178 protein-coding genes and 2 pseudogenes are annotated in these 192,871 nt (G+C 67.8%); 93 read left to right on the top strand and 87 right to left on the bottom strand.

The window, feature by feature from the left end; translation table 11 throughout:
- Positions 1-367: 367 nt before the first annotated feature.
- The gene (locus D6T64_RS19260; RefSeq protein ID WP_119976280.1) at positions 368-1,195 is read left to right on the top strand and encodes a hypothetical protein; all 828 of its coding nucleotides are present in this window, start codon (positions 368-370) and stop codon (positions 1,193-1,195) included.
- 2 nt (positions 1,196-1,197) lie between these two features.
- On the opposite strand, the gene D6T64_RS19255 is transcribed toward D6T64_RS19260, so the two are convergent.
- Positions 1,198-2,022, bottom strand: a complete 825-nt coding sequence (locus D6T64_RS19255) for an IclR family transcriptional regulator (RefSeq protein WP_119976279.1) — start codon at positions 2,020-2,022, stop codon at positions 1,198-1,200.
- Positions 2,023-2,100: 78 nt separating this feature from the next.
- On the opposite strand from D6T64_RS19255, the gene hutH reads away from it, so the two are divergent.
- From hutH to D6T64_RS19220, 7 genes are all read left to right on the top strand, one after another.
- Entirely contained in the window at positions 2,101-3,681 is a 1,581-nt protein-coding gene (gene hutH / locus D6T64_RS19250) for a histidine ammonia-lyase (protein ID WP_119976278.1), read from the top strand.
- An 87-nt stretch (positions 3,682-3,768) separates the two neighbouring features.
- The gene (hutU, locus tag D6T64_RS19245) at positions 3,769-5,451 is read left to right on the top strand and encodes a urocanate hydratase (protein WP_377011750.1); all 1,683 of its coding nucleotides are present in this window, start codon (positions 3,769-3,771) and stop codon (positions 5,449-5,451) included.
- Positions 5,448-6,863 (top strand): formimidoylglutamate deiminase, encoded by a 1,416-nt coding sequence (locus D6T64_RS19240; protein ID WP_119976277.1) that lies wholly within the window; start codon positions 5,448-5,450, stop codon positions 6,861-6,863. Before hutU ends, D6T64_RS19240 begins: the two co-directional genes overlap by 4 nt.
- Positions 6,860-8,044 (top strand): imidazolonepropionase, encoded by a 1,185-nt coding sequence (hutI, locus tag D6T64_RS19235; RefSeq protein WP_119976276.1) that lies wholly within the window; start codon positions 6,860-6,862, stop codon positions 8,042-8,044. The genes D6T64_RS19240 and hutI overlap by 4 nt, the downstream gene beginning before the upstream one ends.
- A gap of 50 nt (positions 8,045-8,094) precedes the next feature.
- The gene (locus D6T64_RS19230) at positions 8,095-8,433 is read left to right on the top strand and encodes a hypothetical protein (protein WP_119976275.1); all 339 of its coding nucleotides are present in this window, start codon (positions 8,095-8,097) and stop codon (positions 8,431-8,433) included.
- A gap of 72 nt (positions 8,434-8,505) precedes the next feature.
- The gene (locus D6T64_RS19225; RefSeq protein WP_119976274.1) at positions 8,506-9,942 is read left to right on the top strand and encodes a glycosyltransferase family 2 protein; all 1,437 of its coding nucleotides are present in this window, start codon (positions 8,506-8,508) and stop codon (positions 9,940-9,942) included.
- Complete coding sequence (locus tag D6T64_RS19220) at positions 9,939-10,220, top strand: hypothetical protein (RefSeq protein WP_233551420.1); 282 nt, start codon at positions 9,939-9,941, stop codon at positions 10,218-10,220. The genes D6T64_RS19225 and D6T64_RS19220 overlap by 4 nt, the downstream gene beginning before the upstream one ends.
- Before the next feature lie 32 nt (positions 10,221-10,252).
- On the opposite strand, the gene D6T64_RS19215 is transcribed toward D6T64_RS19220, so the two are convergent.
- Together D6T64_RS19215 and D6T64_RS19210 are read right to left on the bottom strand one after the other, a co-directional pair.
- Positions 10,253-11,545: a Y-family DNA polymerase gene (locus D6T64_RS19215; protein WP_233551418.1), complete on the bottom strand. Its 1,293-nt coding sequence runs from the start codon at positions 11,543-11,545 to the stop codon at positions 10,253-10,255.
- A complete protein-coding gene (locus tag D6T64_RS19210) occupies positions 11,538-11,948 on the bottom strand; it encodes a LexA family protein (RefSeq protein ID WP_119976307.1) in 411 nt (136 codons plus the stop codon). The genes D6T64_RS19215 and D6T64_RS19210 overlap by 8 nt, the downstream gene beginning before the upstream one ends.
- Before the next feature lie 253 nt (positions 11,949-12,201).
- Here D6T64_RS19210 and D6T64_RS19205 point away from each other — a divergent pair, with 253 nt between their 5' ends.
- Genes D6T64_RS19205 through D6T64_RS19195 form a run of 3 tightly spaced genes read left to right on the top strand, consistent with a single transcriptional unit; the run spans position 12,202 to position 15,673 of the window.
- A complete protein-coding gene (locus D6T64_RS19205; RefSeq protein WP_119976273.1) occupies positions 12,202-12,942 on the top strand; it encodes a succinate dehydrogenase cytochrome b subunit in 741 nt (246 codons plus the stop codon).
- The gene (locus D6T64_RS19200; protein ID WP_119976272.1) at positions 12,939-14,927 is read left to right on the top strand and encodes a fumarate reductase/succinate dehydrogenase flavoprotein subunit; all 1,989 of its coding nucleotides are present in this window, start codon (positions 12,939-12,941) and stop codon (positions 14,925-14,927) included. The genes D6T64_RS19205 and D6T64_RS19200 overlap by 4 nt, the downstream gene beginning before the upstream one ends.
- A complete protein-coding gene (locus D6T64_RS19195) occupies positions 14,924-15,673 on the top strand; it encodes a succinate dehydrogenase/fumarate reductase iron-sulfur subunit (protein ID WP_119976271.1) in 750 nt (249 codons plus the stop codon). Before D6T64_RS19200 ends, D6T64_RS19195 begins: the two co-directional genes overlap by 4 nt.
- Positions 15,674-16,027: 354 nt before the next feature.
- On the opposite strand, the gene D6T64_RS19190 is transcribed toward D6T64_RS19195, so the two are convergent.
- Positions 16,028-17,557 (bottom strand): anion permease, encoded by a 1,530-nt coding sequence (locus D6T64_RS19190; RefSeq protein ID WP_119976270.1) that lies wholly within the window; start codon positions 17,555-17,557, stop codon positions 16,028-16,030.
- A 175-nt stretch (positions 17,558-17,732) separates the two neighbouring features.
- Between D6T64_RS19190 and D6T64_RS19185 the strand changes: the two genes are divergently transcribed.
- The 3 genes from D6T64_RS19185 to D6T64_RS19175 all read left to right on the top strand — a co-directional run bounded on the left by D6T64_RS19185 (position 17,733) and on the right by D6T64_RS19175 (position 20,759).
- Entirely contained in the window at positions 17,733-18,605 is an 873-nt protein-coding gene (locus D6T64_RS19185) for a helix-turn-helix transcriptional regulator (RefSeq protein WP_119976269.1), read from the top strand.
- Positions 18,606-18,711: 106 nt separating this feature from the next.
- Positions 18,712-20,094 (top strand): MFS transporter, encoded by a 1,383-nt coding sequence (locus D6T64_RS19180; protein WP_119976268.1) that lies wholly within the window; start codon positions 18,712-18,714, stop codon positions 20,092-20,094.
- A 104-nt stretch (positions 20,095-20,198) separates the two neighbouring features.
- A complete protein-coding gene (locus tag D6T64_RS19175; protein WP_119976267.1) occupies positions 20,199-20,759 on the top strand; it encodes a GNAT family N-acetyltransferase in 561 nt (186 codons plus the stop codon).
- Positions 20,760-20,871: 112 nt separating this feature from the next.
- Here D6T64_RS19175 and D6T64_RS19170 read toward each other — a convergent pair whose 3' ends face one another.
- Positions 20,872-21,717: an aldo/keto reductase gene (locus tag D6T64_RS19170; RefSeq protein WP_119976266.1), complete on the bottom strand. Its 846-nt coding sequence runs from the start codon at positions 21,715-21,717 to the stop codon at positions 20,872-20,874.
- A gap of 38 nt (positions 21,718-21,755) precedes the next feature.
- Positions 21,756-22,697 carry an NADP-dependent oxidoreductase gene (locus D6T64_RS19165; RefSeq protein WP_119976265.1) on the bottom strand — a complete coding sequence of 314 codons (942 nt, stop codon included), beginning with the start codon at positions 22,695-22,697 and terminating at the stop codon, positions 21,756-21,758.
- Positions 22,698-22,865: 168 nt separating this feature from the next.
- Between D6T64_RS19165 and D6T64_RS19160 the strand changes: the two genes are divergently transcribed.
- The 5 genes from D6T64_RS19160 (at position 22,866) to D6T64_RS19140 (ending at position 27,736) form a co-directional block, all read left to right on the top strand.
- Positions 22,866-23,537: a TetR/AcrR family transcriptional regulator gene (locus D6T64_RS19160; protein WP_119976264.1), complete on the top strand. Its 672-nt coding sequence runs from the start codon at positions 22,866-22,868 to the stop codon at positions 23,535-23,537.
- Positions 23,538-23,547: 10 nt separating this feature from the next.
- Positions 23,548-24,408 (top strand): 3-hydroxyacyl-CoA dehydrogenase, encoded by an 861-nt coding sequence (locus D6T64_RS19155; RefSeq protein ID WP_119976263.1) that lies wholly within the window; start codon positions 23,548-23,550, stop codon positions 24,406-24,408.
- Between the two features lie 182 nt (positions 24,409-24,590).
- Positions 24,591-24,959: a DUF6457 domain-containing protein gene (locus tag D6T64_RS19150; RefSeq protein ID WP_199719229.1), complete on the top strand. Its 369-nt coding sequence runs from the start codon at positions 24,591-24,593 to the stop codon at positions 24,957-24,959.
- Between the two features lie 201 nt (positions 24,960-25,160).
- The gene (locus tag D6T64_RS19145) at positions 25,161-26,336 is read left to right on the top strand and encodes a M20 family metallopeptidase (protein ID WP_119976306.1); all 1,176 of its coding nucleotides are present in this window, start codon (positions 25,161-25,163) and stop codon (positions 26,334-26,336) included.
- 68 nt (positions 26,337-26,404) lie between these two features.
- Positions 26,405-27,736, top strand: coding sequence for a DUF3100 domain-containing protein (locus tag D6T64_RS19140; protein WP_119976305.1), 1,332 nt, complete (start codon positions 26,405-26,407; stop codon positions 27,734-27,736).
- A 57-nt stretch (positions 27,737-27,793) separates the two neighbouring features.
- On the opposite strand, the gene D6T64_RS19135 is transcribed toward D6T64_RS19140, so the two are convergent.
- The 11 genes from D6T64_RS19135 to D6T64_RS19085 all read right to left on the bottom strand — a co-directional run bounded on the left by D6T64_RS19135 (position 27,794) and on the right by D6T64_RS19085 (position 42,185).
- Positions 27,794-30,157, bottom strand: a complete 2,364-nt coding sequence (locus D6T64_RS19135; RefSeq protein WP_119976304.1) for an FdhF/YdeP family oxidoreductase — start codon at positions 30,155-30,157, stop codon at positions 27,794-27,796.
- Positions 30,158-30,204: 47 nt separating this feature from the next.
- Positions 30,205-31,254, bottom strand: a complete 1,050-nt coding sequence (locus tag D6T64_RS19130; protein ID WP_147364620.1) for a DMT family transporter — start codon at positions 31,252-31,254, stop codon at positions 30,205-30,207.
- 185 nt (positions 31,255-31,439) lie between these two features.
- Positions 31,440-33,656, bottom strand: coding sequence for a HelD family protein (locus D6T64_RS19125; protein WP_119976261.1), 2,217 nt, complete (start codon positions 33,654-33,656; stop codon positions 31,440-31,442).
- A 150-nt stretch (positions 33,657-33,806) separates the two neighbouring features.
- Entirely contained in the window at positions 33,807-34,595 is a 789-nt protein-coding gene (locus D6T64_RS19120) for an SDR family NAD(P)-dependent oxidoreductase (RefSeq protein WP_119976260.1), read from the bottom strand.
- 92 nt (positions 34,596-34,687) lie between these two features.
- Positions 34,688-36,085: a GntP family permease gene (locus D6T64_RS19115; protein WP_119976259.1), complete on the bottom strand. Its 1,398-nt coding sequence runs from the start codon at positions 36,083-36,085 to the stop codon at positions 34,688-34,690.
- A gap of 114 nt (positions 36,086-36,199) precedes the next feature.
- Positions 36,200-36,988, bottom strand: a complete 789-nt coding sequence (locus D6T64_RS19110) for a triose-phosphate isomerase (protein WP_267900499.1) — start codon at positions 36,986-36,988, stop codon at positions 36,200-36,202.
- Between the two features lie 25 nt (positions 36,989-37,013).
- On the bottom strand, positions 37,014-37,964 hold the full coding sequence (locus D6T64_RS19105) for a 3-hydroxyacyl-CoA dehydrogenase family protein (RefSeq protein ID WP_119976258.1): 951 nt from the start codon (positions 37,962-37,964) through the stop codon (positions 37,014-37,016).
- A 4-nt stretch (positions 37,965-37,968) separates the two neighbouring features.
- Positions 37,969-38,436 carry a ribose-5-phosphate isomerase gene (locus D6T64_RS19100; RefSeq protein ID WP_119976257.1) on the bottom strand — a complete coding sequence of 156 codons (468 nt, stop codon included), beginning with the start codon at positions 38,434-38,436 and terminating at the stop codon, positions 37,969-37,971.
- Positions 38,433-40,223: a dihydroxyacetone kinase family protein gene (locus D6T64_RS19095; RefSeq protein WP_119976256.1), complete on the bottom strand. Its 1,791-nt coding sequence runs from the start codon at positions 40,221-40,223 to the stop codon at positions 38,433-38,435. The genes D6T64_RS19100 and D6T64_RS19095 overlap by 4 nt, the downstream gene beginning before the upstream one ends.
- Positions 40,224-40,367: 144 nt before the next feature.
- Positions 40,368-41,363, bottom strand: a complete 996-nt coding sequence (locus D6T64_RS19090; protein ID WP_119976255.1) for a sugar phosphate isomerase/epimerase family protein — start codon at positions 41,361-41,363, stop codon at positions 40,368-40,370.
- Between the two features lie 129 nt (positions 41,364-41,492).
- Positions 41,493-42,185, bottom strand: a complete 693-nt coding sequence (locus D6T64_RS19085) for a GntR family transcriptional regulator (RefSeq protein ID WP_119976254.1) — start codon at positions 42,183-42,185, stop codon at positions 41,493-41,495.
- A gap of 142 nt (positions 42,186-42,327) precedes the next feature.
- Here D6T64_RS19085 and D6T64_RS19080 point away from each other — a divergent pair, with 142 nt between their 5' ends.
- Entirely contained in the window at positions 42,328-43,347 is a 1,020-nt protein-coding gene (locus tag D6T64_RS19080) for an NAD(P)-dependent alcohol dehydrogenase (RefSeq protein WP_119976253.1), read from the top strand.
- Here D6T64_RS19080 and D6T64_RS19075 read toward each other — a convergent pair.
- From D6T64_RS19075 to D6T64_RS19065, 3 genes are read right to left on the bottom strand one after another with little or no spacing between them, the layout of a single operon-like run.
- Positions 43,344-46,742 (bottom strand): ATP-binding protein, encoded by a 3,399-nt coding sequence (locus D6T64_RS19075; RefSeq protein WP_119976252.1) that lies wholly within the window; start codon positions 46,740-46,742, stop codon positions 43,344-43,346. The two genes, D6T64_RS19080 and D6T64_RS19075, sit on opposite strands and share 4 nt — an antisense overlap.
- Complete coding sequence (locus D6T64_RS19070; RefSeq protein WP_158594926.1) at positions 46,735-47,472, bottom strand: DUF4194 domain-containing protein; 738 nt, start codon at positions 47,470-47,472, stop codon at positions 46,735-46,737. Before D6T64_RS19070 ends, D6T64_RS19075 begins: the two co-directional genes overlap by 8 nt.
- Positions 47,473-47,476: 4 nt before the next feature.
- Positions 47,477-49,039 carry a DUF3375 domain-containing protein gene (locus D6T64_RS19065; RefSeq protein ID WP_119976250.1) on the bottom strand — a complete coding sequence of 521 codons (1,563 nt, stop codon included), beginning with the start codon at positions 49,037-49,039 and terminating at the stop codon, positions 47,477-47,479.
- A gap of 155 nt (positions 49,040-49,194) precedes the next feature.
- On the opposite strand from D6T64_RS19065, the gene D6T64_RS19060 reads away from it, so the two are divergent.
- The gene (locus D6T64_RS19060; protein ID WP_119976249.1) at positions 49,195-49,500 is read left to right on the top strand and encodes a hypothetical protein; all 306 of its coding nucleotides are present in this window, start codon (positions 49,195-49,197) and stop codon (positions 49,498-49,500) included.
- Between the two features lie 50 nt (positions 49,501-49,550).
- The gene (locus tag D6T64_RS19055; protein ID WP_119976248.1) at positions 49,551-53,606 is read left to right on the top strand and encodes an SCO7613 C-terminal domain-containing membrane protein; all 4,056 of its coding nucleotides are present in this window, start codon (positions 49,551-49,553) and stop codon (positions 53,604-53,606) included.
- 142 nt (positions 53,607-53,748) lie between these two features.
- Here D6T64_RS19055 and gabT read toward each other — a convergent pair whose 3' ends face one another.
- The gene (gene gabT, locus D6T64_RS19050; RefSeq protein ID WP_119976247.1) at positions 53,749-55,128 is read right to left on the bottom strand and encodes a 4-aminobutyrate--2-oxoglutarate transaminase; all 1,380 of its coding nucleotides are present in this window, start codon (positions 55,126-55,128) and stop codon (positions 53,749-53,751) included.
- 169 nt (positions 55,129-55,297) lie between these two features.
- On the opposite strand from gabT, the gene D6T64_RS19045 reads away from it, so the two are divergent.
- From D6T64_RS19045 to D6T64_RS19030, 4 genes are read left to right on the top strand one after another with little or no spacing between them, the layout of a single operon-like run.
- A complete protein-coding gene (locus D6T64_RS19045; RefSeq protein ID WP_233551416.1) occupies positions 55,298-56,950 on the top strand; it encodes a PucR family transcriptional regulator in 1,653 nt (550 codons plus the stop codon).
- The gene (locus D6T64_RS19040; RefSeq protein ID WP_119976246.1) at positions 56,934-57,755 is read left to right on the top strand and encodes a thymidylate synthase; all 822 of its coding nucleotides are present in this window, start codon (positions 56,934-56,936) and stop codon (positions 57,753-57,755) included. The genes D6T64_RS19045 and D6T64_RS19040 overlap by 17 nt, the downstream gene beginning before the upstream one ends.
- Positions 57,745-58,260 carry a dihydrofolate reductase gene (locus tag D6T64_RS19035; RefSeq protein ID WP_325049812.1) on the top strand — a complete coding sequence of 172 codons (516 nt, stop codon included), beginning with the start codon at positions 57,745-57,747 and terminating at the stop codon, positions 58,258-58,260. Before D6T64_RS19040 ends, D6T64_RS19035 begins: the two co-directional genes overlap by 11 nt.
- A gap of 39 nt (positions 58,261-58,299) precedes the next feature.
- Positions 58,300-60,027: an alkaline phosphatase D family protein gene (locus tag D6T64_RS19030; RefSeq protein ID WP_119976245.1), complete on the top strand. Its 1,728-nt coding sequence runs from the start codon at positions 58,300-58,302 to the stop codon at positions 60,025-60,027.
- Here D6T64_RS19030 and D6T64_RS19025 read toward each other — a convergent pair.
- Entirely contained in the window at positions 60,024-60,905 is an 882-nt protein-coding gene (locus D6T64_RS19025; RefSeq protein ID WP_119976244.1) for an EamA family transporter, read from the bottom strand. The genes D6T64_RS19030 and D6T64_RS19025 overlap by 4 nt on opposite strands.
- Positions 60,906-60,929: 24 nt before the next feature.
- Positions 60,930-61,829 (bottom strand): LysR family transcriptional regulator ArgP, encoded by a 900-nt coding sequence (locus D6T64_RS19020; RefSeq protein ID WP_233551414.1) that lies wholly within the window; start codon positions 61,827-61,829, stop codon positions 60,930-60,932.
- A 104-nt stretch (positions 61,830-61,933) separates the two neighbouring features.
- On the opposite strand from D6T64_RS19020, the gene D6T64_RS19015 reads away from it, so the two are divergent.
- Both D6T64_RS19015 and D6T64_RS19010 read left to right on the top strand, forming a co-directional pair.
- Positions 61,934-62,560 (top strand): LysE/ArgO family amino acid transporter, encoded by a 627-nt coding sequence (locus D6T64_RS19015; protein ID WP_119976242.1) that lies wholly within the window; start codon positions 61,934-61,936, stop codon positions 62,558-62,560.
- A 180-nt stretch (positions 62,561-62,740) separates the two neighbouring features.
- Positions 62,741-63,598: an SDR family oxidoreductase gene (locus tag D6T64_RS19010; RefSeq protein WP_119976241.1), complete on the top strand. Its 858-nt coding sequence runs from the start codon at positions 62,741-62,743 to the stop codon at positions 63,596-63,598.
- A 103-nt stretch (positions 63,599-63,701) separates the two neighbouring features.
- Here D6T64_RS19010 and panD read toward each other — a convergent pair whose 3' ends face one another.
- Complete coding sequence (panD, locus tag D6T64_RS19005; RefSeq protein ID WP_199719228.1) at positions 63,702-64,115, bottom strand: aspartate 1-decarboxylase; 414 nt, start codon at positions 64,113-64,115, stop codon at positions 63,702-63,704.
- A 131-nt stretch (positions 64,116-64,246) separates the two neighbouring features.
- Here panD and D6T64_RS19000 point away from each other — a divergent pair, with 131 nt between their 5' ends.
- From D6T64_RS19000 to D6T64_RS18960, 9 genes are all read left to right on the top strand, one after another.
- A complete protein-coding gene (locus tag D6T64_RS19000) occupies positions 64,247-64,927 on the top strand; it encodes a histidine phosphatase family protein (RefSeq protein WP_119976240.1) in 681 nt (226 codons plus the stop codon).
- A 6-nt stretch (positions 64,928-64,933) separates the two neighbouring features.
- Complete coding sequence (gene glsA, locus D6T64_RS18995; RefSeq protein WP_119976239.1) at positions 64,934-66,748, top strand: glutaminase A; 1,815 nt, start codon at positions 64,934-64,936, stop codon at positions 66,746-66,748.
- Positions 66,749-66,821: 73 nt separating this feature from the next.
- The gene (locus D6T64_RS18990) at positions 66,822-67,361 is read left to right on the top strand and encodes a hypothetical protein (RefSeq protein ID WP_119976238.1); all 540 of its coding nucleotides are present in this window, start codon (positions 66,822-66,824) and stop codon (positions 67,359-67,361) included.
- Entirely contained in the window at positions 67,361-69,379 is a 2,019-nt protein-coding gene (locus D6T64_RS18985) for an ATP-binding cassette domain-containing protein (protein WP_119976237.1), read from the top strand. Before D6T64_RS18990 ends, D6T64_RS18985 begins: the two co-directional genes overlap by 1 nt.
- The gene (locus D6T64_RS18980) at positions 69,376-70,179 is read left to right on the top strand and encodes an ECF transporter S component (RefSeq protein ID WP_119976236.1); all 804 of its coding nucleotides are present in this window, start codon (positions 69,376-69,378) and stop codon (positions 70,177-70,179) included. The genes D6T64_RS18985 and D6T64_RS18980 overlap by 4 nt, the downstream gene beginning before the upstream one ends.
- Positions 70,180-70,276: 97 nt before the next feature.
- Positions 70,277-71,272, top strand: a complete 996-nt coding sequence (locus D6T64_RS18975) for an NAD-dependent epimerase/dehydratase family protein (RefSeq protein WP_119976235.1) — start codon at positions 70,277-70,279, stop codon at positions 71,270-71,272.
- 73 nt (positions 71,273-71,345) lie between these two features.
- On the top strand, positions 71,346-71,717 hold the full coding sequence (locus tag D6T64_RS18970) for a YciI family protein (protein ID WP_119976234.1): 372 nt from the start codon (positions 71,346-71,348) through the stop codon (positions 71,715-71,717).
- Positions 71,718-71,937: 220 nt separating this feature from the next.
- Complete coding sequence (locus D6T64_RS18965; RefSeq protein WP_119976233.1) at positions 71,938-72,135, top strand: helix-turn-helix transcriptional regulator; 198 nt, start codon at positions 71,938-71,940, stop codon at positions 72,133-72,135.
- Positions 72,122-72,523, top strand: coding sequence for a hypothetical protein (locus tag D6T64_RS18960; protein ID WP_119976232.1), 402 nt, complete (start codon positions 72,122-72,124; stop codon positions 72,521-72,523). The genes D6T64_RS18965 and D6T64_RS18960 overlap by 14 nt, the downstream gene beginning before the upstream one ends.
- A 36-nt stretch (positions 72,524-72,559) precedes the next feature.
- On the opposite strand, the gene D6T64_RS18955 is transcribed toward D6T64_RS18960, so the two are convergent.
- Entirely contained in the window at positions 72,560-73,690 is a 1,131-nt protein-coding gene (locus D6T64_RS18955) for an HNH endonuclease signature motif containing protein (protein WP_119976231.1), read from the bottom strand.
- Positions 73,691-74,024: 334 nt separating this feature from the next.
- On the opposite strand from D6T64_RS18955, the gene D6T64_RS18950 reads away from it, so the two are divergent.
- A complete protein-coding gene (locus D6T64_RS18950; protein ID WP_119976230.1) occupies positions 74,025-74,414 on the top strand; it encodes a VOC family protein in 390 nt (129 codons plus the stop codon).
- A gap of 112 nt (positions 74,415-74,526) precedes the next feature.
- Here D6T64_RS18950 and metH read toward each other — a convergent pair whose 3' ends face one another.
- The 3 genes from metH to D6T64_RS18935 form a co-directional block, all read right to left on the bottom strand.
- Complete coding sequence (gene metH, locus D6T64_RS18945; protein ID WP_119976229.1) at positions 74,527-78,189, bottom strand: methionine synthase; 3,663 nt, start codon at positions 78,187-78,189, stop codon at positions 74,527-74,529.
- Between the two features lie 134 nt (positions 78,190-78,323).
- Entirely contained in the window at positions 78,324-78,902 is a 579-nt protein-coding gene (locus D6T64_RS18940; RefSeq protein ID WP_119976228.1) for a hypothetical protein, read from the bottom strand.
- A gap of 57 nt (positions 78,903-78,959) precedes the next feature.
- Positions 78,960-79,652 carry a hypothetical protein gene (locus tag D6T64_RS18935; RefSeq protein ID WP_147364619.1) on the bottom strand — a complete coding sequence of 231 codons (693 nt, stop codon included), beginning with the start codon at positions 79,650-79,652 and terminating at the stop codon, positions 78,960-78,962.
- A 138-nt stretch (positions 79,653-79,790) separates the two neighbouring features.
- Here D6T64_RS18935 and D6T64_RS18930 point away from each other — a divergent pair, with 138 nt between their 5' ends.
- Genes D6T64_RS18930 through D6T64_RS18920 form a run of 3 tightly spaced genes read left to right on the top strand, consistent with a single transcriptional unit; the run spans position 79,791 to position 81,793 of the window.
- Positions 79,791-80,285: an ImmA/IrrE family metallo-endopeptidase gene (locus tag D6T64_RS18930; protein WP_147364618.1), complete on the top strand. Its 495-nt coding sequence runs from the start codon at positions 79,791-79,793 to the stop codon at positions 80,283-80,285.
- A complete protein-coding gene (locus D6T64_RS18925) occupies positions 80,286-81,299 on the top strand; it encodes an MAB_1171c family putative transporter (RefSeq protein ID WP_119976225.1) in 1,014 nt (337 codons plus the stop codon).
- On the top strand, positions 81,296-81,793 hold the full coding sequence (locus D6T64_RS18920) for a hypothetical protein (protein ID WP_199719227.1): 498 nt from the start codon (positions 81,296-81,298) through the stop codon (positions 81,791-81,793). The genes D6T64_RS18925 and D6T64_RS18920 overlap by 4 nt, the downstream gene beginning before the upstream one ends.
- Before the next feature lie 39 nt (positions 81,794-81,832).
- Here D6T64_RS18920 and D6T64_RS18915 read toward each other — a convergent pair whose 3' ends face one another.
- The 4 genes from D6T64_RS18915 to D6T64_RS18900 form a co-directional block, all read right to left on the bottom strand.
- Positions 81,833-82,924 (bottom strand): ABC transporter substrate-binding protein, encoded by a 1,092-nt coding sequence (locus D6T64_RS18915; protein WP_158594925.1) that lies wholly within the window; start codon positions 82,922-82,924, stop codon positions 81,833-81,835.
- 68 nt (positions 82,925-82,992) lie between these two features.
- On the bottom strand, positions 82,993-84,756 hold the full coding sequence (locus tag D6T64_RS18910) for an ABC transporter permease (RefSeq protein WP_119976223.1): 1,764 nt from the start codon (positions 84,754-84,756) through the stop codon (positions 82,993-82,995).
- Positions 84,753-85,868 carry an ABC transporter ATP-binding protein gene (locus D6T64_RS18905; RefSeq protein WP_119976222.1) on the bottom strand — a complete coding sequence of 372 codons (1,116 nt, stop codon included), beginning with the start codon at positions 85,866-85,868 and terminating at the stop codon, positions 84,753-84,755. The genes D6T64_RS18910 and D6T64_RS18905 overlap by 4 nt, the downstream gene beginning before the upstream one ends.
- A 142-nt stretch (positions 85,869-86,010) precedes the next feature.
- Positions 86,011-87,147 carry a PrpF domain-containing protein gene (locus D6T64_RS18900; RefSeq protein WP_119976221.1) on the bottom strand — a complete coding sequence of 379 codons (1,137 nt, stop codon included), beginning with the start codon at positions 87,145-87,147 and terminating at the stop codon, positions 86,011-86,013.
- A gap of 262 nt (positions 87,148-87,409) precedes the next feature.
- On the opposite strand from D6T64_RS18900, the gene D6T64_RS18895 reads away from it, so the two are divergent.
- From D6T64_RS18895 to D6T64_RS18875, 5 genes are all read left to right on the top strand, one after another.
- The gene (locus D6T64_RS18895; protein WP_119976220.1) at positions 87,410-88,324 is read left to right on the top strand and encodes a LysR family transcriptional regulator; all 915 of its coding nucleotides are present in this window, start codon (positions 87,410-87,412) and stop codon (positions 88,322-88,324) included.
- Between the two features lie 147 nt (positions 88,325-88,471).
- The gene (locus tag D6T64_RS18890) at positions 88,472-89,116 is read left to right on the top strand and encodes an ABC transporter permease (protein ID WP_119976219.1); all 645 of its coding nucleotides are present in this window, start codon (positions 88,472-88,474) and stop codon (positions 89,114-89,116) included.
- A complete protein-coding gene (locus D6T64_RS18885; RefSeq protein WP_119976218.1) occupies positions 89,113-90,414 on the top strand; it encodes a betaine/proline/choline family ABC transporter ATP-binding protein in 1,302 nt (433 codons plus the stop codon). Before D6T64_RS18890 ends, D6T64_RS18885 begins: the two co-directional genes overlap by 4 nt.
- Positions 90,411-91,199 carry an ABC transporter permease gene (locus tag D6T64_RS18880; protein WP_233551412.1) on the top strand — a complete coding sequence of 263 codons (789 nt, stop codon included), beginning with the start codon at positions 90,411-90,413 and terminating at the stop codon, positions 91,197-91,199. The genes D6T64_RS18885 and D6T64_RS18880 overlap by 4 nt, the downstream gene beginning before the upstream one ends.
- Before the next feature lie 40 nt (positions 91,200-91,239).
- Entirely contained in the window at positions 91,240-92,166 is a 927-nt protein-coding gene (locus tag D6T64_RS18875) for a glycine betaine ABC transporter substrate-binding protein (RefSeq protein ID WP_119976217.1), read from the top strand.
- A gap of 112 nt (positions 92,167-92,278) precedes the next feature.
- Here the strand turns inward: D6T64_RS18875 and D6T64_RS18870 are convergent, their stop codons facing one another.
- Entirely contained in the window at positions 92,279-93,133 is an 855-nt protein-coding gene (locus tag D6T64_RS18870) for a DeoR/GlpR family DNA-binding transcription regulator (RefSeq protein ID WP_158594924.1), read from the bottom strand.
- A 172-nt stretch (positions 93,134-93,305) separates the two neighbouring features.
- Between D6T64_RS18870 and D6T64_RS18865 the strand changes: the two genes are divergently transcribed.
- A complete protein-coding gene (locus D6T64_RS18865; RefSeq protein ID WP_119976215.1) occupies positions 93,306-94,703 on the top strand; it encodes an MFS transporter in 1,398 nt (465 codons plus the stop codon).
- A gap of 42 nt (positions 94,704-94,745) precedes the next feature.
- The gene (locus D6T64_RS18860) at positions 94,746-96,257 is read left to right on the top strand and encodes a mannitol dehydrogenase family protein (protein ID WP_119976214.1); all 1,512 of its coding nucleotides are present in this window, start codon (positions 94,746-94,748) and stop codon (positions 96,255-96,257) included.
- Between the two features lie 76 nt (positions 96,258-96,333).
- On the opposite strand, the gene D6T64_RS18855 is transcribed toward D6T64_RS18860, so the two are convergent.
- The 3 genes from D6T64_RS18855 to D6T64_RS18845 all read right to left on the bottom strand — a co-directional run bounded on the left by D6T64_RS18855 (position 96,334) and on the right by D6T64_RS18845 (position 99,114).
- Positions 96,334-97,074, bottom strand: a complete 741-nt coding sequence (locus D6T64_RS18855) for a hypothetical protein (protein WP_119976213.1) — start codon at positions 97,072-97,074, stop codon at positions 96,334-96,336.
- Between the two features lie 641 nt (positions 97,075-97,715).
- Entirely contained in the window at positions 97,716-98,069 is a 354-nt protein-coding gene (locus tag D6T64_RS18850; protein WP_119976212.1) for an MmcQ/YjbR family DNA-binding protein, read from the bottom strand.
- A 10-nt stretch (positions 98,070-98,079) separates the two neighbouring features.
- Positions 98,080-99,114 carry an LLM class flavin-dependent oxidoreductase gene (locus tag D6T64_RS18845; RefSeq protein WP_119976211.1) on the bottom strand — a complete coding sequence of 345 codons (1,035 nt, stop codon included), beginning with the start codon at positions 99,112-99,114 and terminating at the stop codon, positions 98,080-98,082.
- Positions 99,115-99,304: 190 nt separating this feature from the next.
- On the opposite strand from D6T64_RS18845, the gene D6T64_RS18840 reads away from it, so the two are divergent.
- Both D6T64_RS18840 and D6T64_RS18835 read left to right on the top strand, forming a co-directional pair.
- A complete protein-coding gene (locus tag D6T64_RS18840) occupies positions 99,305-99,910 on the top strand; it encodes a YitT family protein (protein ID WP_233551424.1) in 606 nt (201 codons plus the stop codon).
- A gap of 143 nt (positions 99,911-100,053) precedes the next feature.
- On the top strand, positions 100,054-100,236 hold the full coding sequence (locus D6T64_RS18835) for a hypothetical protein (RefSeq protein WP_119976209.1): 183 nt from the start codon (positions 100,054-100,056) through the stop codon (positions 100,234-100,236).
- A 44-nt stretch (positions 100,237-100,280) separates the two neighbouring features.
- Here the strand turns inward: D6T64_RS18835 and D6T64_RS18830 are convergent, their stop codons facing one another.
- Entirely contained in the window at positions 100,281-100,748 is a 468-nt protein-coding gene (locus D6T64_RS18830; protein WP_119976208.1) for a methyltransferase family protein, read from the bottom strand.
- Between the two features lie 111 nt (positions 100,749-100,859).
- On the opposite strand from D6T64_RS18830, the gene D6T64_RS18825 reads away from it, so the two are divergent.
- Both D6T64_RS18825 and D6T64_RS18820 read left to right on the top strand, forming a co-directional pair.
- On the top strand, positions 100,860-101,549 hold the full coding sequence (locus D6T64_RS18825; protein WP_119976207.1) for a TetR/AcrR family transcriptional regulator: 690 nt from the start codon (positions 100,860-100,862) through the stop codon (positions 101,547-101,549).
- A 103-nt stretch (positions 101,550-101,652) separates the two neighbouring features.
- Entirely contained in the window at positions 101,653-102,177 is a 525-nt protein-coding gene (locus tag D6T64_RS18820) for a CarD family transcriptional regulator (RefSeq protein ID WP_119976206.1), read from the top strand.
- A gap of 83 nt (positions 102,178-102,260) precedes the next feature.
- Here the strand turns inward: D6T64_RS18820 and D6T64_RS18815 are convergent, their stop codons facing one another.
- On the bottom strand, positions 102,261-102,689 hold the full coding sequence (locus D6T64_RS18815) for an ankyrin repeat domain-containing protein (RefSeq protein ID WP_199719226.1): 429 nt from the start codon (positions 102,687-102,689) through the stop codon (positions 102,261-102,263).
- 97 nt (positions 102,690-102,786) lie between these two features.
- Positions 102,787-104,478, bottom strand: coding sequence for a long-chain-fatty-acid--CoA ligase (locus tag D6T64_RS18810; protein ID WP_119976205.1), 1,692 nt, complete (start codon positions 104,476-104,478; stop codon positions 102,787-102,789).
- An 81-nt stretch (positions 104,479-104,559) separates the two neighbouring features.
- On the opposite strand from D6T64_RS18810, the gene D6T64_RS18805 reads away from it, so the two are divergent.
- Complete coding sequence (locus tag D6T64_RS18805; protein ID WP_119976204.1) at positions 104,560-105,354, top strand: alpha/beta fold hydrolase; 795 nt, start codon at positions 104,560-104,562, stop codon at positions 105,352-105,354.
- Positions 105,355-105,428: 74 nt separating this feature from the next.
- Here the strand turns inward: D6T64_RS18805 and D6T64_RS18800 are convergent, their stop codons facing one another.
- The 6 genes from D6T64_RS18800 to D6T64_RS18775 all read right to left on the bottom strand — a co-directional run bounded on the left by D6T64_RS18800 (position 105,429) and on the right by D6T64_RS18775 (position 114,397).
- Entirely contained in the window at positions 105,429-106,781 is a 1,353-nt protein-coding gene (locus D6T64_RS18800) for a glycosyltransferase (protein WP_119976203.1), read from the bottom strand.
- 127 nt (positions 106,782-106,908) lie between these two features.
- Positions 106,909-109,152: a glycoside hydrolase domain-containing protein gene (locus tag D6T64_RS18795; protein WP_119976202.1), complete on the bottom strand. Its 2,244-nt coding sequence runs from the start codon at positions 109,150-109,152 to the stop codon at positions 106,909-106,911.
- Between the two features lie 95 nt (positions 109,153-109,247).
- Entirely contained in the window at positions 109,248-110,843 is a 1,596-nt protein-coding gene (locus D6T64_RS18790; RefSeq protein WP_119976201.1) for a dipeptide ABC transporter ATP-binding protein, read from the bottom strand.
- The gene (locus D6T64_RS18785) at positions 110,840-111,730 is read right to left on the bottom strand and encodes an ABC transporter permease (protein ID WP_233551410.1); all 891 of its coding nucleotides are present in this window, start codon (positions 111,728-111,730) and stop codon (positions 110,840-110,842) included. Before D6T64_RS18785 ends, D6T64_RS18790 begins: the two co-directional genes overlap by 4 nt.
- 10 nt (positions 111,731-111,740) lie before the next feature.
- On the bottom strand, positions 111,741-112,712 hold the full coding sequence (locus D6T64_RS18780) for an ABC transporter permease (protein WP_233551408.1): 972 nt from the start codon (positions 112,710-112,712) through the stop codon (positions 111,741-111,743).
- Positions 112,713-112,723: 11 nt separating this feature from the next.
- Entirely contained in the window at positions 112,724-114,397 is a 1,674-nt protein-coding gene (locus D6T64_RS18775) for an ABC transporter substrate-binding protein (RefSeq protein ID WP_119976200.1), read from the bottom strand.
- Positions 114,398-114,587: 190 nt separating this feature from the next.
- On the opposite strand from D6T64_RS18775, the gene D6T64_RS18770 reads away from it, so the two are divergent.
- Positions 114,588-116,402 (top strand): DEAD/DEAH box helicase, encoded by a 1,815-nt coding sequence (locus tag D6T64_RS18770; RefSeq protein ID WP_119976199.1) that lies wholly within the window; start codon positions 114,588-114,590, stop codon positions 116,400-116,402.
- A gap of 274 nt (positions 116,403-116,676) precedes the next feature.
- Here D6T64_RS18770 and D6T64_RS18765 read toward each other — a convergent pair whose 3' ends face one another.
- The 3 genes from D6T64_RS18765 to malQ all read right to left on the bottom strand — a co-directional run bounded on the left by D6T64_RS18765 (position 116,677) and on the right by malQ (position 120,347).
- Complete coding sequence (locus tag D6T64_RS18765; RefSeq protein ID WP_119976198.1) at positions 116,677-117,297, bottom strand: DnaJ family domain-containing protein; 621 nt, start codon at positions 117,295-117,297, stop codon at positions 116,677-116,679.
- Between the two features lie 10 nt (positions 117,298-117,307).
- Complete coding sequence (locus tag D6T64_RS18760; RefSeq protein WP_119976197.1) at positions 117,308-117,814, bottom strand: GNAT family N-acetyltransferase; 507 nt, start codon at positions 117,812-117,814, stop codon at positions 117,308-117,310.
- 229 nt (positions 117,815-118,043) lie between these two features.
- Positions 118,044-120,347 carry a 4-alpha-glucanotransferase gene (malQ, locus tag D6T64_RS18755; protein WP_119976196.1) on the bottom strand — a complete coding sequence of 768 codons (2,304 nt, stop codon included), beginning with the start codon at positions 120,345-120,347 and terminating at the stop codon, positions 118,044-118,046.
- Positions 120,348-120,631: 284 nt separating this feature from the next.
- Here malQ and D6T64_RS18750 point away from each other — a divergent pair, with 284 nt between their 5' ends.
- On the top strand, positions 120,632-121,594 hold the full coding sequence (locus tag D6T64_RS18750) for an FAD-dependent oxidoreductase (protein WP_119976195.1): 963 nt from the start codon (positions 120,632-120,634) through the stop codon (positions 121,592-121,594).
- 47 nt (positions 121,595-121,641) lie between these two features.
- Here D6T64_RS18750 and D6T64_RS22725 read toward each other — a convergent pair whose 3' ends face one another.
- A complete protein-coding gene (locus D6T64_RS22725; RefSeq protein WP_158594923.1) occupies positions 121,642-122,349 on the bottom strand; it encodes an HNH endonuclease signature motif containing protein in 708 nt (235 codons plus the stop codon).
- A 166-nt stretch (positions 122,350-122,515) separates the two neighbouring features.
- On the opposite strand from D6T64_RS22725, the gene D6T64_RS23465 reads away from it, so the two are divergent.
- From D6T64_RS23465 to D6T64_RS18715, 7 genes are all read left to right on the top strand, one after another.
- Complete coding sequence (locus tag D6T64_RS23465) at positions 122,516-122,647, top strand: hypothetical protein (RefSeq protein ID WP_267900498.1); 132 nt, start codon at positions 122,516-122,518, stop codon at positions 122,645-122,647.
- 71 nt (positions 122,648-122,718) lie between these two features.
- The gene (locus D6T64_RS18740) at positions 122,719-123,309 is read left to right on the top strand and encodes a TetR/AcrR family transcriptional regulator (protein ID WP_119976194.1); all 591 of its coding nucleotides are present in this window, start codon (positions 122,719-122,721) and stop codon (positions 123,307-123,309) included.
- Positions 123,310-123,414: 105 nt separating this feature from the next.
- Positions 123,415-124,461: an alpha/beta fold hydrolase gene (locus tag D6T64_RS18735; protein WP_119976193.1), complete on the top strand. Its 1,047-nt coding sequence runs from the start codon at positions 123,415-123,417 to the stop codon at positions 124,459-124,461.
- Positions 124,462-124,498: 37 nt separating this feature from the next.
- Complete coding sequence (locus tag D6T64_RS18730) at positions 124,499-125,056, top strand: DUF7010 family protein (RefSeq protein ID WP_119976192.1); 558 nt, start codon at positions 124,499-124,501, stop codon at positions 125,054-125,056.
- Entirely contained in the window at positions 125,053-125,694 is a 642-nt protein-coding gene (locus D6T64_RS18725; RefSeq protein ID WP_119976191.1) for an ABC transporter ATP-binding protein, read from the top strand. Before D6T64_RS18730 ends, D6T64_RS18725 begins: the two co-directional genes overlap by 4 nt.
- Positions 125,691-127,214, top strand: a complete 1,524-nt coding sequence (locus D6T64_RS18720; protein ID WP_147364617.1) for a hypothetical protein — start codon at positions 125,691-125,693, stop codon at positions 127,212-127,214. Before D6T64_RS18725 ends, D6T64_RS18720 begins: the two co-directional genes overlap by 4 nt.
- 140 nt (positions 127,215-127,354) lie before the next feature.
- A complete protein-coding gene (locus D6T64_RS18715) occupies positions 127,355-128,320 on the top strand; it encodes a manganese catalase family protein (RefSeq protein WP_119976189.1) in 966 nt (321 codons plus the stop codon).
- Positions 128,321-128,427: 107 nt separating this feature from the next.
- Here the strand turns inward: D6T64_RS18715 and D6T64_RS18710 are convergent, their stop codons facing one another.
- From D6T64_RS18710 to D6T64_RS18695, 4 genes are read right to left on the bottom strand one after another with little or no spacing between them, the layout of a single operon-like run.
- A complete protein-coding gene (locus D6T64_RS18710; protein ID WP_119976188.1) occupies positions 128,428-128,994 on the bottom strand; it encodes a P-loop NTPase family protein in 567 nt (188 codons plus the stop codon).
- Between the two features lie 9 nt (positions 128,995-129,003).
- The gene (locus D6T64_RS18705) at positions 129,004-129,564 is read right to left on the bottom strand and encodes a hypothetical protein (protein ID WP_119976295.1); all 561 of its coding nucleotides are present in this window, start codon (positions 129,562-129,564) and stop codon (positions 129,004-129,006) included.
- 30 nt (positions 129,565-129,594) lie between these two features.
- A complete protein-coding gene (locus D6T64_RS18700) occupies positions 129,595-130,380 on the bottom strand; it encodes an ABC transporter permease (protein ID WP_119976187.1) in 786 nt (261 codons plus the stop codon).
- Entirely contained in the window at positions 130,377-131,099 is a 723-nt protein-coding gene (locus tag D6T64_RS18695) for an ABC transporter ATP-binding protein (protein WP_119976294.1), read from the bottom strand. Before D6T64_RS18695 ends, D6T64_RS18700 begins: the two co-directional genes overlap by 4 nt.
- 174 nt (positions 131,100-131,273) lie before the next feature.
- Between D6T64_RS18695 and D6T64_RS18690 the strand changes: the two genes are divergently transcribed.
- The 3 genes from D6T64_RS18690 (at position 131,274) to D6T64_RS18680 (ending at position 133,977) form a co-directional block, all read left to right on the top strand.
- On the top strand, positions 131,274-132,518 hold the full coding sequence (locus D6T64_RS18690) for a sensor histidine kinase (protein ID WP_158594922.1): 1,245 nt from the start codon (positions 131,274-131,276) through the stop codon (positions 132,516-132,518).
- Positions 132,500-133,165 carry a response regulator gene (locus tag D6T64_RS18685; protein WP_233551406.1) on the top strand — a complete coding sequence of 222 codons (666 nt, stop codon included), beginning with the start codon at positions 132,500-132,502 and terminating at the stop codon, positions 133,163-133,165. Before D6T64_RS18690 ends, D6T64_RS18685 begins: the two co-directional genes overlap by 19 nt.
- Positions 133,166-133,338: 173 nt before the next feature.
- The gene (locus D6T64_RS18680; RefSeq protein ID WP_119976185.1) at positions 133,339-133,977 is read left to right on the top strand and encodes a hypothetical protein; all 639 of its coding nucleotides are present in this window, start codon (positions 133,339-133,341) and stop codon (positions 133,975-133,977) included.
- Positions 133,978-133,982: 5 nt separating this feature from the next.
- Here D6T64_RS18680 and D6T64_RS18675 read toward each other — a convergent pair whose 3' ends face one another.
- Complete coding sequence (locus D6T64_RS18675) at positions 133,983-134,999, bottom strand: EamA family transporter (RefSeq protein WP_233551404.1); 1,017 nt, start codon at positions 134,997-134,999, stop codon at positions 133,983-133,985.
- A 54-nt stretch (positions 135,000-135,053) separates the two neighbouring features.
- Here D6T64_RS18675 and D6T64_RS18670 point away from each other — a divergent pair, with 54 nt between their 5' ends.
- The gene (locus D6T64_RS18670; protein ID WP_199719225.1) at positions 135,054-135,614 is read left to right on the top strand and encodes a CGNR zinc finger domain-containing protein; all 561 of its coding nucleotides are present in this window, start codon (positions 135,054-135,056) and stop codon (positions 135,612-135,614) included.
- Here D6T64_RS18670 and D6T64_RS18665 read toward each other — a convergent pair.
- Genes D6T64_RS18665 through D6T64_RS18655 form a run of 3 tightly spaced genes read right to left on the bottom strand, consistent with a single transcriptional unit; the run spans position 135,611 to position 138,346 of the window.
- Positions 135,611-136,264 carry an IMPACT family protein gene (locus tag D6T64_RS18665; RefSeq protein WP_119976183.1) on the bottom strand — a complete coding sequence of 218 codons (654 nt, stop codon included), beginning with the start codon at positions 136,262-136,264 and terminating at the stop codon, positions 135,611-135,613. The two genes, D6T64_RS18670 and D6T64_RS18665, sit on opposite strands and share 4 nt — an antisense overlap.
- A gap of 25 nt (positions 136,265-136,289) precedes the next feature.
- Complete coding sequence (locus D6T64_RS18660; RefSeq protein ID WP_119976182.1) at positions 136,290-137,660, bottom strand: sensor histidine kinase; 1,371 nt, start codon at positions 137,658-137,660, stop codon at positions 136,290-136,292.
- Positions 137,657-138,346 (bottom strand): response regulator transcription factor, encoded by a 690-nt coding sequence (locus D6T64_RS18655; RefSeq protein ID WP_119976181.1) that lies wholly within the window; start codon positions 138,344-138,346, stop codon positions 137,657-137,659. Before D6T64_RS18655 ends, D6T64_RS18660 begins: the two co-directional genes overlap by 4 nt.
- A 159-nt stretch (positions 138,347-138,505) precedes the next feature.
- Between D6T64_RS18655 and D6T64_RS18650 the strand changes: the two genes are divergently transcribed.
- Positions 138,506-139,171: a ferritin-like domain-containing protein gene (locus D6T64_RS18650; RefSeq protein ID WP_119976180.1), complete on the top strand. Its 666-nt coding sequence runs from the start codon at positions 138,506-138,508 to the stop codon at positions 139,169-139,171.
- Positions 139,172-139,202: 31 nt separating this feature from the next.
- Here the strand turns inward: D6T64_RS18650 and D6T64_RS18645 are convergent, their stop codons facing one another.
- The 4 genes from D6T64_RS18645 to D6T64_RS18630 are packed head-to-tail and all read right to left on the bottom strand — an operon-like array spanning position 139,203 to position 142,516.
- Complete coding sequence (locus D6T64_RS18645) at positions 139,203-140,750, bottom strand: 2Fe-2S iron-sulfur cluster-binding protein (RefSeq protein WP_199719224.1); 1,548 nt, start codon at positions 140,748-140,750, stop codon at positions 139,203-139,205.
- A 26-nt stretch (positions 140,751-140,776) separates the two neighbouring features.
- Positions 140,777-141,760 carry an FAD:protein FMN transferase gene (locus D6T64_RS18640; RefSeq protein ID WP_199719223.1) on the bottom strand — a complete coding sequence of 328 codons (984 nt, stop codon included), beginning with the start codon at positions 141,758-141,760 and terminating at the stop codon, positions 140,777-140,779.
- Between the two features lie 5 nt (positions 141,761-141,765).
- Positions 141,766-142,137 carry a hypothetical protein gene (locus D6T64_RS22720; protein WP_158594921.1) on the bottom strand — a complete coding sequence of 124 codons (372 nt, stop codon included), beginning with the start codon at positions 142,135-142,137 and terminating at the stop codon, positions 141,766-141,768.
- Positions 142,130-142,516: a hypothetical protein gene (locus D6T64_RS18630; RefSeq protein ID WP_119976179.1), complete on the bottom strand. Its 387-nt coding sequence runs from the start codon at positions 142,514-142,516 to the stop codon at positions 142,130-142,132. Before D6T64_RS18630 ends, D6T64_RS22720 begins: the two co-directional genes overlap by 8 nt.
- Before the next feature lie 53 nt (positions 142,517-142,569).
- Between D6T64_RS18630 and D6T64_RS18625 the strand changes: the two genes are divergently transcribed.
- From D6T64_RS18625 to D6T64_RS18600, 7 genes are all read left to right on the top strand, one after another.
- Complete coding sequence (locus tag D6T64_RS18625) at positions 142,570-143,334, top strand: response regulator transcription factor (protein ID WP_233551402.1); 765 nt, start codon at positions 142,570-142,572, stop codon at positions 143,332-143,334.
- Positions 143,331-144,734, top strand: a complete 1,404-nt coding sequence (locus D6T64_RS18620; RefSeq protein WP_119976178.1) for a sensor histidine kinase — start codon at positions 143,331-143,333, stop codon at positions 144,732-144,734. The genes D6T64_RS18625 and D6T64_RS18620 overlap by 4 nt, the downstream gene beginning before the upstream one ends.
- 201 nt (positions 144,735-144,935) lie before the next feature.
- The gene (putP, locus tag D6T64_RS18615) at positions 144,936-146,441 is read left to right on the top strand and encodes a sodium/proline symporter PutP (RefSeq protein ID WP_119976177.1); all 1,506 of its coding nucleotides are present in this window, start codon (positions 144,936-144,938) and stop codon (positions 146,439-146,441) included.
- Positions 146,442-146,686: 245 nt separating this feature from the next.
- On the top strand, positions 146,687-147,118 hold the full coding sequence (locus D6T64_RS23295; RefSeq protein WP_233551400.1) for a type 2 periplasmic-binding domain-containing protein: 432 nt from the start codon (positions 146,687-146,689) through the stop codon (positions 147,116-147,118).
- A 12-nt stretch (positions 147,119-147,130) separates the two neighbouring features.
- A complete protein-coding gene (locus D6T64_RS23290; protein WP_267900500.1) occupies positions 147,131-147,754 on the top strand; it encodes an extracellular solute-binding protein in 624 nt (207 codons plus the stop codon).
- Positions 147,755-147,833: 79 nt separating this feature from the next.
- Positions 147,834-148,844, top strand: a complete 1,011-nt coding sequence (locus D6T64_RS18605; protein WP_119976176.1) for an ABC transporter ATP-binding protein — start codon at positions 147,834-147,836, stop codon at positions 148,842-148,844.
- Position 148,845: 1 nt separating this feature from the next.
- On the top strand, positions 148,846-150,582 hold the full coding sequence (locus D6T64_RS18600) for an ABC transporter permease (RefSeq protein WP_119976175.1): 1,737 nt from the start codon (positions 148,846-148,848) through the stop codon (positions 150,580-150,582).
- On the opposite strand, the gene D6T64_RS18595 is transcribed toward D6T64_RS18600, so the two are convergent.
- Together D6T64_RS18595 and D6T64_RS18590 are read right to left on the bottom strand one after the other, a co-directional pair.
- Complete coding sequence (locus tag D6T64_RS18595) at positions 150,541-151,584, bottom strand: squalene cyclase (protein WP_119976288.1); 1,044 nt, start codon at positions 151,582-151,584, stop codon at positions 150,541-150,543. The genes D6T64_RS18600 and D6T64_RS18595 overlap by 42 nt on opposite strands.
- Before the next feature lie 202 nt (positions 151,585-151,786).
- A complete protein-coding gene (locus tag D6T64_RS18590) occupies positions 151,787-153,061 on the bottom strand; it encodes an MFS transporter (protein WP_119976174.1) in 1,275 nt (424 codons plus the stop codon).
- 226 nt (positions 153,062-153,287) lie between these two features.
- Here D6T64_RS18590 and D6T64_RS18585 point away from each other — a divergent pair, with 226 nt between their 5' ends.
- Positions 153,288-154,055 (top strand): DUF222 domain-containing protein, encoded by a 768-nt coding sequence (locus tag D6T64_RS18585; protein WP_119976173.1) that lies wholly within the window; start codon positions 153,288-153,290, stop codon positions 154,053-154,055.
- A 16-nt stretch (positions 154,056-154,071) separates the two neighbouring features.
- Positions 154,072-154,800: an HNH endonuclease signature motif containing protein gene (locus tag D6T64_RS18580; RefSeq protein WP_158594920.1), complete on the top strand. Its 729-nt coding sequence runs from the start codon at positions 154,072-154,074 to the stop codon at positions 154,798-154,800.
- Positions 154,801-154,828: 28 nt separating this feature from the next.
- Here D6T64_RS18580 and D6T64_RS23550 read toward each other — a convergent pair whose 3' ends face one another.
- Entirely contained in the window at positions 154,829-155,659 is an 831-nt protein-coding gene (locus D6T64_RS23550; protein ID WP_119976171.1) for a winged helix-turn-helix transcriptional regulator, read from the bottom strand.
- A gap of 6 nt (positions 155,660-155,665) precedes the next feature.
- Entirely contained in the window at positions 155,666-156,109 is a 444-nt protein-coding gene (locus tag D6T64_RS18570) for a VOC family protein (RefSeq protein ID WP_119976170.1), read from the bottom strand.
- 119 nt (positions 156,110-156,228) lie between these two features.
- On the opposite strand from D6T64_RS18570, the gene D6T64_RS23280 reads away from it, so the two are divergent.
- Positions 156,229-156,912, top strand: coding sequence for an NAD-dependent epimerase/dehydratase family protein (locus D6T64_RS23280; RefSeq protein WP_233551398.1), 684 nt, complete (start codon positions 156,229-156,231; stop codon positions 156,910-156,912).
- On the top strand, positions 156,891-157,283 hold the full coding sequence (locus tag D6T64_RS23275; protein ID WP_233551396.1) for a hypothetical protein: 393 nt from the start codon (positions 156,891-156,893) through the stop codon (positions 157,281-157,283). The genes D6T64_RS23280 and D6T64_RS23275 overlap by 22 nt, the downstream gene beginning before the upstream one ends.
- On the opposite strand, the gene arfB is transcribed toward D6T64_RS23275, so the two are convergent.
- Entirely contained in the window at positions 157,280-157,702 is a 423-nt protein-coding gene (arfB, locus tag D6T64_RS18560; protein WP_119976169.1) for an alternative ribosome rescue aminoacyl-tRNA hydrolase ArfB, read from the bottom strand. The two genes, D6T64_RS23275 and arfB, sit on opposite strands and share 4 nt — an antisense overlap.
- Positions 157,703-157,780: 78 nt before the next feature.
- Here arfB and D6T64_RS18555 point away from each other — a divergent pair, with 78 nt between their 5' ends.
- Both D6T64_RS18555 and D6T64_RS18550 read left to right on the top strand, forming a co-directional pair.
- The gene (locus tag D6T64_RS18555) at positions 157,781-158,428 is read left to right on the top strand and encodes a hypothetical protein (protein ID WP_119976168.1); all 648 of its coding nucleotides are present in this window, start codon (positions 157,781-157,783) and stop codon (positions 158,426-158,428) included.
- The gene (locus D6T64_RS18550) at positions 158,425-159,198 is read left to right on the top strand and encodes a PspA/IM30 family protein (protein WP_119976167.1); all 774 of its coding nucleotides are present in this window, start codon (positions 158,425-158,427) and stop codon (positions 159,196-159,198) included. Before D6T64_RS18555 ends, D6T64_RS18550 begins: the two co-directional genes overlap by 4 nt.
- Before the next feature lie 54 nt (positions 159,199-159,252).
- On the opposite strand, the gene D6T64_RS18545 is transcribed toward D6T64_RS18550, so the two are convergent.
- The 10 genes from D6T64_RS18545 to D6T64_RS18500 form a co-directional block, all read right to left on the bottom strand.
- Positions 159,253-159,636 carry a DUF1801 domain-containing protein gene (locus tag D6T64_RS18545; protein ID WP_119976166.1) on the bottom strand — a complete coding sequence of 128 codons (384 nt, stop codon included), beginning with the start codon at positions 159,634-159,636 and terminating at the stop codon, positions 159,253-159,255.
- 4 nt (positions 159,637-159,640) lie between these two features.
- A complete protein-coding gene (locus D6T64_RS18540; RefSeq protein ID WP_119976165.1) occupies positions 159,641-159,874 on the bottom strand; it encodes a helix-turn-helix domain-containing protein in 234 nt (77 codons plus the stop codon).
- An 81-nt stretch (positions 159,875-159,955) separates the two neighbouring features.
- Positions 159,956-161,062, bottom strand: coding sequence for a DNA alkylation repair protein (locus D6T64_RS18535; protein ID WP_119976164.1), 1,107 nt, complete (start codon positions 161,060-161,062; stop codon positions 159,956-159,958).
- A gap of 42 nt (positions 161,063-161,104) precedes the next feature.
- The gene (locus D6T64_RS18530) at positions 161,105-161,863 is read right to left on the bottom strand and encodes an MOSC domain-containing protein (RefSeq protein ID WP_119976163.1); all 759 of its coding nucleotides are present in this window, start codon (positions 161,861-161,863) and stop codon (positions 161,105-161,107) included.
- A 12-nt stretch (positions 161,864-161,875) separates the two neighbouring features.
- Positions 161,876-162,646, bottom strand: coding sequence for an SCO1664 family protein (locus D6T64_RS18525; protein ID WP_119976287.1), 771 nt, complete (start codon positions 162,644-162,646; stop codon positions 161,876-161,878).
- Between the two features lie 28 nt (positions 162,647-162,674).
- Positions 162,675-163,214 carry a DUF3090 domain-containing protein gene (locus tag D6T64_RS18520; RefSeq protein WP_119976162.1) on the bottom strand — a complete coding sequence of 180 codons (540 nt, stop codon included), beginning with the start codon at positions 163,212-163,214 and terminating at the stop codon, positions 162,675-162,677.
- A gap of 50 nt (positions 163,215-163,264) precedes the next feature.
- The gene (locus D6T64_RS18515) at positions 163,265-163,972 is read right to left on the bottom strand and encodes a histidine phosphatase family protein (protein WP_119976161.1); all 708 of its coding nucleotides are present in this window, start codon (positions 163,970-163,972) and stop codon (positions 163,265-163,267) included.
- Between the two features lie 271 nt (positions 163,973-164,243).
- A complete protein-coding gene (locus D6T64_RS18510) occupies positions 164,244-165,284 on the bottom strand; it encodes a pirin family protein (protein WP_119976286.1) in 1,041 nt (346 codons plus the stop codon).
- A 41-nt stretch (positions 165,285-165,325) separates the two neighbouring features.
- Entirely contained in the window at positions 165,326-165,817 is a 492-nt protein-coding gene (locus D6T64_RS18505) for an FBP domain-containing protein (RefSeq protein ID WP_119976160.1), read from the bottom strand.
- A 165-nt stretch (positions 165,818-165,982) separates the two neighbouring features.
- A complete protein-coding gene (locus D6T64_RS18500) occupies positions 165,983-166,903 on the bottom strand; it encodes a pseudouridine synthase (protein WP_119976159.1) in 921 nt (306 codons plus the stop codon).
- Positions 166,904-167,068: 165 nt separating this feature from the next.
- On the opposite strand from D6T64_RS18500, the gene D6T64_RS18495 reads away from it, so the two are divergent.
- The 3 genes from D6T64_RS18495 (at position 167,069) to D6T64_RS18485 (ending at position 170,903) form a co-directional block, all read left to right on the top strand.
- Positions 167,069-169,795: a LuxR C-terminal-related transcriptional regulator gene (locus D6T64_RS18495; RefSeq protein ID WP_119976285.1), complete on the top strand. Its 2,727-nt coding sequence runs from the start codon at positions 167,069-167,071 to the stop codon at positions 169,793-169,795.
- 125 nt (positions 169,796-169,920) lie between these two features.
- The gene (locus D6T64_RS18490) at positions 169,921-170,139 is read left to right on the top strand and encodes a hypothetical protein (protein ID WP_119976158.1); all 219 of its coding nucleotides are present in this window, start codon (positions 169,921-169,923) and stop codon (positions 170,137-170,139) included.
- A 35-nt stretch (positions 170,140-170,174) separates the two neighbouring features.
- Complete coding sequence (locus D6T64_RS18485; protein WP_199719221.1) at positions 170,175-170,903, top strand: DUF4386 domain-containing protein; 729 nt, start codon at positions 170,175-170,177, stop codon at positions 170,901-170,903.
- Positions 170,904-171,113: 210 nt separating this feature from the next.
- On the opposite strand, the gene D6T64_RS18480 is transcribed toward D6T64_RS18485, so the two are convergent.
- Positions 171,114-172,949 (bottom strand): thiamine pyrophosphate-requiring protein, encoded by a 1,836-nt coding sequence (locus D6T64_RS18480; RefSeq protein ID WP_119976157.1) that lies wholly within the window; start codon positions 172,947-172,949, stop codon positions 171,114-171,116.
- 149 nt (positions 172,950-173,098) lie between these two features.
- Here D6T64_RS18480 and D6T64_RS18475 point away from each other — a divergent pair, with 149 nt between their 5' ends.
- A complete protein-coding gene (locus D6T64_RS18475; RefSeq protein ID WP_325049813.1) occupies positions 173,099-174,166 on the top strand; it encodes an NYN domain-containing protein in 1,068 nt (355 codons plus the stop codon).
- 129 nt (positions 174,167-174,295) lie between these two features.
- On the opposite strand, the gene D6T64_RS18470 is transcribed toward D6T64_RS18475, so the two are convergent.
- Together D6T64_RS18470 and D6T64_RS18465 are read right to left on the bottom strand one after the other, a co-directional pair.
- A complete protein-coding gene (locus tag D6T64_RS18470) occupies positions 174,296-175,015 on the bottom strand; it encodes a class F sortase (protein ID WP_119976155.1) in 720 nt (239 codons plus the stop codon).
- Positions 175,012-175,758 (bottom strand): CHRD domain-containing protein, encoded by a 747-nt coding sequence (locus D6T64_RS18465; RefSeq protein WP_119976283.1) that lies wholly within the window; start codon positions 175,756-175,758, stop codon positions 175,012-175,014. The genes D6T64_RS18470 and D6T64_RS18465 overlap by 4 nt, the downstream gene beginning before the upstream one ends.
- A 311-nt stretch (positions 175,759-176,069) precedes the next feature.
- On the opposite strand from D6T64_RS18465, the gene D6T64_RS18460 reads away from it, so the two are divergent.
- Positions 176,070-176,651 (top strand): sigma-70 family RNA polymerase sigma factor, encoded by a 582-nt coding sequence (locus D6T64_RS18460; RefSeq protein WP_233551394.1) that lies wholly within the window; start codon positions 176,070-176,072, stop codon positions 176,649-176,651.
- Positions 176,644-177,366 carry a hypothetical protein gene (locus D6T64_RS18455; protein ID WP_119976154.1) on the top strand — a complete coding sequence of 241 codons (723 nt, stop codon included), beginning with the start codon at positions 176,644-176,646 and terminating at the stop codon, positions 177,364-177,366. The genes D6T64_RS18460 and D6T64_RS18455 overlap by 8 nt, the downstream gene beginning before the upstream one ends.
- Before the next feature lie 29 nt (positions 177,367-177,395).
- Here the strand turns inward: D6T64_RS18455 and D6T64_RS18450 are convergent, their stop codons facing one another.
- From D6T64_RS18450 to D6T64_RS18435, 4 genes are all read right to left on the bottom strand, one after another.
- On the bottom strand, positions 177,396-177,905 hold the full coding sequence (locus tag D6T64_RS18450; RefSeq protein ID WP_119976153.1) for an RNA polymerase sigma factor: 510 nt from the start codon (positions 177,903-177,905) through the stop codon (positions 177,396-177,398).
- Positions 177,905-178,651 (bottom strand): hypothetical protein, encoded by a 747-nt coding sequence (locus D6T64_RS18445; RefSeq protein WP_147364614.1) that lies wholly within the window; start codon positions 178,649-178,651, stop codon positions 177,905-177,907. Before D6T64_RS18445 ends, D6T64_RS18450 begins: the two co-directional genes overlap by 1 nt.
- Positions 178,652-178,713: 62 nt before the next feature.
- Positions 178,714-179,154, bottom strand: coding sequence for a hypothetical protein (locus D6T64_RS18440; RefSeq protein ID WP_119976151.1), 441 nt, complete (start codon positions 179,152-179,154; stop codon positions 178,714-178,716).
- A gap of 6 nt (positions 179,155-179,160) precedes the next feature.
- On the bottom strand, positions 179,161-179,451 hold the full coding sequence (locus D6T64_RS18435; RefSeq protein WP_158594919.1) for a hypothetical protein: 291 nt from the start codon (positions 179,449-179,451) through the stop codon (positions 179,161-179,163).
- Between the two features lie 334 nt (positions 179,452-179,785).
- Between D6T64_RS18435 and D6T64_RS18430 the strand changes: the two genes are divergently transcribed.
- A complete protein-coding gene (locus D6T64_RS18430; RefSeq protein ID WP_119976149.1) occupies positions 179,786-181,204 on the top strand; it encodes an MFS transporter in 1,419 nt (472 codons plus the stop codon).
- A gap of 320 nt (positions 181,205-181,524) precedes the next feature.
- On the opposite strand, the gene D6T64_RS18425 is transcribed toward D6T64_RS18430, so the two are convergent.
- Positions 181,525-181,905, bottom strand: coding sequence for a GNAT family N-acetyltransferase (locus D6T64_RS18425; RefSeq protein WP_158594918.1), 381 nt, complete (start codon positions 181,903-181,905; stop codon positions 181,525-181,527).
- Between the two features lie 326 nt (positions 181,906-182,231).
- Entirely contained in the window at positions 182,232-184,211 is a 1,980-nt protein-coding gene (locus D6T64_RS18420; RefSeq protein WP_199719220.1) for a GmrSD restriction endonuclease domain-containing protein, read from the bottom strand.
- Between the two features lie 171 nt (positions 184,212-184,382).
- Between D6T64_RS18420 and D6T64_RS18415 the strand changes: the two genes are divergently transcribed.
- The 4 genes from D6T64_RS18415 (at position 184,383) to D6T64_RS18400 (ending at position 188,483) form a co-directional block, all read left to right on the top strand.
- Positions 184,383-185,447, top strand: a complete 1,065-nt coding sequence (locus D6T64_RS18415) for an NAD(P)-dependent alcohol dehydrogenase (RefSeq protein WP_119976281.1) — start codon at positions 184,383-184,385, stop codon at positions 185,445-185,447.
- Between the two features lie 99 nt (positions 185,448-185,546).
- The gene (locus D6T64_RS18410; protein WP_119976146.1) at positions 185,547-186,170 is read left to right on the top strand and encodes a LysE family transporter; all 624 of its coding nucleotides are present in this window, start codon (positions 185,547-185,549) and stop codon (positions 186,168-186,170) included.
- A gap of 119 nt (positions 186,171-186,289) precedes the next feature.
- Positions 186,290-187,180, top strand: a complete 891-nt coding sequence (locus D6T64_RS18405) for a DUF808 domain-containing protein (protein WP_119976145.1) — start codon at positions 186,290-186,292, stop codon at positions 187,178-187,180.
- Between the two features lie 106 nt (positions 187,181-187,286).
- Positions 187,287-188,483, top strand: a complete 1,197-nt coding sequence (locus D6T64_RS18400; RefSeq protein WP_119976144.1) for a TerC family protein — start codon at positions 187,287-187,289, stop codon at positions 188,481-188,483.
- Positions 188,484-188,735: 252 nt separating this feature from the next.
- On the opposite strand, the pseudogene D6T64_RS18395 reads toward D6T64_RS18400, so the two are convergent.
- Positions 188,736-189,316 (bottom strand): annotated as a pseudogene (locus D6T64_RS18395) (dihydrofolate reductase family protein).
- 164 nt (positions 189,317-189,480) lie between these two features.
- Here D6T64_RS18395 and D6T64_RS18390 point away from each other — a divergent pair.
- Positions 189,481-190,308 (top strand): aldo/keto reductase, encoded by an 828-nt coding sequence (locus D6T64_RS18390; RefSeq protein WP_119976143.1) that lies wholly within the window; start codon positions 189,481-189,483, stop codon positions 190,306-190,308.
- Between the two features lie 788 nt (positions 190,309-191,096).
- Here the strand turns inward: D6T64_RS18390 and D6T64_RS18385 are convergent.
- Complete coding sequence (locus tag D6T64_RS18385) at positions 191,097-192,398, bottom strand: hypothetical protein (RefSeq protein ID WP_147364613.1); 1,302 nt, start codon at positions 192,396-192,398, stop codon at positions 191,097-191,099.
- Positions 192,399-192,538: 140 nt separating this feature from the next.
- Here D6T64_RS18385 and D6T64_RS18380 point away from each other — a divergent pair.
- Positions 192,539-192,871: pseudogene (locus D6T64_RS18380) on the top strand (IS21 family transposase); the annotation flags it as partial.

Raw genomic sequence — 192,871 nt, 5'->3', positions numbered from 1 at the left:
TGCTCGCGTGGACCGCCCCGACCGGACACGTGTATTACACCGACCCCGCCACCCCGATCCAGGTACCAGTCATCGACCGGGACGCACCACCACCGTTCTAGATCCCACCGCTTATCCGCCGCTTGAATCCAGCGGGGTCATCGTGTCTATTCATTTGTGTAGACAAGTCCGTGTCGACTAGTTCGTGTCAACTAGTTCGTGTCAACTAGTTCGTGTCAGCACTGGGCCGCGTCGTCCTGGTCGACGGAACGGTCCCGCCGGATGAGGTCCCGCCGGATGAGGTCCCGCCGGATGAGGTCCCGCCGGACACAAGATCGGCATGACGAACGGGCCGTCACACGGTGCGAGACGCTCCTAGACTGAGGCCGTGGACACCACGGGGAACACGGGAACATCCGCTACATCACGCAACGGGGCTACATCACGCAACGGGGCCGGATCAGGCAATGGGCTCGGCGTAGAGGGAATCCCCGCGGGAACTGCGGGCGGGTACCTGAACCTGGCGCTCTACTCCTTCGCGATCGTCGGGTGGGAACTCGTGTTGCTGCTCGTCGAGCCGGTCTTCGTGGGGTTCGTTCCCGGCGGGGTCCTCGGAGTCGCCCTCGTGCATTGGGGACTGACCGGTGCCGGCTGGCTGATGGGCGCAGTGCTACTGCTGCGCTGGGCGAGGCTGCATTACAACTTCAGGACCCGCGGGTCGGGGCTGCGCGGAACGGGGCTGCGGCATCCGCTGCCCCGCTGGATCGCCATCGGCGCCCTCGCTGCCGCCTGCGTGCTGGTGCGTTTCGTGGGCAGCGGCGGCCAGCTGCTGCCGGTCGCCGACTATGCGCGATTCGCGAGCGATTTCGGGTCGAATGCCGTCGTCGCCCTCGTCGTGCAGAACCTCTACTACCTGGCCGAGGTCGCCGTGATGCTTCTGATCGTGGCTTTCGGCCAGCGCGCCGGCGAGTTGCGCTTCGTTCGAACCTTCCGCACCACCCCACCAGCACCAGCACCGGAACCGGCACCGGCGTCGGTGCCGTGGGGCGGCCTGCTACTCGCCGCAACTTGGGGGCTTGTGCACATTCTGCTGCAGGGGCACAGCGCCGGCCTGTACGGCGTCGGCGTCGGCGTCGCCTTTGGTGCCATCTATCTACTGACCGGCAGGAGCCTGCGTTTGAGCTATGCGGTCGTGGCGGTCACCTTCCTGCTGTGAGCTCAGGAATCGCGGCCACGGATGCGGCGGGACAGTTCTGCGGCGGAGTGCGCAATCTCCGCGGCGAGCGCGGGCCACCGTTCGGGCGGCACGTTCTGCCGGGGAAAGGTGACGGCGATGCCCGCGGCGGGCCAGCCGGTGTGGTCCCGCACGGCGACGGCGACGGATGCGAACCCTTCCGTCACCTCACCGTCCTCCCCCGCATACCCCCGCTCGCGCACACCGTCGAGCAGACGGGCCAGTTGCCCGTAGCGTGACACCTCGTCACCGCGCTGCGCCGGGGCGGGAAGGGTGGAATCCGCCGGATTACCGACGAACGCCCGGGTGGCAAAGGCCTCCGGGGTCGGAAAAAGCGCCCGGAGTTGGGCCTTGGGCAGTGTGGCGAGCAGTGCGCGCCCACTGGCGGTGAGGTGACTGGGCAGGCGCACGCCGACATCCGTCACGAGGGCCGGACGCCGCGGCGCGCGTTCCTCCGCGAGGTAGATCACGTCCCGTCCGTGCAGCACCGCCAGGTGCGCGCTCTCGCCGAGGTGGTCGACGAGCGCCGCGAGGATCGGACGACCGAGCCGGGACAGGGGTTCCTGGCGGGAGAAGCCCGAGCTCATCTCGAACGCGGCGATGCCGATGCCATAGCGCTGCACCTCGGGAAAGTGCAGCACGAAACCGTGCTCCTCGAGCACGCCGAGCAGCCGGTACACCGTGGAGCGGGGCAGCTCCAGCGCCGTCGCGATCGCGGAGGCGGCGACCGGACCGCGCTGGTGGGCCAGAAACTGCAAAATCGTCAGGGTCTGGCGTGCGGCGGGGGCGGTCGAACGGGGTCGGGTCATGCCCCACTATCTCACCGGTGAGACAGTGGGGCCGCTGTGTCTCTCGTGTCGGCGCCTGCCGTGCGATCAGATAGTCCTATGACAGCCAGCCCCAGCACGACCACGGACCCCGCAACGAGCACCGCAACGATCATCGTCGGCATCGGTCCGGTGTCGATCGCGGACGTCGTTGCTGTCGCGCGGGAGGGGGCATCCGTCGTCATCGCCGAGGACTCCCGCTCCGCGATCACCGCGAGCCGCGCCATCGTGGAAGCCCTCGCGAACGACACCGCCCCGCACTACGGCATCTCAACGGGGTTCGGTGCCCTCGCCACGACGTTCATCGCCGCCGACCGCCGCACCCAGCTGCAGCAGAGCCTCGTGCGCTCGCACGCCGCCGGGTCCGGCCGCGAGGTGAACCGCGAGACCGTGCGCGGCCTGATGTTTCTGCGCCTCTCGACCCTGCTGACCGGCCGCACCGGCGTGCGCCTGTCGACCGTGGAGGCCTACGCCGGTGTGCTCAACGCCGGCATCACCCCGATCGTGCGCGAATACGGGTCGCTCGGCTGCTCGGGCGACCTCGCGCCGCTCGCGCACTGCGCGCTCGCCGTGATGGGCGAGGGCACCGTGCGCGACGCCGCTGGAATAGAACGACCCGCCGCCGAGGCCCTCGCCGAGTGTGGGCTCACCCCGGTCGTGCTCGCCGAGAAGGAAGGCCTGGCCCTCATCAACGGCACCGACGGCATGCTCGCGATGTTGGCGCTCGCCATCCACGACCTCGGCGCCCTGCTGACGACAGCGGATGTCGCCGCCGCGATGAGCGTGGAGGCCCTGCTCGGAACGGATGCCGTCTACGCGGCCGACCTGTCCGCGCTGCGCCCGCAGGCGGGCCAGCAGGTCTCCGCCACGAACCTGCGCGCACTGCTGGCCGGATCGCCGATCGTGGCGAGCCACCAGGGCCCGGAGTGCACCCGGGTGCAGGACGCCTACTCCCTGCGCTGCGCCCCCCAGGTGCACGGCGCCGCCCGCGACACCGTCGACCACGCCGCCCTGGTGGCCGACCGCGAGCTCGCCTCCGCCGTCGACAACCCCGTCATCACCCTCGACGGCCGCGTCGAATCGAACGGCAACTTCCACGGCGCCCCGGTCGGTTACGTGCTCGACTTTCTCGCGATCGTCGTCGCCGACGTGGCGAGCATGTCCGAGCGACGCACCGACCGCATGCTCGACCCCGCCCGCAACCAGGGACTTCCGGCGTTTCTCGCGCACGATGCCGGCGTCGATTCCGGCCTGATGATCGCCCAGTACACCGCCGCCGGCATCGTGTCGGAGCTGAAAAGGCTGGCGGCGCCAGCGTCGGTCGATTCGATTCCGTCGTCGGCGATGCAGGAGGACCACGTCTCGATGGGCTGGGCCGCCGCCCGCAAACTGCAGACCGCGATCGACGGCCTCGGCCGGGTGCTCGCGATCGAGGTGATGGCCGCGGCCCGCGCCCTCGACCTGCGCGCTCCCCTCGTGCCCGGGGCCGCGACCGGAGCCGTGCGCGACCGCCTGCGCGAGACCGTCGAAGGTCCCGGCAGCGACCGGTTCCTCTCCCCCGAAATCGAACGCGCCGTGTTCGCCGTGCAGTCCGGAGACATTCTCGCCGCGGCCCGCCGCGTTGTGCCCACCCTAGCCTGACTCACCATCACAGAAACGGATGCCGCTGTGCTCGAACAAGACGTGCCTGAACTCGCTGTGACCGAACAGATCCTGCCCGAACAGATCCTGCCCGAACACGGGCCCCGCCCGGTGCGCGCCGCCCGCGGCACCGCGCTGACCGCGAAGGGCTGGGCCACCGAGGCGCCGCTGCGGATGTTGATGAACAACCTCGACCCGGAGGTCGCCGAACGCCCCGACGACCTGATCGTCTACGGCGGCACCGGCAAGGCCGCCCGCAACTGGGAGGCCTACGACGCGATCGTGCGCACCCTCGAAACTCTCGAGCTCGATGAGACCCTGCTGGTGCAGTCCGGCAAACCGGTCGGGGTGTTCCGCACCCACGAGTGGGCTCCCCGGGTGCTGATCGCCAACTCCAACCTCGTCGGCGACTGGGCGACGTGGCCCGAGTTTCGCCGACTGGAACACCTCGGCCTGACCATGTACGGCCAGATGACCGCCGGGTCGTGGATCTACATCGGCACCCAGGGCATTCTGCAGGGCACCTTCGAGTGCTTCGCGGCCGTCGCCGACAAGAAGTTCGGCGCAGCTAATGGGAGCGGCGGGTCCCTCGCCGGCACCCTCACCCTCACCGGCGGCGCCGGCGGCATGGGCGGCGCGCAACCGCTCGCCGTCACGATGAACGGCGGGGTCGTGCTGATCGTCGACGTCGACCCGGACCGGCTGCGGCGGCGTGTCGACCACGGCTACCTCGACGAGATGACCGATGACCTTGACGACGCCGTCGCCCGGGTGCTCGCGGCGAAAGCGGAGAAGCGTGCCCTCTCTGTCGGACTCGTTGGTAACGCCGCGACGGTGTTCCCCGAGTTGCTGAGGCTCGGCGTGCCGATCGATATCGTCACCGACCAGACAAGCGCCCACGATCCGCTCAGCTACCTGCCCGAAAGCATCTCCCTGGCGGATTGGCACGCCGAGGCGGCCCGGGACCCGGAGGGCTTCACCCTCGCCGCCCGAGCCTCGATGGCCCGGCAGGTGCAGGCGATGGTTGACTTTCAGGATGCCGGCGCCGAGGTCTTCGACTACGGCAACTCGATCCGGGCCGAAGCGCTACTCGGCGGGTGTGCGCGAGCGTTCGACTTTCCCGGGTTCGTGCCCGCCTACATCCGCCCGCTGTTCGAAGAGGGCAAGGGGCCCTTTCGTTGGGTGGCGCTCTCGGGCGATCCGGGCGATATTGCCGCGACCGACCGGGCGATTCTCGAGCTGTTCCCGAACGATGCCAAGCTCGCCCGCTGGATCGCCGGCGCGCAGGAGAAGGTGCACTTCGAGGGGTTACCGGCGCGCATCTGCTGGCTCGGCTACCAGGAACGCAACCTCGCCGGCCTGAAGTTCAATGAGATGGTGGCCAGCGGCGAGCTCAGCGCTCCGATCGTGATCGGCCGCGACCACCTCGACTCCGGCTCGGTCGCCTCCCCGTACCGGGAGACCGAAGGAATGAAGGACGGCTCCGACGCGATCGCCGATTGGCCGTTGTTGAACGCCCTGCTCAACACCGCGTCGGGCGCGACCTGGGTGTCGATCCACCACGGCGGTGGGGTCGGCATCGGTCGGTCCATTCACGCCGGACAGGTCGTGGTCGCCGACGGCACCGCTTTGGCCGCTCAGAAGATCGAACGGGTGCTCGTGAACGACCCCGGCACCGGCGTCATGCGGCACGTCGACGCGGGCTACGAACACGCCGCTGATGTCGCCCGCGAGCGCGGCCTGCGGGTGCCGATGTGGGAGGGCCGGTGAGCGTTTTCTGGTGCCACACGGCACTGATCGACGGCGACCCCGTCGAGGGGGTGCGGGTGTCTGCGGATGCGGACGGGCGCATCCGTCGGCTGCAGACCGAGGTCGCGGCGAGCGCCGGGGATGTGCCTCTGGGCCTGGTGCTGCCCGGTTTCGGCAATGCCCACTCGCACGCCTTTCACCGGGCCCTGCGGGGGCGCACCCACGATGCGGGCGGGGACTTCTGGCAGTGGCGACAGCGCATGTATGCCGCCGCGACCGCCCTGGATCCCGAGCTGTATGAGCAATTGGCGCACGCGGTCTTCGCCGAGATGCTCACGAGCGGTTACACGGCCGTGGGCGAATTCCATTACCTGCATCATCGGCCCGGCGGCGCGCCGTGGTGCGATCAGTACGCGCCACACGCGATGGAGCATGCCCTGGCCCGGGCCGCACGGGCGTGCGGAATCCGCCTGACCCTGCTGGATACCTGCTATCTCGCCGGCGGAATCGGCCAACCGCTCGCCCCCGAGCAAGCCGGTTTCAGCGACGAGACGGCCGAACGCTATCTGGAGCGCTGGTATGCCCTGCGCGACAGCCTGACCGGCTACGGCGATTCGGTGCGCCTCGGCGCTGCCCTGCACTCGGTGCGCGGTGTGCCCCGCGCGGCGATCACCACCCTGCTCGCCGGGCTGCCCTCCGACGTTCCCCTGCACATGCACCTGTCTGAGCAGCCGCAGGAGAACGCGGACTGCGTGCGCGAGTACGGCCTCACCCCGACCGGGCTGCTGGCCGAACTCGGCGCCCTCTCCCCGCGCCTGAGCGTGGTTCATGCCACCCACCTCACCGAAACCGACCTGGCCCTGCTCGGAGCGGCCGGCGTCACCGCGGTATTCTGCCCCACGACCGAGGCAGACCTCGGCGACGGCATCGGCCCGGCACGCCGCCTGGTCGACGCCGGGGCCCGGCTGGCACTCGGCTCCGACCAGAATGCGGTCGTCGATCCGCTGCTCGAAATCCGCGGCCTCGAATACGGCGAGCGCCTCGCCTCGGGGCGGCGTGGCCGCTTCTCCCCGGCCGAGCTGGCGCGCATCGCCACCGACCACGGATACCGCGCGCTGGGCCTGTCTGCCGGCCCGGAGGAGACGGCGGGCGGGCTGCGGGTCGGCGCGTGGTGCGACCTCGTCGAACTCGATGCGGCCTCGGTGCGCACGGCGGGCGCCGACCCGGGCCAGATTGTGCTCGCCGGCACCGCCGCGGACGTGCGCTCGGTCATCGTCGGCGGCCGGGTGGTGGCGCAACACGGGCTGCTGGTCACCCCGACCGGGGTGACCCCGAGTACCGCAGCCGACCCCGCCGTGCTGCTCGAGCGGGCTCTCGCGCGACTCGACACGTCGACGACCGTGCCGCGGCCGGCGAGCGAGGTCTCCCGATGACGAACGAGACGACCCAGCTGATCACCGACATCGGCGAACTCACCACCCAGGCCGATGGCGAGCCGCGCCGGGCCGACCGGGCGATGCTGGTGCAGGGCGGCCGCATCCGCTGGATCGGGGATGCCACGCACGCCCCCGCCGCCGACACCCGGGTGTCGGTCGGCGGCCGGGCCGTGTTGCCGGGGTGGGTCGACTCGCATACCCACCTGCTTTTCGCCGGCGACCGTTCCGCCGAATTCGAAGCGCGCATGGCGGGACAGCCCTACGCGGCGGGCGGCATCCGTGACACGGTGACGGCGACGCGGGCGGCCACGGATGCCGAACTCGAGTCGACCGTGCAGCGCCTGGCCGCCGAGGCCCTCGCCCAGGGCACGACCTTTCTCGAAACGAAGACCGGCTACGGGCTCGACGTCGACTCCGAGCGGCGGGCGGCGCAGATCGGTGCGCGCCACGCCGACGTCGTCAGCTTTCTCGGCGCCCACGTCGTACCCGACGAGATCGACACTCGCGACTACCTCGACCTGGTGACCGGGCCGATGCTCGCCGCCGTTCTGCCCTGGGTATCGTTCATCGATGTCTTCTGCGAGCGCGGCGCCTTCGACGTGGAGCAGAGCCACGAGGTGCTGCTCGCCGGGCGGGCAGCGGGCCTGGGCCTGCGGGTGCACGGCAACCAGCTCGGACCGGGCGGGGGCATCGCGCTCGCCGTCGAGCTCGGCGCGGCGAGCGTCGACCACTGCAATGCTGTCTCGCCCGCCGATCTCGACGCGCTCGCCGGCGCTACGACGGTGGCCACGGTGCTGCCGGCCTGCGACCTGTCGACGCGCCAACCGCTCGCCCCCGCCCGGCGGCTGCTCGACGCCGGGGTCACCGTCGCCCTCGCCACCAACTGCAACCCCGGCACCTCGTATACGACCTCGATGCAGTTCGCTGTGGCGACGGCGGTGCTGCAGATGGGCCTCACCATCGAGGAGGCCGTGTGGGCGGCGACCCGCGGCGGTGCCCGGGCCCTGCAGCGCGACACGGGCGCAGACGCCGTCGGGTCGCTGGTCGCGGGCGGGCGGGCCGACTTTCAGGTGCTGGATGCGCCATCCGTCGCCCATCTGGCCTACCGACCCGGCGTGCCGCTCACGATCGCGGTCTGGCAGCGCGGGCAGCGGATGCCTCGCCCGCCGGCGCTGTAGGACAGCCGACCCCGCTAAGGTCGTCACACACCCACCAGCAGGGAGCCCGCATGGCTACGACCCCACCCGACACCGCGACGAACACGACGACAACCAACAACACCGCAACGATCATCGTCGACGCAGCCATCACCAAACTCGACGCGCTCGACGCGATTGCGGCGGCGCTGGACTCCCCCGTGCATGGAGCGGGCACCCGCAATCCCTTCGTGGCACTGCCCCACGGCGGCCGGGTCGTCGTCGACATTCCGAAATTCGGCGAAGCCCCGCCGCTCGCGATCGATGTCTCCGACCCGCGTGGCTCGGCCGAAGCTCGGCGCGCGGCCCAGGCGCTGCTCGACACCCTCGTGACGACCACCGGCTGGCCCATTCACCATCTGCACGGCTAGGCCGCCAGCACCCGATCATTATGCTGAGATTTGCACAGGATAACGACATAACCGCCATTTAGACTCCCCCATATGGGGGCCACACTATTCGGACGCACGGTGGGCCTTGTCGTGGGCGCGGCCGTCATCGTCGCCGCCACAATTCTCTGGATCGCCGTCGCCGCCGACACCCCCGCCGCGGGTGAGGCACCCAGCGAGGGGTTGATCTTCGGCATCTGGACGTACCTCTACGCCCTCGAAGCGCCGCCGCCGCGGGTCTTGTGGGCGGCCGTCGCGCTTGCCGTGCTGTTCGCCGCCGGTGTCGCCCTTCTCGAGCGGAAGGTGACCAACACCTCGAGACGGTCGACCAATCCGCGTACTGCGCCGCTCGCCCCGAAAATCGTGATGGCCGCCACCCGGGGGGTCTACGCCGGTCCCGTGCGCCTCACCGTCTTGATCCCCGCCTACAACGAGGAGGCGTCGCTGTCGGCGACCCTGAGCTCACTGTTGTCCCAGTCGCATCCTCCGGACCGGGTGATCGTGGTCGCGGACAACTGCACCGACAACACCGCCGGCATCGCCCGCCGCCACGGCGTCGAGGTTCACACAACCGTCGACAACCGGGAGAAGAAGGCCGGCGCCCTCAACCAGGTGCTGGAACAGATCCTGCCCCTCCAGGGCGACAACGACATCATCATGGTGCTCGACGCGGACACGACCCTGGATGCCGGTTTTCTGTCCGCCGGCGTCGCGCGCTTCACGAGCGACCGGGCCCTCATGGCCATCGGCGGACTGTTCTACGGAGAACCCGGTGCCGGGCTCCTCGGGCAGATGCAGCGCAACGAATACGTGCGCTACTCGGCTCAGATCCACCGCCGCCGGGGCAAGGTCTTCGTGCTCACCGGCACCGCGTCGATGTTCCGCTCCCGCGCCCTGCGGGAAGTCGCCCGCAATCGCGGGGTCACGATCCCCGGCACCCCGGGCCACGTCTATGACACCCTGGCCCTGACCGAAGACAACGAGCTGACGATCGCGCTGAAGTCCCTCGGCGCGCTCATCATCTCGCCCTCGGAGTGCACCGTGGTCACCGAAGTCATGCCCAGCCTCGGCAGCCTCTGGACGCAGCGGCTGCGCTGGCAGCGCGGTGCGCTCGAAAACCTCGGGGCCTACGGCATCACCCCGCCCACCTTCCGGTACTGGGCGCAACAACTCGGCATCGGGTACAGCGTGATCGCCCTCAGCGGCTTCATGTTCCTGATCGTGCTGACGCTCGTGTCGATCAGCGCGTGGGTCTGGTTTCCGTTCTGGCTCGGCCTCGGCATCGTCTTCACGGCCGAGCGCGTGGTCTCGGTCTGGAAGGGCGGCTGGCCGGCCCGACTGCTCGCCGTCACCGTGGTGCCGGAGTTGCTCTTCGATATGTTCCTCAACGTGATTTATGTGAAGGGCATCGTGGACATCACCCGCGGACGGCAGGGCACCTGGGGACACGTCGCACATACGGCCCAGCCCCGGGAAGATGCGACCCGATGATCACCGTGCTCGGCAATCCCCTGACTTTGACGGGGATCCTGATTCCGACGGGGATCCTGCTGCCGGAGTCCACGCTGCACTCCGAGTTCTTCGCCATCCTCGCCGCCTTCGTGGCGATCAACACGGTGATGTTCGCGGCGCTCGCCATCGCGAAGATCGTGCCGATGGTGCATCTGGGCGATCTGATTCCCGGGCGGCGTCGGCGGTCCGAAACCCGCAGCATCCACCCGGAAACGACGCCGGACCTTCCGGTCGTCCCCATCCCTCCGGCAATATAACGGCGCAGCGGTGCAGGCCCAGCGGCCTGCGGTCAGCGGGCGTGCACGGTGGCCAGCTCAGACCAATGGGTGGTCGCCCGCGGGGAGACCATGTCGCGGCGCATGGTCCAGGCACGATTCGTGCGCAGCCCGCCGAGCCCCAGGCCGAGAGTGTCGGCACCGTACTTCGCCGTGATGGCGTCGAGCACGGCACCAGCTTTGAACGCAGCGGGATCGGTGTCGAAGATGTCGAGGGCCGCATGGGAGTCACTCGGCGAGAAGTCATGCAAGCTCACCCCGACCCGAACATACTTCCGATGAGACTGCAGCTGCGGCCCGAGCGCGGCGATCGCGGCCCGGTACATTTCGACGGGATCGTCGGTCGGATTGGGGAAGGCGAGTGAGACCGCGTGCGTGACATGGTCTTCCTTGAAGGGCGACGTGGACGCGTAGCAGCGCATGAGGCGGGCCAGGGATCCCTGTTCCCGCAGCCGGGCCGCGGCCCGCTGCGTGTAGACCGACAGCACTTCTCTCAGCTCATGCACGGTGCTGATCGGGATCGAGAACGACCGCGAGAACTGGATCTGTTCCTTGTCGGCGCGCAGCTCCTCCAGGGGCAGGCAGTCCAGGCCACGCAGTTCCTGCAGCACCCGCTCCTGCACGACGCCGAACCGGCTGCGTACCCGAACGGCATCCGCATCGCGCAGGTCGGCCGCGCTGTAGATGCCCATGCCGATCAGCTTCTGCGCGGTACGGGCTCCGATGCCCCACACCTGGCCGACCTCGATCGAGGTCAAAATCGTGGTCAGCTGCTCGGGCGAGTAGGCGGCCAGGTTGCAGACCCCGGCCAGCGCCGGAGCGGTTTTCGAGCCGCGATTGGCAAGTTTCGCGAGGGTCTTGCTGGTCGCGATGCCGACGCTGACCGGCAGGCCGATCAGCTTTTTCACGGCCGTGCGGATCTCCCGGGCGGTCGCCGTCACCTCGCCCGGGGTGCCGGTGAGGCGGATGAAGCTCTCGTCGATCGAATACACCTCCTGCGATGAGGTGTAGCGGCCGAGCAGTTCCACGGTGCGGGCGGACAGGTCACCGTAGAGCTCATAGTTGCTCGAGCGGGCGATGACGCCGTGCGCGGTCGCTTCGGCGGATATGCTGTGCCACGGCGCGGCCATGTCGATCTTCAGCGCCTTGGCCTCCTGTGAACGGGCAATGACGCATCCGTCGTTGTTGGACAGCACGACGACCGGCTTGCCCTCCAGCTTCGGGTTGAAGATGCGCTCGCAGGAGACGTAGAAGTTGTTGGCGTCGACGATCGCGATCGACGGTGCGGGAGCCTTCGTCTCAGACACGGTGCAGGCACCGGGTGACCACTCCCCAAACGGTCAGCTCGCTCATTTCTTCGAGCACGATATCGGGGTACGCCGGATTTTCGGGCACCAGACGGATGCCGCCCGGCCGGGTGCCGCCCTCGTCGATCCGCAGCCGCTTGATCGTCAGCTCGCTGTCGACGACGGCGATGATGACGCTGCCATCCCGGGCCTCGAGGGAGCGGTCGACGATGATCTCGTCGCCGTCGAAGATGCCGGCCCCGGTCATGCTGTCGCCGCTGACGCGCACGATGAAGGTCGCCGTCGGGTCTTGGATCAGGTGCCGGTTCAGGTCGACCGGACCGGTGTAGTAGCCCCCGGCCGGGGAGGGGAATCCGGCATGCACGGATTCGGGGGCCGCCTGCGCGTAGCCGCGTGCCGGCATGGCGACGGCCTCGGCGATCGGGCTGACCGTGGTCACCAGTGCGGGTCGATCCAGCTCGGGTCGATCCAGCTCGGGTCGATCGGGAACATACATTCGATAATTCTAGCTTTCTTCGCTGAGTAGGAGCAGGGTAGTCCCCGGGCAGAGAAGTACTGCCAGACTGGTGTCGCAGCACCGATACTGGGGGGCCGGTTTCCAACGGTTCAACGCACGAACGAGGATGCGCGCTGTCACCGGCGCGCAGGGGGTACGAATGAGTACGAAAACGACCGAGATCAGACCGGGCGGGCGCAGCACGTCGGCGCGGCGGCATCCGCTGCTGTCGACGTTCTGGTGCAAGATCGTGATGGCCGTCACCGGCCTGATCTTCTCGGCCTTCGTGCTCGTGCACATGTTCGGCAACCTCAAGGTCTACCAGGGCGCCGAGCACTTCAACGCCTACGCCGCGTGGCTGCGCGCCGCCTTCGAGCCCGTGCTCCCCCACGAAGGACTGCTTTGGGTGCTGCGTCTTGTGCTGCTCGCGAGCCTCACCGGCCACGTCGTGTGCGCCGCGATCCTCTGGCGTCGCGCTCGGCTCGCCCGCGGCCCGTTTCGCCGCCGCCACCTGCCGCTGCGCTCGTTCACCGCACGCACCATGCCGGTCACCGGCCTCGTGCTGCTGTTCTTCGTGGTCTTTCACGTGCTCGACCTGACCACCGGAACGAGCCCCGCAGCGAGCGATTCGTTTGCGGCCGCGACCACGGACAGCAGCCACGCCTACGAGAACCTGATCGCGAGCTTTCAGCGCCCCGAGGTGGGCGTGTTCTACGCCCTCGCGATGATCGTGCTGGCCCTGCACGTGGCCCACGGTATCTGGACCGCCGCCCACGACCTGGGGGCGACCGGCCGCCGGCTGCGCGCGACCCTGGTGGCGGCATCCGGTGTCATCGCCCTGGTGATTCTGATCGGCAATATCTCGATTCCAATTCTGGTGCTGCTGGGGGTACTGCAATGACGATTTCCTCGACTGCAACGACGACAGATGCCCCGCTCACCCTCGATGACCTGCGCACGCTGGGCGAGCCCATCGCCGGCGGGCAGCCCACCGGCGACCCCGCCGAGGCCTGGGCCGACCGCAAGCTGCACTACAAGCTCGTCTCGCCGCTGAACCGCCGCAAATTCACCGTGATCGTCGTGGGCACCGGGCTGGCCGGCGCCGCCTGCGCGGCCGCCCTCGGCGAGCAGGGCTACAACGTGCACAGCTTCACCTTTCACGACTCCCCCCGCCGCGCGCACAGCGTGGCCGCGCAGGGCGGCATCAACGCCGCCCGCGCCCGTCAGGTCGACAACGACAGCCTCGCCCGATTCGTGAAAGACACCGTCAAGGGCGGCGACTTTCGCGCCCGCGAAGCCGACTGCTGGCGCCTCGCCGAAGAGAGCGTGCGGGTGATCGACCATCTCGACGCGATCGGAGCGCCGTTCGCCCGGGAGTACGGCGGCCAGCTCGCGACCCGGTCGTTCGGCGGTGTGCAGGTCTCCCGCACCTACTACACGCGCGGCCAGACCGGTCAGCAGCTGCAGACCGCGGCCTCGCAGGCGCTGCTGCGGCAGGTCGCCGCCGGCACCGTCACCCTGCACACCCGCAGCGAGATGCTCGACCTGATCGTGAAAGACGGCGTCGCGAGCGGCATCGTCGTGCGCGACCTGATCAGTGGCGAGATCTGGTCGCAGACCGGCCACGCCGTGGTGCTCGCCACCGGCGGCTACGGCAACGCGTTCTTCAAATCGACGCTCGCCAAGAACTCCAACGTCTCGGCGGCGTTTCGCGCGCATCGCCGCGGTGCCCTGTTCGCCTCGCCGTCCTTCCTGCAGTTCCACCCGACGGCACTGCCGCTCGGATCGGACTGGCAGTCCAAGACCATCCTGATGAGCGAGTCGCTGCGCAACGACGGCCGGATCTGGGTTCCGGTGGCGCCCGGTGACCCGCGCGCGGCCAACGACATTCCCGAAGCCGAACGCGACTACTACCTCGAGCGGCGCTATCCGGCGTTCGGCAACCTCGCCCCGCGCGATGTCGCCAGCCGGGCCGCGCGCGACGAGATCGAGGCCGGCCGCGGGGTAGGGCCGCTGCAGAACAGCGTCTACCTCGACTTTCGCGACCCGCTCGCCCGCATCGGCCGCACGGTCATCGAGGAGCGCTACGGCAACCTGTTCGAGATGTACGCGGATGCGACGGGCGAGAGCCCCTTCGAGGTGCCGATGCGCATCGCTCCTGGCGCGCACTTCGCCATGGGCGGGCTGTGGAGCGATTACGACCTGATGACCTCGATTCCCGGCCTGTTCGTGGGCGGCGAGGCCGGCTGGGCCTACCACGGCGCCAACCGGCTCGGCGCGAACTCGCTGCTCTCGGCGAACGTCGACGGCTGGTTCACCCTGCCGGCGTCGATTCCGAACTACCTCGCGCCGCTGCTCGGCACACCGGCCCTGCCGGCCGACGACATGGCCGTGATCCGCACCGTGGCGGAGACCGAGGGCGCCGTGCAGGCCCTCGCGGCGTCGCCGGGAACCCAGGGACCGGACCGGTTCCACCGGAGGCTGGGTGAGATTTTGTACGCACGCTGCGGGGTCAGCCGGTCGGCGGCGGGGCTGAGCGAGGGCATCCGCCTGATTCGTGAACTGCGCGCCGACTTTCAGCGTGACCTGCGTGTCGCCGGCACGGCAGCAGGGTTCAACCAGGAGCTCGAACGCGCCGGCCGGGTGGCGGATTTCATCGACCTCGGCGAGTTGATGTGCCTCGACGCGCTCGACCGCGACGAGTCGTGCGGCGCGCACTTTCGTGTGGAACACCAGCTGGCCGACGGCGAAGCCGCCCGCGACGACGATAACTGGGCGTTCGTCTCCGCGTGGGAACGCCGTCCGGATGGCCGTTATCGGCGCCACGCCGAACCCCTCACCTTCGAATCGGTACGACCGCAGACAAGGAACTACAAGACCTCATGAAGCTCACGTTCAAGATTTGGCGCCAGGAATCCACCGCGGTCCACGGCCGCTTCGAGAGCTACGACCTCGAGGGCGCCGGCGCGGAATTCACGCTGCTCGAAGCCCTCGACAAGCTCAATGACCAGCTCGTCAGCACCGGCAAGGAACCCGTCGCGTTCGACTCCGACTGCCGTGAGGGCATCTGCGGGTCCTGCGGGGTGACCGTCGACGGCCAGCCGCACGGCCCGGTCGCCAACACGCCCTCGTGCCGGCAGCACCTGCGCAGTTTTCCCGACGGCAGCACCGTCGTGCTCGAGCCGTTCCGCTCGGGCGCGTTCCCGGTCGTGAAAGATCTCGCCGTCGACCGCTCCGGTCTTGACCGCATCATCGAGGGCGGCGGCTACGTCTCCCTCGCGGCCGGCACGGCAGCGGATGCCGACGCCCACCCGGTCAGCCACGACACCGCGGAGGCCGCCCTCGACTTCGCGGCGTGCATCGGCTGCGGCGCGTGCGTGGCGGCCTGCCCGAACGGGTCGGCGAACCTGTTCACCGGAGCCAAGCTCATGCACCTGTCGCTGCTGCCGACCACGGCCGTGGAGCGCGGCTCACGCGCCGACGGCATGGTGGAGGCAATGGACGAGGAGTTCGGTCCCTGCTCGGTCTTCGGCGAGTGCGTGCAGGTGTGCCCGGCGGGCATTCCGCTGACCGCGATCGCCGGCCTCAACAAGGAGAAGCTGCGCGCGGTGCTGCGCGGCCGCGGCAAATAACCCCGCGGATCGCCCCCGCTGCCTGAGGTCACGCTCACGCGCCCCAAAGCTACTCGTGCGACGCAACCCGGCACGTCGCTGTGCGCCCCAAAACTGCACCTGCGCCCGAAATTTTCAGTCCGACGCGGTCATGCGCCGGAAAACTGCTCGGGCGCGTGGCAGGCCAGGCGCACGAGCAGCTTTCCGGCGCACCAACGTCGGCGAGCCGAGCGTGCGCGGCAGGCGGGCCGCCTGTGGCGACGGATGCCGCTGCATCCGTCGCCACGTTGCAGCCGATGATAAGACCCGTGCGCAACGACCGTTCGCCCCGATAACCTCGTGCACGAGATCGGCGTCCATCAGGTCACGCGGTGGTCACCACATGCCGAGGAGCTTCATCCAGGCACCGCCGGCGACGACCCAGATCGCGATCAGCACGACGCTCATGATGAAGCCGATACGGAACCACTCGCTCGTCTTCACGTAGCCCGAGCCGTAGGTGACCCCGGCCGGCCCCGAGGCGTAGTGCGTGATGGCGCCGAACAGGTTGCCGATGAAGCCGAGCACGAGCGCGGCGAACAGCGGCGGCGCTCCCGCGGCCATCGCAGCGCCGAGGAAGATGGCGTACATCGCAACGATCTGGGCCGTGTTCGACGCGAAAAAATAGTGCGCGTAGAAGTAGACGAGGGTGAGGATCGCGAAGGCGAGCATCCACGGCAGACCGCCCACCGCGACGGCGACGCCGTCGCCGATCCAGGCGATCACGCCGAGCGCATTGAGCTGGTCGGCCATGCCGACGAGCACCGAGAAGAAGATCAGCGTGCTCCACGCCGAGCCGTTCTGCGCCATGTCTTTCCAGGTGAGCACCCCGGTCAGCAGCAGGATCGACACGCCCACAAACGCGGCCGTCGTCGCGGTGATACCGAGTATGCCGCCGAAGATCCAGAGCACGAGCAGCAGCACGAAGGTCAGCGCCATGATGATCTGGCCGCGGCTGAGGCGACCCATCTTGGCCAGTTCGGCCTTCGCGAATGCGGGCGCCTCAGGGGTCTTGGTGATGGTCGGGGCGTAGATCTTCGACATCACCCACGGCACGGCCAGAAGGCTCAGCACCCCGGGAACGAGAGCGGCGAGCGCCCAGTTGCCCCAGGTCACGTCGATGCCGGCGTCGACCGCGGCCTGCTGGGCGATCGGGTTGCCGGCCATCGCGGTGATGAACATCGCGGAGGTGACCGCGTTGACCTGCAGCGACGTGAACGAGAGGTAGGCGCCGAGCTTGCGGCGGGACTGGTCCGTGTCGGGGGTAGACCCCTGCTCACGGCTGAGCGACGCGATGATCGGGTAGAGCACGCCGCCGTTCCGGGCGGTGTTCGAGGGGGTGGCCGGCGCGAGCACCAGGTCGGTCAGGGCCATGCCGTAGCTGAGGCCGAGGCTTGATCCGCCGAGTTTGGAGATGAACCACAGGGCGATGCGGCGCCCGAGGCCGGTGATGAGAAACCCCTCGGCGATGAAGAATGCGGCGACGATCAGCCAGATCGTCGGGTTGGCGAACCCTTCGAGGGCCTCGGTGCCGGGGTTCATCGTGCCGGTGATCATCGCGAGCGACAGCCCGATCAGGGCGACGGATGGCGTGGGCAGCGGCTGCAGGATCAGCCCGAGAATCGTCCCCACGAAAATGCCGAGCATGTGCATGCCACGCCCGTCGACGCCGTCGGGTGCCGGGACGAGGAAGATTCCGACCGTCACCAGCACAATCACGAGCACCTTGATGATGAGAGACCGGCGGCCCGGGTGTTTCGGGGTCGCCTTGCCGGGCGGGGTCGCCTTGCCGGGCGGGGTCGCCTTGCCGGGCGGGGTCGGATCCGGTGTGCCGGGCTTATGGGTGCGACTACTGGCGTTGCTCATGGTTCTCCACGGTTCCTCGACGATCCCTCTCGCCCAGGCCACGCTGCGGGAACGGAGTCCGTTCCTCCAGCCTAGCTTCGCAGCCAGCCACGCTTCGCGCAGAAGCTGCTAACCTCCGGCTAGCACCTCGGACTGACGCCCCGAGACTGACACCCCGAGATTCGGGAGAGGCAGCATGAGCGCACCCAACGATGATGTCTACCGGCCGAGCGACCGGGAGTTGCTGAAGGGCGCCATCCGTCAGCTGGCCGCCCAGACCGGCCTCGGCGTCATCTTCGCCGGCCTCGTCAACCACAGCGAACTCGTCATCACAGAATTCGTCGGCACCACCACCCAGGGGCTGAAAAACCTCAACGTGCAGCCCGGTGAGGGCGTCGGCGGCCGTGCATTGCGCAACGCCCGACCGGTCGGCGTCTCGGACTACTTCGACAGCGACCGCATCACCCACCACCACGACCAGGCCGTGCGCATCGAGGGGTTGCGGTCGATGGTCGCGCTGCCCGTGCTGGTCGACGGTCGGGGCCGCAGCATCCTCTACGCCGCCACCCGCGACCGCTCCCCGATCGGCGAACGCCTCGTCACCGAACTGAATGCCGGGGCCGTGCAGATCTCCCGCGAGCTGCAGATACGCGACGAGGTCGACCACCGGGTCGCGATTTTGCGGGTCGTCGGCAGCCTCGCCGCCGAACCGATCGACCGCGACCTGATCGAGGTGGTGCGCCTCGCCCACGCCGAGTTGCTCTCCGTCGCCCGCATCACGGCCGATCCCGAACTGGCCGAGCGCATCCTGGCGGTGACCGCCCGGCTGGTGGGCACGGCATCCGTCACCGGCGCGGCCTCGCGAGCGGATGCCCCGCGCCTCACCCCCCGTGAAACCGATGTGCTCGCCCAGGTCGCCCTGGGCTGTTCGTATGCGGAGGTCGGCAAGCGGCTCGCCCTGCAGAGCGTCACGGTGAAAAGCTACATGCAGGCGATCATGGCCAAGCTCGACGCCCACAGCCGCATCGAAGCCGTGATCGTAGCCCGCCGCTTTCATCTTTTGCCCTGAACCGAATCACCTCCCTCGGGAGGTAGTGGCACCGCGAATCGCCTGCCACGCTGGCATCTCGCCGGGACAGCTTGGTCCCGACTTACGATGTCAAGGGAGATATCGCATGCTCGAAAGCACCGCACAGCGACGCGCGCAGCCCGCTCCGCGCCGCACCTCGATGGCCCGGGTGGCCGTCGCCAGCTCCATGGGCAGCATCATCGAGTTTTACGACTTTCTCATCTACGGCACCGCGGCGGCACTCGTCTTTCCGCAGGTGTTCTTTCCCGCCCTCGGCTCGGCCGCCGGCACCATCGCCAGCTTCGGAACCTTCGCCGTCGCGTTCGTCTCCCGCCCGCTCGGCGCCATTCTCTTCGGCCACTTCGGTGACCGGCTCGGGCGCAAGAAGACCCTGGTCAGCACCCTGCTGATCATGGGCATCGCGACCGTCACGATCGGGCTGCTTCCCGACGCGAGCGTCATCGGCATCGCAGCCCCGATCATCCTCGTGCTGCTGCGCTTCCTGCAAGGCTTCGCCGTCGGTGGCGAATGGGCCGGTGCCGCCCTGATGGCCGCCGAATACGCTCCCCCGCGCCGCCGCGGCCTCTACGCTGCGTTCCCCCAGCTCGGACCGTCGATCGGTTTCGCCCTGGCCAGCGGCACGTTCCTCATCATCAACCTGACGCTCGGCGACAAGTCCGAGGCGTTCCTCAGCTACGGCTGGCGCATTCCGTTCATCCTCAGCGCCGTACTCGTGATGATCGGCCTCTACATCCGTCTCAAGATCGAAGAGACCCCCGTTTTCAAGGCCGTGACGGATGCCCAGGCCGCCAAGCCGGTCGCCCGCAAGCTCCCGGTCTGGGAGGTCGTGCGTCACCAGCCCCGCCAGATCCTGCTCGGCGGTGCCTCCACCATGATGTTGTTCGCCTTCTTCTACACCGGCACCGCCCTGCTCTCGGCCTACGGCACCAACCCCGAGGGGCTCGCCCACACCCGCCCGACCATCCTCACGCTCGGCATCGTCGGCGCCCTCGTCTTCGCGGTGGGCACCATCGCCAGCGCGATCCTCAGCGACCGGGTCGGGCGCCGGGCCGTCATCGTGGCCTCCTGCATCATCGCAGTGCCGTGGTCGCTCGCACTGTTCCCGATCCTCGACATCGGCACGACCTGGTCGTTCGGCCTCGGCCTCTCGGGCACGCTGCTCATCGTCGCCGGCATCTACGGGCCCGTCGGTGCGTTCCTGCCGGAGCTGTTCGCCACCCGCTACCGCTACACCGGCGCCGGAATGGCCTACAACCTGGGCGCGCTCGTCGGCGGCGGCATCACCCCGCTGGTGGCGGCATCCATCATCGCCAGCTCCGGAAGCGCGTCGATCGGGTTCCTGCTCGCCGGAGTCAGCGTGGTCAGCCTGATCGCGACCTTCGGCCTGCCGGAGACCCGCGGCATCGACCTTGGCACCGCGGATGTCGCGGCCGGCAAGACGCCGGAACGGGACGACGCACTGGTGTAACCGGTCCCTTCGCACGACTCTGCCCTTGACTCCGAGGGTGTCGGCAGCCACGGCTGCTGACACCCTCGGAGTCTCGGCGTTCACAGGCAGCTAGGGTAACCAGAATGGACTCCCTCAGTTTTCGCCCCGCCGATCTCGACGACGCCCCGACCGTGATCGAGCTCGTCACCAGCGCTTACCGGGGTGAGGCCAGCAAGCAGGGCTGGACCAGCGAGGCCGACCTGATCGATGGGCAGCGGATCAACCTCGAGGTGCTGAGCGCCGACATCCGTCGCCCGAACAGCGTGGTGCTTCTCGCCGAACGTGGGGGCGGTCTTGTGGGTTGCGCCCACGTCGCCCGCACCGACACGACACACGCCTATTTTGGAATGTTCGCGGTTCACCCGCTCGGCCAGGCCCAGGGCGATGGTAAACGGATTCTCGCCGAGGCCGAGCGATTCGTCGCCGCCGAATGGATGAGCTCGGTGATGACGATGACGGTGCTGGATGCCCGCTCCGAGCTGCTGGCGTTCTACGAGCGCCGCGGCTACCGCCGCACCGCAACCTACACGCCCTTTCCGTACGGTGACGAGCGGTTTGGGCTCCCCCGGCGCGACGATCTGCGCCTCGAGGTGCTGGAGAAGGTGCTCGACCCGGTGCACGGCCCGGCGCGCACCAGACGCTAGCCCTGCTCGGTAGCGACCCGAGTCGTCGATGGTTGATGGCCGACACGAACCTGGTGCGCTCACACAAACGCCGCCCCTTTCGGGGCGGCGTTTGTGCTGAGACGGGTTCGAGTTAGGGGATGTAGTTGAACTCGTCGGGGTTGGGGCCGGTGCGCTCATCGCGGTTGAGGGTGCCGATGGCGGCCAGATCGGCATCCGTCAGTTCGAAGTCGAAGAGGGCGAAGTTCTCTTCGACGCGACTCTGGGTCACGGACTTCGGGAAGATCACGTCGCCGCGCTGCAGGTGCCAGCGCAGAGTGACTTGCGCGGTCGTGCGACCCACGCGCTCGGCGATCGCGGCGATCACCGGGTCGGCCAGCACGCCGCCCTGGGCGAGCGGCGACCAGGCTTCGGTGACGATGCCGTGGGCGGTGTTGAAGGCACGCAGCGGCTCCTGCGTGAGGTACGGGTGCACCTCGATCTGATTGACGGCCGGAACGGTGTCGGTCTCGTCGAACAGGCGCTGCAGGTGCTCCTGCTGAAAGTTGCTGACGCCGATGGTCTTGACTCGGCCGGAGGCCTGCATCTCCTCCATCGCCTTCCAGGTCTCGACGTAGTCACCGACGGCCGGGAGCGGCCAGTGGATCAGGAACAGGTCGAGGTAGTCGAAGCCGAGCGCCTCGAGGGTGCGGTCGAAGGCGGCGAGGGCGTCGGCGCGGTCATGGAAGCCGTTGTTGAGCTTGCTCGTGACGTAGATGTCGGCGCGGTCGAGGCCGGACTCGGCGATAGCCTGGCCGACCTCTTTCTCGTTGCCGTACATTTCGGCGGTGTCGATGTGGCGGTAGCCGGCTGCGAGGGCGGCGAGGGTGGCCGCCTTCGTCGTCTCGGGGGTGACCTGGTAGGTTCCGAAGCCGAGCTGCGGGATGGTGGTGGCGTTGTTCAAAGTGATCGTGGGCACGGTGGTCGTGGTGTTAGTCATGGAATTAGCTCCTCGTTCGGGTTCGAGATCGGGTGAGGTTAGGGGGTGACGACGATTTTGCCGCGGGTATGGCCGAGCATGCTCAGCCGGTAGGCATCCGCTGCCTGAGCGAGCGGAAAGCTGCGCGCGACCTCGATCTGCAGGCCCTTCGCATCGACGAGGTCGGCGAGGGCCTGGAGACCGGTTTGCGGCGCGGCCTGCGGGGCGGTTGCGGTCGGGTCGACCCACATCCAGGTGCCGCCGTGCTGTTCGACGTCGCCGTCGGCAACGGATGCGTGCCGCCCGCCCTCGGCGAGCACCTCGAGCGTCGTGTCGAGCACTCCGCCGACAAAGTCTGCGACGACGGTGACGCCGTCGGGGGCGAGTGCCCGCACGCGCTCGGCGAGTCCGCTGCCGTAGGTGACCGGCTCGGCACCGAGGGTGCGCAGGTAGTCGTGGTTGACGGCGGACGCGGTCGCGATGACGCGGGCGCCCTCGGCGACGGCAATCTGGATTGCGATCGAGCCGACTCCGCCGGCACCGCCATGGATCAGCACGGTGTCGTTCGCCGCGACGCCGAGCCGGTTCAGAACTTGGAAGGCGGTCATGCCGGTGAGCGGCAATCCGGCGGCTTCGGGCCAGGTCAGCGACGCGGGCTTGCGCGCGACGAGGCGTTCGGGCAGCGCGATGAATTCGGCGAAACTGCCGCCGTGCACCCAGTCTTTGCGGCCATTGGCGATGACCTCGTCGCCGACCTGAAAGCGCGGTGCGTCGACGCCGACGGACTCGACGACGCCGGCGACGTCCCAGCCGGGGGTCGCCGGAAAGACGACGTCCATCATGGTGTCGAGGTAGCCGCCCATGACTTTCCAGTCGACGGGGTTGACCGCGGCGGCCTTCACGCGAATCAGCACCGAACCCGGGCCGACCTTGGGCATGGGCTGCTCGGTGAGTTCGAGCACATCGGGGGTTCCGTAGTGGGAGTAGGTGATTGCGTTCATGGTTGTTTGTGACATCACTGGCGAAACCTCCCCCCGATCGGGGATATTCCGCGCGCACCCCGATCATCGGGCGACTTTCAGACTACGATCAGAAATGAGCACACTCAGTTTTGAATCGTGTTGTGAATCGTGTAGTGAATCGTGTTGTGAATCGTTGAGAAGGGTCCCATGGTCGCGAGCGAAATCACCCAAACTGCGGCGGGTCGCCGCGAACGCAACAAGCGGGACAAACAGCAGCGGATCTTCGCGGCTGCCTCCGAACTCTTCGCCGCCCACGGCTACGCCGCCGTCACTACCCAGCAGATCGCCGAGCGGGCCGATGTGGCCGGCGGCACCCTTTTTCGTTATGCAGCCACCAAGGCCGAGCTTCTGCTCATGGTCTGCAACGAGGATTTTCGCGTGGGACTCGCCGCCGGGCGCACAGCGTTGCCCGCAGCAGGCACTCCCGGTGAGCGGATGCTGGCCCTCGTCACTCCCCTGATCGGCGCCGGGCGACAAAACGATGAGAACACCACCGCGTACCAGCGGGAAGTGCTCTTCGGCGAACCGCACGAACGGTACCGGGCCGAGGCCCTCGAGCTGGCCCGCGAGCTGCAGTCGCTGTTCGCGGCGGTGCTGGCGGATGCGTGGGACGCGGCGGGGGCATCCGCTTCACGGCCGCGACCGGACCCGACCCTCGCCGCGCGCACCGCCTCGGATGTGCTGCACCTCGAACTCGCCCGTGCCGGGTTGTTCGGCACGCCCACCCCGCGGCTGCAAGGCGAACTGCGCGCGCAGTTCACGCTCATCGCGCACGGTTTTCTGCACTCACCACACGACGACTCCCCACAACCAGACTAAGGACATTCTCATGGCCAGACTCACCCACATCACCGTGCTGGGAACCGGCGTTCTCGGCTCCCAGATCGCGTTCCAGGCCGCCTTCCACGGCTTCGACGTGGTCGCTTACGACATCAGCGACGCGATTCTGAACACCGCGAAGACGCGCATGCAGACCCTCGCCGACACCTACGCCCTCGAAATGGCCGCCGGCGACACCGACCGCACCGACGCCGTGCTGCGTTCGATCACGTTCAGCGCCGACCTCGACGCGGCAGTCGCGCAGGCCGACCTCGTGATCGAGGCGATTCCCGAGAACCTCACGATCAAGCGCGAGACCTACGAGAAGCTGAACCTCGCGGCGCCCGCCGCGACCATCTTCGCGACGAACTCGTCGACGCTGCTGCCGAGTGACCTGATGGGCTTCACCGGGCGGCCCGAGCGTTTTCTCGCCCTGCACTTCGCCAACCACGTTTGGGTGCACAACACCGCAGAGGTCATGGGCACCGACGAGACCGATCCCGAGGTCTACCGCACGGTGGTCGAATTCGCCAGCGATATCGGCATGGTGCCGATCGAGTTGAAGAAGGAAAAGGCAGGATATCTGCTCAATTCGCTGCTGATCCCGCTGCTGGATGCTGCGGGAGACCTGCTCGTGGAGGGGATCGCCGAGCCGGACATGATCGACAAGACCTGGCGCATCGGCACAGGAGCGCCGGCCGGCCCGTTCCAGATCTTCGACATCGTCGGGCTGACCACGGCGTACAACATCTCCTCGCACGGCGGGCCGAAGCAGCAGAAGTTCGCCGAATATCTCAAGTCGAACTACATCGACAAGGGCAAGCTCGGCCTGAGCACCGGCGAGGGCTTCTACACCTACCCCGCCCGCTAGATCCCCGCCCGCTAGATCCCCGCCCGCTAGATCCCCGCCCGCTAGATCGAGGTCAACAACTCGCGAGTGAGCAGTTTCTGCACTTCCCACGTTCGGGAAGTGCAGAAACTGCTCACTCGCGGAAGGTGGCGCGGCAATCCGGCTAGGGTGCTGGCACGACGACCCGACCTGGAGGCACTCTGATGACTGACCCGAGCCCGATACGTTCTACCCCGTCCGAGTCGGACCTGGCCCACTGGACCCGGCAGCTCACCCAGGCCCTGCAAATTCTCGACCTCGACGTGGATCGGTCGCTGGTCGCGGACCTCGCAGCGCGGTCCACGGCGTCGGGCGGCCCCGCATCCGCTCCCCTGACCACCTTCGTCGTCGGCTATGCCGCCGGTCTCGCTGCGGCGACCGGCTCGGGGCCTCCCCATCAGGCTGTGTCCCGGGCAGCGGATGTCGCCCTGCAGGTGTGTGCGCAGGCCGACGCGAACACCCCCCGCCCGGCGACCGCGCCCGATGCGCCCGATGCGCCCGATGCCGAAGGCTGGCTCAGCACCGCCCAGTAGCCGTCATTCGCGGCACCGATCGTCACGGTCTCGAGCGCGAGAGTCTCTTCGCAGATGCCCTGAGTCACTAGATTGAATGCAACAGCAATTGTGTGTTGCTTCATTGCGACCGCACCTGCAGAAACCTGACGAACGGAACCCGTGGACTTTTCCCGTGCCTTGGCCGCGACAGCGAACCTGCACTCATCGATAGCAGCGCACATGAACGATGCGGCCCCGGCGATCGAATCGCTGAGCCGCGACCTGCATGCCCATCCCGAGACGTCCTTTCGGGAATTCACCTCGGCGGCAAAGATTTCCGCCTTCCTTGCAGCCGCCGGCTTCACGCTCGCGGAGCCGCTGACCGGCAGCCCGACGGCCTTCGTGGCCGTCGCCGGGAGCGGACCGCTCGTCGTGGGGATCTGCGTGGAATACGACGCCCTACCGGAGATCGGGCACGCCTGCGGTCACAACCTCATCACCGGTGCGAGCCTGGCCGCGGCCACCAGCCTGGTGCCCTTCGTCGACGAATTGGGCATCACGCTCAAGGTGATCGGCACCCCCGCCGAGGAACACGGTGGCGGCAAGGTGTACCTGCTGGAGCAGGGAATCTTCGACGATGTCGCGCTGGCCATGATGGTGCATCCGGTTTCGGAGGGACTCTCTGTGAACCCGGCGGGCACGTCCAGCCAGGTCGTCGGCCGCTACCGGGTCACGTTTCACGGCAAGGCCTCCCACGCGGCTGCGGCACCCCACCTCGGCATCAACGCAGCGGATGCGGCCGTCGTCTCCCAGGTCGCAATCGGACTGCTGCGCCAGCAACTGCCGAGTGACCACCGAGTCGCCCTCTTCGTCGCGGAGGCAGGCGTGGTCACGAACATCATCCCGGACACGGCCGTCGTCAACTATGAGTGCCGAGCCTTCACCCGCGAGCAATTCGATTCCCTGCAGGCTCGCGTGCGCCGCTGCTTCGATGCGGGCGCCCTCGCCACCGGCGCAACCGTCGACTACGTCGATGTCGGCCCGGTCTACGAGGCGCTCGTTCAGGACGATGTCCTGAGCTCCCACTGGTGCTCGGCGATGGAGTTCCTGGGGCGGGACGTGTCACGATCCCCCGGTCTCAGCGGCGGGTCCACCGACATGGGCAACGTGTCCCAGCTCGTGCCGAGCATCCACCCCTGGGTGGGCATCCCCGGGGCCACCAGCCCCATCCACTCGGCCGGATTCGCCGACACCGCCAACACGGCCGGCGCCTACACGACGATGTTCGAGTCGGCACTGGGCATGGCGTGGACCATTGCCGACGTCGCGCAGGATCCCTCCGATCGGCAGGAATTCCTGACGCGTGCGCACGATCGGTGCCCGGCTCCCCTGGTCGCCGCCCAGAAAGGCCTCTGACCATGACCGAACTGCCCAAAACCGGACTGCCCAGGACCGAAATCCGCGAGAAAATCGTTCCCGTGAGGATGACGCTGCCGCAGATCTGGCCCGCATCCGTCGCCGCGTTCATCATCGCGCTGATCGCCCAGGTCATCGGCATGCACACCTTCGACCTCGGGCCCGCCGCGATTGTCTTCTTCCCGATGGTGTGGGGCCTTCTGATGGGTGCCGCGATCTCATTCCAGAAGTTCAGGCCCGTCGGGCTCGATTTTCAGCGGGTCGCCAACGCCTTCGTCGGCGTTGCGGTGCTGTTCCTGATCGCCCGGCTCGCTTTCAACATCGGACCGAACCTTCCCCTTCTCCTGGATGCCGGACCGGCCCTGTTGCTGCAGGAAGTCGGTCATCTGCTCGGCACAATCGCGCTCGCCCTGCCCCTGGCCGTTCTTCTGCGCATGGGCAAAGCCACCGTCGGAGCGACATTCTCGCTGGACCGGGAGCCCGCTTTTGCGATGGTGAGCGAGAAATACGGCCCGGACTCCGACCAGTACCGGGGCGTGCTCGCCATGTACGTCTTCGGCACCCTCTTCGGAGCCATCTACGTGTCGCTTCTGACGTCCGTCATCTCCTCGCTCAACTTCTTCGACCCGCTCGCCATGGCGATGGGCGCCGGAGTCGGCTCCGGATCGATGATGGCCGCTTCCGTGGGCAGCATCATCGCAGCGCACCCCGATCAGGAATCCGCCATTCTCAGCATTGCGGCGGTGTCCAACCTGATCACCACGGTGCTCGGGGTCTACGTCGGGATCTACATCGCACTGCCCCTCGCTGACCGCTTCTATCGGGTGCTGACGCGCCGTCAGTCCCGTCGCGATGAGGCAGCCGCGACGGCGACGGCCGCGAGTACGGTGCATTCGGCAGCAGACACCGCGGGAGTCGAGACCAACCGGGCCTTTCGTGCGCAGGTTCTCGCCTCGTCGGCGCCGATCTCCATCCGGCCCTGGACGTCGATTCCGATCCTTGCCGTCGTGGGTGTCACGACGGCATCGGTATTCGCGGGCGGTCTGAGCCTGCAGATTCTCGGTGGCTATGCCGTGCTGATCGCGCTGCTCCTGCTCGGAATGTTGCTGGCCAAGGTCTCCCGCAAGGTGTCCTCCATCGTCTGGGTGACCACGCTCGGCGCCGTCATCTCCAGCCCCTGGTCGCCCATCGGCACCCAGCTGGTCGCACTCGTGGCTTCGGTCGATTTTCTCTCCATCGCCTGTGTGACACTCACGTTCGCGGGCCTCAGCCTCGGCAAGGACTTGCCGCTCCTTAAAACGGTGGGCTGGAAAATCATCCCGGTGGGACTGGTGGCGATCACCGCATCGTTCCTTCTCTCGACGCTGATCGCCGAATTCGCCCTGGGCTTCTGGGGCTGACCCTGGGCTTCTGGGGCTGACCCCGGGGCTTCTGGGGCTGGGAGGGGCTACCCGGCGTCAAGCGGCACGCTCGAGGCGGATGATGACCGCCTTCGAGACCGGGGTGTTGCTGCCCTCGGCGACGCTGTCCAGGGGCACGAGCACGTTGGCCTCGGGAAAATAGGCGGCGGCGCATCCGCGGGGGGTGGGATACTCGACGAGCCGGTAGCCCCGCAGCACCCGGTCGACCTGGTCGCTGAACTCGCTGTGCACGTCGACGTGGTCGCCGTCGGCGAATCCGAGCGTGACCAGGTCATGCTTGTTGATGAAGACCACGTGCCGGCCCTTCTTGATACCGCGGTAGCGGTCGTCGTTGCCGTAGATCGTGGTGTTGAACTGGTCGTGGGAGCGCAGCGTCTGGAGCAGCAGCCGCCCGGCGGGAAGCTCGATGTGCTCGAGCTGATTCACCGTGAGATGGGCCTTTCCGGTCGGGGTGGTGAACGTTCGGGAATCCCGCGGCCCGTTCGCGAGCACAAACCCGCCGTCGTGACGGATGCGTTCGTTATAGTTCTCGCATCCGCTCACCACGCGGGAGATGTGCCCTCGAATGAGGTCGTAGTCGGCCTCGAACCCCGCCCAGTCGATACCGCCCCCGGCGGCCGGGTCCCGGCCGGCGAGAACCGTGCGGGCCAGGCGGGAAATGATGGCGACTTCGGAGAGGAGGTTCGACGATACCGGTTCGACCGTGCCCCGCGAGGCGTGCACGGCGCAGACCGAGTCCTCGACCGACACGAACTGTTCACCGCTGATCTGGCGGTCGACCTCGGTGCGGCCCAGCGTCGGCAAGATCAGCGCGGCCTCACCCGTGACGACGTGCGATCGGTTGAGCTTGGTGGAAATCTGCACCGACAGCGCGGTGCGGCGCACAGAGGCCTCGACGACGGCGGTGTCGGACACGGCGGCGACGAAATTACCGCCGAGGCCCAGCCAGACCCTGATCTTTCCGTCGCGCATGGCCCGTACGCTGTCGACCGCGTCGAGCCCGTGCTCGCGGGGTGGGTCGAAGTGGAACTCGGCCGCGAGGGCGTCGAGGAACCGGGGCGGCATCTGCTCCCAGATTCCCATGGTGCGGTCGCCCTGAACGTTGCTGTGCCCGCGAATGGGCGAGGCGCCGGCACCGGGCTTGCCGATGTTTCCCCGCAGCAGCAGCAGGTTGACGATCTCCTTGATCGTCGCGACGCCCTTCTTCTGCTGCGTGAGCCCCATAGCCCAGGTGATGATGACCTTTTCGGCCTTGAGATAGCGGGCGGCGAGCTCGTCGATGACCTGCACCCGCAGCCCGGTTGCGGCGAGCACAGCCTCTTCGTCGAGTTCGGCGAGGTGCTCACGCAGTTCCTCGAGTCCGAGGCAGTGCTCGTCGAGAAAAGCGTGGTCGAGCACGGTGCCCGGGTTGGCCGCTTCGGCGTCGAGCACCCGTTTGCAGACCGCCTGCAGCAGGGCCATGTCGCCGCCGATGCGAACTTGCACGAACTGGTCGGCGATGTCGGTGCCGTGGCCCAGCACTCCGCGCACCGTCTGCGGGTTCTTGTATCGGCGCAGGCCAGCCTCGGGCAGCGGGTTCACCGCCACGATCTCGGCCCCGTTGGCCTTGGCCTCTTCGAGGGCGGTCAGCATGCGCGGATGGTTGGTGCCGGGGTTCTGGCCCATGATGATGATCAGGTCGGCCAGGGCGAAGTCGTCGTAACTGATAGTGCTCTTGCCGATGCCGAGGGTCTGGCCCATCGCCCAACCGGTGGATTCGTGACACATATTGGAGCAGTCCGGCAGGTTGTTGGTGCCGAACGCCCGCACGAACAGCTGGTAGGCGAACGCGGCCTCGTTCGATGCCCGCCCGCTCGTGTAGAAGCAGGCCTCGTTCGGGCTGTCGAGCTGACCGAGCGCCGTGGCGATGACGTCGAACGCCTCGCTCCACTCGATCGGCCGGTAATGGTCTTCGCCGGCGGGCTTGTACACCGGTTCCACGAGCCGACCCTGCATGCCCAGCCAGTACTCCGACTTGTCCGCGAGCTCACTGAGCGGATGCTGCGCCCAGAAGCTCCGAGGCACGGTCACCGGCGTCGCCTCCCAGGTCACCGCCTTCGCTCCGTTTTCACAGAACTCGAAGGCCTTGCGGTGGGCCGGATCTGGCCACGCGCAGCTCATGCAGTCGAAACCGTCTTTCTGGTTCAACGCCAGTAAGGTCTTGAAGCTGCGCCCCGGCCCCATCTGCGCCAGTGCCGGCTTCATGGAGTGCACGACACCGGGAACCCCGGCCGCCCAGGACTTGGGGTGGGTGACCTCGATGTTCGCGTCGGTCAGGTCGGGCAGGTCGGGCAGGTCGGGCAGGTCAGTGGGCAGGTCAGTGGGCAGGTCGACGGTCGGGTTGGTCGGTTCTTCAGACATGGGCAGCCTCATCTCGACCGTGCGTCGGGGCACAGCTGACCCGATTCTCACCCGATACGGTCGCCTCTGCTAGCCCCGGCGGCCACCTCGGTCTTCTGCGGCGCAGGCGGCACGGGCGGCACGGGCGGCGAGATGATCGTGATCGACCCGGTCAGCGCATTCACCAAGGGCAACGCCGCGATGATCGGTATCGCCCCGGTGAGCAGCCCGGGACCGGCCTGCTCTCGGGCGTGTGTCGCCGTGGACAGCATCGTCACGCCCATGAGTGCGGCGGCACCGCCGAGAACAGCGGCCATGCTCGGCACCTCCCCCAGCAAAGCCCAGCCGAGCAGCACCGAGAAGATCGGTATCACCAGCAGCAGGGACCCACCCTCGGCCACGCTGGTGCGAGCGAGCGTGACGTTCCAGAGCGCGTACGCCACGGCCGTGCCCAGCACGATCAGCACTGTCAGGGCGAGCCACACGGATGCCGGCACCTGCGCCGGCAGCGGATCGAACCGGGCCGTCGGCAGGGTCGCGATCCCGCCGACCAGGCAACCCCAGAAGACCACCTCGACCGGCGGCATCCGTGCAAGGAGCGGCTGCTGCACGATCAGAAAGATCGAGAGCAGCAGCGCCGCGGCCACGATCAGCAGGGTGTTGCCCTGAAAACCCGTCGCAGTGCTGTCACCGAGGGTGATCACAACGACACCGAGCACGGCGACGCCCATGCCGAGGTACCCGCGCAGGGTGGTGCGCTCCACGAGGATGAAGTAGCCCAGCACGAAGGCGAAGACCGGGGAGATATTCAGCAGCAGGCTCGTGGTGCCGGCCGGCACGGTGGCCTGGCCGAAGTTGAGCAGCAGGCCGTAGCCGCCGTACCCGCAGAGGGCGACCGCGAGCATCCGCGGCATGTCGCGGCGGGTGAGGCGCACCCGCTGCCGCCGCACGAACATGTACAGGCCGAGCAGGGCTGCGGACGCCAGGTAGCGCAGCGGCGTCAGATCTTGCGGCGAGAACACGCTGAGCGCCTCACGCGTGGCCACATAGGCCGGTGCACTCGCGAGCACCATGAGCACGTCCGCTCGCATCAACACGTGCACGCCACGTTTCCGCACGCCGCGACCTTTCCCGAAGGGCCGACCGCTACCGGTGAAGCCCGCTGTCGCTGCGCCGGATGCGCACGATTCTTCGAGAATGTTACGGCATGAATGGGGCGACTTATGACCCGCAGAAGGGGTGATCACGTAGCCTTTCGGCGTGTCGTGTCACCCCCTTTCAGGGGTCGTGCTCCGCTCCGTGGTCAGTCCGCGGTTTCGGCCAGGTACAGGCGCTGGGTCGAACGGGTCATGGCCACATAGAGCGCCCCGGCGCCGCGCTCCGACGCGGCAAGGATGGCCGCCGGGTTGACGACGATCACGGCGTCGAACTCGAGGCCTTTCGAGTCGAATGGCGTCAGCAGCGCGACCGGACGATTCAGCCCCAGCGCCCCGCGACCGATCATGTTGCCGAACTGCGCGCGCAGGGACGCATGGAGCGTTTCAAGGCCAGCGTCGACCACGATGACGGCGAGGGTGCCGGCGTCCGGGAGCGCGCGGTCCTTCGCGATGGCGGCCGCGACATCCGTCACCGTTTCGACCGGCCACTCGCTCGCCCGCACCGACCGTGCGGGGGTGATCGGCAGGCCGTGCGCGATCGCGGTGGTCTCGGCGGCGGCGGCGATCTGGCTGGGCGTGCGGTAATTGACGGTGAGTTCTTCGAGGCGCCAGCGGTCGACCTCGAAGGAGCCGGCGAGGATCGGCTTCAACGCGTCCTTCCAGCTGCGGGCCGCCGCGGCCGAAGCGGCCTGGGCGATGTCGCCGACAATCGTGAACGAGCGGCGGGGCCCGCGGCGCAGCAGCAGCCGCCACTGCATCGGCGAGAGTTCCTGGGCCTCGTCGACGACGACGTGGCCGTACGTCCAGGTGCGGTCGTGGGCGGCGCGCTCGGCGGTCGTGCCCCGGTCGGTGAACTCCGTGAAGCCGTCGGCGAGGTGTTCGGCACTGACCAGGCCCTTCACCTTCATATTCTCGATCGCGGCTTCGGCGTTCTCCAGGTCGAGCTGGCGCTGCTGGTCGGCGGCACGCTTCTTCGCCTGGTCGACGGCGCTGTACTCGCCGAGGTGCTCGGCGGCCTCGTCGAGCAGCGGCACGTCGGCGATCGTGAGCTGTGCGTCGCGGGGGCGCAGCAGCAGGGCCCGTCGCTCGGGCGTCCACGCCGGGGTCAGCTCGGCGAGCCACTGCGGCCGTGCGTAGAGGTCTTTGAGCAGCTTCTCGGGGGTCAACGGCAGCCACGCCGTGTTCAGGGCGATGCGCACGTCGTTCGAGCCGCGCAGGTCTTCACGCAGCAGCGGGATATCGTCGTCGTCGAGCGAGCGGCTGCGCACCTGCAGCTGGCCGAGCCAGGCTTTAGCGAGGGCGTTGAGCGCGTGGTTGACGAACGCGACCCGGGCCTCGTTGTGCGGCTTGCCGCTCGCCCGGGCGTGCTCGATCGCGTTGCGGATCAGCTGCGGGCTGAGCCGCAGCGGGTCACCGTTGACCTGCAGCTCCTGCGTCTCGGCCGGCACCCGCTGGCGACTCCTCACCGCGCGTGCGATCAGGTCGGCCATGAACGTCTGCCCTTTGAGCGCGGCGACGGCCGGCGGGTCCTCATGGGTGGCCTCGATGCCGGGGTAGAGCTGGCCGACCGAGGCCAGCACAACCCCGGTCTCACCGAGCGAGGGCAGCACGGCCTCGATGTACTGCAGAAACGAACGGGACGGCCCGACGATGAGCACGCCGGAGTTCTGCAGCCGGTCGCGATGCGTGTAGAGCAGATACGCGGCGCGGTGCAACGCCACGGCGGTCTTGCCGGTGCCGGGCCCGCCCTGCACCACGAGCACGCCGTTCAGCCCCGAGCGGATGATGCGATCCTGCTCGGCCTGGATCGTCGAGACGATGTCACTCATCTGCCCGGTGCGCTGCTGGGTGAGCGCGTTCAGCAGCGCGCCCTCGCCCTGATGCAGGCTCGCGGCGCCCTCTTCGGTGAGCAGGGTCGCGTCGAGCACCTCATCGTCGATGCGGGTGACGCGGCGGCCCTCGGAGGACAGGTGGCGCCGGGCCCGGGCACCGAGCGGCGTCGCGGCGGTCGCCTGGTAGAAGGCGCTCGCGAGCGGCACCCGCCAGTCGAGCAGCATCGGGTGCAGGGCTTCGTCCCGCAGGCCCACCCGTCCGATATACCGGTAGACGGATGCCCCGCCCGGCGTCTCCGGGGCCGTCTCCAGCCGCCCGAACGCGAGCCGATCGTCGACGTCGCGCAGCTGAACGATGCGCTCCTGGTAGAGCCGGGCGAAGGAGTCCCGCTCAGTGCGGGCCTGGTGGTTACCGCCAACGTTGAGTGCCTTCACGGCGCTGAGCTGCTGCTCGGCTTCGCTCAGCAGGGCGTCGAGCCGCGAGTACAGCGTGGTGACATAGTCCTGCTCGCGCTGAAGTTCCTGATCCACGTGTGTGCCCCTCAAGTGCCAACCCCTCAAATCCAAACACCTAGTTTAGATCTCTTCGCGGGGGCGGGGCGCGCATCTTCGGCGCCCGAGACGTCGCCGACCCTGGGGATCGGCGACGCTTCGGCGCCCTGCAGCCGGTGCGGGAACCGGTCAGGAGATCTGCAGGCCTCCATTGATGTCGTACGTCGCGGCGGTGATGTAGCCGGCATCCTCTCCGACCAGAAAGGCAATCAGGGCGGCGATGTCGGTTACGGTGCCGACTCGACCCATGAGGGTGTCGGCGGACAGGTCGTTCTTGCGCTCATCGGTCAGAGTGCCGCCCATGATGTCGGTGTCCACCGGGCCGGGCGACACGCAGTTCACCGTGATGCCGTGCTGGCCCATTTCCCGAGCCAGCCCGCGCGTGAAACCGATGATTCCGGCCTTCGACGCGCTGTAGGCGACCTTGGAGAAGGTGCCGCCGCCACGCTGGGCGGAGATCGACGACGCGCTGACGATGCGGCCGAGGCGGCGTTGAATCATGCCGCGCAGTACCCGCTGCGTAACAATGAACGTTCCCGTCATATTCACCGAGAAGATCCTCTCCCAGCCGGCGACCGTTTCATCCATGAACTCGGTCGGTGAGCTGATGCCCGCGAGGTTCACGAGCGCAACGATGGGGGCCAGCGACGTCTCAATTTGCGCGACTGCGGCGTCAACGGATGCCTCACTCGCGATGTCTGCGCCCACCCCGATGGCCGGGACGCTGTGGCGCAGGGCGATGTCGGCCGCTGCCGCCCGCGCCGCCTCGGCGTTGATGTCGACGATGGCGACGGACCAGCCCAGGCCAGCCAGCCTGTCGGCCGTGGCCCGGCCGATGCCGCGGACCGAGGCCGCCCCCGTAACGACGACGGTGCGTTCGGTCGGAAAGGGCGTGGGGAGTGTTTCGGTGGTGGTCATAGAGTTTCCCTGGTTCGTGTTGGTGGTGGCTGTGAGGACTGCGACGACGCTCAGATGACGCCGCTCAGATGACGACGCTCAGACGAAGACACCTAGACGAAGCTGTAGAGAATCCACACCAGGCCGAAGGCCATGAAACCGATCGCCGTCGCGATGACACTCCAGGTCTTCAACGCGAGCGACGTGCTGAGACCGAGGAATCGGCTGACCAGCCAGAAGCCGGAGTCATTGACGTGCGAGAACGTGATGGCGCCCGCAACGATCGCGACGGTGATGCAGGCGAGTCCGATCGGGCTGGTTTCGCCCGACGCCAGGATCGCGGGGGCCATCAGGCCGGCTGCCGTGGTTCCGGCCACCGTCGCCGAGCCCTGGGCGACACGCATGATGACGGCCACGAGGAATCCCGCGAGGATGAGCGGGAGCCCGATCGCGTCGAGGCTCTCGGCCATCGCCCCGCCGATTCCGGTTGCCGTCAACACGCCGCCGAACATTCCGCCGGCACCGGTGATGAGGATGATCGAGCAGACCGGAGCGAGGGCATCGTCGACGAGGTCTTCCAGGGCGCCGCCGATGGAACTGCGGGTGCGGCGAATCACGAGGAGGTACATGGCGAGCAGAGTCGACAGCAGCAGCGCGATCGGGGTGTTGCCGATGAAGATGAGAACCTGCGCCCAGAGCTGGTCCTCCCCCACGGTGCCGGTGGCGATCAGGGTGGAGAGGCCGGTGTTCATGAAGATGAGTACCAAGGGCAGCAGGAGGACGAGCAGGACGATACCGAATTTCGGCGGGTTCACGACGTTCTTGGGAGGAAGCCCCAGCAACTCGGGAACGACGATGCCGGGGTGCCGCTTGGCGAGCACGAGCGCAAGCCGGTAGCCGGCGACGTACCAGGTTGGGAGTCCGACGAGCAGCGCGACCATCAGGACGAGACCGACATCGGCACCGATGATCCCTGCCGCAGCGACCGGACCCGGATGAGGCGGGACGATGGCGTGCATCATCAGGAAGGCGCCAGCGGCCGGAAGGGCGTAGAGCAGCAGTCCACCGCCGAGGCGGCGGGCCACGGTGTAGATGATCGGCAGCATGACCAGGAACCCGGCGTCGAGGAAGATCGGGAAGCCGAACAGCAGGGAGGCGACAGACAGTGCGAGCGGCGCTCGCTTCTCGCCGAATTTGCGCAGCAGGCTGTCGGCGAGAACCTGGGCGCCGCCAGAGGTCTCGACGATGCGGCCCAGAACGGCACCGAACCCGACCAGCAATGCGACATTTCCCAGGGTCCGTCCGAACGGCCCGACGAGGGTGTCGATGAGCTCGTCGGCGCTCACTCCGGCCACGACGGCCGTCACGATGCTGACGATGATGAGCGCGAAGAAGGCGTGCATGCGCACCTTGATGATCAAGACCAAGAGCACGACCACCGCGCCAATGGCGATGCTGAGCAACGCGGGAATGGGGAGGGCGAGCTCAGCCGCCGTCGACAGATGGAGCATGGATTTTATCCTTACGAAACGTCATTGATTCATGGGAAACAGCGGCAGCGAGCTGGCGCCGGTCATTCGAGGGAGCGAGACAGATCGGTGGGCAGATCGGTGGGCAGATGCAGGTCAGGGCTGCAGGCTGGCGCGGAGTATGGCCTCGTCGAGCACCCGGCCGAATCCGGCCGGGTCGTGGGCGAATCGGCCGAGAAACAGGCCATCCACGCTCTCGAGCCGCGGAAGCAGGCCCGGCCCCGCGCTGCCGCCGTAGATGATGCGGGCGCGGCCCGCCCGCTCGGGCTGGTCCAGCAGCTCGCGCAGGCGGGCGACGACATCGTTCACATAGTCGGGGTCTGCCGGAATGGCGGCGCCGATGGCCCAGACCGGTTCATAGGCCACGACAACGCGCTCGGGCGGCACGCTCGCGCCGAGTGCGGCGGTGACCTGCTCCCAGCAGAAACGGGCAGCAGCGGCGGGGCTGCCACGCACCGTCTCGCCCACGCACAGTAGCGGGGTCAGTCCGGCCAGGGCGGCGGCCGCCGTCTTCTCGGCCACCACCGCATCCGTTTCGCCGAACAGTCGGCGGCGCTCGGCATGGCCGATTTCGACCAGCTCCACTCCCATTTCCGCCAAGAGGGCCGGGCTTACCTCTCCGGTGAGTGCCCCACCCGCCGTGCCGCAGTCTTGCGCGCCCAGAACTACCCCGCTGCCGGCCAGAATTCGGCGCGCGCTTTCCAAAATGGGGAACGACGGTGCGACGAAAACGGTGAGGCCGCGGGGCAACGGAGACCGAGCCGCCACAATGCCGTGCACGGCCGTGAGCCAGTCCAGACTCGCCTGGTAGCCCAGGTACATCTTGGTGCTGACTCCGACGTAGCAGAGCGGATGCGCGGTCTCGGCGGCGCGGGATGCTGGCACGGTCTGGGCTCCTGACGGTGGTGAGCTAGTGCAGCGGCGCCGGGCCGAGGTCGTCGATGAGCTTCTGCATCGCCACGTAGGCCTTGTTGCGGTAGGCGATCAGGTCGGCCGTGCGCTCCGCGGGCACATCGAGGAATCCCGCGCCGGACTTGGTGCCGAGCTTGCCGGCGTCGACGAGGTCGGAAAGAATCTTCGGCGTTGCGAAACGTTCCGGGAAACCGGTCTGCAGCGACTTGTAGCAGAAGTTGTACACGTCGAGGCCGGCCATATCGGCGATCGCGAACGGTCCGAAGATCGGCAGACGAAAACCGAAGGTCGTGCGCACCAGGGTGTCGATGTCGTCGGGAGTCGCGACGCCCTCTTCGACCAACTGGGTGGCCTCGTGGAAGAGGGCGTACTGCAGGCGGTTCAGCACGAACCCGGTGACGTCCTTCACCACGGCGGTCTGCTTGCCGGTGGAGTGCACGATTGCGCGGGCGCGGTCGACGACGTCGGCGGCGGTGCCGGCGTGCGGGATAACCTCGACGCCCGGGATGAAGGGTGACGGGTTGGAGAAGTGCACGCCGAGGAAGCGTTCGGGATTGGTGACGGCGGTGGCCATGTCCCCGATCGAGATGGTCGAGGTGTTGGAGCCGATGATGGCGTCGGCACGGGCCGCGCCGCTGATTCGGGCGAGGATGTCGTGCTTGATCGCGAGCACCTCGGGCACCGCTTCTTCGATGAAGTCGGCATTGGCGACGGCCTCCTCGACGGTGGCGGCGACGTGCAGGTTGGTCTTGAGAATCTCCGTGGAGCCTTCTGGGAACAGTCCGGCGGCAACGAAGTCCTTCGACTCGTCGATGAGGCGCTGGTAGTTCTTCTCGGTCACGTCGAGCGAGACGTCGGACAGATAGACGTGGTTGCCGGCAAGGGCGAGCACCTGGGCGATGCCGCCGCCCATGTAGCCGGATCCGACGATTGCGATGGTGTGCGTCATGGTGTTAGTTCTCTTTCACTTCGTAGGATGCGATCGCCGCGACCTTGTCGGCCGAGGCGGAACTGTCGTCGAACCGGTAGCCGAGCCACTCCGTGACCAGCTTCTTGGCCAGTTCGAGGCCAATCACACGCTGGCCGAGGGTGAGGACCTGGGCGTTGTTGCTGAGCACGGAACGCTCGATGGAATAGCTGTCGTGTGCGGTGACGGCACGAATGCCGGGCACCTTGTTGGCCGAGATGGCTACTCCCATTCCGGTGCCGCAGATCAACAGGGCGCGGTCGAACTCCCCCGCAGCAACCTTGCGGGCCGCGGTGACGGCAATGTGCGGGTATGCCGTGGTGTCCTTCTCGCCGACCCCGACGTCGGTGACGGACTCGACGCGGTCATCCGCTTCCAATAGTTGTTTCAGCGCGGTCTTGAATTCAACCCCGGCTTCGTCGTTTCCGATGACGATGCGCCATTTCTTGCTCATGCTGTCACGTCCTCTGCTCTTGATCGTGCTGTGAAATCTGTAGCTGTGAAATCGGTAGCTGTGAAATCGGTAGCGGTGAAATCTGTGTAAGCCCGGGCCACGCCCGCGGCGATCAAGCCGAATGACACGGCTCCCGGATCGGGGTGTCCGATGCTCCGTTCGGCGAGCGGCCGGGCGCGTCCGCGGCGGGGGCTGAGCGCGGCGGTGTCGGCGGCGGCGCCCACGGCTGCCGTGGCCGCCGCAGTCAACACATCGGCGACGGATGCCTCGGCCTGGCTCTCGGCCGTGAACGTCGCGACATAGGGCAGCAAGGCGTCGACCATGGTCTTGTCGCCGAGTTCGGCCTTGCCCAGGTCGATGATCGCGGCGCTGAACGCCTCGGCGACACCAAGGGCGTCGGCAGACCCATAGGACTCCCGATTGCCGAGGGCTCCGCCCGAAGCGCACAGTGCGGCCCCCCACAGGGCGCCGGAGGTACCACCGGCCTTTTCCGCCCAGGCCTCCCCGGCCGCGGTGAGCACCTGATCGACACCGGCGCCGTCGCGGCTGGCGTCGTTTGCTGCCTGCACGGCAGCATCGACGCCACGGCGCATCCCGATTCCATGGTCGCCGTCACCGGCGACCGCATCGAGGCGGCCAAGTTCCTGTTCGTGTTCCACGACGACGGACTGCACGGCCTGCAGCAGGGTGACGGCTCCCGAGCCGAGGCGGGCCGCGGCGATCGTCGCCGGCGGGGTGTCGGTGCGGTCGTCGTGGGCGGACTCCTCGATGACCCGCTGCGGACGGGCCACGGCGTTGCCCCTGCGGAAGGCGGGGGTGTCGGCCGGCGCCGTCCAGAGGCTCAGAAGCTCGTCGTCGACCCAGAACAGGGTGAGCGAGAGGCCGGACATGTCGAGGCTGGTGACGAGTTCTCCGCACTCGGGTTCGACGACCTCGAGCCCGGCCTGCTGGAGCAGGGTTTCGATCTTTCCGAACAGCAGAAAGAGTTCGTCGTACTTGACCGTGCCGAGCCCGTTGACGATGGGGACGACGCGGTGTCCGGCTCCCGCGGGTTCTTCGGCCAGGAGCCGGCCGACGAGGAGTTCGGCGAGTTCGCTCGCGGTGGGCAGGTCGTGGTCGGAGATTCCCGGTTCGCCGTGGATGCCCAGCCCAAGCGACATCTGGCCGGCGGGAACACTGAAGAGGGGTTCGGTCGCGCCCGGCAGGGTGCAGCCGTCAAAGGCCACCCCGAGGGAACGCGTCGCGAGGTTGGCCTTGCGGGCCAGGCGCTCGACCTCGGCGAGGTCGAGTCCGGCATCCGCTGCCGCGCCGGCGATCTTGAAAACCGTGAGATCCCCCGCAATTCCGCGGCGCTTGTCGATCTCGGCCAGCGATGCGCTGGCAGTGTCATCAGTGACGACCACGGTGCGAGTGCGGATTCCCTCCGCGTTGAGTCGGTCCTGGGCCTGGCCGAAGTGCAGCACGTCCCCGGCATAGTTGCCGTAGCTGAGCAGAACGCCTCCCCCGGCGTGGGCGGCCTTGGCGACTCGGTAGATCTGTGCGGCCGCCGGGGATGCGAACATGTTGCCGCAGGCCGAGCCGGCGGCGAGACCCTGGCCGACCAGTCCGGCAAACGCCGGATAGTGCCCCGAACCGCCGCCGATGACAAGGGCGACCTGGTTGGGGTTCATTTCCGTGGCGCGCACGACGCCGCCGTCGACGCGGGCCACGTAGCGGCGGTTGGCGGCGACAAAGCCCGCGAGTGCCTCGTCGGCGAATGCTGCGGGATCGTCAAATATCCGTGTCATGGTTCCTCATTGAATCCGTTGGGCCCGGCGGCCGCGCACACGAATGTGGGCGACGACGAGGGCGCGGTGACGTGGGGTGGGGCCGTGGGGTAAGGCCGTGGGGTGGGGCCGCGTTGGTGCGGCCCCACCGGGTGTTGCGAAGGCCTACGCGGCGACCGCGGTCGGCGTCTGGCGGCCCTGGGCCACGAGCGGGGTGCCGAGCACGTAGTTCTCGGTCTTCGGGAGGATCTTCTCGCGCAGGTAGGCCTGGTTGGTCGCCGACACGCTGAGACCGTCGCCGCCGTAGTGTTCGGTGCAGATGATGCCCTGGAAGCCGAAGGACAGCGCGGTGCGGAAGGCTTCCCGGTAGCTGATGATGCCGGTCTCGAGCGGCGCCGGAACGGCGGTGAACTGGCCGCGGGCAACATCTTCGTCGCGGCTGTAGTTCTTCACGTGCCAGTAGTTGGCATACGGGACGGTCTTGGCGATCATCTCCTGCACGGCCTCGATCGGGCGGTGCAGGCGCACCAGGTTTCCCATGTCGGGGTTGAGGCCGACGTTTGTGAGGCCGATGTCCTGAACGAGCTGCACGGCCGAATCGCCGGTGCCGAGGTAGGTGTCCTCGTAGAGTTCGAGGCTCATGAGCAGACCGAGTTCGGCGGCGTGGGCGCCGAGTTCCCTGAGTCGGGAGACGGCCTTGCCCCAGACCGCGGGGTCGCCGACCGGGTCGTGGTGGCCTTCGACGGTCCAGAACCACAGCTGCTTCTGCTGCTCGGCGGTGAGTGCCTGGTGGAGTCCGAAGGAGACGACCTCGCAGCCGAGCTGCGCGGCGGCGTCGAGGGTGCGGTGGCTGTAGGCGAGGTTGTCTTCCCCGTTGGCCTCGTCGATGACGCTCCGACGGATGGCGGAGATGGAAGGAGCGCCGACGCCGACGCTGCTCGCGGTGGCCTTCAGCTCGTCCAGCCGCGCAGAGGACAGGTCCCCCGGGCGAATCCAGGAATCGAACAGGTCGACGTTGGCGAAGCCGGCGTCCTTGACCTCGGTGAAGACCTCGGCCCAGACGCTCGCGTCGGCCTGCTGGGCGGTGCGGCCCTGGGCATCCGTTCCGGGGAACTGCAGCAGTGCTGCAGTGATGGGCCAGGTTTCTGCTGTGTAGCGCATACATCACTCCGTCGTGTAGATCGTATTTCCTATAGGATCTACGATTCACAGACGCTTGTCAAATCTGAGCGACGGCTTGGAGGTGCCCAACGGCCGTCGGCAGAACGTCACACCGGGGTTGCGCCGGAACTACGCCGTTCCGCCGCTGTCCCGCACCGACCTCGACTTGACGCCCTGCAGGTGCTCAACCATGGCTTCCCGCGCCCGCTCGGGCTTGCGGTCGAGGAACGCCTGGAGAATGGCGGTGTGCTCGAGAATCGCGCTCTCGGCATCCGTCACGCCCATGCCGGCGAAGTACCTGAACCGCTGGATCTGCCCGCCCAGGGTCTTATAGGCGGCAAGCACAAACGGGTTGTCGGCGTTCTCGGCGATGATGCGGTGAAAATCCTCGTCGGCTTTCCAATAGTCGCGAAATTCCGCGTACGTCGCTCCGGTGTGCGAGGCACCGAGGCGTTCAATGGTTTCGCGCAGGGCATCGCAGAGTTCGGCGGTGGCACGGCTGCAGGCCCACTCCGCGTTCGTGGGTTCAATGACGAGGCGGGCATCCACGAGCTGAGCGAGTTCGGCGGCGGTCGACAGCGGCGCGACGGTGTAGCCCTTGAGTGCGACGCGCCGCACCATGCCGGTGTGCTCAAGCCTCGCCAGAGCTTCGCGAACGGGCGTCTGCGACACGTTGAGTTCCCTCGCCAATCCGTCGATACTGATGGTGCCGGCCGGTTCGCGGCGGCCGTCGATCAGCGACGACAGGATCTCCTCGTAAACGTAGTCGGCGAGAACCTTGCGTTTGAGCATGGGTGCCCGGAGGGAATTGTGATCGGTCATGGGCGAATTCTTTCACCGCGCAACGTGATTTGCGCAATTGGACTCGGTCACTGCAATTGGGCTCGGCCACTGACGGGGAGCCCGGGCGTATCCTGTGCCCCAGAACGCGAGAGCGCGACCCGCGACGGAGCAGGAGACCACGATGAAGGCGATTGTGCAGGACACCTACGGCCCGCTCGACGTGCTCACGCTACGCGAGGTGCCCAAGCCGACCGCCGGCGACGGCGAGGTGCTCGTGAAGGTGCGGGCGACATCCGTTCACGCCGATGTCTGGCACGCGGTGCGCGGCGAACCCTACGCGCTGCGGTTCATGGGCTCGGGAGTGCGGCGGCCGAAGACCGCGATTCCGGGAACGGATGTTGCAGGGGTCGTCGAATCCGTCGGCCCCTACGTGACCGAATTCCACCCCGGTGACGCCGTCTACGGCGAGTGTGTCGGGGTGAACCAGTGGCACAACGGCGGAGCCTTCGCCGAATACGTGGCCGTGTCGGCCAAGCGCCTCGCGCCGATGCCGGCCCGGCTGAGTTTCGAGCAGGCGGCTGCCGTGCCCACCTCGGCCAGCATCGCCCTCGGCTGCCTGCGCGATGAGGGCCGCATCCAGCGTGGACAGCGGGTACTCATCAACGGCGCCGGCGGTGCGGTCGGTACCTTCGCGGTGCAGCTTGCGCACGCTTTCGGCGCGCACGTGACGGCAGTGGACAGCACCGACAAGCTGGACATGCTGCGGGCGATCGGCGCGGACCGCGTGGTCGATTACACCTTGGTGGACTACACGCAGGAGAACGTCGGGATACCGTACGACCTCATCCTCGATATAGCCGGCAACCATCCGTTTTCGATCTGCCGCCGGGTGCTCGCTCCGACCGGCACCTATGTGCTCGTGGGCCACGACCACTACGGGGCCACCGGCCACAAGTGGATGGGCAGCCTCGGCAGGTTTTTCCCCCTGATGGTGCGCAGCCTGTTCGTGAAGCAGCTTCCCGGGCTGCGCGGCGCCGGCGCTCCCAACGACCGCTTCGCGGTGGTCACCGAGATGGTCGCAGCCGGCGACCTGACCCCGGTGGTCGACCGCACGTATCCGCTCGCCGAGGCCGCCGCGGCCCTGCGCTACCTGACCGAGGAGCAGACCCGCGGCAAGATCGTGCTCACCGTGAACGACTAGGCGTGAATGGGGGTCGACACAGGGCTCGGCTCGGGGGTGGAGAGCGGCGTGATGTAGGAGTAGCCGGTGGCGTTGTTCTTCGTCATCGACAGCACGAGGTCCATGTGCGGTTCGAGCGCGGTGACCTTGTCGAGCGGGGCACCGACGATGAGCTGGAACCCGAGCCCCTTCCAGGCCGCCACGGCCCGACCGGCGAACTCGGCGTCGGACTTCACGAAGCCCTCGTCGAGGAACACCGGGGCGAACCGCGGCCGGGTGCGACTCTCGTCGCCGAGCTGGAAACGCAGCGCAGCACCCACGACGAACGCCACGAGCTCCTGCGATTCGCCACCGCTCTTGCCGCCGAGCGAGGAATAGGTACTGACCTCCACGCCCTCGGGCGTCAGGCGCACGGCCGTGATCTCGACGTGCTTGCGCACGTCGAGCAGCAGGTCGCGCTGCGCATCACGTCGAACCTCGCCGCCGTCAGGCTTGCGAATGAGCGCCATGAAGGCCCGCAGCCGGGTGAAGCGGTTCTCGGTCTGTTCGTCGGTGAAGAGTTCCGTTGCGCCCGAGGAGAGCAGCTTGAGCTCCCGGCGAAAAGCGGTCGCGTCGTCGCGGTGCAGCCGGCGCAGCGCGATCTTCAGTCGGTCGCGGCCCGCGCCGAACGGCAGCGTCGTGAGGATCTCGTTGATCGGCCGCAAGCGGTCTTCGATCTCCTCGATCGCCGTGGTGAACGCCCCGGCGAGCGGCACGAGGTCTTGGCCGCTCCACGCTGCGAGGCGCCGCTTCCATTCCTGGCGCCGCTCGTGCAGGCCGAGAGTGTAGACGGCGTCGAGGATGTCGTTGTAGCTCGGGAACGACTCCAGGCCCACCCCGATGTTCGGGTCGGGCCAGCGGCTCTGGAACGTCTCGAAGATGCGCAGCAGCGAATCGCGGGCGCTCGTGGCGGCGCCGCGGTCCTGCGCGGACTGCTCCGTCAGGCGTTCCCGCAGCCGCTTCACCCCGCCGGCAAACGCGGCCAGGTCGTGCTGGTCGCCGACAAGGGCGAACTGGGCGTCGAGGTGCGCGGCGTGGTCCGCCGTCAAGACGACGGTCTCGTCCCGTTCGATGCGGTCGAGCCGATCGGTGACAACGTCCTGGTCGTCCACGATTCCACTCTGCTCGGCGCCGAGCCGCACCGCCTGCTGATCGGTGGAGTGCTTGAGCTTCTGGGCACTCTCCAGCTCGTCGACCAGACGCGCCTCCTCGTCTTTCAGGGCACGCAGCACGTCGCTGCCGGCGAGAACGCGCTCCTGCTCTGCCTGCTTGTCGGCGATTTTCGCCTCGGCGGCGGCCACGTCGATCGCGAGCCAAGCGGCATCCGCCACGAACTGGTGGGCCGCCTTGCGAGCGCGCAGATCACCGATCTGATCGGAGACAGCGGATGCCTCCCCCGCCACCGCATTCGCCGTCGCCGTGCGCTCGGCGAGCTCGGCGACAATGTCATCCAGCCGGGCCCGACTGGAGTATCCGATGATCGACTTCTGGTCCTGGTTCCAGCCGTGCGCGCCGCGGGCGCCGTTGCGGGTCTGCCCGCTCGGCGTGACTCGGGGGCCGTCGCCGACCAGCTCGGCGGGGGTGTCGACGCAGAGCGCGTCGAGGTTGCCGGCCTGCACGCGCTCCCGGACCCAGCCGCTGAACGGCGAGTCGACGAAGGTGAGCTTGCCGGAGACGTAGCGGGCATCACCGGCGATCGGTTCGTAGTCGCGCAGCGCGACGCCTTCAAAGTGGATGCGCACCGGGATACGCAGCGGGTCGATGGCCTGGCTGAGCGCGGCGAGTTTGGTCTCGTCGACGAGCATCACCCGCACGACGGAGGCGAGGGTGACCTCGGCCGCCTGGCGCCACTGCTCCTCGTCGGCCGCGAGGTCGATGAGTTCGGCCACGAAGGGCAGCTCATCGGCGGGGATCCCGGCGGCCTCGGCGATCATCAGCCGCGCGTTGTGCAGGTGCTGCGGCACCAGGCTGGCGCGCCCGGCGAGGAAGGCCTGCTCCTGCTTGAGGGTGCGGATCTGTTCCTCGACCGGATACGCGGTGCGCTGCAGGGTCGCGCGGTCGCTGTCGAGGGCATCCGCTGCCTGCGCGAAGGTGCCGAGAAAGCCGGCCGCGGCGGTTTGGGCGGCGAGAAACTCGGGCTGACCGGAGATCTCGGTCTCGAGCAGGCTGATCCGGCTGTCGAAGGTGGCGCGTTCGGCGCGGATGTCGTCGCGCTGGTGGGTCAGCTGCTCGAGGTCGTTGGCGAGGCTCGCGAGCACGTCACCGCCGTTGTCACGCTGCTGGTGCTGCACCGCGGCGACGCGGGCCTTGAGAGCGGTTTCGGCGTCGCGGGCCCGGGTGAGCTCGACGAGGTTGCCGCGCCGCTCGGCACCGTTCAGGTCGGCGGCGCCGTCGAGCAGGGCGCGTTCGGTGAGCAGCGTCCACAGCACGAAGGGGGTGTCGCCGGGGCGGTGCACGCCGAACGTGTCGATCAGGTCGGCCTTCAGACTGGCGGCCTGAAAGTCGCGGTGCAGGGCCGGGATGCGTTCGAGCACCTGCGCTTTCTGGGCCTCGGTGACCATGGCCCGGTAGGAGCGCTCGAGGTCTTCGAAGTGCGCGACGGCCTTGTCGGCGGCGGCAAAGGTGGCGGGTTCTTCGAGCACCATCGACTTGTAGAGGCCGTCAACGGTCTTGACCTGCTGACCGGCCTGGATGCGGGCGAGCAAGCGCAGGGCTTTGCCGCCCTCACCGTTGGCGCCGATCCCGAGCCGGGTGTAGAGGGTCTGCGCGAACGCGGCATAGGTGTCGAAGATGTCGAGCTCGGGAAACCGGGTCTTGAGGGCGCGCTTGTCGAAGCGGCTCTCGGTGACCTCGGCGAGGTCGCGCAGGTCGAGGCGCCCGTCGATGGTCGCCATCTTCATCGACAGGTCGGCGAACTTGCTCGCGCCGCGCGGCACGAAGTAGGCCCGCAAAACCGTGAAACGGCGGTTGTTGTCGTCGATGAACGTCATCGCGACCGCGCCCCAGGTGGCCTCCTGTGATCCGCGCAAGACCTGGTCCTGCAGCGCGCCGGTTCCGGCTTCGCGGCTCGAGTCGGTCTTGCCGCGGAGGTAGGTCATCAGGTTGCGCTGGTCCACGCTGCGCGCGCGCCCGGAGCCGGCATCATTGCTGGCGCCGTTGAAGGGGGTGTCGGAGGGCATCATGAGCGCGAGGTAGGCGTCGAGCAGGCTGCTCTTGCCGGTTCCGGACGCCCCGGAGACCAGTGTTGCCGTCGGCGCGAAGGCGATCTCGTGGTGGCCCTGGAAGCCGCCCCAGTTAACCATCTGGAAGGACTCGGCCTTCCACTGCGTGGTGCCCTCGGTCGAGCCGTCAATGTAGAAGAGGGGCGAATCAGTCATGGGCGGGGCTCCAGATGGCGGGCAGGGCGGTGCTCGTGGTGTCGGTGGTGCGGGTGTTCTCGTTGGTGGGCGTGCTGTCGTTCTGGCTGACGAGCCACTCGAGCAGCTCCCCCAGACGTTCGACCGGTAGCAGCACCTCGATCACGGCCGACACCCGAAACCGGTCGGCATCGCTGGTTTTCAGCAACACCCGCGCCTTGGCCAGGCTCTCGACGGCGGCCATGGCCCGGCGGGCGTCGCCGGAGCGGTCGGTTGCGTGTTCCGGGCGAAAGTGCGCCACGTTCTCGACCAGGTTGTCGCGGTCGACGAGCACGATCTCCTGGCCACTGGCCCGCTCGCTGCGGAACCGCTGCCGCAGCAGCACGAGCAGGATTGTCTCCTCCCGCGTGTACGCCACATCGTGCAGCAGCGTGGGGAACCGGTCCCCTCCCTCGGCGACGGCCTGGCGTTTGAAGGCGACCTCGTAGTGCAGGTCGACGTGCAGGTCGAGGAAGACATCGTTCAGGCGCGAGCGCAGCAGACTCTGCGACGCCAGCAGGGTCTGCCATTCGGCCGGTTGCAGCGCCGCCGAAATGTAGCGGTACTTCAGCAGCAGCACGAGGGTGCGACGCTGCTCGATGCTGAGCCCGCCCTCATCGCCCTCGAACAGCGAGAAGCTGGCCGGGTCGCGTTCAACACTGGAGGTGTCACCGGCCCCTGCGGTCCGGTCATCGGTTTCGGTGTCACTCATGCTGCTACTCATTCCGGTCAAAAGTCAGGTCTGGCTCACTGGCGCCGTAGGGCAGCGCAGCCAGGGCGGCCGTTTCGGCATCCGTCAGCATGATGCGCGGCACCGTGAAGCTGCGCACGCTGCCGTCGGGCCGCACGGTCTCGAAGCTCTCCACGGCCTCGGCCCGGTGCACCGCGTCGACCTGGGTCGCGATCTGCAGCATGCCCAGGATCTCGACCGGGCGTCGCAGTGTTACCTCGAGGGCGTTGAACGCGGCACCGACGGATGCCGCATCCCCGCTGCTGAAAGCGCTCACCAGGGCGTCGCGCATCTCCGCGAGCAGCGGGCCGCCCTGCTGGCGCATCGCGTCGAGGCTCGGCGGTTCGGGCGCGTCACCCATCACGTCGTCGAGCTCCGGCGGCGCGAGGTGGGCCATCGGGTCGTAGAACCGTTCCTGCAGGTGTTCCACGTCGAGGGTGCCCGGCATGAGCTCGGCGGTGACGGTCGAGCGCGGGCCGGCCGTCTGCATCCAGACGGCCAGTTCTTTGTTGATGTCCCGCAGCATCCGCTCGAGTTCGCGGTCTTTCACGACGTCGTGGTTGACGATGTGTTCGCGCAGGGTCGTGCTGAGGCCGTTGCGCTGGGTGAGCACGTCGTCGATGCCCTTGCGGATCAGGCCGACGGTGCCCATGAAGCTGCGGCGGTCGCTGCCGCTCAGCTCGAGCGCGAAGGGATGCAGCAGGATCGTTTCGAGGTCGTTCTTGAGCCCCCGCATGAGGGTGTCGTTACGCAGCAGGGCGAAGGCGCCCTCGAAGGCGCGGCCCTCCTTGGTGGAGGTCATGAGGGCATCCGTCTTGGCGAGGTAGTCGTCGAGCACCTCGCTGATCGGGCGTTCCTCACCGCGGAAGTCGTTGATGATCTGCCGATGCATGCCCGCGACGGACTCTTCGACCCGTTTGAAGTCGCTCGGCAGCTGGTTGATCAGGTCGATGAGGTTAGCGTAGCCCTCGAGCATCTGCTCATTGGAGGCGCTCGCGACCTCGCCGCCGGCATCCAGTCGATCCCGTTCGCTCTGCTTCTCGGCGATCTCCTGGTCGAGGCGACGGATGCGTTCCTGCCGATCCGGGTTCGCCTGCGTCGCGCGGTGCCTCGCGGTGTCGACGATGGTCGTGAGGCGGGACTCGCTGATCAGCGCACGGTCACGGGCGAGCCCATCGACCAGCAACAGCGCTTCGAGGGCATGAGAGGTGAGGGAGTAGAATTCCTCGCTGGTATTCCCGCTGGTATTCCCACCTTTGGCCGCGCTGGTGTCCCCCATTTCGCGGTACAGCCAGAGGTCGTTCATCCACTGCACGCACAGGGCACGGCCGTTCTTGCCGGGCACCTCGCTGCCGACACTGCGCAGGTCGGCGAGGTAGGCATCCACCTGGGTGTGCAGAAGGTCGGCCTGCACGCTGCGGCGGTCCCGGCTGAAGGAACTCTTGAAGACGGCGAGCACGAACGGAGCCCACTTGCGGTCCAGCAGGCGCAGGGTGGGTTTGTCGAAGGCCTCGCGCACCCGCGCCAATTCGGCCGCAATGTCACTCACTCAGTTGTTCCTTTCCCGCCAAAGGATTAACTTTAACCGACGAATGGGCGCGGCCTTCCCGGGTCGGCCGCCAGCCCCGCCCTGACCCGGGTGTGAGGCGGGTGTCTGGGCCGGGTGTGTGAGACTGTCACAACGACTTTTCTGGAGGATCCACGGTGAACGACCCCCGCGCGAACATGGACGGCAACAACCTCTTCAACCTCGGCAAGCCCCGGGCGGACTACACCAGGACGCCCGGCCGGGCGCCGGGATTCTGGCTGTCGGCCGCCGGGTTTGTGCTCGCGGTCGTCTTTCCGTTTCCCGCCATCATCGTCGCCGTGATCGGCCTGACCTTCACGATGCAGGCGTACCGGGTGATTCCGGTGCGGGCGCGCGGCCGGGGGCTCGTGCTCGCGGCGCTGGGGCTCTCGATCGGTGCCATCGCGCTCGTGCTGCTGCGGTCGATCGGGTCGCTCTTCTAGTCGCTCCCTGGTCGCTCTTCCCGGGGATCGGTCGCCCCTAGACTGCCCGCATGGGCAAAACCTGGAGTGACAGTGCGGTGCGGTATCTCGTCGATGCGCGTCTCTGCCCGCGCTGCGACGCCGAACTGCAGCGACCTGGCTGGTGCCGCGCGTGCGGTGCCGATCTCAGCGGATCGGTCGCTGTCGAACTGACCGCGGCATCGTCTCAGGCAGCGGATGCCTTGGACGCACGCCAGCACATCATCGCCCGGCTGCCCACCATTCCCGGTCCCGCCGCGTGGGGCGACCCCGTGGATTCGGTCGCGATGCCCACCCCGGGTTGCGTGCCAGCCGGCTCAGCTGCGGGATCGGCTGTCGGATCGGCTGTCGGATCGGCTGTCGGATCGGAAGCGGGATCGGCGGCTGTGCTCCCGAGCGTGCCGCAGTATCGCGCTCCCGAGTGGGCGGCCGCGGGGATCGCGGCCGCCCCGGCCGACTCACGCTCGCAGGTGAGCGTGCAGTCGGTGCTCTCCGTCGCCGGCGCCGCGCTTCTCGCCGTCGCTGCCCTCGTCTTCACGTTCTTGAATCCCGACCTCACCAGCTTTGCCGGGCGCACCACGATCATCGCCGCGATCACGGTGGTCTTTCTTGGCGGCGCCTGGTTCTTCGCCCACAGCGGACTGCAGTTCTCGGCCGAGTCGGTCGGTGCCCTCGGCGGGGTCTTCGTACTGCTCGACGTTTGGGCGTTCTCGCAGCTGGCCCCGGCCGGCATCAGCCCGTTCGTCTTCGCCGGGCTGGGCACGCTGATCACGTCGGCGGGGCTGATGTTCCTCGGGGCTCGGGCGCGCGTGCGCACGTGGGTGTGGGCATCCGTCGTCGGTCTGGCCCTCACGCCGGGACTGTTCGGATCGGCCGGCGGTAGCGCCTGGTCGGCGGTGCTCGGCAGCGTGGTCGTCGCGGCAGTCGTGCTCGGCCTGCACCCGATTGTGCGCCGTCTCGCACCGCGCTTCGGGCGTACCCTGGCCGCGGAACACGGCACCGCCCTGGTCATCCAGGTCAGTGCCGTCGGCGTCGCGCTGGTTCAGCTCGCGGTGCTCGACCTGTCGCCGGGGGCAGCCCGGGTGTTCGGCACCGCGGGCATCCTCGTGTGCCTCGCGGTCGTGACGGCCCTCGGCAGCCGGAACGGGCTCCCCCGGTTCTGGAGCTTCGTGTCGGGGGCCTTCGCGGTGGCCGCGATCGGACTGCTTCCCGTCAGCCTGAACAGTGGCGTCGGGCTGAACAGTGGCGTCGGGCTAGCGAACAGTGGCGAATGGATTGTGGCCCTGGCGCCGCTGTTCGCCGGGGCGGCGCTGATGGCTCTGACAGCGCTGGGTGTCACCACGCGCGGCAACGCGGTCGCCGCGAGTCGTCGCAGCCTGAGACTGGGTGCCGGCCTGATGGCGCTGCTGGCCGCTGTGCCGGCCCTGTTCCTCGCCGGACTCCAGCTGGTCTCCCCCATTTTCACGCTCCTGGTGGGCTTCGAGACGCGTGACCCCGACTCGTTCATCGTGTCGCCGCTCCTCGGCCTTGCCGCCCTCGGCGGGGTGTCGGCCAGCGCCGCGACGCTCTGGGCGCTGTCCCTCGTGGCGGATCAGGCCCCGCTGGCAGATGAGGCCCCGGTAGCGGAGGGGGCATCCGTCGGCGGGCGCCTGGCCCTGCGCGGCCGGTCGCTCGCGGCACTCATGCTGGTGTTGCTGACCGTGGCCGGCTGGAACGGCTTCGACCGGCCCGTGCAGGCGATGGTCGGGCTCGGGCTCGCCGTTCTCGTCTGCGCGGTGCTCGTGTGGGTGCCCCGGGTGGCGCAGGCCCCGACGGCGCTGCGCCGGCCGCTGGTCATCGGCGCGCACGCGCTGCTGCTGTTCGCGGCGACCGTCGGTTGGATACGGCCGGAAGCATCCGTCTGGGTGGGCGCCGCGGCCGTGCTCGTGCTGGTCGCGGTCGCGCACACCCGGCCCGGGTCGACCCGGCCGTGGTATTTCGGCATCGGCTACGCTTACGCGCTCGTCGTCTTCGCGACCGCGCTCGACCTCGCCCCGCTCGAGAGCATTGCCGTGCTGTGCCTCACGACGACCCTCGCGCTGCTCGTCGCCCTGGCCGCGACGCTGACGACCTGGCTGTCGCCGCGCAGCTGGTATGCGGCCCTGATCGTGACCGCGGTGCCGTTCCTGATCGGGGTGGTCGGAGTACTGCTCGAGCGCAGCGGTTGGACGGCCTTGTCGACCGGTGTCGCGTTCGCGTTGGCCTTCACCCTGGTGACGAGCCGGCGACCCGGCATGACCCTGCTCCTGCGCTCGGCCGCGGCGGCGCTGCTCGTGCCGGCGCTCGCCGTGGTCATCGTGTGCCTCGGCGCCCAGCTGCCGATGAGCGGATCGCCGATCGTACTGCCGATCGTGGCCGCCCTCGTCGCCGTGACCATCCCGATGGCGTCGCTGATCGCGCAGGGACTGGCCCGCTCCGGGCTGTCGATCGCCGAAGCGGATGCCGCGCGCCGCTGGATCGAGCTCTCGGCCGGGGCCACCGGCGTGCTCACGATCCTGCTGGCCCTCGTGCGCGTCGCCGCGGGGCTCGAGACAACGTTCGTCGTGCTCGTCATCCTGGGTGCCGGCGCTGCCGCCAGCGCCCTCACGATTCACCACCGGTATGCCTGGTGGGCGGCTGCCGCCAGCTGGACCGGCGCCCTGTGGTGTGTCTGGGCGATCCAGGGCGTGGACGTGCTCGAGCCCTACCTGCTGCCCCCGGCGCTCGCCGCGATCATTGTCGGCGCCTTGCTGACGCACCGCGGCCGGGACGGCGAGGCGCTCTATACGACGGGCCTGCTGGTTGCCGTCGTACCGAGCCTCGCGGTGCTCGCGGTCGGCTCGGTGAGCGCCGGCAGCACCGAGGTGACGACGTCGTGGCGCAGCTATGCGCTGCTGGGCGGGGCGCTGCTTCTGGTGGTGCTGGGCCGAGTCGTGCTGGGCCGAATCGTGAGTCGGCATCCGCTGCCCGCACAGCTCACGGCCGACCACCTGCCGGCCGGTCAGACTGACAACGACGCGCAGGACGCCGACGAGCGGTCGACCGCCCAGCGGGTGGCCGCCCGGACCGTCGCCGCTCCGCCGGATGGGCCGCGGTATGAGTCGTTGCGGGGGCTGCGCGCCCCGACGCTCTGGGTCGCGACGATCGCCGCCGCCGCGGGGGCCGTGCAGGCCGTGCGCTGGGGCCTCGGCGTCGACCCGCTCGACCTCGCCGCCGACGCGCTCGTGATGGTACCCGTGTTGGGGATCAGCCTGCTGGCGATGCTGCTCGCGGTCGGGGCCGGATTTGTGTTGCAGGGAGCGCCGTCACGCTGGCGCTATGCAGCCGCGACCGCGTTTCTCGTGGTGGGGCCGATCACCGCGATTCGGCACGACCCGTTCTCCATCATCACGCTCATGGCGCTCACCCTCGCCCTGCTCGGCTTCATGCTCATCACCGTCTGGCTGGCCCGCTCCGTCACGGTGTCACTGCCGCCGGCCGGGTTCATCTTCGCGCTGGCCTGGTGCACGGCCGTCGCCGGCTGGAGCGAACGCGAGCTGCGGGTCGAGGCATGGTCGCTGCCGCTCGGGGTGGCGCTGCTGCTCGCCGGAATCCTGGTGCTGCAGCGGGCCCCGCAAGGAGCGGCGGCGACAGGCCCGTCCCGGCCGGTTGCGTCTCGTGGTGCACGATGGGTATCGAGGTGGACGGCCTGGACGGCCTGGCCCACCGGGTTCAGCGGATCGTGGCGCCTGCTGACCCCCGGCCTCGTGGTGATCTTCCTGCCCTCGGTACTCGCGACCGGCACGGATCCGCTGACCTGGCGAGCGATCATGGTGATGGGCCTCGCGCTCGCCGCAATCGTGATCGGGTCGGTGCGGCGCCTTGCGGCCCCGTTTGTGCTGAGCCTGGCCGTGCTGCCGATCGAGATCATCGTGGTGTTCCTGGTGCAGATCGGCCGCACCATCAACCCGCTGCTGTGGTGGATCGCCCTGGCCGTGGCCGGCGCCGTTCTGCTGGTGATCGCCATCACGAGCGAGCGCAAGGGCAGCGCGGGAACGGGTGTGGCGGCCCGCTTGCGCGACCTGACCTGACCCGGCCCGAACCGACCCGAACCGACCCGACAGCAGCCCCTGGCGCCCGGGTGAGTTGCGGACTTCGTGCCTTCACCCGCGAGATGAAGGCACGAAGTCCGCGACTCAGCTGCGAGCTCTGCCGCGAGCTCAGCGCGGCGGGTCAGGACGCGGCGAGCACCTCGGCGAGAACCTGCAGGGCCTCGCGCAGCAGGGCATCCGTGATGCTGAGCGGCGGAAGCAGGCGAATCACGTTGCCGTAGGTGCCGCAGCCCAGCAGCAACACTCCCTGCGCGTGAGCGGATGCAAGCACTCGGCCCGTCAACGCGGCGTCAGGCTCCCCGGTGGCCGGGTCGATCAGTTCGAGGGCCATCATGGCGCCGCGGCCGCGCACTTCGCCGATGCGCGGGTCGTCGATCGCGGTCAGGCTCGCGGTGATGATCGCACCGATCTGGCGGGCGCGGCCGACGAGGTTCTCGCTCTCGTAGGTGGCGATGGTCGCGAGCGCCGCCACGCAGGCGAGCGGGTTGCCGCCGTAGGTGCCGCCGAGGCCGCCGCCCTGGGGCGCGTCCATGATGTCGGCGCGGCCGGTCACCGCGGACAGCGGCAGTCCGCCGGCGATGCCCTTGGCGGTGCAGATCAGGTCGGGCACGATGCCCTCGTGCTCGCAGGCGAACAGGTCGCCGGTGCGCGCAAAGCCGGTCTGCACCTCGTCGGCGATGAAGACCACGTTGTGGGCCCGGCACCAGTCCACGAGCGCGGGCAGAAAGCCCGCCGCGGGCACGATGAAACCGCCCTCGCCCTGGATGGGTTCGATGATGACGGCGGCGAGGTTGTCGGCGCCGATCTGCTTCTCGATCTGGCTGATCGTGCGGCGGGCGGCTTCAGCACCGGAGAGGCCGCCGTCGCGGTAGGGGTAGGAGGTGGGCACCCGATAGACCTCGGGGGCGAAGGGTCCGAACCCGTTCTTGTAGGGCTGGTTCTTCGCCGTCAGGCCCATGGTGAGGTTGGTGCGGCCGTGATAGGCGTGGTCGAAGGCGACGACAGCCTGTTTGCCCGTGAAGTGGCGGGCGATCTTGACGGCGTTCTCGACCGCTTCGGCGCCGGAGTTGAACAGGGCGCTGCGCTTCTCGTGGTCGCCGGGCGTGAGCCGGTTGAGGGCTTCGGCGACGTCGATGTAGGAGTCGTAGGGCACCACGGAGAAGCACGTGTGGGTGAACTGGGCGAGCTGCGCGGAGACCGCGGCGACGACGGCGGGGGCGCTGTTGCCGACCCCGGTCACGGCGATTCCCGAGCCGAGGTCGATGAGCGAGTTGCCGTCGACGTCGACGATCACGGCGCCGCCGGCCGCGACGGCGTAGACGGGCAGGGTGACGCCCACTCCGGCCGACACGGCCTGGTTCTTGCGCAGCGTCAGGGCGCGGGATGCGGGACCGGGAATGCTCGTGACGAGCCGGCGTTCCTGGGGCAGCGTTGGTCCGCCGAGCGGAGTCGTCGCGGTTTCCGGCAGGGTCGCGGGGGTGGTGGCGTCAACAAGGGTCATCTGGCTGCTCCAGTTCTAGATAGTTCACGATCGTGAGTGGTGCTGGGTCGTTCCGGGTCGAAAGTAGTCCGGCCGAGACCTATCGTAGGGAGGCGCCACCCCGGGCACCGGTCCGCGTTGTACAGTGAGATCACTCTTTTTCACCCGGATGTACATGTATTGAGGTTCCGTGCTGCCCACCCTGCGTCGACTGCTCACCCGGCCCGAGCTCGCCCTGACGCTGCTCGCGCCCGACAGCCTGGACCCGGAGGTGCTGCCCGCGGAGCCGGCGGTACCGGCCGAGGGAGTGGACGCATCCGTCGTCTGGGTGCACAGCTCCGACCTGCTCGACCCGACGCCGTTTCTCGCGGCGGGGCACCTGCTGCTCACCACCGGAACCCAGTTCGGCACCGGCGACGTCGTTGATGATGCCGAAGCGGATGCCCGTTACGCCGATTACGTCGACCGGCTGCAGGCGTGCGGGGTCGTCGCCCTCGGCTTCGGCACCGAGGTCGTGCGCGCCGGAACTCCGCAGCCGCTGATCGATGCCTGCCGGGCACGCGGGCTGCCGCTGTTCGAGGTGCCCTTTCGCATCCCCTTCATCGCCGTCGAACGTGCGGCCGGCGACCTGATCGCCGAAGAACGCTATGCCCGCAGCACCTGGGCGCTCGCGGCCCAGCACGCGATTGCCCTGGCGGCCCTGCGGCCGGACGGTCTTGGCGCAACCCTCGCCGAGCTGAGTCGCCAGTTGGACCACTGGGTGGCCCTGTTCGATGCCAGCGGCAAGCTCGACCGGGTATTCCCCGAATCGTCGCTCGCCGCGACATCCGCTCGGGGCCTCGCCCTGGAGTCCCTGCAGCGCGACGCGGCCCGACTGCTGAGCGCCGGAAAGCGGGCCAGCAGCTCGGTGATCGCCGGCGGGGAGACCCTGACGCTGCAGACCCTCGGGCGCCCGGGCGCCCTGCGCGGAGTGCTCGCGCTCGGCGGCACGACCGCGCTCGATCGGGCCAGCCACAGCGTCGTGACCTCGGTCATCGCCCTCGCCGGACTGTCCCTGGAGCAGAACGCCACCCTCGGCCGCGCCGTCGGCCACCTGCGGTCGGGGCTGCTGCGCACGCTGCTCTTGGGAGACCTGGACCTGGTGCAGGGTGTCGCCGAGCAGTTATGGGGCGCCCTTCCGCCCTCACCCGTGCGGGTGGTGAGCGTGCAGGTGGCGGCGAATCGCCGCGACGCCTTGACCGAATGGCTGGAACTGCGGGTGGAAACCCGGCCCGGAACGCTGTTCTTCGCCCTTCTCGACGACTCGGTTGTGCTCTGCGTCGAAGCCGATGACAGAGCACTGGTCGCCGAGGCGTGCTCTCGATTCGAGGCCTGGGCGGGAATCTCCGACCCGAGCGGGTACGACGGGCTCCCGGGAGCACTCGCCCAATCCGGGCAGGCGCTGGACCGAGCGGCCGAGGTGCAGCCGGGAATGGTGGAGTTCGCGGCGATCGCGCGCCAGGGGGTACTGGCTTTGCTGGCCGGAACGGATGCCCGGGAGATCGGCCTCGCGGCCCTCGCCCCGCTGCTCGCCCACGACACCGAACACGGCTCCGGGCTGGTGCCGACGCTGCGGGTGTGGCTGGAACACAATGGTCAATATGGAGCCGTCGCCACGCTGCTCGGGGTGCACCGGCACACGATTCGGGCCCGCATTGGCCAGATCGAGACCCTGACCGGGCGAGATCTGAGTGGGTTTCCGGCCCGCGCCGACCTGTGGGCGGCGCTGCTCGCCACGGATCCGGGCGAGGCGCCTCAGGGCCGCGGTTCACGTAGTCTGGACCGTGATGTCTTCGCCAAATAGTGCCCCGGCCGTATCCACTCCGTATGAGGACCTGCTCCGGCACGTGCTCGAGACCGGTACCGCGAAAGCCGACCGCACCGGAACCGGCACCACGAGCGTGTTCGGCGCGCAGCTGCGGTTCGACCTCAGCCAGGGTTTTCCGCTGATCACGACGAAGCGTGTGCACTTCAAGTCGATCGCCTACGAACTGCTGTGGTTCCTCCGCGGTGAGAGCAACGTGGGCTGGTTGCGCGAGAACGGCGTGTCCATCTGGAACGAATGGGCCGACGCCGACGGCGAACTCGGCCCCGTCTACGGCGTGCAGTGGCGATCGTGGCCGACCCCGTCGGGTACGCACATCGACCAGATCTCCCAGGTGCTCGATACCCTCCGCCGCGACCCCGATTCCCGCCGCATGCTTGTTTCGGCATGGAACGTCGCGGATATTCCCGAAATGGCATTGGCGCCCTGCCATGCGCTGTTCCAGTTCTACGTCGCCGACGGCAAGCTGTCCTGCCAGCTCTATCAGCGCAGCGCAGACCTATTCCTGGGTGTCCCGTTCAACATCGCCAGCTACGCGCTGCTCACCCATCTGGTCGCGGCGCAGGTCGGCCTCGAGGTCGGCGACTTCGTGTGGACCGGCGGTGACTGCCACATCTATGACAACCACCGCGAGCAGGTCGCCGAACAGCTCGGCCGCACGGCTTTTCCGGCTCCGAGCCTGAAGATCGCCGCCCGCGACAGCCTGTTCGACTACGAGTACGCCGACTTCGAGGTCGTCGACTACCAGCACCACCCGAGCATCAAGGCCCCCGTTGCCGTCTGACCGCGCCTCGGCCGCGGCTCCCGACGTCGCGATGATCTGGGCGCAGGCCCGCGGCGGGGTCATCGGCGGCGAGAACACGATTCCGTGGCGCCTGCCCGAAGACCAGATTCGTTTCAAGGAGCTGACCGCCGGCGGCGCGGTCGTCATGGGCCGGCGCACCTGGGACTCGCTGCCGGAACGGTTTCGCCCGCTGCCGCACCGGCAGAACATCGTGCTCACCCGCAGCGCCGTCTGGGCAGCGGATGGCGCGGAGGTCGCCACTTCCCCCGCCGCGGCGCTCGCCCTCACGTCGACCACCCCGGTCTGGATCATCGGCGGCGGTGAGGTGTATGCCCGGTTCCTGACGCTCGCGACCCGCCTCGAGGTGACCGAACTCGACCTCGCGGTCGAGGGCGACACCGTGGCCCCCGTCATCGACGAATCGTGGCGACGAGTGGCGGCGAGCGAGTGGATGGTCTCGCGCACGGACATCCGCTACCGGTTTCTGAGCTATGAGCGCGTCTAAGCGGTAGTGCCCGGGCGCTCATGCCGGTACAACTGGGGAATGACCTCGTCACCGCTGATTCTGGGCCCGTTGCTGCGCTACGTCGACGAGGTGTCGGCGAGCATCTGGTTCGAGACCCGGGACGCCGCCGTCGTCGCGGTCACCGCCGGCGACCGCACGTTCCGGGCGCGGACCTTCGCCGTGCACGGGCACCACTACGCGCTGGTCGCGCTGCACGGCCTCGACCCGGGATCGGTCACGCCCTACACCGTGGCTGTCTCGGGAAAAGAGGTCTGGCCGCCCGCTGACTCGGGCTACCCGGCATCCGTCATCGCGACCCTCGATCGTGCTCGACCGTTGCAGCTGGCCTTCGGGTCGTGCCGCACGAGCGTTCCCCACGACAAGCTCGGAAACCATACCCACGGGGTCGACGCGCTGCGCGCCTACGCCCTGCGCCTGGCCGCCGCTGACGGCGAGCAGGCGGCCCGGCCCGACCTCGTGCTCTTTCTCGGTGACCAGGTCTATGCCGACATGACGAGCGAGGCCATGCAGGTCTTCATCAGGGGCCGGCGGGAGATCAGCGAGCCGCCCGGTGAGGAACTCGCCGATTTCGCCGAGTACGCCCACCTCTACGGGCTGGCCTGGACCGATCCGGCCAACCGGTGGCTGCTCTCGACGCTGCCGACCGCCATGATCTTCGACGACCACGACATTCGCGACGACTGGAACGCGTCGCTCAGCTGGAAGCGCACGATGGACGCCACACCGTGGTGGCACGGCCGCATCGTCGCGGGCCTGGCGTCGTACTGGGTGTACCAGCACCTGGGCAACCTGTCACCGGCCGAGCGGGAGGCTGACGAGATCTGGCAGCAGGTCGCGGCACACGAGGCTGCTGTGCACGAGAACGCCCTGCACGAGAACGCCCTCGACCAGAACGCCGAACAGGCGGCTGAACTCGACCTCACCGCCGTGCTCGACGCCTTCGCCGAACGATGTGACGAGCATCCATCGACCTACCGGTGGAGCTACTGCCGCGACTTCGCGGACACCCGGCTGGTCGTGCTCGATTCCCGCAGCACCCGGGTGCTTGAGCCGAGTCGCCGCGCCCTGCTCGACGACGGCGAAACGGCGTGGCTGAGCGACCGGCTACAGGGCGGCTTTCGCCACCTACTGATCGGCACCTCGTTGCCCTTTCTGCTGCCCACCGGGCTGCAACGGCTGGAAGCCTGGGACGAAGCCATCTCCGAGGGAGTCTGGGGGCGCCCGGCCGCCGCGCTGGGTGAGCGGATGCGCCAGGCCGTCGACCTGGAGCATTGGGGAGCTTTCCAGCGCAGCTTTCACGATGTCGCCGCGATGGTGACCGAGCTGGCCGATGGCGACCGCGGCGACGCCCCCGACACGGTGATGTTCCTCTCGGGCGACGTGCACTACTCCTATGTCGAAGAGGTCGAGCGGTCATCGGGCAGCCGCATCGTGCAGGCGGTGTGCTCGCCGATTCGCAATCCCCTGCCGGTGCTGCTGCGCTCGTTCTCGGCCGTGCTGTCATATGGGGCGTCGCGGCGCATCAGCGGCCTGCTGGCGCGCGCGGCCCGCGTGCCCGAACCACCGTTCCGCTGGAACGGCGTCACCGGACCGTGGTTCGACAACTGTCTGGCCAGACTCAGCGTCACCCCGGAGGGCGTGCGGCTGGTCTGGGAAGCCGGGATCGTCGACGGGCAGGACCACCAGCATCCGCGGGTCAGAACCGTCGCCGAGATCCTGCTGGGCCCGCGCGAAGGGGCGCCTTAGCCGGGGATCTCGACCCGCGCGGCCGGGGACGTGCGCGGCCGCGTGCTGAGGGAAATCCCGACGCTCGCGACGGAGACCAGAACCAGTGCCGCGATCTCCTGCCAGTGCAGCCCCTGCCCGAGCACGACGAACCCGGCGATCGCCGCCGCGGCCGGCCCGACGCTCTGCAGGATGCCGAACACCCGGGTCGGCAGCGTGCGCAGGGCGCGCAACTCGAGTGCGTACGGGATCACCGACGACATCACGGCCACCAGCAGCAACAGGGCGATGAGCGAGGGTTCCAGCACGATGTTCAGGGCACCGGATGCCCCGAGCGGCACGGCCAGGGCGGCCGCGACGAGCATCGCCACGGCCAGGCCCCCGGTGCCGGGCAGGGCCTTGCCGAGGTTCGCGCTCGCGAGGATGTACCCCGCCCAGCAGATGCCGGCGGCCACGGCATAGGCCACTCCGAGCGGGTCGAGTTCGGTGACGGCCTGTACGCCGAGCAGCACGACCCCGGCGAGGGCGAGCAGGGCCCAGATCGCGTCGGTCCAGCGTCGCAGCTGAACCATCGCCAGCACGAGGGGCCCGAGGAACTCGATGGTGATGGCCACCCCGATCGGAACCGTCGCGATCGACAGGTAGATGAACTGGTTCATCGCGCCCAGGGCAATGCCGAGCAGGATCGCGGCTCGCCACGCGGACCACCCCCACTGCCACACCTTCGGGCGGAACAGCAGCACCAGAATCACGGCGGCGAAGACCAGCCGCAGCAGGGTCGCTCCGAGCGGCCCGACGGTCTCGAACGAGGACTGCGCCAGCGCCGCCCCGAACTGCAGCGAGAACATGCCACCCACGATGAGCAGCGGCGCGGGGATGCGGGTGGGAGTAGGGGGCATGGTTCGACCGTACCGGCCGGGCGCCTACAGGGCGTGCAGCCGCGTGGCGGCGGCCGAGCGCACGGCATCCGTCACGTCGTCGAGCAGCTCGGAGTCGAGGTTCCAGCGCTGCCAGTACAACGGCACGTCGACGGGCTGTGCGGGGGCCAGTTCGACGAGGTCGCCACGGGCGATCTCGGCGAGGCACTGCTGTTCGGGCAGCAGCCCCCAGCCGAGACCCAGCGCCACCGCGCGAGCGAAATCGGCCGACGTGGGTATGAAGTGCCGGGGCGCTGCCTGGCCGGGGGTGTCGAGATCCTGGCCGACGGCGCGGCGAAAGAAGTCATCCTGCAACAGGTCGCGGCGGTCGAAATTCACGACCGGCACGCCCGCGAGCCGCCAGGGTGCCGCGATGCCGCCGAGCCAGCGGTCGCGAAAGCCGGGGCTGCAGACGGCGCGGTACCGCATGATTCCGAGCTTCTCGGAGCGGCAGCCCTGCACCGGTTCGGGCGTCGACGTGACGGCGGCCATCACCGTGCCGGCCCGCAGCAGGTTCGTGGTGTGTTCCTGGTCCTCTCGGCTGATGGTGAAGACCACGTCGACACGCGGGGGCAGCGCCGCGAGGGCCTCGAGAAACCAGGTCGCGAGGCTGTCGGCGTTCACGGCGAGCGCGATCGACCGTTTACCCGAGTGCAGCAGATCGTCGTCGAGCGCGCGGGTGGTGTCCGCCTCGAGCAGCTGCATCTGGCGCGCATACCGCAGCACCACATCGCCGGCGGCGGTCGTCGTGACGGGCGTCACCCGCTGCACGAGCACCTGCCCGGCGATCTGTTCCATCGCCTTGATGCGCTGCGAGACAGCGGATGCCGTGACCCGCAGCCGACGCGCCGCGGCCTCGAAGGTGCCCTCTTCGAGCACGGCAACCAGGGCGTGCAAGTGATCCATCTGAAACCGCATCGTGCGCCTCGTGATTTTGTGATTAGTTTTACTTAGGTGTGACAAGAATATTTAGCTGTACAGGTGACCAGCCTAGCTCTAACGTCAGAATCATGACCGTCACCACCACACTCGTCCCCGCGCTCTTCGGTCTGGGCACGGGCCTCGCCCTGATCGTCGCGATCGGCACCCAGAACGCCTTCCTGCTGCGCCTCGGCATCGCCGGCTCCAATCGCACCATCGCGGTCGCCGTGGCGGTCTGCGCGGTCAGCGACGCGGTGCTGATCGCGGCGGGGATCGTGGGGATCGGGGCCCTCGTGGAGACGGCGCCGGGGGCGATCGTGGTCATCCGCTACCTGGGAGCGGCATTTCTGCTGGCCTACGGGGTGTTCGCCCTCGTGCGGGTATTTCGACCGAAAGCCCTGGTGGCGGCCAGCACCGGTGGCATCACCATGAAGGCGGCCGTGCTCACCATCGTGGCCCTGACCTGGCTGAACCCGCACGTCTACCTCGACACGCTGGTCTTTCTCGGTTCCGTCGCCAACCAGCAGGGCGCGGATGCCCGCTGGTGGTGGGGCGGGGGCGCGATCGCGGCGAGTTTTCTCTGGTTCACGAGCCTCGGCTTCGGGGCCCGGTTGCTGCGGCCGTTCTTCGCCCGGCCCAACTCGTGGCGGGTACTCGACGGTCTCATCGCGGCCGTCATGCTCGCCCTCGGCGTGCGGATGGCGATCGGCTTCTGATTCGAGGCTGCTCCCGACGCACGCCCGCTGAGGTGCGGACTTCGCACCTTCCTTTCGCCCGCGAAGGCACGAAGTCCGTCTCTCAACCGGCCCGCGCCCCATCGGCGGGCTTGGGAAGGAAATCCCGATCCCGCCTGTTACAACGCGGGGGGCGCAGACCGCGCCCGCGAAGGGAATGCCATGTCAATCGTCGTCACCGGAGCCACCGGACACCTCGGAGCTCTCATCATTGACCACCTGATCAGCAGGGGAATCTCTGCTGCCGAGATCACCGGCGTGGGGCGCAACGCCGACCGGCTCGCCGCGCTCAGCGCCACGGGCGTGCATACCGCGACCGTGGACTACAGCGACGCGGCGAGCCTCGCGACCGCCCTCGCCGGTGCCGGTGCCGACACCCTCGTGCTCGTCTCCGGCAGCGAGGTCGGCCAGCGGGTGCAGCAGCACACGAACGTAATCAACGCCGCGAAGGCCGCGGGCGTCACCCGCATCGTCTACACGAGCGCCCCGAAGGCCGACACCTCGGCCCTGATTCTCGCACCCGAGCACAAGGCGACCGAGGAACTGATTCGCGCCTCCGGCATCCCCTTCACGATCCTGCGCAACGGCTGGTACACCGAGAACTACCAGAACGTCGTCGCCGTGGCCCGGCAATCGGGAACCTACCTGACGAGCGCCGGCACCGGCCGGGTGTCGAGCGCCTCCCGCACCGACTACGCCGAGGCCGTCGCCGCCGTACTGACCAGTCCCGGCCACGAGGGCAAGACCTACGAACTCTCGGGCGACGTCGCCTGGGACGGCACCGAGATGGCCACTGCACTCACCACCCTGCTCGGCCAGCCCGTCGTCTTCACCTCCGTCAGCCCCGAGCAGCACGCCGGAATCTTGCAGAACGCGGGCCTCGACGAGGGCACGGTCGGCTTCGTCGTCGCCCTCGACGGCAACATTCGCGACGGCCTGCTCGACGGCACCTCCGGCGAGCTGGCGACCCTCATCGGCCGCCCGACCACTCCGCTGCTCGACGGCCTGCACGCGGCCTAACCCGCGAGCACATCCCGGCGAGTGAGCATTTTTTGCACTTCCCGAGCTCGGGAAGGGCAAAAAATGCTCACTCGCGAAACGGGGCGGGGTGATTCGGGGGGGGTCAGTGCTCGGCGAAGGGCGGCGAGACCAGGCCCGGCACGTGGGCAGCGGATGCGTCAGCGTCGACCGCCACGATCGCGTTGCGTTCATCCACGTGCACCACAGACGGCTCGAAGACCCGGGCCTTCTTGGTGCTCATCTGGGCGTAGGAGATGATGATGACGAGGTCACCCTGGTGCGCCAGCCGGGCGGCCGCTCCGTTCACGCCGATCACCCCGCTGCCTCGCTGCCCGGCGATCAGGTAGGTCTCGAAGCGGTTGCCGTTGTTCACGTTGACGATGCTCACGAGTTCGCCCGGCAGCAGGTCGGCCGCATCGAGCAGGTCACGATCGACGGTGAGCGACCCGACGTAGTGCAGGTCGGAGTGCGTGACGGTGGCACGGTGAATCTTGGACTTGAACATGGTGCGGCGCACTGGTCGGAACCCTTTCACGAGGTGAGCGGCCGGATCGCGCGAGCGCGGCCGACGCTCCAGTGTGCGCTCTTTCCCGGCCCCCGGCCAATCCGCGACCGGCACCCGGGCGCACTGCCTAAGCTGGAGGCACCATGCGACTTTTCCTGATCCGCCACGGCCAGACGCCCGCCAACGTTCTCGGTTCGCTCGACACGAACCATCCCGGTCCCGGTCTCACCCGGCTCGGCGAACAACAGGCGGCGGTCATCCCGAAGGCGCTCGAGAACGAGCAAATCGACGCGATCTTCGCCTCGACGCTGCTGCGCACGCAACTCACCGCGGGGCCGCTCGCTGCAGCGCGGGGCCTCGACGTTCAGGTTGCCGGGGGCCTGCACGAGATCGAGGCGGGCGAACTCGAAGGGCGCAGCGACCAGGCATCCGTCTACCGGTACATGGAAACCGTCTTCGCGTGGGGCGCCGGAAACCTCGATGTGCGTATGCCGGGAGCGGGTACCGGACACGACTTCTTCACCCGTTTCGACGCCGATATCGCCTCTGCCAGCGGCCAGATCGAGATGTCGGAGCTCGACACGGCGGCGGTGTTCAGCCATGGCGCGGCCATTCGCGTCTGGGCGGCGGCACGGGCCCGAAACGTGCCCCCGGAATTCGCGGGCCTGAACAACCTCGACAACACCGGCGTCGTCGAGCTGACCGGAACACCGGCGGATGGCTGGACTCTCATTTCGTGGGCCGGCATGCCCGTGGGTGGGCAGCAGCTCGCCGACACGACCGCCGAGGACCCCACCGGCGACACCCTCAGCGCTCAGGCCTAACGGCCTGTGGAATCACCCATCGAGAGCTACCTGCGCCACCTCCACGCGGAGCTCTCCGAACAACGCGACGGCACCGTGTACACCCCCGGTGGCGCGCCGAGTCTGGCCAACCCCGACGCGTTCGGCATCTGCCTCGCTACCACCGACGGCCAGGTCTACGAGGTCGGCGACACCCGCACCGAGTTCACGCTGCAGTCGCTCTCGAAGGTCTTCACCTACGCCGTCGCACTCAGCGATCTCGGCTTCGACGCCGTCGACGCGAAGGTCGATGTGGAGCCCTCCGGCGACCCGTTCAATGAGATTTCCCTCGCGGCGGGCACGGGCCGTCCCGACAACGCCATGATCAACGCCGGTGCCCTCGCCGTGACCTCGCTGATCAAGGGTTCCGGCGGAAAGAGCGCCATCAAACGCATCGTGAGGGTGCTCTCCGACTGCGCCGGCCGCGAGCTGGCCGTCAGCGAGCCCGTCTTCACCGCCGAACGCCGCCACAGCGACCGTAACCACGCCCTCGCTTACCTGCTGAGCTCCTTCGACATCATCGAAGACGACCCGACGACAGTGCTCGAGAACTACCTGAGGCACTGCTCGGTGCAGGTCACCTGCCGGGACTTGGCGATCATGGCGGCGACCCTCGCCAACGGCGGCACCAACCCGGTCACCGACGTACAGGCCCTCGACCTGGCCCCGGTCGAACGCGTGCTGTCGGTCATGATGACCTCAGGAATGTACGACGACGCCGGCGCCTGGCTCACCGCCGTCGGCATGCCCGCCAAGTCCGGGGTCGGCGGCGGAACCCTCGCCGTGCTCCCGGGGCAGCTCGGTGTGGCCGTGTTCTCGCCGCGCATCGACGCGCACGGCAACAGCGTGCGCGGTAGCCTGGCCAGCCAACGCCTTTCCCAAGAGCTGGAACTGCACTTCGTGCGGGCGGCACGCAGTGGACGCTCCACGATTCGGTCCTCCACCGACATCACCGAGCTGCCCTCGGGCATCCGTCACCCGGATGAGACCGCCGCAACCCTGACCGAACACGGTCACCGCGCGCGGGTCATCGAGCTGAGTGGCGACCTCATGTTCGCCGGCACCGAAGCGACCCTGCGCGAGGTCTGCGCCCTGGGCGACGAGGTGGAGCTGGTCATTCTCGACCTGCGCCGCGTCGATAAGGTGGGCGCCGTTGCGCTGCGGATGCTGTCGACCCTGAAGCACAGTCTGGCCGCCGCTGGCCGAGAGCTGCTGTTGATCGGTACCGAGGGGACCGCCGCCGAAACCCTCGCCGACCTCGGCCCGCACGTGCGCGCCTTCGGTACCCGCAGCGCGGCCGTGGAATATGCCGAAAATGTACTGATCGGGCGCTATTCTCCCGAGCTGCGGGTGCAGACTCCGATCGCGGCCGCCGACTCCCCCGCCCTCAGCGCCCTGGATCGGGAGGACGCCGAGGCCGTGGCCGCGCTCATGGAACCGCGCGCCTGCGACGACGGTGAGATCGTGCGTCGCGTCGGGCAGCGCTTCGGCGGGGTGTTCTTCATCGTCTCGGGGCGGATCAGCACGATCGTGCCCGGTCCGACCAACGAACGGGTGAAGCTGACCACCCTGAGCGCCGGAATGACCTTCGGCGAGCTCGCGCTCGGCAGTGCCGACCGCCAGGAGACGACGGAGAAGGCCGACGGGCCGGTTCAGCTTCAGGTGCTGACGAGCGAGGCGATCGCGCAGCTCGAGCTGGATGACCCGCGCCTCGCGGTCGAGCTCTGGAAGGCGCTGACCCGCGACGCGTACACCCGGGTGGACCAGTACCTACGGGAGACGGCCGTGCGCATCCGCGACTGAGGCGCGGATCTGCGATTGCCGCACAAAACGTCACGTGGCGGGGCGTCGGCCGCCCGCTCGCTATCCTGAATCCATGAAAAAAACTCTGCGCACATATGCCCCGGGCGCGCTGGCCCTGATTGCCGCGCTGGCCCTGGGCGGATGCGCCCAGGCCGCACCCTCGGCGTCTTCCTCGGATACCCCCTCGAGCACCCCGCTGTCCAGCACGGGTGACTGCAGCGGCGTCACCGTCGTCGTCGACTTCGGCACCCTCGACGCCGAGGCGCTCACCGAGTGCGTGGACGCCGACGCGAGCCTCGCGGCATCCACTGTCATGCAGACCGCGGGCATCACGACCGAAGGCACCGTGGAGTACGGCGACCAGATCGTCTGCCGCGTCAACGACCGCCCGGCCGCCGACGAGACCGTCGAGGTCGAGGGCGAAGCCTCCTTCACGGAAGCCTGCGCGTCGATGCCCGCCGCCTACGCCTACTGGGCGCTCTGGGTGAAGCCCACCCCCGACGCCGACTGGGCCTACGCGCAGGAGGGGCTCGGCTCGTTGCAGACCGCTCCGGGCGAGACGCTCGGCCTTGTCTACACGACGGGCACCGAGACTCCCACGCCCGGCAGCTAGTGTTTCGGCTGCGCCCGGGCCCGCTGCGGGCGGCCGTGCTGCTCGCGGTGGGCTTCGTGCTGCTGCGTGTGGTCTACCGGGCCGCCTTCGGCGGGGTCGGCGGCCCGGGGCCCGTGTTACTCGACCTTCCCCTGCTGCGCCTCGGCGGGCCGTTCAGCCACGTCACCCTGCTCGGCCCGATCACGCTCCAGGGCCTCGGCAACGCCGCCCTCAGCGCGCTTCCGGTCGCCGCGGTGATCCTGTTTTTCGGGGCTCTCAATGCCGTCGTCGACGTGAGCCGGTTGTTCGGGCGCGGGGCCGGCCGCGGCCCGCTGCGGGCGATCTCCCGGGCCCTGGTCATCGCCTGGGCGACCTTTCCGGCGCTGCTCGACTCGGTGCGCCGGGTGCGGATCGCCCGCCGGCTGCGCGGCGAACGCGGAGTCGCGGCCCTGCTCGTGCCGGTCTTCGAGCAGACCATCGAGCGCGCCCTGGCCCTCGCGGCCTCGATGGAGACCCGCGGCCTGGCCGCCGACAGCTCCGCCGACGGTTCTGCCGACGCGCTGACCGCAGACTGTGCCCGGCCGGCCACGATGACGGATGCCTCCCTCGCCTTCGCAGGCTCCTGGCACCTCGACCACCTCGCCTTCGCTCTGGCCCCGGGCACACTGACCGTGATCGCGGGCCCGACCGGCTCGGGCAAGACCAGCCTGCTGCACAGCCTCAGCGGGCTGTTCCAGCATTTCTTCGACGGCACCCAGGGCGGAGTGATCGAGGTCGCCGGCGTCGACCGGGCCCGCACTCCCCCGCGCAACACGGCCGCGTTCGTCGGCCTGGTCAGCCAGAACGTGCGGCTCGGTTTCGCCGCCGAGACCGTGCACGACGAGATCGGATTCGCCCTTGCCGTGCGCGGCGTCGCCCCCGTGATCGTGCACGCACGGGTGCTCGAGGTTGCCGCCCGGCTGCAGATCACCGCCCTGGTGCCGCGCCCGATCAACGCCCTGTCGGCGGGCGAGGCCACCCTCGTCGCCATCGCCAGTGCCCTCGTGGCCCGGCCGATTCTGCTCCTCGTCGACGAACCTCTCGCCGACCTCGATGAGGCGGCCCGGTTGCGGGTCTGCGCGGTGCTCGCTGACCTCGCCCACGAGGCGCAGGTCTGTGTCGTCGTCGCCGAGCACAACACCGCCGAATTCGCGGCCACAGCGGATGCCTGGCTCGAGATCCAGGGCACCCGGGTGCAGGTGCGCGGCGCCGGCGACCGGCCGGGGGCACGCGCCGACGCGAGAGCTGACGATTCAGTGAGAGCTGACGATTCAGTGAGAGCTGACGATTCAGTGAGCCCGCTTGCGCGGGCGATCCCGGTGGCCGCCCCCGGGGAGCCGCGGGTCAGCATCCGTCACCTCACCGTCACGCACGGCACAACCCGTGTGGTCGATGACGTCTCGTTCAGCATCGGTCCCGGGCAGATCGTGGCGCTGCGCGGCCCGAACGGTGCCGGAAAGAGCAGCCTGCTGCACGCGATCGCCCTGCCGAGCGCCCCCGACTCCGTGATCATCAATGGAACGAACGTTTCCGCGCTCAAACGGAGCACCCGACGCCAGGCCGTCGCCCTCGTGCCGGAAAACTTCGATGACCTGCTGTTTTCCATCTCCGTCAGCGAGGAGTGCCGCCGTTCCGATCGCTCCACGCGGGCGAGCGCCTCGACAGCGGAGGTCTTCGCCGCCCTCCTCGGCCGCAGCGCCGGCGCCCCGCTGACCGCTCTTCTGGGCCAGCACCCCCGCGACCTGTCCGCCGGGGAGCGCCTCTGCCTCGTCATCGCGATCCAGCTCGCCGCGTGCCCCGCGCTGCTGCTCGTGGACGAGCCGACCCGCGGCCTCGATCCGCAGGCGCGCGCCCTCGTCGGGTCGGCCCTGCTGCGGGCCTCGCGCAGCGGAACCGCCGTCATGTTCGCCACCCACGACCAGGCCTTCGTCGACGGGATCGCCACGACCACGATGCTGATGCGCGCGGCTCGGCTCGTTCCGGAACTGGTGCCGTCATGACGACAGCCCGCGGTCGCGCCGTCCGCCCGATCTCCCTCTCGGCAAACCGCTGGACCTCCCTGATACTCGGCGCCGGAAGCCTGCTCGCCGCCGCCGCATTCGGCTGGCCGTTCGTCGTCTCCGCGGTGCCCGCCGACGCCCAGGCCGCGGTGCCGTGGGTCGCATTCGCCCTGGTTCCCGCGCTCGTCGTCGCGCTCGCCCTGACCCTCGACCGCGAGATGTACACCGCGAAAACCGTCGCCCTGCTCGGAGTGCTCGGCGCTATCGGTGCCGCGGTGCGCATCGCCGGCACGGGCGTCGGCGGCGTCGAGGCCGTGTTCGTGCTGCTGATCCTGGCCGGCCGGGCCTACGGCGCCCGCTTCGGGTTTCTGCTCGGCCTGCTCACCATCGCGGTATCCTCGCTGCTCTGGGGCGGTTTCGGTCCATGGACCCCGTTCCAGATGTTCGCCTGCGCCTGGGTCGGAGCGGGCGCCGGGCTGCTGCCCCGCTCTCGAGTTTCACGTCTGGGTCAACGCCTCGAAATCACCCTGCTCGCCGCCTACGGCGTGGTCGCGTCCTACCTGTTCGGCCTCGTCATGAACCTCTGGTTCTGGCCGTTCGCGGTGGGCGGCGGCACCGATATTTCGTACACCGCGGATGCCGCTCCCGGCCAGAACCTGGCGTCCTTCGCCCTGTACTCCCTCGTCACGTCCACCCTGACGTGGGATACCGTGCGGGCCATCACGACGGTGGTCGGCATCGTGCTCGTGGGCCCGGCGGTGCTCGCCGCCCTGCGCCGCGCGAAGCTGTCGCCGCGCTGAGTGCGCGTCTGCCAGACTCGGCGTGAACCGAAACGGCCCGTCCCTGACGACCTGACGACCGAATGACCTGAGCGAATGGACCCGAACGGATGACCCTATGACCACGCACCTCGTTGTTGGAGCGGGCCTGATCGGCCGCCCGCTCGCCGAACGCCTCGTGGCACGCGGCGACACGGTAACCGTCGCCACCCGCTCGGGCTCGGCCGTGGTCGGCGCCGCCGCGCGGGTGCTCGATGCGAGCGATCCGGCCGCCTTCACCCGGGCTGCAGCGGATGCCGCCACCATTTTTCTCTGCACCAACCCGCCATACACCGATTGGGCCGCGTCGTGGCCGCCGGTCATTGAGGCCGCGATCGACGCGGCATCCGCTTCGGGCTCCCGGATCGTGGTGATGGGCAATCTCTACCCCTACGGATCGCCGACCGGGGCCATGAGTGAGCACTCCCCCGAGACCACCACCGAGGCCAAAGGACTGATTCGCCGGGACGGCTGGGCGAGGATGCGCGCCGCGCACGACGCCGGACGCATCCAGGCCGTTGAGGTGCGCGCGAGCGATTATTTCGGGCCGGGAGCGACCGGCACCGCCCACCTCGGTGAAGGTTTTTTCCGGGCGATCCTGCGCTCGAGCACCGCGCACGTGGTAGGCAAGCCACACACCCTGCACAGCTGGAGCTACCTGCCGGACATCGTGACCACGCTCATCGCCGCGGCCGATTACAGGGGCCCTCAGCATGCGGGTGCCGAGCAGACGGGTGCCGAGCATGCAGGTGCTGCGGGTGCCGAGCAGAAGGGTGCCGATCACAGGGGCGGCTGGGGCCGCATCTGGCACGTTCCCAGCGCCACCATCAGCCGCACCGACATCGCCGGGCACCTCAACGCCCACTACGGCACCCGGGGGAAAGTCTCCGGCTACCCGCAGTGGCTGCTGCGCTCGCTCGGGGTCGTGCATCCGCTCACGCACGAGGTGTGGGCGTCGAGCTACCAGTTCGTGGTGCCCTTCGAGATCGATTCGACCGAGACGCAGCGCGAACTCGGGGTCGCCGCCACCCCGTGGAACGAGGCACTCCTCGCCACCGCGGAGAGCTACCGCTGATCGGGCGGTGACGGGGGCGGTCGAGTCAGGGAACTCCGTTGCTGTCAGGCCCGATGAGGGCCACCATCAACACATGACTGCCTACCTCATCTCTTTTCCCAGCGAAGCCATGGTGCTCACCGACGAGGAGTTCCCGATTGTCGCCGCCGAGTCTCGCGCCGTGATCGAGGAAGCGAAAGCGGCCGGCGTCTATGTCTACGGCGGTGGCATCGACGAGCAGCTGGGCCCCGTGCTGGTCGCCGCCGACGGGTCCGTGAGCGCCCAGGCCTACCCGGGGAGCGAGCTCACGGGCGGGTTCACCATCTTGGAGCTGCCGACGCGCGCGGATGCCGTCGCGTGGGCGCGCACGATCGCGGTCGCCTGCCGATGCTCGCAAGAGTTGCGCGCATTCATGTACGACCCCGGCAGCTATCCGACCGGTCGGCTGGCCGACCCGGGAAGGTAGCCGAAACCGGCTAGCCCGAGAACAACAGGCCGCCCGAACAGCAACCTCACACCGCGGGTCGCCAAGGTTCGTGCTCGTGCGCGAGCCAGAGTCGTGCGGGGTCCAGTGCCCGCATACCCCCACGGCTGCTGCCCTACACAATGGCAATCGGGCGGGGCTTGGCGATGCCAACATGACAAGCTAGCTTGACACAGCAGCGACTGTAAAGCAGGCTTGTCATATGGAGTCCGAGATCAGAGTCAGGCGTCAAGCCGTTGGCCTCTCCCAGGCCGCCCTTGGCGCGGCCTTGGGAGTGTCGCGCCAGACCATAAATGCCATCGAGACCGGGCGTTACGATCCATCCCTGGTTCTGGCCGTTCGGCTGGCCCGGTACTTCGAATCCACCGTTGAGGAAGTGTTTCACATTGCAGAAAAGTAACCGCTCGCCCATCTCGACCACCAACCTCGTCTTAGTCAGCACGCTCTGCGCGGGAGCGCTTGTCGCGGCTCTCACTCAGAATTGGTTCGGCGCGCTTCTGCTGCTCATTCCCGGCATAACGGGGCTCGGGATTGCGCTGTACGCGCGCCGCCCCAACTCCCGCGACATCACCCGTATCAACGCCATCGAGTATCGTGACGAACGGGACCGCGACCTAGCCAGGCAGGGGTTCGCAACCGTCGGCGCCGCCGCACTGTTCCTGTCCGTGATCGAACTCGTGCTCGCCACGATCTTCTTCTCCCCGCTGCTGGGCCTTGCCACTGCACAGCTACTCGCGCTGTCCTTCGTGTGGGGGATCGCGAACTCGAACGCCGTAAAGCGAAACTGAAGCAACCTGTTCGCTACGCAGGCCCACCGGCACCAGCTAGTGTCCTTTCGGCTGGAGGAGGGGTGGTCGTCCGCCGCGGCGTGGTCTGCGGTTCGGATCGATGCTCGTCGGCGGAATGAACCAGACCACGTTGTGTGTGACGACGATGTCCCAGCCCTCCTCGTGAATGCGGTGGTGGCAGGGTCCGCACTGCAGGACCCCGTTTGTGAGGTCGGTGGGTCCGCCGTGGGCTTTCCACCACAAAATATGGTGGGCTTGGGTGTAGCTGGGTGGTCGGTTGCAGCCGGGGGTGGCGCAGCCGCCGTCGCGTTCGGCCAGGGCCAGTTTCTGGGCGCGGCTGAAGAGGCGTCGGCCGACGCCGAAGTCGAGCACTTCGCTGTCGCCGCCGAGGACCATCGGGATGATGTGGGCGTCGGCGGCCATGCGGCGGGCGGTTCCGGCGCTGATGGGCTGTTCGATGCCGTCGAGTTGGGCCTCGCCGAGGCCGTCGAGCAGGGAGTGGAGGGTCATCCTTACGATGACGGTGGTGTGGTTCAGCGGCCCGGGGCCTTGGGTGCAGCTGAGGCCGTGCCGCACGATCTCGACGAACGCGTCGAAGTACATCTGCTGGATCGTGCGCGTCTCGGCCAGCTGCAGGTGTGGTTCGCCGCATTCATCTTCATCGGTGGACGGTGCGGTCTCGGTCGGTTCGAACCGGGGCTTACGCAGTTCGGCGCCGACGAGGGCGTCGATCGCGGTGTCGAAGAACGCCGCCGAGACCGGGTCGGCCTCGAGAATGTAGCGTTTCATGCCGTTGGGCAGCACCGTGCGCACCAATGAACGGCGGCCGACGAGCACTTCTTCGCGGGGTTCGATCCCGTCCACGTCGAGGGCCGCGGCCACCTGCGGGTATTCGGGCGGCATCCGTTCACCGAGCAGGCTCACCCGCGGCCGGGTCGCCGACCCGACCCGGCAGAGCCGGCTGGCTTCGCCCATCGAGATCTGGTCGACGTCGGTCAGCAGCACGCGCGCGTTACGGCACCCGGTTTTCGCCGCGACGCCGTGCGCGCCCGAGTCGTGCGTGAACCGGTCGGCCAGCTCACCGGCCGCCCGGGCCGCGAGGGCCTCGACCTGCCGCTTCGCGGCGAAGATCGCGTCCGTGACCGTGAGCAGCTCGGCATCGCTCATGCCCTCCAGATCGCGAGCGGCACTAACCCCATCTGCGTCACAACAGAACCGCCCGCCGACCGCCGCGGCAACAGCAGCGGCGACAGCAGCGGCGACGAGCGCGGTGCTGGCTTGGAGGGCATCGGTGGAAGGTTGTCATAGTGAAATTTTCTCACCCACCACTGACATTCCCTCCGACAGCGCCTCCGACAAAAGCCCCATGATCAGGGCTTCCTGTGGATAACTCGCCACATCGCGACCCTGTGGAAAACTGTGCGCGCTGTCGGCGGGCCTCAGCATCCGTGGTTTCTCACCCCGCAGTGAACCCCGTGGAGGCCTTGATATCGTGGCTCCAATGACGACTCATCAGATCACCCTCGGTGCGATCAACCTCGAGGCTCAGAATCCAACCACGCTTGCCGATTTTTGGGCGGCCGTCACCGGCGCCCTGCCGTCTCCCGGTGGCAACAGCGTCTACCTGCCCCCTGTCGGCCCGAGTGGATTCGCGATGTTTTTCCAGCCCGAGACGGCTCCCCGCCCCGCACATCAGGCCTCTCACCTGGACCTGACGGTCCCGTGGGGGTCGCGACAGGCGGAGGTCGAACGTCTGATCCGTCTCGGTGCCGTCTACCACTGGGATGTCCTGGACGAGTACCCGCACGTGGAGTGGACCACCCTTGCCGATCCGGAAGGTAACCTCTTCTGCGTCGCCGAACACCCCCCTGTCGACCAGCAAGGCGCCTAGAAGCCCCGCGAACCCACGTTCGCACGGCTATATCCAGCTCGCGAGCGGCGAGGTGAGTGCAACGATCAGGCGTGCGTCGTGAAGGTCGCGCGAGAATCAACAGATCAAGGAGCTACACCGAGAAGTACTTGGCCTCCGGGTGGTGAAACACGAAGGCATCCGTCGACTGCTCCGGGTGCAGCTGTAGCTCCTCCGACAGCACGACGCCCATGCGCTCGGGCTTCAGCAGCTCGACGACCTTGCGGCGGTCCTCCATCTCGGGGCAGGCCGGGTACCCCAGCGAGAAGCGCGCGCCGCGGTATTCGAGCTTGAACATGCCGGCGACGTCGGTCGGGTCTTCACCGCCGACCCCGAATTCGGCGCGGATGCGGGAGTGCCAGTACTCGGCGAGGGCCTCGGTGAGCTGCATGGTGAGCCCGTTGAGTTCCATGTAGTCGCGGTATGAGTTATCGGCGAACAGCTTCGCGGTGACCGAGTCGACGTGGGAGCCGGCCGTGACGAGTTGCAGCGCGACAACATCCGTCTGCGCGCTCTCTCTCGGCCGCACGAAGTCGGCCAGGCAGAGATGCTTGTCGCGGCGCTGCCGGGGAAAGTTGAACCGCAGCCGGTCGCTGCCGACGACGCCGCCCGAGCCGCCGTCGGGCGCGAGCAGGCCGGCCGGGCCGACGAGGCCGGTGGGGTCGTCGCCGTGGTGCAGCACAACGAGGTCGTTGCCCTCGGCGACGGCGGGAAAGTAGCCGTAGGCGACGGATGCGTCGAGCATCCCCTCCCCGAGAATGCGGTCGAGCCAGTAGCGCAGCCTGGGCCGACCGACCGTGTCGACGAGTTCCTGGTAGCTCGCGCCATCTTCGGCGCGGCTGGGCTTCAGGCCCCACTGCCCCATGAACGTGGCGCGTTCGTCGAGGAAGGCCGAGAACTCGGCCAGCGCCACGCCTTTGACGATACGGGTGCCCCAGAACGGCGGCACCGGAATCGTGTTGTCCCGGGCGACCTCCGAGCGGGTCGGCATCTCCTCGGGTTCGGTCAGGGTGAGCAGGCTCTTCTTGTGGATGCGCTTCTTCAGCGCTGGCAGGCCCACGGAAGCGGGGTCGGCGCCGCGGGCGATCGCGACGAGCGGCTCCATCAGGGCGAGGCCCTCGAAGGCGTCGCGGGCGTAGCGCACCTGGCCGCCGAAGACGCTGTCGAGGTCGTCTTCGACATACGACCTCGTCAACGCAGCGCCGCCGAGCAGAATCGGCCATTTCAGAGCGAGCCCGCGCGACTCGAGTTCAAGCAGGTTCTCCTTCATCACCACGGTCGACTTCACGAGCAGCCCACTCATGCCGATGACGTCGGCGTTCTGCTCCTCGGCGACCCGGATGAACTCCGCGATCGGCTGTTTGATGCCGATATTGATCACGTCGTAGCCGTTGTTGGTGAGGATGATGTCGACGAGGTTCTTGCCGATGTCGTGCACGTCGCCCCGCACGGTGCCGAGCACGATCGTGCCCTTGCCGGCCGCCTCGGATTTCTCCATGTGGGGTTCGAGCAGGGCGACGGCGGCCTTCATGACCTCGGCAGACTGCAGCACGAACGGCAGCTGCATCTCGCCGCTGCCGAACCGGGCGCCGACGACCTGCATACCCACGAGCAGGTGCACGTTGACGATGTCGAGGGCGCTCAGTCCGCCGGCGCGGGCGAGGTCGAGGTCGGCCTCGAGGCCCTTGGCCTCACCGTCGATGATGCGACGCTCCAGGCGTTCCCCCACCGGCAGCGCGGCGAGTTCGGCGGCGCGTTCGTCCTTCAGGGCGGCGGAATCGACGCCGGCGAACAGGTCGAGCAGCGCGACGAGCGGGTCGTAGGTGAGGGTGCCCTCGGCGTCGTACTCGCGGCGGTCCCAGACCAGGTCGAGGGCGACCTTGCGGCGATCGTCTGGCACCGAGGCGAGCGGCACGATCTTGGCCGAGTTCACGATCGCCGAGTCGAGGCCGGCCTCGGTTGCCTCGTGCAGGAACACCGAGTTGAGCACCGAACGGGCCGCCGGGTTCAACCCGAACGACACGTTCGACACGCCGAGGGTGGTGTGGATGCCGGGATACTTGGCTTTGATCTGGCGAATCGCCTCGATGGTCTCGATGCCGTCGCGGCGGGTTTCCTCCTGACCGGTCGCGATCGGAAAGGTGAGGGCGTCGACGATGATGTCCTCGACCCGCATCCCCCAGACGTTGACGAGCGTGTCGACGAGCCGGGTCGCGATGCGCACTTTGTGCTCGGCGGTGCGGGCCTGGCCCTCCTCGTCGATAGTCAGGGCGATCACGGCGGCGCCGTGCTCCTTCACCAGCGGCATGATGCGGCCGAACCGTGAGGTGGCGCTCTCGCCGTCTTCGAAGTTGACCGAGTTGACGACGGGGCGGCCGCCGATCAGTTCCATGCCGGCCTGCAGCACCGCGGGTTCGGTGGAATCGACGACGAGCGGCAGCGTCGACGCGCTCGCGAGCCGGGAGACGACCTGCTTCATGTCGGCGACGCCGTCGCGGCCGACGTAGTCGATGCAGACGTCGAGCAGGTGGGCGCCGTCACGTACCTGGCTGCGGGCGATGTCGACGCAGTCGTCCCAGTTCTCGGCGAGCATCGCATCGCGGAAAGCGCGCGAGCCGTTGGCGTTGGTACGCTCCCCGATCGCGAGAAAGGCACTGTCCTGGTCGAAACTGACGTGCTGGTACAGGCTCGCGACTCCGGGGTCTCTTTCGAGCACGCGCTCCTTCACGGGGGTCCCCCGCAACCGTTCGACCACGGCGGTCAGGTGTGCGGGGGTGGTGCCGCAGCATCCGCCCACGAGGCCCAGCCCGAATTCCTTCACGAACTGCTCGTGCGCGGTGGCGAGCTGGTCGGGGGTCAGCGGATAGCTCGCGCCCGACTTGGTCAGCTGCGGCAGCCCCGCGTTGGGCATGCAGATCACCGGCACCCGCGAGTACTTCGACAGGTGCCGCAGGTGCTCGCTCATCTCAGTCGGCCCGGTTGCGCAGTTGAGGCCGATCGCGTCGATTCCGAGCGGTTCGAGCGCGGTGAGCGCCGCGCCGATCTCACTGCCCATCAGCATGGTTCCGGTGGTCTCGACCGTCACTTCGACGAAAATGGGCAGACGGATGCCGCTCTCGGCGACGGCCTGTTTGCATCCGTTCACCGCGCTCTTGGTCTGCAGCAGGTCCTGCGAGGTTTCGATGAGGAACGCGTCGGCGCCGCCGCGGATCAGGCCGAGGGCCTGCTCGGCGAACGTCGCCTTGAGGTGCGCGTAGGTGGTGTGCCCGAGGCTCGGCAGCTTGGTTCCGGGGCCCATCGACCCGAGCACCCAGCGCACGCGGCCGTCGCGGGCCTCGAAGGCCTCGGCGCTGGCGCGGGCGATCTCGGCACCGATCCGGGCGAGTTCTTCGATGCGGTCTTCGATGCCGTAGTCGGAGAGGTTGGACCAGTTCGCGCCGAAGGTATTGGTCTCGATGGCGTCGATACCGGTTTCGAGGTAGACATCGTGGATGGCCGCGATGATGTCGGGGCGGCTCACGTTGAGAATCTCGTTGCAGCCCTCGAGCTGCTGGTAGTCGTCGAGGGTGGGGTTGTGTTCCTGCAGCATGGTGCCCATGGCGCCGTCGGCGATGACGACGGTCGTGCGCAGTGCGTGCAGCAGGGCCGCAGAGCGAGCCGGCAGCGGGGCCTGCGCCTGGCCGGGATGTGCCGGGCCGGGGTGAAAGGGGACCGTTCCAGCCGTGCGGGGTGTTTCCGTGCGGGGTGTTTCGCTCATCCGCCCAGCGTATCCGGCGCGCCGGACCGACGACTGGGCCGCGAATCGGGGCGTCACACACTGCGACGCCCCGGCCGCCCCGGGTGCAGCGCACGGTGGGGCGGCCCGGTCAGGGGCGCGCGGTCAGGGGCGTGTCAGGGGCAACGCGCCGTGATCGACGCGACGACAACCGGCGTCGGCGTTCCCGATCGCGCCCAGCTGTCGTAGCTCAACAAACGCGGGTGGTAGGTGGATTCATATCCGGCACACTCATAGACATTGTCGCTCGAGGCCGTCTTGATGAATCCGACGCGGTGCTGGCTGGTGGGCATCGGCGAGCCGATCGCGACCCACTCGCTCGGTGTCACGTGGTGGGGCAGGTCGAACTGCGGGTGGTTGTCGCTCGTCATGGGGCCGACGATGATTTCGTCCGAGTTGGTGACGTAGTTCCAGACGCTGCTGCCCAGAACGAGTTCGGTTTCATATCCGGGGAAACCAGCCGCTTCCCATTGTGCGTAGGTCTGGGCGGTCGCGGAGAACTCGGTACCGACCCGGTACAGCGTCGACGACCACGGATATTTCTCCCAGGAGCCGATGGGATGGCTGCTGTTCGCGGCGACCGCCGGCTCGGCAGCGCCTCCGGTGCCGACGACGAGGGCCGCGAGGGTTCCCGCGGCCAGCAGGCCGAGCGTACGCAGGGTGAGCCGCTGCGTGGGACTGGTGAATGAAAGCATCAATCTCCCTGCTGCTCCTCGCCCGTTTGGCGCAAAAAAGAGCTGTTCTTAGAAACCCTATGCTGATTTCGGCAGCCGTGCCGGCTTTCTGCGACCGGCCATCTGCCGGGCCGCCCGTGCGCTCCGGGCCGGTTTCGCGCTCCGGGCCGGTTTCTCGCTCCGGGCCGGTTTCGCGCGTCGGGCACCGCCCGGTTCGCCGGTCACGATCCAGCCCGTCGCGAACCGGACGCCGGTGGGCCGAGATGCATCGCCCCGGTCGAGCGCCAGACCATTGCGCAGGTGATTCTGTTCGAGGGTTGCAGCGTCGATGGCCTGCACGCTCTTGCGATTGAACACCCACACCCGCACGGTCTGCCCGGTCCTCACCTGCACGACGACGCTATGCCCGGAATTGATGATGCGCAGGGCCGTGTGAACGACGGGCAGGTTGGCAACGGCGAGGATGCCCCGAGCGTCGACGGCGATTTCGGTGGCCGCACCCGGGTGGTGCCAGCTGTCGAAGGTGACGATCGTGTTCTGATCGGGCGCGGCAGGAATGAGTCCGCGCAGCCACCGCGCCGCAATTTGATCGGCCCGCGCACTGTCGGGGACCGCCGCTCGAGGCGTCTGCGTCTCGGCGCCCCCGTGACGGGGGCGCCGGCGCAAATTCCACGCGGAACGCAGCGCCCGCTCGATGGCTGGACGGTCATACCGAGTGCCAGGCACCGGTATCAGAGCCCCCACGTTGCCGCCGCTATCGAGCGATGTCACAACTGATCCTCCCCATAGATCCGCGTTAGACATGTCTATCGTACCCTGTCCGGGGGCTGCGCCAGGGTACCCGGGCCGTATTCCGCCCTGGCCGGCTCGCGACGGGGGTAGGCTGAGCGGGCAAATAGGGGGTATCGAATGGGTTACGAGTCACGCCAGAAACAGGCGCAGTTGATGGTCACCGAGCTCGGGCTACCCCGACCGTTGACGGCTGAGCGGTTGCACCAACACATGGAATCGGTGCGGGGGAAAAAGATCGTCGTGCAGAACGCATCCGCCCGAATGCTCGAAGCCGGTGTCTGCGGCCTCTGGATCGAAGTGGCCGGTGAGAATTTCGAGCGCATCCATCTGGCACCCACCACCTCGCCGGTTCATCGCCAGCAGTTCATCAACCACGAGTTCGGCCACATGATTCTCGGCCACAAGAAGGAGCGAATCTCGGTGGAGCGTATCGCCCGTCTGGCACCGCTGATCCCCCTCGACGCGATCGCTTTCGCGCTGGCCCGAAGCGGCTTCACCGATGAGCAGGAGGCCCTGGCCGAGGCGATCGGTGACCGTTTGGCCCTCATCATGCTGCACGATGGGCCCGACGCGGCCCACGGCACCCCTACCGGATTCGGACGCGTTCTCTAAGTGCAGACCATTCTTTTCACGCTCTCGGCCGTCTTCTGGATCGCCGCCGCCGTGTGCGTCCCCTCGGCCATTCGCGGCCACCGCCGCCCCCTCCTGCTGTTCCTGGTGGTCTTCGCGGTGACCATGACCCTGATGCCCCAACCGGTGTACCGGCCCGTCGATGCGCTGCTCGGCAACGGCAACGTGACCTATTTCATCTTCCACGCGCTGACCATCGTGGCCATCGCCCTGCTCGACGTCATCGTGCAGCAGGCCATGTCGCCCCGCGGCCTCACCCGAGCACGCACCCGCGCCACGGTGCTCATCACCGCGGCGATCGTTGCAGCCCAGGCGATCCTGTTCTTCGGCAGCGACTGGCGAATCACCGACGACATCTCCGCGTCGTTCATCCCTCGCTGGGATTTCACCGCCTACGCGGCCACGACCTGGATCGCCATGGGCATCTTCGCGGTGTCCTTCGGCGCCGCCTGCGTCACCGACCTGCGCCGCCAGCGCCGCCCGGTCACGCTGGTCTCGCTGGGATTGGTGCTGCTGGCCTGCCTCGGGGTTTTCACCTATGCGCTCATTAGCCTGACGAGTGCCGTACTCGCCGTTCTCTACCCGGACTACCTGCTGGTCGGCTGGGCGCGAACCGCCTACACGCTGACCCTGCTCGGCTCCCCGATCAGCCTCGTCCTGGGCCTCGGCCTGACCGCGGCAGCGGATGCCCTCGCCGCCGCCGCCAAGGACTGGCACGACCGCAGACTGCTCTGGCGCATCACCCCGTTGTGGCAACGCCTGCTCGAGCGAACGCCCGAGCTCAGCATCGAGCGGCACCTGCGACCGATGCGCCTGATCACGGTGCGCGAGCCCGGAGTCCACCTGTATCGGCGGCACGTCGAGATTCGCGACAGCCTGCTGCTTCATCCCGATATCGCCGTGACACCGGTCGAGCGAGCCCTGATCGACGAGGCCGAACGGCGCACGCAGCCCCGGGCATCCGTACCGGTTCCCCTGGTCGGGTCGGCGCGGTGACCGCGCCAGACGTGAGCTCGTCGGACGTCACCCCGCAACTCGAGTTGGCGCGCAAGCTCAACCTGCTGCTCGATGTCGTCGTCGCCGAGGGGAATACTCCCTACACCTTTCGACAGATCGAAGCCGGGCTCAACGAGCGCGGCCTGACCCTCTCCCGGGCCCGCTGGGCCTACATGATCACCGGTGACGGGCCGCTCGTCACCGACCCGGCGCTGCTGACCGGCATCGCCGAGTTCTTCCGCATCCCCGCGGAGTACATGCTCGGATCCGACGACGACCTGCCCGAACGAGTGGATGCCCAACTCGAATTCGTCAAGAGCGTGCGGGTTCAACGTGTCGTGAGCTTCGCCGCCCGCATGCTCGGCGACGTCTCACCAGAAACCCTGCGATCGATCACCGAGCTGCTGAACACCAATCGCGTGGGCGCCGAACCCGCGAAAGACGCCGGCTCCGATTCGGAGTCCGGCGTCCCTCTCTCAGGCCCTGCCGCCTAGACGGTACCGGTCGGCGCGAGCCGCCCGGCACCGACGCGCCTAACCTGCGTAGCTGAAGATGCGCTTCCAGGCATCGACGGCGGCGAGACCCAGGTCGGTTGAGTCGGGGCCCTCGTAGACCTGCATTTCGTCGGCACCTTCGCTCTCGATGCCGAGGTCGGTACGCGCCGGAGCGTAAGACTGCTCCGCGAGAAGGGCCTGCCCCGCCTGCGACATGGTCCAGTTGTAGAAGACCTGGGCGGCCGGGTTCTCGAGTCCGGCAGGAGTGATCCCCATTCCGTAGGCGACCCCGTTCAGTCCCTCGTCGGGCACGATGACCTCGATCGGTGCGCCCGCAAGCTTTGACGCGAAGGCTCCCTGGAACGACACCTGGGTGACCTCGATCTCACCGCGAGCGAGGGCATCGAGTTGCGTCGACATGGAGTCGAAGATGCGCGGCTCCAACGCGTCGAGATCGGCCAGGTAGTCCTCACCGAAGTTGCGGATCTGGAAGGCCGCGAGGCTGGTGTTGCCGCCGCCGGAACCCGCATAGACGAGCCCGAACTTGTTCTTCCAGGTACCGTCGGCCAGCTCTGCCCACGAACCCGGGGCATCCGCCGGATCAACGAGTTGAGTGTTGTACGCGATGCCGTAGGTGCCGTAGGCGTGCGTGATGTATCCGTTGCCCTCCTGCACGATCCCGTCGACGGATGCGAGATTCTGCTGGAACGGAGTTTCGTAGGGCACGAACACCCCCTGCTCGACGAATTCCTCGGCCATCATCTTGTCGGCCGTGCGAATGATCTCGGCGCTGAGCTTGTCGACCGCGTTCTCGCTGATGACCCGTTCGGAGAGCTTGTTGGGAGCCATCCGGGTCATCTCAGCGGCGATACCGGTTTCGGCCGTGAACTGGTCGAGCACCGCCTGCTCGGACTCGGGGCTGGCCCCGGTGTACATCACGACGGTGCCGCCGGCCGCCGCCTCCATGAGGGCGGCATCAGCGATGAGTTCGCCGTTGATCGTGAGGCCGTCGGACACATCGCGGGTGGGGCCGGCGGCCGAGCCGGCACCGTCGGTGCCGGCTCCGCAGGCCGTGAGTCCGAGTACGGTAGCCAGCGCCAGTGCTGAGTACGCAATACGCGATTTTTTCATGGAGATCCTTCTTTCCGTCCCGGCGACGCCGGAAGTCTGGGTGGGGTGATCATGATCGGGTGTCATGGTCAGTGCTTCTGGTTGCCGAAACGCTGCGGCAGGTAGGAGACGATGAACATGATCACGCAGTAGATGACGCTCATGGCGGCGGCTTCCTGGGCCGCTCCGCCGTTCTCGAAGAGGTCGAAAATCTCTATCGAGAGAATTTTGGTGTCGGTCGTGTACAGGAACAGCGGCACGGTCAGTTCGCGCATGCTGAGCATGAGCAGCAGCAGGAACGACGACGCGAGTGTCACCTTCATGAGCGGCAGCGTCACGAACGCGATTGCCTTTGCTCGGCGGGCACCCAGCATCACGGCACTGTCCTCCAGGTCACGGTGGGTGGCCTGGATCGACGCGCTGACGCTGCGCAGCCCCTGCGGCATCTGCACGACGAGGAACGCGACCACCAGCACCCAGATGGTGCCGTAGAGCGGAATCGGCATGATGAGCCAGGTCCAGAGCAGTCCGATGCCGAGCACGATGTGCGGCACCGCGAGCGGAACCATGGAGATTCCCTCGAGCAGCGCCCGGCCGCGGGCCCGCGTGCGGTTGATGACATACGCGACGGCAAAGGCCAGCGCGGTGCCGAGGGCCGCCGCCAGGACGGAGACGAAGATGCTGTTACCGGCAACGCCGAAGAACGACGCGGAGGAGAGGATCTCGCCGAAAACCGAGAAGTCGAGCGCGCCGGGCGCCGCCAGGTCACGGAACGAGGACATGTACGGCGAGACGCGGCCCGCGGTCAGGAGCAGGGCGAGCAGGGGAAGCACGACCGAAAGCAGAAAATACCCGCCGGCGAACACGACCGCGGGCCACTGAGCCCGGCCCAGGTCGACCCGGCGGGCCTTCATGCCCTTGCCGGTCACGGTCGTGTACGAGCGTTTGGCAAGGTAGCGGCGCTGCAGCGACGTGAGCAACAAGACGAAGGCAACGAGCACGATCGCGACGGTGGCCGCGTCGTTACCCCGAGCCGGCGTGGCCATCATGACCCGGTAGATGTAGGTCGGCAGCGTGTCGATGCCGGCCGGGGTGGCCAGCACCTGCGCTACCGGAAAGTTCTCCAGCACGAGGATGAAGATGAGCAGGCCTGAGCCGAGGATTGCGGGCAGGGCGAGCGGGAAAGTGACGTTCTTGAGGGTCTGGGCCATCGAGCCACCGTGCACGCCGGCCGCATCTTCGAGGTCGGGGTTCATCATGGACATGGCGCTGTGGATCATCAGAAAGGCATAGGGCGCATAGAAGATCGCCATCACCATGACCACGCCGCCGAATGAGTACACGTCGACGACGGCAGCCAGCCCAAGATCGCGCAGCGCCACGTTGAGCAGGCCCGCCGAGGGGCTGCCGAGGATCGCCCAGGCGAGGGCGCCGACATACGACGGCAGGAACAACGGCATCAGCCCGATGGCGTAGATGAACGCACGGAACGGAACGTTCGACCTCGCCGTGATGAAGGCGAGAAAGCCGCCGATGACCAGCGCAAGGAGGGTGGCGAGCGACGCAATGAGCAGCGAGTTGCCCGTTGCCTTCATCACGCTCGGATCGGCGAGGGTGCGGAAATTCTCCAGGGTCAGGGCGAAATCGATGTTTCCCGGCCGGGGCACCGAGGTGCTGAAGGCCGCGAGCACGACGAAGCCCACGGGGACGAGCACGAGAAAACCGACCAGGAGCAGCAGCGGGCCGCTCACCACGAAGCGACCGATCCGCATCCGTCGCCGCGGTGTCACGGTGGGCCTGGGTGCGGGCGGCGGGGCATTGTCAACGGGCGGGCGGTCGAGCGTGATGCTCATGCGGCGACCCGTTCGCTGGCGCGGACCTCGGGGACCTCGTTGGGCAGGACCATGATGCTGGCCGGGTCGATGCTCACGTCGACGGCGGTCCCGACGGCCAGGACTCCATGGGCGTTCTGCGGGCAGATCGCGTCGATCACGGGCCCGTTGGCGAGCTTGACCTGGTAGCGGATGCTGGCACCCTGGAATACGGCGACCGTCACCTCGCCTCCGAAACGGTTGCGCTCGCCGATGCGAGTCTCGCGCGGACGCACATCGACGTCGTCCGGTCGAATGCAGGCACTCGATTCGGGATACTCGATCGGGTCGTCCACCGCGAGCTCGAGCGGGTGCTCGGTGAGCGTGACCCGGTTGGCGGAGTGAGTGGCGGTAACCGGGAAGACGTTGGTGACCCCGAGAAACGAGGCGATGGCGGCCGAAGCCGGGGTGGAATAGATCTGCTGCGGGGTGCCGAGCTGCGCGATGACACCGTCGCGCATGATGGCGATGCGATCAGCGAGCGCGAGCGCCTCCTGCTGGTCGTGCGTGACGTAGAGGCTCGTCAGGCCCTGTTCAACCTGGATGCGCCGAAGTTCCACGCGCAGATCGTCACGCAATCGGGCGTCGAGGTTGGACAGCGGCTCGTCGAGCATGAGCACGCTCGGCTTCATGGCCATGCTGCGGGCGAGTGCGACGCGCTGCATCTGACCGCCGCTGAGCAGGCTGGCACCTCGATCGGCGAGGTGACCCAGGCCGACCAGCTCCAGCGTCTTGAGTCCCTCGGCCCGGGCCTCCCGGCGACCGACTTTCTTCATGCGCAGTGGAAAGACGACGTTTTCGAGCACGGTTTTGTGCGGCCAGACCGCGTAGGACTGGAAGACCATTCCCACATTGCGTTTGTGGGAGGGAATATTGATGTTCGCGGCGGCGTCGAACACGGCTCGGTCACCAATGCGGATGCTGCCTCCTGTGGGCTCCTCGAGCCCGGCGACGCACCGCATGGTGCTGGTCTTGCCACAGCCGGATTGCCCCAGCAGAACGATCGACTCGCCGTCACCGATGGTGAGGCTGAGGTCCCGAATCGCCGGGACCCCGTTGTAAGCCAGGCGCAGATCCTCGATGTGTACTTCCATGTGCAACTCCTTTGTTACGTGTGAACTGGTGCGTGTGATTGTGGTGCGTGTATCGGTGACCTGGCGCTGTGACTGAAGACTCAGGTTGTATAGGCAATATGAGCGGCTTTCTGACTAGTCTGTGCGACTCGGAGCGGCGCGGTCACCAGACTTCCGGCAGCAGTAGCTCGGCGTTGGCCAGTCGACGCGCGCTGCGCACGGCCCCCACGACGGGGATGCCATCGACATCCTCGTAGAAGGTCTCCACCAGCCCGGCCGGGGTGCGCATGGTGAGCTGTGAGTCGGTGCGTGGCGCCGTCCGCCCGGTCGAACCACCGGCACCGGCGCCGACGAGTTCCCGGCTCAGTTCCCGGCTCAGTTCCCGCACGATGGTGCCGGCTTCGTGAGCAGCCATGGTGAGGGCGACGCTGCCGGTGATCGCGAGCGCCGGATGCAGCCTCCCCATGGAGAGCATGCTGACGGCGAAGTCGGCATCGTCACCGGCCCGTGTGCGGGCCACGAGGGCAACCTTGGGAATGGCCCGCGCCGCGGCATCCGTCGTGGCGGCCAAGCCCATGCGTACGGCGGCATCGCGGCGCAATCGCTCGAGGCCGGCCAGCAGAACGGAGTCGGCGTCGATGGCCGCCGGATCGTCGAGCCCGCCGAGGCCGATCTCGGCGGCGTCGATGATCACCACCGGGGCGCCGGCATCGATCAGGGTGACCCGCACCGGGCTGCCGTCGAAGGTCAGTTCGTCGACCGGATGACCGGTGGGGAACAGCCGCCCGGTGGTCTTGCCGGCCGGGTTGAAGAAACCGAGCCCGACCGGCATGCTCGGAAAGGGCACACCGGGGATCATCTGCGAGCCGGTGCGTTCGACCTCGCCATCCGGCGTCGGCACCCGCTGCAGAATCAGTTGGTTGGTGTTGGTATTGAGGGTGCGCACCGCGGTGGTACCGTTCTGCGCGGTCACCCAGCCGCGTTCGATCGCGTAGGGTCCGACGACGGCGGAGCAGTTACCGCAATTACTGCCCCAGTCGACCGTGTTCTCAGCAGTGCCCACCTGAGCGAAGGTGTAGTCGACGTCGACGTCGGGGTTCGCAGAGACGGAGAGAATGACGGCCTTGCTCGTCGTGGACGTGCCGCCGCCAATACCGTCCACCTGCCGTTCGTCGGGACTGCCGAAAAGACGCAGTAACACCTCATCGAGGGTCTTGCCCGCGACCTGTAGGTCTGCCCGTTCGAAGACCCAGCACTTGCTGGTTCCCCCGCGCATCCAGGTTGCCGGAATGCTTGCCATGATCGTCCTTACGCCAGTGTGAGTCGGTGCCGTTGACCGGCTTGTGTGGGCCGTTCGTTTCACCGATCCTGCGGGGATTTCGACTGAAACACAAACGTACTTTTATTCACGGCAGTAAAGTTTTACTTCAATCAATGTCGAGAAAACGCTTGTTTTTCCGGGCTCAGGGTCGGCAACCTTCTGTATAAGCGCACAAACTCGTGCTGCAACGATGCTGTAGCTTTGTTCAATACCCTGAAGTATCACTTCAGACGGGAGAGACATGCTGGACATTAGAAGACTCGCTCTGCTGCTCGATGTCGTCGAGCTCGGCTCCATCACGGCCGCAGCGGACAAGTTGGGCTACTCCCCCTCCGGGGTCTCGCAGCAGCTGCGACGCCTCGAGCAGGAGATCGGCCAGCCACTGTTGCAGCGGCAGACCCGAGGGATGGTTCCCACTGAGGCCCGCCACGTCCTTGCCGCCCATGCCCGCAAGATTCTGCGTCAGATGGACGCGGCCGAGGCCGATCTCGGCGAGATTGCCGGACTCGGCCGGGGCAATCTCGCCCTGGGCACCTTTCCGACCCTCGGTGGATCCTTCCTGCCGATCGTCATCAACACCTTCCGCAAGCAGTACCCCGCCATCGACCTGGATGTGCGCAGCAGCCGCTTCGAGCACCTGATCGAGATGCTCGAAAGCGGGCAGGTCGGCCTGTCGCTGCTCTGGGACTACGAATGGAACCGCATCGACCCCGAACGGTTTTCGCTGACCCCCGTTTTCGAAGACGCGACGGCGCTGATCGTGGCGAAGGATCATCCGCTGGCCCGGCGCAAACACATCAAGATGACCGAACTCGCCACGCAGGAATGGATCGTTCGCGGCGACAATCACCCCGTTGTCGAGGTGCTGCAACGCAGCTGCCAGGCAGCCGGCTTCTCACCCAAGATCGCCTTCCGCGCGAACGACTACCAGGAAGCGCAGGCCATGGTGAGCGCGGGGCTCGGAGTCGCCCTGGCGCCGCGCACGGCCGTGGTGAACAAGCATCCGGGAGTGAACATCGTGTCACTCGGGACCACCGCGCCGTCGCGGCAAATCCTGCTGGCACACCGGCATGACCGCGTGCGTGCGGCCGCCGAGGTCGCCTTTCAGGCGACGCTGCTCGAAGTCGCCAAGTTACACGCTGCCGAATTCCGCTAAGGCGGGAACCGACAGAGGCTGGATCTTCACGATGAGCTAGAGTTATAGACGGGCAACTTGCCTTTAAGTACTACTGATGCGTTCACACGCATCGGATCTTCGCCTGGCGTGGCCGGCTGAAACAGGCTCACGGGCGAAAGGACCAGCATGGATTTTGTCGAATTCCTGATCAACCGCGGGGACGACATGCTGCAACTCGGCCTCGAACACGCCGCCGTCGTCGGCGTCTCGGCACTCCTGGCCACCGCAATCGGCATGGGCCTCGGCGTCGCGAGCTACCGGCAGCCCCGCTCCCGCGAGGCGATCCTCGCGGTCACCGGGGCATTCCTGACCATCCCGTCGTTCGCGCTGTTCATCCTGCTGATCGGCCCGCTCGGCCTGGGCTTTCTGCCGGTCGTCGTCGCCCTCACCCTCTACGGCCTGCTGCCGGTCGTGCGCAACACCATCACCGGGCTGCGCGAGGTCGACCCGGCGATCGTCGAAGCGGCACTCGGCATGGGCATGAGCCGCGGCCAGGTGCTGCGGCAGATCGAGCTTCCGCTGGCCTGGCCCGTCATCATCACCGGCGTGCGTGTCACGACCCTCGTGCTGCTCGGAATCGCCGCGATCGGCTCGATCGTGCTCGGACCGGGCTACGGCGACCTGATCTTCACCGGCCTCGCCCGCGTCGGCACCCCGGTCGCCGTGAACCTCGTGCTGGCCGGCACCCTCGGCGTGGTCATCCTCGCCATCCTTTTCGACGTGCTGTTCTACGTCATCCGCAAGCTCACCACGTCCGAAGGAATCCGATGACACTCAGCACGAGCAGCACCGGCAGCACCGGCAGCACCGGCAAGGTCATGATTCGGCTCGAGAACCTCTCCAAACGCTTCCCGGGCCAGGCGACGGATGCCGTCTCCAACCTCTCCCTCGACATCTACGAGGGCGAGATCGTCGTGCTCGTCGGGCCGAGCGGCTGTGGCAAGACCACCACCATGAAGATGATCAACCGCATCGTCGAGCCCACGTCGGGCCGCATCATCCTCGACGGCGAAGACGTCACCACCACCGACCCCGATGCCCTGCGCCGCCGCATCGGCTACGTGATCCAGCAGGTCGGGCTATTTCCGCACCAGACCATCGGCGAGAACGTCGCGACCGTGCCGAAGCTGCTCGGCTGGGACAAAGCCCGCGTCGCCGCCCGCGTGGATGAGCTGCTGAACATGGTCAACATGGCGCCGGAAACCTTCCGCGACCGCTACCCGAAGCAGCTTTCCGGCGGCCAGCGCCAGCGCGTGGGCGTGGCCCGGGCGCTCGGCGCGAACCCCGACGTGATGCTCATGGACGAACCCTTCGGCGCCATCGACCCGATCACCCGCGACCGCCTGCAGAACGAGTTTCTGCGCCTGCAGCGCGAGGTGCGCAAGACGATCGTCTTCGTCACCCACGACATCGACGAGGCCCTGAAGATGGGCGACCGCATCGCCATCCTGCAGGGGCCGTCGCAGATCGCCCAGTACGACACCCCCGAGCAGATTCTGACCGCTCCGGCGAGCGACTTCGTCTCGGATTTCATCGGACGCGGCGCCACCCTCAAACGCCTCGACCTCAGCCACGTCTCCGACATCACCCTCACCCAGTGGCCCACCGTGCGGGTCGGCGCCGACAACGCCGAGGTGCTCGACGTGCTGCGCCGCTCGGACAAGGGCGCCGTGCTCGTGCTCGATGACGCCGACCGACCCCGCCGCTGGGTCGCCGCCGAGGATCTCGACCGCCATCCCGGACAGCCCCTCGACCAGATCGGACTCGTGCCCGAGGCCGTCGTCGAACCGCATGCCACCCTGAGCGACGCCCTGAACGAACTGATCGCGGCCCGGTTCAGCGTCAGCATCGTCGTCGATGCCCGCGGGGTCTACCAGGGCGTGGTCGACATCGACCAGATCACCGACGCCATCCGCTCGATGCGCAGCGCCGCCGTCGCCCGGGCACGCGCCCGCTTCACCGACGACCCCGCTACCGACCCCACTGTCGGCGCCCCCTCCGATCCCGCCGATCCCGCTGCCGATCCCACTGCCGATCCCGCTGCCGACGCCCCGGTGACCGCCTCGTGAGCACGGTCCTCCAGAATCCACGACCCGAGGTGCTGGCGCCTGAGCCCGAGCACACCGCGCGACGCTCGCTGGCCGGCTACCTCGCGATGCCGCTGATCCTCGCATCCGTCTGCCTGGGCCTGTACCTGTTCGTCACCGCGCAGGAGCTGGACTCGATCGAGACCCGCGCGCTGAATGCGACCGCGCTCGGCACCGCAGTGTGGCAACACATTCAGCTCACAGCAGTCTCGACGGTCATCACCCTGGCCGTCGCCGTGCCGCTCGGAGTGGTGCTGACCCGGCCGTTCGCCCGCCGGCTGCGCCCCTACCTGCTGACCCTGCTCACGATCGCCCAGGCCGTGCCGACGATCGCGGTACTCGTGCTGCTCGCCGTCGCGTTTTTGTCCCTCGGCTTCCAGGCTGCCGTCGTCGGCCTCGTCTTGTACGCGATCATCCCGGTGCTGCTCAACACGATGGTCGGGCTCGAGCAGGTCGACGAGTCCGTGCTCGAAGCCGGCCGCGGCATGGGCATGTCCGCCTTCGGAGTGCTGCGCCGCCTCGAACTTCCGCTGTCCGTGCCGATCATCCTCGCCGGGGTGCGTACCGCCCTGGTCATCAACGTGGGCACCGCGACCCTCACCACCTACATCAACGCCGGCGGCCTCGGCGACGTGATCGTCGCCGGCCTCAGCACCAACCGGGTGCTCGTGCAGGTGGTCGGCGCCGTGCTCACCGCGGTGCTGGCCCTGCTGATCGACTACCTCGCCGGCCTCGCCGAAGATTTCCTGCGCCCGCACGGGCTCTGATGACCCCGCTGGATCGATTCACCCCTACGAAAGAAGAAACATGAAGACCAAGGCCACCCTTCTCACGGCATTCGGTGCCGGCATGGCCGTTCTGCTCAGCGGATGCGGCGCCGCCGACACCGACACGGCCACCGGCACCGGGGAACTCGCCGGAATCGAGCTCGCGGTGGGTTCCAAGGAGTTCACCGAGTCCATCCTGCTGGGGCAGATCGCATCCGTCGCCCTCGAAAATGCCGGCGCGAGCGTGGATGACCGCACCGGCATCTCGGGCAGCGCGACCGTGCGCGAGGCCCTCGTCAGCGACGAGATCGACCTGTACTGGGACTACACCGGCACCGGCTGGGTCAACATCCTCGGCAACAGCACCGACGAAGTCCCCGACGACCTGTACGCCGCCGTCTCCGAGGCCGACGCCGCCAATGGCGTGGCCTGGCTCGAACCGGCCCCGTTCGAGAACACCTACCGAATCGCGGTTCCCACGGCCTTCGCGGAGGACAATGACCTCGTCACCATGAGCGACGCCGCCGCCTACATCGAGGCGAACCCGTCGGAGGCGGCCGTCTGCGCCGCCGCCGAGTTCATCAACCGCGACGACGGACTGCCGGGCCTGCAGACCGCCTACGGCTTCGAGTTCTCCGAGGTCGTGCAGCTCGACCTCAACCTGATCTACACGCAGGTCGGCGAGTCCTGCAACTTCGGCGAGGTCTTCTCGACGGATGCCCGCATCGTCTCGAACGACCTGGCCGTGCTCAGCGACGACCTGGGCTTCTTCGTGCAGTACCAGGGCGCGCTGACCCTGCGGCAGGAAACGCTCGACGCGAACCCCGCGATCGAGTCGATCATGGCGCCGATCAGCGCCGCGCTCACGAGCGAGGTCATCACCGTTCTCAACGGCCAGGTCGACAACGACGGCGAAGAGCCGCGCGACGTGGCGACCGAGTGGCTGACCGCCGAAGGCCTGATCTAGCCCGCTGGCCTTCGTTTAGTCCCCGCTGGGGTTGAGTTGCGGAAAACGCACCTTCGTTGTCGAAATGAAGGTGCGTTTTCCGTAGCTCAGCCCCCTGCCTCAGCCCCCTGCCTCAGCCGGGGGTCGGGACGTAGTGGATGCGCAGGGTGGGCACGCGCGCCGCGAGGGCGTCGAGGCCCGCGCGGTGCTCGGCGGCGAGTTCGGCGTTGACGACCACGTCGTCGAAGTCGGCCAGGTCCGCCACGTGGTACAGGCCCTTGCCCTCGAACTTGGTGTCGTCGAGCAGCAGAACCTTACGGTCGGCCCGCGCGAGCAGGGCCCGCTTCGTTTCGGCGGCCGCGGCATCCGGGTGGAACAGCGCGTCGTTCTTCAGTGCCGTGGTCGACACGAAGACCACGTCGGCCGAGACCCGGCCGAGCTGCTCCACGACGACGGCGCCGAGAAACGAGTCCGTCTCGTGCACGTACTGGCCGCCGAGGCCCACGAGGGTGATCTGCGGATGCGTCAGCGTCAGTTCGCGCATCAGCCCGAGCGCGTGGGTGACCACCGCGCTCGGTGCCCGCTCGGCGAGGTGGATGAGCATGGCCGCAACCGTCGTGGAGTCGTCGAAGGCCACGACATCGCCGGGCTGGATGAGCAGGGCCGCTTCGGCGGCGAGGGCCGCCTTCAGGGGCACCCGGGTCGTGCGGCGCAAGCGCACGTCCTGTTCGGCAAACGGATGCGCCTTCGCGCGCGCGCCGCCCCGCACCCGCTCGATGAGACCCTCGCGCGCGAGAAAGTCGAGGTCACGGTGAATTGTCATGGCGCTCACGCGAAAGGTCTCGACGAGTTCTTCCAGTCGCACGGGGCCGTGGGCCTCGATGTGGCGCACCAGCTCGCTGCGGCGTACCGGGGCGGTCAGGCCGTCGCGTGCTGAATCAGGGGCGGAGTCGGGGGCATCGTCGTCATTGACGGAGGCAAGCTTCATAGTCGCCATGATAGATGCCCGCGCGCTTCATGTTAAATCGGAGAAAGTATCCGCCTCTGACACGCAAGGATCTAACAGACTCGGTGTTAAATATGAAAGATCGTGTGTTAGTTTTGGTTCGCTCGATCACTGGTACCTCGTGATCACTGGACCCATCGTAAGGACGCGAAGAATGGCAGCTCCGGCTCTCACCCACCCAGCAGGCACGACCCACGCCGCCCCCGCAGGCACGATCGGCGGCACGGCCCGGGAAAGCCTGCTCGACCGAGTCGGCCTGCCGAAACCGCTGCTCTGGGGGTACATCGGGCTGGCGCTGTTCATGATCGGCGACGGCGTTGAAACCAACATCCTCTCGCCCTACCTCACCGGCGACCACGGCTTCAGCATTCCCCTCGTCGGCACCCTCGTCACCGTCTACGGCGTGGCCGTGGCGATCGCCGCCTTCCTCTCCGCCGCCCTCTCAGACCTTTGGGGCCCGCGCCGCGTGATGATGATCGGCGCCGCCATCTGGGTCGTCTTCAACCTGCTCTTTCTCACCGTCGCCCTCACCTCGAGCAACGTGATGCTGATCTTCATCACCTACGGCCTGCGCGGCTTCGGCTACCCCTTCTTCGCCTACGGTTTTCTGGTCTGGATCACGGCGACCGCGAACCCCAAGCACCTCGCGAGCTCCATCGGCTGGTTCTACGTCGCCTTCACCGCCGGACTCCCGACCCTCGGCGCCCTCGTCGCCACCGGCGCGCTCGACATCTTCCACCTGTCCATGTACGAAACCCTCTGGGTCTCCCTCGTGCTCGTCGTGGTCGGCGCCCTCGTCGCCTTCATCGGCGTGAAGGAGAAGATCGGCCGCCGGCCCCTCGTCGACAATCCCGAGGAGGTCGTCAAGGTTCTCACCTACGGCCTGAAATTGCTCGCGACCAAGCCCAAGGTGCTGCTCGTCATGCTCACCCGCATGATCAACTCCATCCCCACCTACGGCATGGCGATCTTCTTCCCGGCCCTGTTCGTCGACCGCTTCGACTGGACCATCGGCCAGTTCCTCATTCTCACCACCGTCATCTACGCGGTGAACATTCCCTTCAACCTCTTCTTCGGTGCGCTCGGCGACCGCTTCGGCTGGAGCCGCACCGTCACCTGGTTCGGCGCCGTGCTCTGTGCCGTCTCGATGATCGGCCTCTACGTCGTGCCCGTCTACGCCATCGAACAGGGCTGGCCCTTCGCCTACGGCCTCACGCTCATCGTCGGGGCCATCTTCGGCATCGGCCTGGCCGGTTTTGTTCCGCTGTCCGCCATCGCCGTCTCGCTCGCCCCGCAGCAGCCGGGCGCCGCAATGAGCTCCTACAACCTCGGCATCGGCGCGGCCGTGTTCGCCGGCCCGCTGCTCGTCGCCCTGCTCTACGGCACCCTCGGCGCGCTCGGACTCGTGGTGCTCTTCGCCGCGCTGTACCTCGTGGCCGCGGTGATGGCATCCGTCTTGCGCGGAACGCAGCCCGGCTTCCACGGCGTGCCAGCCCGTATCCCGATGGATGACGCCCCCGCCCTCGCCCCCGCCGGTACCCGGCAGCACTGACCCACTTTCGAAACACCTCGTACGACTGAATCGAGATCCGCCATGACCACTCTCACCCTTCCCGGCATCGCCCTCACCACGGATGCCCTTCCCGCCCTCGCCGCCACCGTGCGGGTTCCCGCCTACGACCGCACCGCGCTCACGGCCGGCATCATGCACTTCGGTGTCGGCGGCTTCCACCGCGCCCACCAGGCGCTCATGATCGACGACCTGCTCAGCAGCGACGACCCCGAGACGCAGGGCCTCGCCCGCGACTGGGCTATCTGCGGCATCGGCGTGCTGCCCGGCGACGCCCACATGCGCGATGTGATGGCCGCCCAGAACGGCCTCTACACCCTCGTCGAAAAGCACGCCGACGGACACCTCGAAGGTCGCGTCATCGGCTCGATCATCGACTACATGTTCGCGCCCGACGACGTCGAAGCCGTCATCGAGCGGATGTCCAGCCCCGAGGTGAAAATCGTCTCCCTGACCGTGACCGAGGGCGGCTACAACATCAACCCGGTGACCGGGGCTTTTGACATCGGCAACGCCCAGGTCCAGGCCGACCTCGTGCCCGGCGCCGCCCCCGCCACGGTCTTCGGCATCACCGTCGAGGCGTTGCGTCGCCGCCGCGACCGCGGCGTGACCCCGTTTACCGTCATGTCCTGCGACAACCTTCAGAACAACGGCGAGGTCGCCCACCGCACCTTCCTGGCATTCGCCACCGCCCGTGACACCGAACTCGCGGCCTGGATCGACGCGAACGTGAGCTTTCCGAACAGTATGGTCGACCGCATCACCCCCGGCACGACGGATGCCGACCGCGCCCTCGTCGCCGAAACCTTCGGCGTGATCGACGCCTGGCCCGTGGTCTGCGAGCCCTTCTTCCAGTGGGTGCTGCAGGACTCCTTCACCGACGGCCGCCCGCCCTACGAGCAGGTGCGCACCCAGCTGGTCGCCGACGTCGAGCCCTACGAACTCATGAAACTGCGTCTGCTCAACGCCAGCCACCAGGGCCTGTGCTATTTCGCACACCTCATGGGCTACCGGCTCGTGCACGACGCCGCCGCCGACCCGCTCATCGCCGGATTCCTGCGCGCCTACATGGACCGCGAGGGCACCCCCACCCTCAAGCCGGTTCCCGGCATCGACCTCGAGGCCTACAAGAGCGAACTCATCGCGCGGTTCTCCAACCCGAACGTGCGCGACACCGTCGCCCGGCTCTGCAATGAGACCTCCGACCGCATCCCGAAGTGGCTCGTGCCCGTGATCGTCGACCAGCTCGCCGCCGGCCGCTCGGTTGAGCTCTCGGCGGCCATCGTCGCCAGCTGGGCACGCTACGCCGAGGGAACGGATGAGCAGGGTCAGCCCATCGAGGTCGCCGACCGCCTGCGTGACCGCGTCATGCTCAATGCCGCGGGATTCGCCGCCGACCGGCACTCTTTTCTGCAGGATCGCGACCTCTTCGGCGACCTCATCGACAATGCCACCTTCGTGGCGGCCTACGACCGTGCGCTCGAGCTGCTGCACACGGTCGGCGCCCGCGAGACCCTGGTCGCCCTGCTGAAGTAGCACTCGGCACCACCCCTGCCGCTGAGGTGCGGACTTCGTGCCGTCGTTGGCCGCGCGAAGGCACGAACTCCGCACCTCACCCACGCGGCATCCGCTGACCAGACCAACCGCGAGCCCGCAAGCGGCGCTCGATGCGGTTCACGAGCTCGACCGGGGCAGCAAGGTCATCATCGGTGAACTGCTGCATGAGCCAATCGTTGTCCTCGAGCGTGCCGAGACGACGGATGTCGCGGCGCCACTGCCCCCGATCGGTGCGGTGGTAGTCCCCCTGATACTCGAGAAGTGACCGGTATTCGCGATACACGAGGTCGCCCCGCGCCAGAAACAGCCCGTGCGCATCGTAGATAGTGGCGTTGCACTCCGGTTCGGGCAGCCCGGCTTCCACAATGACGACCCGCAGCAGCGACTCCCGCCGGGACTCGGCGCCGTCGCGCAGCAGGGGCAGGGCGCGGCGGGCGGTGACCAAGCCGCGCCGACCGGGGTAGTGGGCGAGGGCATCCGTCAGCGCAGTGAGGGTCGTGAGTGGATGCCGCCGCGACAGCAGGTAGTCTCCCGCCGCCACAAGGTCTGCGAGGTCGAGCACTGCCGCGAGGTCCATCCAGGTGCGGGCCGGCCCGGTGATCGGCAGCCCCCGCCAGAGGATGATTTCGGCGGGCTCGATCGTGAGCCGATGTCCGACGATATCGCGGGCGTCGGGCGCGCGAGCCGGGTCGACGACGCTGACGTGCAGTGGCAGCGCGAGCTCCCGACGTGCGGGCAGCGGAATGCCGAGGAGCTGCGCGGCGGTCTGGTGACTGAAGAAAGCGTTGGCGGGCATCCGCGGCCTCACAGCGCGGCAATATTCGGCGGTGGAGCGGTCAAAAGGAACCTGCGACCGGATGCCCCACCATGGCCTGGCGAGATCGCCCCCGTCGAGCCGCGACCGGCCTGCGCCCGCCGTGTAGCCGTCGCGCACTCGAAACGGCGTGCCTCGGAGCTCGTCTGGAAGGGGGATGCGTGAGGTCATGCACTGAGGATGCTCTGCTGCCCGCCCAGCCAGGAGGTTATCAACAGGGTGAGTTCGGCGGGGTCCCTGTTAGGGCCCGCGCACTCAGCTGAGGTGCGGACTTCGCACCCTTATTTGGAGAACGAAGGCACGTTTTCCGCACCTCACCGAGGCCGCCCACAAACCTCGCGGAGTGAGACCCTGAGGTGCGGACTTCGTGCCTACGTGGGGTGTGCCAAGGCACGTTCTCCGCACCTCACCCAACACCCCGCGCCCCGCGCCCCGCCGCAGGACGCCACCCCGCGCCCCGCCGAAGGACGCCACCCCGCAGCGGCGCCACGGCAACATCAGTGGCGAGGTGCGGACTTCGTGCGCCCGGGGCACCCGCAAAGGCACGTTTTCCGCACCTCAACCCACATCCCACGCCCCACGCCCCACGCCCCACGCCCCACGCCATGCTGGTGCCGAGGGAGCTACTTTTCGCGCGGGGCGCGCGGCACTGTGGGGCGCACGAGCGCGTGGCTGTCCCGCACCAGCTGCTCGACCAGCTCGTGAGGAACCCCGCCATCGAGCACGACCGTGATCCAGTGCTTCTTGTTCAGGTGATATCCCGGGGTGATCAGCGCAGGAAACTCCTCGCGCAGCGCTCGGCTCTCCTCGGGGTCGCACTTGAGCGACACCGTGAACGGGTCGCCCGCGAGGGCGCTCAGCGCGAAGATCTTGTTGTTGCCGCTGGTCTTGAAGACGCTCGTCTCCTCGCCGAACGGGAACGTCTCGATCGCCTGCGGCAGGCTCAGGCAGAGGTCGACCAGGGCATCGGGGGTCATGCCCACGAGACTAGGCGCCCGCGCCCGCTCCCACCAGTTGCGGCTCCGTCATCTCCGCCACGCCCATCGCCTGCGCCGTCAGCACCACCGACCGCAGCCGGGCGTCAATCTGCTGCGACGCGTGCGCGATGATCAGCTCGTCGGCCCCGGTCTCGGCGGCGAAATCGGTCAGGAAGGTACCCACCTCGCCCGCCGTGCCGACCGCGGTGTAGCGCATCATATTGGCGATCTGGTGTCCGTTCGGGGTGGTGAGAAAGTCGTCGATCTGGGCGTCGGTGTATTCGGGGTTCGCCGGGCCACGCGCCATCATGCTGCGCACCCGGGAGCGACGCATCGTCTGGAACTGGGCCTGCGCATCCGCTGCCTCATCGGCCGCGATCGCATTGACGGCCACGATCAGGTGCGGCGCGGCCAGCTGCGCCGACGGCACGAAGTCACGGCGGTAGAGCGCGATCGCCTCGTGCAGCGAGTCCGGCGCGAAGTGCGAGGCGAAGGCGTAGGGCAGGCCGAGCGCGGCGGCCAGGCCCGCGCCGAACAGTGAGGAACCCAGAATGTACAGCGGCACGTTGGTGCCGGCGCCGGGCACCGCGCGCACGCCCGGAACGATGGACTCGTCGCGCAGATAGGCCTGCAGCTCCATCACGTCCTGTGGAAACTGGTCCGACGCGCGGGCATCACGGCGCATCGCACGGGCGGTGGTCTGGTCACTGCCGGGCGCGCGCCCGAGGCCCAGGTCGATGCGGTCGGGGTAGAGCTCGGCCAGCATGCCGAACTGCTCCGCGATCGCGAGCGGCGAGTGGTTCGGCAGCATCACTCCGCCCGATCCCAGACGGATGCTCCGGGTCTGCCCCGCCACATGGCCCACCAACACGCTCGTCGCCGACGACGCAATGGTCGGCATGTTGTGGTGTTCGGCGTACCAGACCCGCGTGTACCCGTGCTTTTCGGCGGTCTGGGCGAGCGCGACACTGGCGGCGTAGCTCTGCCCAACGGTCTGCCCGGGGGCGATCGGGGCGAGGTCAAGAATGGACAGCGGAATCGTCATACTGGGCCTAACCGCGCAGCACCACAAATCGTTACCGCAGGCGCCGACTTGCGGCCAAGTTGCGCTGGCGCGGACCGTCACCGAAAATGTCACAGTGCTAGATCCCACCGCTTCAGACCCCACCCTGCCCGACACCGGCAGCGACACCCGCCCTGACACTCCGCCGACTCCCGAGGCGTTCCGGGCGCCGCTGGCCCCGCCCGCCCCGCGCCACTCCGTGCTCGAAGACGTGCTCGGCATCCTCACCGGAACCGTGATCGCCTCCTTCGGTCTCTTTCTGCTGAAGTCGAGCGCCGCCGTCACGGGCGGCACCGCCGGCCTCGCCCTGCTGCTCAGCTACGTCGGCGCGGTGCCGTTCGGCGTGCTGTTCTTCGCCGTGAACGTGCCCTTCTTCCTCCTGGCCATCTGGAAGAAGGGCTGGAATTTCACCCTGCGCACCGTCGCGGCCGTGGCGCTGGTCTCACTGTTCTCGTCGCTGCACCCGATCCTGCTGCAGGTCGACACGCTGAACCCGGTCTACGGCGTGCTGCTCGGCAACCTCGTGATCGGCGTCGGGCTGCTCGTGCTCTTTCGCCACAAGGCGAGCCTCGGTGGCTTCAACATCCTCGCACTCATCGTGCAGGAACGCCTCGGCTGGCGCGCCGGCTACGTGCAGATGACCCTTGACGTGGTGATCGTGCTCGCGGCGCTCACCGTGGTGTCACCGCTGGTCGTGCTGCTCTCGGCGGCCGGCGCGGTCGTGCTGAATCTCGTGCTCGCCCTCAACCACCGTCCGGGCCGCTATCTGGGAACCTGAGCCCGGAACACCGGCCGGCGCTGTTACAAACTGATTAAGTCTCGTGTTCCTCGCGGTGTTCGGTGCGCAGCCGACCTACGCTTGCCGCACACAGCTCACGCGATTACGCGCAGCTCCAACGGAACCGAACAGAAACACGAACCATGACCGACGACGAACTTCTGCTTGAAATGGACTACACCGGCTACGCAATGTCCTGCCGAGATCCCTATCTCACCGACGACGCCGACCTCGTGCTCTGCCGCCGGCAGAGCGGCCACGACGATACGCACGCCACGCGGGACGGCGCCGAAGTTCTCGTCTGGCCCGCCGACGGCATCATCTAGTACCCGGCCGAGGCGAGTCCGCGACGGCTCCCCTCAGCCGCGCGTCAATCGGCCCGCAAGCGGCCAACCCACGGCAGAAATCGACCGACCCGGGCGCCGTAGGCACGGTATGCCGGGTAGGCGACGAGCAGCATCCGCTCTTCCCAGCGCGCCTTCAGGGCCAGCAGCACGACGAGCGCGATCCAGGCCACAACGTGGGCGACGGATGCCCCGGTCAGCACGAGCGCGAAACCTCCGGTCATCAGGCCGGTATAGATGGGACTGCGCACGACCGCGTAAACGCCCGAGGTGACCAGCGCCGCGTCCTCGCGCGGAATAGGACTGGCCGTGAGCGAGCGCCCCAACCCGATGGCGCCCAGCAGTGCCAGCCCGAGCCCGGTTGCGGCGAGCACGATCTCCGCGGCGAGCACACCCCCACTGGGCGGCCAGAGCGACCCGGCGGGCAGGAGCAACAGCGTGAGGAGCAGCACTACCTGCAGGGCGACGAGGCCGCGCGCGAGGGAACGGTTCATGGTTCGAGGATATGCCGCACGACCACCCCGTGCGCACCGGTCTCCGCGGGCCGCCCGGCGCACTTCCGCCCTCTTATCGGACACCTGTCCGATAAGTGCTATACTGATCTGATGGCCTTCGGAAGCAACTCCCTCGCGAGCACACGCTCCGAGGCTCGCGCACCGGAAACTCGCAGGGCCGAACCCCGCACCTCCGAAGCCCGCACGACCGAACCCCGCAATCCCGAAACACGCACAGCCCCCGACCCGCGGGCTGAACGCACCCGTCAGCTCATCTTCACCGCCATCCGCACGCTGATCGCCGACCAGTCGGCATCCGTCTCGGTGCCCGACATCGTGCGCATCGCCGGCATCAGTCGCAGCTCGTTCTACGCTCACTTCGCGAGCCTCGATGTGCTCGCCGCCGAATATCTGCGGGCCCAGTTCACGGATCTCGATTCGGCCCACCTGCGCAACGACGTGGCGACCGGCGAGAACGCCGCCCGCATCGGCTACACCCGGCTTGTAGCGCACATGGTCGAGAATTTTCCGCTCTACGCGAGTGTGTTGGCCCTGCCACTGACCCGCAGCGCCTACGACCAGATCGTCGACGCCTACGCCACCCAAATGCTCGAATCGGTGCTCGTGCCCGACTCGATCCCCGATGAGGTGAACGCCGAACTCGTCACGACCTATGTCGCCGGCGGCGCGCTCACCCTGATCAGCGCTTGGATGCGCGGCCAGCTCGACGTCTCCGACGACGACCTGGTCGACCAGCTCGTCGCGCTGCTGCCCAGCTGGATACTCCAGCCCCAGCCCTGACCCCCACTTTTATCCCCCGCTCAACCCCTGCTCAACCCCCGCTCTTGATCACTTACCCGGTGCACCATCCAGTTGCACAACCTACAGAAAACAAGGCCAATCTATGAATATTGAAGTCGGCGAAACTCTCGTATACCCGCACCACGGCGCGGTCACCATCACGGCGCTCAGCTCCCGCACCATCAAGGGCGAAGAGAAGCAGTTCATGACCCTGAACGTGCACACCAGCGAGCTGACAATTCAGCTTCCCGTGGACAACGTCGAACTCGTCGGAGTGCGCGACGTCATCGACGCCGCCGGCGTGCAGGCCGTCTACGAGGTATTGCAGAACCCGTTCACCGAAGAGCCCGGAAACTGGTCGCGTCGCTACAAGGCCAACCAGGAAAAGATGGCCAGCGGCAGCGTCTACCGCGTCAGCGAGGTCGTGCGCGACCTGTGGCGCCGCGACCAGGACAAGGGCGTCTCCGCCGGCGAAAAGCGGATGCTCGAAAAGGCCCGCCAGATCCTCGTCTCCGAGCTCGCCCTCGCCCAGGGCCTGACCGATGAAGAAGCCGGCGAGCTGCTGCTCAAGGACGTTCTCGTGAACGTCTCCACCGAGCAGGCACCCGTCGAGGTCGCTGCGGTCTAACCCCGCACCCGCACAAACACACACGCACACACACAGATCGCGCCTTCGAATTCCGAAGGCGCGATCTGTGTGTGTGCGGCTACTCAGTGTGTGCTGCCGGCCGAACCGAAGGACTCGATGACCTCGCGCATCCGCGGCAGACCGAACTGGTCGGCGATCTGCGCCGCGGGGTGCGCGCCCAGGGCAGGGTCGGCATCCGCTTCGAGCAGAAGCCGGAGAATTGCCTCGTTGTTACGGAAGACGGCGCAGGCCACCGCGGTCTGCCCCATCGCATTCACGACGGATGTCGCCGCGCCCCGCCGCAGGAGATCCCGCACGGTGTCCGCGTGCTGGGCATAGCTCGCGACGATCAGCAGGGAGTCACCGCGGCCGTTGAGCATATTCAGCGGCACGCCGGCGTCGAGCATCTCCCCGAGCTGGCCGGTGTGCCCCTCGCGGGCGAGCTCGAAGACACCGTCGATCACGGCGGTGCTCGGGCTGGTGCTGGAGGGTTCTGCTGCGTGCTCGGTCACCGGTCACTCCTGTCGACAGTTTGACGCCCGTCGGGCGACCTCTCTATTCTGCGTCTCGTCGGCGCTGATCTGATACCGGAGCGTGTCGCGCTCGGTGTCAGTTGAGGGTCGGCAGCACCTGTTCGCGCACCTGTTTGCGCAGGATCTTGCCGAGCAGCGAGCGCGGGGTGTTCTCGATCTGCACGATGCGGCGCGGGATCTTGTAGGCCGCGAGGTGATCGCGGCAGTGCTCGCGCAGCGAGTCTTCGTCGAGGGTGGCGCGCGGCGCGAGCTCGACTGCGGCGACCACCAGTTCGCCCCCGCGCTCGAGCGGCTTGCCGAAGACGGCCGCATCGACGACCGACGGATGCAGCCGCAGCACCGTCTCGACTTCGGAGGGTGAGACGTTGAAACCCCCGGTGATCACGAGTTCCTTGGCCCGGTCGACGATCGTGGTGAACCCGTCGGGGTCGACGGTGACGACGTCACCGGTGCGGAGCCATCCGTCTGGCAACAGGGTCGCGGCGGTCTCTTCGGGATTGTTCCAGTAGCCCTGGAACACCTGCGGGCCCTTGAGCAGCAGCTCACCGGGTTCGCCCTGGGCGACCTCGACCGTCGGGTCGTCGAGGTCGACGACCTTCATGAGCGTCGACGGGAACGGCACGCCGATCGTGCCGGGCCGCCGGGTGGCGTGGAACGGGTTGCCGAGGGCGACCGGGGAGGATTCGGTCATGCCGTAGCCCTCGACGAGCAGGCCGCCGGACACCGATTCCCACAGTTCGACGACGTGGTCGGGCAGGTTCATCGCCCCCGAGATGCAGAACTTGCAGGAGCGCAGCGAGATACCGCGTTCCTGCGCGGCGCGAGCGGTGCGCTCGTAAATCGGCGGGACCGCGCAATAGACGGTCGCCGGCGACTTCTTCATCGCGTCAAGCACCATCTTCGGCTCGAACTTCGGAAACAGCACGAGCAGCGCCTGCTTGCGGATGCCATAGGTCAGGTAGAGCGTGAGGCCGAAGGCGTGGAACATCGGCAGGATCGCGTAGAAGATCTCCTTGCGGTACTCGGCGCCGTGCATCCACGCTTCGCCCTGCAGCGCATTGGAGTACAGGTTGAAGTGGGTGAGCATGGCGCCCTTGGCGCGGCCCGTGGTGCCGGAGGTGTACTGGATCGCGGCGAGGTCATGCACGCTCGGGCGCGGGTGCTCGGGGTCGAGGTGTCCGTGGCCCAGCAGGTCCTTCCACGCGATCGTGCCCGGAGCCTTGGCCGTCAGCGCCGCCCGGGAGGCCCGCAGGCTTTTCACCGGCAGGCCGAGCGCGAGGCGTTTCACAGTGGGAAACTCGGTGAGCAGGTTGACCGCGACGACGTGGTCGATTTCGATGTCGGCGGGAAAGTCGCGCACGGTTGCCACGACTTTGTCCCAGGTGATCACCACGCGGGCCTGGTGGTCTTCGAACTGGTGCCGCAGTTCGGGGGCGGTGTAGAGCGGGTTGTGCTCCACCACGACCGCGCCCAGGCGCAGGATCGCGTAGAACGCCACCACGTGCTGCGGGCAGTTCGGCAGGATGAGCGCGACCCGGTCGCCGGCGCGCACACCGAGGTGGCGCAGGCCCTCCGCCGCGCGGTCGATCTGGTCACCGAGTTCGGTGTAGCTCGTGCGGCGCCCGAAGAATTCGAGGGCGGGGGCGCTGCCGGCCTCGGCGACGGACCGGTCGAGCATGTCGATCAGCGACTCCCGGGGCAGTTCGATCTCGGCCGGCACTCCCGGCTGATAGTTGGTGACCCAGGGCTGCTCTGTCGTATTCGCCATGTTCCCATCCTCCCGCGAACCGACGGCCGCAATGAACCGCGGGTGCGGACATCCGTGCTGTGCACGTGGTGGAATAGACGGATGTCCCCGCGTACCGCACCGCCTCACCGCTTCGTCACGAGCAACGACGGCGTGCAGATCGCCACCTACGAACTGGGCGACCCGGTCAACCCGACGGTGCTGCTCGTGCACGGTTTCGCGTCGAGCGCCGTGGCGAACTGGCACGCCACCGGCTGGACCCGCGACCTCGTGCGCGCCGGCCTGCACCTGATCGCGATCGACCAGCGCGGCCACGGGGCCAGCGACAAGCCGCATTCCCCCGACGCGTACACGATGCACCAGCTCGTCACCGATATCGAACTGGTGCTCGACGCCTACCTCGTCAGCGAAGCCAGTTACGTGGGCTATTCCCTCGGCGCCCGCGTCGGCTGGCAGGCCGCCCGCGACTTCGGCGCCCGCATCAGCCGGGCCGTGCTCGGCGGTATCCCCGACGGCGATCCGCTCAAACGCTTTCAGATCGCGGATGCCCGCGCCCACCTCGAACACGGAACCGACGTCACCGACCACCTCACCGGGGTCTACCTGAAGATGGCGAAGACGCTGCCGAGCAACGACCTGCCCGCCCTGGTCGCACTCGTCGAGGGAATGCGCGGCGGCCCGCAGCCGAGCGCCGAGAACGCCCCCGCCCAGCCGTTGCTCTTCGCGACCGGCAGCGACGACACGATCCTCGCTGCGTCCCGCGCACTCGCCGCGGCCGCTCCGCAGGGAAGTTTCTTCGAGATCCCCGGACGCAACCACTTCAACGCGCCCACCGCGCGGGCCTTCCGCGACGCCGCCCTGGAGTTCCTCCGCGCCCCTGTCTCAATCCGCGAGTGAGCACTTTATGCACTTCCCGAGCGCGGGTAGTGCATAAAGTGCTCACTCGCGGGAGACGTCAGGCGCGGGATGGGCTAGTCGCGGGCAGCAGCGGCGGCACCGGTTGTGTGGGTGGTGAGTGAGAACATCCGGTCGAAGACGACGCGGCGGTCGAATTGCATCGCGTAGGCGCGGGCGCGGGCCGCCCAGTCGGTGCGCTCGTCGTCGCTCGTCTCGAGCAGGGCGTGGTCGATGGCGGATGCGATCGCCCGCGGATCCTCGACCGGCACGATGATCGCGTGGTCACCGACGGCCTCGCCGATGCCGCCGGTCAGGGTCGTGATCACGGGCCCACCGCCGGCGAGCATCTTCTCGGCCAGGGCGATGCCGAAGGTCTCCACGAACTCCGGCCGCGGCTTGCTCGGCAGCACGAACGCCGCGCAGCCGGCCATCAGGTAGGGCTTCTCGGCGTCGCCGACGTCGGTCAGAAAGTGGATGCGGTCGGCGAACGGGTTCTGCGCGGCGAGGTCGCGCAGGTTCTGTTCCTGCGGCCCCCGGCCGGCGATGACGAGGATCTTGTTCTGGCTCGAGGCGCTCAGCGCGTACCCGGCCATCAAGTCGTCCACCCCTTTCGCCGCTGTCAGCCGAGACAGGAACAGGATGTAGCTGCCCGGCTGTAGCCCGCGGGCCGCGAGCACGTCGACGAGTACGGATTCGTCGAGGTCGAGGTAGGAGTCGGCGTCGATCGCCGGGTAGGAGATCGAGACGCGGTCGCGGCACTGGGCGGCGTACCGGGTGCCGTGCTGGGCGTCGACGAGGGCGGACTCGGCGATGATCAGCTCTCGGGTGTACTGCGACACGGCAACGCAGTGGTCCTGGCTGAGATAGCTCGAGAGGATGTGCGCGGCGGCTCCGAAGCGGCCGGCGTCAACGGCGGTACGCACGACGTTGGTGACGTCGCTGCCCACGGCTTCGGCGATCGTGGTCACGTTCACCGGCAGGCCGGTGCCGCGGGCGGCGCGCACGGCATCCGTCACCGCGAGGGTGTGCGGGCTGAGGTAGAGCGAGAGGCACACGGTGGGCACGCCGTCGGTGAAGAGTTCGATGAGCCGGCCGGTGATGCCGGCCAGGTGGCGGCCGTCGATGACCTTGTAGTCGCCGATCGGTTCGGGGCGTTCGACGAAGATGCCGGGGCTGTAGGCGAGGACCGAGTCGAGCGGTTTCAGCGGCAGGCCGCTTTTCTGCAGCTGTTCGATGGGCCAGGTGACGATGCGCACCTCTTCGAAGCCGCGCTCGAGGGCGGTTTCGGCCAGGTTGCGGGCCTCGACGGAGTGCCCGCAGATCACGGGATCGGCGCGCACGACGATGACGAGGCGCTTGTCGATCGGGCGGTCGTGAGCCACGGGGGTGGTGCTGGCGGCGGTGCTGCTGACGGCGGTGGTTTCCATGCGATCGCTCCTAGGTTCAGGGGTGGTTTCAGGCTGGATACAGGGTTGGTTTCAGGTGCCAGTTGGTTTCAGGTGCCAGTTGGTTTCAGGTGCCGGTTGGTTTCAGGGGCCGGTTTCAGGGTCGGTTTCAGGGATGGGACGATATGTGGGAGAGGTTGGCCTGGGACGGAAGTTCGACGGTTCCCCAGTCGCTGGGTTCGGGGCCGAGTTCGACGACGAGTTCGCCGCCGCGGTGCAGTTCGGTGGCGCGCAGCCAGGTGCGGGTGAGCGGCTCACCGTTGAACTCGGCGGCCTGCACATACTGCACCGGTCCACCGGGAACGGGTTCGGTGAATCCGCGGGTGCGGATCGTGAAGGTGTGTCGCCCCACCTTCATCGACGACTCGAGAAAGGACGGCGCGTTGACGAGGAACATGTTCTGGCCGGCGACCGGGAACAGGCCGAGCGACGCCCAGACGAACCACGAGCTGAGTCCTCCGGAATCGTCGTTGCCCGGGAGCCCGCCGCGGCCGGTGCCGAACTGCTGGTGCAGCACGTTGTGCACGATCTCGGCGGTGCGGTCGGGGCGGCCGACGTAGTGGTAGGCCCACGGCACGTCCATGTCGGGCTCGTTGTTGAGCCCTTCGAACCGGCCGAGGTTGTAGCCGGCGAGCACCTCGGCGGCACCCGGGGCTTGCCCCATCTGCTGCACCGGGTCGGCGCCGTAGCCGAAGAAGGTGTCGAGCTGCGCCATGTATCGCTCCGGGCCGCCGCTCAGAGCGATGCGTCCGGGCATGTCGTGGGTCAACCGAAAGGAGTAGTTGTGCCGGCTGCCCTCGTAGAACGTGGAGTCCTTCAGCAGGCCCAGTTCAGGGTCGAAGGCGTTGGGCCACCGGGCGGCAAGAGCGGTGAACTGGGTGACGAGCGTGGTGTCGCCGAGATGTTCGGCGACCTTCGCCGTGCACCAGTACCCGAATGCCAGGTCGAGGGTATGGCTGATCGGATGCGCCTCGCCGCGCAGCAGGAATTCCTCACCGTAGGTGCGACGCAGGTCGTCGGACATGTGGATGAGCGCCCAGTCCCAGTCGATGCCGGGCAGCCCGAGCTGGCAGAGGTCGGCCAGGAAGGTGTGCGCGAGGGCGCTGCCCTGCCGGGAGAACCGGTCGCTGCCCCGGGCCATACGGTAGCCGATCGGAAAGTTGCCCTCCTCCTCGCAGATGGTGAGCAGGGCGGCGGCCAGTTCTACCGCGCGCTCGGGCATCAGCGCGGTGAGCAACGGCAGCTGGGTGCGATAGATGTCCCACATCGTGCTGATGTCGAACGCGAACGGGCCGGGAGTGGGCCAAAAGGGGCTCTCCGACGGCGCCAGGCAGGGCTTGATCAGCGAGTGGTAGAGCGCCGTCGAGAAGATCGTCTGGCGGTCGGCCGACGGGGTCACGACGGTGATGGCATCCACCAGGCTGCCCCAGGCTTCCTGGGTCAGGGCGCGCCGGGCCGTGAATCGGTTGGCGGCGGGCGCTGAGCCGGAATGCGCCGAGTTTGAATGCGGCGAGTCCGCATAGAGGTTCTTCTGGGCCTGCTCGACGCCGCGCAACGAGAACCCGATGCGCAGCTCGATCGTCTCGCCCTGTTCGCTCGGGCCGGCCCACATCAGGCCGAAGGTGCGCAGGGTGGTGGGGCGAATGTGGTCGAAGTCGAGGCGGGTGCCGCCGGGCATCAGGCGTCGGTCATACCAGAGCATCTGCCGCCACTGCGGGGTGTCGCACTCGATGTAGACCGAGAGCGGCACTCCCTCGGCGGTGATCTGGCCGCACGCCACGCCCGGCTCGAGGCATTCGATGTGCGCGCGCAGCGGGACGGTGGCGCCGTACGGAATCGACAGCCCGCCGAGCGAGAAGTCAATCACGATGCGGGCGTTCTTGTGTTTGGGGAAGGTGTAACGGTGCACGGCGCTTTTCGGCCCGACGGTCAGCTCGGCGGTGATTCCCGAGTCCAGGCTCGCGGAGTACCAGCCCGGTTCGGCTTGCTCGTCGGACAGCTCCCAGGTGCGGCCGAGCACGTCGAGGGGTTCCACCATCGGCGTCACCCGAAAGTAGTTGTAGTACTTGCGAATCGCGCCGGTGCCGGACTGTTGAAAGTGGGTGAAACCCGACGCGAGCTGCCCCTCGTGCAGTCGCACCGGAACGCCGTCGAGCGACAGGTCAAAAGGCCCGTAACCGGTGGGGTACCCGCCCGAATAGGCGCACGCCGACACCATGCCGAGCGGAAACGTGGCTCCCGGATGGGTGTTGCCGATCTGCGGCTTCGGCCACCACCAGGTGGCGGCGAGACCGCTGCGCGGCGGAAGCTGCGTGACGCCGGTACCGATGAACGGGTCGACCGACCCCGTCATGCGTTTCTGCCCACTGGTGTGCGTCGCGTATCCATCGTCTGAGCGTAGAACCCGCATTTATCGTCGGCGTGATACGCAGGTTACGATCGTGCGAATTATCGCGGGTGGGTGTCCCCCGCGCTGCTCGGGCCTGGTCCCGCGGCGAGCAGGGCACGGGTGAACGGATGCTCCGGGGCGTCCAGCACCGCCGCCGCGCCCCCCTGCTCCACGACGACCCCGTCTTTCATGACCAGAATGTCGTGGCTGAGCGCCCGCACCACGGCGAGGTCATGGGAGATGAACACGAGCGCCAGTCCGGTCTCCCGCTGCAGCTCGCCCAACAGGTCGAGCACCTGGGCCTGGATCGACACGTCGAGGGCGGACACGGGCTCGTCGCAGACCAGCACGCGCGGCGCCCGGGCGAGTGCCCGGGCGATGGCGACCCGTTGCCGTTGCCCGCCGGAGAGTTCGTGCGCCCGGCGCGGCAACAGGGCCTCCGGCAGGGCCACCCGTTGCAGCAGCGCGGCCGCCCGGGCCCGCCGAGCGCGGCGCGGCGTGCCGTCGACGGCGATCGCCTCACTCAGAATCTGCAGCACCGTGAAACGGGGGTCGAACGCACTCACCGAGTCCTGGTGGATGAGCTGGATCTGCCCGCGGCGGGCCCGGCGCTGCGACTCGGGCAGGGCACTCCAGGGTTCGCCGTGCAGCAGAACGACGCCGGAGTCCGGTTTTTCGATACCCAGCAGCATCCGTGCCAGCGTGCTCTTGCCCGAACCCGACTCGCCGACGATGCCCAGGGTATGCCCGGCGAGAAGGTCGAACGAGACCCCGGTGACAGCCTGTCGAGCCGTGCCCCCTCTGAAGCGTCCCGGCGTACGGTAGGTGCGACCGAGGTCGCGTGCGGCGAGCACGACCGGGCCGGCCGGTGCCGACTCGGGGGCCCGATCGAGGGCGGCCGCCGCGAGCAGCTCCCGGGTATACGGATGCTGCGGCGCGGCCAGCAGCGCCGCGGTCGGCGCCACCTCCACGAACCGGCCGTCTTTCATGACGGCGATGTCGTCGGCCAGGGCACGGATGACGTTCAGGTCGTGGCTGATCAGCAGCAGGGCGAGGCCCTGCCGTTTCAGATCGTGCAGCAGGGCGATGACCTGCGCCTGCACCGTCGCATCCAGTGCCGTGGTCGGTTCGTCGGCGACGAGCAGCGCGGGCGTCGCGGCGAGGGCCGAGGCTATCAGCGCCCGCTGGCGCAACCCGCCGGAGAGCTCGTGCGGGTAGTCCCGCGCGCGCACGGCCGGTTCGGGCAGCGCGACCTGCTCGAGCAGGCGAAGCATCCGCTGCTGGCGTTCGACGCGGCCGAGCCCCGATTCGTGGATCGCAAGGGGTTCGATGACTTCCGCGCCGACGCGGCGCAGCGGGTCGAGGGAGACGAGGGCGTCCTGGCTAACGAGCCCGACCCGGGCGCCGCGCACGGCCCGCCACTGCGCCTCGGTCAGGGCGCGGGCGTCCACGCCGGCGACGCTGAGCTCGGTCGCCGTCACGATCGCGCCGGCCGGTGCCAGGCCGAGCAGGCTGCGCGCGGTGACGGTCTTACCGGCCCCGGATTCCCCGACGATGCCGAGGCACCGTCCGGCCTCGATGCTGAACGAGACGCCGTCGACGATCGTCGTGCCGGCGAGCGTCACGCACAGGTCGCGCACCGAGACGACGCTCACGGCCGTCTCCCGGCCCGGTGTGTCGCCCCGGCCCCGCGGCCGGCGCCGCGCAACCGCAGGTGCCGACCGATCGTGCTCGTCGAGACGACCGTGGCGGTGATGACCAGGCCGGGGAACACCGCGATCCACCACGCCGTAGCCAAAAAGTTGCGGCCGTCGGAGAGGATGAGCCCCCACTCCGGGGTCGGCGGTTTCGGGCCGAGGCCCAGAAAGCTGAGGCCGGCGGCGGCGGTGATGGCCGTTCCCACGCCCATCGTCGCCATCACCAGCAGCGGGCCGATCGTGTGCGGCACGATGTGTCGCAGCACGGTCAGCACCGGGGAGACTCCGAGGGTGCGGGCCGCCTCCACGTAGCCGGCACGTTTCACGACGAGGGTCTGCACCCGGGCGACGCGGGCGTAGGCGGGCACCACCGCGATCGCGACGGCGACCAGCAGGCTCGTCTCCCCCGGGCCGATGATCGCGATCACGATCAGCGCCAGCAGAAATTCCGGGAACGCCATGATGATCTCGATCGCCCGGCTGAGCACGCCGTCACCGACCCGCCGGGACAGCCCGGCGATCGCGCCGATCATGAGTCCCGCGACGAGGGCGATCAGCGTCGCCCCGAAGCCGATCATGAGCGAGTAACGCGACCCGTACAGCACGCGCGCGAACACGTCCCGGCCGGCCTGGTCGGTTCCGAACGGATGCGCCGGGCTCGGTGCGAGCAGCGCCGCGCCGATGTCCGTGCGCACCGGATCGGCAGCCGTGAAGAGTCCCGGCAGCAGCGCCGCAAGCACCAGCGCGGCCAGGAAGACCACGGCGGCCCAGAAACCCACGGTGGCCCCGCGGCCCGGGGTAGGCATCCGCTTCGCCAAGGCCTTCGTGGCGGTCAGGGCGCTCATGCGCGTGCACTCATGAGTACGCCTCTGCCGTGGCCATGCGGGGGTCGAGACGATCGGCGACCAGGTCGACGATCAGGTTGATGACGGAGAACAGAACGGCGGCGAGCACGATGATGCCGAGCACGACCGGGATGTCCCGGTCGGTGATGGCGTTGAGGGCGACACGTCCGAGGCCCGGCCGGGCGAAAACGGTTTCGACGAGCACCGATCCGCCGAGCAGGGAACCGGCGATGTAGCCGGTCAGGGTCACGCTGTTGGCGGCCGCGTGGCGCAGGGTGTGCCGCAGCACGAGACGGGTGTGGCTCGCGCCGCGGGCGCGCACGGTGTCCACGAACGGGAGGATCGCCGCGGCGTCGAGGCCCTGCCGCAGCACTTGGCCGAGGATTCCGGCGGTGGGGATGGCGAGGGTGATCGCGGGCAGCACGAGGGCACCGAAACCGCCCGAGGCGACGACAGGAAACCAGCCCAGCCCAAAGCCGAAAACGGTGATGAGCACGAGGCCGATCCAGAAGGTGGGCGCCGAAACGGCCACCAGCTCGAGCAGCCCGACGAACGGGGTGGAACGGCGACCGCGACCGAACAGGGCAGCGGCGAGGGCAAGGAGCACCGCGAAAACCATAGCCAGCCCCATCAGCTGCAGGGTGGGGGCCAGTTGCTGGCCGATCAGGTCGGCGACGGGCTGCTGCATGCGGTACGAGGTGCCGAGATCGCCGCGCACCAGTCGACCGAGGTAGAAAAGGTACTGGACGGCCAGTGGATCGGCGAGGCCCCAGTCGGCGCGAATCTGCTCGCGTACCTGTTCGGACACGCTGCCGAGGCCGACCAGCACCGTCACCGGGTCACCGGGGATCAGGCGCAGCGCGAAGAAGCCGACCGTGGCGGCGCCCCAGACGACGAGCACCATGCCGCCGAGCCGGCCCACCAGGCGGGAGACGGGTCGGTTCTGGCCCACCGCACCGCCCGTCACAGCGCCGCCCGTCACTGCACCGCCCGTCACCGCACCGTGCTGAGCGAGGCCTCGTAGAAGAGCGGCTGGCCGTAAAGGTCGAAGCTCAGGTTCTCAATGACGGGGCTGTAGGCCGTGATGGCCGAGGGCACGGTGATCGGAACCATGGCGACGTGGGTCGCATTCCACTGCTGAATCTGCTGGTAGAGCGCTTCGCGTTCGGCGGGGTCGCTCGTGGCGATCGCGCCGTCGAGCAGCTGGTCGACGGTCGCATCGGCCGTCGAGGAGCCGTTCTTGTAACCGCCGGTGTGCAGGTGGGCGCGCAGCACGTCGGCGTCGACGCTCGGAAAGCTCCAGTCGGAGAGGTCGTACGCGCGGGCGTTGAAGTCTTCGTAGTACGAGGCGACCTCGAGGTTGTCGCGCACGATCTCGAAGCCGAGCTGCTTGAGGTCGCTCTGCACGACGTCGCCGAGGCTCGCGTTGGCGTCGGAGACCGGGTTGTATGCCAGCCAGCGGGCGCTCAGGCGAACGCCGTCTTTCACGCGGTAGCCCTCGGAGTCCCGCTCGGTCCAGCCGGCCTCATCGAGCAGGGCGTTGGCGGCATCCGGGTCATACGCCCAGCTGTCTTCGAGGCTCGGGTCATAGGAGTCGGGCGTGGCCGGCGAGAGGATGCTCCAGGCCCGCTCGGCCTGGCCCTGGTAGATGCTCTCGACGGCCGGGCCGACGTCCACGCCGAGGGCGAAGGCCTGGCGCATGTTCTGGTCGGCGAAGACGCTGTCGGCGACGTTCGCCTGGGTGCTGTTCTTCTCGTTCAAAAACAGCGTGTACGGCAGCCCGGGCATCGTGTAATTCTCGACCTCGAAGTCGTCGCCGATCTGCGCAACCGTGTTCGCGGTGATGTCGCTGGCGATCTGGGCTTCGCCGCTCGTCAGCGCACCGGTGCGCACCGCCGACTCGGGAAGAATACGGAACTCGATCGTCTCAATCGCCGGGGCGCCTTCGTGGCCGCTGCCTTCGGGAGCCCAGTCGTAGTCTTCATTGGCGGTGAAGGTGATGCTCTGGTCTGGCGTGTAGGCGCTCAGCACGTAGGGCCCGGTGCCGACGGAGATGTCGGGGCCTCCGGCGGGTAGCTGCGCGGCGTTGTCGCGCAGGGTCGCCGGTGAGTAGAAGCCGAGCTTGGCGGTGCTGACGGCCTGCAGGAACGGGGCGTAGGGCTGGTTGAAGTCCACGCGCACGGTGTACTCGTCGACCACTTCGGTGCCCGCATAGAACCCGCCGGTTTCGGCGTACCCGATCAGGCTCGCGGCATCCGCTGACGCGGTTTCGGGGGCGACGACGTGGTCGAAGTTGGCCTTCACGGCTTCGGCGTTGAAGACCTCGCCGTCGTGGAAGGTGACGTCCTCGCGCAGCTGGAAGGTGTATTGCAGGCCGTCGGCGCTCACGTCCCACGACTCGGCGAGCCAGGGCACGAACGAGCCGTCGGCCTGCTGGTAGACGAGAGAGTCGAAGGAGTTGCGCATCACGAGCGCGGTGGCCTGGAAGGCGGAGGAGTGGATGTCCATCTTGCCGCCGCTGAGGGTGCCGCCGTTGATGGCGTAGGTGAGGGTGCTGTCGGCGCTGGCCGCGTTCGGGGCGGTGGCGCTGCATCCGCTGACCACGGCGACGGTGACGAACACTGCCAGGGCCGCTCGAACGGATGAGAGGTGGGCGCGAACGCGCATAGACGGTGTCACTTTCGTGGGATGGTCGCCCAGGCGAGCAGTTTGATCAACACAGGCGCTGTTGAAGAGTGGACTGAACAGTGGGTTGAACGTTAAATCTACCCGTAACAGACCTACAAAGGGGCTTGCGAACCCGCGCACGAGCGCTTCGAGGCGGCTTCGGCCGCAGACTTCGACTACCGTTGATACTATGACGCTTTCTGACACCACCACGCAGGGCGAGGCCGACGCTGCCTCAACTGCGATCACTTTCGCCGATCTCGGACTCAATGACGCCATGCTCAAGGCGCTCAAGGTCGTCGGCTACGAAACACCGTCCGCCATTCAGGCCGCGACGATCCCCCCGCTTCTCGACGGCCGCGACGTCGTCGGACTCGCCCAGACCGGTACCGGCAAGACGGCCGCGTTCGCGCTGCCGATCCTGAACCGCCTCGACCTGTCGCAGAAGAACCCACAGGCCCTCGTGCTCGCGCCGACCCGCGAACTGGCCCTGCAGGTGTGCGAGGCGTTCGAGAAGTACGCCGCCCACATGAAGGGCGTGCACGTGCTGCCCGTCTACGGCGGACAGGGCTACGGCCAGCAGCTGTCCGCCCTGCGTCGCGGGGTGCACGTCGTTGTCGGTACCCCCGGACGCATCATGGACCACCTCGCCAAGGGCACCCTCGACCTCTCCGAGCTGAAGTACCTCGTGCTCGATGAGGCCGACGAGATGCTGAACATGGGCTTCGTCGAGGACATCGAGACGATCCTCGCCGACACCCCCGACGACAAGCAGGTCGCCCTGTTCTCGGCGACGATGCCGGCGCAGATTCGCCGCATCTCGAAGAAGTACCTGAACGACCCCGCCGAGATCACGGTCAAGAACAAGACCACGACCAGCGTGAACACCACCCAGCGCTACCTGATCGTGTCCTACGGCCAGAAGCTCGACGCGCTGACCCGCATCCTCGAGGTCGAGAACTTCGAGGGCATGATTATCTTCGCCCGCACCAAGAGCGAGACGGAGCTGCTCGCTGAGAAGCTGCGCGCCCGCGGCTACTCGGCGATGGCGATCAACGGTGACGTGCAGCAGGTACAGCGCGAACGCACCGTGAACCAGCTCAAGAGCGGCAAGCTCGACATTCTGGTCGCAACGGATGTCGCCGCTCGCGGCCTCGACGTGGAGCGCATCAGCCACGTCATCAACTACGACATCCCGATCGACACCGAGTCCTACGTGCACCGCATCGGCCGCACCGGCCGCGCCGGACGCAGCGGTGCGGCCATCAGCTTCGTCACCCCGCGTGAGCGTCGCCTGCTGACCGCGATCGAGAAGGCCACCCGCCAGCCGCTGACGCAGATGCAGCTGCCGAGCGTCGAAGACGTGAACGTCACACGCCTGACCCGCTTCGACGACGCCATCACCGCCGCGCTCGACGAGACCGACCGCATCTCGAAGTTCCGCGACATCATCGCGCACTACGTGTCCCACCACGACGTGCCCGAGGTCGACGTGGCCGCCGCCCTCGCGGTGGTCGGCCAGGGCGAGACTCCCCTGCTGCTGAACGCCGAAGACGTGCGCGCCCAGCAGCGCCACGACCGCGAAGAGCGCACCGAACGCAGCAACGAGCGCTACGGCGACCGTAACGATCGCGGCAACGACCGTGGTGGACGTGATGACCGTCGCGACAACCGCGACAGCTACGGGGACCGCGGCAACCGCGGCGACCGCGAGCACGCCCCGCGCAGCGAGCGTCCCGTGCGCTCGAGCGGCAAGCCGATGGCCCAGTACCGCATCGAGGTCGGCAAGCGCCACAAGGTGGAGCCGCGCCAGATCGTGGGAGCGCTCGCGAACGAGGGCGGCCTGAGCCGCGACGACTTCGGGCACATCAAGATTCTTCCCGAGTTCTCGCTCGTCGAGCTGCCGGCCGACCTGTCGAGCGATGTCTTCTCGAAGCTCTCCGCGACCCGCATCAGCGGAAAGCTCATTGAGCTGCGCGCCGACAAGGGTGGCGCGAGCCGCTAGGCATCCGCTCGCCCGGGCACTTCGGTTCTCGGGTAACCGGCAGTGAGATACGGAAAAAGCACCCTCGTTGTGACGACGAGGGTGCTTTTTCCGTATCTCAGTGCCGTGCACCGCCCATTGTGGCCGAGGTACGGATAACGTGCCCTCGCGACGGTATCAAGGGTGTTTTCTCTGCACCTCAGCGGCCCTGCACCTCAGCGGCCCTGCGCAGCAGCGGCCCTGCACCTCAGCGGCCCTGCGCAGCAGCGATCGCACGCTGCAGCGATCGCGCGCCTCAGCCGCGAGACCGGGCGCGCGCGGCCCGACGGCGGTCACGCCAGGTCATGGCGGCGAGCTCGGCCGCGTCACGCGCGCGCTGCTGCTGTGCCGCCTCGGCACGGGCGGCCCGTCGCTCTCGCCAGAGCACGACCTGCTCGGCGACATCGCGGGTCGGCGTGACCACGGGCGGACCGCCCTGAAGCTGCCGCCGGGCCGCCACCACCCGGGCATTGAAGTCGGTCAGGATGCCCGTGACCGCTGACTCGGACGGTGCCCGGTCGAGCCGCGCATCGAGTTCGGCGTTCTCGGTGCGCAGGGTGAGGGCGGGTGGCCCGAGGCCGGTGATCTTCTCTCGCTCGATCTTCTGGCGAATCCACCAGTCCGGGTCGTAGCCGTGCTCCAGGTTGGCGAGCGGTTTGCCGGCGCCGGGCAGGTTGTCGAACTCGCCCCGGCGAATCGCCTGCTGAATGGCCATTTCCACGTATTGGGCGCGGGCCTCCATCATGGATTGCCCGGCCTGGTTCTGCTCGGGTTCCGGTTCCGGGCGATCCGCGAGTTCCTCGGGCGAGAGCATCCGCTCAATCTGATAGCGGGCGACATTGAGTCGGGAATCGCTGCGGTCCTTCTTGCCGGTCATGGCTGCCAGCCTAGGTTGCGACCGGGGCAGTGTCGACCGGCGCGTCAATCACTGCGCGCCGCATCAGGAAATTCGTCAGGGCCACACCTCCTCGCACCGGATGCCGCTCCTCGACGACGACAAACCCGTTCTTCTCGAAGAATGCTTGGGCCGTGAGGCTGACGTGGCTGGTCAGCTGACGGATGCCGCGGCTCCGGGCCAACTCCCCGACCCACGCCAGCAAAGCGGTCGCGACGCCGCGACCGGAGACACTCGGATCCACGAACATCATGTCGATGTAGCCGCGATCGTCGACGTCGGTGAAACCCACGACGCGGCCGTTGATCGTGGCCACGACGGTGCCTGCCGCCACCCGTTTCGCCGCCCAGACAGTGATGTTCACGTTGTCCGGCGCCCAGACCGCGATCTGCTCGGGCGAGTAGTCCCGGCTGGCCGTGACCCGAATTGCCCGCTGGAACACGGCGAGGCTCGCCTCGGCGTCCCGGATATCCCGGGCGTCGTAGGCACGAATCAGCATGGTCCGACGCTACCAAGCCGGGTAGGAAGTGACCTGTTCGGCACACTTCCCGCGTAGCGGCGCAGCACCCGCGTAACGGCGCAGCACCCGCGCAGCGGCGCAGTACCCGCGCTCGGCCCTGAACGTTGGACAGCTGGCCACGTTGAGCGGCGCAACACTCGCGCTCAGCGTGAGGGCCAGCGTGAGGGCAGCCGCCCGGGCGTCGGCGGTCGGCGGCGGTCAGCGGCGGTCAGCGGATGCCGCCGATTGCACGCACGAGGGCGGCGAATCGCTCACTGGTGGGCAGGTCATCGACGAGTACCGGGCGACCGTCCGGTCCGGCGAGCGGAACCCGCCAGTTCGGGTACTCATCCACCGTGCCGGGCTGGTTCTGGGTGCGTCGCTCGCCGACCGCGTCGACGAGAGCGACCCCGAGCAGCGTCGAGGGGGTGAGGGCGGTGAGTGCGTACAAGGCCTCGACGGTCTGCTGAACGGATGGCGCGGCATCCGTCGCCGCACCCGGCAACAACCCTCGCTCTCGTGCCAGCGCCAGCACCGATTGCTGTTCGGCGGCGTCGATGGCGCGTTCCTCGGTGACCGGGCGTGCGAGAATGCCGAGGGATTCGCGCAGGGTGATGTGGTCTCCGGCGAGGTACCCGGTCGTGGGCGGCAGGTCGTGCGTGTTCACGCTCGTCAGGCACTGCTGGCGGTAGTGTTCGGGCGCCAGTGGAACGCCGTTATACCGTTCGAACCAGAGGATCGAGGTGCCGAAAATACCGCGTTCCACGAGGTAATCGCGCACCCACGGCTCGAACACGCCGAGGTCCTCGCCGACAACGATCGCGCCGGCCCGCTGGGCCTCGAGAGCGAGGATACCGATCAGGGCCTCGTGGTCGTAGTGCACGTAGGTGCCCTGCGTCGGGCTGGCACCGGCCGGGATCCACCACAGCCGAAACAGCCCCAGCACGTGGTCGACCCGAATACCGCCGGCATGCCGCAGAACGCTGCGCAGCATGTCCCGGTAGGCCGCATAGCCGGTCTCGGCGAGCCGGGACGGGTGCCACGGCGGCTGCGACCAGTTCTGCCCCTGATTGTTGAACATGTCCGGCGGAGCGCCCACGGTCACCCCGGCGGCCAGCACGCCGTGCAGGGTCCAGGCATCCGCTCCCCTGGCCTGAACGCCCACCGGCAGGTCGTGCACGATGCCGAGCGGCATGCCAGCCTTCAGGGCGGAGCGCTGCGCGCTCTCGAGCTGCTCGTCGCACAGCCACTGCAGCCAGCTGTGGAACTCGATGCGATCGGCAAGCTCGTCTTTCTGCCCGAGTGCGAAGGCACTGCGCGGCCCGCTCGGCTGCACGTCCCACTCCGGGGCATCTGGCGCGAACTTCTCGGTGAGGGCGCACCAGAGGGCGAAATCCGCCAACGCGTCCCCGCCGCGGGCGCGGAAGGCCGCGAACTGCTGCTGACGGGCCGCACGCCGGGGCACATCGTGAATCAGGGCGAGGGCCTCGAGCTTGGCGCTGTAGGTCGCGTCACGGTCGAGCCGGTCGGGATCGGCGTTGGCGGCGTGCATCCGCTCGGCCAGGTCATCGATGCGAGTGCGAGCATCCGCCGGCAGATAGGCGTATTCGGGCACGTCTTCGACCCGCAAATAGATCGGGTGGAAGAACCGACGGCTGGTCGGCAGGTAGGGCGAGGGTTCCACGGGCGGTGCCGGTGCGGCCGCGTGCAGCGGGTTCACCAGAACGAAACCGGCACCGTACTGGGCTCCGCCGATCGCGGCCAGGTCGGCGAGGTCGGCGAAGTCCCCGATGCCCCACGACCGCGTCGACCGCACCGAATACAGTTGCGCCATCAGGCCCCACGCCCGCTGCCCGTCGAGCGCCGGCGGGTTGTCGAGGTGGCTCGGCGTGACCACCAGAAAAGCGGATGCCTCGCGCCGGCTCGCGGCGTCTCCGTCGGTCGCTCCGCTCCCGCCCCTCCCCTCGGCACCCTCGGCACCCTCGCTCTCAGCGTGCAGCACATGCCACCCGAGCCCCAGGTCGCCGGGAATCTCGAAGATGCGCCGACTCACCGTGACCCCGTCGATGGTCTGGGTGTCCCACCATTCGTCGACCTGGAGCAGATCGCGGCGGCTGCCGTCTTCGCAGATCAGCCAGACATCGACGGATGCTCCCTGCCGCGCGTGTACCGGCACGCCCGCGGCCGTGCCGTTTTGAATCGACGAGTCCTGCACGACGACAACCGGCGGCAGCAGGCGGCGCCAGGGCGCGAGGGCGAACTCCCGGCGGGCAGCCGCCACATCATCGGCGGTCTCGGCAGCGACACCGAGGGCGGCGAGCACGGCGAGCAAGGTGCTGCGACTCACCGAGATCTGCGCGCCATCGCCACCCCAGAACCAGGTATCCACGCCGTGGTCGTGGGCCAGGGCGAGCAACTCCTCGCTCGGACCTGCCGGACCTGCCGGACCTGCCGGACCTACCGAATCAGCCGAATCGTGCGGGTCAAGATTCGGGGCGTCGACGACGTCGTCGTTCAGGGGAACGGTGTTCATACGCACACTCTATTGGGCGACTTCGGCCGGTCAGGGGTGGTGGTGGCCCCCAAGCGGGCGGCCACTCGGCTCCACTCAGCGGCTCCACTCAACGGCGCCACTCAGCGGCGCCACTCAGCGGCGCCAGCGCCGGGGGCGCTGCGCTCGATCGTTGCCGTGAACGGGCCGGCTTGGGGACTTGGGAGTACCTGATCCGTCACCGCTACGTGGAACCGCGCACAGCGCCCGCGCGCAGGGAATGCGCCGTGGATGCAACGTGCGTGCGCGTGCAATAGCCTTCGCTCATGCCGAAGCCTGGGGAACTACACACGTGGGATGTCGTCGTCGTCGGAGCGGGCGTGTGCGGGCTCACCATCGCCCATGCGCTGAAAGCCCGGGGGCAGTCGGTGCTGCTTCTCGACAAGGGGTCTCGCCCCGGCGGCCGCCTCGCCAGTCGTCCGCTCGGCGGAATGCTGCTGAACGCATCCGTCGCCAGCATCACGACAGAGGATGCCGGGGTGATCGCCGAGATCGGTCGTCGCACGGGGGCCACTTTCACGCGCGTCGCCGACAGCGACTGGGCGAGCGAGTGGGCGTTTAGGAAGCCCGCCGGCGAGATCGCCGAGCTGTGGGCCGCCGGCGCGGTCGTGCAGCGCACCTTTGTCACCCACCTCGATGTGCAGGACAACGGCCTGATCCACGTCGTGCCCCACGGCACCGGCGACCCGATTGCTGCCCAACAGGTCGTGCTGACCGCACCGATGCCGCAGAGCGCCGAGATTCTGCGGCTGAGCGGGGTCGATGTCACCGCGCCATTGGCCGCAGTCCGATACGCACGGCGCGACGTGCTGCTCTGCGTCGTGGTCGGCCCGGAAAAGAGCGAGCACTTTCTCGATGAGTCCGCGGTCATCGACCTGATTCGGATGCGGCACCGCGACGACACCGGCCTGGTGTGGCTGGAACTGTTCGCGAACAGCCAGTGGAGCGCCCTGAACGCCAACGTTGACGCGAACTTTGCGCACGCCCTGCTGCTGCACGAACTGCGTCGCCTGTATCCCGGGGCCCGAGTCATGAATTCCGACCTGAAACGCTGGCGCTACGCCAACGCCCGCGTCACGGTGCCGAACACGACCTTCGACGCGAACCAGGGCGCGCCCGGCATCTATCTGGCCGGCGACGCCTTCGGCCTGGAGCGCGATGTCGAACATCCGACGGGCGTCGCCCGCGCCGTGCGATCGGGCCTCGATGTGGCCGCTGCCCTGCGGTAGCGCTTGGCGGGCCGCGTGAGCCTGGGTTCTAGCTGCTGGCCTACGTTCTAGCTGCTGGGTCTGCTGGGTCTGCTGGGTCTGCTGGGTGTGCTGGGTGTGCTGGGTGTGCTGGGTGTGCTGGGTGTGCTGGCGCGGTGTTTTTGGGGTGGTCGCCAGGTGTCGGTGGGGTCGAGCCAGTGTGGTGCTGTGACGTGGGGTTGGCCGTTGATCATGCGGACGCGCCGGCCGCCGAGGTTGTCGAGGCTTTGGTGGTGCCACCAGCAGATGGTGCAGCCGTTGGAGATGACGTTGTCTCCGCCTTGGCTGTAGGGGATGACGTGGTTGAGTTCGCAGAAGTAGGCGGGCACGGTGCAGCCGGGGATGACGCAGCCGCCGTCGCGGGCGGTGATGGCGCGGCGTTGGAGGTGGTCGAAGAGGCGTTTGCGGCGGTTCTGTGGGCTGCCGACCTGCACGAGCTGGCCGTTTGTGTTGTAGACGATGGGTTCGACGGTGCTGATTTTCATGAGGTCGGTGACGGTGGTGAGGGAGGGGGGCGTCGAGGCCGTCGATCCAGCCGACGCCGGTGCCGGTGTCGAGGTCGGCAGCGTTGACGTGCACCACGACGGTGGGGGCGGCGCCGCCGATGCTGGGTGCGCCGGGGTCGCGGGCCCCCGCCACGAACCCGGATACCGCACCGGCAGCGGCGCGCCCACGCCGGCGCGCACGGCGGTGAAGTTGCCCAGCGCCAGGCGCCGACGCACCTCGCGCACCGACACCCGCGTCAGTCCGACGGGAGTGTCAATGACATATTCTCAGTTTACCCGAATAGAACTGAAGTTCGAGACTATACATGAGTAGATCTCATAGTATTAGCAGATATTTCTCCCCCAGTGCCTCACCATCTGGTGTTACGGCCCGACCCGCAGGTCCTAGACTCCGACCATGGCCAATCAGTCACCGCCCTCTCACCCGACCCTGCGCGAGCGGATGCACCGCTGGGCGACGAGGGTCGCCAGCGTAGGGCGCGAAGTCGGTGAAAGCGCATTCGAGATCGCGTTCTTCTGGCGCCGCTGATCTCAGGCTGAGCAGCGCATCCGTTTCATCGGCGTCCATTGCAAACAACGCTGTTTGAGATATTGTCAAGCATGACCATTCCCGCCGTACGCTCGCCGCGCGCCGATTCGCAACGCAATCGGGCACTGATCATCGACGCCACGCTGCGCTGCCTTGCCGTCGATCCGCGCGCCAGCATGACCCAGATCGCCCACGCCGCGGGCGTGGGTCGCGTCACGTTATACGGGCACTTCGCCTCGCGCCGAGAGCTCATTGACGCCGCGGCACACCAGACCATGACCCGAGTCGAAGCGGAGCTGTCCCCCCTGGCCCTCGACGGCGATCCCCTGGAGGCGCTGCTGCTGCTCGCCAGTGCGTCGTGGCGACTCCTCGACGGCGTCGAAGGTCTCGTTGCAGCGGCAGAGCAAGAGCTGGGATCCGATCGAATTCGTGAGCATCACGACCAAACCCTGCACCGAGTTCGCGACCTGATCGAACGCGGCCAGGCCGACAACGCCTGCCGAGCCGACCAATCCGCTTCCTGGCTGACCGCTTGCTACTTCGCAATTTTGCACGGCGCCGCCGCCGAGGTTCGGGCCGGCCGACTCAGCGACATGGAGGCGGCCACTGCGATTCCGAAAACTCTTCGCGCGCTGGTCTCCGCCGCAGGAACGCAGGAATAGTCCGGAGAGAATCTCCCGAAAACCCCTTCTCGTACAGTCATGTTGGAGTTATTATCGGAATAATTCAAACAACCGTGTTTGAATTTGAAGATTCGGAGGCCCGCCATGACCCGGCTCAGTTCAGTTCCGACAACGAGTGCAGTCCCGACAACGAGTGCAGTTCCAACCCGGGATGCAGCCACGCGGCCGCCGCGCCGCACCCGTGGCCTTCTGCGCTTCGTCGGCATCGTCGGCATCGTGATGTCCGCGGCGCTGATCGCCGGGGCCGCGACCAATCTGCTGCTGGAACGCGCCGAACAGTCCCAGATCGCCCCCTACGGCCAGCGTGTCGACGTTGACGGCGGCACGCTCAACGTCGTGCAGAACCGACACTCCGGCCCTCCCCTCGTGCTGCTCACCGGCCTGGGAACCGCGGCCCCCGGCCTCGACTTCGCCCCGCTGATCCGGCAACTCGATGACTACAGCGTCACCGTCGTCGAAGAGTTCGGCTATGGCTACAGCGACCAGAACGCCCCCGCCCGCACCGTCGAGAACATCACCGCCGAACTGCATGACGTCATCACCCAACTCGACATCCCCCAGCCGTACACCCTGATCGGGCACTCCATCGCGGGTTTTTACACGCTCCACTACGCCCACACCTACCCGAGCGAAGTGGCCGCGGTCGTGGGCATCGACCCAACCGTGCCCGCAGCGAAGGCCGAAACGGCGACACCCGCCGCAGATCTCTCAGCTTCAGCCGGACCGAATTGGCAGCGGATGCTCTCCACCACCGGTCTCGTGCGCGTCGCCAACACGCTCGCGCCTACCCTGGCCGAACCCGCCGGTGACGCCTTCACGGCCAGCGAGCGGGAGCGCATCCGGCTGATGACGAGCTGGAACTTCGGCAACGATGCCGTCGTCAACGAAACCGCCCTGATGGGAAGCAACGCCCAGAAGCTGCAGGACATCAGCTACCCCGCCGATCTGCCCGTGCTGACCTTTCTTGCGTCCGAGAGCCTGACCACGATTCCGCACTGGCGCGAGCTGCACCAGACCCAACTGCAGAACGTGACGCGACATGAGCTCGTCGAGCTCGACGGGGGCCACTACCTGCACTGGACCCAGTCCGACACGATGGCCGCCACGATCACGGCGTTCCTGGCCGGCTGATTTGCCCCGCGACCGGCACTAACGCCAAACTGACACCATGCACATCGCCGCGGCTCAACTCGATGTGCGCCGAATCTACCGTGGCGGTTTCGTGGGCCAGCTCGTTTCCGGAGGCATCTGGCTGCTCGCTGCTGCGGTCGCGACCTGGATCTCACCGACGGCGTCGATGGCAGCCCTCTTCCTCGGCGGCACGCTGATCTTCCCGATCACCACGGTCGTTTTGAGCGCGGCCGGCGGGCCTGCGGGGCTGCCGAAGGGGCATCCGTTTGCCGCATTGGCGATGCAGATCGCCTTCACCGTGCCGCTGGGCATGATCGTCGCCATCGTGGTCGGGCTGACCGAGCCGGCACTCTTCTTTCCCGCCAGCATGATCGTCGTCGGAGCTCACTACCTGCCGTTCGTCTTTCTCTACGGCATGCGGCTCTTCGCCGTCCTTGCCGGGGTCCTCGTCATCGGCGGCGTCGCTTGTCTTTCGGTGTGGCCCGCAGGCGCGGCGGCAAGCGGGTGGTTCACCGGGGTCGTGCTGGTCGCCTTCGCGTTCGCGCTGCGGGCGTCCGCCGCCAGGCTCAACCCGAACGCACCCACCAGAGGATGAGTACGGTGCCCCACCTCGAAGCCCGCGCAGTTTCCGCGTCGATCGACTCCGAAGTGCTGCTGGCCCCGACCTCGCTCACCGTCACCCCCGGCACGGCCCTCGCTATTCAGGGGCGCAACGGTTCGGGCAAGACCACGCTGCTGCGCATCCTGAGTGGCCAGCTGCGGCCGACCGACGGCCAGGCACTGTTCGACGGCCACCCCCTCGATGAGCGCAACCGCGGCGCCCGCCGGGCTATCTCCGCCCGCATCGGCCTCCCCGCCTTCGCGCGCGAACTGACCGCCCACGAACACCTGCGTTTCATCGCCACGACCTGGGGTCGCACGGGCTCCACCGCGACGGATGCCGCCGACGCCACCCTGAAATCCCTCGAGATCAGGCCCCTTCGCAACCGCTTCGTGAATGAGCTGTCCTCCGGGCAGACCCAGCTCTTGTCGCTCGCGACAGCCCTCGTGCGGCCCTTCGACGTGCTGGTTCTCGACGAGCCCGAGCAGCGCCTGGACGCACACCGCCGGGGTCTCGTGGTCGCGGCCGTGCGCGCGCACATCGACCGTGGGGCCTCCGTCGTTTTCGCGAGCCACAACGCCGAGATGGTGAATTCGCTCGCCGACACGACCGTGAGTCTCGGCGAACAGTGAGTGGGCAGCGCCGGGTGCTCGCCCAGGCCCGAACGGTGCTGGCCGCCCGCAGCGGCGCATCCGCCAGAACCGCCGGTGACACCGGCTACCTGATCTACCTCGTATTCCTGACCGTCGTCCTCGTCGCGGTGCCGGCCGCGGTGTCGATCGTGCGCGGGGTCGCCCAACCGCAGGTTCTCGCCGCCCTGGACTCCCCTGGCAGCTATCGCGTCGTCGCCGTGGTCGCGGCGCTGCTCGCCGCCACCGCCCTGCTGCTCGGGCGCACCCGCGGCGCCGTGGTGCCGAGCCCGTTCCTCACCGAGTTTCTGGTTGGCAGCGATCTGCCGCGCAACTCCACCCTGCGTCGGGCGTTCATGGCCACCGCGACCGTGCTCGCCGGTTCGGTCGTGACCGTGGCGGGCCTCGTGATCGGGGCCCGAATCGTGGGCGGGGAGGCGGCATCCGTCTCAATGGTTCTGGTCGTTTTCGGCTTCCTCGCGTTCGCGATCGTGCTCGCCGTGCTGTGGCTGATGGGGCAGGGCCTGCCGCGCCGCATCACCGTCACCCTGGCCGTGGCTGTCATCGCGGCGGGTCCCCTGGCCGGCAGTGACGGCGTGCTCTGGGTCACCCCCGGCGGATGGCTCGCCGTGCTCTGGCAATCGCTGGGTGCGGGCACGCCCGTCTGGTGGCCGGCCATCGCCCTCGCTCTGTCGTTGCTCTCCCTTCTGGCCGTGCCAGCACTGCTGAACAACCTGCGCGGCTCCGAGATCATGGCGCAGTCGCGGCGCTGGCAGTCGATCGGCACCCTGGTGCAGACCGGCGACATCGCCGGGGCCTCTGGCGCGCTGCGCGACCCGCCCACCCGAGGCCGGCGCATTCGCATCCCCCTGGCCGGGCCGCTTCCGTGGGCAATTCTGCGACGCGATCTTGCCGCAGTCTGCCGATTTCCTCTGCGCATCGCCGTCGGCTCCCTCGCGCTGGTCAGCGCCGGCTGGCTCACGGCCACAACGTCAACGGCACCCGACGGCCTCACCTGGCTGACCGCCCTCGCCGGAGCGTCGATCGGATACCTGGCCGTGGGCGTCTACTGTGACGGCCTGCGCAACGCCGCCGAAAACGCCGGTCCCGGGTCGATGTATGGCCGAAGCGCCCTCACGATGATCGGCTGCCATTCACTTCTGCCGTGTGTCGCCGCACTCGCCTTCGGCGGGCTGGGCGTCCTGGTCGCCGGAGCATCCGGTACGGCCTTCCCGTGGTGGCTGCTCCTGGCCGTCTTCATCGTGCTCGTGCGCGTTCTCGACAGCGCGAAGGGTCCGATGCCGATCACCCTGCTGCTGCCGGTGCCGACACCTCTGGGCGATGTGTCGATTCTGAACGCCATCGTCTGGCAAGCGGATGCCCTCCTCATCATTGTCGCCGTAGCCGGCGGCCTCACGGTGAACTTTCATGCCCACGGCCTCGGAGCGGCCGTCTGGCTCGCCCTCGCCGCAGTTGGCGTGGCCGCCGGGGCGCTGCGGCGCATTCGGGCGCTTGGCGCCTGACATAAGCGCACAACAGAATTCTTCGCTGATTTTCAGCAGCGACGTGACGAATCGGGCCAGCGTCTCGTCGTCTTAGTGATGCGTCTCGCACGCACCAGCACGACGTCACACTCACTGCGCCACCAACGTAAGGGGAACCGATGTACTTTCACACTCAGCTCCTGATCAACGAGATCGCCAATGACGAACCGGATCCCGCCGCCGCGAACGCCCTGCAGGAAGGGCTCGGCGGCCAGTTCGGCGAGATGCGCACGATGATGCAGTACCTGTTCCAGTCGATGAACTTTCGCGGAGCGGCGGCCAAGCCGTACCGCGACCTCATCCAGGGCATCGGCACCGAAGAGATCAGCCACGTCGAGCTGATCGGCACCACCATCTCACGGCTGCTCGATGGCTCGCCGCGCTACCAGGGCAAGCCGACCGATCCGCTCGACACCCCCGCATCCGGTGGCAAGATTCCCTTGGAACTCGCGCTCACGCAGGGCAATATCCATCACTACCTCGTCGGCGCGCAGGGTGCCCTGCCCGTCGACTCCGTGGGCAACCCGTGGAGCGGCAGCTACGTCTACAACTCCGGCAACCTCGTGCTCGACCTGCTCTACAACCTGATGCTCGAATCCACCGGCCGGCTGCAGAAGTGCCGCATCTACGAGATGACCGACAACGCCACCGCCCGCTCGACGATCTCCTATCTGATTGTGCGCGACCAGGCCCACGAGAACGGTTTCGCGAAGGCCCTCGAGACCCTCGGCGTGAACTGGAAGACGCTGCTGCCGATTCCGAAGACCAACGCGGAGAAGTTTCCGGAGGTCAAGAAGCTCGTCGACCTGGGGCTGCAGAGCAAGCAGTACACGTTCGACCTGGCCGGGCAGTCCGAGGCGGGCAAGATCTATCGGGGTATGTCGCCCTCGAACGACGGCACCGAGCTCGACGCGACCGAGCAGGCGCCCGCCGGGGTCCCCTCGCTGATCTCCCCGGAACGCCTCGAAGAGTTCGCTCCCGGCCTCGACCCGGAGCTGCTCGCGCTCATTCAGGCGACCGCCGACCTCGAACTCGCCGACGTCGACGCCATGTTCGGCCCGGTCAGCGACCGCGTGACCGACTAAATTCCCTGGCTCACTCGAGAGGGGTGCACGACCGCCGAGTTTGGCGGTCGTACACCCCTCTCCCAGCCCGCTGCGCATGTTCGCCCGGTTCCGCTGACGCGCCCGGCTCAGCGCGTCGCCCGGCGCAGCGGCCCCGCGAACCACTGCCCGACTTCCTGCTGCGACCGCAGCCGCACGACCACGAGCTGCGGGTAACGGGCCTCCAACGGCGGCACCCGCTGGTCGTAGGAACGCCGCGTCGAGATCGCCCAGCGCACGATGTGCTCCGGATCCGTGAAGATCGTCCGAAACGGCGGCTCGATATTGCCGTTCCACAGTTGCGAACGCCGAATTCGACGACGGATGGTGCGCCCCACCACCCGGGGCAGCGTCACCCTCACGAACGGCAGATCAAGCCAGACCAGCAGGTCCGCCCGTTCGGCCAGAAGCGGACGCGCCTCGGTGTACTGCCACTCGGTTGTCCAGGACTCCGCGTTCATGAACGCGTGCACGTCGGCGACGAATTCCGGCCGGGCAACCCAGCCCGGGCCGTGGTATGGAGCGTCAATCTCGGTGTGTAGTCCTCCCGTGACGGCCGCGATCCGTCGGGCGAGTGTGGTTTTTCCGGCGCCGGACACCCCGGCCACGAGCACCCGTCGAGGTCGATGAGGCAGCGCGTCGTGACCGGAGAGCATCGCCCCAGTTTAGGCATCCGTTCTCGCAGCACCCGGTTTGGGCCGAAAGCCGACCCGGGGCCAAATCGTGTATCCCACGGCCCAGAGCAGCTCAATACCGCAGATCAGCAGCAGAATGCGGTACAAGCCTTGCAGGGCGACCGTCTGCGCGGCGTTGCCGACCAACCAGGTCAGGCCCACCAAGACGAGGGCGGAGATCGCTGCGGCGAGCAGGGTTCGTGCGACGTCTTGCCAGCAGGCCAGGGTGTATTCGGTTCCCGCAAGCCGAATCGGTGCCGGGCCATCGGCGAACCGGTGGGCAAAGTGGATGTCGGCCCAGCGGATCATCTGGTGTCCGTACGCGACCGAGAACCCGACGTAAACCGCGGCCAGGCCGTGCACCCACTCCGCTTCGGCCCCGGATCGAAGATGCACGGCGGTCGTGATCAGCAGGACCAGGTCGATGACCGGCGCCACAGCCAGCAGAATGAGTCCGAGCGTGCGGGCCTTGAGAAGGTATCGGGCGAGCAGGCCCAACACGATGACGACCCACAAGGCGATTTCACAGGCGATGAGAACAGACAGGATCACGATCGGCCCGCCTTCGTGGTCCACATCACGCTAGGCCACGTCACGGCGGGACGTGCGCCAGAGGCCCACAGCGAGCGGCACCCCGACCCACACTGCGACGGATGTGGCCAGCTGCGCCCAGCCCGTCGCGCTCATCTCGCCCATCATGAGTGGCAGCATCGTGACGTTCATGTCAAGCCATTTCGACGGCCCGACCAGCCCGGAAATGAACACGGTGAGCGTGGTCCAGACGATCGGCAGCGCGAGGTAGGCCACGATCGCAATCGGCGTGCTCAGAAACGCCAGACCGAAGGCCACACCCTGCGCGACGAGCAACAGCAAGGCCAGCGCGGCGCCGGCGAGCAGTGACCAGTCCATCGCCCACGATCCGTCTCCCCCGCGAAAGACGATGCCGACCACGTTGAGCACGGCGCCGATGACAGCGGTGAGCAGCATGACGAGCAGCCCGAGCAGGCCGGCGGATGCCAGCTTGGCCAGGTTCACCCGGGTACGCCGCGGTTCGAGGGCGAAGGTCGTGAGGCCCGTACGTTGGGACCATTCGCTCGTTGCGGCCATCACGCCGATGAGTGGCAAGAGCACGAATTGCGCCAGCGACGCAGCCGACGTCAGGTTGGACCAGGTCAGCTCCGCGGGTGGCGCGGTGGTCAGCGTCAGCACGAGCAGCGCCGTGTTCACCAGGGCGATCACGATCAGCAGCCAGAGTCCGGCGCGGGTGTCGACCTGTTTGCGCAGTTCGACCCCGCAGAGTCGGGCGAAGGGGATGCCGGTGGTGGCGCTGCGCTGCCGGGAAGGAATCGTCATGGTCAGGGTACTCATGCGGCCACGCCCTCTCGAGCGGTGTCGGCCGTCAGGTCGAGGAACAGTTCTTCGAGCCCGGAGACTCCGGCGAGCAGCTCGGTCTGGCTGCCCTGGGCGAGGATGCGCCCGCCGCCGATGATGATGAGGTCGTCGGCGATGGCCTCGACCTCGTGCAGCAGGTGGGAGGAGAGCAATACGGTGCCGCCGGCCTCCGCGAAGGAGCGCAGCAGGCCACGCATCCAGCGGATGCCAGCCGGGTCCGGTCCGTTCGCCGGTTCGTCGAGAATGAGCACCTGAGGGTCACCGAGCAGGGCATGGGCGAGGCCGAGGCGCTGGCGCATGCCGAGGGAATAGGTGCGGGCGCGGGCATCCGCTTCCCGCCGGGTGAGTCCGACGAGGTCGACGACCTCGTGCACGCGGGCCCGGGGCAGGCCCATGAGCGTGCTCGACAGGGTGAGAATTTCGCGGCCGGTACGGCCGCCGTGCTGCGCGCTCGCATCGAGCAGCACGCCGACATGGCGGCCCGGATTGGTGAGCTCTCGAAACGGATGCTCCAGCACCAGGCTGCGCCCGGAGGTCGGTGTGGTCAGGGCGCACAGCATGCGCATCGTGGTGGATTTGCCAGCGCCGTTGGGGCCGAGGAAGCCGGTGACGCGGCCGGGGCGGGAGATGAAGGAGACGTCGTCGACAACCAGATGGCGGCCGTAGCGCTTGGTGAGGTGCTCTGCGTTAATCATGTCTCCATGTTTTCGCTCGCCGGGGCCGAGCGGATCGACCCCGCGTCCCTCGCGCCTCCCCCTAAAGTCGCAGGTGCGAGGGACGCGGGGTGGAGGTCGGCCGGTTCGCACCCCCATACGCTGGGAAGCATGATCCCCTGGCCTCCGCCCGCTGCACCCCGGGAACCTGAAGGGATGCAGGCGACACAGTTGCGGCCGTGGTCACGGGTCTGGCGGTATCTCGCCACCGCGGTGACCGGCCTCTTGTTTCTCGTTTTTGCCTCTGCCGATTTTCTCGGTGCCGATTTAGACAATGTTCCGCCCGACATCGAGATTCACGTCGGCGGCCTCATCTTCCTCGATGTCGTCGTCGGAATCGTCGCGCTGTGCCTGCTACGGTTACGCCGGCGGCACCCGGTTGTGACGGCCGCCATCACGTCCGCGCTCTCCGGACTGTCGGCGTCAGCCCTCGCCTCGGCCGTCTGGGCCACGATCTCGATGAGCACCCATCGCCGGTGGCCAGGCGTGGTCTTCGTGGGCGTCATCTGGGCGCTGGCCACCGTTTTCTACGAACTGGTCCTGCGCGGGAGTGTGCCCGACATCGAGATGTACCCGGCGGTATGGGCATCCGGGAGCCTTGCGCTGGCGATTTATGTCATCTGCGTGGCGACCGGCTTCTACGTCGGTGCCCGCCGCGCCCTGCTCGCCACCCTGCGCGAACGGGCCGAGAACGCCGAGCGCGAGCAGGTGCTGCGAGCCGCATCGGCCCGCGACGCCGAGCGCACCCGCATTGCCCGCGAGATGCACGATGTGCTCGCGCACCGCATTTCGCTCGTCGCCCTGCACGCCGGCGCGCTCACCTATCGCACCGACCTCAGCCGGGAAGAAACCGCCCAGGCCGCCGGCATCATCCAGGACAACGCCCACCTCGCCCTGACCGAGTTGCGACAGGTGCTCGGCGTGCTGCGCGGCGGGCCGGCCAGCCTGGACTCGGACCCGCCCGAACCCGCCCAGCCCACGCTCGTCGACCTGCCCGCGCTGCTGGCTGACGCCCGCGAGGCCGGAACGACCGTCACGATCGCGGCGACGGATGCCCCGTGTTCCGCCCTGGCTGACGCCTTCGGAGCCAGCAGCCCAACCGACGGCGACCCGTCGAAAACCGTCTCCCGCACCGCGTACCGAATCGTTCAGGAAGCCCTGACGAACGCTCGCAAGCATGCGCCGGGCCAGCCGGTGGTCCTCTTGATCGAGCAAGCCGGAGATCTCCTGCACCTCGAGGTGAGTAATGCCCTGCCGGAGCGCCTGACGGCACGCGGACCGGGCAGCGGCGGGGTCGGCCTGATCGGCCTGCGAGAACGGGCCGAGCTCGCCGGCGGCCGCATCGAACACGGCACCGACGGCGGCACCTTCATACTGAAAGCATGGCTGCCGTGGGAATGACCATCCGCGTGGCCCTCGTCGACGACGACGCGTTGGTGCGGGCCGGGCTGCGCATGATTCTCGGCGGCGACCCGGCGCTGGAGATCGTCGGCGAAGCCAGCGACGGGCGCGCGGCGCTGGACCTCATCAGCAGTGAGGTACCGGATGTGGTGCTTATGGACATCCGGATGCCGCGCATGGACGGTCTCGCAGCCACCCGCGCCCTGCAGGAGCGCGGCGATCGCGCCCGCGTGATCGTGCTCACCACGTTCGACACCGACGACATGGTGTTCACCGCTCTGCGGCACGGTGCCGCAGGCTTTCTGCTGAAGGACACCCCGCCGGCCCAGCTCGTTGCCGCCGTGCACCGGGTCGCGAACGGGGAGCCCATGCTCTCGCCGAGCGTGACCGCGCAACTGATCGCATCCGTCGTCGCCGCTCCCGACGACCGCCGGCAGCGGGCCCGTGAACTGCTCGGTCGACTGACCGACCGCGAAACCGAGGTCGCGATCGCGATCGAGCGCGGGCTCTCGAACGCCGAGATCGCCGCCGAACTGTTCATGGGCGTCGCGACGGTGAAAACGCACGTCGGGCACCTGTTCACCAAGCTCGACGCGGCCAATCGGGTGCAGATCGCCCGCTGCATCCACGATGCGGGCCTCGCCTGACCGCCTGACAACCCGGTGGCTTGCCCCAAGGGGCCATCTGTGACACCTCGCGGAGGGATTTTCTCCTCAAGGGGCCATCTGTGACACCTCGCTCACGAGGTGCCAGAGATGGCCCCTTGAGGTCGCTTTCTAGCCCCGAGAACGAGAATCGGGGCGAGTGGTATGTTGTTTTGATGAGTGAAATCAGCGGGGGCGCGTCGGATCCACTTCCTCACGGTTGGGCGCGACTCGATCGGGCGGGCTGGTGGGCTACCTTCGCGGCAGGCCCGGGCAACGTCGTGCTCGTGGCCATCGTGCCCATCAACCTCGGCTCCGCTGTCGCTCGCGCCGTGGATATCTCGGCCTGGTGGGGGCTGCTGCTCGCGGTCGGCTCGATCGTGCCGCTGGTCGCACTGCTCTATTTCGTGCAGCGGCTGCGCTACCCGCAGCCCTGGGTCAACTTCGACACCGGAGAGCTGCGAGCCGGCCGCCGGGTCGTGCCGCTGGGCACCATCACCTGGGCCCGCCTCGACATGCTCGACCGGCAGCGCAGTCACACCCGCATGCTCACGCTGCGGTTCGGCGCCGAAAGCGGCCCACGGGCATCCGTTCGCCTGCGCAATCGCCGGGGGCAGACATCCGCCGCCTCGGTCACCGCGGTCGTCGCAGAAATCATTCGCCGGTCGACCATCGCCGTGCCGCATTCGAGTGACGATCCCGCGGGCCGATTCGCCCGCTATAACTTCCCCGGTTCACTCAGCCGCGACGACGTCCTCGACGTCGTGCTCAACCCACCGACCATCACGGACCCCGCCCCGGTCGTAACGGTCTGACCCACTCAGCGAGCGGATGCCGCGGTCTCGGGCTCCGGCCTCACCGCGGCAGCAGGCAGCGGTGGCAGCAGCACCTCAGCCCGCTCGGACCGCACCGCGGTGATCCCCCCGAGGATCAGCAGTCCGCCGAGCAGCTGCAGCGGGGTGAGCTGCTCCCCGAGCAGCAACCATGCGAAGAGCGAGGCGAAGACCACTTCGAGCAGCCCGACGAACGAGGCCAGCCGGGAGCCGAGCACTCCGGCGGCGGCGATTCCGGTGCCGTAGGCCACCGCGGTACTGACGACCACGAGCAGGATGATCGGCACCCACCAGGGCAGGAGCGCGCCGAACAGCGGCAGCTCGCCGAAGGTCGCGGTGAACGAGAGCACTCCGGTCAGCCCGAGCACCCCCAGGATGACACCGCCCACGATCAGGCCGAAGGCCGCGAGGGCAACGGGTGGCAGGTCGCGGTCGGGCCGGGCCGCGATGAAGAAGTAGGTCGCGCAGCCGATCGCGGCGAGGAACGCGAACGTCAGGCCGACCGGGTCGACGACCTGCAGGGCTCCGGGCCCGATCACGAGCACCAGGCCACCGACCGCGAGAGCGGAGCCGAGGAAGACGGCGGGGCGGGGCATCCGCCGGGAGACGGCCCAGGCGACGCCGACGAGGATCAGTGGCGCTAGAAATTCCACGAGCAGCGCCGTCGAGACCGGAATGGTCTGGATCGCCGCGAAGTACGCGAGCTGGGTGACAGCGACGCCGACGACGCCCATGCCCAGCACGCGCCAGCGGCCGAGCCAGAGCGCCGCCCAGCGCCCGCGCAGGGCCATGATCGCCAGGGGCAGCAGCACGAGCCCGGCGGTGAAGGCGCGCACGGTGACCGCGGCCGTCGGCGACCAACCGGCCTCCAGCAGCGGCTTCACAAGGGCGCCCGAGGTGCCGAAGGACACGGCGGAGAGAACCGCAACGGCGAGGCCGCCCGGTATCGAGGTGAGCTTGAGGGTTGTCGGCTGCATCGTGAGCCCTTCGGTCGCGCCTGTCATGGTCTAAACTGGCTGATACCACTGACAGTAGGACTGAACCGATAAGGAGTCAACTTGCATTTTGCCCCTGACACCGAAGAGGCTCTTGAATTTGTGGTGATGCTCGGCGACACCGACCCCGGCGCCTCCCGTAGCGGCCGGGACGAACTCGAAACGCTCGCCGACCTCGCCGCCCTGCTCACTCCCATCCCGTTCACCGGGCGCATCGACGGCGATGATGCCGAACTCGCCGACGTGCGGCAGACCCGCGACCTGCTGCGCCGGGTCTGGACCCTCGGCCGCGACGACGCCGTCACCGAGGTCAACCGCATGCTGCGCGAGGCGAAGGCTCTCCCCCAGCTCGCCCGCCATGACGTGTCGGACTGGCACCTGCACGCGACGGTTCCCGAGGCCCCCCTGGGCGAACGGATGCGCGTCGAGGCCGCCCTCGCGCTGATCGACGTGATTCGCAGCAATGAGATGGGCCGCCTGCGGCTCTGCGAAGCGGATGACTGCACCGGCCTGGTGCTCGATCTCTCGCGCAACGGGTCCAAGCGTTTCTGCAGCGTGCGGTGCGGCAATCGCATGAACATGATCGCGTTTCGCGAGCGGCAGGCCGCCGACACCACAGATTAGCGCTTGACGTCGACCCATTCGTGGCCGAGCGATTCCACCGTGGCGCCGCCGGCCGTGACCCCGGCGACGATCGCGGCCAGCCGTTCGGCGTCATCGTCCGCGATCCGCAGCACGGCCTCGCGCCCGTAGTCCGTTCCCAACACCAGCACCCCGCGCTGGCGGAGCTCCGCCTCGATGCGCCCGGCATCCGCGTGCGAGAGCGCAAGCGTGAAGAGTTCGCGGCGTTCACGCTCGACGACCAGGCCGAGCTGCTGCGCCTGGTCGATCGTCGTCAGCACGGCCTCCGAATACGCCCGAACGAGCCCGCCGGCACCGAGCAGGGTGCCGCCGAAGTAGCGGGTGACGACGGCGACGCAGTCGACGAACCCGCGTCCGTCCAATGCCTCGAGCATGGGCCGGCCGGCCGTTCCGGAGGGTTCGCCATCATCGTTGCCCCGGCGCACCTGATCGGGGACACCCGTCGGCCCGAGCACGAACGCCGAGCAGTGGTGGCGGGCCTTGTAGTGTTCCTTCCGTGCGTCCTCGACCACGGCATGCGCGTCGTCTTCGCTCTCCGTTCGAACGAGACGGCAGAGAAAACGGGAGTGCTTGACATCGATCTCGGCGTCAACGCGGCTGCCGGCGCCGCCGTGCAGGGTGAGATCGGCCATGCTCCCAGTCTCGCGCATCCGCCGCTTACTGCGGTGCGCCCGGCAGCCGGACCGTGATTGTCGTGCCCTCGCCCAGCACTGAGGTCGCGCCGATGGTGCCGCCGTGACGCGTCACGATCTCCCGCACGAGGGCGAGGCCGATACCCGAACCGGTGACCTGCCGGGCGGAACGGCCTCGCCACAACCGCTCGAAAATGTGCGGCAGCTCATCGACGGCAATGCCGGGTCCGCTGTCGGTGACCGTCAAAACAGCGTCGGGTCGGCCGTCAGCGGCGCCCGCGGACACGCTCAGCACGACGGTGTCGCCCGGGCGACAATACCGAGCGGCATTGGCGAGCAGGTTACCGATGGCCTGATGCAGCCGGTCGGCATCCGCTCGCACCCAGACCGCCTCGACGGCGTCGACGCTCACCCGCAGCTCCGCGGCTCGCAGCTCTGGTTCGTGCAGGTCGGATTCTTGCCGGGCGATCTGCGCCAGGTCGACCGATGCCAGCCGCAGCGACATTTCCGCCGTTTCAACCGCCGACAGCTCGGCCAGATCCGCCACGACCCGGCCGAGGCGCAGCGACTGGTCGTGCAGGCCGGCCAGCCCTTCGGGGGTGGGATCCACGAGTCCGTCCCGCAGTTCTTCCAGGCCGGCCTGCAGCGCGGCCAGGGGCGTGCGCAGCTCGTGCGCGACATCGGCGGTGAGCGTGCGCCGATCATGCTCGGAGCGCACGACCGAATCCGCCATGCCGTTGAAGGCGACGGCGAGTTCGCCGAGCTCCCCCGGAGCTCGGGACACCGCCCGCGGCGTGACCCGGGACTGCCGGTCACCGGCCGTGAACGAGCGGGCGGCATCCGTCAGGGTGCGAATCGGACGCACCAGGCGGCGCGTGACCAGCCAGCTCGCGGCGAACGCAAGGGCGAGCGCGACAACCGCGGCGACGGCGATCCAAGTCCACGCCACGTTTCGCACCCCGGAGGCCGAGTTGCCGCCGAAGCTCAGGCGCACCTCGCCGACCTCGACCGCGTCGACCACGATCGACGCCGTGACCGCGTTCTGCCCCATCCCGCTGCCCTGGCCCAGGCCGCCCATGCCGCCTGAGCCTGATCCCGCCCCCTCCTGGAGGGTCGCGCCGCTCGCATCCAGCACCGTGACGCGGGCGGATGCCGCTGCCCCGATCGCGAGGACCCGGCTGAGGTCCGCGGCCTCCCAGCCGTCGGCCTGCCGGTATGCCTCGGCACCCGCCGATGCGGCCGAAGCGGCGATGCGTGCCCGATCGTCCTGCAGGGCGACCTGCACGCCGCGGTCGACCCCGATCAGCGCCGCTCCGCTCTGCACGAGCACCGACGACACGGCCACGAGGACGAACGCGAGCAGCAGGCGCCGCCCGATCGAGCCGAGGCCCGTCATGACGGGGAATCCTGCGTCAGTCCCAGCCGATAGCCGACGCCGAGAACCGTCTGCACGACATCCGCTCCTGAGGCACCGAGCTTGCGGCGCAGATTCTTGATGTGCGAATCGATGGTGCGCTCGTAGCCGGCATATTCGTAGCCGCGCACCCGGTTCACCAGCTCATAGCGCGAATAGACCCGTCCGGGCGCGGTCGCGACGGCGGCCAGCAGCCCCCACTCGGTCGGAGTGAGATCGAGGGCGGCCCCGTCGAACCAGGCCCGGTGGGTGCCCTCGTCGATGCGCAGCCGGCGGTCGCCGTAGCTGACCGGCCCGGCATCGGCCGGAGCACCGCTGTAGCGGTGCAGCACCGCCTGCACGCGCAACACGACCTCGGCCGGGCTGAACGGTTTGGTCACGTAGTCGTCGGCACCGAGCTCGAGGCCGTGGATGCGGTCCTCCGTGCTGCTGCGCGCGGTCAACACGATCACCGGCAGGCTGCCGAGCGCGTGGATCTCCCGCAGAATATCGGTGCCGTCGATGTCGGGCAGGCCCAGGTCGAGAATCACGAGGTCGGCCGCGGTCAGCAGGGTCAGTGCCTCGGCGCCCGATGCGGTCGTGAGGGCAAAAAACCCGGCGCGTTCCAGGTAGCGACGCAGCAGTTCGCGAATGTCTCGTTCGTCTTCGACTACCAGCACCGTGGGCATACTTCACCCTAGCTCCGGCGCAGAAACGGATGCCGCCGCCCGGCCCGGCCGGCGTGATCTCCACACCGTCTCCACACGGTCGCCAACCCGCCTGCACGCCCCCGCGTCATCGTTTCATTACCGAGGCAGAGCGCCCCGGACCACATACAGGAGCACACCATGCGTAAGTCAGTCATCATCACCTCGGCGATCGCCACCGGCGTCGTCCTCACCGCCCTCATCGCGACACCGAGCCTGGCCGCCGGCCCGCGCAACGGCGACGCGGCCGGCAACGCCACCACCACGATGGCAGAGCGACAGGGCGCCGGGATGGGCAGCGGAACGAACAGCCAGAAGGGAGCCGGCTCGGGAATGTCCGGTACCAAAACCGGCACGTGCCTCATCGATGTCGCCAGCGGAACCGTCACGGCCGAGCAGACCGACGCCCTCGCCGCGATGGCCGCGGAGGAAAAGCTCGCCCACGACCTCTACGTCGCCTTCGCCGACCAGTACGACGCCGCGGTGTTCACCCGCATCGCCTCCGCCGAGACGAAGCATCTCGACGCGGTGAGCATGCTCCTCGAGCGCTACGACATCGCCGACCCGACCATCGGCCTGGCCGCCGGAGTGTTCTCCACCGACGTGACCCAGGATCTCTACGACACCCTGCTCGCCGACGGCTCGGTCAGCCTCGACGCGGCGATGGAGGCCGCCCGCACCGTGGAAGAGCTCGACATCGCGGATCTCACGGCCGCCGCGGAGGGGGTCACGGCCCCCGATGTGCTCGCGGTCTACGACCACCTGCTGACCGGCTCCGAGCGGCACCTCGTCGCCTTCGGTGGTTAGGCAGTTCGCCCTATCCGTGTCACCAGCCCGCTCAGACGTCGAGCACGAGGGTACTCGTGCTCGCACGGCTGACGCAGGGGTAGATGATGCGCAGGCGGTCTTTCTCGGCGTCATCCATCACCGAGTCGAGGTGCTGCGGTGTTCCCGCGAGCACCCGCAGCTCGCAGGTGCCGCAGACCCCGGTGCGGCACGACCCGAGCACCGGCAGCCCGCGCTCCTCCAACGCGGTCAGGATGCTCTGGCCCGCAGGCACGAGCACGTCCTGCCGACTTTTGCGGCACGTCACGAGCACCGGCTGCGCCGCCGGTGCTACCCGCAGCAAGGCGACGAAGCGTTCGAGGTGCAGGTGCCGCGCCGGTACGAGCGCCGCGACCGCGGTCATGAGCGATTCGGGCCCGCAGGCATAGACCTCGGCTTCGGGCAATCCGTGCGTGACGATGGCGGCCAGATTGAGCGCCGCGTCACTCTCATCGCCGGCATGGATGCGTACCCGGCCCGGGTAGCGCGCCACCAGCTCATCGGCGAAGGCCATCGTGCTGCGACTGCGGCCCGCATAGACGAGCCGCCAGACCCGGTGTGCCGGCAGCGACTCGATCATGGCCTTAATCGGCGTGATACCGATTCCACCGGCGACGAACAGGTATTCGGAGGCCGGTTCGAGCGCGAAATGGTTCTGCGGCCCCGATACCTCGACGGTCATTCCGGGCAGCAGGTTCTTATGAATCCAGGCACTGCCGCCGGCCGATTCACGGGTGTGCAACACAGCTATGTCGTAGTGATTGCGTTCCGCCGGGTCTCCGCACAGCGAGTACTGCCGTTGCAGGCCGTTGGGCAGGTGCAGGGTCAGGTGCGCTCCCGGCTGCCACAGCGGCAGTCGCTCCCACTCATGCATCTCCAAGCGGATGCCGAGCACCCCGTCGGCGACGGTCGTCACGCTGGCAACGACCATGCTCCGCTTCTCCTGCACGTGCGCGGGTTCGCCGACCGACACATCAGTCGCCCCCGACCGCACCACGGGCGTGCGCGAGCGGCCCGACCGCGTGCCCGTGACCATCCGCACGATGACCGCGACCGTGGTGAGACCGATGAGCGTGATCGCCACCGCTCGATACCACCAGGTGCCCACGTCGGTGCCGGTGAACCCGGCGTGGAAGGAGACCAGCAGCACCGTGAGGTAGCTCGCGTAGTGCAGGATTTTCCAGAATCTGCGTGGCAGCCGCTGCATCAGCAGCGACGAGCCCTGCACGGCAACCAGCAGGTAGAAAGCCAGGATGCCGAGGGCCACTGGCAGGGGCTTGAAGTCCGTCGCGAACGGCACGAGCACCTCGACCGCCGAGAACTTCAGCCACTGGTCGAGCATGAGCGACACCATGTGCAGCCCGACCATCACGAGCGCGGCGCCGCCGAGGTAGCGGTGCAGGTCCTGCAGCCAGGCGGGGCTGTCGATACGGCGCAGCACGCGGGTGGAGAGCAGGATGCCCCAGAGCACGGACGCCGTCATGAGCGCCCAGGCGATGATGGCGCTGGCGCGGGTCACGTACCACCAGAGGTGTGGGTCGATCAGGGCTGTCTGAATCATGGCTGTCTGAATCATGCCTGTTTGGATCATGCGTAGAGCGTCCAGTTCTCGGAGGCCATGAGGGCTCCCGTGTCGTCGATCATCAGTCCCGCCGCGCCGACCGTGGGAAGCCAGGCCAGGTAGTCGCGGGGGTCACGCAGAAATCCGGGTTTGGTGAGGGCCTCGGCACGAGCTCCCGAAGACGCGATCACTGACACCGTTTGAATCGGGGTCACCGCACTCCTGAGGCCGGCCGGGTCGAGCAGGTGATGGCGCTCCCCCGCGTGCCCCGGCTCGGTGCCGAAGCGTTTCTTGCGCTGGCTCGAGGTGGCCAGGGCTCCCTGTTGCAGGCGCACGACGGCCGAATGGGCGGAGAGGTCGAACGGGTTCTCGACACCGAGCCGCCAGGCCGTGCCGTCGGGCGCCGTTCCGGCGACGGCGATATCGCCGCCAATCTCCGCCATGACACCCCAGGCACCGGAGGCGAGCGCCAGCTCGCAGATCAGGTCGGCGGTCAGGCCCTTGCCGACGCCGCCGGGGTCGAGGGTCATGCCCACCGGCATCCGGATGACGCCGTCGCGGATCTCGATCGCGGCCAGATTTCCGGGCGCCCGAGCGGATGCGGGCAGGCGCGTGACCCGGGTGGGATCGACCGCCGAGGTGGTGTAGCCGGCCTCGAGCAGCAACGGCAGTAGCGTGGGATCGTAGGCGCCCAGGGTCAGTCGCGCCGCGTGGCGCATGCTTTCGAGCAGCCCTACGGTCAGCGGATCGACCTCCACGGGCCGACCTTCGGCCCAGTTCAGCCGCGAGATGTCGCTTGTCGGCTGAAATCTGCTCCAGCGCTGTTCGCAGCGGTCGGCCAGATCGAAGCAGTCGTCCAGCAGGCCAGCGGATGCCCCCACCAGGGTGATCGTTGCTCCGCCGCCCATCAGGCGCTGCCGACGGGACACGCTGCGCGGGCTCGTGTCGGTGTTGTGAAAGACGGCGCGCAGAGCGTCGCGGGCGATCGAGTCGTGGGCTGGTGCAGGCATGACCGTCAGCCCCCCGACCCGCCCGAGGTGCCGTTCACCGGAGCCGGAGCGGCCGGTGCAGGCACTGCCGGAGCAGGTTGCGCCGGAGCAGGTAGGGCCGGAGCAGGCACTGCCGGAGCAGGTTGGGCCGGAGCAGGAGTCTGTGCATCCGGCACCGGAACCGGCACCACGGGAGCCTCGACGGCGGCCGGAACGGCCGGAGCAGCTGCCGGCGACAGCGGTGCCGACACGGCCAGCTCCGTCGTGTGAGCGCTCGCCGAGACCTGGAAACCGGCGACCATGCCCATCAAGGCCATCGCGGACAGTGCCCCGGTGATCACCCGAGCGTTGCGGGCCGGGTGGGCTCGCCGAACCCGCCGGTTCATCGGCTCAGTCATCGTCGTCACTTTCGCCTGACTCATCATCGTCATCCTGTTCGTCGGCATATTCGCCGTCACCGTCGTCGTCATCATCGGAGCCGGAGTACGTGCCCGAGCCGCCGGAGGTCGCATCCGTTGCCGGAAGGCTCGGAGCGACCACGACGGGTGTCGGCGACGCGTCGCCCGACGGTTCGGGCGCGCTCGACGGCACAGTAGGAGTCGGCATCTGCGTGTTCGTGCTGACCGGCACGAGCACGTCGGTGGCCCGGCCGATGGTGCCGCTGTTCGCGGAGTTCAGCGTGTCGGCGTTGACCGCCATGGCGACGGATGCCGTGCCCAGTACTCCGAGGATGGAGAGGATCGTGACTGTCTTCGATGTCGTGAGATTCAGCTTCATACCTCGACAGTACGAATATGCCCCTCTAGTTTCGGCCCGCGAACATCCAAGACTTGTCCAAGAAGAACCCGCCACCCACCCCGCAGTTCGCCGACGCCCGCCGCAGCGGGCACACTGAGATCATGCGAGTACTGGTGGTGGAGGACGACGCATCCGTCGCGGACGGAATCATCGACGGCCTCGGCAGCGCGCAGTTCACAACCCGCCACGTGAGCACGGGCAGAGGGTGCCTCGCCGCGATGGCTGAATTTCGCCCGGACCTCGTGCTGCTCGACCTCGGACTGCCCGACATGGACGGAATCGACGTCTGCCGCGCCATCCGCTCAGACAGCGACACGCCGATCATCGTCGTCAGCGCCCGAGACGGCGAGATCGACCGGGTGATCGCCCTCGAGATCGGCGCCGACGACTACGTCGTGAAGCCGTTCGGAATGCGCGAACTCGTGGCGCGCATCCGTGCCGTGCACCGGCGTTTCGGCCAGAATGCGCCCGAAGCCGAGCCGGAATCGACCGAGCGCCGCTTCGGCGAGCTCGTCATCGATATCCGCGCCCAACGCGTCACGCTCGGCGACGCGGTCGTGTACCTCACGCCGAAGGAATTCGCCCTGCTCGTCTACCTGTCTGACGACCCGGGCGCGGTGTTTCGCCGGGCGGACATCCTGCACGATGTCTGGGACACCAACTGGTACGGCACCACCAAGACCCTCGACGCCCACATCGCGGCGATCCGAAAGAAGCTCGGGCACCCCGGCTGGATCGAATCCGTGCGCGGCGTCGGGTTTCGATTCGGGGTCCCCCTCCCGGGGTCACGCGCATGAAGTGGCGCCTGATGGCCGCCTTCATCGGCGTGACCCTGCTCGTGCTGCTGGTGCAGGACGTGCCGCTGAGTTTCTACCTGCGCGGCGTCGAAAACGACCGCATCGTGACCGCCCTCGAGCGTGACGCGTTCGTGCTCGCCGGGCGCAGCGAGGAGGCCCTCGAGAGCGCCGACACGACCGACGACACCGCCCTGACCGACATGGCCCGCACCTACCGGGATGCCGGCGGCGCCCGCGTCGTGATCGTCAATGCGCAGGGCGATGCGGTCGTCACCAGTGACGACGACCAGTCCCGTGTCGGCGTCTCCTACGCGTCGCGGCCGGAGATCATCGAATCCCTGACCGGCACCATCACCACGGGCACCCGCTACTCCGACACGCTGCAGCAGAACCTGCTCTACGTGACCGTGCCGGTGTTCAGCGGCACCGAGGTGCTCGGCGCGGTGCGCCTCACCTATCCCTCACAGGTGGTGACGGATGCCGTCAACGATCAGCTGCGCGTGCTCGGCATCGTGGCCCTCACGACCGTGCTACTGGCCGGCATCGTCGGGTTCATCTTCTCGAGCACCGTGACGCGGCGGCTGCACCTGCTGCGCGAAGCCACCGAACGCCTCGCCGAGGGCGACCTGGCCTCGCGCGCCGACGAGACCGCCGGCGCCCCCGAGATCCGCGCGCTGTCGCGCTCGTTCAACCGCATGGCCGAGCGCCTGAACACGCTCATCCAACAGCAGCGCACCTTCGCGGCGGATGCCTCCCATCAGTTGCGCACGCCGCTCACCGCCCTGCGCCTCAGGCTCGAACGGGCCCGCGACCTGCTGCACGCCGACCCGGACGGCGCCGCGGAGCGGCTTGCCGCGGCCGAGAGCGAGGTCGACCGGCTCGGCAACATCGTCGAGGGCCTGCTGCTGCTGAGCCGCACCGAAGGGCACTCGGCGCCGCTCATCACGGTCGATCTGGCCGCCATTGCGGGCGAGCGGGTGGAGCAGTGGGCGGCGCTCGCTGCGGAAAGTGGCGTGGAGATCCGCTACGAGGGGCCGGCTGACGCTCCGGTGCAGGCGATCATCGATGCCGCCGAACAGATCGTGGACAATTTCGTCGACAACGCCCTCACGGTCAGCCCTGAGGGCAGCACGATCGTGGTGCGGGTGGTGGTGGACGGCCCGGCAACGACCGTGCACGTGCTCGACGCGGGCCCCGGCCTCTCGCCGGAGGACTGTACTCGGGCCTTCGACCGGTTCTGGCGCGCGACCTCCGACATGGCCGGCAGTGGACTCGGCCTCGCCATCGTCACCCAGCTGGCCGTGGCGAGCCGGGCCCGCGCCCAGCTCACGCCGCGCTCGGGGCCCGGCCTCGACGCATCCGTCACCTTCGCCACGGCGCCCGGGTCCACTAGTGCGTGAGAAAAACCTTCAGGTGCACTAGGGCGTGGGCAGCATCGCCTGCGAACGCACTGTCAGGGTCGGAACGCCCCAGAAATGTACCTGTGAATCTGTGCCGACACAGTCACTCAATATATCTGCGATACTGGAGATCTGATATATGGCCTGTACTCATAGCCATCCGAAGACCCACACAACGGGCATCCACTTAGAGGAAACCCAATGACGGATCAGACTTTTCAGTTAATTGCTATCGTTTTATACCTCATCGGCATGGTCGCCATCGGCTACTTTGCCTTTCGTCAGACCAAAGATCTTGACGACTATATGCTCGCCGGCCGCAACCTCAAGCCCGGCACCGCAGCACTCAGCGCCGGAGCCTCGGACATGTCCGGTTGGCTTCTCCTCGGCCTTCCCGGCGCCATCTACGTCTCCGGCCTGGTCGAGGCCTGGATCGCCATCGGCCTCACCATCGGCGCCTGGCTGAACTGGAAGTTCATCGCCCCGCGACTGCGTTCGTACACCGAGGTCTCGCAGAACTCCATCACGCTGCCGAGCTTCTTCGAGAACCGGCTCAAGGACAAGTCCCGCCTGCTGCGGATCGTCTCCGGCCTCATCATCCTCGTGTTCTTCACGTTCTACGTTTCGTCCGGCATGGTCGCCGGCGGCGTGTTCTTCGAGGAGTCCTTCGGCTCGACCTTCCTGGTCGGCATGCTGATCGTCGCCGGTGTCACCCTGCTCTACACGCTGTTCGGCGGGTTCCTCGGCGCCACGCTCACCGACGTGGCCCAGGGCATCCTGATGCTCATCGCGCTGATCGCCGTTCCGCTCATGGCCCTCAGCGCCACCGGCGGAGTTGGCCCGACCCTCGACTCCATTCGGGAAGTCGACCCGAACCTGCTGTCACTGACCGCCGGCGGATCCGTGCTCGGCGTGATCTCGGCCGCGGCCTGGGGCCTCGGCTATGTCGGCCAGCCGCACATCATCGTGCGCTTCATGGCCCTGCGCACCCCGCAGGACGCCAAGGCCGGTCGCCGCATCGGCATCGGCTGGATGATCCTGACCGCCGCCGGCGCCATCGCCACCGCACTCATCGGCATCGCGTACTTTCAGCAGAACCCCGACCTGTCGCTCGGCAACCCCGAGACGGTGTTCCTGCTGCTCTCGCAGACGCTGTTCCACCCCTTCATCGCCGGCCTCGTTCTGGCCGCCGTACTTGCCGCGATCATGAGCACGATTTCATCGCAGCTGATCGTGTGCTCGTCGGCCCTCGTCGAGGACCTCTACAAGATCGTCGGCAAGAAGGACGCCACCCCGAAGCAGATGATGATCCTCGGCCGCTTCGGCGTGCTGATCGTCGCCGTCGTCGCCGGCCTGATCGCGCTGCAGCAGAGCTCCAGCATCCTCGACCTGGTCGGGTTCGCCTGGGCCGGTTTCGGTGCCGCCTTCGGCCCGGTCGTGCTGCTCTCGCTGTACTGGAAGAAGCTCACCACGTCGGGCGCCATCACGTCGATGCTGACCGGCGCGATCGTCGTCTTCGTCTGGGGCAACCTGCCCGTCGGCGACACCCTGTACGAGATCATCCCCGGCTTCGCGGCCAGCTTGCTGGTGGCCGTCATCGTGTCGCTCGCCACGTACAAGCCCAACGCCGAGATCGAAGCGGAGTTTGACGCCGCCGTCGAGCAGGCACACCACGCCTACACGGCTCCGGAGAAGGTCTCGGCCTAACTCCGCTGCTCCACCCGCACCACGCACGACGAACGGCATCCGCCTCGGCCAATACGGCCAGGAACGGATGCCGTTCGTCGTCCCCGACGTGCCTTATCTGCACAGCTGATGAACGGTAAGCGAAGACTGGGTCAGATCGACCGCGCGACCTCGCAGCGGGTCATAGCGTGGTGATGTCACTGTCGATTTAACCGAATCGGTTCGGGCGCCTTCTGTGGTTGCGCCGAGCCACAGAAGGAACCACATTGCACAAGCGCACTACCACCGTCAGTTCCGTTGCGCTCGTTCTGCTGGGCACCATCGCGCTGACCTCCTGCAGCGCTGCCGCCGACACGTCGGCTTCGGGCGACGACGCCGGCACCCTCATCGTCTACACCAACTCCAACTCCGACGGACGCGGAGAGTGGATCATCGAGCAGGCATCCGCCGCCGGCCTGGACATCGAAATCGTCGGCCTCGGCGGCGCCGACCTCGCCAATCGCATCGTGGCCGAAAAGAACAATCCCGTCGGCGACGTGGTGTTCGGCCTGAACAACATGTTCTTCGAGACCCTGAAGTCCGAAGACGCCATCGCGGCCTACACCCCCGCCTGGTCGGGCGAGGTCGACAGCGCGGCCGGCGACGCGGCCGACGGCGCCTTCTGGCCGCTCGTCGAGCAGGCCATCGTCACCGTCTAAGACACCAACACCATCAGCGCAGCGGATGCCCCCACCGAGATCGAGGATCTCTGGAACGACGACCAGTACAGCGGCCGGTACGAGGTGAATACCGCGCTCGGGCAGGCGACCCCGCAGCTGGTGCTCGCGGGCCTGCTGGCGTCGTACGCCGACGAAGACGGCGAACTGGGAATCTCTGACGCCGGCTGGGATCAGGTCGAGGCCTACTTCGAGCACGGCTCCCCCGTCGTCGAGGGCACGGACCTCTACGCCCGCCTCACGCGCGACGAGGTCGATTTCGGCGTCATCCCGAGCAGCGGAATCACGAGCCGCGACGCCGAATACGGCACCGTCACCGGCGTGATCAGCCCCGAAGACGGCGTTCCCTACGTCACCGAGCAAATCGCCGTCATCAACGGCACCCCGCGTGAGGCCGCGGCCGAGGAATTCATCGATTGGTTCGGCAGCGCCGACGTGCAGGGCGCGTTCGCGGCCGAGTTCGCCGCCTACCCGGTCAACGAAGCCGCCCGCGCCGAGGCGCTCCCCGAAGTCGTCGAGCTCATCGAGTCGCTGCCCAAACAGGACATCGACTGGGCGCTCACCCGCGAGAACATCGGCTCCTGGGTCGAGAAGACTGAGCTCGAGTACCTGCCGTAACGGTCCGCCCGACGCCCCTCGCCCGCCCTACGATTCGCCGGGCACCGCTGCCGAGTCTCGGTGCCCGGTGGGAGCAGCCATGATCAGGTTCGACAACATTCAGGTGCGCTTCGGCGACCACACCGCCATCCCGGGCCTCAATCTGGAGGTGAAGCAGGGTGAATTCTTCACCTTGCTGGGGCCGAGCGGTTGCGGCAAAACCACCGCCCTGCGCACCCTCGCCGGTTTCATCGAGCCTTCGCAGGGGGAGATCCATATCGACGGCACCGCGGCGACGAGGCTGCCGAGCGAGAAGCGCAGTGTGGGGATGGTATTTCAGAACTACGCCCTCTTTCCGAGCATGAGCGTGTGGGAGAACATCGCATTCGGCTTGAAGGTGCGCAAGACCCACAAGGCCGAGACCCGCGCGCTCGTCGATGAAATCGCCGGTCAGGTGGAACTCACTTCCGAGCAGCTCGACAAGAACGTGTCTGAGCTCTCGGGCGGGCAGCAGCAGCGGGTCGCCATCGCCCGTGCCCTCGTGCTGAAGCCGCGCATCCTGCTGCTCGACGAGCCGCTCTCCAATCTCGACGCCAAACTGCGCGTGCAGTTACGCGAACAGCTCAAGAACCTGCAGCGTGAGCTCGGCATCACGACGGTGTACGTGACCCATGACCAGGAAGAAGCCCTGACGATGAGCGACCGCATCGCCGTGTTCAACCGCGGCGTCGTCGAGCAGGTCGGAACTCCCGAAGAGATCTACAACCGGTCGGCAACCGAGTTCGTCTGCACGTTCGTGGGAGCGATGAACAGACTGTCCGTCGAGGTGATGCAGCGGCTCCGCGATGCCGGCGCCGCCCTCGAGGCCGACAAGGCCTCCTACCTGCGGCTTGAAAAAGTGGCCTTGCAGCGGCCCACCGAGGCGAGCGACAGCATCCGTCTCGACGGCATTGTGGCCGAACGGTCCTATCACGGAGCCCACAGCACCTACACGATTCACAGCCACGGCAGCTCGATTCGCGCACTCGTTGCGGAGGGCGGCGCGGCGCCGCTGGTCGCCGGGTCGCACGCAGAGCTGTATATCGATCCCGCCTCGGTTTTGCAGTACTAGCATGCGCAATTCCTGGCGCTCCCTGCTGCGCTCGCCCCTCGTGCTGGTCGTCGCCCTCGTCACCCTGTGGTTCATCGCCACCTTCCTGGTGTTTCCCAACGCCACCCTGCTGATCGGAACGTTCTTTCCCGACGGCCGATTCAGCTTCCGCGCGTTGGAGAAGCTCGTCAGCTCCGACCGGGCCATGAACAGCCTGTGGCACAGCTTTCTGCTCGCCGGCACCCTCGCGGTGACGGTCAACGTCGTGGGCATCTTCATCGTGCTGGTCACCGACTACTTCGCCATTCGAGGCGCACGGATGCTCTGGCTCGGCTATGCGACGACCCTGATCTACGGCGGAATCGTGCTTGCCGCCGGATACAACTTCATCTACGGTCGTTACGGCTTCGTCACCAATGCGGTCGGTAACTGGTTTCCCGACATCGACCGCGACTGGTTCTCAGGCTACTTCGCCGTGGTCGTCGTGATGACCCTCGCCACGACCACGAACCACATGCTCTTCCTCGGTTCGTCGCTCGCGAAAATCGACTACCAGACCATCGAAGCGGCCCGCAATATGGGGGCCGGAACCCTGCGCATCCTCTGGCGCATCGTGCTGCCGGCCCTCCGGCCGATGATCTTCGCGGTCACCGTGCTCACCTTCCTCACCGGGCTCGGGGCACTGACCGCGCCCCTGGTGTTGGGCGGCACCGATTTTCAAACCATCGCCCCCATGATCCTGACGTTCTCGAAGAGCAGCGGGTCCCGCGACCTGGCAGCACTGCTGGCCATCATCCTGGGCCTGGCCACGATCGTGCTGCTCGCCATGATGAACCGCGTGGAGAAATCGGGGGTGTACTTCTCGGTGGCGAAGGTGGCGACGCCGCTCACGAAGCAGAAGATTCCCAACCGGGCCGCCAACGTCACGGTGCACATCGTGGCGTACGCGCTGTTCCTTGTGTACGCCGCTCCCGTGGTCTTGATCGTGATGTTCTCGTTCCTTGATTCGAGCGCGATTCTGACCGGCACGATCACCTGGGATGCCTTCACCCTGGGCAATTACGCAACCGTGTTCGGTACTCCGTCGGTGCTGCGCCCGTTCGTCGTGAGCGTCGTCTACAGCGCCCTCGCCTCCGCGATCGTGGTCGTCGGCATGCTGTTCGTCGCGCGGGTTGTGCACAAACACCGCAATCCGGTGACCACGCTGATCGAGTATCTGCTGCACATCCCGTGGATCCTGCCCACGATCCTGATCGCGCTCGCTCTGGTCATGACCTTTGACCGGCCGCAGGCCCTCGTGGGGGGCCAGGTACTCACCGGAACCACCAGCATCCTCTTGATCGCCTACATCATCGTCAAGATCCCGTTCACGCTGCGCCTGCTGAAGGCCGCATTTGCGTCAGTGCCGGAGTCCCTCGAGGACGCTGCCCGAATTCTCGGGGCCGGGCCGCTCTTCACGCTGCGCACGGTGCTGTTTCCGCTCGTCATCCCCACCGCTGCGGCGATTATGGCGCTCAACTTCAACAGCCTCCTCGACGACTATGACGCCGCCGTGTTCCTCTACCACCCGCTGTATCAGCCGCTCGGAATTGCGATCAAGCTCAGCACGGAGGGCGAAAACAATCTCGACTCAATGTCGATCACGTTCGTCTACACGGTGCTGCTGATGATCATCATGGGCCTGGCGATGTACCTCGTCTACGGACGTGGCCGGGCCTCAACGGGTCGCCGCCGGCGGGTCAGACCGCGCTGGGCCTGACGACGGGTCTGAGCCGGCGGCGGCGTCCCACCAGGCGAGAACGCGGGTGCCGTAGAAGGTGAGCCACTTCGACGGTTCGCCGGCCGGCACGTCGATCTCGAACCAGACGCGTCCGGGGTGGCGGCGTTCCTGCTGCCAGGTTCCGTCAGGCTGACGGGCGGCGCGGATCAGGTCGATGGCGTCCGCGAGGCGCGGGTCTGGTGCGACGCCATCGTGCAGGGCGGCCTGCCGAAAGTAGTCGGCCGCGTTGACAGCGCTGTAGAACCAGCGGAACGGGTAGACGAACGTCGGCGCCCACGGCGCCACGACGTCGCCGGTCGACAGGCGGTGCAGCAGGCGACGTTTCAGCAGGTATTCCTCGCCGGCGTGCCGAGCCGCGCGGAGTTCGTCGGGTGTTCCGTTGACGATACCGCCAGTCACCTCTTCGTAGTAGAGCAGACCGCGCAGCGAGTTGATCGTGGAGTGGAACGACGATCGGGTCGACCCCTCAACCCACTCGCAGTTCCAGCCGCCCTCCGTCATCTGGTGATCCACGAACCACTGGGCGAGGCCCGAGACGTTTGCTCCCAGCCAAGCACCGTTGGCGAGCGTGAACGCGTTGATGCAGGCGTCGACCTCACCGTTCCAGTACGGCAGGTTTTCGTATTCCCACCGGCTGTTCGCCGCGAGCAGCTCGGCCGTTCCGGCGAGGGCGTTCGCGTCGACACCCCAGTCCCGCAGGGAGTTCAGGGACCAGGTGGTGGCCGTGTACGGCTGGCCGGCGTCATCCGCTGCCTCGGGGCCCTCGAAATCGAAGTCCCCGGGAAAGTACGCCCCGCCCGCCCACTGGCCGTCGGCATCCTGCAGCGCGAGCAGCCGCGCGCCGAAGCCCTCGGTGGCCACCCGGGCACGGGTCGCGGTCCAGACTTCGGCTGGCGCGCCGACCAGGTCGCGTTCGACCTGCCAGCGCAGGGCGGGGTCGGAGTCGAGGAGCCAAGCGAGCAGAATCGGGTCGAGGGTCATGACCAGCAGGCTACCCGCCACGTGCGACACCGTGCAGGCGAGTTGACAGAGTCGCCCGTGCGGAGGAGACGCGGCCCGTGCGCCCCAAAACTGCTCGTGCGCGTGGCAGGCCAGGCCAGGCGCACGAGCAGTTTTTGAGCGCATGAACGACAGAGCCCGCAGCGTAGGGGCGCACGAGCAGGTTTTCGTCGCGCGGCGGGAGCTAGGCCGTGTCGGAGGAGGGCGCCGCGGCATCCGCTGCGGCCGTCTTGCTGTCGGCGGGGTCGCGTTGGCGGCGGCTCGCGAGCAGGAAGGGCACGCCGATCACCTCCACGATGCCGCCGATCACGAGCGAGGTGCCGTAGCCGCCGAGGTCGGCGGCCCGGCCGAGACCCGGCTGGATGAACACCCCGCCGAGGCTGCCGAACAGCGAGTCGAACGACAGAACGGTCGCGCGCTGTTTCGACGGGATCATGTCGTTCAGGTAGGCCTGTCGCACCGGCGTCGCGACGGCGAAGACGAACCCCCAGACCACCAGCAGCACGAGGGCGAACCAGAAGGAACGGTTCACGCCCAGCACGATGAGTACCGCGATGCTGGCGACGGATGCCCCGATCACCGCGGTCGTGCGCCGCACGAAGAGCGCACGGATGCGCGGTGCGAGCACTCCCCCGGCGATCTGGGCGAGCGAGAGTGCCGCGGCGGCCAACCCGGCGATGGAGTACGCGGACGGGTCGCCGTAGAGCTCGAGCAGGTACGGCTGCAGGGCGTAGAAAGCGTAGATGCCGACCCCACCGGCGAACGGAGCGGAGAGTATCACGTAGCGCACCGAGCGCTTCCTGAGGCCGTGCTCGATCGACTGCGTCAACACGTTGCGCGTCGCCGTGATCGGGCCCGCGGAGCGATCCGGGGTGAAGCCAAGGTCTCGCATGACGACGAACGCGAATACGAACATCGCCACCAGCACGGCCGCCCGAATCAGGAACGGCACGCCCAGGTTGGTGGCCTGGGCGATGACCCCGCCGAGCACCGAACCGGCGAACATCGCGATGCCGGCGACGACGAGGCCGCGGCCGAAGACCGCCTCGAGGCTGCCGGTGTAGCCCGTCGCGGTGAGCGCGTCGACGAGCCAGGCCTCGACCGCGCCGGAAAAGAAGGTGAAGCCGAGCCCGAGCAGCACGGACACGATCGCCCACCACACGAAGGGCGCCTGCCAGAGCCACAGCAGCCAGTACAGGGCCGTCGTGACCGACAAAGTGATGGTTCCGAGCAGGTATGACGCCTTGCGGCCGACCGTGTCGGCGACGACCCCGGTGGGAATTTCGAAGATGACCATGCCCGCGGTGAAGAACGCGTTGGCCGCGAAGGCCTCGAAGTTCGACAGCCCCGCGTCGAGCAGAAACAGCGTGTTGATGCCCCAGATGAACGACGCTGCGAGGGTGTTTCCGAGCAGCAGGGTCAGGTAGATGCGCTGCACGCGCCGGGCCGCGGGGGTCACGATCCGGCACCGCGTGAAAGGGTCCGTTCCGTCATGTCGGCCATCATCGCCCCGATCCGGGGGGAAGGCTAGGTGCAGCCCGGATGGCCCGGACGTGGCGCCCGTTACCTTCGAATAATTGGCCACAGCACTCGGAAAGCCGCAGGAATCGCGGGGCACTCCTCAGACCGCGCAGCCACCGCCGGCCAAAGCGGGGAGTGTCGGAGGATGCTGACACACTGTTCTCATGACCAGCATGGAAGCTGTATTTGAGGAAGTAGCCGGTGTATTACACCGGTGTCAGCCGTCCGCGGCCCTGTTCGCGGAGCTATCCGATGAAGAATCGGAGCGCACCCACACCGCAATCTCCCACTTCGTCCGCGAAGCCACAACCTACCAAGCCCTGTCCGCAGCGAATATTCACAAACGCTCCGACTGGCAGCTCAAAGCCGCCGGCCTCGCTCGCCGTAAAGGGTTCAGAGGCACGGAAGAGTTGTTGCAGTCCCTCGACGGCGGTGGCGCCGGCACCCGGTCGGAGCAGCGCCACCTGATCAGCGCCGGGTTGATGGCCGCTGAGGCCGAGACCGCCCGGCTGCGACAGCTCGAAGCCGACCTGATCGCCGTGGAGAATCCCGAGCTCCCGCACACTGTGGTTGAGACGCCGTGGTACTCCGCACTGGGAGATGCCGTCGCAGACGGCACGCTGGGCACGAATGCGGCGTATCTAATTCGCACCGGCCTCGGCGAGCCGGCCGAGGGCGTGACCGATGACATGCTGCGCGAGGCCCTCGCCGGGTTGATCACGGAGTGCCGCACCCTGAACGCGGACCAGGCCGCGACCGCGGCCCGGCACGCGCGCAACACCATCGACGCGGCCGGTATCGCCAGTCGAGCCGAAGCCATGCGCGACCGGCAGTATGTGCGCACCTACATCAAGCCCGACGGCATGCTGCACGGCGACTTCGAACTCGACCCCGTCAACGGCGCGTCGGTTGTCGAGCCTGTCGAGACATAACAGCTTCCTGCTGCAGGTGACGGGGCCGCGCACCGGTGGGCCGCGGTTCACCATCAAGGAGGAGAAAGCCCGGGCGGAAGCACTGATCAATGACCCGCGCTCGACCGGGCGGATTCGGGCCGAGTTCCTGATCGAAGCGCTGAAAGTGGCCGCGTCGGCGAACCCGAACGAAATGTTCGTGCGGGAGCCAGCCCTGAAGATCGTCGCGACGGCCGAGCAACCCAGCGAGCACCCCGGCGTGCACCCGGGCGGACCGCCGGAAACCGGGCACCGTGGCCGGCTGGTCGTCGGAAACGGATTCGTCGAGGGTGGCAGCGACCCGGCGCCAGCCGCCGTGATCGAGACGCTGATCTGCGACAGCGGGTTCACGCCGGTTCTGTTCAGCTTCGACGGGAAACCCCTGGACGTGGGCCGGGCGCTGCGCCTGTTCAACAAAGAGCAGCGTCAGGCCCTGGCCGTCCGTGACGGCGGCTGCATGATGCCGGGCTGCCTGATGCCACCGTCGTGGACCGAGACCCACCACCTCGACCTGTACTCCACCGAAAACGGGCAAACCGATATCGACGTCGGAATGCTGTTCTGCGCCACCCACCACCTGCGCATCCACAACGACCACTGGAGGGTCATCCTAAAACACGGCCGCTATTTTCTGATTCCACCGGCCACCACCGACCCCGACCGAACACCCATGCCGCTGCAGAGCAAGTCACCGCTGAAACTCGGTTCACCCTTCCGGCTCGGTTAGCGGCGGAGCTGTCCCGTCAGGTGCCTGGTCAAATGTAGTAGGTTGCGCGCCCGCGACGGCCTGATGGCGAGGCGGGATGGCTGGGCGTCTCGCCTACCCGAACGGCCACGCTCACCCGAAGTGCGCTTGCGGTGGTCTCGACCGAGGCGGCCGGTTCCCGCTCGAGTTGGAAGGTTGCCGAGAAACGCGTCAGCAGCCGGGCATCCCCCGCGAGCACGCGCAGGGTGGTGGTTCCGGTCTGCCACTCACCCGCCAGCAGGCTGCAGACATCGTCCGCCATGACCACTAGGTCCGCAACGAGTACTCCAGTGACGCCCGACACACGCTGGACGCTTGGGACGCCGACGGCCGCAAGGGGGGCCGACAGCGCGGCGGAGGGCGCGGCAGTGCGCACCGTCAGCACGCCGGCATCGACCAACACGATGAGAGCAACGTTACCGACGTGCACGCCGTAGGTCGTTGCGGGAAGTGCGCGGGCGGCATCCGCGTGAAAGGCACTGCGGAGGTCGATCGTCAGCGACTCGGTCGTCGCGTTCTCGCCGTCGGCTCGTTCACCGAGCGCCCGAAAGCCCCAGCGCCCGAGAGCCAGGATGACCGGTTCGAGGTCGCGGCCGTAGTCAGTGAGCATGTAACCGAGCCCGTGCGCCAAAGGAAGCCGCCGCACGACGCCGGCCTGCTGCAATTCCTTGAGTCGGGTGCTCAGGATGTTGGTGGGGATGCGCGGCAGCCCCGTCTTCAGGTCGGTGTAGCGGCGCGGCCCCACGAGCAGGTCGCGAACGATGAGCAGCGCCCACCGTTCGCCGACCAGCTCGAGGGCGGCGACGACCGCCGAGTGTTGGCCGTAACTGCGAGCGGCCACCCGGGATCAGGCGTCCGTGCTTTGCTGGGCCATGTAGGCCTCCGGGCCGATCTCGGCGGCGACGGGGTCCATCCACAGGGCGCTGAGCAGGTTGCCGTCGGGATCTTCGAAGTCGCGCGAATACATGAACCCGTAATCCTGGGCGGTGCGCTGCTCGGTGCCGCCGCCTTTGATGGCCTTTTCGAGGATCTCATCAACCTCTTCCCGGGAATCCCGGCTGAAAGCCGTCTGCACCTGCACGTCGACGAGCGGATCGCCGATCGGCTTGTCGCTGAACGTCTGGAAGAACTCGCGGGTGAGCACCATCAAGAAGACGTTCTCGTCGATGACGATGCAGGCCGCGTTCTCATCGGTGAAATTCGGGTTGATGCTCCACCCGAGTCCCTCGTAGAAGGCCTTGGCCCGGTCGAGGTCGCGAGTGGAAAAGTTGACGAAAATACTGGTGACCATGGTGACTCCTCATCCGTCGATGGGTCGGCCCGCCATCTGCGAGCACACCCACATACTTGTTAAAAGCAAGCAACTTGTCAAGGGCTCTGACATCCGCAACGGGCACCTACGCTGGAACGATGAAGCGAGCCGTCATTCTCGGAGGAACGGGCGCCCTGGGGCGCGCCACCGCACGCCGGCTGATGAGCGCGGGGTGGCAACTGGACATCACCGGCCGCCAGGAGTCCCACCTTCCGCGGGATCTGAGGGAGTCCGGCGCTCGGTTTCACACCCTCGATCGTCATAACAGCGCCGGCCTCGCCGCTCTGCTCGGCGACGGCGCCGACCTGCTCGTCGACGCGCTCTGTTTCACCGAAGCGGATGCCCGCACGCTCCTCCCCTTGCTGCCGGGCGTTACATCCGCGGTGATGCTCTCGAGCAAGGCCGTCTACGTCGACGAGCACGGCAACCACGTGAACTCCGACGTCGCCCCGCGCTTCACCGCACCGATCCGCGAAGACCAACCCACTATGAGTGCCGGCCACGGCGACCAGGATTCCCGCGAGGGCTACGGCGCCAACAAGGTCGCCGCCGAAACGCTGCTGCTCGACAGCGGATGCCCGTCACGGTCATCCGCGCCTCCACGGTGCACGGAGAGGGCGCGGCCCGCCCCCGTGAGTGGATGTTCATCAAGCGCGCCCTCGAGCGCCGTCCCGCCGTCTTTCTGGCGCCCGGCGGCGTCGGCATCGACCACACGACGGCGGCCGTCAACACCGCCGCGCTCATCGAGCGGGTCGCGGCCGTGCCCGGCAGCCGCATCCTGAACAGCGCCGATCCCGACGCGCCGACCGCCCTGCAGATCACCCGCGCCATCGCAGCCCACTTCACCCAGTTCACGTGGTACGACCACGTCTGGGAGGAGATTCTTCTCGACGAGTCCCAGGACTCGGCCGCAGACCCGTCGCTCGGCGGGCACCCCGGGGACGCCCGCCCGCCGATCATCCTGAACACCACGGCATCCGTCGACCTCGGCTACGTTCCGGTCGGCACCTTCGCCGAGACCATTCCCGACGAGATCAACTGGCTGCTCTTCCTCGACCGCGTTGGCTTCACGCCCGGGGCAGGCGACCCATTCTTCGGCCCCCTGCTCGACTACACCGCCGAAGACCGCTACCTCGCCGCCCGCACCGACTAATCGGACGGCGGGCGCCGGCGCTGCTGTTTCGTGGCCGAGCGCTGCTGCTTGGCGGCGAGGTGCCGTCGGGCGGAGCCACGGGTCGGCTTCGTCCTGCGGCGACTCGGCGCTTCGGGGGCGAGCCCGCCGGCCACGATCTCCGCGAGTTTGCGCAGGGCACTCTCCCGGTTGCGCAACTGGGAGCGCTGCTCGGAGGCGGTCACCGTGACCACCCCGGCGACGAGGCGCCGCTCGAGACGGGTGAGTAGCAGCATCCGCTGGTCATCGGAGAGCACCGTCGATTCGGTGACATTCCAGAACAGCTCGACACGACTGTCCGAGGTGTTGACGTGCTGGCCGCCCGGCCCCGACGACCGGGAGAACCGCCAGCCGAGTTCGCGCTCGGGAATGGTCAGCGCGGGCGATACCTCCAGGTCCATGCCCCCAGCCTTGCACGATCGGGCCGGTGGCAGGCCTCGCGAACCGCTTCCTTGCTACAATCGCACCCAGACACCGACATGAGTCTCGAGGAGGTCGACGTGAGCGTGCTCGCCGAAATTCTGATTGCCCTCGCGGTGACGGGCCTCGTGTCCACGGTGACGGTCGTCCTCATCACACGGATGCTGTACCGCCGCATTCGGCGTAATTCGGCCCTGTCGTCAGCCGCGTTGCGCACTCGTGCCCGCGTCAGCACCGGTCCGCGGCGTAAGGTACTGAAACTGCGGGTGCGACTGCGCGAGACCCTCGACAGCGCCCAGGCGGCATATACCCTGGCCGCACGCAGCGACGGTCCGAAGGGCGAGTTGCCGCAGCTCTTTCGCCGCATTCACCGCCAGGGCCTGGTGCTGGAGTCCCAGCTCAAGCTCATGGAGAGCGAGCACGACGCCCGGGCGTTGGCGAACAGTATCGCCGACGCCACGCGCCAGGTCGACCAGGTGGCCGGGATGGTCGGGCGCCTGCGCTCCTCCGTGACCGCTGGCCTGAACGACCTCGGCGGCGACACCCTCGACTCCCTTCATGCCGAAGTCGACCGCGAGGTCGCCGCCCTCGACGCCGGCGTTCAGGAGCTGCGGCTGCTGAACGGTGCCGACGACCTGTACCCCCCGCATCCGCTCGGGTCCCGACCGACCAGCCTGGACCACCAGAACAGAGGGAACAAGTTATGAGTTTCGCATCGAGACTGCGCGTAGTGTTCCGCAGCAAGGCCAACCAGGCACTCGACCGCATGGAAGACCCGCGGGAGGCCCTCGACGACAGCTACGAACAGCAGCTCAAGATGCTGCAGAAGGTTCGGCAGGGACTCGCGGAGGTGGCCACGGCCGGCAAGCGGCTCGAGCTGCAAGGTCAGGAACTGGGCACCCGCCACCGGCGACTGGCCGACCAGGCCGAGGAGGCCCTCAACCAGGGGCGCGATGACCTGGCCCGCACGGCGCTGGAACGCCGGGTGCTGGTCGAGACCGAAGTCGCCTCGCTGCGCGACCAGTACGCCGCGCTGCGCACCCAGCAGGCCCAACTGCAGGACAACGAGCGTCGCCTGGCGCAGCGGGTGGCCGCGTTCCGCACCGAGAAAGAGACGATGAAGGCCACCTACGCCGCCTCCCGGGCGCGGGTACAGGCCAACGAGGCCGCCGCCAACATCGGCTCCGAGATCAGCAACGTCGGTGCCAACCTCGACCGGGCGCGGGACCGGGTCGCCCAGATGCAGGCCCGCGCCGCGGCCACCGACGACCTGATCGCCAGCGGGGCCCTCAACGACGCGACCGCCACGCCCGACGCCGACCTCGACCGTCAGCTGTCGGCGGGCGCCACGCAGTCGGCCGTTGACCGGCAGTTGCAATCGATGAAGGATGCCCGCTCCACGAACCGAGGGCAGGCCTCAGGCGGGCGTGGCACCGAACCCGACGCCTGGCTGACCATCGGCCAGAGCCCGAACTAGGCGCTGCCGACCTGATCGCGGCTTTTCCCGGAGGAGTGGGTTCCCCGGGTCGCGTCAGGCCCTGATCCAGGCGTGAACCAGCAACAGGAACGCCTTCTGCTGGGCCCGCGCGGTCAGCGCATCAGAAAACACGACCTGGCCGCGCTCCGCGCTGATCATCTGCAGCAGGCCGGTGACATCCTCGAAGTGAAAGGGCGTCGCGTCCACGACGGACTTGGCTCCCCGATGAAAGATGATCTGCACTCGATCGGTCGCCCGCAGATTGAAGGTGATGCGGTCGATGCCGTCGCGGCAGAAACTCGGGGCGTTCCACTTGATGTGCTCGGTCAGCTTGGGTTCGGCCTGCAGAATGGCCAGCCGCAGCTGCTGAACGACCGCGTCCAGGGGGTGATCGAGGGAGCGCATGAAAGTGTCGACGTCGCCGGAGCGATTGATCATCTTGTCACGATGTCGCGAGCGCGTCACCGGCGATGCGGCGACGGAATCGGCGGTGCACGGCCTGCCGGGAGACTCCGAGAGCGGAGGCAATGCCCTCCCAGCTCACCCCGAGGGCTCGGGCCTGCAACACGTGAAAATACTCGCGGTCGTCCAGGTCACGGCGTGCCTCGGCCACAGCCCGCAGCGCGACCAGATGACCGACCGGATCGTTCGGGTCGTTTGTCGTGGTGTCCACCATGCTGTCAGCTTAGATTGACGCCTCCAGGGTGTCAATGAATAGTGACATCAGGAATAGTGACATCAGTTCGGCAGCCCGAGGTCAGTCTCCGGGCAGCAGCACGAAGTCGGCCCGGCCCGAGAGCACCCCGTTCACCTGCACCTCGAAGGCGTGCGCGCCCGGGTGGTAGCGCCGCGTCGTGATCGCCCGGAAGGAGTGCGTGCGACTCAGCTCCACCCGCTCCCCCGGCGCCAGAGTCACCGTGGTGAGCTTGAACGTCTTGCCGGTGAGGGTGCCGTTGGCCTTCTGATGGTGCACCACGTAATCGACTGCCAGCCGTGCGGGCTCCGCCCCGATGTTTCGGATGCCCACGGCGAATCCGATTGTGCCGCCGAAGACGACGGTGGCCGCGTCGAGATCGGGGCCGACGACATCCACTTCGGCCGGATGGAAACCCTGCTGGGCGAGCGCCTGCGGGTTGCCCTTCTTGATCAGGGTGCGCAGCGCGTGGCGCACGAGCTGAGCCGTGTTCTCGTCGGGCGCCGCCAGCCAGGCCGCGGTTGTTGTGACGACGAGCTCGGGCTGCTGCCGGCTGAGGTCGTTGAGGTGGTTGGCGACCGAGCGGCGCACGACCTCGTTGTCGTCGCGGTAGAGGGCGTGCAGCACGGGCAGGGTCGCGGCGGGGTCGGCCAGGATCGCCGGCACCCGGATCGCCCACGGCAGGAACGGGCGGGTACCCTCGGAGGCGAGCCGCCGCACATCCGGATCGGCGGAGGTGGTCCACTCGAGCACGATCGGCATGGCCCGGGCGAAGTCGTGAGCGAGCAGCAGACGGATCGCGAACTCCGAGGTGAGGCGCGGAGTGAGGGCGGCGAGCATGGCCATGCCGTCGTCGAACGCCGTGTCGGTGCCTTCCGCGATCGCCTTGAGGGCAATGGCGCTCGTGACCGGCCAGATCAGCCAGCCCGTGAACGGCGCGGCGCCGGCCGCGGCCGTGCGGATGACGCCCGCGAACGTCTCGTAGTCGCCGGGCAGGTCGGTCAGCAGCGCGTCGCGCAGCAGGTCGCTGCGTTGCCGCAGCGACAGCGGAGCCAGAACCTCGGCGGCGGCGTTCAGCGCCGCGAGTTCGGCCTGCGGGGCGGCCGCGTGGATGGCCGCGGCGAGAGCGCGCGCGGTCTGAACTCCGATGAGTTCGTCGGCGAAGGGCATGGGACTCCAGATGATGGGTGCAGGGTGGGACAGGTGTACGGGTTACGGCGCCAGGCGCACGTGGTCGCCGACCGAGACGACACCCGGGCGCACGACACGGGCATACACGCCGAAGTTGATCTCGCCCGCCTCGAGCCGATAGCCGCCGAGGGTCTTCAATAGGTTCGAGCCACGGTCGCCGGTGTCGGGATCCAGGTCGATCACCGCGCAGCGCGGGATGCCCGCGCCCACCAGCAGCGTCGCGCCGCCCACCTCGAGTTTTCGGCCATTCCAGAAGTCCTCGGTGTGGGCATCCGCGTCGCCGGTGTCGATGGTGAACGTCGACCGGAACCGCCGCGAGTCGACGGGTATTCCGCTCTCGAGCGCGAGCCGCTCGAGGGAACCCGTCGACACGAGCGCCACGGTGTCGCCGTAGACGACCCCGCCCGGCGCCTCGATGCGGGCGAGCGCGACGCCGCGCCCGAGCAACCGGCTCAAGGCAGGCGCCCACGGGCCATCGACGACCGTCATCGTCACCGCGCGACCCCAGTAGTCCAGGGTGACGCGGCGGCCATCCGTCCCCGGGGTCGCGGCAAGCTGCTGCCCGACGACCTCCACCACGAGCTCACCTGCCTGCCAATGCGCCTCGCAGCCCACCAGCGACGGATTGTCCACCGTCTTCAGCACCCGGCCCGCGGCCAGGTCGACCACCGCGAAGACCCGGTCATCGACCGGGCCGTCGGATCTCAGGTCCACCCGCTGCGCGGGCGTGTGCCGCCCGCCCTTGAGCACCGACACTCCGATGTTTCGAATCTGCATCATCGTCAAGCGGGCCTAGAACAGCGGCCAGGGCACGGCCGGCATCTCACCGTGCGGGGCTGGAAACGTTCCTGCGGCCCGCAGCGCAGCGCAGCGGGCGGCCAGGGCGGCGATTTCGACCGGGGTCAGCAGCTCGGCGAGGGCCCTGCCGAGGTCGCCGGACAGCTGCGCGCTGATCTGGTCTATGCCAGCCAGTTCCTCGGCGTCGAGGTCGTCGCCGAGCCATCCCCAGAGCACTGTGCGTAGCTTGTGCTCCGCGTGGAAGGTGAGGCCGTGGTCGACTCCGTGGCGGTGCCCGTCGGGCATCGCCAGAATGTGGTCGCCCTTGCGGTCGGCGTTGTTGACGATGACGTCGAAGACGGCCATGCGGCGGAGGGCAGCCGAGTCCTCGTGGATCAGCGCGACCGGCTCACCGTCTTCGTCGGTGCCCTCGAGCACGTGGCGCCAGCCGTGCACGGGCACCGCGTCGGTCGCGACGAGGTCAACCGCCGACTGGTCAGGGTCGACGTGCTGCCACAGCTGCACCATTCCGGGGCCCATCGGGCCGTCACGCAGCCAGGTGCGCGGCACGACGTTCCAGCCGAGGGCCTCGGAGACCAGGAATGCCGCGGATTCCCGGCTGGCAAGATTGCCGTCGGGAAAGTCCCAGAGCGGATGCTCCCCCGCGATCGGCTTGTACACCACGGTGACGCCGCCGATGGTTCCAAGAAACGTCGCGTTCGAAGCGGTACGGATGCGTCCGGTGAGCTCGATCTGACCGGCCGGCAGCGCGGCATCCGTCGTCATCGAGACCTCGCTCACGGAAGCGCCATCGTCAGGAAACGCCGGGCAGAGTGCAGGTGTGCCCGTCGGCGTCGACCGGGTTGCCGCAGAGCGGGCACATCGGACGGCCGGCACCCACGATCTCACGGGTGCGCTTGGCGAAGGCCCGGGCGGTGCCGACCGGGATGCGCAGCAGCAGTTTTTCGGCCGGTTCCCCGGCGGGCCCGTCTTCGTCTTCGTCGTCGACGATCGGGTACGCCTCGATGACGAACTGCACGGTCGAGGGGTCCCAGCCGAGGCCCATCATGCCGGCGCGAAATTCTTCCACGACCGGTTCGAGCGGGTCGTTGTCGACGAGCTCGATGGGCGTTGTGGTCGGAATGCTGAACGGGTTGCCGGTGGTCGACATCAGCTCATCGAGGGCTGCGTCGATTTTCTCGGCCAGCAGCGCCGACTGCTGCTTCTCGAGGGCGATGCTGACGAGCTTGGACCCGGCGCGCGCCTGCAGGTAGAAGGTACGGTCACCGGGCAGTCCGATGGTGCCGATGACGACCCGATCGGGCCAGGCGAACTCGTGCACGATTGTGGGCATGGTTCTATTTTAGACGAGCATTGAGGCGTGCAACGCGTGGCGCCGGCAACTCAGGCCCGCGCCGTCTGCGGCGAGGGATGCCCGGCCCCGCCACCGACCGCGGCCTCGGCCGCCGGGGCGCTCGCGCCGAGCCACGACAGGTCGCCGCCATCGGTGTTGGTGGCGTAGACGCTCGGCCGGGTCGGCCCGTAGTGCACGATCGATACGGATGCCGGCCCCACGTTGATGCGCTGGAACAGGTCCAGGTGCATGCCGAGGGCATCGGCGAGCACCGATTTGATGATGTCGCCGTGGCTGACCGCGAGCCACACCGCGCCGGGGCCGTGTTGGGCTTCGAAGGCGGCGTCATGGCGCCGGATCGCCGCGACGGATCGGGCCTGCATCGCGGCCATCGACTCGCCGCTGGGAAAGGTGACCGCCGAGGGTTGGCTCTGAACAACCGACCAGAGCTTCTCGGTACTGAGCTCACTCAGCGCCCGGCCCTGCCAGTCTCCGTAGTCGCACTCGGTGAGGTCGGGTTCGAGCAGCGTGACCTGCGAGCCCGTGCCGTGGTCGAGGATCAGCTGCGCGGTCTCCCGGCAGCGTTCGAGCGGGCTGCTCACGACGCCGACGAGCGTCACCAGGGCGAGCCGCGCTCCCACCAGCGTGGCCTGGTCGCGGCCGACCGGGTCGAGCGTGACCCCGGGGGTGCGCCCGGCGAGCATTCCGGTGGCATTGGCGGTGGTGCGGCCGTGCCGCACGAGGATGACTGTGGCCATGCGCTCCAGCCTATAGATCCGCTCTGACACCGCCGACATGGCGCCGCGCTGCCCGCTCAGCGCGGGCGCTCGGTGCGCCTGATGCGGCGGCACCCGGGCTCGTGCGCCCAAAAACTGCTCGTGCGCCGGGCCTGCCAAGCGCACGTGCAGTTTTTGGGCGCATGAGCGCGCCGGAGTGCAGGTTCTGGGCGCACAAGCAGCTTGCCGGCGCACGAGAGGGCGCAGGTTTCGGGCACCTGCAGCCTTCGGGCGCACGACGCTGCTCGCTAGGTCAGCCGCGGGGTCGCAGGCGCACCGTCGGCAGCGATGGTGCGGGGATCGGCGCGGGCTGGCCTGCGGGGAACGTGCCAAATCGTGGGCCATCAGCGGATGCCGCGCCACCGCCGGGCACAACGCCCGGCGGGCCGCCGCCGTCCGAGGCTGCCGTAGCGGGCTCGGCCGCGCCGATCTCGGCCTGCCACTGGGCGCGGTAGGCGACGATCTCGTCGTGGCTTCGTGCGACGAAGTTCCACCACATCAAGATCTGTTCGCCGAGCGGCGCGCCGCCGATGAGCAGCAGACGCGCGCCATCCGCTCCGGCGACCAGGGTCAGCGACGAGCGCCCGACCGGCTGATAGGCCAGGTGATCCTGCGCGACGACGGTGCCGTCGAGGGTGAGCACGCCGGTGTCGACGAGCAGGCCATGCTCGAACGTGGGGTCGAGCTGCAGGGTGAGGTGGGCATCCGCTTCGAGCAGAATCTCGGCGCCGAGCAGCGGGGTATGCGTGACGACCGGCGAGGTGCTGCCGCCGAGCGAGCCAAGGAATACCCGCATCGTAAAACCGTCACCGTGCAGCGGCTCGGGCCGGAAATGCTCGAAGGTGGGCTCCATCTGGCGGGCGCCGTCGGGCAGCGCCACCCAGAGTTGCGCGCCGTGCAAGACCGTCGTGTCGGGGGTCGAGAATTCCGAGTGGCTGATGCCGCGGCCGGCGGTCATCAGGTTGAGCTCGCCGGGCCGTACGATCGCGTGAAAACCGGCCGAGTCCCGGTGTTCGATCTCGCCGGTGAACAACCAGCTCACGGTCTGCAATCCGGTGTGCGGATGCCGCGGCACCCGCATTCCGCCGATCTCACTCAGGAGGTCGGGACCGTAATGATCGAGAAAGCACCAGGCTCCGATCAGGGAACGGTGCCGCTGGGGCAGGGTGCGCCGCACGTTCATCGACCGCAGGCCGCCGAGCGGCACGTCTCGCGGCGCCAGGATCTGCAGGTCAGCGGCCACGGCCGACGCCTGGCACAGGACCTCATCGGGTTCGACCTCGGCGTTGCTCACCACGCCAGTTTATTGCCGCCGCCCGCCTGACGAGAGGCTGGTCAGTTCCCGTCGCGCACGTCTTGCACGAAGTTGCCCACGTGCTCGCCCAGCGAGGCGATGCGGTCGCGGCGGGCCGCCTCCACGTCGAAGCCGATGTAGGCCATCGAGGGGAGCTTACGCACGTTGGCGCAGCACTCGAAGTTGGCGCATGCGAGGGTCGCCACGGTATCGCCGTTGCGTCCGGCCGCACCGGCGCGCTTGGCGCTGAAAAGCACAACCTCGTTCGGCAGCTGCACGTCGGTGCACCACGAGCATTGGGGCCGCGTCTGCATCCGGCCTTTCGCCTGGGTCAGCAGAATCCCGACGGGCGCGTCGTCGAGCGCCGTGATGACGTAGCCGATGCCCGGAATTTTCGGGTCTCGCCAGCCGAGAAAGTCCAGACTGTCCCACGGAAGGGCGGCGAAGTTGGTGGGCAGCGTGAGGCCTTTGCGTTCCCGCATGGACACGTTCACGAGCGAGGCACGGATCTCTGGATCGGTCAGCGGGAGCATGGTGCCTTGTCTGTCGGGTACTACGGATATGGTGGTGCGCGGATTTGGTGGTGCCGCGGATACGGTTGTGCTGCGGACATCGTGGTGCTGCAGACATCGTGGTGCCGCGCCACCATCAGGCGGGCGCGCTCATCCATCCTCGCATCCGTAGCCGGGTCGTGCTGGTCAAACGACGTCGCTGACCAGCGGCAGGGTGCGCACGCTCGTGAAGTGCCGCGCCGACCCGTCGACCGGGTCGGTGAAGCGCACCTCGTTCGCCAGCAGCTGCAGGGGCCGGCTGAAGTCGTCCAGGGAGACGTCGCGCACGACCGGATACAGCGGATCGTCGGTGATCGGAATGCCGAGTCCCAGCATGTGCCTGCGCAGCTGGTGGGTGCGGCCGGTGCGCGGGGTCAGGGTGTAAACGCCCATCCCGTCGATCACCGAGTCGAGTTCGACCAGCGACTCGGCGTTCACCGGGGCATCGGCGAGCACTTCGGCCTGCAACTGCCCGCGACGTGAGGCGAGGTGGTTGCGCACCGTCACCGGCAGCTCGAGGCCCGGCAGCAGCGGCGCGAGGGCCCGGTACGTTTTGTGCATCTCCTGGCGCTGGAACATGCTCTGGTACGCCCCGCGCCACCGGCGCTCCGTCGCGAGCACGAGCAGGCCAGAGGTCCCCCGGTCGAGGCGGTGCAGCGGCGAGAGCTCCGGCAGCCCCAGTTCGGCGCGCAGCCGCACCACGACGCTCTGCACAACGTGCTGCCCGCGAGGAATGGTCGAGAGAAAGGCCGGCTTGTCGACCACCACGATCCGGTCGTCGCGGAAGACCACGTGGATCTCCCCCGGCACGACCTTTTCCTCGGCCAAGTCACGGTGAAACCAGATGAACGTGTAGGGCCGGTAGGGGTCGCCGCCGTCGACCAGAGCCCCCGACTCATAGGCGAACCGGCCCTGGGTCAGAAACTCGACGACATCCACGCGCTCCGACAAACGCTCCTCGAGCCAGTCGCCCATCGTCGTCCAGCGCGGATGCGGCGAGCGCTCCGGGGTGCCGACCCAGGCCGCATCGAGCCCGTGTCGCTGCGGGAGGGGGGAACGGGGTGGCACCCCTTGATCGTACGTCGCCCGCGGCATCCGTCGCGCGTGCCGAAAAGCGGATGCGCGATTGACACGCGGTCGATTCGACCGCTGTTCAGCATGCACCGGCCGTTTCATCCGCTTTTGGTCGCGGTGACCGGCGGGCAGGTCGGTGGGCGGACCTATGATGGCCGCATGGTGACGCCGGTCCTGGCCACGAAGCTGTTCGTACCGCCGCGTCGCACCGACGCGGTCGCCCGCCCGCACCTGATCGCCCGCCTGCAGCAGGCCTTCGACTCGGGCCGCACCCTCACGATCGTCTCCGCGCCCGCCGGCTGCGGCAAGACCACCCTCGTCGCGGACTGGGTCGCCACCCTCGAGCACAACGCCCCTCCCGTGCAGGTCGCCTGGCTCTCACTCGACCCCGGCGACAACGACCCGGTACGCTTTCTCACGCACCTCGTGGCCGCCCTGCAGCGCATCGACGCCTCGATCGGGTCGGCCGCTCTCACGCTGCCCTCACACTCACCCGAAGCCAGTGAAACCGCGCTCACCGCGCTCATCAACGATGTCACGCAGGCCACGACGAGAATCGTGCTGGTGCTGGACGACTTCCACTACATCGACGCGCTGCCCGTGCGCCGGGCCCTCGCATTTCTGGTCGACCACCTGCCCGAGCGGATGCACCTGGTCGTTGCGAGCCGCTCCGATCCGCCGCTGCCACTGGCCCGGCTGCGGGCACGCGGCGACCTGACCGAGGTGCGCGCGGCCGACCTGCGATTCACTTCGGCCGAGGCATCCGCTTTTCTGAGCCAGGTGATGCACCTGCAGCTGGAGGCCTCCGACGTCTCCGCCCTGGAAGCGCGCACGGAGGGCTGGATCGCCGGCCTGCAGCTGGCCGGCCTGTCGTTGCAGGGCCGCTCCGACCCGACCGCGTTCGTGCAGGCATTCACCGGCAGCCACCGCTTCGTGATCGATTATCTGGCCGAGGAGGTGCTGCAGCGCCAAGCGGAATCGGTGCGCGACTTTCTCCTTCAGACTTCCATTCTCGACCGGCTCAGCGGAAGCCTGTGCGACGCCGTCACCGGGCTCACCACGGGCAGCGCCATGCTGGAGGAGCTCGAACGCAACAACCTGTTCGTGGTGCCGCTCGACGATCGGCGGGAGTGGTTCCGCTACCACCACCTGTTCGTCGACGTGCTGCGGGCACGGATGCTGCGCGAAGGTCGCCAGCAGGCGCCGGCCCTGCACGTGCTCGCCAGCTCGTGGTACGAAGACCACAATCTGCCCGAGGACGCGGTGCATCACGCGCTGGCCGCCGCCGACGTCGAGCGGGCGGCGCGCCTGATCGAGCAGGCCCTGCCGGTCTTGCGTCGGCGAAGACGGGACGTCACGCTGCTCGACTGGATCCGCCGTCTGCCTCGCGAGACGCTGGCGGCCCACCCCGTGCTCAGCGTGCACTACGCCTGGTCGCTGTTGATCGCCGGGGATCTGCCGGGTGTCGAGCTGAGCCTGGCCGATGCCGAGCGTGCGCTGCGCGCCACCGGGACCGGCAACGACGGCGGCACGAGCCAGGGCGTCGAGGTACCGGACGGCGAGGAGTTGCGCACCCTGCCCGTGATGATCGAGGTCTATCGGGCCGCGCTCGCGCAGGCGCACAACGACGTCTCCGGCCAGCAGCAGCACGCCCGCCGCGCCCTCGACCTGGCCGAGCCCGACGACCATTTCGCGAGTGCGGCGGCCGGCGGATTCCTGGGACTGGCGGCCTGGGCCCAGGGCGACCTCGAGGCCGGACTCCGCGCCTTCGGCGAGGTCAGAACGAACCTGGCGCTGGCGGGCAATGCCGCCGATGTGCTCGGCACCACGGTCGTGTTGGCCGACATGATGATTCCGCTCGGCCGCCTGTCTGAGGCCCAACGCGCCTTCGAGCAGGCACTGCGCGATGCTGCCGCGCTCGGCGATGCGATCACGCAGCCCGTGGCCGACCTGCACGTGGGCCTCAGCGGCCTGCACTGGCAACACGGTGAGTTGACCGTCGCCACCGAGCATCTGCGGGCCGCGCAGGCCCTCGGCGAGCGCGCCTCACTGCCCGAGAATCGGTATCGCTGGTTCACCGCGAAAGCCCGAATCCACGATTCCGAGGGCGAATTCGATGCCGCGCTGCAGTCGCTCGCGGAGGCCGATCGGCTGTATGCGCGTGGTTTTTTCCCCGACGTGGCACCGATTGCTGCCCTGACGGCCCGGGTTTGGATTCGCCAGGGCCGGCTGCGTGAGGCGCGCTCCTGGGCCGCGTCCCACGGTCTCACCGCGACGGATGCGCTCACCTACCGCACCGAGTTCGAGCACGTCACCCTGGCCCGGCTGCTGCTGGCCGAGTATCGACAGGGTCAGCTGCCGGCCACACTGCACACGGCGCGAACTCTGCTCGACCGACTGCTGACCGCCGCGCAAACTGGCGGCCGCACCGGCAGCGCGACCGAGATCCTCGTGCTGCAGGCTCTCCTGCAGGGCGCCGCCGGGCGCACTGACCTCGCCCTCGTGCCCCTGGAAAGGGCCCTCCGGCAGGCCGAGCCCGACGGCTACGTTCGGCTGTTCGCCGACGAGGGGGCGCCCATGGATGCCCTGCTGCGCGCGGCCCTGCACCGCGGCATCCGCCCAGAGTACGTGCGTCGGCTGCGCCGGGCGCTGCTGCCTCACGCGGGAGACGGCCCGGCACCGGAGCCGGGCGAGAACGCCCTCAGCGAGCGGGAACTGCACGTGCTGCGCCTGCTCGGGACCGAGCTGAGCGGCCCGCAGATCGCCGGCGAATTGTTCGTCTCCGTCAACACCCTGCGCACCCACACCCGGCACATCTTCGGCAAGCTCGCCGTGAACAGCCGGGTCGCCGCCGTACGCCGCGCCCGCGAGCTCGGCTTGCTCTAACCCGTCGACGCCCCGCGCCGAATCACCCCGCCAATCACCCCCGCGATCACCAGATGTGGTGACGCGCGCTCACCATGCCCGCTTCTACCGTGCAGGTAGATCGAATGACCCCGGCGGGAGGACCCATGACTGAGAACGCGACCTACGACATCCGTCTGGCCGGTCACCTTGATTTCCGCTGGGCCGACTGGTTCGACGGATGCACCGTCACCAACGCGCCGGACGGCACCGCCGTCATCCACGGTCGGGCCCTCGACCAGGCAGCCCTGCACGGGCTGCTGCAGAAGGTGCGCGACGTGGGCCTGCCGCTCGTGTCGGTCATCCCGGTCGACGAGCCCGAATAGAACGCCACCACACCCCACACCTCAGGAGACGCATCATGACCACCACCCGAACATCCGCCACTCGACCCCCGATGACCTCGCTGCGCCGGCACTCGCTCGCCGCCGGCGTGCTCTACCTGATCACCTTCGTCTCCATCCCCACCCTGGCCCTGTTCGCCCCCGCGCTCGCCCCGGGGTTCATCGTCGGACCCGGCCCCGACACACCGATCCTGATCGGCGGCATGCTCGAAGTCATCGTCGCCCTCGCCGGCATCGGCACGGCCCTCGCGCTCTACCCGGTGGTGCGCCGGCAGAACGAGGGGCTGGCGCTGGGCTTCGTCGCCTCGCGCACCCTCGAGGCCGCCATGATCTTCGCCGGCGTCGTCACCCTGCTCGCCGTGGTCACCCTGCGGCAGGCGGGGGTCGGCGCCGAGGGGGCGATCACTGCCCAGGCCGTCGTCGCCCTGCGTGAATGGACGACGCTGCTCGGACAGGGCTTCATCCCCGCGATGAACGCCCTGCTGCTGGGAACGCTCCTCTACCGGTCGCGCCTGGTGCCGCGCGTGCTGCCGATCGTCGGCCTCATCGGAGCACCCCTGCTCGTGGCGTCCGACGTCGGCGTGCTCTTCGGCTTCTGGGAGCCGGTCTCCACCGTGACCGGCCTGGCCGCCATCCCGATCGCGCTCTGGGAGTTCTCACTCGGCGTGTACCTGGTCGTGCGGGGATTCCGTCCGGCGCCGATCACGGCCGGCCTGACGGCATCCGCTGACCGCGTCACCCTGTAGCCCCACCCGCAGGCCGTGCCCGCGAGGGCACGGCCTGCTCTGCGTCAGCGAGCTTGTGAGCGGGCGACAGTGTTCTCCACCGAGTTCGGCCCGTTCCCGCCGGCACCACAGCTGCCGGCGCAGGGCGTCGACGCGGGAGCACCTTCTTTCCTGCGCCCGCGACGCGACCCTGCGCCGCGAGCGTCAATCACGTCGGCACGACTGCCGAAATCACTCCGTGTCGGTGGAACGCCGCAGGTGCAGGGCGTCCTTCACCCGGGAGAGGCCCTCCGCCGCGAGCGCCTCGGCGGAATCCCGGATCACGGCGAATTCGTTGGGATCGCCCTTCAGGAGCGCTTTGGCCGTGTTGACCGCGTATTCCGCGGTGATCTGTGGGGGCAGCGGCGGCACGTTCTTGCTCACGTAGGCATCGATCAGCGTCACTCCAGGGTGGGCGAAGGCTTCGTCCAACGCCGCGCCCACGGCTTCGTCGGTGCGGAGCCGGACGGCTCGAAAGCCCAGGAGTTCGGCCCAGCCGGCGTAGTCGACCGACTCGACATCCTGCGACGCCGGCCACGACGGGTTGCCGTCTTCGGTGCGCATCTCCCACGTCACCTGCGCGAGGTCATCGTTGTGCATGACGACGATGATGAATCGGGGGTTGCTCCACCCCGACAGGTATTTCTTGAGGGTGATCAGCTCGTTCATGCCGAGCATCTGAAAAGCCCCGTCCCCGATCGTGCAGACTACCGTGCGTTCCGGGTAGGCGAACTTTGCTGCCATCGCGTAAGGCATCGAGGCGAGCATGGTGGCCAGGAGGCCGGACAGGTCGCCGCGCATGCCCTGCCGCAGGCGAATGTGGTGACCGTACCAATCGGCGGTGGTGCCGGCATCCGCTGTCACGATCGCATCAACCGGCAGCCGCTTGTTGAGTTCGTGGAACACCCGCCGGGGGTTGGCGCCCCCGTCGAAGGTCAGCATCGCCTGGGATTCCATCTCGCGTTCCCAACCGCGCATCTCCTCGGCGATGCCGTGTTGCCAGGAGAGGTCGGCCTTCTGGTCGAGTAGCGGAATCAGCGCGGCGAGGGTGCACCTGACGTCGCCCCACAGGTTCACCTCGGTCGGATATCGCAGGCCCATGTGCTCCGGCTTGAGGTCGACCTGGATGGCGCGGGCCTGGCCCGTCTTCGGCAGGTATTCGCCGTAGGGATAGTTCGTGCCGAGCAGCACGAGCGTGTCACAGCGCTGCATCTGGTGCAGGCTCGGAAGCGACCCGAGCAGGCCGAGCTGCTGGGTGTGGTGGGGCACGTCCGACGGTACGACGTCTTTGCCGCGGAGCGCGGTAATGATGCCCGCCCCAGAGATCTCGGCGGCGCGGATCACGTCCGCCGTCGCCCCGCGCGCGCCGGCGCCGACCAGGAAGGTGACCTTCTGGCCGGCGTTGATGATCTGCGCCGCCCGGGCGATCTCGTCAGCGGGCGGCAGGATCGCCGCCGACGGCGCTCCACTGCTCGAGCGCGACACCCAGTGCGCCGGGGTCGGATCTACCGCAGCCATGCCCTGCACGTCATGCGGCAGCACGATGACGGTGGGCTGGAGTCGGGTGATGGCAATGCGGAATGCCGTGTCGACGACCGCCTGGGCCTGCTCGGGCGACACGATGGTCTGCACGTAGGCCGCCACGTCGGAGAAGGCGCGCTCGAGGTTGTTCTCCTGCTGGGTGAAGGTGCCGAGCGACGCGAGTCCCTGTTGACCGACGATCGCTACGACCGGCTGGTTGTCCATTTTCGCGTCGTACAGACCGTTGATCAGGTGAAATGCACCCGGGCTCGATGTCGCCACGCACACCCCGACCTCGCCCGTGAATTTGGCATGGGCCACGGCCATCAGCGCGCAGACCTCTTCGTGGGTGGGTCGCACATAGTCCAGGCCGTCACCGCGGCGGTCGGCGCGCCCGAGGGCACCGTCGAATTCACCGATACCGTCGCCGGGAAAGCCGAAAATCCGGCTGACGCCCCACTCCTTGAGTCGTTGCACCAGAAAGTCGCTCACGGTTGGTGTGGTCATGTGCTGCTCCTTGTCGTCGGCTCGCTTCGGGGCAACCGTACCCAGAATGCCGCTTCTCGCAAGGGGACGGTCCCGCGCGGGCCCGCACCCCGAGTTGCCCTGACCGTGCCGCTCCGCGCAGACTAGAGGTACCGGATTGCTACTGAGTCATCCGCGCGGCTGAGGAGCTCACCATCACTGAACCAAACGACGCTCGCGTCGGCCTGTACATCGACTTCGACAACATCGTCATCTCCCGCTATCAGCAGCTGCACGGGCGTAATGCCTTCCAGCGCGACGGCATCCGTGATTTTGACAAATTCAGCCGGGATGCCGACCCCGAGGTCGCCGCGAAGCTCGCCGCCGCGACGGTCGATTTCAACGCCATCATCGACTTCGCCGCGTCCTTTGGCACCCTCGTCGTCAACCGGGCATACGCGGACTGGTCCGTGCCCGTCAACGCCGCCTACCAGCGCCAGCTCATGTCCCGAGCGGTCGACCTGACCCAGCTGTTCACCACGACCACCCGCGGCACCAAGAATGGCGCCGACATCCGCCTGGCCGTCGACGTGGTGGAAGACCTCTTTCGCCTGCCCGACCTGACCCACGTCATCATCATCGCCGGGGACTCGGACTATATCGCCCTCGCTCAGAAGTCCAAGCGCCTCGGCCGTTTCGTGGTGGGAATCGGCGTCGCCGGCTCCACGAGCACGTCGCTGGCCGCCGCCTGCGACGAGTTCGAAGACTACGACTCGCTGCCCGGAATCGACAAGACCGCCGCGGCAGCCGCCGTCGCGGCCACCGCATCGTCGGCGGCATCGGCATCCGGCGGGCGCTCCAGGGCCAGCTCCAAGGTCGCCGAACCGGCCGAGCCCGAACCAGCCACGGCGCCACCGGAATCCCGCAAGTTCACCCGCATCCCCCTGTTCTCGCACCTCGAAGACGCACCGTTCGAGGAGGCCGGCGCCGGTGACGACATCGACCCGCAGGTGCTGGCGACCGAGCTGCTGCTGCGCGCCTTGCAGATCGCCCAGGCCAAGGGCGACGGCGACGAATGGCTGAACACCGGCATGATCAAGAACCAGATGCGCCGCATGGACCCGTCGTTCAACGAGAAGCCGCTCGGCTTTCGCTCGTTCACCGATTTTCTCGCCTCGCACGGCCATCTGGCGGAGCTGAAAGAGGATGGCCCCCAGCGGCTCATCCGGCTGCGTCCCGACGCCGACAGCAAGCGCTAAGCGCCGCCACCCCAGCGCCGCTACCCCGTCGCGGCACTCGTTGTGCAAGCCGGCACCTGATACGACAAGTGCCGGCTTGCACAACGAGTGCCCCGCGGCGCGCGCTGCCCGGGGTGCTGAGCCGCGGGCTCAGACGCGGGCCGCGAACACCACCAGGTTGTCGACGTAGCGGCCGATTGCCTCGTTGTATTCGCCGCCGCACGTGATCAGGCGAACCTCGTCGCGCATGATCGCCCCAAATACGTCGACGGTCGGAAACGCGGCCTTGGCGTGGTCTTCGACTTTGACGACCTCGTACTCGTATCCTGTGCCGTCGACTCCCGTGAGCGTGAACCGATCGCCGGGCACCAGCTCGCCCAGTCGGAAGAACACGGCAGGCCCCGACCGTGAATCCACGTGCCCGGCGATGACCGTCGGGCCGATACCGCCGGGCCGGCCGCCACCGGTGAAGTACCCCACATCGTCGTAGTCGGCGGGCACCTCCATCGTTCCGTCGGCCTGGATGCCGAGGGGAACGAGGGCCTCGGTCAGCCCGAGTTTGGGCACGGTGAGGCTCGCCGGTTCGATCCCGCGGCCGAGCGTGGCGGGAGCTTCATCAGGCTGCGGCGTCACACTCGAGGGCGAGGGCGAGGGCGTGGGCGTTGCCGCTGAGAGGTCGGGGGATGCGGCCGGCGGGACGGTCGCATCCGCGCCAGCGTCCGAACTCGCCAGAGACGCCGTGCTGCACCCGGTCAGGACGAGTGCCCCCGCGACCAGCGCCAGGACACCGATGAGCGTGGAACCTCCGCGACGCCGCGCCGGAGGGACGCTGCCGCTCCGGCGCAGCACGCGGGAGGCCACGACGGTCATCGCGAGGGTGTCGGCTCAGGCTGAACGGACCGGCGACGATAGAGCGCGAATCCGCCGAGGCCGAGAACGACCGCGGCCCCCGCGCCAACGGTCAGCACCGCGGAGGTCTGGCTCCCGCCGTCAGCGGCCGCCGCCGTCGCACCGCCGCCGGTCTGCAAGCCGCCCACGGGCATCTGGCTTAACTGTCCCCGCACGACTCCCGCAGGGGAATTCACGGTGTGCGAATCTCCCGCGAACCCAGCGGCGTTCGCTTCGAGGGCTTTGAGGGTGAACCCGGCGCCGGTGTCCGCACCGTTCACGACGACCCCGGTGGTGAACGGTCCCTGCAGGCAGCCGGAACTCGTGCGAGGGCCATCACCGACCGGAGCAGGGTTCGGAAACGCGATGCGCGGCGGGCCGGGCTTGCCCAGCTCGGCCTCATGCACGTGAGTGGCTGTCTTGGCTGGGCTCTGATAGTCGCCGGTGACGTTCGTGAGGGTGATGTCGTAACAGATGATGTCGAGATCGGAGTTGACCCGGAAGTTGAATTCCCCGGTGGCGCCGGCTTCCCCCGGGGTGAAGACCCCGTCGGGATTGACGACCTGATCGGGGGTGGCCATCACCGTGAATGCGCTGGTGAAGGTGCTGGGCTCAGCGACGGTGGTTTCGGCACTGGCCGGTGCGGCGAGCCCGAACACGGCGACGGCCGCGACGGCAGCCGCGGCGCCACAGGTGAGGGGGCGAAGGAAGGGGATAGTTGACATCGCAGTGCCTTTCGAGTTGGCGAGCACCAGAGTGAGCCCGATGCAGGGATATACGATCGGGGCGGCATCCGCGTTCAGGGCGATAATCACACTGTCAGCTGTTTCACATGTTCGGATCGCGACTGAACGAATCGGGCTCCTCGGTCGTATACCCCTCTGTGGGCGTCGTGTGACTCCCGGTGAATTGGGCGCGAAGGTAGGCCCTGGTCGCCGACGAGAACCGGCAAGTAGAGTGAAAGGGGTCGGTGATGGCTGCGCAACTGAAAAGCCCGGTCACCGCGCGAGGGCAGTTGCGCGACGAAGGGCGAGGCATGGCAGACATGACACCCGACCCGTCAGCCCCCAGCCCGGCCGCCCCCAGCCCTTCAGGCCCAAGCCCGGCCGCCGAGTCGGTGCCCCAGCCCTTCGATTTGGCCGCCGCCTACGACGAGCACGGCCATTCCCTGTTCGGTTTCGCCGTGAACGCGCTGCGCGATCGAACCCTCGCTGAAGACTGCGTGCAAGAGACTTTCTTGCGGGCCTGGCGCGCTCGCGACCAGTTTTCCCCGCACCGGGCCAGCCTGAAAACATGGCTCTTCGCCATTGAACGTCACGTCATCATCGATGTGCAACGCTCGATCCAGCGGATGCCGCGGGTGCTGCCCCCGGACCTGCTCGACGACGCCGTCACCGACGACGGCGACCCCCTCGACCGACTGAGCGTCATCGAGGGGCTCGCCAAGCTGAGCCCGGAACACCGATCCGTGCTCATTGAAATTCACCTTGAGGGTCGCAGCTATGCGGAAGTATCCGCCGAGTCCGGAGTGTCGGCTGCGACGCTGCGCTCCCGTTCTTTTTATGCTCTGCGCGCCATGCGCGATCACCTCACGATTCGAAAGAACCCCCATGCCTGACACCCCCGGCGAACGCCGAGCCACGCTCATCGCCGGAGCCATCAGCGGCGACCTGTCACCGGCCGAGCAGACCGAGCTGCAGGCCCTTCGTGCCGGCGATGCCACCATCGACGACGAGATTCGCGAGCTGTCGGCGGTTTCCTCCCTGACCGCGGCGTCCCTCTCGGGCTGGGACTCGTCCGCACCGTCACCGAGCCTGCGAGAGCGCAGCCTGGCGGTGCACGACACCGTCGCCGCGGTGTCGCGTTTCCCGGCGCCGGGTGCCGACGCCTCGACCACACCCGTACGCCGACGGCGCTGGCTGATGGGGCTCGCAGCGGCGGCGTGCGTGGGAATCGGTGCCGGCGGGGTGCTGCTCAGCCAACCCGGAACACCCACCTCACCCACCGGACCTCCCGGTACCCTCGGCGCCCTCGAGCAGATCTCTTTCAATGGTGAAGCGCACGGCGTGGACATCGATGGGTCTCTCATCGCCCACACCTGGGGCACGGAGACGATCCTTCGCGTCATCGGTTTGACCGCGAACGATCCCTACAACGTGGTGCTGGTGACCGAAGCCGGTGACACGATCGCCTCCGGCTCATTCCTCGGCAGCACGGTCACCATCGACTGCGAGATGAACGCTGCCGTCATGCGTGATGCCGTCACGAGCGTCGAAATTCAGGATGCCTCCGGCACGGTGGTCGCGACGGCCGAGTTGCCCGAAACCACGTAGCGAAGCGACCGGGCGCGGCCCGAACTCGCTCACTTCAGACGCGCGCGCAGCGTGCGCCGCGCCCGGGAGTACCGGGCCCGCGCGGCGTCGGGTCGCACGCCGATGACCGCGCCGGCCTCGGCGATGCTCAGCCCCTCCCACACGACGAGGGAGACCAGCTCCCGGTCCCGCGCGCCGAGCGACGCGAGCGCGGTGATAGCGCGGTCGTCGTCGGACGACGGCGCGATCGGCGCGACGCGCAGTTCGTCGCGCAACCGCGAGCTGAGCGCCAGGCGCCGCATGCCGCCACGACGGTGGGCGGCGAGCACGTTGTGGGCGACACCGTAGGTCCAGGCGCGTCGCTCGTCTGCGGCCGTCGGCAGGCTCTCACGTCGGCGCCAGAGAACCAGCAGCGTCTCGGAGAGGCAGTCCGCGGCATCCTCGTGCGGTGTCACCCGGCGGGCGAAGTAGGCGAGCAGTTCGTCGGCGACGGACCGGATGAACTCCGCGACGGATGCCGCCGCCTGCACGGGCGCATCCGTGGCGGATTCTGCGCCCATCACTGGTTGTCCCCGAGCCGCACAGCGCAGTCGTTTTCGGTGTACGCCCCCGTGACGATGCCCGGATTGCCGTTGCCTGCTGCTGTGGCGATGACGGCCATTCTGTCCCGCACGCTTTCGGAGCGTGAGAATGCCCGGTAGTTGTCGAAGTCGCCGATCCACGCGGTGGCGAGCGCCTCGGCGTCCGAGTCAGCCGATGCGTGCGCGCCGAGCCAAGCATCGGTCCAGGCGCAGATCGCGAAGGTCTCGTAGACCTGCGTCACGTAACTCTCCTGCACCACGGCCTGGCCGACGGCGTGTTCGGCGCCCATCGCCCCCATCAGGCGGGAGGTGTCGGCGATCGCCAGATTCTCGGGCATGCCCGGCGGCAGCGTGAGGTAATCCGGGTAGGCGTCGATGATGACCTGCGGCAGATCATCCGCTCCGGGGTCGAGCCATTCGGTGTCGTCCACCTCGGTGCTCGTCGCCGGGTCGCCGAACTCCCCCGTTCGGGCCAGCATCGAGGTCGCAACCGCCGGCACCCCGACACCAATGCCAACCAGCGCGACGAGGCTGCCGACGACCAGGCGGTGTCGGCGGGAGAACCCCGCGAACCACCGCCGCCGTTCCGGCGCACTCCCGTCACGCACGGCGGGGTCTTCGAGCGCCCTGGTCAGCGCCTGCGTTGCGCCGCGGGCTCCGGCGGAGACCGGCACCCGGCCGAGCTCCCGCATCCGGTCTTCTACGTCGCGCTCTAAATCGTCCATACCTACCCATGTCGAGATGCCGGCCAAACGTGACAAAGAGCTGAACGACCCAGCGGCACCGGTCAGTGCGGCGATCGGAGCTGCGCGGGGTCTGCGAGCGCTGTGCCCGGCTGGCAACCCAGCTCTCCGGGCTCGAGCAAAATGGGTGCCGGCATCACGCGTGACACCATGCCGTCGACGCGGGCCACGAGAACGCAGTCTTCTGAGGATCGTCCCATCGCCACCCCCACGTTTCCGTCGACGACGAGGACGGTTGGCCGGGCCAGCTCCTCATATTCCCCCGAGGGCACCTCGAGCAGGGCCATGATCCGGGCCGTGATCTCGGCGGCGTCCTGGCCGACTGAGGTCTCGTCGCCGAGCACCTCCATCGCTGCGGCCTCCGCGTTGGTGGCCACGACAGACTGGATGCTGGTGTCAATCGGCGGCACGACCGGTGCCACGCCTTCAGGGCACGACTGCTCACGCAGATAGCGGGAATTCTCCCAGATGCGATCGTCGCTCACCCCGTATTAGTCGAACTCCACGGTAAAGCAGGCGTCGAAAGCGTCCGCAGGATCGAATCCGGTCTCACCTGCTGGCAACTGCACCCGAAATGTCAGCGTGCCGAAGGGATCGCCCAACGAAGCGGGCACCCGCTCTTCAATTCCGACCAGGTCCACCCGACCGCGCTTCGACCCGTCACCCTCAATGGATACGGCAGCGGACCGCGCAAATCCGTTGATGTCAGCGGGCCGGTTGCCGGACACCGACTTCGCGACCTCCGCGACGATCGCGCGCGCCTGCGAATCCTGAGCGCTCACGACCACGGGAGCGCACCCCGCGAGCAACCCCGTCAGCGTGAGTACGCAGACGGCCCGTGATGCGCGTTGCCCCCTCATAGCCACAGCCTAGAGCCCTGAGTAAATCCCTGTTGGACATCACTCCTGAGCGCGCGGCGCCCCTGATTGAGCACCCACCGCTAGCCGCGGACGGCGTACGAGCACCCAGCCCCAGCGATCGGCAGATCCAACGGCCTGTAGCCGGACCCGCCGCACGAGCCGAGGATTGCTCGGCGAGACTACCCGGGACCTGTTCACGCTGTCTACGATGTTGTCATCGATCCCTCTATCTGCGTTCACCCGGGAGGCGAATGACATGGCGTCCACGAACGACGCATCGGCGACATCCCAGAAGAGCACCGAGCCAAGATCCGGCAGCGGTGCCCGCACGTTCGCGCAGGTGCTCGTGAACACGGCGGTCGCTAACATCACCACGAGCTTTCTCTGGTTCGCCCTCACTTTCTGGGTCTATCTGGAGACCCGTTCGGTGCTTGCCACCGGCATCATCGGCGGCGCGTACATGCTGCTCGTCGCCGTATTCTCGATGGCGTTCGGCACCTTCGTGGACCGCCATCGTAAGCATCTCGTGATGGTGTTCGCCGGAGCGGCCACCCTGATCGCGTTCAGCATCGGCGGCGGGCTGTATCTCGTGTTTCCGGAGTCCGCCCTGCTCGACCTGGGCGGGCCGTGGTTCTGGCTGTTCAGCGGCATCATCCTCTTCGGAGCGGTGATCGAGAACATGCGCAACATCGCGCTCTCCACGGTCGTGACGCTGCTGATCCCCACGGAGCGGCACGCGAACGCGAACGGGATGGTCGGCACGGTACAGGGGCTCGCGTTCATGGTCACGAGCGTCTTCAGCGGGCTCGCGATCGGCCTGCTCGGCATGGGCTGGACGCTGGTCATCGCCATCTCGCTGTCGGCCGCTGCACTGCTGCACCTGCTGTTCCTGCGCATCCCCGAGGACCAACCGCAGCAGGACGGCCAGCGGCGCCCGCTGATCGACCTGCGCGGCAGCATCACGGCCGTACGCGCGGCCACCGGGCTGTTCGCGCTGATCATCTTCTCCACCTTCAACAACTTCATCGGCGGCGTCTACATGGCGCTGATGGACCCATACGGACTCGAACTCTTTCCGGTGGAAATGTGGGGCATCGTGCTCGGCGTCAGCTCGACCGGGTTCATCATCGGCGGTCTGCTCATCGCGAAGTTCGGCCTCGGCCGCAACCCGATTCGCACGATGCTGCTGCTGGTCATTCTCATGGGCGTGCTCGGGGCGCTGTTCACGATCCGCGACTGGTGGTGGCTGTATGCCGCGGGCATCTGGCTCTACATGATCCTCATCCCCGCCGTCGAAGCGTCGGAGCAGACCGTCATCCAGAAGGTGGTGCCGTTTGGCGAGCAGGGCCGCGTGTTCGGTTTCGCGGCCGCATTCGAATCCGCGGCGGCCCCGGTTACCGCATTCCTGATCGCACCGATCGCCGAGTTCATCATCATTCCGTTCATGGACTCGGATTCCGGCCGTGCCGATTTCGGTTGGCTCCTGGGCGACGGCCAGGCGCGGGGAATCGCACTCGTGTTCCTGATCGCGGGCATCGTGATGGTGCTCGCGGCCACCGCCGCATTCTTCACCCGGTCGTACCGCCGCATTTCGGCGCGGTACCTCGACCAGACCGAATCGGTGCCGGTCGAGGGCGCGCCGGATGCGACGACGGAGGCGCAGCTGCGGCGCTGACCTGAGCGGGCACCGACATCGGGTCAGCACAGACGTTGATCACTCCCGGTGCGACATCTTTTCGTTCGGGACACCGCGACTGTCGACGGCGAATCCCGCCGGCGCGGCGACGCGGCTGCCAAGCACGTGATTGTGCTGCGACCGACCACTGCGTTGGAACGTGGCTTGGTGTTGTGCGCCTGAAAGCTGCTGCGGCGTCAGAAACGGGCGCGGCGTCGTGCGACACAAACCTGCACGTGCGCCCAAAACGTGCACGTGCGCTTGTCCATGCCGCGACATCCGCTGCCCCGAAGCCTCGCCGCGCCCGCGCCCGACGCGAGTCACGCCGTCGAGCCGTACGCGAAGGTCGTAGTGGCGGTCTCGGTCATGCCGATCGCCCGGTAGAACGCGAGGGCGTGCGCGTCTTCGTTCTCCGCCACGAGGAAGATGTCGTGGATGCCCTCCACCTCGGCCGCCTGACGGATGGCGCCCATGAGGCCGGTCGCGACCCCGCGACGCTGGAAGGCGGCATCCACCGCGAGGTCGTAAATGAACAGCTCACGGGCAGCCGTGCGGGCCATGGGCAGCAGATAGGCCGTGAGTCCGCCGACCACCCGGCCCTCGATCGTCGCTGTGAAGGCCCAGAAATACGGCGAGCGCAGCAGGTCGACCAGGTGCGCGTCGCGGTCGTCGACGGCATCCGTTTCGAAGACCTTTGCCATCACGTTGAGAGTGACACGAGCGAGACTGAGATCGCCGGCGCCGAGACGCCGGGTGTGGCACGGGGGCAACGGGCTCGGCGGCAACATGGGATCTCCGACGTCTGGGGTGTTCGCTGAGGCAGGGAATCACCCCATTGTGCCCCCGCCCGGGACAATCTCGAAGCTGCAGCATTCATCGGATGTGACGAAGTCCATCGGCGCCTGCTCTCTCTCCCTCTCTCTCTCCGCGGCCTGTCAGCCCTAAGAGACCACGGCGCCGGCGCCGGTGCCCGTGCGAACCCTCGCCGTCGTCGGCGATGCGCTTCTTGCAGGTCAGGATGTCGCGGCTAGCTCACCGGGGACAAAGTGTGTTCGGCTTCGTCGCCGGCCTCATCAAACTCTTCCTCTAGGAGCTCGTCTGCGTCGACGTGTTCGCGATAGACACGCTGACCGGTGGCACCCTCGATCAGCGAGATGAGTCGTTCGTGGCGAGCCGACATGAATCCGTCGAAATCGTCGCATCGAATTCTGTCGACATCGATCAGGTGCGAGTTGAGGGACGCATCGAGGTCGGAGACGGGAACGGGCGGTGAATCGTTGCTCCCTCTCTCGAGTTTCGCCAGATAGTCGCTTGGCGCGACTCCTCCGATGATCCGGTTGGTTCGGGCGGACAAGGGAGTCTTGTTCACGATCGAGTCGTAGACGGCCCGGTCAATTCCAGCGGTCTGGCACCATTTCTGCGGAAAAATATGGTGAATGTCCACTCCCTCATCAAAAAAGACCGCGTTGGCGTACTCCTGACCGGATCGGAAGTCCCGCGTCCCCTCTCCCATCAGCAGGGCGTTGACACCCTTGTAAGCGGCGGAAAGCCGCATGCGCATGGTCCACAGACGATCGGCCCGGAACGTCGCGTCGTCCAATGTGCTGGGCGCTGCGCCGCCTCGCATCCACAGAGGCACATCGATGAAGTCTCGCGCGATACGAGATTCAGTCGTCGATCCGTACAACTCGCCGAATACGCCGTTCCAATACCAACGGGTCAGCCGCTCCCGGTCCGCCATGTGATCCATGATGTCCGGGTGTTCACCGAGGATCGCCGCGAGCGGAATAATTTGGGTCTGATAGGGCAAATCGTACGGACGGTAGATCCTCAATGTCATCAGGAACTTGGCGGCGAGTTCAAATCCGCGAATCGCGTGCGGCAGATGCTCGACATATGCCGCAAGCGGCAGGTTCAGGAGTGCGGCTCGATTCCCGATGATTTGCGGCAGGTCCCTCCCGACCTTTCCCGCCGCTTCCGCAGCAACCCGTCGGTCTCGTGTGTGGAAAAGCGAGATGACGTGCAGAACGTCAGTGCTGTCGACGTTCGCCAGGATACCTTCCGGCGCATTGGGAAGCCGAAGATACTCGGTGAATTGTTTGTGCAGGCCGATAGCGCCAGCGCCCCCGTACCAATCCCGTCGAAGCTCATATCCATCGGCCGCATACATCGCGGTAATGAGCTCGAACGCGTCCAAAGGTTTTCCACCCGTGTTGACTTTTTCGAAGACGACGCAGACAGCCTCCTTGCTCGTGGATTTGTCCAGTTCAATGACCGGGATCTGGTACCCAGTGAACTCGCCCACGACCTCATCGTCAAAGCGACTGATGAAGCTGTATCGCTCGGCAAAATCATCAGCACCGGCATACTTCGAGATGTAGGAGCCTTGCCACTTCGCCCAGGCAAAGAGCATGGACACGGGGTACATCAGATTCTCGATTTCAGCGTCTCGAGTCGACAGATCGAGTTCGACGGTGCGGCCGAAATCTGAGCGAATGACCTTGTCTTCCGGCACGGAGACGATCGCGGCCTCGCGCTCCTCAGAAGCGTCCAAGGCCTTGCGCATGTCAATGTAAAACCAGCGCTTCACCCTCTTCTTCTTTGCCGTGATCGTACTGACCACAGCATTGCGCAAAGTGACCTGATAGAGCGAAGTCAGTCGTTGCTGACCGTCCAACAGCAAGGCGTCGGGAATGACGGCCAGCGCCGCGGCCGGGGCCCCCTCCACCGGACGAGGCTTGAATGCCACGTCGCTTCCGGCGCTCAACGTCATGATCGCTCCGACTGGGAAACCGCGAGAGACCGACGCGATCAGGCTGCGAATTCGCTCTTCGTCCCAAACCCAGCTGCGTTGAAAGTCGGGGAGTTGCAACTTGCCCGACTCGGCTTCTTCAAGAAGTTTCTGGAGTGAAACCGGATTTGTCTTGAAGGTAGAACCTGCCATGGTGCTGTCTCTCCCCTGCGCTTCATGCCGACCGATGATTGTCGAGCCTACAGGCGGGGTCATCGCTCGGACCCGGAGGAGCCGCACGGCCACTGATGCACGTGGCGCCGTGGGTGGCCCTGTCAGGGCCCCCTTCGATCAGCATTTTGTCGGACGCACCACGTAGCGTCGATGTGCGGGTGTCGTGGGGTGGCACGACGAAGCCCGCTTCCTCAACCCGGATTGGACGTTCTCTTGACTCTCACCGTTCCCGCCCTCGCCGCCCCCGCGGCCAACCAGCCCCTCGTGCGCACCACGATCGAGCTGCGCACCCCCGGCGCCCACGATGTGGCCATCGACATCAAGTTCGCCGGCATCTGCCACTCCGACATCCACCAGGCCCGCGACGAGTGGGGCGTGGGACTGTTCCCGATGGTCCCCGGCCACGAAATCGCCGGCTTCGTCTCCGCCGTCGGCAGCGACGTCACCAAGTACCGCGTGGGCGACCGCGTCGGCGTGGGCTGCTTCGTCGACAGCTGCCGCGAGTGCGCCAACTGCCTCGCCGGCGAAGAGCAGTACTGCCTGAAGGGCGAGGTCGGCACCTACAACTCGCGCTACTACGACGGCACCGCCACCAACGGCGGCTACAGCACCGGAGTCGTCGTCGACGAGAACTTCGTGCTCGGCATCCCCGAGGGCATCGAACTCTCCGAAGCCGCACCCTTGCTCTGCGCCGGCATCACCCTCTACTCCCCGCTGACCAATTGGAAGGCCGGCCCCGGAAAGAAGGTCGCCATCCTCGGCATGGGCGGCCTCGGGCACATGGGCGTGAAGATCGCCCACGCGCTCGGCGCCGAGGTCACCGTGCTCAGCCAGACGCTCAGCAAGCAGGAAGACGGAAAGCGCTTCGGAGCCGACCATTACTTCGCGACAAGCGACCCGGCCACCTTCACCGAGCTTGAGAACCACTTTGACCTCATCGTGAACACGGTCGCCGCCAACCTCGACATGGAGCGCTACCTCGGCCTGCTCGCCCTCGACGGCACCCTCGTGCACGTCGGCATCCCGACCGAGCCCGACCAGGTGAAGATGTTCTGGCTCGCCTCGCAGCGCCGGTCGATCGCCGGATCGAAGATCGGCGGCATCCGCCAGACGCAGGAGATGCTCGATTTCTGCGCCGCCCACGGCATCGGCGCCGACGTGGAGGTCATCAGCGTCGACCAGGTCAACGAGGCCTACGAGCGCGTCATCACGAGCGATGTGCGCTACCGCTTCGTCATCGACACGGCGAGCTTCGCGAACGAGACCCGCGCGTCCTAACAGGCACGTTTTCGTTCAGCGGATGCCGCGGGTCGCCCGAGCGCGGCGCCCACGGCATCCGCTGGCCAGGGCCAGAGCGGCCGCGCGTTACGCTGGCGTGTGCAACTTTCCCTCTGGCTGGCCCTCGCGGGTGCCGGCGTGCTGATCAGCCTCACTCCGGGCGCGGGCGCCATCAACACCATGAACAACTCCCTCACCTCGGGGTTTCGCCGCTCCATCTGGGGAATCCTGGGCCAGCAGGTCGCGCTCATCGCACACGTGATCGTCGTGGCGCTCGGTGTCGGAGTGCTTGTGGCCGGGTCTCCCGTGCTGTTCAACGTGATTCGCTATGCCGGGGCCGCGTACCTGGTGTTTCTCGGCATCCGCCTGCTGCTGCAGCAGCCCACCGCCGCGCGGAGCGCGACCAGCGTGACGGTGCGGGAGTCGGCCTGGTCGATGTTTCGCCGGGGACTCTGGGTCAACCTGCTCAACCCCAAAGCGCTGGTGTTCTTTCTCGCGTTCATGCCGCAGTTCATCCGGCCCGAACAGCCGCTACTGCCCCAGTACCTGGTGCTCACGGTCACCGTCGTGGCCATCGACATCGTGGTGATGTGGCTGCTCTTCGCGGCAGCGGCGAAGTCCTTTCAGCGCTTCACGAACACCGTGAGAGGCCAGACGATTCTCAACCGCGTCTTCGGATCGCTGTTCATCGCCGTCGCGGCCCTGCTGGCCCTCATCCACTGATCCGTCCTGCGGGGGCAGGTCCCCGCTGCCTGCTGATACCGTCGCTGTCCGGCCGCGCTGTATTCTGAACACATTGTCGTCAGGTGCACACGCACGACGCCCCATCCGAGGAGAACTCCATGTCGGTCGGCCTGCTAGCCGTTGTCGATGACATCCTGACCGCCGCGCTCAAGGCGAGCGCGAAGACCGCCGGCGTCGTGATCGACGACGCGGCCGTCACCCCGCAGTACGTGCAGGGGCTGTCGCCCGCGCGCGAGTTGCACGTGGTGTGGCGCATCGCACTCGGCAGCATCTTCAACAAGTTCGTCATCATCATCCCGCTGGCCCTGCTGCTCTCGGCCTTCGCGCCCTTCGTGCTGCCGTTCCTGCTGATTTTCGGCGGCGCCTATCTCTGCTTCGAGGGCGCCGAGAAGGTCACCGAATGGTTCGGCGTGCACCACGCCGCCGACGAGACCGAATCGCGTGACGAGGGCAAGCTCATCTTCGGCGCCATCCGCACCGACCTCATCCTGAGCACTGAGATCATGCTCATCGCCCTGGCGAGCCTCGACCCGGATTTCGGCATCTGGCTGACGCTCGGGGCCCTGCTGGTGATCGGACTCGTGATGACCGTGGTCGTCTACGGCGCCGTCGCCATCCTGGTCAAGATCGACGATGTCGGTCTGGCCCTGATGGAAAGCCCCGCCAGAGGGGTGCGGCGTCTCGGCGCCCGCATCGTGGCATCCATGCCCGCGGTATTCACGATCATCGGCGTCATCGGCACGGTCGCCATGCTGTGGGTGGGTGGCCACCTGGTGATCACCAACCTGGCCGAGACCTTCTGGCACGGTCCCGCCGACGTGCTGCACGCCGTGACGGCCCTGGTCGAATCTGCCGGACCGGTCCTCGTCTGGGTCACCGACACCGCGATATCCGCCGTCTTCGGTCTTGTGCTGGGCATGATCGTCGTCGGCATCGTTCTCGGCGCCTCCCGAGTGCTGAAGCGCACGCAGCCCGCCGACGCTCACTGAGCGGATGCGCCGCAGCGGGAGCCCGTCCTTCTGGCTACCCGCATGCAGGTGAAAGCGTTATCGTAGCCCCAACGCCACGATCACCTCACTCGGAAAGCAAGGTCTCATGACTGTCTCCCCCCTCATCTGGGGCATCACGATCATCGTCATCCTGGCACTGCTCGCCTTCGACTATTTCTTTCACATTCGCAAAGCCCACGTTCCCACGCTGAAGGAGGCGGCCTTCTGGTCGTCCATCTACGTGGGAATCGCCATCCTCTTCGGCATCCTGGTGCTGATCTTCGGCGGTGCCACGATGGGCTCGGAATACTTCGCCGGCTACATCACGGAGAAGGCGCTCTCCGTCGATAACCTGTTCGTGTTCCTGATCATCATGGCGAGTTTCCGGGTTCCCCGCGAAGACCAACAAAAAGTCCTGCTGTTCGGCATCGTCTTCTCCTTGATAGCCCGCACCGGGTTCATCTTTCTGGGCGCAGCACTGATCAATTCCTTTGCCTGGGTCTTCTACATCTTTGGCCTAATCCTGCTGATCACGGCCGGCAATCTGCTGAAGCCCGAGGCCCACGGCGACAACCAGGCCGATAACGTGATGATCCGCCTCGCCCGGCGCCTCTTCCACACCACCGAGCACTACGACGGCGACAAGCTGTTCACCATGCACGAGGGCAAGCGGGCACTGACCCCCATGCTGCTGGTCATGGTCGCCATCGGCGGCACCGACATCCTCTTCGCGCTCGACTCCATTCCCGCCATTTTCGGGCTGACCCAGAACGTCTACATCGTCTTCACCGCGACCGCGTTTTCGCTGATGGGACTGCGGCAGTTGTACTTCCTGATCGACGGACTGCTCGACCGCCTGATTTACCTGTCGTACGGGCTGGCGGTGATTCTGGCCTTCATCGGCGTCAAACTCGTGCTCCACGCCCTGCACGAGAACAACCTGCCCTTCATCAACGACGGCGAACCGGTGCCGGTCGTGGAAATCAGCACCGGCCTGTCCCTGAGCGTGATCATCGGAACGCTCATCGTGACCGTGGTGGCCTCACTGCTGAGCAAGGCCGGCAAGGCCCAGACCGCCATCAACAACGCACGCCGCCACGCCGTGAGCTACCTCGACCTGGACTACACCGCTGACATCTCCGAGCGGGAGCGGATTTACCAGATGCTGGCCGACGAGGAGGCCCAGGTTCTGGCCATGGATCTGAAGTATCGCAACAAGGCAAAGGACGTCGACAAGATTCGCGAGCAGGTGGCCGAAGCGCATCGTCAGCACGCAGATTACCTGGCCCGGGAGCGCCGCTAAGCAGAAAGCACCATGCGCCGTGGTCGTGCGGATTTCTCCTTCAGATTGTCGTGGCTAGGGCGACGTGGGAAGGCACCGGCCTGAACGGGTGCCGTCTGCGTCGCTCCCCGACGGGCGCCGGTCAGGGGACATCCGCTTGTCGATAAGTGACAGCTGTCAGCGCGCCACCCCCGTATAACGCGGTGGCGCGCTCACAGCTGTCATAAATCGACACCGAGTCTGGCTTTGAACAGGGCGCGTTGGTCGGGGCGGTCAGCGGCGCACCCGATAGCGCAGGTGAAGCACACGGATGCCCTGAATCACGACGTCGGCTTTCTCCAGTAGGTGTTGTTCGTGCACCGACCCGAAGTAGCGCTTGCCGCACCCGAACACGATGGGGACGACATCCATCCGCACCTCGTCGACCAGACCGGCGGCAAACACCTGGCCGCCGACACCGCCCGCGCAACCTCGACGGTCCGGTGGCCCGCAAGCTCCTGCGCCATCGCGACAGCGGACTCGATGCCGTCGACGAAGTGAAACGGCGACTCGGGGTCCCAACCGTCAGGGCTCGGCCGATGGGTCACGACGATCACGTGGTCGATCCCGCTCGGAGCCTTGCCGTCCCAGCCATCCGTCAGGTCGAAGACGTGGCGTCCGACGATGGTCACCCCGATCTGGTGCCAGTGCGGCCGAATGTAGTCACAGGACGTCTGTGACACCGTCAGCTCGCCGCTCTCGTCCAGCGGCACGTCACCGCTGGATAACCAGTCGAACAGCGGTCCGGGCTGGTCGTTCTCGTCCGCGATGAAGCCGTCCACGGACACCGAGCCGTACACAACCATCGTGCCCACGGGCGCCTCCTTCGTCCGGGTGCCCCCATAGTGGCCAGTGGTGAGTTGTCGCCTTGGCACGCATTCGGCCACATTGCGCCGCTGGCACAATCCCGGCGCACCCGCCGCGGCGGGAATACGCTTAACTGTCGGGGTCGCCGCGGCCTCGCAGATTGGAATCGACCATGCCCCTGGCTCCCACCCTCACCCTCAACAACGGCGTGACGATTCCCGCCCTCGGGCTCGGAACCTGGCCGATGAACAATTTAGAAACAGCGGATGCCGTGGCCACCGCCGCCATCGCCGGCTACCGGTTGTTCGACACCGCCGAAAACTACGAGAATGAGGCCGGCGTGGGCGAAGGCATCCGTCGCAGCGGGCTGCCCCGCGACGAGGTCTTCGTCACGAGCAAGCTGAACAAGAAATGGCACAGTTACGACGGCGTGCAGCGGGCGTTCGAGGCGAGCTCGAAGCGGCTCGGCCTCGACGTGATCGACCTGTACCTGATTCACTGGCCGAACCCCGACCAGAACACCTATGTCGACGCATTTCGCGGGCTGCGGGCGTTGCAGGACTCGGGGCGGGTGCGCGCGATCGGTGTATCGAACTTTCTGCCGGAGCATCTGCAGCAGTTGTTCGACGAAGGCCTCGTTCCGCAGGTCAACCAGATCAAGCTCGACCCCACGCAGAATCGCTCAGATCTGCGCGCCAAGCACGCCGAGCACGGAATCATCACCGAGGCGTGGAGCCCGCTCGGCCAGGGAAACGGGATGATCGACGCCCCGGAGATCGTCGCCATCGCGGCTGCCCACGGGCGCACGCCGGGCCAGGTGGTGCTGCGCTGGCACACCCAGAACGGCATCATTCCCACGCCAAAGTCCGCCAATGCCGTGCGGCAGGCCGAGAACATCAGCATCTTCGACTTCGAGCTGTCGGCGGCCGAACTCGACGCGCTCTCCGCGCTCGACGTCGGCACGCCTCTCGATCTCGACCCGCTGTCGTTCGGGCACTGACCTGCGCGGGATACCCGGATAGCGAGGGAGCTCGCCGATATCGATGAGCACCTCCAGCCCCCAGACTTCGGGACATCGGGGTGCAGACTGGGACGGAATCTCGGTGTTGTTCGTCATCACGACTAGGCACCCCGGGCGCACCTGAGTGAAGACCGGAACTCCGGCCTTTCGCACAGCCCAGCCCCTAGAGCCCCGAAGGGAGTCAATGATGGGTTTTCGATGGGGATATCCCCGTAGATCCGAAAATGTCCCGGAGACTCGTGAGTTTCCGGGACATTTGGTGGGCTGTTTACGAAAGGCAGCAGGGCAGCGATCAAGCCAGATCCCAGAAACCCTTTTCCTCCAAAGTTTCTGGATTTTCCTCCATTTTCTCGAATCGCCCCAGGCCGCAATCGGAGACTCGCTACTCTCTGTCGCCATTCCGGCAAGCCAGAGCGCCGCGGGTGCTGGGGCGGGAGTCCAACTCGCGGTTCACTCGCAAGGTCCCAAGGCTCGGATCGGAGAGCACCGGTGCCGCGCGTGCGCTTCCGTCGAGGAGATCCCATCGATTCTCGTGGCTACTCCAGCCGTAGTTAGCACTCTCCCCTTTCCGCTGGGGCAGCGCGTTTCCGGAGGACCGGTCGGCATCGATGCCAGTTAGCTACTCGGCAGAGTCGCTTCGTGCTGAACCTGAGTTGTTGCGGAAGTTCATCTGACTACTTGAAGACGCCGAGCCGGACCCTGTTTCTTTCGGAGGTTTGACTTGGTTCGAGTCGTTCTCCGCCGCGTGACGCCCAACCTCGGTCATCTCATTGTCCATTTGCCTGAGCGCGAGCAAACTTCGTGTGCCACGCTGATGGGCGGTAGTCGCCGATTCCAAGAATCTTGTTCGTCAGATCATCGGGATCGCCAATTCCCTGCAGGTGGTGGTCCCAGACCATCTCAACGTCCGCGTCCCCAGTGAGATCCGGCAACACTTCTTCCCAAGCCTCGTCGTATGGAGAGCGAGGGAGCGAGTCGAAGATTTCTTGGTAGTTGGAGTTCTCAAAAGAATCGCTTGCCCAGTCGATATAGCTCTGTCGAGTCGCAAGTGAGATTAGCGCCTCCTCCGCGACAGTGCGCGGTTCGAGGGCAGACACTTCCCCCAGGCGAGCGGCCTCGCATAGGCGGTTCGCAGACGCACGCATCTCGCTCCACCACGTACGGGGCTGCTCCCGCACCGAGGTGGGCATGTCGTCTTTTACGATGGACTCCACTTCCATGGCGAGATTTCCGTCGAGGTCACTCGCAATATTCCACAGGGATAGCCAGAGTAGAAACCGGTTGCGCGGTGTGAGGAATCCCCGGGATTCCTCGTCCAAGCCATCGTCCTGCAGAAAAACTCGGAAGTTCGTTTCCGGACTGAGTAATTCGTCGAAGAACTCAACAACCCACGTCGCCGTTGCTGATGTTATGTCGTCGCGTATCTCACCTCCATCTTCGATCCACAGCCAGTGGGCTCGCGCGACGTTCGTTGCCCATCGGCTGTCGGAGAAAGCCTTGACGAGGTCAACTGGATCCGGGAGTATTCGCTCCGAAAGCTCAGACTGAGGGGGCGACCACCAATCCGACACTATTCCAGGCGCAACTTGGCCTTCATTGGAAAGAAGCTTGGCGGTGAATTCGATCCGGCCATCTTCGTCAATGGAGTTCTCGACAAGGAATTGCAGGCTGACGTCCATAGCGGCATTCGCTTCTCGAGCAAGGTCGGTGGGGTCATTCGCGAAAATTGATTCTCGAAGCACAGACATCGGTTTGCCGTCAGATCCCAAAGCCAGTGAAGTGGGCTCGGGACACCCGTCAAGTGCCCGCTCGCACGCCTGTATAACAGGATCTGGCAAATCGGTGAAGATCTCGGCGAGGCGCAGGCGATCTCCCGTCCACGCCGCATGATTGAGTTCGGCAGCTAGCTGTTGGGCTCGTTCCCCTGGTCCCGAGATCGTGGCAACCTGCGTCAGCGTCTCTGCCGAGCCAAGAGCGCTATCGCGACCGATGAGAAACAGACGGGAGCGTGCTGGCGCCGCCACTGAAATGAAAGTTCCTGCCGAGGCAGGGAATCCGTGAATAGACAAGATAGTCCCTAAGTAGGTTGGGTACGCGGAAGCATCGTTTCGAACGCGATGATTCCGCGTGAAGTGAAAGGAATGTTAACGCCGACCGAAAATAGGGCCAGTATCGCCGTTTGAAAATNGAGATCGGCAGAGTCGTCGGGGTGTCGCGGGGAACGGTGGATCGGGCGCTGGAAGCGGACCGGCTGCCGAAGTACCACCGCGCAACGACAGGGTCGAGTTTTGATGCCTATGCCGCGCAGGTTCGGGTGCTGTTGGCCACGACGCCGACGATGCCGGCGTCGGTGCTGGCCGAGCGTGTCGGCTGGTCGGGGTCAGCGTCGATGTTCCGCGAGAAGGTGGCTGCGATCCGGCCGGAATACGTCCCGCCGGACCCGGCGGATCGCCTGGTGCACGAGCCGGGCAAGCAGGTCCAATGCGACCTCTGGTTCCCGCACGAGCCGCTGCCGCTCGGTCACGACCAGGAAGGCATGCCA

This window comes from Cryobacterium melibiosiphilum, from assembly GCF_003602235.1.
GTDB lineage: Bacteria > Actinomycetota > Actinomycetes > Actinomycetales > Microbacteriaceae > Cryobacterium > Cryobacterium melibiosiphilum.
This window is presented reverse-complemented; position numbering and strand designations above follow the sequence as displayed.

Coding starts and splice junctions, on each gene's coding strand:
- D6T64_RS19155 (WP_119976263.1), top strand. CDS start 23,548: ATGGCCAGACTCACCCACATCACCGTGCTGGGAACCGGCGTTCTCGGC.
- D6T64_RS18805 (WP_119976204.1), top strand. CDS start 104,560: ATGTCCCCGCGTACCGCACCGCCTCACCGCTTCGTCACGAGCAACGAC.
- D6T64_RS18975 (WP_119976235.1), top strand. CDS start 70,277: ATGACCACGCACCTCGTTGTTGGAGCGGGCCTGATCGGCCGCCCGCTC.
- hutI (WP_119976276.1), top strand. CDS start 6,860: ATGACGAACGAGACGACCCAGCTGATCACCGACATCGGCGAACTCACC.
- D6T64_RS18640 (WP_199719223.1), bottom strand. CDS start 141,760: ATGCCTGCACCAGCCCACGACTCGATCGCCCGCGACGCTCTGCGCGCC.
- D6T64_RS19175 (WP_119976267.1), top strand. CDS start 20,199: ATGGACTCCCTCAGTTTTCGCCCCGCCGATCTCGACGACGCCCCGACC.
- D6T64_RS18710 (WP_119976188.1), bottom strand. CDS start 128,994: ATGCTCTCCGGTCACGACGCGCTGCCTCATCGACCTCGACGGGTGCTC.
- D6T64_RS18870 (WP_158594924.1), bottom strand. CDS start 93,133: ATGAAGCTTGCCTCCGTCAATGACGACGATGCCCCCGACTCCGCCCCT.
- D6T64_RS18400 (WP_119976144.1), top strand. CDS start 187,287: ATGACTGTCTCCCCCCTCATCTGGGGCATCACGATCATCGTCATCCTG.
- D6T64_RS19135 (WP_119976304.1), bottom strand. CDS start 30,157: ATGTCTGAAGAACCGACCAACCCGACCGTCGACCTGCCCACTGACCTG.
- D6T64_RS18505 (WP_119976160.1), bottom strand. CDS start 165,817: ATGCTCCCGCTGACCGATCCAGAGATCCGTGCCTCGCTCGTGAACGTG.
- D6T64_RS18430 (WP_119976149.1), top strand. CDS start 179,786: ATGGCGTCCACGAACGACGCATCGGCGACATCCCAGAAGAGCACCGAG.
- D6T64_RS22720 (WP_158594921.1), bottom strand. CDS start 142,137: ATGACTGAGCCGATGAACCGGCGGGTTCGGCGAGCCCACCCGGCCCGC.
- D6T64_RS18525 (WP_119976287.1), bottom strand. CDS start 162,646: ATGACGACGGATGCCGCGCTGCCGGCCGGTCAGATCGAGCTCACCGGA.
- D6T64_RS18730 (WP_119976192.1), top strand. CDS start 124,499: ATGCACATCGCCGCGGCTCAACTCGATGTGCGCCGAATCTACCGTGGC.
- D6T64_RS19075 (WP_119976252.1), bottom strand. CDS start 46,742: ATGACTGATTCGCCCCTCTTCTACATTGACGGCTCGACCGAGGGCACC.
- D6T64_RS18530 (WP_119976163.1), bottom strand. CDS start 161,863: ATGATGCAGATTCGAAACATCGGAGTGTCGGTGCTCAAGGGCGGGCGG.
- D6T64_RS19165 (WP_119976265.1), bottom strand. CDS start 22,697: ATGAACGCAATCACCTACTCCCACTACGGAACCCCCGATGTGCTCGAA.
- D6T64_RS18470 (WP_119976155.1), bottom strand. CDS start 175,015: ATGACCGTCGTGGCCTCCCGCGTGCTGCGCCGGAGCGGCAGCGTCCCT.
- D6T64_RS19210 (WP_119976307.1), bottom strand. CDS start 11,948: ATGCCGGCACGCGGCTACGCGCAGGCGGCCCCCGAATCCGTGCATGCC.
- D6T64_RS18905 (WP_119976222.1), bottom strand. CDS start 85,868: ATGGAAGTACACATCGAGGATCTGCGCCTGGCTTACAACGGGGTCCCG.
- D6T64_RS18855 (WP_119976213.1), bottom strand. CDS start 97,074: ATGCCCGCCAACGCTTTCTTCAGTCACCAGACCGCCGCGCAGCTCCTC.
- D6T64_RS18420 (WP_199719220.1), bottom strand. CDS start 184,211: ATGACCCCGCCTGTAGGCTCGACAATCATCGGTCGGCATGAAGCGCAG.
- D6T64_RS18645 (WP_199719224.1), bottom strand. CDS start 140,750: ATGATTCAGACAGCCCTGATCGACCCACACCTCTGGTGGTACGTGACC.
- D6T64_RS18950 (WP_119976230.1), top strand. CDS start 74,025: ATGACGACTCATCAGATCACCCTCGGTGCGATCAACCTCGAGGCTCAG.
- D6T64_RS19200 (WP_119976272.1), top strand. CDS start 12,939: ATGACGATTTCCTCGACTGCAACGACGACAGATGCCCCGCTCACCCTC.
- D6T64_RS18725 (WP_119976191.1), top strand. CDS start 125,053: ATGAGTACGGTGCCCCACCTCGAAGCCCGCGCAGTTTCCGCGTCGATC.
- D6T64_RS19055 (WP_119976248.1), top strand. CDS start 49,551: ATGGGCAAAACCTGGAGTGACAGTGCGGTGCGGTATCTCGTCGATGCG.
- D6T64_RS18770 (WP_119976199.1), top strand. CDS start 114,588: ATGACGCTTTCTGACACCACCACGCAGGGCGAGGCCGACGCTGCCTCA.
- D6T64_RS18900 (WP_119976221.1), bottom strand. CDS start 87,147: ATGGCAAGCATTCCGGCAACCTGGATGCGCGGGGGAACCAGCAAGTGC.
- D6T64_RS19080 (WP_119976253.1), top strand. CDS start 42,328: ATGAAGGCGATTGTGCAGGACACCTACGGCCCGCTCGACGTGCTCACG.
- D6T64_RS18700 (WP_119976187.1), bottom strand. CDS start 130,380: ATGAGTACCCTGACCATGACGATTCCTTCCCGGCAGCGCAGCGCCACC.
- D6T64_RS18885 (WP_119976218.1), top strand. CDS start 89,113: ATGACACTCAGCACGAGCAGCACCGGCAGCACCGGCAGCACCGGCAAG.
- D6T64_RS18535 (WP_119976164.1), bottom strand. CDS start 161,062: ATGCCCTTCGCCGACGAACTCATCGGAGTTCAGACCGCGCGCGCTCTC.
- malQ (WP_119976196.1), bottom strand. CDS start 120,347: ATGAACACCGTTCCCCTGAACGACGACGTCGTCGACGCCCCGAATCTT.
- D6T64_RS18735 (WP_119976193.1), top strand. CDS start 123,415: ATGACCCGGCTCAGTTCAGTTCCGACAACGAGTGCAGTCCCGACAACG.
- D6T64_RS19020 (WP_233551414.1), bottom strand. CDS start 61,829: ATGGATCACTTGCACGCCCTGGTTGCCGTGCTCGAAGAGGGCACCTTC.
- D6T64_RS18930 (WP_147364618.1), top strand. CDS start 79,791: ATGGGTTACGAGTCACGCCAGAAACAGGCGCAGTTGATGGTCACCGAG.
- D6T64_RS18910 (WP_119976223.1), bottom strand. CDS start 84,756: ATGAGCATCACGCTCGACCGCCCGCCCGTTGACAATGCCCCGCCGCCC.
- D6T64_RS19100 (WP_119976257.1), bottom strand. CDS start 38,436: ATGAGCAAGAAATGGCGCATCGTCATCGGAAACGACGAAGCCGGGGTT.
- D6T64_RS19090 (WP_119976255.1), bottom strand. CDS start 41,363: ATGCGCTACACAGCAGAAACCTGGCCCATCACTGCAGCACTGCTGCAG.
- D6T64_RS18795 (WP_119976202.1), bottom strand. CDS start 109,152: ATGACGGGGTCGGTCGACCCGTTCATCGGTACCGGCGTCACGCAGCTT.
- D6T64_RS18685 (WP_233551406.1), top strand. CDS start 132,500: ATGGCTGCCGTGGGAATGACCATCCGCGTGGCCCTCGTCGACGACGAC.
- D6T64_RS19000 (WP_119976240.1), top strand. CDS start 64,247: ATGCGACTTTTCCTGATCCGCCACGGCCAGACGCCCGCCAACGTTCTC.
- D6T64_RS18480 (WP_119976157.1), bottom strand. CDS start 172,949: ATGACCACACCAACCGTGAGCGACTTTCTGGTGCAACGACTCAAGGAG.
- D6T64_RS18765 (WP_119976198.1), bottom strand. CDS start 117,297: ATGACCGGCAAGAAGGACCGCAGCGATTCCCGACTCAATGTCGCCCGC.
- D6T64_RS18620 (WP_119976178.1), top strand. CDS start 143,331: ATGAAGTGGCGCCTGATGGCCGCCTTCATCGGCGTGACCCTGCTCGTG.
- D6T64_RS18495 (WP_119976285.1), top strand. CDS start 167,069: ATGGTGACGCCGGTCCTGGCCACGAAGCTGTTCGTACCGCCGCGTCGC.
- D6T64_RS18775 (WP_119976200.1), bottom strand. CDS start 114,397: ATGCGCGTTCGCGCCCACCTCTCATCCGTTCGAGCGGCCCTGGCAGTG.
- D6T64_RS18665 (WP_119976183.1), bottom strand. CDS start 136,264: ATGGCCGATCTCACCCTGCACGGCGGCGCCGGCAGCCGCGTTGACGCC.
- D6T64_RS18915 (WP_158594925.1), bottom strand. CDS start 82,924: ATGAAAAAATCGCGTATTGCGTACTCAGCACTGGCGCTGGCTACCGTA.
- D6T64_RS19170 (WP_119976266.1), bottom strand. CDS start 21,717: ATGACTAACACCACGACCACCGTGCCCACGATCACTTTGAACAACGCC.
- arfB (WP_119976169.1), bottom strand. CDS start 157,702: ATGGACCTGGAGGTATCGCCCGCGCTGACCATTCCCGAGCGCGAACTC.
- D6T64_RS19115 (WP_119976259.1), bottom strand. CDS start 36,085: ATGCTCCATCTGTCGACGGCGGCTGAGCTCGCCCTCCCCATTCCCGCG.
- D6T64_RS18865 (WP_119976215.1), top strand. CDS start 93,306: ATGGCAGCTCCGGCTCTCACCCACCCAGCAGGCACGACCCACGCCGCC.
- D6T64_RS18675 (WP_233551404.1), bottom strand. CDS start 134,999: ATGACAGGCGCGACCGAAGGGCTCACGATGCAGCCGACAACCCTCAAG.
- gabT (WP_119976247.1), bottom strand. CDS start 55,128: ATGACCCTTGTTGACGCCACCACCCCCGCGACCCTGCCGGAAACCGCG.
- D6T64_RS19190 (WP_119976270.1), bottom strand. CDS start 17,557: ATGAGCAACGCCAGTAGTCGCACCCATAAGCCCGGCACACCGGATCCG.
- D6T64_RS19015 (WP_119976242.1), top strand. CDS start 61,934: ATGACCGTCACCACCACACTCGTCCCCGCGCTCTTCGGTCTGGGCACG.
- D6T64_RS18760 (WP_119976197.1), bottom strand. CDS start 117,814: ATGCTGATTCGTGCCTACGACGCCCGGGATATCCGGGACGCCGAGGCG.
- D6T64_RS18680 (WP_119976185.1), top strand. CDS start 133,339: ATGAGTGAAATCAGCGGGGGCGCGTCGGATCCACTTCCTCACGGTTGG.
- D6T64_RS19030 (WP_119976245.1), top strand. CDS start 58,300: ATGACCTCGTCACCGCTGATTCTGGGCCCGTTGCTGCGCTACGTCGAC.
- putP (WP_119976177.1), top strand. CDS start 144,936: ATGACGGATCAGACTTTTCAGTTAATTGCTATCGTTTTATACCTCATC.
- D6T64_RS19105 (WP_119976258.1), bottom strand. CDS start 37,964: ATGACGCACACCATCGCAATCGTCGGATCCGGCTACATGGGCGGCGGC.
- D6T64_RS18630 (WP_119976179.1), bottom strand. CDS start 142,516: ATGAAGCTGAATCTCACGACATCGAAGACAGTCACGATCCTCTCCATC.
- D6T64_RS19230 (WP_119976275.1), top strand. CDS start 8,095: ATGGCTACGACCCCACCCGACACCGCGACGAACACGACGACAACCAAC.
- D6T64_RS18715 (WP_119976189.1), top strand. CDS start 127,355: ATGTACTTTCACACTCAGCTCCTGATCAACGAGATCGCCAATGACGAA.
- D6T64_RS18650 (WP_119976180.1), top strand. CDS start 138,506: ATGCGTAAGTCAGTCATCATCACCTCGGCGATCGCCACCGGCGTCGTC.
- D6T64_RS19040 (WP_119976246.1), top strand. CDS start 56,934: ATGTCTTCGCCAAATAGTGCCCCGGCCGTATCCACTCCGTATGAGGAC.
- D6T64_RS18460 (WP_233551394.1), top strand. CDS start 176,070: ATGGCAGACATGACACCCGACCCGTCAGCCCCCAGCCCGGCCGCCCCC.
- D6T64_RS18965 (WP_119976233.1), top strand. CDS start 71,938: ATGGAGTCCGAGATCAGAGTCAGGCGTCAAGCCGTTGGCCTCTCCCAG.
- D6T64_RS18690 (WP_158594922.1), top strand. CDS start 131,274: ATGCAGGCGACACAGTTGCGGCCGTGGTCACGGGTCTGGCGGTATCTC.
- D6T64_RS18750 (WP_119976195.1), top strand. CDS start 120,632: ATGCCGAAGCCTGGGGAACTACACACGTGGGATGTCGTCGTCGTCGGA.
- D6T64_RS18490 (WP_119976158.1), top strand. CDS start 169,921: ATGACTGAGAACGCGACCTACGACATCCGTCTGGCCGGTCACCTTGAT.
- D6T64_RS18940 (WP_119976228.1), bottom strand. CDS start 78,902: ATGCTTTCATTCACCAGTCCCACGCAGCGGCTCACCCTGCGTACGCTC.
- D6T64_RS19205 (WP_119976273.1), top strand. CDS start 12,202: ATGAGTACGAAAACGACCGAGATCAGACCGGGCGGGCGCAGCACGTCG.
- D6T64_RS18405 (WP_119976145.1), top strand. CDS start 186,290: ATGTCGGTCGGCCTGCTAGCCGTTGTCGATGACATCCTGACCGCCGCG.
- D6T64_RS19085 (WP_119976254.1), bottom strand. CDS start 42,185: ATGACCGATCACAATTCCCTCCGGGCACCCATGCTCAAACGCAAGGTT.
- D6T64_RS18785 (WP_233551410.1), bottom strand. CDS start 111,730: ATGAGCGCCCTGACCGCCACGAAGGCCTTGGCGAAGCGGATGCCTACC.
- D6T64_RS18425 (WP_158594918.1), bottom strand. CDS start 181,905: ATGGCAAAGGTCTTCGAAACGGATGCCGTCGACGACCGCGACGCGCAC.
- D6T64_RS19095 (WP_119976256.1), bottom strand. CDS start 40,223: ATGACACGGATATTTGACGATCCCGCAGCATTCGCCGACGAGGCACTC.
- D6T64_RS18520 (WP_119976162.1), bottom strand. CDS start 163,214: ATGCCCACAATCGTGCACGAGTTCGCCTGGCCCGATCGGGTCGTCATC.
- D6T64_RS18450 (WP_119976153.1), bottom strand. CDS start 177,905: ATGGGCGCAGAATCCGCCACGGATGCGCCCGTGCAGGCGGCGGCATCC.
- D6T64_RS18555 (WP_119976168.1), top strand. CDS start 157,781: ATGAGTCTCGAGGAGGTCGACGTGAGCGTGCTCGCCGAAATTCTGATT.
- D6T64_RS18970 (WP_119976234.1), top strand. CDS start 71,346: ATGACTGCCTACCTCATCTCTTTTCCCAGCGAAGCCATGGTGCTCACC.
- D6T64_RS23465 (WP_267900498.1), top strand. CDS start 122,516: ATGGCCAATCAGTCACCGCCCTCTCACCCGACCCTGCGCGAGCGGATG.
- D6T64_RS19120 (WP_119976260.1), bottom strand. CDS start 34,595: ATGACCACCACCGAAACACTCCCCACGCCCTTTCCGACCGAACGCACC.
- D6T64_RS19160 (WP_119976264.1), top strand. CDS start 22,866: ATGGTCGCGAGCGAAATCACCCAAACTGCGGCGGGTCGCCGCGAACGC.
- D6T64_RS18830 (WP_119976208.1), bottom strand. CDS start 100,748: ATGAACCGTTCCCTCGCGCGCGGCCTCGTCGCCCTGCAGGTAGTGCTG.
- D6T64_RS19185 (WP_119976269.1), top strand. CDS start 17,733: ATGAGCGCACCCAACGATGATGTCTACCGGCCGAGCGACCGGGAGTTG.
- D6T64_RS18695 (WP_119976294.1), bottom strand. CDS start 131,099: ATGATTAACGCAGAGCACCTCACCAAGCGCTACGGCCGCCATCTGGTT.
- hutH (WP_119976278.1), top strand. CDS start 2,101: ATGACAGCCAGCCCCAGCACGACCACGGACCCCGCAACGAGCACCGCA.
- D6T64_RS18390 (WP_119976143.1), top strand. CDS start 189,481: ATGCCCCTGGCTCCCACCCTCACCCTCAACAACGGCGTGACGATTCCC.
- D6T64_RS18850 (WP_119976212.1), bottom strand. CDS start 98,069: ATGACCCCCGATGCCCTGGTCGACCTCTGCCTGAGCCTGCCGCAGGCG.
- D6T64_RS18605 (WP_119976176.1), top strand. CDS start 147,834: ATGATCAGGTTCGACAACATTCAGGTGCGCTTCGGCGACCACACCGCC.
- D6T64_RS18485 (WP_199719221.1), top strand. CDS start 170,175: ATGACCACCACCCGAACATCCGCCACTCGACCCCCGATGACCTCGCTG.
- D6T64_RS19145 (WP_119976306.1), top strand. CDS start 25,161: ATGAACGATGCGGCCCCGGCGATCGAATCGCTGAGCCGCGACCTGCAT.
- D6T64_RS23280 (WP_233551398.1), top strand. CDS start 156,229: ATGAAGCGAGCCGTCATTCTCGGAGGAACGGGCGCCCTGGGGCGCGCC.
- D6T64_RS18595 (WP_119976288.1), bottom strand. CDS start 151,584: ATGACCCTCGACCCGATTCTGCTCGCTTGGCTCCTCGACTCCGACCCC.
- D6T64_RS18545 (WP_119976166.1), bottom strand. CDS start 159,636: ATGATCAATCGCTCCGGCGACGTCGACACTTTCATGCGCTCCCTCGAT.
- D6T64_RS18810 (WP_119976205.1), bottom strand. CDS start 104,478: ATGGCGAATACGACAGAGCAGCCCTGGGTCACCAACTATCAGCCGGGA.
- D6T64_RS18890 (WP_119976219.1), top strand. CDS start 88,472: ATGGATTTTGTCGAATTCCTGATCAACCGCGGGGACGACATGCTGCAA.
- D6T64_RS18540 (WP_119976165.1), bottom strand. CDS start 159,874: ATGGTGGACACCACGACAAACGACCCGAACGATCCGGTCGGTCATCTG.
- D6T64_RS19010 (WP_119976241.1), top strand. CDS start 62,741: ATGTCAATCGTCGTCACCGGAGCCACCGGACACCTCGGAGCTCTCATC.
- metH (WP_119976229.1), bottom strand. CDS start 78,189: ATGAGCGAAACACCCCGCACGGAAACACCCCGCACGGCTGGAACGGTC.
- D6T64_RS19070 (WP_158594926.1), bottom strand. CDS start 47,472: ATGAGTGACACCGAAACCGATGACCGGACCGCAGGGGCCGGTGACACC.
- D6T64_RS18445 (WP_147364614.1), bottom strand. CDS start 178,651: ATGGACGATTTAGAGCGCGACGTAGAAGACCGGATGCGGGAGCTCGGC.
- D6T64_RS19220 (WP_233551420.1), top strand. CDS start 9,939: ATGATCACCGTGCTCGGCAATCCCCTGACTTTGACGGGGATCCTGATT.
- D6T64_RS19140 (WP_119976305.1), top strand. CDS start 26,405: ATGACGCTGCCGCAGATCTGGCCCGCATCCGTCGCCGCGTTCATCATC.
- D6T64_RS18455 (WP_119976154.1), top strand. CDS start 176,644: ATGCCTGACACCCCCGGCGAACGCCGAGCCACGCTCATCGCCGGAGCC.
- D6T64_RS18955 (WP_119976231.1), bottom strand. CDS start 73,690: ATGAGCGATGCCGAGCTGCTCACGGTCACGGACGCGATCTTCGCCGCG.
- D6T64_RS19180 (WP_119976268.1), top strand. CDS start 18,712: ATGCTCGAAAGCACCGCACAGCGACGCGCGCAGCCCGCTCCGCGCCGC.
- D6T64_RS18800 (WP_119976203.1), bottom strand. CDS start 106,781: ATGGAAACCACCGCCGTCAGCAGCACCGCCGCCAGCACCACCCCCGTG.
- D6T64_RS18895 (WP_119976220.1), top strand. CDS start 87,410: ATGCTGGACATTAGAAGACTCGCTCTGCTGCTCGATGTCGTCGAGCTC.
- D6T64_RS18835 (WP_119976209.1), top strand. CDS start 100,054: ATGACCGACGACGAACTTCTGCTTGAAATGGACTACACCGGCTACGCA.
- D6T64_RS19025 (WP_119976244.1), bottom strand. CDS start 60,905: ATGCCCCCTACTCCCACCCGCATCCCCGCGCCGCTGCTCATCGTGGGT.
- D6T64_RS18860 (WP_119976214.1), top strand. CDS start 94,746: ATGACCACTCTCACCCTTCCCGGCATCGCCCTCACCACGGATGCCCTT.
- D6T64_RS18875 (WP_119976217.1), top strand. CDS start 91,240: ATGAAGACCAAGGCCACCCTTCTCACGGCATTCGGTGCCGGCATGGCC.
- D6T64_RS18980 (WP_119976236.1), top strand. CDS start 69,376: ATGACGACAGCCCGCGGTCGCGCCGTCCGCCCGATCTCCCTCTCGGCA.
- D6T64_RS18825 (WP_119976207.1), top strand. CDS start 100,860: ATGGCCTTCGGAAGCAACTCCCTCGCGAGCACACGCTCCGAGGCTCGC.
- D6T64_RS18845 (WP_119976211.1), bottom strand. CDS start 99,114: ATGACGATTCCGCTGTCCATTCTTGACCTCGCCCCGATCGCCCCCGGG.
- D6T64_RS18585 (WP_119976173.1), top strand. CDS start 153,288: ATGACCAGCATGGAAGCTGTATTTGAGGAAGTAGCCGGTGTATTACAC.
- D6T64_RS18655 (WP_119976181.1), bottom strand. CDS start 138,346: ATGCCCACGGTGCTGGTAGTCGAAGACGAACGAGACATTCGCGAACTG.
- D6T64_RS18570 (WP_119976170.1), bottom strand. CDS start 156,109: ATGGTCACCAGTATTTTCGTCAACTTTTCCACTCGCGACCTCGACCGG.
- D6T64_RS18990 (WP_119976238.1), top strand. CDS start 66,822: ATGAAAAAAACTCTGCGCACATATGCCCCGGGCGCGCTGGCCCTGATT.
- D6T64_RS18820 (WP_119976206.1), top strand. CDS start 101,653: ATGAATATTGAAGTCGGCGAAACTCTCGTATACCCGCACCACGGCGCG.
- D6T64_RS18660 (WP_119976182.1), bottom strand. CDS start 137,660: ATGACGGGCCTCGGCTCGATCGGGCGGCGCCTGCTGCTCGCGTTCGTC.
- D6T64_RS18465 (WP_119976283.1), bottom strand. CDS start 175,758: ATGTCAACTATCCCCTTCCTTCGCCCCCTCACCTGTGGCGCCGCGGCT.
- D6T64_RS19225 (WP_119976274.1), top strand. CDS start 8,506: ATGGGGGCCACACTATTCGGACGCACGGTGGGCCTTGTCGTGGGCGCG.
- D6T64_RS19255 (WP_119976279.1), bottom strand. CDS start 2,022: ATGACCCGACCCCGTTCGACCGCCCCCGCCGCACGCCAGACCCTGACG.
- D6T64_RS18550 (WP_119976167.1), top strand. CDS start 158,425: ATGAGTTTCGCATCGAGACTGCGCGTAGTGTTCCGCAGCAAGGCCAAC.
- D6T64_RS19150 (WP_199719229.1), top strand. CDS start 24,591: ATGACTGACCCGAGCCCGATACGTTCTACCCCGTCCGAGTCGGACCTG.
- D6T64_RS18515 (WP_119976161.1), bottom strand. CDS start 163,972: ATGGCCACAGTCATCCTCGTGCGGCACGGCCGCACCACCGCCAATGCC.
- D6T64_RS18600 (WP_119976175.1), top strand. CDS start 148,846: ATGCGCAATTCCTGGCGCTCCCTGCTGCGCTCGCCCCTCGTGCTGGTC.
- D6T64_RS19195 (WP_119976271.1), top strand. CDS start 14,924: ATGAAGCTCACGTTCAAGATTTGGCGCCAGGAATCCACCGCGGTCCAC.
- D6T64_RS18740 (WP_119976194.1), top strand. CDS start 122,719: ATGACCATTCCCGCCGTACGCTCGCCGCGCGCCGATTCGCAACGCAAT.